We start from the raw sequence: 230,686 nt of genomic DNA on the forward strand, positions 1-230,686 counted from the left end.
AAACATCAATACCTACTGCGTTCATGCTCATAAAAATGTCACTCCTTTATCTTAGGTAGCAATTGGTCAATACCAGTTTTACTCATTGCCCATTCAATCTACTGTGGTGTGACACGAACGCATTCCAAAGGACGGCTCAACCTGCATAAAACGAATGCTGCGAATGAAGAGCTGGTTAGCAGACTTATTTACGGGCGCAAAGCCCAAGGAGGAATCCGCTATACCGATTGCTCTTACATTCTAACAGCTTAAGCAACAAGATGGATAATTCCTTACTGGATGTAAGGGATATTAACCATAAATATATTGTAGTAGGAGGTATTTCTATGAAAAAATTATTGGCACCGGCTCTGGCACTGACAATGGCCTTATCGCTGACAGCGTGCGGCGGGGGCTCCTCTGAGACGGCAGGGGGAGGAAATTCAGGGGGAACACAGGCGGCGCAGACAGCACAGACAGAGGCTGCGGGAGGCCAGACCGGCTCTGGAGAGGGCAATGTAGTGACTGTCTGGACATCCAATGAGCTGCACAACCAGATGTTTGAATTCGGGGAAAAGGTTTACAATGAAAAGCATGGGGATAACCCGGTGGAATTGAAGATAGAGGTCTATCCCAATGCGGAAATGGCTAATAAGCTGCTGATCGCCCTGCAGTCCGGTGTGGGCGCTCCCGATATAGCGGATATTAATATTAACTATTTTTCCAATTTCTTAAAAGGGGATATCCAGCTGGTTCCGCTGAATGATATTGTGGAAAAAGAACTTTCCAGCTGTGTCCAGTCCAGATTCGATCTCTATAAGAAGGACAGCAGCTACTATGGGATCCCCACCCATGTAGGGGCTTCAGTAGTCTATTACAATATGGAGATCCTTGAAAAAGCAGGATTTACCATTGAGGATGTGGATGCCATTGAGACATGGGACCAGTACAAGGAGATGGGCTTACAGGTATTTGAAAAGACAGGTATACCCATGACCATATATGAAGTATCCAACCAGCGTCCCTTCTGGCCTATGATCGTACAGCGCGGCGGGGATTACCTGAACCCTGACGGAACCGTTGCAATGGACAGCGATTCCAACATACAGGTTCTTGAGTGGATGAAGGATTTCTGGGATACAGGGGCAGTGGTAGCTGCACCGGGCGGTTCCACGTCCGTGGAGGAATTCTGGACATGGATGAATCAGGGCGGCTGCGCATCCCTGACCATGCCGTCCTGGTTCATGTCACGCTTTACAAACTATATGCCTGATCTGAAAGGAAAGATCGCGATCCGTCCTATGCCTGTGTTTGAGGAGGGACAGCCTAGAACGGTTGGTATTGGGGGAACCGGTACGGCCATTACCACCCAGTGCAAGAACGTGGAACTGGCAAAGGAAGTGCTGTATGAGTCAAAGCTTACATATGAAGCAAATGTAAATATTTGGGAGTGCCTCCAGTTTGACCCGGTAAGGACTGATGTGTGGACGGATGAAAGGCTGACAGCCCCCATGGAGTATTTTTATAATGAGTCCTTCTTTGAGATCATGGGCGCATACGTGGACGGCTGCCCGTCACCGGTCAATGCAGAACTTTCCGTTGCGGCGCAGGATCTTGTGAACAACACGGTCATGTACAGCGTGTTTGTGGATGGCTCCCAGAGCCCGGCAGAGGCGTTAAAAGCAGCAGCTGAAGAATTGAGGGCGCAGCAGTAGATGTCCTCTGGCTGCCGCGTCCGGTCAGAACCGCCGCGGCAGCCTTGGCATGAGGAGGTAAGGCATTTATGAATCAGAACAAGGAGATAAGGGGTTTTCGTAAGATCTTATACAGTAAAAAGGCAGCGCCGTACCTGTTTTGCCTGCCGTTTATCATATCGTTTTTAATCTTTTTCCTCTATCCCACCATTAATACGGTGCTTATGAGTTTCCAGAAGATAGAGGGATTTAACAATGTGAAATGGATCGGCCTTAACAATTACAAGCGTCTGTTTAATATCCACTTTTACAATGCGCTGAAATCCAGCACCATCTACATGGTATGTATGGTCAGCATCATGCTGATCCTTCCCATCACAATTGCCACATTTTTAAACTCGAAAATACTGAAGTTCAAAAACTTCTTCAGGTCAGCCATATTTGTGCCAACCCTTACATCCGTTATTGTGGCAGGTATTGCCTTCAGGCTGATGTTCGGGGAAACGGAAGCCGGTTTGTTCAACTCCATTATCTTAAAGCTGGGCGGGGAGATTGTAGCATGGAAAACAGGATATGTGACCGGAATGATCATGATGGTCACGCTGGCAGCCTGGCGTGAACTGGGCATCAATATGGTGTACTGCCTGTCCGCGCTCCAGAGTATTCCCGAGGAGCTTTACGAGGCAGCGGACATAGACGGAGCCAATGCGGTCCAGAAGTTTGTGTTCGTAACCATACCCCAGGTCAAACCCATCATTATCTATATCCTGACATTGACCATTCTCAATGGGTACAGAATGTTTACAGAAGGGTATGTGTACTGGAATGAAACCAACCCGGGGGATATCGGCCTGACCATTGTCCGCTACATTTACCAGCAGGCGTTCCAGAGAAATGATTTCGGCATGGGTTCCGCCATCGGCGTGGTGCTGCTGGCAATCGTACTCACCGTCAACATGTTCCAGCTGAACTTCTTTGGTCTGTTTAAAAAGGAGGATGCATAATGAAAGCGCGCAGAAGAATGATGTCCGTACTGGTTTTCATCCTGTTTATGCTGGTGTCCCTGATCATGCTGTTTCCGGTCTATTACCTGGTCATAGGATCACTTCAGGACGGGCAGGAGATATTCCGGGCAGGTATGAAGTTCTTCCTGAACCCGGGAGACATGAAATGGTCCAATTATCCCAACCTGTTCACATATAATAACGGGATCTATACAAGATGGTTTACCAACAGTGTCCTATATGCAGTGGCTTTTACCGTATGCGCGCTGTCTCTGTCCTCCTTTGTGGGATATGGGCTTGGAGCATATAACTTTAAGGGCAGGAACATGATCTTTGTGCTGGTCCTGGCCGTAATGATGATCCCCCTGGAGATCCTCATGCTTCCTCTTTACAAGCTGATCGTTAAGATTAAGCTGATCAATACGGTGGGAGGAATTATCTTCCCCTTTATGGTCGCCCCTGTGGCCATCTTCTTTTTCCGTCAGTTTGTATCCGGCATTTCACAGGAGTTTATGGAGTCGGCCAGGATTGACGGGTGTACGGAATTTGGGATCTTTTTCCGGATCGTGGTGCCGCTGATGAAGCCGGCTTTTGGGGCCATGACCATACTCCTTGCCATGCAGAACTGGAATGGTTTTGTTTGGCCCCTGATCGTGCTGAGGGACAGCGGCAAATTTACATTGACCATAGGAATTGCATCGCTGATCAATCCCTACAGTGCAAATTATGATGTGATGATAGCGGGCTCTGTTGTTGCAATCCTGCCCATCTTGATCCTGTTCTTATTTAACCAGAGATTCTTCATTGCCGGTCTTACGAGCGGCGGTGTTAAAGGATGATACAAATATTATTTACTAATCTTATTTAGGAGGACTGCAGTATGGCAAACCAGATCATTGTCAATGCAAAAGCAGAAAAGTCAACGATCAACAGAATGATTTACGGACATTTCGCAGAACATCTTGGAAGATGTATATATGACGGCTTCTATGTTGGGGAGGATTCCAGGATCCCCAATGTAAGAGGCATGCGGACCGATATCATTGAAGCGCTTAAGAAAATTAAGATCCCGTGCCTGCGCTGGCCGGGAGGATGTTTTGCGGATGAGTACCACTGGCGTGACGGCATTGGACCCAAGGAGTCCAGGCCATCCATGGTAAATACTCACTGGGGCGGTGTGGTGGAGAACAACCATTTTGGCACTCATGAGTTTTTTGACCTGTGTGAAATGCTGGACACGGAACCTTATATCTGCGGCAATGTGGGAAGCGGTACCGTGCAGGAGATGTCGGAGTGGATCGAATATATGACCTTTGACGGACAGTCCCCCATGGCGGACTTAAGAAAAAAGAACGGACGGGAGAAGCCGTGGAGATTAAAATACTTTGGCATAGGCAATGAAAACTGGGGCTGCGGAGGCCGCATGAGGGCAGAGTACTATGCGGACGAAGTGACCCGTTATAACCTGTATGCCAGGGATTACGGCGATAATAAGCTCTACCGCATAGGAGCCGGGCCCAGGGGCGCAAATTATAAATGGACGGAGGTCATGATGCGGGACGCTTCCATGTTCTTAGATGCGATTGCCCTCCATTATTATACAAGGGTGGGTGATAAGGTGATCATCGAATACCTTCCCGATGGAAATGAGCGTTATTTGAGGGATAATTCCAAGTCCCGGAAATCAGCCACTGATTTTGACGAGGACCAGTGGTTTGGCGTTATGAAAGCAGCTGCATTTACGGATGAACTGGTTTCAAAACACATTGCCATTATGGACCAGTATGATCCTGAAAAAAAGGTTGCGCTGATCGTAGATGAGTGGGGAACCTGGTTTGACAATGAACCAGGAACCAATCCGGGATTTTTATACCAGCAAAACACCCTTCGTGACGCGGTATCGGCCGGAATCAGCCTGAATATCTTTAATAACCATGCGGACCGCATCCACATGACTAATATTGCCCAGACCATCAATGTGCTCCAGGCCATGGTCCTTACAGAAGGGGAGAAGATGATCCTCACCCCCACCTACCATATATATGATATGTACAAGGTGCACCAGGATGCAAAGCTTCTGGATTTCGCAGTGCTTTCAGATGACTATGAGTGCGGCACGGAAAATCTGAAGCAGATCAATGCCTCTGTTTCCAAGGATTCACTGGGCAACATCAATGCCACCCTGGTCAACCTGGATCCAAACCAGATGGCGGAGGTGACATGCCATATCGCGGACTTTGGAATGATCTCAAAGGTGAACGGAACCGTCCTCACATCAGGGGCCATGAACACCATGAATACCTTTGAACATCCGGACCAGATCCAGCCGGAGGAGTTTGAGGACTTTGTCATTGAGGGAAATACCATACACATTAAAATGCCTTCAAAGTCCGTTGTCCTGCTCACTGTAAAACGTTAGTCTAAAGAGGGGACAGGTTGAGATGGCAATAACCGGGGAAGTCTGTATTCCGTGCCTGCAGACAGGATTGTCCGACAGGGACTATGAACAGATCCTTAAGGATTATCTGGAATATATGGATGAGGATATAAAGACTCCTGACCATATCTATCAGGAAAGGCTGTCTGCTTGCAGCCAGTGCGGATTCCTGAGAAACGGAATGTGCAGGCTCTGCGGCTGTTTTGTGGCGCTGAGAGCAGCCAAAATACACAACCACTGTGCAGATACACCTGTGAAATGGTAAGGAAGGAATACAGAAACAGATCAGGAATACCCTGTCGGCATGACAACGATGATGGTTGTTATGCCGGCAAAAAACTCTCCAAGCCAAGGCGCCGGACGATACCGGACCCAGGCGGTTGGAGAGTTTTTTTATAAAGCTCATTGTCAAATCGTTATGAGGTGATACTTTACCTGATTGGCGGTTAAAAGCTGCGCTTCCCTTTGATGGCATGTAAATATGATGATCTGGCTGTCATATGCCTTTACCAGCCACTTAAGGGCGGTTCTTAACCGGTCGTCATCATAGAGCACAAAGCTGTCATCAAATATCAGGGGCATGGTGTCCCGTCCGTTCTGGACCAGTTTGGCAGCTGCCAGACGCACGGCCAGATAGATCTGGTCCATGGTGCCGCTGCTCACCTGCTCAATGGGGACCAGTTTGCCGGGCGTGTTCATGAACACATCCAGGTTCTCATCAATGCTCATGCTGCGGTAGATACCCCCTGTAATCCCGGATATCAGGTCGGAGGCCGTTTTGTTCAAGTATAGTCCAAAGGAATCACGGATGGAGGTGGACAGGGCGGTCATGGTATCCTGGGCCAGGTCGATGGCGTTCAGTTCCTCCTGGACGCGCTCATTCTCTGCCAGTACATGTTTCAGGGCCTCGGCCCTTGTCTTGCAGTCGGCCAGATGCTCCAGCTTCTTTTCCAGCTCCCACTGGATCCGCTGCTGTTTTTCAATCTCCTCCGAGAACACATCCTCCTTTGACTGCAGCTGCCCGATCTCCGCAGTGAGCTGTTCCAGCGTCTGCTCAGACTGCTCCACCGCCTTGCTGAGGCGGAGAAACTCTGCCATCTTGCCCTCCAGGGCATTCATTGCTTCCGGAGAAATGGATGAGTCCCCCAAATGACGGGCAAATATTTCCTGCAGCAGGCGTGTGTTGGTGTCCAGTTCTTTCTTAAACCGGCTGTTTTTGTTCAGCTGCACAATGGCTATGATCAGGGCAGCCAGGGCGATACCGCCTGCGATCCCCGCCGCCGCAGTCATGTGCAGGGGAACCTGTATCAGGGTGCGCACTGCCTGGGGCGCTGCCAGGCAGGCGGCTGAGATCCCGGAACATACCAGTGTAATAAGGAACATGAACACTGCGCACACGGTCCTGGATTTCTTGCTGCAGGCCGCTCTGGCGCGGTCAAATTCGCCATACAGTTTTTTTGTATCATCAATATAGACCTGGACGGAAGCCTGGTCCGTGAACTGGCTGTTAAGGAGGATCTGGCGGCCCTTGGCAGCCTTTTCCAATAACCCTTCCTTTTCCCTCTGAAGGTTGTCCAACTGCTTTCTTACCTCGGTTTTCTTGGTGCGGCAGGCAATAAGCTGGTTGGCATATTCAGGTGCGGATATCTCCTGCTCCACCTTGCGGATCTCACCCAGAAGGCCGGTGTAGGTGCGCGCAGCCTCGGGTACAAGCTGGTTCTCCAGTTCCTTTCGCTGGGCCTTTAAGTAGGCAGTGGCCTTTGTTATGTTCAGGGCAATGCTGCCCGAGGTGTTAAGGTTGGCAATATAATTTCTGAGCTCGGACACCATGCCGCCCTCTGTGGCACATTTTAGCTGTCCGATGCTGATGGTGTTGTCATAGGCTGTCTCAGACAGGCCGCAGCGCAGCTGGTCCAGCAGGGCCTTGGTGGGCTCCACCTCCCTGCCCAGGGTCTCATTGACAATGGTAAGCTCCCTGCTGCGCTTATGGAACCTACGCTGGATGCGGTACACCTGTCCTTCGCTTTCCAGGCGCAGCCATCCCTCGTAGGTACCGCTTCCCTGCCAGGGCTCATATCTGCTGTAGGTGTCGTTTCGTGCGGCGCGCCCCCGCTGGCGCTCCAGGCCAAACAGCATACCCTTGATAAATGTGTGCAGGGTGGATTTACCGGCCTCGTTTTTGCCATACACCACATTCATTCCATCCTGAAAGGAGATGTCCTGGTCGTGGAGTTTGCCAAAGCCGTCAATATGCAGACTCAGTATCTTCATGGGTTCAGCTCCTTTCATCCGTGGTGCGAAGCAGTGCATTGACCCCGTAGTACAGCGCCTTTTTCTCCACCGGGCTCATGTCGTCTTTTTGAAGTGCCTGGATATAGAACCCGATCATATCGCTGGAATGTTCAGCAAACAGGGCTGAAAAATCATATTGAGGTTCTGAGTCATCGATGATCTCAGCAATTCTGAAACGTGAGGATAGCTGCTCCAGATCAAATTCAATCTCAGGGTCCCTCATGCCTTTTAGACGGAAGCGGTAGATATTCTGTTCCCCGCGGTTTTGGATTTCCCTGGCAATCCGGTCGGACAGTTCGCCGTTAGTGGTGTCCTTGGACACATTCACTGCCAGGGGAACATACTGGAGACTGGAAGCCGGAACAAACTTAAGGCTGAGAAGCTTTCTGGTAACAGGATGGATCTCGCCCATATAGTAGCCGTGAGGGCCTGTCTCAGTGAGGTCCAAAGGTTCCGGGGAGCCGCAGTATGCCATTTTTCCCTCCACCACGATATGGGGCTTGTGGATATGCCCAAGGGCTATGTAGGAAAATGGGGACAGTTCCAGGCTGTTAAAACTGATGGGAAGGTGGGCCGGGTCACCGCCATGGGCCATGAGGATCTGGATCCTGCTGTTTAGGGGAACCTGGATGTCGTCCAGAAGCGGTTCCTTAATCTCAGCCCGGTGATAGCTGAAGCCGTGTACCTCTGTGTTAATATCTTCAAAGTAGACAGAGGTCAGGTTCTCATCCATGAGGAATGTCACATTGGGACTCCAGGTAAAACTTAAAAGGGCGGAATTATCTCTTATACGGTCGTGATTGCCTGCTATGATAATGATCTTAACGGAAGGTGCTGTGGAAAAAAGATAATTGACCTCCTTTAAATCTTTCATCAGCGGCTGCCTGTGAAACAAGTCGCCGCTGATGAATAAGCAGTCCACATCCATCTCTTTTGCATTTTCAATGATTGTCCTGAAGGTATCTTTGATCGCCAGGGCCCGTTCCTTGCCCCAGGGTTTATTGGCATCCGGGCACATGCCCCAGTGGATATCCCCAGTGTGGATGAATTTCATGTCTGCCTCCTAAATTAATTGTGTGTACTCCCGGAGTCTGGAGATTCCGAGAGTACACTTGTTTACAGCTCGCAGTTGTTTACGGTTCTTGGGAAGGGGATCACATCGCGGATGTTGCCCATTCCTGTGAGATACATAACGCAGCGCTCAAAGCCAAGACCGAAACCGGCGTGGCGGGTAGAGCCGTATTTGCGCAGATCCAGGTAGAAACCGTAATCGTCCTTGTTCAGGCCCAGTTCATCCATTCTTGCAACCAGCTTCTCCAGATTGTCCTCCCTCTGGCTTCCTCCGATGATCTCGCCAATGCCGGGAACAAGGCAGTCCACGGCGGCAACGGTTTTGTTGTCCGGATTCATCTTCATATAGAAGGCTTTGATCTCCTTTGGATAATCTGTTACAAACACAGGCTTCTGGAATACCTTTTCCGTCAGATAGCGCTCATGCTCGGTCTGAAGGTCGCATCCCCAGGATACCTTATAGTCAAATTCATCATTGTGCTTTTCCAAGAGCTCCACTGCGTCTGTGTAAGTGATGTGTCCGAATTCTGCGTTCAGCACATTGTTAAGGCGCTCCAAAAGGCCCTTGTCCACAAACTGGTTAAAGAAATTCATCTCTTCCGGCGCGTGCTCCAGCACGTACTTTATGATGTACTTAAGCATTCCCTCGGCCAGGCGCATGTTGTCGTCCAGGTCTGCAAATGCCATCTCGGGCTCGATCATCCAGAATTCAGCTGCATGGCGGGCTGTATTGGAATTCTCGGCGCGGAAGGTGGGTCCAAAAGTATATACGTTGCGGAAGGCCATGGCATAGGTCTCAGCGTTCAGCTGTCCGCTTACAGTCAGGTTGGTGGGCTTATTAAAGAAATCCTGGCTGAAATCCACCTTGCCGTCATCTGTCTTGGGGATATTGTTCAGATCCAGAGTGGTGACCTGGAACATTTCCCCGGCGCCCTCGCAGTCGCTTCCCGTGATCAGCGGTGTGTGCACATATACGAAATCCCGTTCCTGGAAATACTGATGGATGGCATATGCGATCAGTGAGCGGACGCGGAACACGGCCTGGAAGGTGTTGGTCCTTGGACGCAGGTGGGAGATGGAGCGCAGATACTCAAACGAGTGGCGCTTTTTCTGCAGAGGATAATCGGATGCGGATGTGCCCTCCACCGTTACCTCTGCTGCCTGGATCTCAAATGGCTGCTTGGCATCGGGAGTGGCCACCAGGGTTCCCTTTACAATGATGGCAGTGCCTACGTTCAGCTTGGAAACCTCTGCAAAGTTGGAAAGGTTGTCGTGATATACAACCTGAAGGGTCTCAAAATAACTTCCGTCACTTACCACAATAAAGCCAAAGGATTTGGAATCACGCAGACTGCGGACCCATCCTCCTATCTGTATCTCCTTGTCAAGATATTTCTCCGGATGTTTGTAAAGTTCTCTTACGGTAATCAGATCCATGACTGATAATCTCCTTTTCTTTTCTCTCTATACAATACAGTATCCCCAATTCCCCAGGAAATGGACGGTAACTACATATAACGTGATTATAAGATATTTCCCGTAATGTTTCAAGGTTATTCTACCTTCCTCTTATAATGGCCTGCCTCCAAAGGACAGTACAGTGGAAGAATTTAACAGTCATACAAGGGGCGTTTATCTGATATGATGGGTAAGCGGGCCCTTTTGTCGAACCATGACGGTATGCGTCCTGGAGGAAGGGGGATATTTAGTGGCGGCTTAATAAATCAAACACTAGATATAGAGAAAACCGGTGATAAATGGAGAAATAAGGGAGAAAATGTCGGAAAAATGCACAAAAACAGAGAAATATATTAAAAAATTTATGTACTATTTACGAAGTTTGTGATATAATTAAAATTACAAAAATCTTAACAGCAAGAGGTGATAACGTGATTAAAAAAGAAATGATAGCTATGCTATTAGCAGGCGGACAGGGAAGCCGCCTTGGCGTACTGACACAGAAAGTAGCCAAGCCGGCCGTATCTTTTGGGGGGAAGTACCGGATCATTGATTTTCCACTGAGCAACTGTATCAATTCCGGGGTAGATACTGTCGGAGTTCTGACACAGTATCAGCCATTACGTTTAAATTCTCATATTGGAATTGGTATTCCATGGGATTTGGACCGGAATGTTGGTGGTGTAACAGTATTACCTCCTTATGAGCGCAGCAAAGGCAGCGACTGGTATACAGGTACTGCCAATGCCATCTATCAGAACCTGGAATATATGGAGACATATAATCCCGAGTATGTTCTGATCTTATCCGGCGATCACATTTACAAGATGGACTATGAGGTTATGCTGGATTATCACAAAGCTAACAACGCAGATATCACCATTGCTGCAATGCCGGTACCGATTGAGGAAGCCAGCCGTTTCGGTATCCTGATTACGGACGAGTCCAATCGTATCATGGAATTTGAGGAGAAGCCTCCCGTTCCCAGAAGCAACCTGGCGTCCATGGGAATCTACATCTTCAGCTGGCCGGTGCTCAAGGAAGCGCTGATTAAGATGAAGGACGAGCCGGGATGCGATTTCGGCAAGCATATCATTCCATACTGCCATGCAAAGGGCGACAGGGAGTTTGCTTACGAGTACAACGGATACTGGAAGGATGTGGGTACCCTTGGCTCCTACTGGGAAGCGAATATGGAACTCATTGATATCATTCCGGAATTCAACCTGTATGAGGAGTATTGGAAGATCTATACCAAGAGTGATGTGATCCCTCCCCAGTACATATCATGTGATGCGAACATTGAGAGAAGTATCATAGGTGAAGGCACGGAGATCTACGGCGAGGTTGTCAATTCCGTGATCGGTGCCGGTGTTACCATTGGAAAGGGGGCAGTGGTCCGCGATTCCATTGTGATGCAGGGAAGCGTCATTGGAGCGGGAAGTGTAGTTGACAAGGCTGTCATTGCAGAGAATGTAAAGATTGGCTCTGACGTCCAGCTGGGAGTGGGTGAGTATGCCCCCAGCACATATGATCCAAAGGTATATCAGTTTGACCTTGTAACCATCGGCGAGAATTCCATTGTGCCTGACGGGATGAGGGTTGGCAAGAACACTGCCATAGCAGGCGATACAACCGTAAGTGACTATCCTGACGGATTACTGGCAAGCGGAAATTACATTATAAAGGCAGGTGGCGTAAAATGAGAGCAATCGGTATCGTATTAGCAGGTGGTAACAGCAAGAGGATGCGGGAACTTTCTAATAAGAGAGCAGTGGCTGCCATGCCGGTTGCAGGAAGCTACCGCAGTATAGACTTTGCATTGAGCAATATGACGAATTCCCACATCCAGAATGTGGCTGTATTTACACAGTACAACTCCAGATCCCTGAACCTGCACCTGAGTTCTTCCAAGTGGTGGGATTTCGGACGTAAACAGGGCGGGCTGTTTGTATTCACGCCTTCCATCACACCGGAGAACGGTGACTGGTACCGCGGAACAGCAGATGCACTTTACCAGAACCTGACCTTTTTAAAGAACAGCCATGAGCCGTACGTGGTAATCGCTGCAGGTGACGGCGTGTACAAGCTGGATTACAATAAGGTCCTGGAATACCATATTGAGAAAAAAGCAGATATCACAGTTGTCTGCAAGGACATGGAAGACGGCACTGACGTAACCAGGTTTGGCTGTGTGAAGCTTAACGATGACGGACGTATCACGGACTTCGAGGAGAAGCCTATGGCAAGTGATGCAACCACCATTTCCTGCGGTATCTATGTGATCCGCAGAAGACAGCTGATCGAACTGCTGGAGCGCTGTGCAGCTGAAGACAGATATGACCTGGTTAACGATATCCTGGTGCGCTATAAGAACCTTAAGAGGATCTACGCGTACAAGCTGAGCGGATACTGGAACAATATCGCTTCCGTGGACTCCTATTATAAGACCAACATGGACTTCTTAAAACCTGAGGTCCGGGATTACTTCTTTAAGCAGTATCCTGATGTATACACCAAGATCGATGATCTGCCGCCGGCTAAGTACAATCCGGGCGCCATTGTAAGGAACAGCCTGATTTCCAGCGGATGTATCTTAAACGGAACGGTGGAGAACTCCATTCTCTTCAAAAAGGCATATGTGGGAAACAATTGTGTGATTAAGAATTCCATTATTCTAAATGATGTCTATATTGGCGATAATACCGTGATTGAGAACTGCATTGTTGAGAGCAGGGATACCATCCGCGCCAACACCACACATATCGGCACGCCGGAGAACATCAAAATCGTTGTGGAGAAGAACGAAAGGTATACATTATAAGACGCAGCGGACAGCGGGTTAAGCGCACGGGGAGCGCAGCTGCAGGCTGAAGCGGGATAAGACGGAAGGGGTATAAGAACATGCAGGTTACGGACGTGAGAGTAAGACGGGTAGAAAAGGAAGGGAAGATGAAAGCAATTGTTTCCATCACCCTGGACAATGAATTCGTCATTCATGACATCAAGGTTATCGAGGGGGAAAAGGGTTTATTCATAGCAATGCCAAGCCGCAAGGCAGCAGACGGAGAGTACCGGGATATTGCCCATCCCATTAACTCCAACACAAGAGACATGATCCAGACCATTATTCTGAACAAGTATGAGACCACCTTGCTGGAGAATGAAGCGGCTGAGGAAGCGCTGGCATAGTATATTGGTAGATTATAACTGTTCAGGACATCCGATGTGAAAATAGGTGCAAAAACGGACTTATAAGCAAGCTTAACGCTCGCTTTTGCACCCATTTTCCCGCCGTCCTGAACTGTTACGGTAGGTTAATAATTAAGAGCCGTTTCTGGATAACGAAATGTTAGCTGGGGAGCGGCTCTTGTTTTCTATGTATTTTTATGCTATAGTGAAAACACGATTTTTATCACAATCTTGACACATCAAGTGTCAGACAATCTTTGGTGCCCTATGGGCGCTGTAATGGCCACTTCGGCCGTGGTTCCAAACTGTACTACTGGGAAGTATATGATGCTACAAGAGTATGCTCTTACAAGAAAGTCAGGTGATGTTCCGGATGTTCTATTGAAGATGGGAAAGAAATTTATTATAATATAAGGAGGAAATGTATGGATAAAAAGCGGCTGCAATGGCATCCTGCCTTTTTTGCAGTATTGCAGATTGAATTGGAAGAAGAGAAGCAGTTTATACAGTTTTATGCGGAGTATAATCTTACATGTAAGCCTATGCAGATTGATGTATTGGTGATAAAAAAAGATTCGGAGCGAAGGATAGAAAAGAACATAGGCAGAATGTTTCGCCGATATAATGTGGTGGAATATAAGGGAATGAAAGACTATGTGAGTGTAAATGACTTCTATAAGGTTATAGGGTATGCATGTATCCTGCTGTCAAATACAAAGCAGGTTCGGGAGATCCTTCCCTCCCAGATAACGGTGACATTGGCAGGAAGCCATTATCCGCAGAGCTTGTCAAATTTCCTAAAAAGAACGTACAGGGTAGATATGAGACTGGCATATCCGGGGATTTATTATATAAACGGACTTTTGTTTCCTGTACAGATCCTGGTTATCCGGGAATTATCAAAGGAAGACAATATCTGGCTGAGCCGTCTGAGAAGCGGACTGGAACTGGATGAGGATATAGAGGTCCTTGCAAAGGAATATAAGGGAAATGAAGGAAATCCGTTGTATGAGACGGCCATGGATCTGATCGTGCGGGCTAACTGGGAAAAATATCAGGAGGTGAGGAAAATGTGTGACGCGCTGAGGGAGCTGTTTGCAGATGAGCTGGAGGAACGGGAAAGTATAGGGATAGAAAAGGGTGGAATGGAAAAGCTGATAACGCTGGTCATGCGGAAGATGGAAAAAGGACAGTCGGCAGTCCGGATTGCTGAGGATCTGGTGGAACCCCTGGATGCGGTTCAGGAACTGTACGATATGATCGAGTCCCATCCGGATTATGACACAGCCCGCCTTTACGCTCTGCTGGCTGATAGACGAAAAGATCAATATTTGATACGTAAGTAAGGCCATTATTTTAAAAACGCCGGAAATCTCCTTAGGAGCAGGAGATTTCCGGTGTTTTGGCTTCTAAGATTTAAAACTCTTACAGCCCCCTGGAACGAATGGACAACAGAAAGTCCGATGTCAAGTCCGCCGGACTCTTGCGCATGCCTTCCGACTCTTTGTCCGACTGGGTAAACAGGTCGGGGAAACGTTTCAGGAGCCAGCGCTCCTGGGCTTTGTAGCGGTCTGTGTGCAGGGAGGACCAGAACATCAGCTTATCCAGGTTTCTGGTGGACACTGCCCTTATCATGGACTCATGTTCCTCAATGGAGTTCTTCATGAAATTTTCGTCCGCCATCAGGGCCAGCAGACGTATCCTTTTATAGTTGCTGCATTCTCTTTCGATCACGGACAGACAGTAGTCTCTGAATATCTCTGAAAAAAACAGGGCGTGAAATTCTTCATCCGCGTCAAAAAAGCGCCGGATGTCCTTGGCGCGGTACTGCTCCTTTTGCTCCAGGATGCAGTTTTCCATGCGAAGGATAACGGACGGGGAAAACATGCCGATAAAGTCCCTGAGAACATTCTCCTCAATGGAGCGGTGGACAAAACGCTCGTTATCGATCCGGTCCAGATCCAGCTTTGATACAATGCTTCCCCTGTGGGGCAGAACCGTGATCAGATCTTCCTGTTCCAACTGAAGAAGGGCCTCCCGGCCAGGGGAACGCCCCACATCGTAGAGCCTGCATATATCCTTAATATTAAAGAACATACCAGGCTTTAAACGCAATTTCACAATGTCATCTCTTAGAATTGAATAAATATTCGTATCTTCTTTTATAACTGGTTCAGTGCCCATATCTCACTTCCAAATCCTGATTTGCCGCAGCCATAAGATATCTGGTATAGATGTATGGCGAAAACGCCACATCGGACATCAGCTTTGAAAAATGGATGGCGCCGATCTCACTGGCAGCTTCCACCTTTCTGCAGCATGGTATCATACCCAGGAACCGGCCCGGTACGCGGACGTTCCTGGTGTAGATGTCCGGTGTACATTCCTCGATCACATGGTAGAGCTCATGCCAGCAGACAATCTCCCGCAGCTTTTGCCTACGGGAGATATCTTCGGGCATGTGGACTTCCATATAATGCTCTACCATGGATATAAGGGTCATATTGATCCAGACAGTTTTGCTGTCCGGTTCCATTAATCCCATGTATAAGAATGCGGCCATAGGTTCGCGGCCGTCATCCTTAAGGTCAAAACCCATCCTGCCAAGACAGCTCTCCGGGGGCTGATCTCCAAAGCATCTTCTGATGTGCTCTTTCTGCAAAGCGGCTTCTTGCATACTTTGTTTAATTATAATTGATTTCTGCATAGAAGTCAAAGGTCTGGCCGCAGAATCTTTGGACAGCAGCAGGCCGTACCAGTATTCATCGGGGTAATTATCCATGGTCCTTCTCCTTGTAACAAAAGGCGTCTGTGATCAGCCCAGAGCATTTTTTGCCAGCACAAGTATGATCTCATCGGAGGGGGCCCTGTCGGAAAGCTCTGCTTCTATAAGCCCTGCCACCTGTTTGTATTCCGGAATGCCGGAATAGTCGATCACTCTTGAGCCGCAGATGACATACACGTCCGGATTAATGCGGACTTCGGAGGAAAAGTTGGAGGAGGCATCCCATATCTTTTTGAGATTTTCGCCGGATTTTTCCATAGTGGTGGTCAGGCAGCTTCCATCGGAGCGCTGGATTTTTACAAAGCCTTTTTTATCAATTACCCGGAGCTGGTTTTTATTGCCCTGCCTGCAGGTGGCCACAAAAATCTGTCCGTTGGTCGCTTCCAGGTTTACCTTGTCCTCGGCCACGCCCATGGATGCGGCTGCTATGCTGATAGCTTCCTTCTCATCGCAATTTTTCATCAGATCAGTGGTCTTTACCTCGGTGGATCCCATGGCAATGGCCGTCACTTTCTGAGCCTGCTCATCGATTTCCACATAGACTTCTATGCTGTCTTCCACTGCACCGGAGTTCATGGCCATTTCCTTTGCCTCCTTTTTGAGCTGCGCAATGTCCTGGGCAGAGGGATTGGGCAGGGTGCGCTCAACCATTTCCCTGACCATGGCAAGAGCTACCCCAATGGAGGAGATGACTTCTGCATTTTCCGGGATCTGGTATTTAAAGCCCATATCATTGGCCGTAAAGGTGAGCAGAGTACCGGCGCCGCCTCCGGCTCCCACCAGCACGATCTGGTCACGCTCTATTTTATATTTTGCGATCAAATCTTCAATTACGGGTTTGATCTTGTCTGTGGATTTCTGGAGAATGGCTCTGGCTGTATCCTCCACGGACATTCCCACTTCATCTGCCAGGAGCTTGATAGCCATCCTGGCGGAGTCCTCATTGCCGCAGGCATAGTCTCCCTCGGCCAGGATTCCCAGGACATTGGCGGCGCACGTGTTGGTAATGGTAACGGATTCCCCGTTGTTTAAGCGGATGGCAACATAATCATCCGGATCATTTTCCCGCGGCTGCATATGGTAGAGCGCGGCTCCCTCCAGCAATGAAGGATCGGTAAAGCAGGCGTAGCCCATGTTTGCAATATGGGCGGACCTGGGTCCCACATCCGTGATGCCGTTCTTTCCGGCCCTCACCATGGAACCTCCCGCCACACCCAGCACACGCACATCCAGTGAGTTGACATAAGTCCGGTGCCCGCCTATGATGGCATAGTCAACAGCGGGGCGTCCGTTCTTGATCACGCCGATATTGGTGGAGGTGCCGCCTACCTCAAAGTAGATACCATTGGATGCCCTGAGGTACATCAGGGCTCCGATCACCGATGCGGCAGGGCCTGAAAGCATGGTGAGCACGGGCCGCTTTTTCATCTCATTGACTTCCATGACGCCGCCATCGCCGCGCATGATCATTAGAGGCACATTAACGCCTGTGGAGCGCACCGAGGATTCGGTGCTGTTGGCTGTTTCCATCATTTTTGGAAGAATACTGGCATTGAGCGCAGCGGTCCGGGTCCTGGTGGTCAGGCCGTAAAGCTTGGTGATGTCGGAGGCCATGGAGGAGGGAAGCCCCATCTTATCCGCGGTTTCGGACACCAGCTTTTCTTCGGACATGTTATCCACGCCAAAAGCCTTGGATGCTACAATAACCCGGTCGCCCTGGTTGTACATGTCCTGGATCAGTGCTCGGACGGAATTTTCATTCATGTCCTTTGCCTTGATAAAGTGTGAATCAATATGGATGAATTTGCCTGTTCCCAGGTCAATGTCGGGAATCTTTGTCTGGCGTTTGGTGAGAAAACTCTCCAGGCCGCCTTTTCCAATACCGATCACTCCTACTTTGGCAACATCGCCCTCCAACAGGGCATTGGTGGCCTGGGTGGTGCTGTGGGCGATAAAAATCACTTCATCCGGCTGTATATTATTTTCCTCCAGGCATTTCTGAAAGGAATCCACCACTCCTTTGGCCACGCCTTCTTTGGCAAAGTGGGTCGTCATAACCGACCCTTTTCCCACGATCCGGTTGGTACTGTTGTCAATGGCAACAGCTTTGGTGTGAGTGCCGCCCACATCGATTCCGATTCTGATTGCTCTTTTTTCCATTATTCAGTGACGTCCCTTCTTAAATAATGCTGTATGTAAAGTAACCGACTATCTGTATTGCGATAAAGGCGATCCAGCCCCATGGCAGGTTTGTCTTGATGTAGGTTTTTGGCTCCAGTTTGGAGTAGCTGAGGGCCCACATGGTCCAGGACTGCGTTGGGCAGGCTGATGCCACGATGGAAACCGGCGGAACCAAAAACAGCATGAACAGGTACGGTTCTGTGAAAATACCCATGGCCTGCAGGATGGATGCAAGGGCAATTCCTGAACCCCAGATCATAAGGGGGCCTCTGAACAGGGCCAGGGGAGCCAGGATGCAGAACAGTACAAGCAGTACAAGGGGAGACTGGGGGATCAGTCCGCCCAGCAGATTCTGCAGGATGGGGGCCACTTCCTTGGCGGCTGCCTGGAAAATATTAACCCCATACAGCATTCCGATCAGTAGACCGGAGTCGGCAACACCGTCATACAATGTTTTCTGTACCTTTTCCACGGCAGCGGAGTAGCTTGAAAGGTTGCGTGTGAAAAGGAGTCCCAGAAGAATGCCCAGCAGGAAAGCCGGTACGGGCTGCCATTTGAAAAAGGATACCATGATAATGGGAACAAAGGGTACCAGGATGCAGTAGAAGGGAAGCTCCTGGGCATCCACGGATACGGGAGCGGCAAATGCCCTGGTCTTATTCTGACGCATGAAGTTAAAAACAATAAAGGCGATCATAACTACAATGCTGATGATCGTGGCGATCACTGCAAAGTGGATGTATTTATTATCGTACTGTATATTGGGGAATACGGCAAAAAACTGGCTTACATATGCGATATTCAGGTACATGCCGGATGCAACTGCCAGCATGTAAGCGCCTACGGCTGCCTTTTTGTCAATTCCCACAGAAAACATGATCGGCAGAACGATCATACCAATGGCCATAACAGAGCCCACACCGAAGGCGCTGCAGAAGATCAGGGCACATACAATGTTTAACAGCAGGGCTGTGACCAACGGCTTGTCGCCGGCAAATTCAACGGTTTTTTTGATGATATAGCCTGCGATCCCGGTATCCACCAGAACCCGTCCGAACCAGGCGCCGAACACAATGATCGCTATGGTTTTTCCGTAGCTTTCAACTGATTGTTCAAATACAACATTTACCACTGTTTCCAGGGGCACCAACCCGATGATACACCATAAAACCGCGGTTGTGATAAAACCGATCAATAGATTTCCACCTTTAAAGCAATATACGATTAATCCGATAAACGTGATCAACAGTAAGATGCCGGCAACCATATCTGCCATAACTTTTCCTCCTATTTTCCAATATGCAATTGTTTTGTAGTAACTGGCCATGTGCTAAAGTGATATACCACTTACTATATATTACAACTGATATACCGGTGTGTCTATTCATGTTTTGCACTAATATAAAGTTTATTTTTGTGCAATTAGCAAATAAATCGTGAAGAAAATGTTAACTTTAAATCAAAATATGTACATATATCATAGCAAAGATGAGAAAATAAGAGCAGATTGAATAGATGAAAATACGGAAAAAATGGAATATCATTAAATAAAAATGGACAAGTGATATACCACTATGAGGCTAGGGGATGAGAAGGAAGCATAAAAACAGGGCCATACCATTAGGTAAGGCCCTGACAGGATAGGGAGAAGCTTAAGCTTCCATTTGTTTTAAGATACTTCTTGCCACGCTGATACCGTTAGCGGACGCCTGCTGCAGTCCGCGTGTGACGGATGCGCCATCGCCGATGGCCCGAAGGCCTTTGATGCTGGTCTCAAAATCTGTGTTCACTACCACCTTGTTGGAGTAGAATTTGACCTCCACGCCGTAGAGAAGGGTTTCATCACTGGCAATGCCGGGGGTCACTTTATCAAGGGCCAGGAGCATTTCCTTAATATCGGTCATGATGCGGTGAGGGAACACCAGGGACAGGTCCCCGGGTACTGCGTCCTTTAAGGTGGGAATCAGGTTGTTGCGGCAGAGGCGTTCCTCTGTGGTGCGGCGCCCTCTCTGGAAGTCGCCGAAGGTCTGCACCATGATCCGGCCGCCGCAGAGCATGTTGGAGAGCTGGGCAATGTGTTTGCCGTATTCAATAGGTTCATTAAAAGGCTTTGTAAAGTTCTTGCTCACCAGCAGGGCAAAGTTGGTGTTGTTTGTCTTGTATTCCTTGGACTTGTAGGCATGTCCGTTGACAACGGCCAGGCCGTTCTCGTAGTATTCCGTGGCAACCTCACCGGAAGGGTTGGTACAGAAGGTGCGGACCTTGTCGTCAAAGGTGGGGGTATAGTATACCAGCTTGGCCTCGTACAGGTTATCGTTCAGGAACTTCATGACCTCGTCCCTTACCTCCACGCGGACACCGATATCCACGGTGCCTACCTGGGTCTCGATCCCGTGGTCCCCGCAGATGTGTGAGAACCAGTCTGAGCCTTCACGGCCAATGGCAGAAACGATCTCAGGGGCGTAGCAGGTCTCATCCTTGTCTGTGAGAACTCCCTTTACCCTGTCTTCTTCTATGATAATATCCTTGACCATGGTGTTGAATTCCATGGTAACGCCCTGGGCCAGAAGATGTTCCTGAAGGCGGGTATAGATCTTATATCCTTCTTCCGTTCCGAGATGGCGGATGGGACACTCAATCAGCTTTAAATTGGCATTGATGGCCTTGCGGCGGATCTCCTCGATCTCTTTCTGCTTGTCCAGACCGTAGACATTGGTGTCAGCGCCGAATTTAAGGTAAATATTATCGGACTCCTTTAAGAGTTCAATGGTCTTGTCATAGCCCAGGATCTCCGGCAGGTTACCGCCAACGTCCGGTGACAGGGACAGCTTTCCGTCTGAAAATGCACCGGCTCCCGCGAAACCTGTGGTGATGGAACACGGTTTACATCCAACACATACCTTGGTGGTACGCTTGGGGCATACGCGCTTTTCAATGGGGCGTCCTTTTTCCACCATCAGAATCTTCATGTCCGGTTTTTTCTGGATTAACTCGTACGCGCAGAAGATGCCGGAGGGACCTGCGCCAATAATGATCACGTCAAAGTTCTTGGTTGGATTCATAGAAAAACTCCTTTCGCTGTGTAACTTCAGGGCATTTTTAATATGCCCTAACATAAAAAAAGCCAGTATACAAAATAGAAGCATGTAGTCAACTATTCCGGTAGCTGGTAGAAACGTTCATCCGATTATGAACTTATACAGGCATTGCAACGGTTTTAGTTTAACATAGATTGAGTGGATATGCAAGGGCAGAACGCCCAAAAATTTTGGTCAAATCACAAAGAACACAAAAAATATTTAGGCATCATTAAAAAAATTGTATCTATAAATTACAAAAAATTGTGCATTTAGCATAATTAAACTGGTGTTGCCATGTTGACAACTTGGCTGCCATGTTGTAAAATATGTGTACAAGATGAGAAGAAAAGACTTGATGAAAAAATAAGATAAAAATGAGATGAGAAAAAGGAGCACATATTTATGAAACGGATAATAATTGATGCGGATACAGGCGTGGATGATTCCCTGGCTATCCTATACGCATTGAGGTCACCTAATTTCCATGTGGAGGGGATCACCACATGCTTTGGCAATAATAATGCGGAGCAGTCCGCAGACAACTGCCTGCGCCTGATCCGGCTTTCAGGCTGCGGTTATGAGGTGCCGGTGGCCGTGGGCTCCAACGAATCTCTGGACGGCGTGTTCGACTCGGCTCCCGCCCACATCCACGGGGATAACGGGATCGGCAATGTGGAGCTGCCTGAGAGCAGCCAGAAGCCGGTGGACGAGACTGCCTGGGATTTTATTATAAGAAAGGCCGGGGAGCTGAAAGATGAGCTGACCATCATCACAACGGGGCGGATGACCAACCTGGCCCGCGCCCTGGAGAAGGATCCTGAGCTGCCCTCTAAGGTAAAGAAGGTGGTGGCCATGGGCGGAACCCTGAAGGAACCGGGTAATGTGAATCCCTACGCAGAGGCCAACATCCACGGGGATGCAAAGGCGGCTGACCGGGTATTCAGGGCCGGATTCAACCTGGCCCTGGTAGGGCTGGACGTGACCATGAAGACATTTATCACGGACAGGGATGTAAAAAATCTCTGTACCTACTGCCGGGAGGAGTGCAGGGCCATTGCGGATTACATAAGGGATGTTCTGAAGTTTTACTTTGAATTCCACCGGGTATCCATGGGCATGGCGGAGGCATGTGTGGTCCACGATCCGCTGGCCGTACTCATCGCCGAGGACCCGTCACTGGGAGTGTTTCGCATGGTCAGGGCCGGAGTGGAATATGAACATGAGCCGTTTCGGGGCATGATCAAGACGGACACGGGATTTGTGCCGGTTCTGGACCGGGAGGAGATTGCGGTGTGTGTGGAGGTGGATTCCGAGAAAGCGGTCCGAAGGCTGTTTTCACTGTTTCAGGACATGACGCCGGGAAGATACAACAGGAAGTAAGAGCATTAAGATGGATTAACATAAAATAAGAAAAGGGAGATGTGTTATGGGAAAAAAAATGATGCACATTGCACTGGAGGCCGGGGATGTGGGAAGGTATGTGTTTCTTCCGGGAAGCCCGGAGCGCACGGAGAAGATCGCGGCATACTTTGACAATCCGCAGGAGATTGCCTACAACAGGGAGTACAGGACATTTGTAGGTGAGCTGGAGGGCGCCCGGGTGGCTGTGACCAGCACAGGGATCGGCGGCCCGTCTGCGGCCATTGCTGTTGAGGAGCTGCATCAGTGCGGGGCGGATACCATGATGCGCGTGGGCACCTGCGCTTCCGTATCACCCAAGGTGTCGCTGGGGGATGTGGTAATCCCCAACGGAGCCGTGAAGATGGAGGGGGTGAGCCTTCACTATCTGCCGGTGGAGTTTCCCTCGGTGCCGGATTTCCATATGCTTAAGTGCATTGAACAGGCGGCTAAGAACCTGGATTATCCCTACAACGTGGGCGTTACCATCACAAAGGCGTCCTTTTACACACAGACTGAGCCGGAGACAAAACCCGTGGGACCGGAGCTTATGTTCAAGTGGTCCGCCTACGAAAAGGGAGGCGCCACCTCCACCAGCATGGAATGCGCGCCCCTGTTCGCCATTGGCTCCTGCCTGGGGATCCGGACCGCATGTGTGATGGCCAGCGCCACTAACTGCAGGAATTACAGTGATAACGGCAGGAATACGGAAATTGACATTGAGGACAGGGCGATCCGGACCGCTATCGAAGCCATGAGGATCATCATCAGGAATGATAAGGAGATGAAGTAGTTGATGGATTATAAGGAAATGCCTTTGTTAAAGGAAATGAATATTCCTTATTACGTACAGATTTATGATATTATTTACCAGCTGATCCAGGAAAATGTGCTGCAGGAGGGGGATACCCTTCCGGGGGAGAATATTCTGGCCGAGTACTGGAACGTGAGCCGCAGCACGGTGCGCATGGCAGTGCGGAAACTGGAGGAGGACGGCTATATCTATAAGATGCAGGGCAAGAAGACCATGGTCACGGGCCAGCTGGCCAGGAACAAGGATGGGCTTCAGCATATCTCCAATCCCTGTATCAGCAGCTGCATCGATACCATAACAAAGGTGGAGGCAGTGATCAGCGTGCAGAATGGCGGACGCCTTATAGGGGATCTGTTGGGCTACAACGGCAAGGTATTCACCGCAGTGGCCGTGGATATGAAATATTATGTGGGGGAAGCATACGTGGCCTCCTCTGTGGCCATTATACCGGTGCTCCGCCTGGAGCAGGAGGGGATCGCCATTGATGAGGAAGAAAAACTAAAGGACCTGGCCCTTTCCGGACTATATAAGCGCGCAGGACGTTCCAGTCTGTCCATGAGCGCGGTGGAGTGGACGGAGGAGGTGGCGGACCAGCCCCAGAGCCCGATCATTATAGTTATGGATGAGGTGCTTTATGAGGATGAAGCTCCCCTTGCCTATCACAAATACAGGATGGACAGCAACTGGTACCGGTTTACCCTGGACCGCAGGCTGTAAGATATGAAACCTTCTGCTTTTTAGCAGTTTGTTGATAACAAGTTAAACATAGGAGGATATGGAAAATGAAGAAAAGGATCGTAAGTACCGTACTGGCGGCCGCGATGGCCGCATCCATGCTGGCAGGCTGCGGATCTTCAGCAAAAGAGACAGCAGCTGCTGCCGGGAAGCAGGAACAGTCAGGGGATGCCGCTGCCGAAAAGGACAAGGCGGAGAGCGCGGATCCAGCGGACGCGGATGCATCCGGTAAAAAGTTGAAAGTGGTATATCTGTGCAACGGCAACCTGGGAGACAAGGGATTTAACGATTCCGCCGCCAGCGGTATGCAGATGCTGGCTGACCAGATGGGAGCTGAGGTCAAGACCATTGAGATGGGCAGGGATGAGACCAGCTATGAGGGCAACTACCTGGATGTGTCCGAGCAGGATTGGGACATGATCGTATCCGGTACATGGTCTGTGAAGGAACTGGCTCAGGATATTGCCTCCCAGTTCCCTGAAAAGAATTACCTGATCTTTGATGTTTCCGTTGACAGGGACGTGGTTACGGACGGCAATATGATGGGAGTTAACTATTACTCCAACCAGGCAGCATTCCTTTCCGGCGTGCTGGCTGCAAAGATGCTGGATTCAGGGGATGCCAAGATCGATGCTTCCAAGAAGATCCTGGGATTTGTGGGATCCATGGATACATCCAATATCAACGATTTCCTGGTAGGTTATCTGGAAGGCGTTCAGTATGTGGACCCTGAGATCAAGGTAGTGACCTCCTATGTGGGTTCCTTTGAGGATGTTTCCAAGTGCATGGAAATGACCACCCAGCTGTACAACCAGGGAGCCCAGGTAGTATATGCGCCCGCGTCACAGTCCATCCTTGGCGCTGTAACAGCAGCCCAGAAGTCAGACAAATATCTGATCGCCTGCGATCAGGACCTGTATTCCGAGTTAAAGGAATCCGATCCCCAGCTGGCAGCCAATGTTATTTCCTCCAGCTTAAAGAATGTGGGAGAATCCATTTACACATCCGTTAAAGCATGGTCGGAGGGAACCATGACGCTGGATCAGGATTATATCCTGGGCCTGGACAGCGGCGCTGTGGGCCTGGCTGAGAACGAGAATTATAAGGCAATTGTTCCTGAAGAGATTCAGAAATTCATCGATGAGACAGAACAGAAAATCATCAATGGCGATATCGCGGTCGGCACTGCATTTGACATGTCAACAGAAGACGTAGCAGCTCTTCGTGATGGCATGAAGCCATGATTTAATTAACACTGAGGCTGCGGATGCGCAGCCTCTTTTTTCAGAAATAACAACTGTGGAATGATTCTGTGGAATGATGAGGTGCTGATTATGGCAGATGAAGCATTGAGAATGTCGCATATTGTGAAGATATATCCCAATGGAGTGATGGCCAATAAGGATGTGACATTGTCTGTTGATCTGGGAGAGATCCATGCCCTTTCCGGGGAAAACGGGGCAGGGAAATCAACTCTGATGAAGATCCTGTTTGGCGAAGAACAGCCAACATCGGGAGAAATTTTTATAAATGGAAAGCAGGTACATATGTCATCTCCCCAGATGGCGATCAAGATGGGGATCGGCATGGTGCATCAGCACTTTATGCTGGTGTCTTCGCTGACAGTTGCGGAGAACATTATCCTGGGTATGGAGCCCAGAAAGGGAGTTATGGTGGATCTGGCATATGCCAGGAAGCAGGTGGAGGAGATGGGCAGGAAATATAACCTCTATGTGGAGCCTGACAAGCGGGTGGAGGACCTGACCGTTGGCCAGAAGCAGAAGGTGGAAATCCTCAAAGCCCTGTTCCGGGGAGCAAAGATCCTGATCCTGGACGAGCCCACGGCCGTGCTTACGCCCCAGGAGACCCAGGAACTGTTTGAGGAGCTTTTAAACCTGAAGGATCATGGCTATACCATCATCTTCATTTCCCATAAGCTGCAGGAGATCAAGCAGATCTGCAACCGGATCACCATTATCCGCAGGGGGACCACCATGGGCGTACATGATGTTGAGACTGTTTCTGAACAGGATATTTCCCGGCTGATGGTGGGAAGGGATGTGATACTGGATGTGAAAAAGGATGCCGCCAAGCCGGGTGAGGCCCTGGTTAAGGTAAAGGATCTGGTGGTGGTGGATGAGAACGGAAAGCATGCGGTGGACCATGTATCCTTTTCCTTAAGAAAGGGAGAGATCCTTGGAATCGCCGGAGTGGAGGGCAACGGTCAGACGGAGCTGGTCCGTGCCATCACCGGCATGGGCGCTTACAGCCACGGTGCCATTGAGATAAGCGGACAGGATATCAAGGGATATTCGGTTGAGAAGATCAGGAACCTGAAGCTGGCCCATATCCCTGCGGACAGGATGACCATGGGCATGGCTCCCCGCCTTTCCATCACAGAGAATATGATCGCTGACAAGTTAGGCTGGAAGCGTTTCTTTAAGAAGGGTGTGAGGGATAAACGGGCGGTAAAGGAATACGGGGAAGAGATGGTAAAGCAGTACCTGATATTCTGCAAATCCCAGGATGTGGCTATTAACAGCCTGTCGGGAGGAAATATCCAGAAGGCTGTCCTGGCAAGGGAACTGTCCGGTTCACCCCAGGTCATCATCGCGGACCAGCCCACCAGAGGCGTGGACGTGGGTGCCACGGAGTTTATCCGCCAACGTCTGGTTGAGATGAGGGATGAGGGAAATGGGGTCATTCTTGTAACCTCTGACCTGAACGAAGTACTGGGGCTTTCCGACAGCCTGATCGTCATGTATGAGGGAAGGATCGTGGCCTATATCAGCGACACTTCCAAGATGACGGAGGCCCAGCTGGGTACCTATATGCTGGGGATCCGGGTACAGTCCGAGGAAGAGATAAAGGAGGCACGGCATGAACAGTAATAAACGAATCAACCTGCTGGTGGATCTTGTGAAGCTGGCACTGATCATTCTCATTGCCTGTGTGCTGGTATCGGTCATTGTATTGGTTGTAAGTGATGACCCATGGACCGCCATAAGCAGTTTTTTCCTGGGGCCATTTACCTCACTGAGAAGGGTGGGGAATATAATTGAAGCAGCTTCCCCACTTATGTTTACCGCTTTGGCCGTGATCATCATATTTGGCTCAGGCCAGTTTTCCATGATTGCGGAGGGGTCCTTTTTTATCGGCATTACAGGCGCCATGATCGTGGCCATTGCCTGTAAGCTGCCGGGAGGGATCCATCCTGCGGCCGCGATCCTGTTCGGAGGATTCTGCGGCGCTTTGGTAGCCCTGGTCCCTGCGTTCCTGAAGATGAAGTGGAATGTGAGTGAGCTGGTCACATCCATTATGTTTAACTATGTGGTGCAGTTTTTTGCCATTTATATGGTGAGTTATCATTTCCGCGAGGTCAGCAGCTCCAGCCTGGCTTCCCTGGAATTTGAAAAGACCTCCAAGCTTCCGGTGGTCCTGGATGGGACCAGGATCCATGCAGGCGTTGTGCTGGGGATCGTGCTCTGTGTCCTGGTGTGGTTCTTCCTGTACCGCACATCCCTTGGGACAAAGCTGAGGATCACAGGCGACAACCCGCTGTTTGCAAAATATACCGGCCTTAAGGTGACCGGCCTTATGGTGGCGGCCCAGGTGATCGCCGGAGCCATTGCTGGCATGGGCGGCGGTGCGGAACTGCTGGGCATGTATAACCGGTTTAAATGGACCACAACTCCCGGATACGGGTGGACGGGTATCGTGGTTGCCCTGCTGGCCAGGAGCAATCCCCTGCTGGTTCCCCTGGCGGCCGCCTTTATCGGATACCTGAATGTGGGAGCTGATATCATGGCGCGCAGCAGTGATGTGGGCAGGGAGGTCGTGGACATCATCCAGGGTGTCATGATGTTCCTGATTGCAGCGGACGCACTGTTAAAGGGCTGGAGGCAGCATCTGATCGTAAAGGCTGCAAAAGCAGAGGAAAAGGAGGCAATGCAGGCATGAATTTATTGAACTTGATCCTTAGCACAGACTTCGTATATATGTGGATACGCGTTGCCACCCCCATTATTTTTGCCTCTTTGGGGGCTGTGATCTGTACAAAAGCAGGCGTGGTCAATCTGGGGCTGGAAGGCATTATGCTGATATCCGCCCTGGCAGGCGTGCTTGGAAGCGCCTTTGGGGGAAACCTGGTATGGGGCGTTGCGGCAGGTATGCTGGCAGCCGTTGCGGTGAGCGCGGTGTTTGCGTATTTCCACCTTGTTTTAAAAGCCAATAACGTGCTCTGCGGTACGGCTGTGAATACCATGGCTTCAGGCCTTACGGTATTTGTGCTTCAGCTGGCAACCGGGGAAAAGGGCAACTCCTCCTCCCTGAAGAGTTTTGCATTTCCCAACCTGGACATCCCTGTGATCAAGGATATCCCGGTGATCGGAAGTGTTCTGTCAGGCCACAATTCCCTGACCTATGTTGCGCTGGTCATGGTGGCTGTGATCTGGTTCTTTCTCTACAAGACACCTACCGGCCTTCGCATGAGGGCGGTGGGCGAGAACCCGGACGCTGCTTCCAGCGTGGGGCAGAATGTGGTAAGGATCCAGTTCCTGGCCATTGTCCTGTGCGGACTTATGACAGGGCTTGGAGGAATGTATCTTTCCATGGGTTATCTCAATATGTTTGTAAGGGATATGACGGCGGGACGCGGGTTTATTTCCCTGGCCGCCTGTTCCATGGGACAGGCCACGCCGGTGGGGGCGCTGCTTTCGTCCATGATCTTTGCGTTTTTTGACGGGCTTTCCAATATTCTTCAGGTACTTAAGATCCCGTCTGAATTTATCCAGATGCTCCCGTATCTGGCAACCATTGCAGGCCTTACGGTTTATTCCATACAAAAGTCAGCCGCGGCCAGTCGTAAGATAAAAAAATTAAAGGAGGTACAGGGCTGATGGCACTGGACAAAGAGAGTAAGACAGCAGGAAAGAAACAATATCACATCCACCTGAAACCAGGTGATATAGGCAATTATGTGCTCCTTCCCGGGGATCCGGCCCGTTCCGACCGTGTGGCACAGTATCTTGAGAATGCAGAGCTTGTGGCCAATAACAGGGAGCACAGGACATTTACGGGATATTATAAGGGCGTTAAGGTATCCGTTACCTCCACTGGCATGGGCTGTCCTTCTGCGGCTATTGCGGCGGAGGAACTGATGAATATTGGGGCGGAATGCCTGATCCGTATCGGAAGCAGCGCAGCCCTGCAGGAGGATATTAAGATCGGGGATCTGATGATCTCCACGGGTTCCATGAAAAACGAGGGGACCAGCCGGTTCTATGTGCCGGACTGTTTCCCGGCAGTTCCTGATTTTGACCTGACCAGGACCATTATTGACACCGCAAGGGAAATGCAGCCGCAGCTGTACGGCAGGGTCCATTATGGGATCAATGCCTCTGATGATGCGTTTTACGGGGAAACCCAGGAGTGGATTGAGAAGCTTTCCTCCCTGGGATGCCTGAATGTGGAGATGGAGAGCTCCGCGCTTTATACCGTGTGTCACAGAAGGAAGAAAAGGGCGGCCATGATCAGCGCTGTTTCCGGTAACCTGGTGACAGGGGAAGTGATCTACGAGACGGCCAACCAGGGGCTGGCAAGGGGCTGGGACGAGGAGATCAAAATCGTTCTGGAAGCAATTTACAGGTTTGAACAGGAACAAACGCAGCGCTGTACCGATGGTGCGGAGAACTAGAAAAGGAAGGTAAAGAACATGGGAGAACAAAAGACCATGCACCTGGATATCACTTCAGACCAGGTTGGCAAATATGTATTTCTGCCCGGCAGCGTGGAGCGGGCGGCCCTGATCGCAGAGCATTTTGATAACCCGGTTAAGATTGCCCACAAAAGAGAGTTTCTGACCTATACAGGCACTCTGGAGGGCGTGCCTGTGACCGTGACCAGCACGGGGATCGGGGGCCCTTCGGCTTGTATTGCCATTGAGGAGCTTCACTCCTGCGGCGCACACACCATGATGCGAGTGGGATCAGCTGCATCCACCTCCCAAAAGGTTAAGATCGGGGATGTGGTCATACCCAACGGCGCCGTGCGCATGGAGGGGACGGGCAACCATTACCTTCCCTTTGAATTTCCTGCAGTGCCTGATTTTGAGATGCTGAAGGCGCTGGAGACAGCGGCGTTAAAACTGGGGCATCCATATAATGTGGGGATCACCATCACAAAGGATTCCTACTATACAGAGGCTGAACCCGAGACAAAGCCGGTGTATGAGGAGCTTAAGTACAAGTGGGATTCCTATGTGAAAGGCGGAGCCACCAATACCAGCATGGAGTGTGCCGTACTGTTCCTGATCGGCGCGTCACTGGGGATCAGGACGTCCAGCGTGATGATCAGCGCCACCAACTTTGGGGAGTACTCTAATGATGCGGCTGATTATCCGGACAGATGGGAACAGAGGGCCATTGAGGTGGGGATCGAGGCCATGAGACAGATCATCCTTCAGGATAAGGAAAAAGGGATTACCATGTAATAATAACGCATTATGACAGGGAATATGGAATTACTGCATGAGATTATTGTATGAAAAGACTAAATGAGATTATTGTAAGGTTCCCGGAAGGCATCAGGCTTTCCGGGGACCTTTTTCTGTTAGGCGCCGCCTGTTCCGGAAAACCTCCTAAATATTAGAAAATTACCGTATTTCAGTAAAATTACCGAAATATAACTGAAAAATTACCGTTTTGATATGCCGCAATAAGTTTCCCACAGCCCAAAGAAAAATGATACATTTTAGGTAAATCAAATGAGAGGAGGCTGCATATGAAAATTTTAGCAATCACTGCCTGTACGGCCGGTATCGCCCACACCTACATAGCAAAGGAAAAGCTGGAAAACGCAGCAAAGGAATTAGGTGACTCGATCAAAGTTGAAACCCAGGGCTCCATTGGCGTTGAAAACGAACTGACACCGGAAGAGGTGAGGGATGCGGATGTGATCCTGATCTCCGCTGATATCCGTGTGAACAAGGAACGGTTCAAAGGCAAACCAGTGGTGGAGATTCCTATCAGCACGGTTATGAAATCTCCAAAGGGCGTAATCAACAAGATCCACGAAAAACTTGGCAAGTGAGCCAGGCTGATTGGTAAATACTGAAAGATGGGGGACTTTTAAATGGCAAAGAAGCAAAAATTCATGAAACACATTATGACGGGCATCTCCTATATGATTCCTATCGTTGTGGCAGGCGGTATCCTTGGGGCGCTGGCAAAGGCATTTGGCGGATGGAATATAGGAAGCGCTGTTGCAGCGGGTGCAACACCATTTTCAAACCTGAATCCATTTACATGGGCGGGGTTCTGGTGGGGCGTGAACAAATTAAGCTCCTACGCAATGGATTTTGCGGTTGCGGTGATGACGGCAGGCGCGGCCTACTCCATGGCCGGACGGCCCGGAATAGTGCCCGGCCTGATCATCGGCTATTGCTCGGCCCAGTCGAAGGCCGGGTTCTTAGGCGGCCTTCTCATGGCGTTTATTATCGGCAACTTTGTAAACTGGATGAAGACATGGAAGCTTCCCAAATGGTGTGAAGGGCTTATGCCGGTTATGTTTATCCCGGTGATCTCCACACTTGTCTGCGGCATGATCTTCCTGTGCGTGTTCTCCATTCCTCTGGCATGGATCATGGATGTGTTCCAGCAGTGGATCATCTCCCTGAACGGCGGCGCAAAATCCGTGATCGGAGCTGTGATCGGAGCCTGCATGGGTTTTGATATGGGCGGACCTGTTAACAAGACCGCGTCCATGGCAGCCAATGCCCTGGGGGCCGATGGAATCAACGGTCCCATGTGCGCGAAGATCATTGGCGGCATGACCCCTCCCATTGGACTGTTCATAGCAACCATGATCAAGAAAAATAAGTTCACCAGAACTGAACTGGAGACTGCAAAGACAGCTCTTCCCATGGGGCTTTGCTTTATTACGGAAGGAGTTCTGCCCTTTGCGGCGGCAGATCCTGCAAGGTTCATCCCGTCCAGTATGGCAGGCTCCGCTGTCGCAGGCGCCATTGCAGTTGGCATGGGATGTGAGTCCGTGGCTGGCCATGGAGGTATTTTCGTGGTTCCCATGATGAAGAATCCGGTATGGTTTTTGATCGCGCTTATCATAGGATCCGCGGTGACCGGCGTCATCTACGCCCTGATTAAGAAACCTTCCGATGATGAGACGGCCGGGCAGGAAGAAAACATTGACATTGACCTGGACATCAGGATCGAATAGCCAAAGGAATCAAGGTCAGGGCCCAAAGTTAAGGCCCAAAGTTAAGGCCCGCGGATAAGAAAGGACAGATCATTATGTTAGTTTCAATGAAAGCAATTCTTGAAGATGCAAATACAAATTATTACGGTGTTATGGCCATGAACAGTATTAATATAGAGATGGCCCGGGCCGGTATCATGGCTGCGGAGGAGGAGCATTCCCCCATTATCATCCAGTTTGGCCCCGGCCAGATGAAGAACCATGCCCATATGGAGGAAATGCTTCCGGTGGTGGAGGAACTGGCAAAAAGGGTGCACGTGCCGGTAGCCTTAAACCTGGATCATGGCAGCGACTTTTATGTGATCGTGGACTGCATTAACGCTGGTTTTACTAATGTCATGTTTGACGGATCCTCCCTGTCCTATGAGGAAAATGTAAAGAGGACCGCCATTGTCAGCGCCCTGGCCCATGGCATGGGCTGTTCCGTTGAGGGGGAACTGGGCCATGTGGGACAGGCAGCCGATGCGGATGATGACAACCTGGACCTGTACACAAACCCCGACCAGGCTCTGGATTTTGTGACCAGGACAGGGGTGGACGCGCTGGCGGTGGCCATCGGCACGGCTCACGGCGCCTATCCTAAAGGCAAGATCCCAAAGCTTGACTTTGAGCGTCTGCATCTGTTAAAGGATACCTTAAAAATGCCACTGGTGCTGCACGGCGGTTCCGGCTCAGGGGAGGAGAATCTGAAAAAGGCCGTTGCAGGCGGGATCAATAAGATCAATGTGTGCACCGATGCATGGCAGGCAGCCAAGGATGCCACCCTGAGCGCACTCAGGGTGGACCCTGAAATGGACTACATGCACTTGTGCATGGCGGCCGAGGCAGGGATCAAGGAGTTTGTAAAGGATTATATGAAGGTAATCGGTTCCAGCGGCCGTTACATTTATGGCAAGGCTGTGAGCAGGAGCAGCGAGTAATCACCAAAGAACAGGGAGTGCTGGATTGAAAGAGGAAAAGAAGGCAATAGACAACAACCGAATAATGAGGTGCCTTCTGGATGGAGGAAGCTATACCACTCTGCAGATCGCGGATCAGGTGGGGCTGTCTGAAAAGACCGTGAGGACCAAGGTTAGCCTTATTAACGACTGGCTGGAGGAGGAGAACCTGGGACGGATCGAGCGAAAGCAGGGAAAAGGCATATGGCTGGTAGCTGATGAAAACCAGAAAAAGTGTCTGAACCAGCTGCTTCTCACGGATCAGGAACTAAAGCCCGCCGCCTGGCAGGACAGCCGCAATAAACAGCTGATCGGAAAACTTCTGAAATTAAAGCCCGGTGAGACCACCACCCTGCAGCAGCTGGCCGACAGCCTGTATTTAAGCCCGCCTACGGTAGGCGGGCTCTTAAAGGATGTGGCGGAATGGTTTACGGAGAGGAGCCTTAGCATTGTTTCCATGCGCAGCAAGGGCGTGTGCCTGGAGGGGGATGAGTACAGTTTCCGCATTGCCATCAGGGATTATATGATGGAAATGATGCCGGAGGTGCTGGAGGCCCTTTTGGGAACCTTTGCCCCCGGGGTGGAAGTGACGCGGATCCGCAATATCATTGTGGATGCGGAAAATGCCTGGCGCATTGAACTGGCGGACAATTCTTTTAAAATGGTATGGATCATGACCTGTCTTTCACTGGCCCGCCGGAGCAAAGCAGGAAAGTTCCTCCAGGCAAAGGAGGAGAATATCCAGAATTATAATGAATACTCCTTTTCCGAGTCCATCTACCAGAGGATTGAGAAGGAATACAGGTCCCACACCTCAGAGGATGATGTGATGTTCCTGGCTTTGATGCTCCTTACCGCTAAAAAGCTTAAGAACTTCACGGATCTGAAAGGAGGGGACTATGCCAGGGCGTATGACAGAGACCTGGGGAATTTCGTGAATTTAATCATTGATACCATTGATTCCGTGCTGGATATTGACCTTTCCGGGGATGAACTGCTCTACGAGAGCCTGATGCTCCACATGCGCTCCGCTATTTTCCGGATGAAATACTCCACTGCCACCGGAGATCATATTAGCAAGTATGTTAAGAATGAATATAAGCAGACCTTTCTGGCCACCTGGTCCACCAGTAATCTTTTTGAAGAGTATTATGATGTGCAGGTGACCGAGGATGAGCTGGCCGGGATCGCGCTTTATATACAGGCGGCCATTATCCGGAAAAAGAAGGGACGGCCCATACGGGCCCTGCTCATCAGTGAACGGGGCATGGCCACCAGCCAGCTGACCAGCGAGATGCTCAAGTATAATATACCTGAGATCACAGACATAGAGGCTGCCAGCTGCCATGATTTCCGCCTTTCTAATTACCAGGATGTGGACGTGATTATTAACACATCGGGAAATGAGATCCATGATGAGCGTGTGGTGGTCCTGGAAGGGCATTTAAGGGAACAGGGGATCGAGGCGGTGCGCCAGAAGGTCAATCAGATTTTCTATTTCCGGAAAAAACAGGAATTTCATTTTAACAGCTTGTGTCATCAGCTGTTCGAGGTGGACCTGTTTTTGATCAGGCCCGGGGTTGGGGACAAAGACCAGCTCATTGCCATGATGGTGGAAAAACTGGTAAAAAAAGGGGATGTGACAGCCAATTACCTGGAGAGCGTATTTGACAGGGAACGGGCAACCACCACCAGCATTGGCCGCGGCGTGGCGATCCCCCATGGCAATATGACGGAGATCAATGAATCCAGGATCGTGGTTGCAATTTTGGACAGGCCCATCAGCTGGCACGGCGACATGGTGGATGTGGTGTTCCTGCTGGCTGTAAAAATGACATCGAAATTTGAAATAAAGAGGACAAAGCAGTTTTATAAGGATTTCCTTCAGCTGACGGATAATGACGATAATCTGGAAGCAGTGAAGAAAATGGGTTCTGCCTTGGACATCTATCAATATTTTATAAAATAGAGGGGAGATTTCAGAATATGGCTGTGAAAGAGATTCTGGATGATCGGGTGATCGACCTGAACATGGATGCAAAAAATAAGGATGAGGTGATCAGGCATTTGGCCGGGCTTCTGAAAAATGCCGGATACATTGAGGATCTGGAAGGATATGTGAGGGATGTGTATGTGAGGGAAAGCGAAGGGATCACGGGAATCGGCGGCCATGTGGCCATTCCCCATGGAAAGTCGGACCACGTGGACCATGTGGGGATCGCGGTGGGCCGCACCAGGGATATGATCGACTGGGAATCTTACGATGGGGAGCCATCACGCTTGTTTTTTCTCTTTGCTGTCCCGGCCCACAGTGACGGAGCCAAGGACCACCTGCGCCTTATTGCGGAGCTGGCCGGGAAATTGGGAAATGACAATACCATGAGGAGGCTGCAGACCGCGGTATCCTATGATGACCTGCTGGAGGCATTTTCATAAAGGAGACAAAGAATATGGCAGATACATTTATTGCACCCGGACGGATCATAAGCGGCAGACGGGCCCTGGACATGGCCGCAGATGCTGTGGCAAAGCTGGGCAAAAAGGCCCTGGTGGTGACGGATGATATCATGCGCCAGCTGGGGAATCTGGATAAGGTGACGGACATGCTTATGAAAGCAGGTGTTTCATATGCTGTTTTTACAGGAGTCAGCGGGGAACCGGATGACCGGATGATCCAAGCCGGCGTAGCTGTGTACCGGGAAGAAAACTGCGACTTTCTTGTGGGTTTGGGGGGAGGGAGCCCCATTGATTCCATGAAAGCCATTGCCATGATCGCGGCCTGGGGCGGCAGGCCGGCGGACTACATGGGCAGGACTGTTTGCGAGAAGCCGGCGCCCATGGCAGCTATCCCCACCACGGCGGGGACAGGATCGGAGGCCACCCAGTTCACCATTATCACGGATACGGCAACGCAGGTAAAAATGCTCTTAAAGGGACCGGGGCTTATGCCGGATCTGGCTGTCATCGACCCGCAGTTTACCATGACAGCGCCTCCTAAGATCACGGCAGCCACGGGCGTGGACGCCCTGACCCACGCCATTGAGGCCTATACTTCCAAAAAGGCCCAGCCCCTCAGCGATATCCTTGCGCTGTCTGCCTGCCAGAGGATCTTCGGCCATTTAAAAAATGTCTGGGAGCACGGAGATGAGGAGGAGGGCAGGAACCAGATGGCACTTGCGGCCCTGGAGGCGGGTATGGCCTTTAACAACTCCTCGGTCACCATTGTTCATGGGATGAGCCGTCCCATCGGCGCCCTGTTCCATGTGCCCCATGGCATTTCCAATGCCATGCTTTTAAATGTATGCCTGGATTATGCCAAGGAAGGGGCGGCGGACCGTTTTGCCCATATTGCGGTCAAGTGCGGTTTTGGGAAGCCGGGAGACAGCTGCCGCGAGGCGGCGGATAAGCTTATGGAACAAGTGGAAACGCTTCTCAGGGAGATCCGGATTCCCACCCTGGCGGAATACGGCATACAAAAGGAGGATTTTATGAGGGCGATCCCCAAGATGGCTGAGGATGCCATGGCTTCAGGAAGCCCGTCCAATACCCGCAGGGATGTTACGGTTCAGGAAGTGGAAGCCCTTTACAGGAAGCTTTGGAAAAGGGAGGAAATGTAATATGGAATACCTTTCATTTGAGCAGGACAGGAAATATGACCTGATTCTGTTAGGCAGGATCGCAATTGACTTTAATCCCCTGGATTATTATAAGACACTGGCGGAGAGCGAAACCTTCCGCAAATATGTAGGAGGTTCGCCGGCCAATATCGCGGTGGGGCTTTCCAGGCTGGGAAAGAAATGCGGGTTTTTCGCAAGGGTCTCCCAGGACCGTTTCGGAGAATTTGCAGTAAACTTTTTTAAGGGGGAGGGGATCGACACCTCCCATATCAGGACGTGTGTAAACGGGGAGAGCCTGGGGCTTACCTTTACAGAGATCCTGAGCCATGATGAGAGCAGCATTCTCATGTACCGCAACGGCATCGCGGACCTGGCCCTCTGTCCGGAGGATATTGACGAGGACTATTTAAAGGAGTCCAAAGCCATCCTGATCTCGGGTACGGCCCTGGCTGCCAGCCCTTCCAGGGAGGCGGCCCTAAAGGCAGTGGCCCTGGCAAAAAAGAACGGCCTGCGGGTTATCTTTGACATTGACTACCGCGCTTACAACTGGAAGAATGAGGATGAGATCGCCTTGTACTACTGTGCGGTGGCAAGGGACAGCGATATTATTCTGGGTTCCAGGGAGGAGTATGACCTGACGGAGCGCTTCCTGGGACTGGACGGTACGGATGAGGCCTCCGCGGCTTACTGGTGTGCGGGGCAGGCATCGGTCGTGGTGGTCAAACATGGCAGGGAGGGATCCACTGCCTATACCAGGGATGGAAATTCCTACTCCATCCGTCCCTTCCCGGTGGAGGCCCTGAAAGGGTTTGGAGGCGGCGATGGCTATGCCTCCAGCTTCCTCTATGGTATTTTTAACGGCCTGGAGATGATGGACTGCCTGGAACTGGGATCCGCCTCCGCCTCCATGCTGGTGGCATCCCACGGGTGCAGCCCGGATATGCCCACAGTGGAAGAACTGAAGGCATTTATCAAAAAGGAAAAAGAGCAATACGGCGAAATGGTGGCCAGAGTGGAGTGATCAGTATGGAAATGAGGAAGATCGGTAAAACAGATATACAGGCCGCCGCCCTGAACTGTTACAAAAAATCAAACGAAAAGAGGATACGACCATGAAAATTGCAGTACTGAATGAATTTAGCCAGGCACCTAAAAACGGGATCATCCTGAAGGAGTTAAAGTCTGTTGTGGAGCCAATGGGTCACCAGGTGTTTAATGCCGCCATGGAGGTTCCACTCACTGATCAGGACGTTCCGGAAGCATACACGCAGGAGAATCCGCGCCTGACCTACCTGCATCTGGGAATCATGTCCGCGTTGCTTTTAAACTCCGGCGCAGTTGACTTTGTGGTCACAGGATGCGGTACGGCCCAGGGAGCGCTGATGTCCTTAAACATGTATCCCGGCGTTGTGTGCGGCTACTGTATTGAACCCACGGACGCCTACCTGTTTTTGCAGATCAACAACGGAAACGCCCTTGCTATTCCATTTGCAAAGGGCTTTGGCTGGGGGGCTGAGATCAATTTAAACAATATTTTTGTCAAGGCGTTCGGATCACCTAAAGGAATGGGGTATCCGGACGGCCGCAAGGAGGCCCAGAACCGCAATGCAAACCTGCTGTTTGATGTAAAGAAAAAAGTTGCAAAGCCTCTTTTGGATGCCCTAAGGGCTTTGGATCCCCAGATGGTGAAGGAGTGTATGATCCCCAGATTTCTTGACTGCTTCTACGCAGGCTGCCAGGATCAGGAGATCAGGGCCTTTGTGGATGAGATGGCTGCCTCCAAAGGCGGGAATTAAGAATGGTGGAACATGTCGGGGAACACAGCCTTATAGGGCAGCCGGACCACGGGAGGATACGTCCCCTTAAAAGGGAGGAGATAGACCGTGTGCTGGACCGGATGACGGAGGGACTTCCTAAAGCAGGGAGGATCCTTCTGGTGCCGCCGGACATAACAAGACTGTATTCCTTTGCAGGGGTCATAACCTCATATTTATACAAAAAACTGTCTGTTGACGCCCTGGTTCGTATTCTTCCGGCCACCGGGACCCACCGTCCCATGACGCCCAGGGAGCGCTGCCTGCTCTTTGGCCGGGATATCCCGGACCACGCCTTTCTCATCCATGACTGGCGCAGGGATACGGTGGATATCGGAACCGTGCCGGGGTCTTACTGCGCTGAAGTATCAGCAGGCAGATATACAGGGGATATCTGCGCCCAGGTCAACCATCGCATAGTGGACCAAAGCTATGATCTGATTCTGTCCATCGGCCAGGTGGTGCCCCACGAGGTCACAGGGATGTCAAATTACACCAAGAACATACTGGTGGGACTGGGAGGGCCCAGGATCATCAATGAAAGCCATATGCTGGGCGCAGTCTGCAACCTGGAGATGATCATGGGAAACACCGACACGCCTGTGAGGGCGGTGTTTGACTACATTGAGGAGCATTTCCTGAAACAGGCGCCCCTTATGTATATCCTTACCGTAACCTCCCGGGCAAGGGAGGACACGAAGGTCCACGGGATATTCACAGGGGCCTCCAGGCAGGTATTTGAACACGCCGCATCCCTTGCCCGGAAATGCAACATAACATACCTGCCAAAGGCTGTAAAAAAGGTGGTGGCCTATCTGGAGCCGGAGGAATTCTCCTCATTTTGGGTGGGGAATAAGGCGGTTTACCGCACCCGCATGATGATCCGGGACGGCGGGGAGCTGCTGGTCATTGCTCCGGGCCTTACGAACTTTGGGGAGAATCCGGAGGTGGACCGGATGATCCGCAGATATGGTTACAGGGGGACGGAGCGCACCATGGAGTTGGTGAGGAAAGGGAACTTTGCCGATATGGCAATGGTCCCGGCCCATATGATACACAGCTCTTCGGAGGGAAGGTTTAAGATTACATACGCCGTGAACCCCAGGAAGCTGCCGCTCCGGGAGGTACAGGCAGCCGGGTATGGATGCATGGATGTGGCGGAGGCGCTGAAGCGATATCCTGTCACCTGTATGGAGGACGGGATGCAGAGGATGGAAGACGGGGAAGAGATTTATGTGGTAAAGTCCCCTGCCCTTGGGGTATGGAAGGCGAGAAGGGATTGAGACTCCCGGCGCGGCCATAAGGTCCGGTAGAACTGAAAATCTTATGATAATAATGGAGCTGTGCGTTGGGATATCCCGCGTCACGGCTCTTTTTTGTATCAGATGTCGCTGAAGCGGCCCGCCGCAGGCGGAAAATCCAGTTCGCAGGATTCTTTGTTTTGTTAGATGCTGAGATTTGGAAAATAACAAACAAACTTTGAGGAATCCTTTATTTTAATTCTCCCATTTTACCATTAATATAAATGTATCAAAATGCTGGAAAACAAAAAAGAAAATGGATAATGACCGTGCAGTTTGACGGTGAAAATATGAGAGGGGGAAATAGAGAAATGAAAAATGCCCGGAATGTAGCTGCGGCAAAAGGAGGAAGAATGAAAAATGACGGTGCTCTGCGCACCCAGCTTTTTCCATATCTTCTGGTTGCGCCCACTGTGATTCTGATCCTGTCGTTTTTGGTATATCCCATTGCCAGGGTTTTTTATCTAAGCTTCCAGAATTATGACCTTACCCAGGCCTGGAAAGACGGATTTGCGGGATTTAAGAATTATCAGAAACTGTTTCATGATGGAAAGTTCTACAGCTCCCTGACGATTACAGCAAAATGGGTTCTGACCCAGGTGGTGGGGCAGCTGGTGCTGGGAACCGTGGTGGCGCTGCTGCTGAACCAGAAGTTTAAGGGCAGAGGCTTTGCCAGGGCCATATCCCTTGTGCCGTGGGCCGTATCCGGCGTGCTTGTGACCATGCTGTGGACCCTGATGTATGACCAGAGCTCAGGCCTGATCAATGATATGCTGATGAAATCAGGTATCATTTCAAAAAAGGTTGCATGGCTGGCTGATTCCAGAACCTTCTTCCCTGCGGTAAACATTGCGGAGCTGTGGAGGGGAGTGCCCTTTTTTGCCATCAACATCCTGGCAGCGCTGCAGTCCATACCGGCAGATGTATATGAGTCCAGCGCCATTGACGGATGCGGGCCGGTGAAGAATTTCTTTTACATCACCCTTCCCTACCTGAAGGAGAGCATTATATTTGCAACGCTTCTCCGCGGCATATGGGAGTTTAATTCCATTGACATGATCTTCACCATGACCAACGGGGGTCCTATGGACAAGACCACAACACTGCCGATCTATATGATGAAGACAGCCATTATCAAGGGAAATTACGGATATGGCTCCACCATCGGAGTGATCGCATTCCTGATCCTTCTGGTGTTTGCGGTCTTCTATATAAAAGTCAGCGGTTTCGGAGGTGAGGAAAATGAGTAGGAAACAGAAAACTGCAGCTGCCAGGATTGCAGTACTATACATACCTTTGTTCATTGTATTGGCGTTGGTCCTTATCCCGTTTTTGTGGGCTGTGTCCACATCCTTTAAGACCATACCGGAATTTCAGTCCGAAACGCTTCATTATCTGCCGCAGTCACTGAATTTTGATAACTATTCCTATGTATGGGGCAAGAGCGGATTTTCCACCTATTTTGTCAACAGTGTGATCGTATCCTCGCTGTCGGTGGTTGTGGTGATTCTGCTGTGTATCTGCAATGCGTATGCCTTAAGCCGGTATAAATTCAGAGGAAAATCCGGTATGACCCTGCTGCTCCTTGGAACGCAGATGATGCCGGTGATCCTGTATCTGGTGCCCCTGTTTTCCGTATTCAAGACCATTAAGCTGATCGACAGCCCTGCGGCCCTGGTTATTTTCAATATTATTCTTCAGACTCCGTTTAATACGCTTCTGATGCGGAGCTTTGTAAACGGAGTTCCGAAGGAACTGGACGAGGCGGCCATGGTGGACGGAGCAGGACGGATGACGATTATGTGCCGGATCCTGCTGCCGGTGTTAAAACCGGGCATTGTGGCGGTAAGTGCATTTACCTTTATCGGATGTTGGAATGAGTTCCTGGTGGCATTTACATTTATACAGACCCAGAGGAAATTTACCATTCCGGTAGGACTTAAGACCATGATCGGAGAGTATTCGGTCAACTATCCGGCCCTTGCTGCCGGAAGCGTGATCGCTCTCATCCCTCCTGTGATCCTGTTTGCCATTATCCAGAAGCATCTGGTGGCGGGACTCAGCGCCGGGGCGGTAAAAGGCTGATTGTAAAAAGCTGATCGTAAAAGCTGATTCACCCATGATTTTTCTACATGGAACAAAATACATGCGGTTTCAGAAAACTATGATATAATTTTGAAGGAGGGTTTTATTTATGAAAAGAAAACAGGTAATGGCGGCAGCCCTGGCAGTTGTGATGGCGGCGGGAAGTATGCTCACAGGATGCGGCAGCAGCAAGGACAGCGGTTCTGCTGCACAGCAGAGCGGACAGGAACAGGCGGGTGCGTCCGGTCAGTCTGGTAAAAATCAATCCGGGAGCAGCCAGTCTGGTGAAGGAAACGGGGAGCAGACCACGGTTACATTCTGGGCAGCTGCCGTGACCGAAGAGCGCCAGGGATTCTTTGACTGGTTTGCCGGCTATGTGACCGAAGTGTATCCTGATATTAAGGTGGATATGCTGGGCGTTCCGGGTGATCTGAGTGATTACAGGCAGAAGCTGGACGTGGCGATCCAGGCAGGAACAGCGCCTGACATCACCAATGATTTCCGTCCGGAACTGGTACTCAATGGATATTATGAGAACCTGAACCCTTATTTTGAAAATTGGGAAGACAAGGATAAAATCAATGAAGCCCTGATTAAATCCAATAAGACATATGACCCCACCGGAGAAGGACTCTACGCGCTTCCCTACAGTTCCCAGACTTGGAATATGTGGGTAAGACCGGATTGGCTAAAGGAAGTTGGAATGGACGTTCCCACCAACTGGAATGATTTCTTTACAGCCGTAGAGAAGATGACGGATGCGTCCAATGATAAATACGGCCTTTGTATCCGCGGCGGTGCAGGCAGCGCCAATACACTGGAGATGCTGATGTACGCATATTCCGGCCTGGACCACTATTTTACCGAGGACGGAAAATCCACCATCAATGACCCAAAGAATGTGGAATTTGTACAGAAATATCTGGTAGACTGTTACAATGTATATACGGCTCAGGATGACCTGACCAAAGGCTGGGCGGATCTGGCTAATTCCTTCCAGTCCGGCAAGGCAGGGATCGTGGTGCATAACCTGGGTTCCGCAGCATCCATGGTACAGGCATTTGAGGAGGATTACAGCAAATTCCAGGCAGCCAAGTTCCCGGCCTGTGATGGTGGTTATGTGGTTCACGCAGGGCTGATGCCTCTGGGACTTTCCATGAACTCTCAGTCCCAGAATAAGGAAGCGGTCTGGAAGGTGATCTCCCTGTATCTGAGCAAGGAAGTAAACACCAAATATTGCCAGCTGTACGGCGAGATTCCGGCCAATATGGAAGCTGCGCAGGATCCATTTTTCAAGGATTCGCCTTACATGAGCGTGGGTGTTGACATTGAGACCAGCGCAGATGTGAAATTTAATGATACTCCATACTATCTTCCGACCTATTCCAATATCCAGTCCGATATGGAGTCCAATATCCAGGCAGTTATGTCCGGGGAAATGACCCCGCAGGAACTGCTTGACACATGGGCGGCAGCTCTGGAAGAAGCGTATGTGGATTATAATGAATCCGTAAAGCAGTAATATTAAAATAATGGCCGGACATTCCGGCAGACCAGGGGCACTGAAAAGTGCCCTTGTTGTGGAATATGATAAAGATCCGGCGGCACGGGGGAGAAGGAGGCACAGCCAATGGCATACAGAAGCAGGCGAACATTTCAGAAGCAGGTCATGAGGACGTTTCTTCCGGCCACGATCCTTCTTATCCTGTTTTCCGGCATTATGATGTACATGCTGGGGGCCGGGCAGGTAAAAAAGAATGCCAGATACCTGATCGCCAACACGACCAGGCAGACCGCTGCCGTGGTGGACAGTAAGCTGGAGCTGACACTGGGGAAATGCAGCGAGCTTAACAAGACCCTGGCCCTGTGGCGAATGGTGAACCATCCTTATACGGAGGACAGCAAAACCAATGAATACCAGGATATGATCACGGTCCATAAGTTTCTTCAGGGGATCTACAATGACAGCAACGGAGCTATTGACTCCATTGCATTCCAGACCGTTTACGGCAACCGGCTGAACGTCTATTACGATATGGTTTACGATTATTCGCACTTAAGCTGGGACAGTTTTGAGGACGGCAGACGTGATTCCCTATTCTGGGTGAACGCCCATGCGGATGAGGTATTTTCCACAAGGATCCCCAGGGAGGTATTTTCCCTTGTCATCCCCTATAACAATACAAAGAAAGAGTACACGGGGCTCTTGGTGATCAACTTTAAGGGAGATTATTTCCGGGAACTTTTAAACGAGGCGGAGATCAGCCGCAACGGCTATGTATTTCTGTTAAGTGAAGACGGCTGCCTGATGCCGGAGCCATCGGACAACCGGTCCGGGCTGAATGAGGAACAGCTGGACCAGCTTCGCGGTATGACGGGGAGCGGGGATTTTGAGATCTGGGATCAGGAATCCAGGGAGATGCTTGATATTCATTATACACCTTTAAAGGCTAACAGCTGGACAGCAGTATCTGTTACGCCTCATTCGGATCTGTACAGCACCCTGGATAATTTCAAGGCCGTATTCTTCATGATCATTGTGGCGGCGGCTATCCTTTCCGTGCTCGTAGCCGTGTTCTGTTCGCGCTATGTTTCCAGGCCTATTAAAGAGTTGTCGGAACAGGTGCTGGCATTTGAGAAGAACCGGGATATGGTCTTTGGCGTGAACGCGGGATACGAAATCACCACCCTGGCCGGCGGACTGAACCATTTAAAAACCACCATTGACCGGCTGTTGGAGCAGGTGCGGGAGGAGCAGAAGCAGAAATCCCACCTGGAACTGATGATCATGCAGTCCCAGATCAAGCCGCATTTTCTCTATAACACGCTGGGGTCTATCAAGGCTCTGGCGGATCTAAAGGAATCCCAAAAGGCTTCCTCCATGTGCGAATCGCTGATCCGGTTTTACCGGATCAGTTTAAGTAACGGGAATTCGGTTATTACAGTGGGCATGGAAATGGAATTGGTGGACAATTATCTTCGGATATTGGAATACAGGTATGGGGAAAAGTTTGAGTATTCCTTTGAAATCGAGAAAGGTCTGGAACATGCCAAGATTCCGCGTATGATGCTGCAGCCGTTGGTGGAGAATGCGGTTTACCATGGAATCAAACCCAAGGACGGCGGGGGAATGATTCTGGTAAGCGGCAGGATGGAAGACGGCTTTATGGTCATAACCGTGTTTGATGACGGTGTGGGAATGGATGCAAACACGCTTGACCGGCTGCGGGAGGATTTAAAGGAGGAGGCAATCGCCCCGGGCAAACAGGGGGGATTTGCCATGCGCAATGTATATATGAGGCTGAAGGGATTTTATGGGGAACAGGCTGGGATGAAGATTGACAGCGTAAAGGATGTCTATACCCAGGTACAGATCATGGTACCCCTGGATGTAATGGAGGGAATCGCTTATGTACAGACTGATGATCGTGGATGATGACGAGATGCTGCGCCGCGGCCTGGTGCAGAATGTGGACTGGGCCGGGCACGGGTTTGAGGTGGTTGCACAAGCTGCAAATGGGAAGGAAGCCCTTTGCAAAATGGATGAATCCATGCCGCAGCTGATCGTGACGGATATCCAGATGCCGATCATGGACGGTTTGCAGCTGACAGAAACCATCAGCAGGCTGTATCCGGAGGTGAAGATCGTCCTGCTGACCGCATATGAGGAATTCGAGTATGCAAAAAAAGCATTGGAATATAAGGTAAGCCAGTATGTTCTGAAATACGAAAGCCAGGATGCGGTTTTGGACGCCGTGCTCCAGGCTGCCAGACAGATTGAGGCGGAGAGTGAGAGCCGGCTTCTTAGGGGGAAGAGCCTGGATATGCAGCGCAGGAATTTTTTCCGTGAGATCAGCTGCAATAAGATGGAATTGGGGGAAATCCAGGCCCAGGCTGGCCGCCTGGGAATCAGCCTTTCCTGTGGACGATGCCGTATGGCGTCATTTAAGATTGAGTCTCTGAAGGCCATGGATGAAATTCCATTTCTGATTCAGACCAAGGAATGGTTTTATGCCATTGAGGAGGCTATCCGGGCAGTGTGCAGGGAGGCCGGGTATGATCTGTCTTTCTTTCAGGGGAAAGAGTATTTGAACGCGGTTATCATGGAAGGGGAAAATGAACCAAGGCGCAGCCGGGAAGAGATACAGAGCAGTGGACGGCCGGATCTGCGGGATCTTCTTGGGGATGCTATGTCCAGACTGATGAACCGGCTTGATATCCACCTGTATGCCGGGATCGGCCGTTGGTATGACACCATTGACCGCATCCATGATTCCTATATGGAGGCTCTCAAGATCAACAATCTGCGGGACGTGCTGGACCGGGAATATCCAAAGCGGCAGTATCCCATTCTGGAGTACAGCCCGTATATGTTTGCCGAGGAGACGGCGGAGGAATTGGTGGGCAAGGTGAGCAGTTATATCAATATGTGTTTCGCAAAGACGGACCTGTCCCTGGAGCGGATCGCAGACCAGGTTCATCTGTCAGCCAACTATGTCAGCACTTTATTTAAGAAACATTCCGGTATGAATATCAGCGATTATATCATAAAGATCCGCATGGAGCATGCGGCCGGCCTGCTTTCAGCAACAAACTTTAAGACATATGAGATTGCCGAGCGGGTGGGTTATACGAATTCACAGTATTTCAGCGTCCTGTTTAAAAAATTCTACGGCATGACGCCCAAGGAATACAGGAACCAGAATAAAATTTGACCATAAGGAGATTAGAATCATGGCGCAGATACAAAATCCCATATTAAAAGGATTTAACCCGGACCCATCCATTGTGCGGGTGGGGGAGGAATATTATATTGCAGTATCAACATTTGAGTGGTTTCCGGGAATCACTGTGTACCGTTCCCGTAACCTGCGGGACTGGGAGTTTGCAGCGGCTCCGCTGAATGACGACCAGAAGCTTGATCTGCGGGGAATCGATACGGCCTGCGGAATCTGGGCGCCAAACCTGACCTATGACAATGGACGTTTTTATCTTATCTATACGATTGTCTACACCAACCGTTCCCGTTTTAAGGATACCCATAATTTCCTGGTTACAGCTGAACACATTGAGGGCCCATGGAGCGATCCTGTATTTCTCAACTGTTCCGGGTTCGACCCGTCCCTGTTCCATGACGGTGACCGGAAATGGCTGGTCAATATGACCATTGACCACAGAATGGACAGAGCGCGTTTTTCCGGAGTGGATATCCAGGAATATGATGAGATGGGGAACTGTCTGAAGGGCCCTGTTTACCGCATTTTCCGGGGAAGCCCCATTGGAAAGACAGAGGGTCCCAACATGATGAAGCGGGGCGGATATTATTATCTTATCTGTGCGGAGGGAGGAACGGAATTCGGACACTGCGTAACTGTGGCGAGATCCAGGAACATCACCGGGCCTTATGAGGTGGACCCCCAAAATCCCATGCTCACATCCAAGGCAGATGATGATTATCCCATACAGAGAGCCGGACACGGACAGCTGGTACAAACCGCGGACGGCAGCTGGTATATGGCGCATCTGTGTTCCAGACCCGTGGACGGGTGCAGCATTCTGGGACGTGAAACCGCGCTCCAGAATATCCGTTGGACAGAGGATGGATGGTTCTGCCTGGCGGGCGGGGGGAGGCTCCCGTTTGGGGAGGCGAAGATGGATGCGGAGTTGGAGTTGCTTACAAAAGCAGAGAACGCTTCGGATAAAGTGGAAAAACAGGGAACGGTTTTATGCGCGTCCGGTAATATGGCGGAGGATTTTAACAGTCCTTCCCTCCCGTGGCAGTTCCTCACTTTGCGGGAGTCGGCCGCGCACTGCGGACTGGACCTTAATTCCAGGCCGGGCTGGCTTCGGATCCACGGCGGCAATTCCCTGTCATCCAAGTACCGCCAGGCATTTACCGCCAGGCGTCAGCAGGCATTTTCCTATGATGCGGTGACGAAGGTGGATTTCTGCCCGGGCGATTATCATCATATGGCGGGATTGGTGTGCTACTATAATTATGACAATTATTTTTATCTGAAGATCACCCGTGATGAGGAGCTGGGGCGCTGCATTCAGATTACGTCCGTCATCAACAGGGAGGTGGAGGACAGCCCTTGTGTATCAGTACCGGACAAGGGTGATCTGTATCTCAAGGCAAAGGTAAGGAGAGGAGAACTTACATTTTTTTACTCCACAGATGGAGAAAATTATGAAGCTGCAGGCAATGTCCTGGACATGCATGGATTGTCGGATGAGCGGGTGAACGGGAATGGCTTTGCCGGCGCCATGGTGGGGATCGGATGCCAGGATCTCCAGGGGAATGGGGTCTGGGCGGACTTTGACTGGTTTTTGTATGAGGAGATCTGATATTTTGTAACTGTTCAGGGCACCCAGTTTCCTGTTGTCTCCCTTAAGAAATTCTAACATTTCCTTTAGAAAAAATTCCACAAATAGTCAGGGAATAGTTATGTGATGTTAAGGCATTTTCAAGGATTAAATCTAAGGTATATGATATGATAGATACATAAAAACAGATATAATCCACATATCCTTAATAAGGGAATGATCTGAGTGAATCTAAGTGGGAAAGCGGGTGAAGCAATGAAGGTGCGTAGAGGATTAAAATATATGGCAGCCGTTGTCTTGGCAGTGGGTATTTACCTTTGTGCAACGGTCATCATGGATGGCTATCATATGTACAGGGATGCGGTGGCTGAGGTAAGCCTGGAGGACAAGGTGGCCTCTATCCGCGGCAAGGAAAACTATACCACCTATCATGAGCTTCCCGAGATCTATGTGGACGCGGTGCTGTCGGTGGAGGACCACAGGTTTTATAACCATCCGGGGATTGACGTGATCGCCATCGGCCGGGCGGTGTTTAACGATATACGGGCAGGAGCCTTTGTGGAAGGCGGAAGCACTGTGACGCAGCAGCTGGCCAAGAACATGTATTTTACCCAGGAAAAGGAACTGCAGCGCAAGGTGGCGGAAGTGTTTGTTGCCTTTGACCTGGAGCGCAATTACAGCAAGAATGAGATTTTGGAGCTGTATGTGAATACGATCTATTACGGAAACGGATATTACTGTGTTAAGGATGCCAGCCAGGGATATTTTGGAAAAGAACCTGGGGACATGACGGATTATGAGAGCACGCTGCTGGCCGGGATCCCCAATGCGCCGTCCAAGTACGCGCCCACCGTCAGCCAGGAGCTGGCAGGCAAGCGCCAGGAGCAGGTTCTGGCACGTCTTGTGAAATGCGGATATTTTACAGAGGAACGGGCACTTGAGACACTGGCTGCAGGGAATATGCTGTAGGCAGGTGTATGCTGTGGGTGAATGATTGCTGCGGATGAGTCCAAGGCGCATTGACGATGGGAATCCAGGATGATAAGATGGAAGTATTCAGATTCAGGAGGAGAATACATGCAGATATCGTCCAGCTTAGGAACGAGCATTGTCACGGAAGTAAAGAAAATCATCCATGAAGATCTGACGTTCATGGATAAGAGCTGCCGTATTATTGCCTGTACGGATGAAAAACGGATAGGGGATTTCCATGAGGCCAGCAGGAAGATGCTGGATGAGGGCCTTAAGGAGCTGACGGTGCCGGATGATGATACATATCAGGGAACCCGGTCCGGGATTAACCTGACGCTGGAGATTGAAGGCCAGGTCGTAGGGGTCGTGGGCATCACGGGAAACGAAGAAGAGGTCAGCCGCTACGGACAGGTTGTAAAGAAAATGACGGAAATCCTGCTGCTGGAAAGTTATTTGAAAGAAGAAAAAATGCGGATTCGCAGCGCCAGAAACCGCTTTTTGCAGGAATGGCTGATGACGGATGAGCTGAGGATGAACTCGGCCCTGGTGGATGAAGGTATCTCTCAGGGAATCGATGTGATGGTGGCCAGACGGGTTGCGGTGCTTGAGCATACCGGGAATTCCATCATGAGCCAGGAGGATGTGGAACGGATTGAACACAGGATCCGCCGCATCCTGAAAGAGGACATGCGCAATGTAAATGGCAGCAGCGGCGGAAGCTTTATCGTACTGATGAGCGAGCGCAGCGATGAGATGGCGGCGAAGCTGATTACCCAGATCCAGAAGGATATCCAGAAGGAATGCGGATATCAGCTGATTGCAGGCGTGGACAGCCGTACTGTAAGCGGCGGACAGCTTAAAGCCGGATATCTTCGGGCCATTAAGGCCCTGAACGGGGCCGCGGTGCGGGGAAACGGCGGGATTGCCTTTTACGACAGTATTTTATTGGAAATATTCATCAACGATATTGGACAGGCCACAAAGGAAGAGTTCATACAGCGGGTATTTAAGGGGTGTTCGGAAAAACGGATGAAGGAAGCTGTTCGTATTTTGAGGGTGCTCTATGAGTGCAACGGTTCCATCAACCAGGCTGCCGAGCAGCTGTACCTCCATAAGAATACGCTGCAGTATAAACTGAACCGGTTAAGGGAAAAAACGGGTTATGACCCGCGTAAATTAAGCTCGGCGCCTTATTACTATCTGGCGATCGCGTTTTATGAGAGCATGGAATGAAGGATATTTATAGAAAGAGGATTACTGCGGGCAGCGGTAGTCCTTTTTTGATAGATATTCGGACATATATGGAAATGGGTAATAATAGATAAGAATGTGTATGGAATGAAGTAAAAATAATACAAAACATACAAATGAGTTTGTTACATATACCATATTAATGCCACTAAATGTAGTTCCTATACCATATCGCCCATATTGGATTTATGATATAGTTAATTCATGAAACATACACAGAAACATCGATGAGGAGGGGGACATGGAGATAGAAATACCATATGGGAAATCTGTTCTATCAGCCGACATACCAGATGGAAGAATAGGAGCAGTGCTAACTAACCAGCTTCATGATTATGAGCCTCCCGCTCCGGCGGATGTACTGGTTGAGCAGGCGCTTGCATCGCCAATTGGAAGCCTTCCTTTATGTGAGTTGGCAAAAGGAAAGGAGAATGTGGTTATTCTGGCAAGTGACCATACCCGCCCTGTGCCCAGCAAGGCAATCATACCCGCCATGCTACGGGAAGTAAGACGGTTTAACCCACAGGTAAAGATTACAATCCTTATAGCAACCGGGTGTCACAGGGGATCAACCAGGGATGAACTTGTCCGTAAATTCGGCCGTGAGGTCTATGAACAGGAACATATAGTCATCCATGACTGTCTGAAGGATACCATGGTGGATTATGGAATCCTCTCATCGGGTGCGCCCCTATGTGTAAACCGGATTGGCGCCCAGGCTGACCTGCTGATAGCGGAAGGTTTTATTGAACCGCATTTTTTCGCCGGATTCTCCGGGGGACGTAAAAGCGTGCTTCCAGGAATTTGCGCAGCCAGTACGGTTTATGCCAATCACAGTTCCGGCATGATTGACAGCCCATATGCCCACAGCGGCTGTCTCAAGGGGAACAGGATTCATGAGGACATGGTGGAAGGTGCGCGGCGTGTTGGATTGTGTTTTATCGTAAATGTGGTCTGTAATGGCAATAAGGAGACTGTGGCTGCCTTTTCAGGGGATTTTGAGCAGGCCCACCTTGCAGGCGTCAGTTTCCTTAATGAGCTGTGCAGGATGCAGGTGGACGAGGAAGCGGGGATTGTCATCACGGGCAACGGCGGTTTCCCGCTGGACCAGAATATCTACCAGGCAGTCAAGGGAATATCCACAGCAGATATCATCTGCCGCAGGGGCGGTGTGATCATCATGGCAGCCGCCAGTGTGGACGGTCATGGGGGGAATGAATTCTATCACACATTCGCATGCGGGAAAACAGCAGGGGAAATCCTGCAGGATATCCTCAGCGTACCCCAGGATAAAACCCGGCCGGACCAGTGGCAGTCCCAGATTCTTGCAAGGGCAATGGCAAGGCATCCGGTCATTCTCATAAGTACGCAGCCGCCTGAATTAGTTCAGAGGATGGGACTCATACCTGCTGACAATCTTTCTCAGGCCGTTGAAATAGCGGATGGGATCTTAGGCACCAAGGAAAAAATCGTGGTAATACCGGATGGGGTCGGATGCATTCCTGCCCTGAAGGAAACATAGTGTACGGCAGTTAAAGGAGGAAAAATATGAGGGAAAAGGCAAAATTATCAGTGAGGAGTAAGAAGTGGGCCCTCCGGTGGCTGAGTATTGGTATCATACTCATTTTAATCAGCTGCGTTGGAGCATCTGTTTTACAGACAAATTTCTATAAGACACAGGTATATACCTTTAAGGTGCCCACCAGCGGCGGAAAATACCTGTCCTGTAATATGTACCGGCCAAAGACAGCCAGTGCGGAAAATAAGGTCCCCCTGGTGATCGCCACAGCGGGAACCTATGCCAGTAAGGAGCAGATGGATATTCCGGGAATAGAACTTTCCAGGCGGGGGATTGCGGTTATTACCTTTGATCCCTACATGCACGGACTCTCCAGCGGCGGCACGGAACCCTATGACCAGTTTGCCTGGACTGACGCGGGTATGATTGCGCTGGTTGAGTTTGCAGCGGCCAATCTGGATTTTGTAGATACCGGGAGAATCGGCGTGACCGGCCATTCTCTGGGAGGACGTATTATTTCCAACACGCTGGCCCATTATGGCGTGGCCTACGAGAAGGCGCTGGCCCAGGCCCAGGAGCCGGATTCTGAGGGGGGTACGGAGATTACGGAAAAAGAGCAGGCATATGCCCGGTCCCAGAATAAGGTGATGGCGGCATTTGCCTCCGGTGTACAGACAAGCGAGATTTCCTTTGGCGTAAAGGACGATACCTTTGCAATTCATGGAATCAAAGGCGCGCCCGAAGATAAGGAGATGCCTCAGAGGGCTTACGCCAGCGTTGCTGTATATAATGGATTTAATGATGAGTTTGGCCGTGGGAATTATCAGGTGGACGGTGTGGCTTATGATTTAAGCGTGCACCCCGACATGATTTCCCTGGTGAACAGCGTGCTTGTGCCGGAGGATAAGGTGGATACCATAGAGATTGACCATTTTTATGGAAATGCGGGGGATCACACGCTGCGTGTGGTGTATAATCCGCCGGAAGTCCACGCTTATGAGCGATTCTCCACCACGGAGGCCAGGGAAATATCGGATTTCTTTACAAAGGCCTTTGAAATGGAAAATCCCATTACGCCGGAGAATCAGTTATGGCTTTTGAAAGAATGCTTTAATTTCCTGGGCTTTATCGGAATGTTTCTGCTCCTTGTGCCTCTGGCTTCGCTGTTCATGCGCCTTCCGCTCTTTGCAGAGCTGGCAACGTCCGTACCGGAGAAGCTGCCCGCCCTTAAGTCCGGCCGCAGCAAGCTGATTTTCTGGGGAACCTGGCTGTTTTCAGCAGTGGCATCCTGGCAGTTTTTCCTTCCCGCCATCGGAATATCAACGGCCCTGTTCCAGGTGCAGTCAAAGCAAGGTACGCTGACCTGGCTTTTCCCGCAGAAGATGACAAACTTTGTATGGGTCTGGGCTATCTTTAATGCCATTGTAGGGCTTGCACTGTTCTGGCTCAGCTACCGTTTTAACGGCTCTAAAAACGGCGTTACCCCTAAAATGTGGGGGATTAAAACAAGCGGAAAAGAGCTGCTTAAGAGCCTTCTTCTTGCCTTCACCGTATGCGCCTGCTTTTTTAGTGTGGTTTTTCTCGCCAATTATTTCTTTGTGGCGGATTTCCGCATCTGGGTGCTTGCCATCAAGGTATTTAAGCCCATACATATCATTTATGCCGTAACCTATGCCGTTATGTTCTTCCCTTACTATTTTATGGTATCTGTATCAACCAACAGCTCACGGCGTGTGGAAGGGCAGAAGGAATGGGTGAATCTGCTGATTTGCGGAATCGGTAATATCCTGGGCCTTGCCCTGATGCAGTTTGTAATGTACAGTAACGTGTACGCCACGGGAATCAACCCTTATGGAACGGCCTGCTTAAACTGCATCCAGACCTACCAGCTTCTGGTACTTTTATTTATCGTCCCATACCTTTGCAGGTATCTGTTCAAGCTTACAGGAAAGGTGTGGCTGGGAGCCATGATAAGCTGCCTTACAGTGGTAACGATTAATGTTGCAAACTCCATGCTGCACATTCCGGCATAGAATGGAAATCATGCCAGGTCCCGGTAAGTCCCAATTATTATGAGTCTTTACAATTCATATAGAATCTGTTAGAATGAGAAAACAGCTAAAAAGCGTTAGATACCCCCCATCGGTGCGTATCTAACGCTTTAAGGCGTGTCGTCAGGACATGCCGCGGCACCGGTTTGATATCAGATGGATGAAACAGGACAGAGGGACGTAAAATGAGCGGAATATGGGACAGAATAAAGGGTATACTGGGATGGGGAAAAAGGGAACCGGATAAGAGGGAGGACGACAGGGTCATGTATATCATAGCGGGTTTGGGCAATCCCACAAGGGAATACGAGAAGACAAGGCATAATGTGGGATTTGAGGTCATTGATGTGCTGGCCGATATGCTGGGCACCACGGTTGAGGAGAAAAAGTTTAAGGGACTTTACGGCAGGGGGATCATAGGCGGTGAGAAGGTCCTGCTTTTAAAACCTCAGACCTTTATGAACCTGAGCGGCGAGAGCGTAAAGGCGGCTGCGGATTTCTATAAAGTGGACCATGAACATATTATTATCATATATGATGATATCAGCCTGGATGTGGGGCAGCTGCGGATCCGCAAAAAGGGCAGCGCGGGCGGCCATAATGGGATCAAGAACATCATCGCCCACCTGGGGACCCAGGAGTTTTCGCGGATCCGGGTGGGAGTAGGCGATAAACCTAAGAAGATGGACCTGGCGGATTATGTGCTGAGCCGTTTTTCCAAAGAGGACCGTGTGCTTATGGAGGATGCCTTTAAGGACGCGTCAAAGGCGGTAAACGTGATGATCACGGAGAGTGTGGACGCAGCCATGAATCAGTTTAACGGCCATAAGGCCTGATGTGAGGTAAAGGGTAAGATGGAAAATCCATTGTTGGAATTACAGGAATATGACAATCTGGTCCAGGCTCTGAAGAAGGAAAAGGGCCCTCTTCAGGTGACAGGGACCCTGGATTCCCAGAAGGTTCATCTGATGTATGAGCTGGGGGAGGAGACAGGGGTTCCCTGGAAACTGGTGGTGACCTATGACGATACCAGGGCCAAGGAAATATATGACGACTTCCGGAATTTTACAAAGCAGGTGTGGCTGTATCCGGCCAAGGACCTGCTGTTCTACAGCGCGGATATTCACGGGAACCTGATGACACGCCAGAGGATCGCGGTACTTAAACACCTTATGGAGGAAAAAGGGGGTATTATCGTCACCACCATGGACGGCCTTATGGACCATCTGCTTCCGCTGCAGTTTCTAAAGGAGCAGGCCATTACGGTGGAAAGCGGACAGGTGATCGACCTGGACCTGTGGAGACAGCGGCTGACAGCCATGGGATATGAAAGGATGGCCCAGGTGGATGGCATGGGGCAGTTCTCCATCCGCGGAGGGATCATTGACATTTTCCCGCTGACAGAGGATGTGCCCTTTCGTATTGAACTATGGGATGACGAGGTGGATTCCATCCGGACCTTTGACCTTGAGAGCCAGCGCTCCGTGGAGCAGCTGGATGAAGTGACCATTTATCCGGCAGCGGAGGTGGTGCTGGATAAAACACAGCTGGATGCCGGGATCGCACGCCTTAGAAAGGAAGAAAAGACCTATGAGAAGGCGCTGAGGGACCAGCACAAGCCGGAGGAAGCCCATCGGATCCACTCCATCATAGAGGAACTGTCGGACGGACTGGAGGAAGGCTGGAAAATAGGCGGGCTGGACGCATATATACGGTATTTCTGTCCTGATACAGTCTCCTTCCTGGAGTATTTTCCCAGGGGAGAAAGCGTGGTTTACCTGGATGAACCGGCCAGGCTGCGGGAAAAGGGAGAGACCGTGGAACTGGAATTCAGGGAGAGCATGGTGCACCGCCTGGAGAAAGGATATCTCCTTCCGGGGCAGACAGAGCTGCTTTACCCCGTGGCAGAGGTGCTGGCCAGGCTGCAGAAGCCGCATACGGTCATGCTTACAGGGCTGGACCAGAAGCTGCCCGGCATGAAGATAAACCATAAGTTCAGCATTGATGTGAAGAATGTTAATTCCTATCAGAACAGCTTTGAGATCCTGATCAAGGATCTGACCAGGTGGAAAAAGGAGGGCTACCGTGTAATCCTGCTCTCCGCTTCCAGAACAAGGGCCAGCAGGCTGGCCAGCGACCTGAGGGAGTATGATCTGCGGGCTTACTGCCCGGATGGAGGGGAGGATGCCGGTGACAGGGAACCGGCCGCCCATTCCAGTAAAACCGGGGGAGATCATGGTCACCTACGGCAGCCTTCACCGTGGCTTTGAATACCCGCTTCTCAAGTTTGTCTTTATCACGGAAGGCGATATGTTCGGCGCTGAAAAAAAGAAAAAGCGCAGGAAGAAAACCAACTACCAGGGAAAGGCGATCCAAAGCTTTTCGGAGCTGTCCGTGGGCGATTACGTGGTCCATGAGGAGCACGGGCTGGGTATTTATAAAGGCATTGAAAAGGTGGAGCGGGATAAGGTCATTAAGGACTATATCAAGATCGAGTATGGGGATGGAGGAAATCTCTACCTGCCCGCCACCCGGCTGGAGAGTATCCAGAAATATGCAGGAGCGGACGCCAAGAAACCAAAGCTTAACAAGCTGGGCGGTTCGGAGTGGAACAAGACCAAGACCAGGGTCAAGGGGGCGGTCCAGGAGATTGCCAGGGATCTTGTAAAGCTCTATGCAGCCCGCCAGGAAAAGAACGGGTTCCAGTACGGACGCGATACGGTGTGGCAGAATGAGTTTGAGGAGTTGTTTCCCTATGATGAGACAGATGACCAGATGGATGCCATTGATGCGGTGAAGGCAGATATGGAGAGCCGCAGGATCATGGACCGGCTGATCTGCGGAGATGTGGGCTACGGCAAGACGGAGGTGGCCCTGCGGGCAGCCTTTAAGGCGGTCCAGGACAGCAAGCAGGTGGTCTATCTGGTGCCCACCACCATTCTGGCCCAGCAGCACTATAACACGTTTGTACAGAGGATGAAGGATTTCCCGGTCCGTGTTGACATGCTCTCCCGGTTCTGCACCCCGGCCAGGCAGAAGAAGACCCTGGAGGACCTGCGAAAGGGGATGGTGGATATTGTGATCGGCACCCACCGTGTACTGTCAAAGGACCTGCAGTTTAAGGATCTGGGGCTTTTGATCATAGATGAGGAGCAGCGGTTCGGCGTTGCCCATAAGGAGAAGATCAAGCAGCTGAAGGAAAATGTGGATGTCCTCACCCTGACGGCAACACCCATTCCAAGAACCCTGCACATGAGCCTGGCTGGCATCCGGGATATGAGTGTTCTGGAGGAACCTCCGGTGGACCGGACCCCGATCCAGACCTATGTGATGGAATATAACGAGGAAATGGTCAGGGAAGCCATTAACAGGGAACTGGCAAGAAACGGACAGGTGTATTATGTATACAACCGGGTGACGGACATTGATGATGTGGCCGGCCGGATCCAGGCACTGGTGCCTGAGGCCGTGGTCACGTTTGCCCATGGACAGATGCGGGAGCATGAGCTGGAGCGGATCATGGCTGATTTCATTAATGGGGAGATCGATGTGCTGGTATCCACCACCATCATTGAAACGGGACTTGATATCCCCAATGCCAATACCATGATCATCCATGATGCGGACCGCATGGGCCTTTCCCAGCTGTACCAGTTAAGGGGACGTGTGGGCCGGTCCAACCGGACCTCCTATGCCTTTCTCATGTACAGACGGGATAAGCTTTTGCGGGAGGAGGCTGAGAAGCGGTTGCAGGCCATCAGGGAGTTTACGGAGCTGGGATCAGGCATCAAGATCGCCATGCGGGATCTGGAGATCCGCGGGGCGGGAAATGTCCTGGGAGCGGAGCAGCACGGCCATATGGAGGCAGTGGGATATGACCTGTACTGTAAAATGCTCAATGAGGCTGTTCTGGCCCTCAAGAGAGAAATGCCTGAGGAGGATTCCTACGAAACCGTGGTGGAATGCGATATCGATGCGTACATTCCAGCCGCTTATATTAAAAATGAATATCAGAAGCTGGATATTTATAAGAGGATTTCTGCCATCGAGACAGAGGAAGAATACATGGATATGCAGGATGAGCTGATGGACCGCTTTGGGGATATCCCCCGCAGTGTTGCCAATCTCCTGATGATTGCGGCTCTCAGGGCATTGGCCCATAAGGCTTATGTAACTGAGGTGATGGTCAACCGCCAGGAGGTAAGGCTTTTGATGTACCAGAAAGCCAGGATCCAGGTTGACAAGATCCCTGAACTGGTACAATCCTTTAAGGGCGATTTAAAGCTGGTTCCGGGTGAAGTACCCTCCTTCCACTATGTGGACAGAAGGAACAAGAACCAGGACAGCCTGGCCATGGTGGAAAAAGCAAAGGAGATATTAAAGGGGCTGTGCGGACTGAGGTTATAGGGAGAGGGAGTCATGTTCTGTCTTTTCTTCTTCCTTGATCTCCCAGTGGATCAGGAAGGTCAGCGCGGCACGCAGGGCAATGATGCCGGCCACGATCCCGATCTCCTTCCACTCGCGCACCACCACGGTACGCAGGATCTCACTTCCCATCTTAAACTCCAGACCCATGGCCAGGCCTTTGGCCAGGTATATCTTGGTGTCGGGGGAGTGGCGCAGGAATTTAGAAAAGCCTGTAAGTCCGGAATAGATGATAATGCCCACGCCGATAAATTCAAATATGAGGATTGCTATGTTTGCTATCAGGGACAGCAGCGCTTCCATATGCTCCATTGTTCTGCCTTTCTATAGGTCGGTCCGGGGCTGGTGGTCTGCCACCGGTACCTGGATGGATTTTACCTTTACCCCGTCCACTTTGCCCAGATCTCCGGCAAATGAACTGATCTGGTTCTGGGTCCCATGCATTACGATGCTGATAACAGACACGCCGTATTCCCGGCAGGGAACGCCCAGGCGGGCAATGATCATGCTGGACTGGAGATGGAGTTTCTCGTTAACCATTGCCACAGATTCCGGATTGCTGATGATACAGCTTATGACAGCCAGACGGTCTTCCATAGAGTATGTCCTCCCTTTTGTGTTTTTAATCTGGGGTTACGTACACAGGGGGCCTTTGTGCCCTTGTACACTGATGGTATGATATCATGGGAATTGCGGTAAAGTAAAGACGTGAATTGTTAATTTTTAATTTAAGCTTGCTTTTTTCCATTGTCAGGAATATGATGGTAAATAATCGAATAAGACCTTTCTCTGATGCGAAGTAACCCTGAGATAAAGAGAGAGCGGAGCCTTCTGGCCATGTGCGCGTATATTTATGCGGTGACGCGCGGATTGGACCGGTTGTATTTTAGTTATTCTATCCTCTCTCTGTTTTCAGAGAGAGGATTTTTTGTTCCTATCAGCCCAACCTATTAAAATGTAAAGGGGAAAATGACTATGTTGAAAATAGCGGTTTACGGAAAAGGCGGGATCGGAAAATCCACCATCTCGTCCAACCTGTCGGTAGCTCTGGCAAAACGGGGATTTAAGGTAATGCAGATCGGATGCGACCCCAAGGCGGATTCCACCATACAGCTTCACCATGGAAATGGAGTCGCCTCCATTCTGGATACCATCCGTGCAAAAGGAGATGAGGCCGGCCTGGAGGAGCTGGTCACAGAGGGAAGCGAAGGCGTGCTCTGCGCCGAGGCAGGGGGACCCACTCCCGGCATGGGATGCGCGGGGCGGGGGATCATCACGGCCTTTGAGGCCCTGGAGGCACGCCATGCATTTGACATCTACCAGCCGGATGTGGTGATCTATGACGTGCTGGGGGATGTGGTGTGCGGCGGTTTTGCAATGCCCATCCGTGAGGGATATGCGGATAAGGTGTTCATTGTCACATCCGGGGAGAACATGGCCGTCTATGCGGCCGCCAATATTGCCAGCGCGGTGAAATCATTTGAAGCCAGGGGATATGCCAGCCTGGGCGGCATTATCCTCAACAGGCGCAATGTAAAAAGGGAACAGGAAAAGGTGGAGGAGCTGGCCCGCGACATGGGTACGGCCATCATCGCTTCCCTGGATTTCAGCCCGCTGGTTGGTGAGGCGGAGGAATTGGGACAGACCGTGATGGAGGCATTTCCGGACAGCGATGTTGCGGCAGGCTATCTAAAACTGTCGGATGCCGTGCTGGCGGCCTGCGGGGAAGATGAGGTGAAGGTGGCGTATGCTTAAGGAGCTGCATGAGGTAAACAGCCGGGGAGCCGGCATTGAGATAGCGGATGTTTCCGGTCTGGCGCCCTTTACATACGGGCTGGAGTACAGCGCGCCGGCCAGAGGAGGATGGACCATTGTACATATCGGCATGCTGCTGCCCGAGAGCCACCAGGTCTTTGTCTGTGCCCAGAGCTGTCTCAGGGGAGTGGTCCTGTCAGCGGCGGAGTTAAATGATTCCCACCGGTTCTCCACCATATCAGTGGACGAGGACTCTGTGCTGGAAGGCGACTGCGAGGAGATCATCATCCGGGGGGTCACCCATATATTGGAGGAAATGCCTAAGCTGCCCAGAGCGCTTTTATTGTTCACCAGCTGCATCCATCATTTTCTGGGAACTGATATGAAGCTGGTGTTTGGGGAACTGGACAGACGGTTTCCGCAGGTGGGGTTTGTGCAGTGCTGGATGAACCCCATTATGAGAAAGACAAAGATGCCGCCGGACCCATTTATGAGAAAACAGCTGTATTCCCTGCTGGAACCCGCGGAAATTTCCGAAAAGCAGGTCAATATCATTGGCAATAACCTGGCAGTCAGGCGGAGCTCAGAGTTGTACCGGATATTGGAGGAAAACGGATTTGCCCTAAAGGACATATGCACCTGCCGGGACTTTGAGGAATATAGGACCATGGCTGAAGGCTGCCTTAACATTGTCATACATCCCCTGGGCCGTCCGGCTGCCCAGGAATTGGAGGAACGGCTGGGACAGAGGTGGGTGTATCTGCCAGTGAGTTATAACTGGGATGAGATCAGCGAGCGCTGGAAATGCCTGTCGGACCTTTTAAATCTGGACTCAAAAAAGGTATGGAGGGATATGGAAGCGGACAGACTGCAGCAGGCTGCGGAACATGCACTGCGCACCCTGGCCCAAACCCTGTCTGACTGGTCCGTGGTGATTGATTACACCATATCCTCCCGCCCCTTGGGAATGGCTAGGCTTTTGGTAATGTGCGGTTTTAAGGTGGAGCGGATCTATGCTGATACCATATCTTCGGAGGAGGCGGACGTACTGGAGTGGCTGAAGATTCATTGTCCGCGTATGCTGGTCTGTCCCACGGTCTACCACAAGATGGCGGTCCTTCCCAGGACATTCTGCGGGGAAAAGTCCGGAAAGGTGCTGGCCATGGGACAGAAGGCCGCTTATTTTACAGGGACGGGGCATTTTGTGAACATGGTGGAGGACGGAGGCCTTTACGGCTACGGCGGGATCCTGGAGCTGGCAGGCCTTATGGAGGAAGCGGCCCGGGAAGAGAAAGACACGGAGAAACTGATACAGGTAAAGGGATGGGGGTGCTGCTGTTGAGAAGGACGAACCGCATTCTGCCGGTGTACTCGGCGGACATATCAGGGGTTTGCTCAGCCCTTTATGAGCTTGGGGGAATGACCGTGATGCATGATGCATCGGGCTGCAACTCCACTTATACCACCCATGATGAACCCAGGTGGTATTCCATGGACAGCATGGTATATATATCCGCATTGTCGGAGCTGGAGGCTGTTATGGGGGATGACGGAAAACTGGTGCGGGATATTGTGGATGCGGCAAAGAACCTCCATCCCAGATTTATCTGCATGGGGGGAACGCCCATTCCCATGATGATGGGAACCGACTTTAAGGGAATCGCCAGGATGATCGAGAAGGAGACAAAAATCCCCACCTTTGGCATTGCCACCAATGGAATGCATTCCTATGTACAGGGAGCAGGGGAAGCGCTGAGGCAGATTGCGGTGCGCTTCTGCCCTTCCGGGGAGGAACTTTGGGGAATGGCCGGGGAAGGCGCACACGATGTTTTACACGGCGCGCCTGCCGGCTCACGCGGTACCAGGCTGCGCGTCAATCTGCTGGGGGCCACGCCATTGGATTTCTCCCTGACGGGAAATGTGGCCGGCATGAAAGCATTCCTTGCATCCCACGGAATGGAGACCTTAAGCTGCTGGGCCATGGAAAGCAGTCTGGATGAAATGCGCCTGGCCGGACTGGCAGATGTGAACCTGGTGGTATCCGCGGCCGGTATTCCACCGGCCATGGAGTTGGAACGAAAATACGGAACTCCCTATGTGGTGGGAACTCCGGTGGGAAGAAGGGCGGCCCTGCGCCTGGCCGGACTGCTGCGTCTTGGAGCCGGGACAGGGAAGAGCCGGAGCCTGTTTGCAGGAGGGAACGGGCACAGGGACCCGTCAGACGGCCCGTCAGGCGGCCCATGGGGCGGCTCCGTGGATCTGGGGCTTACGGGACTTCCTGAGGACCTTTCCGGGGAACACATCCTGATCGTGGGGGAACAGGTGATTGCCGGCTCCCTGCGGTGCAGCCTGCGGGAGGATCTGGGAGCTGGGGATATTCATGTGCTGTGCCCCACGGAAGGCGGCGCGGACCTGGCTGAGCCGGGGGATATCCTGGTCTGGGACGAGGATGAGGCCATTGCGGCCATGGAAAAGAGTACAGTTGTCATTGCAGACCCTTTGTACCGCCAGGTATGTCCCGGGGACGGACGGCAGGTCTTTGTGGACTTTCCCCATGAGGCGTGTTCAGGGCGCATGTACCATGACAGAATGAAGCCGTTTGTGTGCGGCGTTTAGAATTGTCCGGAAGTCCGGGCAAAGGAGAGGAAGAGAGATTATGAAAAAGTTAACAGCAGTAATATTAAGTCTATGCCTTGGGGTGGCAGGCCTGACAGGATGCCAGGCAGACGCCCGGGGGACGAATGTGCAGGCATCGGATCACCAGGAAGCGGAAACCGCGGACCAGTCAGGACCTAAGACCATCACCGACCACGCGGGCAACCAGGTGGAGATCCCGGCGCAGGTGAACCGTGTGGTAGTCACGGACATTCTTCCCCTGCCCTCCATCATCACCGTATTCCTGGGCTCGGGTGAAAAGATCGTGGGTATGAATCCGGCCAGTATGAGCGCTGCAAAAACCGGGCTTTTGGGAGAACTGTTTCCGGATATCCTGAATGCCAGCACGGACTTTATGAACGGCAGCGACATCAATATGGAGGAACTGATGAAGCTGGAGCCGGATGTGGTATTCTACAATGCAGGCAGCAAGGAGATGGGGGAGGCCCTGACTTCAGCCGGATTCGCAGCCGTAGCAGTGTCTGTGAACAAGTGGGATTATGACAGCATTGAGACATATGATCACTGGGTGGAACTTTTAAGCCAGATCTTCCCTGAAAAAGGAGACACTGCAGACAAAGTATCCCAGTACAGCCAGAAAGTCTATGAAGATATCCAGAAGCGGGTATCCGGCTTGAAGAAGGAGGAGCAAAAGAATATCCTGTTCCTGTTTAATTACAGTGACACCACCATGATCACCTCGGGCAAAAAGTTCTTTGGGCAGTTCTGGTGTGATGCCGTGGGCGGACGCAATGCGGCAGAGGGAGTGGCGGCAGAAAATTCCAATGCCGTCATCAATATGGAGCAGGTCTATGAGTGGAACCCGGATGTGATCTTTATCACCAATTTTACCCCGGTACAGCCTGAGGACCTGTTTGAAAATGCAGTGGGGCAGGACGATTGGAGCCCGGTAAAGGCAGTACAGGACGGGCATGTGTATAAGCTTCCTCTGGGCACTTACAGAAGCTATACGCCCAGCACGGATACGCCCATGACCCTTTTGTGGATGGCTAAACAGGTGTATCCGGACCTGTTTGAGGATGTGGACATCACCAAGGAGGTGAAGGACTACTATCAGGCCATGTACGGTGTCAAGCTGAGCGATGAACAGGTGGAGAGGATGTACCACCCGGGCCGTGACGCGGCAGCGGGCTATAAGAAATAAAAAGTAAGGATGGATTAAACATGAATGTGAGAGATTGTTTGAGACAATACTGTACCCGGCTGACTGCCCCGCTTTGCGGTGCAGCTGCCTTAGATTCGGCCAGAATAGCCCACCCAGCCTCCTCTATCCGGGGCAGGTCATCCTCAGATCGGGACAGCCAGCCGGGCACAGAAATTGCACAGGCAATCTCCGGCGCCCGAAGGTGGAACCGTTACTGGACCCTGGGTTCCCTGGCAGTGATCTTCCTGTGTGCGGCTGGGGCAATGGCCGTGGGACGCTTTACCATTTCACCCAGGGAGCTGGCAGCCGTGCTGGTTCCGGGTGCATTCCCTGAGGTGGAGGTATCAGGCCAGGTCAGGACCGTGATCACCAATATCCGCCTTCCGAGAGTGATATTAGCCCTTCTGGCCGGCGGGGGACTGGCGGCGTCCGGCGCAGCCTTCCAGGGGCTTTTTGCCAATCCCCTGGCCACGCCCGATACCCTGGGCGCGGGAAACGGCGCATCCTTTGGGGCTGTGCTGGGCATCCTTTTAGGGCTTCCTGCATTCGGCATCCAGGTGCTTGCCATGGTTTTGGGTGTTGCGGCAGTGCTTATGGCCTGGAGCGTGGGCCGGGTCAAGGGAACCATGCCTCCCCTTATGATCATACTGGCAGGCATGATGGTCAGTTCCCTGTTTTCAGCCCTGGTGTCTTTGATCAAATATGCCGCGGATCCACAGGATGTGCTGCCCTCCATCACCTACTGGCTCATGGGAAGCATGGCATCCACCACAAAATCCACCCTGGTAATGGGAGCGCCCTTTATCGCAGGGGGAAGCATGCTTTTGTTCATGCTGCGGTGGAAACTCAATTCCATGTCCCTGCCTGAGGATGAGGCAAAATCCCTGGGGATCCCGGTGAAGCGGATCCGCAGCCTGGTGATCGTGGGGTCAGCCATGGTCACAGCCGCCGTGGTATCCATGTGCGGCCAGATCGGCTGGGTGGGTCTTCTCATCCCTCACATGGTGCGGATGATATTTGGAAATGACAACAGCTCCGTAATGCCTGCCAGCATGGCTTTTGGGGCGGTGTTCATGCTTATCATTGACACCCTGGCCCGGTCCGTCACGGCATCGGAGATACCGGTATCCATATTGACAGCCCTTATAGGAGCACCCTGCTTCATACTGCTCCTGAGAAAGACAGGAGGAATCCGATTATGAAATTTGAAGTGAGAGACGGCGGATTTGGATATTCCCGCGGCCAGTACATTTTACAGAACGTGAACTTTTCCATGGATAAGCCGGAGGTGCTGTCCGTGCTGGGAGCCAACGGCGCGGGAAAGACCACGCTGCTCAAATGTATGCTGGGCCTTCTGGAATGGAAGACAGGAGGCACATACATTGACGGGGCCAACATTAAGGAGATCCCCTATCATCTGCTTTGGCAGAAGATTGGATATGTGCCCCAGGCCAAAGCGTCCGCTTTTGCATACCGCGCAGAGGATATGGTGCTCCTTGGAAGAAATGCCCATCTGGGTACATTTGGACAGCCAAAAAAGGAGGATATGGACATTGCCCTTGCCTGTATGGAAGAGATAGGGATCAGCTATCTGAGAGGCAGGCTGTGCAGCAGGATCAGCGGAGGGGAGCTTCAGATGGTGCTCATTGCCAGGGCACTGGCGGCTGATCCCTCTATTCTGGTTCTGGATGAACCTGAATCCAATCTGGACTTCAGAAACCAGCTCATTGTGCTGGAGACCATTGAACGGCTGTGCAGGGAAAAGAGTATCTCTGCGGTGGTGAACACCCACTACCCGGAGCACGCCCTGTCCATTTCCCAGAAAGCCCTTCTCCTCACCCCCCGTGGTTTTACCATGTTCGGCCCCACAGAGGAAGTGCTCAGCGAGTCCCATCTGGATGAGGCGTTTGGGGTGGAGGTAAAACTGTATCCCCTTAAGCACAAGGACCGTACCTACACCTGTGTCCTTCCGGTGGGATTAAAAGAAGTCATGGAAAGAGGTGCGTGATGGATACCATAAAAGAACTGGTGGACCGGCTGGCAAAGCACCGGATCCTGGACAGGGAGGAATTTTGTTTCCTCATTGATCATATGACAAAAGACGGGGCAACCTATCTTTATGAAAAGGCCAGAAACGAAGCGTTAAACAGCTATGGGAATAGGATATTTGTCCGTGGCCTCATGGAATTTACCAATTATTGCAAGAACGACTGCTATTACTGCGGCATACGCAGAAGCAACCCAAAGGCGGCCAGATACAGGCTGACTCCGGATCAGATCATGGACTGCTGCCGGATCGGCTATGGACTGGGGCTGCGCACCTTTGTGCTTCAGGGCGGGGAGGATCCGTGGTTTACGGATGAAAAAATCGCTTATCTGGTGGAGAGCATAAAAAAAAGCTATCCCGACTGTGCGGTCACACTGTCCGTGGGTGAAAAGGATCTTCACACCTACAAGCGCTGGTTTGACGCCGGGGCGGACAGGTATCTGCTGCGCCATGAAACAGCCAATCCATGTCATTATGCCAGCCTTCATCCGCCTCAGATGTCCTCGGAACACCGCAAAGAATGCCTCAGGAACCTGAAAGCCATCGGATATCAGACGGGGTGCGGGATCATGGTCGGGGCGCCCTATCAGACAACGGAGCATATTGCTGAAGACCTGGAATTTATGTACGGCCTGCAGCCGGAAATGGTGGGGATTGGTCCGTTTATCCCTCATCACGATACCCCGTTTAAGGACCGGCCGGCCGGAACCCTGCGCCAGACCCTGCTGCTCTTAGCCATTGTCCGGCTGATGCTGCCCTCCGTCCTGCTTCCGGCCACCACGGCTTTGGGCACCATTGAGGAAAATGGCCGGGAGCAGGGTGTTATGGCAGGGGCTAATGTGGTCATGCCCAACCTGTCACCAGTGGATGTGCGCAAGAAATATATGCTCTATGACAACAAGATCAGCACTGGAGTGGAAGCTGCCACCAACATTAATGAATTAAAAAAACGTATGAAAGCAATCGGATATGAGGTGGTGACAGACCGGGGCGACTATAAGAAGCCATAAATCCTCATAATTACTTTGAAGGTTACTTTAAGTATAAATTCCTCTGTTTTACAAATACTACATTTACGGGCAACAAAGAAGATAAATGTCAGAGAGTAAAATGGAGGAATTTTTTTATGAAAGCTACAGGAATAGTAAGAAGAATTGACGATCTGGGACGTGTGGTCATTCCAAAGGAAATCCGCCGTACCCTGAGACTCAGGGAAGGTACGCCATTAGAGATATTTACGGACAGGGAAGGAGAGATCATTCTCAAGAAATATTCACCCATGATGGAGCTCACTTCATTTGCAGTACAGTACGCGGAGGCAATGGCCCAGTCCACCGGCCTGCTGGTATGCATCACGGACAGGGACCAGATCATCGCTGTAGCAGGCGGGGCAAAGAAGGAGCTGCTTCAGCGCAACATCAGCCGTCAGCTGGAACAGGCCATCAATGAGCGCAACACGGTGATGGCTGCAAGGGATGACAAGGCATTCATCCATCTGGTGGACGAGGAACTGGAGGGCATATCAGCTCAGGTTGTGGCCCCCATTATCTGCGAAGGGGACGCCATCGGCGCCGTGGCTCTTATGAGCAGGGAAGCCAGGGCCAAGTTCGGAGATATGGAAATGAAACTGGCTGTGACGGCAGCCGGGTTTCTGGGCCGTCAGATGGAAGGCTGAGATTAAAGGGAAGCCATGGGCAACTTGGGCTTATGGGCTGTCGTTTACGGGTATGTCCCGGTACAGGAAAGGAGATATGATACCTGTGCCGGGATTTTTATCCTATTATTTAGGGCTTTTTTCCTGGTTACGTTTATGCTATACTGGCATTATTGATATTTGGAAATGTAATTTTACAGGCAGATTCAGCATTCAAAGGGTTTCCCCATCTCTGAAGCGGCAGGATAGAGCGAATTTGATCCGAGGCGGTATGATCTTCTTTTGGATAGGGAGGCCTCCGGCGCCAAGGCGAACCGGAACGTCACCATGATGGGGAAGATAGGGGTATACATAGATCAGAGATGAAAACAAAAGATTACCATGTCAGGGTACGCCTTCTTTTCCCGGTGTTCCTGGCGTCAGTTCTCCTTATGGCCATGGAAGTATGGGCCACGCCCGGAGTCAGGACGGAACAGGATCAGAGGACGGCCCAGGAGGAAGAGGACAAGGCCCGGGAGGAGAAGGCCCGGGAGGAGAAGGACAAGGCCCAGGAGGAATTGGAGAAGGCCCGGGAGGAGGCGGATTCCCTGGAGCATAAGCGGGATGATACCCAGAAGCAGGCCCGGGAACTGGAGGATCAGCTTACCAGGCTTTTGATGCTTAGCAGTCTTCTGGAGTCTGATATGGAAGAACTGAAACAACAGATAGAGACGGCGGAACATGATTATGAGACAGCAGTACAGAACCGGGAACAGCGGTATGAGATGCTGAAAAAAAGGATCCGGTTTCTCTATGAGGAGGGAAATATAACTTACCTGGATATCCTGCTGAGGGCCAGGAATATCGGGGATGTGGTGAACCAGACCGAGTACTTTTCCCAGCTTTACCAGTACGATCAGGAGATGATCACACAATACGAGGAGATCAGGGTCCAGGTACTGGAGAAGAAGGCGCGGCTGGAGGGAAAGCAGTCTGAGATGGAGGTCATGGAACAGGAATACAGAGGACAGCAGACGCAGATCCGATCCATGATCCGCCAAAAGGAGCGGGAGTCAGAGACATTTTCAACCCAGCTCACAGAGGCCAGGGAACGGGCAGCCGGGGCGGCAGATAAAGTGCGCTTAAAGAATGAGGAGATCAGACGCCTGAGAAAGCAGGCGGAGGCCCGGCGCAGTGAGGAAGACAGGAGCAGGGAGGAAGCCCGGCGCAGGGAGATGATCAAAAGCCATGGCGGCACTTCCTTTGGGCGGGAAGTGGCTGATTACGGTCTCCAGTTTGTGGGCAATCCCTATGTATATGGGGGTACAAGCCTGACTAAAGGGGCTGACTGTTCCGGATTTACACAGTCCGTGTACCGTCATTTTGGGGTGAACATTCCCAGAACCTCCGGGGAACAGGCCGTGTTTGGCAGGGAGGTTTCCTATGAGGATATGGAGCCGGGGGATCTGGTCTGCTACTCCGGCCATGTGGCCATGTACATTGGGGACGGCAGGATCGTCCACGCCAGCTCCACAAAGGAAGGCATCAAGGTGGGATATGATCCGGCTTACCGGACCATTGTGTCCGTCAGAAGGCCGTGGCAATCGTGATAAAAGATGAAAAATACAGTGATTATGGGAGGTTTGGGAGTGACCGGCAGGAGAAGGTATGTGTGTAAAGGGGTTAAAATGGCAGCGGCGGCAGGTCTGTGTCTGGCAGTCTGGTGGTCTGCGGCTACAGCGGTATATGCGGATGAGGCCATCAAATCAGTGGCAGTGGCAGTGACCTCCTCCGTGGTTGCAAACGGGGACGGCGGAAGTGTGTCCGCAACGGCCGACAGTACAAAGTATCATGTGGTATCCTGTGATTTTATCAATGGAAAGTCCCAGTGGAAGGCCGGAGACATACCTAAGGTATCCATAGAACTGGCAGCCGAGGAGGGTTACTATTTTAACAGTATCAATGCTTCCGGCGCCCACATCCGGGGAGCGGACTATGTGACTTCCAAGAAAAGCGATGCCAAGCGGAGTCTGACTATGACGGTAAAGCTAAAAGGCGTAAAGGGAACCCTGGACCGCGTGGAGGACGCGTACTGGGAAGAAAAGCCTCTGGGCAAGGCCAGATGGGCAAAGGTGGAAGGCGCCTCCTCCTATGAGGTAAAGCTGTTCTGTGATGGAAGCATGGTCTATCATGTTCCCAGGACCAATTCGGTCAGTTATGACTTTTTCCCCTATATGACAGAGGCTGGGGATTATTACTTTAAGGTGAGGGCGGTTGCCAGGTCGGAGTCGGAATCCGATTATCTGAAAGCAGGAGACTGGGCGGAATCTGAGAACCAGGAGATCACCAGAAAGGACGCCCAGGCCGCCGGCAAGCGGTCCGTATCCACGGGAGTAAAGGGAGTAAACGAAAAGGATGGTACAGGTCCACAGTCCCAGGCTCCGGGCTGGGTCCAGGACCAGAACGGCTGGTGGTATAAAAATGAGGATGGGACCTATCCTGTGGGCAAGTGGAATATGATCGGGGATAAATGGTATCTCTTTGACATGAACGGGTATATGCTCACAGGGTGGCAGTGGAAGAACGACAGGGAGTATTATCTCACCTCCAACGGAGATATGGTTACAGGCTGGTTTCAATATAACAGGATCTGGTATTATCTGGATCCGGAACAGGGGAAGCTTACCGGAACATGGCTGCAGCAGGGGGATGACTGGTATTACCTGAACCCTGACGGAAGCATGGCCACAGGATGGCTCTTATCCCAGGGCAGCTGGTATTATCTGGACCTGCGGGACGGCCGGATGGTGAAGGACCAGGTGGTGGGAGAATACTATATTGGTCAGAATGGGATATGGGCACCGTAAACAGGAGGAGAATTGCAATGATACATATTTGGAAAAGGGCGGCAGGACTGATTATGAGTGCCTCGATTGCAGCGGCATTGTCCATCACATCCATGGCAGCTGCAAAGACGGAGACAAGAACCCCCATTACCAGCGTCTCCATCCGGGTGCGCTCGGATGTGCAGGCGGATTATGAACTGAATGAGGCCACTGTGTATACCACCACGGACAGTAACCTGTATACCATTGGCGCGTATAAATGGGCCAACAAAAATAAGGAATACTGGGAGCCGGGGGATGAACCAAAGGTACAGATCGAGATCCATGCCAGAAGCGGATACTATTTTAACCGCACCACGGGACCCAGCAAATTTCAGATTGACGGAGCCACCTATGCTTCCGTTAAGCGGACCAACAATGATGAGACGCTTCTGCTGACCGTGAAACTGACGCCGGCGTCCGGCACACTGGAGATACCGGAGAGCGCGGAGTGGATGGGATATCCTCCCGGAAAGGCCACCTGGTCTGCGGTTCCCTTTGCGGGGGCATATGAATTAAAGCTTTACAGGGGAGATCAGATGATCCAGGGAGTGCCCAAGGTCATTGCAACCACATATGATTTTTATCCCAGTATGACCCTTCCGGGCACCTACCAGTTTCGGGTACGGGCAATACCAAAGGACTCGGAGGAACTTGGTTATATCACCGGCAGCGACTGGGTGTATTCGGACGAATGTGATATTGATGCGGATGAGGTGTGCAGTCTTACAGGCGCGGTGACCGGACCTGTAAAAAATGAACAGCTGACCCCGGCCCAGATCGGATGGGTAAAGGACAACGAGGGCTGGTGGTACAGGAACACGGACGGCACGTATCCCTCAGGTACATGGCAGAACATAGACGGGGAATGGTATCTTTTTGATTTCAGCGGATATATGCTTACAGGCTGGCAGACCAGGAACGGAAAGAGTTATTTCCTGGATATCAACGGAGTCATGAACACGGGGTGGATCCAGGATAACAGAAAATGGTATTATCTGGAGGAGGACGGAGCCATGCACACGGGCTGGCTGAATGTCCAGGGCCAGCAGTATTTCTTTGACCAGGACGGTTCCATGCATACAGGGTGGCTGATGGACAACGGCCTGTGGTATTATATGAACCCGGACAACGGGACCATGTTAAGAAACACCTCTGTGGAGGGAAGATACCTTGATTCTGAGGGAAGATGGAGGGGCTGAGAACACATGCAGCACTGATGACGGGAAGCCGGAATGGAAAATTCTGGCTTCCTGTTTTTTTGTATAAAAACTACATATTTTTTATTATGTGGTAAATTCTTACGGAAAAAATTACAAACTGGTTATAATTTTCTTAAAATTTGTTGACGAAGTGACCTGTTGGACGTATACTGAAGGCAGTGTAGAATATTGTTGAAACAAGGGGGATTACAGGGGGAGTTATGTTCATAGTGCCGATAACCAAAATGGACGTTATTACGTCTTTAGATAAAATGCACAACACACAGTCCGCCGGACAGGCCGGCAGGAAAACCGAGTTTAAGGATGTGCTAAAGGAAGCAGTTAAGGAAGCGGACCAGGCTTTAAAGGATAATCAGGACATGGATGTGAAGCTGGCATCAGGACAGGTGGATCATCTCCACACAGCCCTGATACAGGCGGAAAAGACCGCGGCAACCATAGAATTCACCACTCAGTTAGCATCAAAGGCCGTGAACGCGTACAATCAGATCATGGGAATGCAGGTTTGATGACAAAGCGTTAAATTTGCGTATTTTGATATTAAAATGAAAGATTACAGTGGTGGGTTATGGGGATCAGAGATAAATTTAAGTCGGTAACCGGGGAAAACAGCGGCGCAGGCCGTATGCTGGGTACCGGAAGGCGAAAGGCAGCCGCTGCCGGAATCACGGTAGCGGTTATTGTGGCTTTAGCGGCCACTGTTGTGCTCAATATGGGCAAAGGCGGGAATTATGTTGCATTATTCCCGGGAATATCAAAAGAAGAGAATAGTGAGATCCTTACGGTTCTCAATGCAAGGGGCGTTGAAGCCAGGAGGAACAGCGAAGGAGAAGTGACGGTTCCGGAAGACCAGTTGGGCGATATCATGCTTGATATGTCAGAATTGGGTTATCCGAAAACGGCACTTCCTTTTGACATTTTTTCGGATAATATGGGGTTCACAACCACTGAATTTGAGAAGCGTCAATACCTCTTGATGAATCTTCAGGACCGGATCGAGCGCACATTAAAGGACATGACAGGGATTAAGAACGCCATCGTGACCCTGAATGTGCCGGACGAGAGCCACTACGTGTGGAATGAGGACCAGCCCTCCAGCACGGGATCCGTCTCACTCACCCTGATGCCCTCCTATGAGCTTTCACCTGAAAAGGTGTCGGCCATCAAGAACCTGGTGTCGGACAGTGTTCCAAGGCTGGCTCCGGAAAATGTGACGGTAGTGAACGCCCAGACCATGCAGGAGATGGTTTCCGATGATATCGGCACCACTGCCTATGGCCTGAACCGCCTGGACTTTGAGACAAAGGTGGAGGAACGCCTGGAGAACAAGATTAAAAATGTCCTCACCCTGGCATATGCTCCGGATAAGCTTCGCGTGTCCGCCACCGTGGTCATAGATTACGACAGGATGATCACGGAAGACATGCATTATGAGCCCCAGGAAAACGGACAGGGGGTTGTGGACCGGTATAAGGAGGGAAGGAACCTTGAGGGAGGAGCTGCCGGCGCGGGCGGCATTGCAGGCGAGGAAAACAACACGGATATACCCTCCTACGGAACAGCAGGGACTGGCGCTGCCGGGGGAACCTCGGGAGACTATTACAGGGATGTGGATTATCTTGTAAGCTACATCAAAAAGCAGATTGAAAAGGATAATGTAAAGCTTCAGAAAGCCACGGTTGCCATCACGGTCAATGACGACAATCTGACAGAGGCAAAAAAACAGCAGCTGGTGGACGCGGCTTCCAAGGCGGCTAATATTGCGCCTGAGGACATTGTGGTTTCCAGCTTTCGGGAGATGCCAAAGGAAACGGTTCCCGCTCCAAAGCCGGCCCTGCCGGTACAGGCGCCGGCGCAGACAGGCCTGGATTACAGGACCATTGCGGCTGCAGCCGGTGTGGGTGTCCTGTTATTCCTGCTGATCCTGTTGCTTTTGATGAGCCGCAGGAAGAAGAAACACATGAGGGAGGATCAGGAGCTTTTTGCCCATTTTGAGGATGAGGGCGGGGAGGCTGCGGGTGCGGACAGTGCAGAGCAGCGTGCCGCTGAGGATGCGGTTCAGACCAGTCTGGGGAAACATATGGAGGACTTGACCAGTCCTGTAGACCAGGTGCGGTCCTTTGCACAGATGAATCCTGAGATCATTGCATCCATGATCAGTTCATGGCTGAAGGAGGATAAAAAATAAGATGCCTGCAGAAGAGAGAAGACCAGCTGAAAAGGCTGCTGCCGTCATATCCATCCTGGGGAGCGAACGGGCGTCCGAAGTGTTCCGGTATCTGACGGAAAACGAAGTGGAGCAGCTGTCCATGGAGATCACCCGGCTACCCAGGCTGACAGAGGGGGAACTGGAGGATATTGCCCAGGATTTTTATAATTGCTGTGTAACAGAAAAGGTCATTACAGAGGGCGGAAGGGATTATGCCAAGGAGGTCCTGGAAAAGGCCTTTGGCCAGCAGCAGGCCAAGAACCTGATGGACCGGGTCAGCAAGGCATTAAAGACCAAGGCCTTTAGTTTTATCAGGAAGGTGGATTACAAGACCCTGATGGCTGCTGTCCAGAATGAGCATCCCCAGACCCTGGCCCTGATCCTGTCATACGCAACTCCGGAACAGGCATCCAAGATCATAGCCAACCTGCCCCAGAACACCAGGGTGGATGTGGTGGAGCGCATAGCCAATATGGACCGGGCCCTGCCCATGGCCATCAAGATCGCTGAGGAGGTACTGGAAAAGAAGATCGGCTCCTCCTCATCGGAGGAAACCATGGAGGTGGGCGGACTGACCTATGTGGCTGATGTGATGAACCATGTGGACCGCAGCACGGAGAGGGATATCTTTGATGAACTGAACATGAAGAATCCGCAGCTGGCAGAGGATGTGCGAAAGCTGATGTTTGTATTTGAGGATATCGCATACCTGGATCCGCTGTCCGTACAGCGTTTCCTCAGGGAGATCGATACAAAGGACCTGTCCGTGGCCCTTAAGGTTGCCAATAAAGATGTTACCAATACCATCTTCTCCAACATGTCCGGCCGAATGAGGGAATCCATACAGAGCGATATGGAATATCTCCATAATATACGTATGAGCGATGTGGAAGAGGCACAGCAGAGGATCGTGGCTGTGATCCGGCGGCTGGAAGAGGAAGGCGAGATTGTAATTTCCAAGGATGGAAAGGATGAGATTATTGTCTAGGATATTAAAGTCCGCACAGACTGTTCCGGGCAGCGCGGCGGTGAGGGTATACCAGCCCGAAGCCAGCCGGAACGCGCAGCAGGGGGACGCACAGCAGGAACAGAACCTGTCCGGGAATGAATGGTCCGGGAACGGATGGTCTGAGAACGGATGGCCCGGGAACGGTTTGTCCGGCGGAACTGAAATGACGGGAAAACGCTATGCCCTTATATCGGAGGAAAAGCGCAAAATACTGGAACATGCCAGGGATCAGGCGGAACAGTCCGCGGCAAGGATTCTGGAGGAAGCTTATGCCCAGCGGGATAACATAGTAAATATTGCCAGAGGTGAGGCCGGCAGGATCCAGGAGCAGGCCAGACAGGATGGGTATGCACAGGGGCTTAAGGATGCGCTCGGCGGCATTTCCCATGATATAGAGGGGATCCGGGGCTCGGTGGCAGACATGGAACAGGAGTTTGAGGGATTTAAAGAGCAGCTGTGCGGCAGGATTGCGTCATTGTCTTTTATGATGGCGGAAAGAATACTCAGAAAACGGGTGGAAGAAGATGAGACTGAAATGCTGGACCTGATCGAGCAGGCAGTGCTCTCGGAGCGGGATAAAAGGAGTATTACGGTCCATGTTCCGGCCCGCGCCTCCGGGTTGGTGGAAGAGCTGGAGCAGCGTCTAAAACCCTTAATGGGCAAGAACGGAAGCAGCCTGAGGATCAAAACAGAGGACCGGCCCGCCGGTTTTGTACAGGTGGAGACCGAGGAGGGGATTGTGGATGCATCCCTGGATGTACAGCTGGCTAATCTGAAAAAACAGTTAACGGCCCTGGAGGGCCGGTGATAAGGCGGTAACCATATGGAAATGGGGCAGATCGAGCAGGCAATACAGAATGCTGAATTATACACCTATCTGGGAAAGATAGACAAGATCGTGGGGACCACGGTGGAGTCCATGGGCCCGGCCTGCAGGCTGGGGGATGTGTGTACCATTGACGTGGTGGAGGGGGGAAGCCCTGTCATGGCCGAGGTGGTGGGATTTAGGGAGAACAGGGTGCTGCTCATGCCCTATGAGGAGATGGAGGGGATCGGTTACGGAAGCGCGGTGCGCAACACCGGGGAACGGCTTCGCATCGCTGTCTCTGATCAGCTGATAGGAAGAACGGTGGACGCCATGGGAATGCCCATAGACGGCCTTGGGCCGGTGGGGGATGTATCCTATTACACCATTACGGGAAAGCCTTCCAACCCCATGACACGTCCCAGGATCGACACCGTTATTCAGATGGGAGTTAAGGCCATAGACGGCCTGCTGACCGTGGGAAAAGGGCAGAGAATGGGAATATTTGCCGGAAGCGGCGTTGGAAAAAGCACCCTCATGGGCATGATCGCCAAGAATGTAAAGGCAGATGTCAATGTCATCGCCCTGGTGGGGGAGAGGAGCAGGGAGGTGGTGGAGTTTATCAACAGGGATCTGGGCGAGGAGGGATTAAAGCGTTCGGTCCTGGTGGTGGCTACTTCCAATCAGTCGGCCATGATGCGTTCCAAATGCACCATGACCGCAACCACGATCGCCGAATATTTTAAGGACCAGGGCATGGATGTGCTGCTGATGATGGATTCCCTGACACGCTTTGCCATGGCCCAGAGGGAAGTGGGATTGAGTATAGGGGAACCGCCGGTGGCAAGGGGATACACCCCGTCCATCTATTCGGAACTGCCCAAGCTTTTGGAGCGTTCCGGAAACTTTGAGGAGGGATCCATTACGGGGATCTATACCGTGCTGGTGGAAGGGGATGACGCCAATGAACCCATATCCGATACGGTGAGGGGTATCATAGACGGGCACATTATGCTGTCCAGAAAGGTGGCTGCCAAAAACCGTTACCCGGCCATTGACATCCTTTCCAGTATCAGCCGTCTGATGAACGACATTGTAATGCCGGAACACAGGGAAGCGGCAGGGAAGCTGAGAAGGCTTCTGGCCGTATATGAAAGCAACAGTGATCTGGTTTCCATCGGAGCTTATAAAAAAGGGACCAATCCGGAATTAGATGATGCATTGGCGCATATAGACCGGATATATGGGTTCCTTCAGCAGAAAACAGATGAGAGCTTTTCTTTGGACGAGGCAGTGATCCAGATGATCCAGGCAACAGATTAAGGGGCGCTATATGAAACGGTTTGTATTTACGCTGGAGCGTATGCTTGTATACCAGCAGCAGAACCTGGAAAAGGAAAAGGGAGTCCTTGGAAGGCTGACCGCTGTCAGGGATGAGCTGGAAGAGAGAAAAAGGGACAGTGAATCCATAATCCGCCATATCCAGGAGGATATTGGAAGGCGCCAGGCCCAGGGAACCACAGTGTTTATACTGAAGGGCTGCCACAGTGTGCTGGAGGGAGCCAGGATCCAGCTGGAGGAAACAGCGGATGAGCTGACCCGGGCACAGGCAAAGGTGGAAAAGCAGCGTTCTATTGTGACAGAGGCTTCCAAGGAAGTGAAAAAGCTGGAGAAGCTGAAGGAAAAACAGTTGGAGGAATACCGCCATGACGAGGCAAAGGAGCAGCAGGACTTGATCACAGAGCATGTTGCAGGAGAATTTGTCAGAAATGGCGTTTCCTAGGGCGTTTGCCGGGGCCGCCCAAAGTGTATATGAACACGCTTTGGAACATACCTGGAAAACGTTCTGAATAGAAAGGCGTATGGGAAAGGAGGTGAGAAAGATGAGTACGGAAACATTGATACAAGCAGGAGCATTTTCACAGATAAAGGCACACCCCCAAAGGGCGTCCGCTCTGGCTTTTGGCGCTCCTTCTGCCGGGAGACAGGGGAAATCAGGGTTAGATGGCGGTTTTGCAGAAGTATTTACCAGGAATTTAAAAGATAGCAGCTTGTCCCAAACCTACGGGAACAAAGCGGATGCAAGCCATGAAGGAAACGGCCCGGAGAACACAGGCAAGACAGGAACAAAGGGCAGGGGGATCCGGAAAGGTGAGGATGCCAAAAAAAGCGGAGATGCGGGAAACGGCAGAACTGCCGGAGGAGACAGCCATGGTGTAAAAGACCGGGATGCGGGAAACGGCAGAGAGGTAGGAAAAGACAGAGAAGTAGGAAAAGACCAAGATGGGGGAAAGGGCATAGATGCCGGAACAGATGAAGGTACCGGAAAAGACGGGACCCCCAAAGGTGAAGACAGCAGCCTGACACCGGAGGAGGCAATGAGCCTTCAGGCCATGATGGCGTTTCCACAGATTCCGCCGGAACAGATGCAGATAACAGATATGGCCGGGATCCGGTCCGCAGGCATAGGGACAGAAACGGTGCTGCAGCCGGGGAAACATGGAACTATGGATATTGGAACCGGATATTGGACACAGGCTTTGAAGCAGGATGCAGGGCAGGTTCAGGAACTGGCAGGAGGCGGTTTATCCTGCACGGAACAGGCATTGGTACAGGAAGCAGCCCAAAAGGCAACCGGAATGGACAGGCAGACAGGTCCTGATCCGGCAGGGACTCTGGGGAGGACGGCTGATCCAGGTAGGGAAAGTTTTGGTCAGATACTGTCAGTTCAGGGTAATGAACAGGAAACCGCGGGTAAGGAAAATGAGGATACGGGTTCCCGGATGCAGGACAGGCAGGATTTGTGGAAAGCCGTCAGTCCCAAACAGGATGAAACAGCAGGCGGGACGCCGGAGGATGTGAACCATGTCCTGGAGGAACTGAAGCGCAGTGCGGATGCCAGTGGAATGGATCTTAACGGAAGGATGGCATTTGACCGGCTGAATGGAAATTTAAAGCCGGAGGAGCCCGCGGGGGATGTACACACACCGGCACCGGTGCTGGAACAGTTTAAAACCGGTCTGGAGCGGGGCGTCAGGGAAGGACTGAGGGAGCTTACCGTTCACTTAAAACCCGAAGGACTGGGGGATATGGTGATTCACCTGGCAAATGCCGGAGATAAGCTGACGGTCCGCATCGGTGTCACAAATCCTGAGACTGAGAAACTGGTCACCAGCCAGATGGAGAGTTTGAAGGATATGTTAAGGCCGCTGAACGCACAGGTCCAGGAGGTGTACCGGGACAGCCGGGGAACCATGGATTTCTCCGGGTTTAACCAGCAGATGCAGGAGCATCCCGGACAGCAGGCTCATGCAGGCCATAACCGTTACCGGATATCCGGCAATGAGGAATATGGAGCGCCGGATGAGGATCTCCTCATGGAAGCAGAGCGCATGATGGCGGAAAGCCGCATAAGCAGACTCTATGCCTATGTATAAAGGCATGGGAGGGAAAGGAAAAAAGAATGCCAGTACAAATGCCAAATGCCACCTCGCCCTATACTGCGGCAGAGCCTGCAGGTACGGACAATCATACCAGTGACACTTCACAGACAGAGGGCACATCAGGTTCCGGCAGCGTGATAGACGCCGTATTCGGAGACGGGTCGGACAAAAAGGTTACAATGGAGGATTTCCTCACCTTGATGGTAGCCCAGCTGAAGAATCAGGACTTCATGAATCCGGTGGATGATACCCAGTATGTGACACAGCTGGCGCAGATCAGTACCATGCAGCAGATGGAGGAAATGTCTTACAATGCAAAGAGCACCTATGTGGCCTCCCTGGTGGGCAAATATGTAGCGGCCGCCAAGTTTACGGTATCAGGTGAGCTTAAGAAAACAGAGGGGATCGTGGATAAGATATCACTTCTGGATGAGAAGTTCGTGATCTACGTTAATGGAGAGTCATACAACATGGACGAGATCATGGAGATCAAAACCGAGCCGGCCAATAATCCGGATGACAGCGGGAATAAGAAGCCCGGTGAAGACAAGAATCCGGAGGAGGGCAGCGGCAAGGCGTAATGTATGTACAGAACTGACAGTAACCGCATCAGGGCACAGGAGGATGAACAATGGATTCAATGATATACAATAAAATGCTTCATACCCCCATATACACGGGGACTCCAGGTGAGCCGCCGGCAAACAGGCCCCGGGAATCGGCAGGCAGCGACAATGCCTTTAAGGAACTGCTGGAGCAGAAGATCAGGGAGGAAAGCCAGGTGTCCTTTTCAAAGCATGCCATAGAGCGTGTGGTGGAACGGGGAGTGGATGTATCCTCTGAAAAGATTGAGCGCCTTAATGAAGGGATCCGCATGGCGGAGGAAAAGGGTTTAAAGGAGCCGCTGATCCTTTTGGGATCCACAGCATTTGTTGTAAATGTAAAAAATAATAAAGTAGTTACAGTGGTAAATGAAGACAGCCTGAAAGGCACGGTCTTCACCAATATTGACGGAACCGTTATGATATAGCCGGTCCTTTTGGAGGCTATCCTTACCCCGAATGACGGACGGGTAGGGCGGTTGGAAAAGGAGAACTGAATATGTTAAGATCATTATTTTCAGCAGTGTCGGGCATGCAGGCCCATCAGACCAAGCTGGATGTTATCGGCAATAATATTGCCAATGTCAATACCTATGGCTTTAAATCAAGCCGCGCCCGCTTCCAGGATGTGTATTATCAGACATTACAGAGCGCTACCAGCGGCGACAACAACAGAGGCGGCACCAATGCCAGCCAGGTAGGCTATGGTGCGCAGCTGGCTGGCATAGACCTGAATATGGGCCGGTCGGCTCTGCAGTCCACGGGCAGGCCCATGGATGTGGCGATCACAGGAGAGGGATTTTTCCAGGTCATGGACTCTGACGGCAATATTTTTTATACCAGGGCAGGAAACCTGCAGCTGGATTACAAAAGCGGCAACCTGGTGGATGCCAACGGATATACGGTGCTGGGCGTGACCGGTGATCCATTGGGTAAGGCGGCTGGATCGGATAAGATCCATTTAAGCGTCCCATCCAAAAACAACGCGCAGTCCAGCAGTACACAGGAGATCAATGGGATCAAATATACAATTACGTCCCAGAATGCAACCGGAGATGCCAATGTGTCCATCACATTTAAGCTGGATGACACGCTTCCGGACGGCGCTGATGTGGTCGTAAAGTCAGACGAGTTTAATACTTCAAGTATCACGGTCAGGGTCAGCAACAGGGCCAGCTTTGACAGCTTATCTCAGTTTAATGAACAGATGAACAATGCCATTACCAGAACAAACAACGGAAAGCCGCACCCGGCAGGAAACTTTACCATAACAGCGGTTCCGGCGCGTAATGGAGCTTTTACCGGCGAAGAACTGCTGGGTGAGAATTTTGGAATCAAGCCAGGTGTCCAGACCTTTGACCCTGTCTATAAGGATACCGGTATTTTTGGAGGGATCAAGCCGTCTGCAACCAGTACGGAACCCATGTTTACGGCATCGGGCGATGTGAGCTATGAGGCGGTGTTTGTGCCTGCAAAGGGAAGTAACCCGGCGGCATGGCAGATAACCGCAACCGTGTCAGACGGCACGACCACCAGAAAGTTCCAGGGATCCATCAATGAAAACAGCACTTCGGCCAACAGCATATGGCTGAAGGAGGTAGGTACGCCGCCGGATGGTGAGGCAGGACAGTATATTGAGGTGACTCATCCCGGGTATACGGCAATCAATGATTATTTTGACAAGCATACGGATGCCGATGATAAAGAGGTTAAGAACGCAGCTACCATTACCGAAGCCGCCAACTCCCGAGACCTGGGTCTTGGCAGCAAGGCATTTTCCCTGACCTCAGGCAGCGAGGGCGGAACCGTGTCCCTGGCTGATGCCGGTGTGACTATCCTGGCCAACGGTATCATTGAGGCCAACCATCCCAACCTTGGAAAGATCCAGATCGGTCGTATCGACCTGGTGACCTTTGACAACCCGTACGGACTGGAGGGCGTGGGCAATTCTTACTTTAAGCAGACAGGCAACTCCGGTGAGGCCAAGGCATGCAAGGCGGGGGAAGACGGAACCGGCGCGCTCAAGACCTCATCCCTGGAAATGTCCAATGTGGATATATCCACGGAATTTGCAGATATGATCGTTACACAGAGAGGGTTCCAGGCCAACTCCAGGATCATTACGGTGTCGGATTCCATTTTGGAAGAGCTGGTTAACCTGAAACGATAAGCAGATGAGAGGGCGGTATCATGATCCTGTTAAAAAAACTGAACGGTGAGGAGTTTATATTAAACTGCGACCTGATCGAGACCATTATGGAGAATCCTGATACCACCATCCTCCTGACCAATGGTAAGCACCTGATTGTGAGGGAATCCAAGGAAGAAGTAGTGGACAAGGTGGTGGAATTCCGCAGGGAGGCCTTTAGAGGCATCTTGGATCAGATTAAGGGCTGATGGTACGGCAGAATAGTTTAGGAAAAGGATGTATTGTTATGGATATCTTGTCAATTCTGGGTTTTATTTTAGCAGTGGGGCTTGTGGGATTCGGTATGACCTTTGACCAGGAGGCCATGAAGCTGGTGTTTACCAACCTGAAAGCATTTGTTGACATACCAAGTATTGCCATTACCGTGGGGGGAACCATCGGCGTTATGATGATATCCTTTCCGGCAGGTGCGTTTAAAAAGATCGGGAGCCACCTAAAGATCATTGTGAGGCCTTATCAGTTTGATCCGGCCCAGTCCGTGGCTCAGATCGTGGGCCTTGCAACCGAGGCCCGCATGAAGGGGCTTTTGTCCCTGGAGGACAAGCTGAGTGAAATTGACGAGCCGTTTTTACATAACAGCCTGATGCTGGTGGTGGACTCCGTGGATTCGGAAAAGGTGCGCAAGGCCATGGAGACAGAGCTGGAACAGCTGGACGAGCGTCATGCCCTGGACCGCCGCTTTTATGAAAAGGCAGCCAGCTATGCTCCTGCCTTTGGAATGATCGGAACTTTGGTAGGCCTGATCCTGATGCTGGGCAACATGGCTGATGTGGACGCCCTTGCAAAGGGCATGGCCGTGGCGCTGATCACCACGCTGTACGGATCGCTGCTGGCCAACATTGTGTGCCTTCCCATGGCGAGCAAGCTGAAGGCCAGGCATGATGAAGAGTTTCTGTGCAAGCAGCTGGTGATGGAGGGGGTTCTGGCCATACAGGAGGGGGAAAATCCCAAGTTTATAGAAGAGAAGCTGTTTAAACTTCTTCCCGCCAGCTACAAGCGGTCCGGGGAAAACAAAGAGGAAAAGAACAAAGAGGAAAAGAAAAAAGCGGTCAGAAAGAAACGCAGAAGAAATACCAAAGAGATTGAGGAATAAAAAGGAGCTTAAACCATGGCAAAGGAACAGGGAAGCCGGAATGTCAGCGAAGTGACGGACCGGCAGATGATGGAGGAACTCATCAGAATACATGCGCAGGCGGCGGGAGAATCCATCTCGTCCATTCTGCGGGCCAATATTGAGATAGGGGAACCAGAGCTACAGGAAATAACGGTCAGGGAAGTGGAGTACAGCATCCTGGAACCGGCTGTCTTTGTAAAGACCTGCCTTACGTCACAGGTGGCGGGCAGTCTGGTCCTGATCCTCCGGCAGAGGGATATGCAGGTATTCCTGAATGAACTGATGGGCGTGGACGACCTTCCCGACCCTGACTTTGTGTTTGATGATGTGGCCATGAGCGCGGCAGGGGAGCTGATGAACCAGATGGGCCACGCATCGGCGGCAGCCATGGCGCAGTTCCTGGGCGATACCATGGATTTTGCAGACTGCCAGCTGACGCTGTCGGACGGCCGCCAGAGCCTGGCTTCGGTTATGGGAGAGGCGGAGGATTCCGGGGTGTTGGCAGTGACCTACCGCATGAAGATAAAGGACATGGTGGAGTCGGAGTTCATTGAGTGCATATCGGCCAACGCCATGGACAGCCTGTACCAGGAGATCCAGGCCAGGAAAGAAGCGGAGACCAGGGCAAAGCAGGAGGAAGAGGAAGCCGCAAGGCAGGCCGCCCTGCTTGAGCAAAGCTCGATTGTGGGCAAGGGAGCATTGCCAGATGCAGACCAGGCCGAGGGCAAAGATGATGAGGCCGGAGAACTTGCGAACGCCGGAGGCAGAAGGACTGGGGCCGGACCCCGGAGGAGCGGGCCGGGAGCCGGACAGCCCGGCGCAGCCGGTATCCTGCACAGAAACCAGACCATAAGCGGCAACCTGGGACTGATCATGGATGTGCCCCTTAACGTGTCAGTAGAGATCGGCAAGACAAAACGGCGGCTGAAGGATGTGCTGAATTTCAACAACGGAACTGTGGTGGAGCTTGACAAACAGGCGGATGCGCCGGTGGACATCATTGTCAACGGACAGCTTATCGCGAGGGGCGAGGTTGTGGTGATCGATGATAACTTCGGAGTGCGCATCACTGAAATAGTAAATACACGAAGCATTATTGGAAATGGTGAATAAAGTTGAAACGGTTTAATATCCTTGTAACAGCGGGGATCATAGGGATCATTTTCCTGATCCTGATCCCCCTGCCCACACCCATACTGGACTTTTTATTTATACTGAATATATCGCTGTCCCTGCTGATCCTTGTGATGACCATGTACATCAGGGAGACACTGGAATTTTCCGTGTTTCCGTCCCTGCTTTTAATCACGACTTTATTCAGGCTGGGGCTTAATATTTCATCCACAAGAAAGATCCTGTTTGATAACGGCTACGCGGGACAGGTGGTCAAGACCTTCGGACAGTTTGTGATCCGGGGAAATGCTGTCATTGGTTTTATCATTTTCCTGATCATTGTGCTGGTTCAGTTCATAGTAATCACAAAGGGTTCGGAGCGTGTGGCGGAGGTTGCCGCAAGGTTTACCCTGGATGCCATGCCGGGAAAGCAGATGGCCATTGACGCGGATCTTAACAGCGGCCTGATTGATGAGCAGCAGGCAAAGGAACGGCGTTCCAAGATACAGAGGGAAGCGGATTTCTTCGGTTCCATGGACGGAGCGACCAAGTTTGTAAAGGGAGATGCCATTATCTCCATTATTATCACATTTATCAACTTTGTGGGCGGCCTGATCGTGGGCATCATGAACAGTCAGGGCACCATACAGGATATCATGCAGATCTATACCACCTCCACCATCGGAGACGGCCTGGTATCCCAGATACCGGCCCTGCTCATATCCGTTGCAACCGGTATGATTGTGACCCGTTCCGCATCTGAGAACAGCCTGAGCGAGGATCTCACCAGTCAGTTCCTGGCGCAGCCCAGAGTACTGATGACAGCGGGCGCCGCGGCTGCGTGCCTGTGCCTGATCCCGGGATTTCCGGTGTTACAGATCCTCATCATATCGTCCGGTTTAACAGGCGGAGGATATCTCCTGTACAAGCGCCAGCAGAGCATTGCGGCTGAGACCGTACAGGAATTTGTGGAGACGGAAGTCACCAGCGAAGCGTCTTATTATAAGAATATTGAAAATGTCTACGGTCTTTTGAATGTAGAACAGATTGAAATGGAATTCGGCTACAGCCTGATTCCGCTGGCGGATGAGAGCAACGGCGGCAATTTTATCGACCGCGTGGTTATGTTCCGCAAGCAGATGGCGCTGGACATGGGATTTGTGATTCCGTCCGTGCGCATTAAGGACAGCGGGCAGCTCAATCCTAACCAGTACAGCATCCTCTTAAAAGGGGAGGAGGTAGCCAGGGGAGATATCCTGATGGACCACTACCTGGCGCTGCCGCCCGGCACGGATGCGGATGATGTTCCGGGAATCGACACCATTGACCCGGCGTTCCATATACCGGCCAAATGGATCGGCGAGGACCGCAGGATCCAGGCCGAGCTGGCAGGATACACGCTCATCGATCCCACCTCGGTGGTGATCACCCACCTGTCCGAGGTGGTGAAGGAGCATTTGCATGAGCTTCTCAACCGCCAGGAGGTCAACAACCTGTTGGAGACACTGAAAAAGACAAACAGCAGTATTGTGGAGGATACCATTCCTTCCGTTATCACGGTGGGAGGACTCCAGAAGGTTTTGGCAAACCTGTTGCGAGAGGGGATCCCGATCCGTGATATGGAAACGATTGTGGAGACGCTGGGTGATTACGGGAGCCAGATCAAGGATACGGATATGCTCACCGAGTATGTGCGCCAGGCTCTGAAACGGACCATTTCCCGCCGCTTCTCAGAGGCGGGGCAGATGAAGGTGATCAGCCTGGACGACAAGATCGAGAACATGATCATGTCATCGGTGAAGAAGATGGATACCGGCTCCTATCTGGCGCTGGAACCAACGGTGATCCAGAGCATCGTAAGCTCAGCCACGTCAGAGATCAACAAGATCAAGGATCTGGTCAACATACCGGTGGTTCTCACCTCGCCGGTGGTGCGGATCTATTTTAAAAAGCTCATTGACCAGTTTTATCCCAATGTGGCGGTGGTATCCTTCAGCGAGATCGATAACAATATACAGATACAGGCTTTGGGAAGCATTTCCCTTGGCCAGAGGTGACAGGACAGGGGTAACAGTTTATGCAGATGGAACAGACAGACAGTGAGGATATGGCCCGGGCGCTGGCATCCTATAAAAAGACCGGCAGCCAGGAGCTTAGAAACCAGCTGGTTGTACACTACCTCCCCATTGTACGTTCCGCGGCCGTGCAGCTGCGCGCCATGGCAGGAAGCTTTCTGGAGCAGGAGGACCTGGCGGACCAGGGCGTGCTGGCATTGATGGAATGCCTGGACCGGTACGATCCTGACCGGGGCGCCAGATTTGAAACTTACGCGTTTATGCGGGTGAGAGGGTCCATGATCGACTACATACGCAGCCAGGACTGGGTGCCTCACCGGGCAAGAAATTTCCAGAAAAAGGTAGACCAGGCATTCTCCATACTGTCCCATGAAAAGATGGGGGAACCGGATGTAAAGGAAGTGGCAGGGTATCTGAACCTGCCCGTGGAAAAGGTGGAGGATCATATCAAATATATGAACCATGCAGCGGTCCTCTCCTTTGAATCCGTGCTCCAGGATATGACGGCCGTATTTGCAAAGGGAGAGCTGGAAGCCGGGGACATGGACGGGAAGCCGGAGGAGAGCCTTTACTATAAGGAACTTATGGAAATGCTTACCGCCGCCATCAACGGGCTGGGAGAAAAGGAACGGCTTGTTATCACACTGTATTATTACGAAGAGTTAAAATATTCAGAGATCGCGGAGGTTATGGGCGTGGGGCAGTCACGTGTGTGCCAGATCCATACCAAAGCAATCGGGAAGCTAAAGAACTGTTTGGAAGGCTATATGAGAGGATAAGGATATGTTTTCAGGATTTTACACAGCTGCATCCGGTATGCTGATGAATCAGAGGTCACTTGACATGGCGGCCAACAATATTGCCAATGTGAAGACCAGCGGGTATAAGCCCAAACGTCTGATCAAGACCACCTTTGACCAGCAGCTGGTGCGGCAGATGAACGGACAGACCCAGGGACTGGGCCGGGGTTCCACCATATCGGTTGGCACCAGGGAAATAACTGCCCACGGGCAGGGAACGGTCACGGACACGGGACAGACCTATGACCTGGCGATCAACGGGGACGGTTTCTTTGTGATCCAGGGAACGGACGGACAGTATCTGACCCGCAACGGCCATTTTGACCGGGACGGGGAAGGCAATCTGGTGCTTCCGGGCGTGGGTCAGGTCATGGGGGACGGCGGCCCTGTGTATGTGGATGAGGGCGGGTTCCGCGTGGGTTCGGACGGCATTATCTATGACAATGAGGACGGTGCGCTGGACCAGATCCAGATCGTGGTGCCGGACAATTACGACAATCTCACCTTTTATGACAATGGCACCTATGGAGCCGGGAATACAGTGGCGCTGGAGCAGGTGTATCCCACTGTGTATCAGGGAAAGCTGGAGGCATCCGGGGTGAACCTGAATAACGAGATGACAAGGGCCATGGAGGTCCAGAGAGCGTTCCAATCCTGTGGAAAGGCGCTGACCATCATAGACCAGATGAACCAGAAAACAGCTAACGATATCGGCAAGCTGTAGGGGGACCATAGATGAATATATCATATTTTACGGCAGTATCGGCAATGAACGCATTTCAGAAGGATCTGGATGTGACTGCCAACAACATGGCAAATGTAAGCACCAACGGATATAAATCCATGCACAGCAGCTTTGACGATCTGCTGTACACCCGGATGGATATGAGGCCCCAGGCCCAGGTCGGCCATGGGGTGAAAAATGACGGTCCGGGAACCGTGTTCCAGCAGGGAATCTTCCGCAAAACCGACCGGAAGCTGGATTTTGCCATATCCGGCAATGCATTTTTTGCAATCCAGACAAGTGAGGATGAGGAGGAACCGGCCTACACAAGGGACGGCGCATTCCAGATCTCATCCACGGAGGACGGCAATTACCTGACCACCAGCGATGGAAGCTATGTGCTGGACCAGGACGGGGATCCCATTGAACTGGAGTATAAGCAGTCGGAAGATGGCGGGGACGGCACGCCCGGAGAGCTGGACCTGGATCATCTGGCAGAGCAGATCGGCCTGTTTGTGTGCGAGAATCCCGAAGGGCTGATGCACGCTGGCGTGAACCTGTTCCGCACCGGAGAGACATCCGGCGAATGGGTGTCCATCGAGGATCTGGATGACGAGGAGGAGAAAAGCAAGGTCCTTACCATGACCCTGGAGCTTTCCAATTCCAATATGTCCACCGAGATGGTAAATTTGATGCAGACGCAGCGTGCGTTCCAGCTTAACAGCAGGATCGTCAGTACGGCGGATCAGATGGAAGAGATGATTAATAGCCTGCGGTAAGGCAGTATAAGAATTGCTGAAAGGGGGGATGTCCATGAACGAAAAAAGCCTGATATTCAGTTTGTTTTCCAAGTTTCTTGAGGATGAAAAGGACGATATATCCCCGGAAGAAAGCGGGACAGATAAAAAAGAGAGTGAGACAGAGGACGGGGGAACGTCCAAGGATGGCGCGGGGGGTGCACAGAGCCGTGGAAGAGCGGAGGGTGCGCAGAGCCGTGGAAGAACGGGGGATGCGCAGAGCCGCGAAAGAACGGGGGATGCGCAGCACTATGGAAAAGCGGAGGATGCACAGTTTTATGGAAAAGCGGAGGATGCGCAGCACCGGAAAGAGGGACGCGGCTTGGCGGATGACGGTCATGATCACCGGGTAGAGACGGTGGAGGACTGGAACGAGGCGGAACAGAAACGCCGGATACAGCTGGAACGGGAACTTTTAGGAGAAGCCGCGGTATTGGATGATTCTGAAGGTAAGGATCTGTTGGTTTTAAATGAAAAAGACCGGGAGGAAGTATCTTCAGATGCGGAAGAACCGGACATGGACGCCCATGCAGAACTTATGGTGTCGGACGATAAGATGGAAGTTTCCATGATGCTGTACGGGCCGCAGGGCAGCGGTGAACACATCTCCATAGAGATGGTGCGTGAGGCGCTGGAAAAGAAAGGGATCTGTTTTGGCATAGACGAGGAGAAGGTCGCAGCTATGGTCAGGGAACAGCAGTATCTCCAGATGGCCATAATAGCAAAAGGCCAGCCGCCCCTGAACGGGGATGACGGTCATATTAAGGATTATTTTCCCAGAAAACCCCAGATAAAGTATGCGTCCAAGGGCAACGGCGGGATTGATTTTAAGAGCATGAACCTGATCCATAACGTGAAAAAGGGGGACGTGGTCTGTGAGATTTCCATGCCCACGGAGCCGGAGGACGGAATGGATGTATTCGGCCAGCCGGTCCGCGGCAAAAACGGCACCATGCCGCCCATTCCCCAGGGAAAGAACATTGTATACTCACCGGAGCGGGATAAGCTTCTGACGGCCTGCGAGGGCAATCTGACATTCCGGTCCGGGCGTTTTCATGTGGAAAATGTATTTTCCGTGTCCGGAAATGTTGACAACTCCATTGGAAATATTGATTTTACCGGAAGCGTTATGGTGCACGGGGATGTGCTGGAGGGATACAGTGTCACGGCCAAGGGCGATATCACGGTAATGGGAATTGTGGAAGGCGCCCATCTGAAGGCCGGCGGGGATATCCTGCTTCATAAAGGAATGCGGGGCATGAAATCGGGAGTGCTTGAGGCGGAGGGAGATATCACGGCCAAATTCCTGGAGGACTGCAGCATTTTTGTAAAAAATAATATCCAGGCAGAATATATCATCAATTCCGAGGTGTCCTGCGGGCACAACCTGACACTCATCGGTAAAAGAGGCGCGCTGATCGGCGGGAATTGTTCGGTTTATAACTGCATGAACGTAAAGGCGGTGGGGGCGCCCAGCCACATCACAACAGCCATAACCCTGGGCCTTACCCCACAGCTTTTAGAGGAGATGGAGGCCCTTGGAAAGGAATTGCTTATGCTTTCCAGAAAACTGACCGAGATTAACAAGGATATCTCATATCTCAGCGGAAAGCTTAAGGAAGGTACCATCACACCATCCCAAAGGGACCGCCTTGCAAAGCTGAAGCTGGAAGCGCCCATCAACACGTTAAAAGAGAAAAAATTAAAACAGCAGGCAGCGGAGCTGTCAAAAAAGCTCCGCGAGGTGGGAAAATCCAGGCTTACGGCCAGGGAAGTGTATCCCGGAACCGTAATCAATATCGGGGATTGCAAGATGAGCATCACCAAGAAGGAGGACAGCTGTTCCTTCTACTATCTTGACGGGGAAATCAGGAAAGGAATTCGTTAATGGCAGACATCCTACGGGTGACATCTCCGGTCATCAACAAGAATATCATACAGACGGACAAGGCGTTAAAGGACCCCTCGGTTCCGTTTGACATGCAGGAGATCCGGCACATTACAAAGAATCCTGAGGGCAGCGGCCTTCTGGGACATCACAATGTGCTGGAACGGGAAGCCGGCGCCGCCACCCTGATGAACCTGTTAAAAGACCCGGCAGTGACGGTCAACTATCTGAAAAATATTTACATGCTGGAGGAGATCATCAACCTCCTTCCGGTGAATAACAATACTATGACCCAGGAGATCCGCCAGCTTTTTGACGCTTTATTGATCAACCCGGAGCACATTGTAGACGAACTGGTGGATCAGGAGTATGCTTCCACGCTGTTTAAGGGAGAACTGTTTGACTTCCTAAGAGGGATGTTAAGTGACAAGCCGGAACTGAGGATGGAGACGGCGGAGCTCTTAAAGGCGGTCAACGGCAGTATATCCAGGCAGGATGTACTGGACTCCGTGGCTAACAGTCTGGAATACCTGTCCGAACAGCTTTCAGGGAGCAGGACGCTGGCGGGAATATTTGCGCAGCTGGGAGAGCGGGTCAGGCAGGTACAGGGCGGGCAGGAATTTGAGGCCCTGAAAGCAGATGTGCAGCAGGCTTTAAAGGAACTGGAGGGAAGCGTGCTCTACACGCCCCAGACAGCCCGGGTGATCCCCAATATCATGTACAATATGTCGCGTTACCAGGACAATGACGCATATCTCCAGGAGGCCCTTATGAATCTTCTCATCCATGTGAACAGCAGGGAGGACAAGGGACGTTTGCGGGAGCTGGTACGGCAGTACATAACCAGTTTCCAGGAGCCGGAGCACCTGGTGAACCGGTCCCGGATCATGGATACGCTGGCAAAGATCATTGCAAAGCAGGACCGGGAGACTCCCATGAACAGCCTGAACGGGGAGAGGATCGAAAAGATCATCACAAGCCTTTTATCCTCACCCTGCAACTATACGCCCCTTCTGCATTTTGTGATTCCGGTGGATTATGAGGGCATGAAAGCATTTTCCGAACTTTGGATCGATCCCAAGGATGAAGGCCGGGGAGGCGACCGGGCGGAGGGAGAGGGAAACCATGTCCATGTGCTGATTACCTTTGATATACCGGGGATCGGGCAGATGGAGGCGGAATTCATGATGGCGGGCAGGGAGCTGGGATTTCATCTGTATTGCCCGGAATCGTACACAGAAATATTTGAGGGCCTGATCCCGGAATTCCGCGGTATTATGGAAGAACACGGGTATAGGGCGGCTGACATAGAAGTAGAGCGCATGGACCATGTGCGCAGCCTGATGGAGGTATTCAAAAACCTGCCATTCAAAAGGACGGGTGTGGATGTCAAAATATAAGAAGAATAAAGCAGTTGCTTTAAAATACAATGCAGCCGAGGACGCGTCACCGGTGGTGATCGCTTCCGGTTACGGCACGGTTGCGGAGCATATCATTGATATTGCAGAGAAAAAGGGGATTCCCGTATTCAAGGATGACAGCGCGGCCTCCCTTCTGTGTATGCTGGACGTGGGGAGCAATATCCCGGTGGAGCTTTACGAGGTGGTGGCGGCAATTTATTGTAAGCTGATTGAAACCTCGGCTCAGATTCGGGGGATTGAGGATGCGGAGGGCGTGAGGAAGGGGAATGCGGCGGGAGACGGCAGTGCCGCGGACAAAACAGGAGATGGTAATACTGCGGGCAGAACCGGCGTTGGCAGTATGGGCAACGGAAGTTCCAGCCGTTTGTGCCGGAATCTGGCATCCAAACGGAACAGGGATGGTGGAGAAATCAGAGAATAAAGAGAACAGCAGGCAGGCAACAGACGATAACAGGACGATAACAGGGGGGTGGGGAACATGGTTGAATTGCTGGACGGATATGTTGGATCATCGTGTGTCATGAAAGCAAAGAATAACGACCTGATCAGCATGGGAGTCCTGCACAGGATCGGAAAGAATTTTATTGATGTGGGAAGCTCACGCAATGAATTGCCCACCATACCATATAACCTTTTGGTAAAGATTGAGGTATATAATACACAGCTGGGATTCAAGGTACTGATCGGGAGAGTGTACCTGTCATCTCCCAAACTGGCGCGTATCATTGATCTCAATGAGGCCACCAATGACGAAAGGCGGGAGTATTTCCGGATCAGTACAAGGGACAAAGCGGTGATCTATAACTGCATGCGCGGAGATGAGCTGATGAACCCAGGGGAGGAATCAGAGCATGATTCTACAGGGGATTCTGCGGATTACAACGGGCTTAAGGTTCAGCTGGTGGATATCAGCCTGGGCGGCCTGATGTTCAGAACGGATGAGATATTCAAGATCAATGACCGTCTTAATATCGTGATCCCCGCCATGGGCGATTCCATGCTGTTTGCGTGCGAGGTGCGCAGGCAGATAAACCGGCCGGAAGGCGGCTATGGCTACGGATGCGAGTTTATGGAGATGGCAACCAGGCAGGAGGACCTGCTGTACCGTTATATTCTTAGACGGCAGGGGGACCAGCTTCGGAGGATACGGTGAGAGCAGGGATATGAGGAGTACGGATGAGATTAAATGAGGTCAAGTCAGGAGGAAGCGCGGGAGATGGCTTATAAGAAATCTAAAGACCGGCGCGTGGTCAGGAACCGGCGGGTAATGATCTATACGTTCCTGCTTATCCTGGCCTTGTTTTATATATCGGCTCACAGGACGCTGGAAAAGGAGAGGGGTGCTGACAGGGCGGAAGTGGAGATGATGGCCGGTGGAGATGGGACGGCGAAAGTATTGGATGGGGCGGCGGATGCCGGGGAAGCGGACCCACTGATGGAGGCTGGAACATCAGCCAGGCCGGCGAAAGCGCAATCAGAGGTATGGTCCGGGGAAACCGGGCTGACAGCAGGACAGGCCAGCCGGAAATGTGAGCAGGATGCTAACAGGGCGCAGGGAGATGAACTGATAATCGGTGAAAGCGACCTTTGGTGCCTGATTCTTACCAATGCGGAATATCCCGTACCAGAGGACTATACGGTGGAGTTACAGGTGATTCCTGGGACGGAACAGTCTGTGGATGTGAGGATCTACGAGCCTCTTATGGAAATGCTGGATGCCATGAGGGAACAGGGGCTTGCCCCAATCATATGCTCCGGATACCGGACGCTGGATAAGCAGGAAAAGCTGTTTAACAGGAAGGTGCAGTCCTATGTGAGGAGAGGCCACACAAAGGAAGAATCCTACGCACTTGCAAGGCAGACCATTTCAATTCCCGGTTCAGGGGAGCATTGCCTGGGTCTGGCTGTGGATTTCTATACGAAGAAATATCATAAGCTTGAGAAAGCATTTGAGAATACGCCGGAAGGAAAGTGGCTGATGGAACACGCCCAGGAGTATGGATTTATCATGCGTTACGGGGAAGATAAGGTGAATATAACCGGAATTGAGTATGAACCGTGGCATTACCGGTACGTGGGTGTGGAAGCGGCGGAGTATATAAAGGAACACAATCTTTCATTGGAAGAATTTTATATTGAACAGAGTCTTTATGGATAAAGTGCACATAAATCGTAAATGATTTTTGTGCACTTTTTTGGTAAATAAAAGAGGAGGGGTGTACGATAAATATTACAGAGCGGAAGGGATGGTATGTTTCGGAAGCTTAGTCCAGTGTCAGACAGGGCCCGTCCGGCATTGGGAGAAACATTTTTAAAACAGGGAAAAGGAATTCCCGGAACAATATAATTACATGGAGGTAATTAGTATGAGGATTCAACACAATATCATGGCATTAAATTCCAGCAGGCAGCTGGGCGTGAACAACAGTGCAGTATCTAAGTCGCTTGAGAAGTTGTCATCCGGTTACAGAATCAACCGTGCAGGTGATGACGCGGCAGGTCTGGCTATTTCCGAAAAGATGAGAGCACAGATCAAGGGATTAACTGCTGCAAGCGACAACTCACAGGATGCGATTTCTTTGGTGCAGACAGCGGAAGGCGGACTGCAGGAAGTTCATTCTATGCTGAATCGTATGGAAGAATTGGCTACCAAGTCATCTAATGGTACTTATACAGATGATGTGGATAGGAAGGCTTTACAAGATGAAGTTGATGCGCTGAAGGATGAGATCAACCGTATTGCAGATAGTACTAATTTTAATGGAATTAAGTTGCTCGATGGTTCCATGGGACTAGGATCAGCTGGAAAAATTGACACTGTTACGGCAGCTGCAGATAAGACCCATTTAGATGCAGCAACTCAATTTACTTTGTCTGCACCTGAGGGATACAGTGTAAAAATTGTTAATGGCGAAAAGGGAAAAGGTAGCTCAGCTTCTTGGGGAGGAGATAAACTTCTTACAATTACCTTAGATGGTGATGAGACTCATGCATATTCGCAAAAAGAGATAGATGCCTTGATAAATAGTGCAACGGGAGTTCCAGAGGGCGCAGCAGGTAAGGTAAAATTGACTGTAGACAGAGACTTTAAGGTTGGCGCAGCAGGTGTAGCAGGTGGATCAGACTTAATTACATTAAAGTCTGAAGCAGCAAAAGCAGCCTCTAAAAAAGGTGCAGCAGAGAAACTAACTGTTACTTCTACAAAGGCAGGAGATGTTGGTTCAGTATTCAAAATTGTTGCCGGTGGAACGGCAGAGCTTGGAGCAGTACGTGGGGCGGATGGAAATGTGACTGTTAACATTGAAAGTGGAAAGTCATATAGTGCAAGCGATATAAATAAGATGTTAGGTGCAGCTGGTGCTGAAATGACAGTTGATTTTGATGGAACAATGACAGGAACAGATCTGCAGACAGAGACAGCAGGAGCAGGCGTTGGTCTAACATTAGCAGGTGGCACAGGACTTGCAAATGGTGGTGGACTTAAGTTGCAGATAGGAGATACTAACGATTCATGGAACCAATTGGATTTGTCAATAGCAGATATGCATGTAAGCAATCTTGGTATTGGTGACATTAATATCGGAAACAGAGATGGCGCATCCGCAGCCATCAGCAAAATCACCGATGCCATCAACCAAGTATCCACCAGCCGTGGCAAACTGGGCGCGATCCAGAACCGTCTTGAGCACACCATTAACAATCTGGGGGTTACCACAGAGAACATAACAGCAGCCGAGTCCCGTATCCGTGACGTAGACATGGCAAAAGAGATGATGGAATTCACAAAGAACAGCGTTCTGATGCAGTCTGCACAGGCTATGCTGGCACAGGCTAATCAGCAGCCACAGTCCATCTTACAGTTATTACAGTAATATTCTTAAGTATATGCTTTAAACCAGAAATAAAAGATAAGGCATTGCCTCCGATTTGGATATGAAAAACAAATAGGAGGCAATGCTTTTTTACGTAGTTCATTTGTTTCTATCCTTGCTATTATACTTTACATGTGCTATTTTCAAGTTTATAGATGATTTCTTCATCAATCCCATTCGGGAAGTTTCGTGTGCCGCTACTGGCGGTGTATTCTCCGACATGTTCGTCCGGAAGTATCTGTATAACAGCAAGTTGGTAAAGCTGCCGTTACCCCGGTATCTCATATTTTACAATGGATTAAAAGAGGAGCCAGGCAGATCAGAATTGAATCTGTCAGTTTTATTTTCTGTATAAGGGAATATTTAAATCGGGGTATAGCATTGGAAACAGCGGTGGATCATGCGGTAGATGAGTGTATCAGCAAAGGAATCCTGTCAAAACTTTTATCAAAGCACAGATCGGAGGTACAGGATATGATATTGTAAGAATATGATGAACAGGTTCATATGGCTATGGAGAGAGGGGAAGGCCGGCAAGAGGGAGAATTTATAAAGCTGATTAAACAGGTTAAAAAGAAAATTGAGAAGAGTATACCTGAGGAGAGGTGCGCGGATATGCTGGAGGAGGATATCGCTGTTATCGGGAAGATTTATGATATTATAAAAAATCATCCTGACTGGGAGGATATAAGGGTGTACGAAACTGTTGAGGGATTGTTTCTTCCCATATTACCTGATATAATGGTAACCATACTATGACGATTAGGGAACAGTTTGTTTCTGGGGGAGTTGCTATGGCGGTTACCATTGTGTTGTCAAACCAGAAGGGCGGGGTGGGTAAGACCACATCGGCCTATGTGCTTGCAACATCGCTGAAGGAGAAGGGATATAAGGTGCTTGCGGTGGATATGGATCCGCAGGGGAATTTGAGTTTTGCAATGGGGGCGGATGTGGAGAGCGCCACTATTTATGATGTGTTAAAGGGGGAGCTAAAGCCCAGGTATGCGGTACAGAAGTCCGCGTTGGTTGACATAATTCCAGCTAATATTCTGTTAAGCAGCATTGAATTGGAATTTACAGGGCAGCACAGGGAATTTCTTTTAAAGGAAGCACTGGATTCCCTGAAGAACCTGTATGATTACATATTGATCGATTCACCTCCGGCTCTGGGAATCCTGACAGTCAATGCCTTCACGGCTGCTGATTACGTGCTGGTCCCTATGCTTTCGGATATATTCAGTCTCCAGGGGATTACACAGCTGGAGGAGACCATACGCCGTGTGAGAAATTACTGTAACCCTGGGATTCAGGTCCTGGGTGTATTTTTGACAAAGCATAATCCCAGGACCAGGTTCAGTAAAGAGGTGGAGGGAACGCTGCGTATGGTTGCGGATGATTTAAAGATGCCTGCCCTGAATACTTTTATACGGGAGAGTGTGGCGCTTCGGGAGGCCCAGTCCCTTCAATGCTCAGTGTTTGATTATGCGCCCGGATGCAACGCGGTGCAGGATTATGAGAACCTGCTTCAGGAGTTGATGCAAAGGGGGCTGAAGGTAAATGGCTAAGACCAGAACAGAGATTGACAAGGATATGATGTACCGCAAGATCATGCCTTCTGCCGTAAAAAAGGATGGGGGTGATCAAAAGGGGACCGCAGCAGATGGAGTGCCGGGCATGGAAAGACCGGGTGAGCCGGGAGCAGATGGGCAGGGTGCATCTGCCGATGCCGAGTCCTCAGACAACACGGCGGCGGGAAACCAGCCGTATTCACTGCCCACGGCAGCATCAATGGCAAAGGCGCTAAAGAGGAACCCTGTTTCTCTTCCCTTTAAGGAGGAGAACAACATGGTGTTGGTCAATTTGATGGAGGAACTGGTTATCTCCAGGCTGGATTCCACACTGGACCGTTTTAACTGTTGTAAATGTGATAAATGCAAGAAGGATATCGCCGCCCTTGCTCTGAACCGGCTTAAACCGCGATACGTGGTAATGAGGGAAGGAGATCAGGAGAAGCGCGGTAAGGCGGAGCAGGAAAATGGCCAGGAGGTGACCGGAGCATTGGTACAGGCGATTCTGGTTGTAAAGAAGAACCCGCTGCATTAGAATGTATCACTGTATTTGTAATGTATCACTCCATTAGAAAATTCCACTGTATTAGTAAAACCGGATCATATGCAATGATTAAGCCGCCAGGATATGGGATGATTCAATTCCGTATCCCGGCGTTTTTAATCGCAGCAATAGTTGTATTCACATAAATATTTTTAAAAATGATAAAAAATCTCCTCCAAACTGTAAAGTTTCATTCCCCGCGTCCGATAAGTACTATAGGAATATCAGAGTCACCATATAGAGAGCACCGAAAGAAAGGAAGCGAAGATATGGATATGAAGATCACGAGAAATTATGCGGCTTACCAAAATGCTGTGAGCAACGCAAAACATACAGAAAAAAACATTTCCACTCCGGCGCCCGCGGCAGGGAAGGCCAGGGGGGATGCGGTCTGTATCAGCAGCCAAGGGGCGAAGAAAAGCGGGGCGTCCACATTTGCGGCAGCGCTCTCCAAATCCATGGAGGAAGGCGCGCCGGCCGACCGGATCGCGGCTTTGAAGCAGCAGGTACAGGAAGGTACCTATGAGGTTTCGGCAGAACAGATAGCCAGGCGTCTGATGAGCGGTCTGTAGAGAGGGGAAAGGATTGGAAGAGATCATTCGTTTTTTGACAGAGTATACGGAAGCGCTGGAGGCCATGGAACAAAAGCAGGTGGAAAAGCTGGGGCTTCTTATGACGAGAGAGCTGGATAAGGTGGAACAGACCATTATGATACAGCAGGCCATGGATAAGAAGCTGGAGAGCCTGGAACAGAAGCGGCAGGAACTGTTTGCAGCCCATGGGCTGGATGGAAAGACGTTAAAGGAGATCGCTGAATCTATGGATGGGGTGCGGCAAAAGGAACTGCTGGAGCTGTATCGCAGGATAGACGGTGCCATTGGCAATATCCAGTATTATAACAAAAAGGCGGAGATGATTGCAAAGTCGGAGCTGGAGCGCATGGGCATTGATTCCAGGATGATGGGGAATCCCACCGGTATCTATGGACGCCCTTCCATTCAGAAGGGAAGTAAGCTTGAGAAGAAGGCCTGATAAGGGCTGATATGGGGAGAGTGGTAGATTGAGACCGACATTTATGGGGCTGGAAACAGCTAAGAGAGGTATCATGGTGAACCAGAAGGCCATTGATATCGTGGGAAATAATATCAGCAATATTAACACCAAGGGATATACGAGGCAGCGCCTGGACTCGGTGAGCGTGCATGTCTACGGAAGCGACCAGTATAATTACAGTTCTATACCGCTGGCAGGACAGGGCGTGGATGCCAGGGGCGTTGCCCAGATCCGCAACCCCTATCTGGACGCTAAGTTCAGGGAGCAGTACAGCGATGTGGGATATTTTGACCAGAAGGCAGCGATCATGGACCAGATCGAGGGGATCATCAGTGATCCCGAGGTGGAGGGGACCGGTATTAAGAGCGCTCTTACCACGCTGTCCCAGGCGTTGGCGGATTTCAGCCAGTATCCGTACCAACAGACTAATGCCAATATTGTTATGCATGCATTTCAGGGTGTGACTCAGGTCCTGAATGAATATGATGCCAATTTAAAGACCTTGATGGAGCAGACGAAGAATGATTTTTCCATTGCGGTAAAGGACATCAATACCAAGCTGGATCAGCTGTCGGAGCTGAACCGCTCCATTGCCCATGAGGTATTTGTCAACAGCGATTATGATGGGGTGAATTATGGACCCAATGACCTGCTGGACCAGAGAAATACGATTCTGGATGACCTGTCCAGATACGGTGTTGTCCAGGTGACGGATCTGGAGGACGGAAAGGTACAGGTTAAGTTTAACGGAAAAGTAGTGGTGGATGCTTCAGGGGCCTCCCATACCAATGACCATCTGACCATTGGAAAGGACGGAACCAGCCTGACGTGGGACAGCAGCGGAAAGACGGCAAATCTTGGAAGCGGGGCTATCCGGGGATTTACGGATATGCTCACGGGCGGAGATTCAATTACAGCGGGTATCCCTTATTACCAGAACCAGCTGGATCATCTGGCCAAGACCCTGGCTCATGTGTTTAACAGCAAGGTCCATGCGGACGATCCCGCGCAGCCGGATAAGTATAAGGAACTTCTAAGCGGGGACGGGAATGGTAATATCACGGCGGGAAACATTTCCATCAGTAATAAGTGGGCGGAGGATTCCTCCTATATTATCCGGAAAAAGAATCCGGACGGCGATCTGGACAACACGGATATTATGGCAATGAAGGCGGCGCTGGAACAGGATTTTGATTTCGGCGGCGAGTTTACAGGCACATTCAGCGAGTTTGTAGCCAGGACCACAAGCATACTGGGAAGCGATATCAAGACCAATAATTCGCGGATGGATGCATCCCTGTCCATTGCGGAGAGCGTGGAGAAGGAGCGCATGAGCGTGTCCGGTGTATCCCTTAATGAAGAGGGGATCAACATGATGACTTATAATAAAGCATATCAGGCGCTGGGGCGTCTTATGACTACCATGGATGAGCAGCTGGATATGATCATCAACAAGATGGGTATGGTAGGACGTTAAGGAGGAACATATGAGAATCACGGAAAATATGATGACAACTTCATATAACAAGAATCTTCAGAGGAATATATCAAATCTGGCTTCCTCTAATCTGAAGCTGGCATCCCAGCGCCAGTATAACCATGTGTCCGAGGATCCGGCAACCGCGTCCAAAGCATTTGCCATCCGCGACCAGATCGCCAGGACAGAGGAACACATTAATGTGGTGAAAAATGCAACGGGCGAGTTAGAGACAGCGGATTCCAATATCCTGACCCTGAACTCGATCCTTGAGAATATTTATGAAAAGGCAACCAAGGCAGGAGGCGCCAGCAGCCAGGATTCACTGGATGCCATTGCGGAGGAATTAAACGGCCAGATGGAAGAAATCCTTCAGACCATGAACGCCAGGTACGGAGATAAATTCCTGTTCTCCGGTTCGGCCAACAGCGAAGCGCCGTTTTCCCTGGATGCGGACGGAAACCTGCTGTTTAACGGGAAACAGGTGGATGCCTATGATAAAAATGATCCGGATACGTATTTTACGGAGAATAAGCCGGTTTATCTGGATGTTGGTTTTGGAACGTATGCAAGCGGCATGAACACGGCCAAATCCGGGATCAAGATTTCCACCTCCGGCGTGGATGTGCTGGGATATGGAAAGGATGAAAACGGATATCCCAATAACCTGTACAGCCTGATCGGCCAGGTGAGCGGCCAGCTGAAGGCCGGTGATAAGAACGGCGCCATGGATACCCTGGCACAGCTTAAGAAAAAGCAGAGCAATATTTCCATCGCCACTTCGGAGATCGGTACACGGGAGAAAATGCTGGAGCGCACCCAGAACAGGCTGGAGACAGGCCTGGTCAATCTGCAGAAGACACAGAAGGATCTGGAAGCAGTGAAGGTGGAGACGGAAGCGGTCACCAACAAATCTGCTGAGACAGCCTGGATGGTTACCCTGCAGCTGGGTTCCAGTATTATACCGCCGTCCATATTTGACTTTATGAAATAAGTTGAAGAGAGGTGCCAGAGGATGAATGTGTTAAAGATAACAACAACTCCTATTCAGCTGTCCATGACCTCCCAGAGGGCCAGGCTTGAGAGCAGAATGCCTGATCCGGAGGTGGGAATTATTCAGAATCCCGGCAAACTGAATATGAAGTCAGAAAATATAAAGGTGGAGATCGACACGTCCCGTTCCAGGGACAGTCTGGGATTCAGGACAGCCAAAGGACTTATGAGAGATGCGGCCCAGGCCGGTCTTAAGGCTGTGGCGGATGCCACGGCACAATATTCCCGTGTAGGGAATCAGATGATGCAGATCCAGGATGGGGTAACAGTGGCGGATATTATAAAAAACCAGATGGCGGCCCAGACCAACATTACCACCGGAATTGCATTTATACCTTCGGCTGCCCCTGATATCTCATGGCAGCCCGCGGATCTGACCATTGACTATACCCCGGCGCAGGTAGCGTTTGATCCGCAGGTGCAGGAACCTGCGGCCATGTATGTACCGGGCGAACTGCGCGTGAATGTGGAGCAGTACCCCAAGGTTGAGATTGAGTATATGGGTGATCCCATGTATGTGCCGCCCAGTGCCAATCCGGCCTATGAGGCGGCAAAGTAGAGGACAACGGCAGATCAGTGGAATGCAGATATACGGCTGACGCGGGACAGGATGATATGGAGGGATACGCTTGAAAATCGAAACTCGGGATTTTGGAATCCTGGATATAGAAGAGAACAACATCATAACATTTAAACAGCCTCTGTTTGGATTTGAGGAATATACGCAGTACGTCCTTGTAAATGATTCCAATATGGGCAACGGTATCTGCTGGCTGCAGTCCATTGAGCAGAAAAATGTATGCTTTATCATGTTAAATCCTCTGGAGGTCAGGCGGGACTATGCTCCGGTGGTAATGCAGGATGTGCTGATCCTTTTGCAGGCTGTACCGGAGGATAACCTGGACTGCTGGGTACTCATGGTCATAGGGGAAACCTTCCGGGATTCCACAGTTAATCTGAAAAGCCCTGTTATTATCAATCATGAGACCAATCTGGGCGTCCAGGTGATACTGGACCAGGATTATCCCATACGGCAGCCCATATTCAGCCGGGGAGAAAGGGATGGCCTATGCTGATATTATCCAGAAAAAAGGGCGAGTCAATTAAGATTGGCGATGATATCGAGATATTTGTGGCGGAGATCAAAGGTGATAAGGTGCGCCTTGGCATATCGGCGCCTGAGAGTATGAAAATATGCCGCACAGAACTGTATCTCACGGTTGAGAATAATAAGGAAGCGTCTGATAAAGTGGATCTTCTCAAGGTGTTCCAGTTGTCCAGGAGCCTGAAAGCCCTTGGGACAGAGGAAGGGCAGAAGAAGGAGGGAAAAGATGGAACTGCTTGAGCAGATGAGAATGCTGCTCAGGGAAAAGACCATTTTGTTTGGGCAGTATGAGAAGGAAACGCTGCGGCTGGACAGGGATGACCTTGAAGCGGTGGATGAAATCGTGGAGGCAGTAAACGCCAGGCAGGCCATCATTGAAAAAATCAATGGCCTGGACCGGGAGATTGAAGCCATCCGGGACCGTTCTTCCTACGGTTCCCGCTGTTATATGATTGGAAAAAACAGGTGCGATTACAGCGGCCTCAGCGAAGCGGAACAGATCCTGTTTAAGGATGGACAGGATGTATTTACCATGATAACCAGGATACGCGATCTGGAGGCAGGGGTGCCGGGGAAGATGGCAAAGATCCGGGCCCAGCTTCAGAGCAGGATAAAACAGAACAATGTAAACGGTAAATTTACCGGGTATTTAAAACAGATGAATCAGGGGAGCAAGGGCGTGCTCTATGATAAACGAAGATAGGGGGAAGAGCGATGGCATCGGCTTCATCAATTAATACAGTCAGCGCGAACGGCAATAAGAATTACATATCAGGCCTTGCTTCCGGTATGGATACGGACAGTATTGTTGAAAGTCTGCTGCTGGGGACACAGACAAAGATCGATAAGCAGACAGGTCTTAAGCAGCAGCTGGAGTGGAAGCAGGAGACATACAGGGATCTTATCACTAAAATCAATACATTCGGAGATCAATATTTTTCTTATTACGGTTCGGGCCAGACGAATCTGCTGAGCACCAGTTTATTTAAGACCATGACGGGAATCAGCAGTTCCAGCGCCATTAAGATAAGCTCCGTATCCTCCAACGCGGTCAGCTCCATGAGGGTCAGCGCGGTGAAGCAGCTGGCAACGGCCTGCTCGGTGAGAACGGCGGGGACGGTGACGGGGGAGCCGAGAGGGAATGATGTTGATTTCACAAACTTTACAGATGCAATCGGGGAGACAAAGTCATTTTCAGTCACATTGGATGGCGTGAGCAGAACGATTGATTTTACAATTGAAGGAAAACTATCAGATCCTGCTGATCCGAATTCTCCGGAAGAGGTGGATGAAGAAAAAACGCTTAAGAATATTAACCAGGTATTGTACCGTAACTTTGGGACTTCGGTAGGAATGAAATTCGAGGAGGATCCGCCCAATAGTAAGAAAGGGACAATGAAACTGGTTCAGCTAAACGCAAATGGTGCTGTAACGAGCGATGCGGTTGACTCATCCAGACGGGTTATCATTGAGACAACAGGAGACAGCGACTCCTCAAACACAATTGCCAATTTAGGATTTAAAGGTGGATTTTCTAATAAGCTGGATTATGGAACATCTTTGAAAAATATGAATTTTTCTACGCCCTTACAGGGAAATCGGTTTGAATTTGATATCAATGGTGTCACCATCAAGGGATTGACCGGGGATTCAACTTTAAGCGATGTGATCAGCGCGATCAACAGCAGTGATGCAGGGGTTAAGGTATCCTATTCATCGGCATCTGATAAATTCATCATGGAATCTTCCTCTACAGGCGAGATATCCAATATAAAGATGGGACAGAGATATGGAAATCTGCTGACCACTATGTTTGGGGTGGAGGCGACCGGTTTACAATCCAATATTTTTTCCAAGCCGATTGAGGGGACGGATCATGTGGATTTAAGTTCTGTTATCAATAAGTTAAATAGCGGAAAAGACCAGTCATTGGTATTGCAGGTGGATGGACAGGATTTTACCGTTAAGTTGGAGGGAAAAACAGGAAGTGAGAGCTACAAAGATGAAGAAGGCTTAATAAACGCCATTAATTCAAAGCTGAATAAGGAATTTGGCTATGGTAAGATTGCATTTTCCTGGGATGATACCAACAAACAAGTCACGTTAAAATCTTCGGAACATAAAGTGGGATTTACAGATGCTAATCTGACAACGGGGATTGCATCCGATCTTGGATTCAGTGAGAAAGATAATGTGTATGACGGAAGCACGGAATTAAGCAGTCTGGGAATAACGGGAGATATTAAGGTCGGTAACACCACATATCATTTAGGTGATCCTTCTGCCAAAACGATCAGTGACCTGGCTGGGATAATGGGCGGAACCTATGTGGATGGGAGGATCAATATATCCGGTCAGACAGGCGGCTTTACTGTCAGCGGTAATGCTGTAATAAACGGAACGAATTTGGTTGAGAATCTGTTTGGACGGGAAAACGTGGAGCTTACGCCGGTGTCCAATACGCTGGCATCCAATTCCGTATCCGATCCAACCATTTTAAAGGGAACATTGGAATTAGCCGTATCCGGCGGAAATACGATTACGATTAATGCCGGTTCATTGACAAATGGCTTTGATGGTCTGGCTGCAGCAATACGGGCTGAAACAGGAGGAAATGTAATTTATACAGCTGATGGCCGCTTACAGATCAGCGGTACTGCCGGTGAAATTACCATTAAGGGAACGGATGATGACGGAAAGGAGTTGCTGAACCAACTTTTCAGCCAGGATACAGTAACCTTCAACCCCCACATGACCGCTTCCGTCACCTCCGGCCAAAATGCCGTCCTCACCGTGGACGGAACCGATATTGAGCGCAATACCAACACGTTTGAATTGGATGGAATTACCATGGAATTAACTTCCACTTATGACGCTTCCAACCCTCCAATCAGCTTGACTACGTCCCGTGATACTGATAAAATAATAGATGGTTTAAAGAGTTTTGTAGACGATTACAACACCCTCATCGAAGAACTGAATAAACAGCTCACGGAGACAGCCAACTATAAGAAATACGCCCCTCTTACGGATGCACAGAAAAAGGAGATGAGCGATAAGGAGGTCGAGCTTTGGGAGGAGAAATCCAAACAGGGACTCCTTCACAACGACTCCAATATCTCCAGCTTTTTGAGCGAGATGAGAATGGCGCTTTACAGCAGTGTGGAAGGCGCGGGACTGTCTCTCTATGATATCGGGATCGAGACATCGGATAACTGGCGTGACAACGGCAAGCTTGTTATTGATGAGGACGCATTGAGGTCTGCCGTAGCCACCAACCCGGATGCCATCAGTAAGCTGTTCACGGACAGGGACCAGGGATTGGGAATTAAGATGCAGAACGCCATCAAGGCGGCGGCCAATGTAAGCAGCGGCAGTCCCGGAAGTATGGTGCGATACGCGGGCACAAAGGATGTGCTTCTCACAAGCAATACCCTCTATGAGGAGATGAAGCATATTTCAGAGACACTTTCCAACCTGAACACCAAGTATGAGCTGGAGAAGACGCGGTACTGGAAGCAGTTTACCGCCATGGAGCAGGCGATTTCCAATATGAACAGCCAGAGTTCCTGGCTCACCCAGCAGTTCTCATCATGATGAAGGAGTAATGACTATGCAGAATCCATATGCAAAATATAAACAGCAGTCCGTAATGACCATGACCCAGGGCGATATGATCAACCTGTTGTTTGATGAGATGATCAACCGTCTGAACAAGGGGCTTCTGGGCCTGGAGGTACGGGACTACGAAGCCAGCAATACCCATTTTAAGAAGGCGCAGGCAATTATCAGCCATCTGGTATCCACATTGGATCACCAGTATCCGGTATCACAGAGCCTGGCCTCTCTCTATGAGTATTTCAATTACCAGATCCTGCAGGCCAATGTAAAGAAGAGCCCTGAGCCGGTGAATGAGGTTCTTCCTATGATCATGGAACTGAAGGAAGCATTTGCCCAGGCGGATAAACAGGTGCGCATGGGCCATACAGGATGAGATAAGGGGGCGGGATCATGCCGTTATTTGATGACAGGGCTGTAGGAGCCCTGGAATGGGGAATGGATGCCATGTGGCTGAAGCAGCAGGTTGCCAGCCACAACATAGCCAACGTGGAGACGCCGGGCTATAAGGCTAAGAAAGTGGAATTCAAGGATGTGTTAAGGGATACGGCCCAGGGGCCGGAGCGCTTAGCAAAGCCGGTGGTGGAGGAAGACGGGGACACCCAGGCCAGGCCGGACGGGAATAATGTACAGGTGGAAAAAGAAGAGCTTGAACTGTGGAAGGCATATACCCAGTATTCGGCCCTGACCATGCGCATGTCGGGGAAATTATCCACGCTGCGGTATGTGATCAATAATACAGGCAAGTAAAGGAGCAGGTTATGGGGTATTTGGATTCTCTTAATATAACAGGTTCTGCACTGACGGCGGAGCGTTTCCGCACGGATATCATTATGCAGAATCTTGCCAATCAGAACACCACCAGGACGGCGGAGGGCGGTCCCTATGTGAGAAAGCAGGTGGTCTTGCGGGAGAACGCGCTGGACTTTAAGAACGAGCTGGGCAAGGCCATGACAAAGGCTGAGAACGGCGGTGTGTACGTGGAGGAAGTGGTGGAAAGCCAGAACCCTCTGGTTCCGGTCTATGATCCGGACCATCCGGATGCTGATGAGGACGGATATGTGATGATGCCCAATGTGAACAGCGCGGAGGAGATGGTGGATCTGATGGCCGCCACCCGCGCATACGAAGCCAATGTCACGGCACTTAACATTGCAAAAAGCATGGCTTTAAAAGCCCTGGAGATTGGTAAATAAATGAAGAAGCAAAAAGAGGAAGAAGGAGGCCAGGAGTGGTTAAATACCTACGCGGATATGATAACCCTTGTCCTGACCTTTTTTGTATTATTGTACAGCATTTCCAATGTAAATATAAGTAAATTGGAGGAGATCGCTTCGGCTATGCAGCGGCAGCTGGGGATCGAGTCCCAGACCGAGTTGGAGGACGTGCCCGATGATCTCAAGTATCCCGCTATTGGCGAGAACACGGATGGACCCTCCCAGGCAGTGACCGGTTCCCAGAACACCCAGGCGTCAGCCAGGGAGATGAGGCAGATGTCACGTGATATCCAAACCTATTTTGATTCTGAGAACCTGGACGCCATTGTATCCAACACGGAGAATGCGGTGTATATCCGTTTTAAGAATGACCTTCTCTTTGATCCGGACAGCGCCAATCTGCGGGACGGCAGCAAGTCCATGCTGGACGCAGTGGGGATCATGCTGCAGGAAAAGCAGGATAACATTCTTGCGGTTTACATAAATGGGCATACGGCCCAGGCAGCCAATTCTCTGATCAATGACAGGATCTTATCCTCAGAGCGGGCGGACAATGTGGCCATCTATCTGGAGGAACAGGTGGGGCTTAACCCCAAAAAGTTAATATGCCGTGGCTACGGCAAATACTATCCCATCGCGGACAATACCACAAAAGAGGGGCGGGAGCAGAACCGCCGGGTGGACATGATCATCCTTGGAAATGGATACAGGCCGCCGGAATCAGTGGAGGGAGTGGAGACCATGGATCCCCTTTTCCCGGTTGTGATGCCGCAGGATGAGGCTATGATGCAGGAAGGAACAGCCAGTGATTAAGAGTTACGATTTTAAATCACCCAAGAAATTTACAAAAGAGCGCATGAGCACGGTGGAAAACCTGTACGACAGTTTTGCCCGTGCCCTGGCGCCGTATCTTACAGGGCTTCTCCAGTCTTACTGTGAGATCCGTATCAACAGGATCGTGGAGAAGCGCTACCAGGAATTTACCAACTCCGTACAGGATCATTCCCTGTTTGGGATGATCACCCTGAGTCCGGCCAATAAGGATTACAATGAGGCGCCTCTGACCATGGAAGTGGATACCAGGCTGGCGTTTTTTATGATTGAGCGCCTTTTGGGCGGCGCCGGGACAGAGTATGAGCTGACCAGGGATTTTACGGATATTGAAAAGGCGGTTCTTCAGTATGTGCTGGGGAAACTGACGGAATTTGCAGGCGAAGCCTGGGCGCAGTATCTGGATATTGATGCCACGCTCACCGGCCTTCAGACCAATCCCCATCTGCTCCAGATGAGCGCCCAGGAGGACGTGGTGATCCAGGTGGAGCTGGAAGTGGTCATTGACAAGCTGGCGGCAAGGCTTAACATGGTGATGCCGGCTCCCAATGTGGAGGAGCTGACGTCCAAGTTCGGCTATTCCTTTGCGGTCAGCCAGAAAAAGCAGGATGATGAGAAGCAGAAGTCCAAACGGCAGTACATTGAACAGCACATTCTGGAATCGGAGGTGGAGATCCGGGCCATTCTTCATGAGTTTTCCCTGGACGCCCAGGATATCCTCCAGCTGACCCCGGGAGATGTGATACCGCTCAACAAGAAGCTGGACAGCAAGATTTCCGTTTATGTGGAGGATGTGGCCTGTTTTGAGGCAAAGGTGGGCCATACCAGACTGCGCAAGGCAGTGGAAATAAGCAGTGAGCTGTAACCGGGAGGGACGAGTATGTTAGATGTGGATAAGGATGCCATAAAGGAACTGATGGAGATGGAAGCAGTCCCTGTCTGTGACAGGCTGGGCTCCCTTCTTGGCAGAAGCGTGAAGATGGCTGTGTCAAAGGTGGAGGAGACAGATACCGGAGCGCTTGCGGAGTGTCTGCCTCATTTTAATGTGGTCATTGAGGGACGCAGGGCGGTTAACGGGCTGACGGCGGACCAGCTGTATGTATTTTCCAAGGACGATATGATCCGGGTGGCCAATTATATTATGGGGGTGCCGGTGGATAACCCCAGCCCTCTGGATGAGATTGCTTTAAGTACCCTGAAGGAGGTTGCTTCCCAGTGCATATCCGCTGCCATGAATGAACTCAACGACCTTTTGGGGCGGGATATGGGAGTGGCAATGTCCAGGATCGCCGCATTTGACAACACGGAGCGGATTCTGGAAATGATCCGGATCTGGAAGACGGACCAGTCCCTTCTTTTGGTGCGCCTGCATTACCTGATCGATGGCGTGGTGGAGTCGGACGCGTATATCATCGCATCCCAGGCCATCAGCCAGGTTCTGGGGATACCGGACCTGGAAGAGCTGGAACTGGCTGAGAGCATACAAAAGCCAAAGGAAGCCGTGGCTGTCCAGGAAGTGTCATTTCCGGAATTTAAGTATACGCCCCTTGAGTATGACAAGGAGCAGATTGGCGATGACAGGAAGAAGCTTTTGGATATCACCCTGGATGTATCGGTGCGGATCGGCAGCACGGTGTGCAGCGTAAAGGACGTGCTGGCCCTCAAGGAAGGGCAGGTGCTGGTGCTGGACAAGCAGGCAGGCTCTCCGGCCGATGTGGTGGTGAATGGGGAACTGATCGGCAAGGGGGATGTGCTTGTGACAGGGGAGCATTTCGGAACACGCATCATAGAAATTGTGGGCAAGAGGGAGTAATATGGCATTTCTGAAAGTACTGTTTTACCTGGTTGTCCTGATCCTTGTGCTGGTGTTGGCTTATTATACCACCAGGATACTGGGGCGAGGCATGAGATTAAAGCAGAGGACCGGCGGCATGGAGGTCCTGGACCAGATGACCGTGGGCCGGGACAGCTTCCTGGTGGTGGTAAAGGTTCAGGAGAAGATCCTGCTGTTGGGCGTGTCACCTTCCGGGATTGAAAAGCTTGATAAACTGGATTCATATGAGAAAATGGAGCCGGCGGAGGCACCGCCGGATTTTGTTGCGGTTTTGTCATCCCAGCTGAAAGCGCGCAGGCGCGGTGAGGATGACGGGATGAAAAAAGGCGGGAGAGGAAAAGAATGAGAGGAACGGTAAGACAACTTGGAAGGCTGGCGGCCGGGGCCGCATTTGCCCTTGCCTGGAGCCAGAGCACATTGACGGCATTTGCCACGGATGTGTCCGTGACGCTCCAGGGCACCTCGGGCAGCGGAAAGCCCATGGACATGCTGGACATCATGTTCCTTTTCCTGTTTTTGGCAATTGTTCCCTCCCTTGTTATCATGATGACTAGTTTTACCAGGATCATCATTGTACTGTCATTCCTGAGAAATGCCCTGGGCACCCAGCAGTCCCCGCCCAACCAGATCCTGGTGGGCCTGGCCCTGTTCCTCACTCTTTTTATTATGAGTCCGGTGCTTTCCTCGGTGAATACCCAGGCCTATCAGCCCTATAAAGCGGGGACCATAACCAGGGAGGCAGCGTTTGAGCGGGCCCAGGAACCAATAAAGGAATTTATGTTAAAGCAGACCGAGAAAAAGAGCCTGGATCTGTTTCTCTCCATTTCCAAGACGCCGGAGCCGGACGTGTCCCAGGGACCGGAGGGCTATATGAAGCTGGGGCTTACAACCCTGGTGCCGTCCTTTATCTTGAGTGAGCTGAATAAGGCGTTTACCATGGGGTTTTTAATCTTTATTCCATTCCTGATCATTGATCTGGTGGTGTCCAGTACCCTGATGTCCATGGGTATGGTGATGCTGCCGCCCACCATGATCGCCCTGCCCTTTAAGATCATGATGTTTGTTTTGGTGGACGGATGGAGCCTGGTGATCAAGACCTTGGTTCAAAGCTTTCGGTAAGGAGGAACAGGTATGAATGCGGAACAGGTGATGGAAATCATGAAGGAGGCAATGCTGGTTGCGTTTGAGATAGCGGGTCCTCTTCTTATTATCAGTATCGTGGTGGGGCTTCTGGTGGCAATCTTTCAGGCAGCTACCCAGATCCATGAGCAGACATTGACTTTTGTGCCCAAGCTTCTGGTGATCGCCCTGGTCCTTCTGGCTCTGGGTTCATGGATGAGCAAGGTCATGAATGAATTTGTGGTGGAGCTGTTTGCTATCATGGCAGCCCTCTGATGCGGGGGTGAGGGATGGACGGAGGATTGTTGGAATATTTTGATGTGTTCCTCCTGGTATTTGCCAGGATGGGGGGCATGGTATTTATCAATCCTGTTTTTTCCAGAAAAGGGGTTCCCTTTATGGTAAGGACAGGACTTGTACTGGCCCTTTCCATGCTCATTGCCCCGGCAGCCCGGAGCGGGGCAGCGGGGATGATCTCATTTTCCACCTTTGACATGGCTGAGGCATTGATCAGGGAAGTGGCCCTGGGGGTCGGGATCGGGTGCATATTCCAGATCTTCTTTTATATGCTTTATGTGGCCGGGGACCTTTTGGACACGGCATTCGGCCTGGCCATGGGAAAGGTCATGGATCCCATGAATGGGGTACAGACAGCGATTTTAGGACAGTTTGTAAATGTATTCTTTTTCCTGTACTTTTTTGCCACGGGCTGCCATCTTTTGACAGTGAAACTGTTTGCCTATACATATGAGGTAATACCGGTGGGAGCCGGTGACTTTTTTGCAGGAAAAGTGATCTGGTACATCACATCCCTGTTTGCCACTGTATTTTTGATGGCGGTAAAGCTGGCCCTGCCCTTTGTGGCAGCAGAGTTTGTGCTGGAGATGACCATGGGGGTGCTGATGAAGCTGATCCCCCAGATCCATGTGTTTGTCATTAATATCCAGTGCAAGATCCTTCTGGGCATGCTTTTGATGATCCTGTTCGCCCATCCTGTGGGAGCGTTTCTGGATGGATATATAGATACAATGATGAGAGAAGTACGGAATGTGATCATGATGATGACATAGGGAAATGTGATAGGCGGACGTCATAGGACTGCATGATAAGGATGGGATGCTGTTTGCGCAGCATCCCATTTGTGAAGCAGGCGGATAAAGCAGGCGGCCAAAGCAGGCGGATGAAAGGAGGTGGTGAAGGGTGGCAGCTGATGAGAAGACTGAGAAAGCCACGCCCAAACGAAGGCAGGATGAACGGAAAAAGGGAAATGTGTTCCAAAGCAGCGATGTGGCGGCGGTATGTTCCATGCTGGTCATGTTTCATGCACTTAAGGCCCTGGCTCCCAGGATGTACCGGAATTTCCGGCAAGGCATATACCTGTTCTTTTCCTATGGGGAGAATCCCGACCGCTTTCTTGCACAGTCGGGCAGGGAAATGCTGACCAAGGCAATGATGCTGTTTCTGGAAGCAGCCCTTCCCCTTCTTTTTATCGGTATCCTGGTGGCGGTTGCGGTCACATTTTTCCAGACCAGGATGGCATTTTCCATGGATGTGCTTAAATTTAAGGGGGAACGCATCAGCCCACTGAAAGGGTTTAAAAGGATGATGTCTGTAAGGTCAGTGGTGGAACTGATCAAGGCGCTTATTAAGATCACCATCCTGGGATGGGTGGCCTACGACTTTTTAAAGGGCAGGATGAGGGAGCTGGCCGTCCTCATGGAGGGATCGGTGGAGGGCGCCCTGATCTTTACAGGGAACACGGTCATTTCCCTTGTGGACACGGTGGGAGTGGCATTTGTGTTCCTGGCTGCCCTGGATTATATGTATCAATGGTGGGAATATGAGAAGAACCTGCGCATGAGCAAGCAGGAGATCAAGGAAGAATATAAGCAGACAGAAGGAGACCCTCAGATCAAAGGAAAGATCAGGGAAAAGCAGCGCCAGATGGCTTCCAGGCGCATGATGCAGAATGTACCCAAGGCGGATGTGATCATCCGCAATCCCACCCACTATGCCATAGCTTTGGGATATGATTCCGGCCAGAACCGGGCCCCGGTGGTACTGGCTAAAGGGGCGGATCATCTGGCTTTGAAAATAGTGGAGGCAGGGGAGGCCAACGGGATTTATATCCTGGAGGATAAGCCCCTTGCCAGAGGATTGTATGCAAGCGTTGAGGTGGATATGGAAATCCCTGAGGAGTATTACCAGGCGGTTGCCGGAATCCTTGCATTTGTGTATAAACTGAATAAGAAAGATGTATGATTGTGGATAAGATCAGGAGAAGAGCGGTATGCCAGTGGATAACAGTATGATTGTCTTTGACAAGGTGACGAAAATATACGGAAAGACCCAGAAGGCTTTGGATGAAGTGAGCCTTCAGATCGATAAAGGCGAGTTTGTGTTCCTATCAGGCAACAGCGGGGCGGGTAAGACCACCCTTCTGGAGCTGGTCTTAAGGGACGCCAGACCTGACAAGGGGGATATATGGGTCAATGGCATTGAACTGGGGAGTCTGAGGGAGCGCCAGGTCTATCAGTATCGCCGGTACATAGGAATGGTGTTCCAGGATTTCCGCCTTTTTCAGGATTTTACCGTGTATGAGAATGTGGCATTTGCCCAGCGTGTCATAGAAGCGGAGAAAAAGAAAATGAGATCCAGGGTAAGGGAAGTGCTGAGACAGGTGGGGCTGGAGGATAAAGCAGGCTGTTATCCCGGACAGCTGTCCGGCGGCGAGCAGCAAAGGACCGCTCTTGCAAGGGCGGTGGTGAATCAGCCCGTACTTTTGCTGGCGGACGAGCCCACAGGTAATCTGGACCAGAAGAATGCGGAGGAGATCATGCGGCTTTTGGAAAAGGTGAACAGACAGGGGACCACGGTGCTGGCAGTGACCCACAACCAGGAGCTGGTAAAGCACATGCACAAACGCCAGATCGTGCTGAGCTGCGGCAGGATAGCCCGGGATCTTGCAAGGGAGGGATTGGCATATGCGCGCTAGGACTTTTTTGTATCTGTCCAAATTGGGGATAAAAAACCTGTGGTATCACAGAGTATACACGGCTGCATCGGTCATCACCATGTCGGCCTGTATTTTCCTGTTTGGAATCTTTTACCTGGCAGTGGCAAATGTGGACAGTGTGGTCAGGCAGACGGAGCAGGATGTATATGTTTCGGTTTTCTTTGATGAGGGGATCGCCCCCCAGAAAGTAGAGGAGGCGGGAGGGATGATCCAGGGCAGGCCTGAGGTGCTGAGGACCGTGTATGTGTCTGCAGAGGAGGCGTGGAGCGGATTTAAGGAAGATTATTATGGAAGCGGGGAAGCGCTGGACGGTATCTTTGAGGAGGATAATCCCCTGAAAGCCAGCGGAAATTATCAGGTATATATTGACGGGATGGGAAATCAGGAGGAATTTGTCCGGTTTGCCATGGGATTGGAGGGGGTGCGGAAAGTGACTTACTCCGCGGACACCATCATGGCTTTGCAGCGGATGCGGGCCGCTTCCGCACAATTGATCCGGGGAAGCGGGGCTGTTCTGGTGGTGATCTCGGTGCTGTTGATCCATAATACACTGGCTGTGGGGATTGAGGCCCAGAAAGAAAAAACAAAAGTCATGCGCCTGATGGGGGCCAGGGAAGGCTTTGTAAAGATCCCATTTGTGGTGGAGGGCATTGCTATGGCAGTGGCAGGAGTATGTATCCCCTTGGGGCTGCTGTTGGTTTCCTACCGCTGGTTTGGTGAACTTAACGTGCTGGAACTGGGGCTGTATGCCAAAGACATGGGGCTTCTGACCGAGGGGGAAGTATTCCCCGGGCTGGCAAGGGCTTCCGTTCTTCTGGGGCTGTTTACAGGGACGATGGGAAGCGTTTCCGTGATGGGAAAATTAAAGAAACCATAGATCCAAAGTGGATACGCTGCCCTTGTCCGTCCGCAGGAAGGCCGTATACGCCCGCAGACAGACTATATCCGTCCGCAGGCGGACCGTCTCAGTCCGGTGATATGGGCGGAATCATAATGGGGATATAATGCCTGCGCAAAAGATCGATAAAATACTGCTCCGCAGTGGTCAGGTACGTTCCCTTGCGAAAAGAGATGGCAATGCCAAAGGACTCCCTTGGCTCAACGGGATAATACACCACCCCACGATGGGGAAGGCATAGATTCTGGGGAACAAAGGTGAGGGCGATCCCCTCCTGGGCAATGGCATGGGTCATGTCGATCTTGCTGCATTCAAACAGGATGTGCGGGGTGAAACCCGCCCGTTCAAAATACAGGTTGGCAATGTCACGGATCAGGCTGCTGCTTTTCATCAGTACAAAGCGTTCATCTCTGTAAAGGGAAAGGTCTGCAGGTTCTGTCTGTATATAATGGCCGGAGGACCGGTGTCTGCATTTGGCCTCAGGTACTGCCAGAAGCACTTCGCTTTTATGGAATATGGTATGTTCAAGCCCGGCCTCTTCACAGTGGAATCCGCTCCAGGCAAAGTCTATGCGGCCGCTTAGAAGATAAGAATACAGATCCTTTACATTTCCCTCCACCAGATCCAGGTCATATTTGGGATACGCTTTGTAGAATTCCGGGAATACCACGGAAAACAGGGCCTGGCCGTATCCGGGCGTAATGCCCAGGCTCAGAGTGCCCCGGGCGCAGTCCACCATGTCCTCCAGATTCTTGCGGCAGTCTTTGGAAATCTGCAGGATCTGATACGCGTGCTCCAGAAACACTTTTCCGGCAGCCGTGGGGATCATCGTGTTGTTGATGCGCTTGAACAGGGGCAGCCCTATTTCCTGTTCCAGGTTTAAAAGGCTGTAATTCAGCGCGGAGCGGGATATAAACAGGTTTTCCGCCGCACGGGTAATATTTTGTGATTCTGCAATGGCAGTTATATAATGAAGCTGCTTGAAATCCATAGATCCCCCTTCCTCTTGATGTGAATTAAATTCACAGTAAATCTAAATTTAATATACTTTCCAAACGAATACACAGCTATTATACTGAATACATAAACAAAAAACAATATTTTATAGATAAAAATGACAAAAGGAGAAGGGATTTATGAAAAAACAATGGATGTACTTGTTAATGGCAGCGGGACTGTCTGCGGGTATTCTCAGCGGATGCAGCGCAGCGGGGGCGGACGGCGGCAGCGGTACGGCCAAGAGCAGCGTGGCCCAGGACGGCAGCGTGGCCCAGGACGGCAGCGGGGCGGGCGGATCAGCTTCATCTAAGGAAGCGGATGGAGCAGGCAAAACAGAAGCAGGCAGCGGGGAAACGGGCAGCGGGGGAACAGGCAGCGGCCAGGCGGGCAGTGGACAGGAATCCTGGGATGCGGATACAGTGACCATCTATGTCCCCACCAAGGCGGGAAATCAGGCGGACTTATATATCCGCTTTATCACTCCGGTCCTTGAGAAGAAACTGGGTAAAAGTTTTGTTGTTGTGAACCAGACTGACGGCAATGGAGTGGTTGCGTATGAAACGGTGAGGAATGCCCAAAAGGACGGCAGTACGCTTTTATATTTCCTTAATTCCATGGTAGTGCAGAGCCACACCGGTGTATATGACAAGACCCTGCCGGAGAATTTCACGCCCCTTGCAGTGGATACAAGCACGGGAAGCATGTGGCTTACTGTCAAGGCAGATTCAAAATACCAGTCCGTACAGGATATCATCGATGACGTCAAGGCAAATCCCGGCAAGATAACATACGGCATGACCAGCGGACAGGCACTTCATATGCTGGGCGGAATGATGGAGACAGATATGGGCGCTTCCCTGGCCATGGTGGATGCGGGAGGAAATGCGGAAAGGCTTATTTCCCTTCTGGGAGGCAATGTGGATTTTACGTTCGTGTCCACGAGCGCTGCGGAACAGTATCTGGAAACCAATGAGATCAAGGTCCTGGGCTGTGTCACCGGCACGGGGGAGCGGGATCCTCTTTATCCGGATATCCCCAGTGTCACAGAGGAGGGACTTGCCAGCACCATGTTTGGATTCGATACCCTTTTGCTGGGACCGGCCGGTATGGATCCGGAGCTTGTAGAAGAGATCAACACAGCGTTCCAGGATGCGATGATGGACAAGGAAGTGGTGGACCAGTTTGCGGCCATGAAAAATACCATGGAAGCCCTGGATGTGGAGGGCTCCGCGGCCTATATCAGGGAATTTGACGCCAAGATGGCTGAAAACGCAAAGCTGTTGGGTTTTGAATAACAGAAAAGATAAATGGGACAGGCGGTGTATAGATGAACAATCAGATGAAAAAGGACCGGATAGCAGGAGCTGTCCTGGCGGCGGCCGGCGGCCTGGCCGCAGTGGGCACAAAGCTGATGAAGGTGAAGATGCGGCTGTCGGTGGGGGATCCGGGGCCAAAACTATTCTTGTACATAGCTGCATTTGGAATGATGGTGTGCGGGGCGGGAATCCTTTTCTCCAAAGTGCCGGATAAAAAAATGCTCACCCTGGACAGGGGACAGTGGGGAAAATTCGGGTTCCTGTTCCTGGTGCTTATATGCTATCTTCTGGGGCTTAAGTACCTGGGGTTCCTTGTGTCCACCCCGCTGGCTGCATTTGCGCTGATTTATATATTAAAGCAGAAAAAGAAGATCAATCTGGCAGTGGCAGCTGCCTATTCCCTGATACTTACAGGAGTGCTGTATCTGGTGTTTGTTAAGCTGCTGTCCATTGTTCTTCCATAGAGCGTGTCTGAAGATACGGCTCTCCTTCCCTCTGGGGCTCCCGCCTTTTTAGGCGGTGGGCAGCCATCAATCATCGTTTATGGAGGTTCGTTATGGAGTATTTTTCACTTACCCTGCACACGCTCTTGGAGCCAACCAGCTTTGCCGTTATGCTGGGAAGCGTTGTACTGGGAATTGTATTCGGTGCTGTGCCGGGCCTTACCTCCAATATGGCCATCACACTGCTTTTGCCGGTCACCTTTAAGATGACCGCAAAGCTGGGCATCACCACCCTTATGAGTATCTATGTGGGCGGCATGTCGGGGGGATTTATTGCCGCCACCCTGGTGGGCATACCGGGCACGCCCTCATCCATTGCCACCTGTTTTGACGCCTATCCCCTAAGCCAGAAAGGACAGACTACAAAAGCCCTGGGAGCCGGGATACTGGGATCCTTTCTGGGAACATTTCTCAGCACCATCATAGCTGTGTTTTTCTGTCCCCTGATTGCAAAGGCAGCCGTAAATCTGGGGCCGTGGGAATATTTCGGCCTCTGTACCATGGCCATTACTCTGGTCATCTCCCTTTCCAAGGGGAATATGTTCAAGGGGCTGGCCGCTGCTTTTATCGGGCTGTTCCTCTCAGCGGTGGGGTATGCGCCCTTTGACGCCACGGCCCGATTTACCTTTGGGGTAAACAGTATCAGCGGCGGTATTAACATGGTGGCCCTGATGCTGGGAACATTTGCCGTATACCAGGTTATCCTTAATTACGCCACGGATCAGCAGAACCTGCCCACCATTGAAAAAGCCAATATCCGGGGAATCGGTGTCACCCTTAAGGAGCTGAGGGACAATGTGGTCAATATTGTCAGGTCATTTCTCATTGGCCTGTGGATCGGGTTCCTTCCGGGAATGGGAGCCGGCATTTCCAATATGATCGCCTATTCCCAGGCTAAAAGCGCATCCAAACATCCGGAGAAGTTTGGAACGGGCTGTGTGGACGGTGTATTTGCATCTGAGGTTTCCAACAATGCCGCCATCGGAGGCGCCATCATTCCGCTGATCGCCCTGGGCATTCCCGGGGACACTGTGACGGCGATCATGCTCAGCGGACTGATGATACACGGGATCGAACCCGGACCTCTTCTCATGACCAAGGAGCCGGAGCTGGTATATGTTATCTTTGGGGCCGTGCTTCTGGCAGCGATCCTTACTCTTATACTGCAGCTGTTTGGAATGCGTCTGTTCCCAAGGCTTCTCACCATTCCATACCACTATCTGTTTGGCACCATCGGCATCATATGTTTTGTGGGTGCGTTCAGCGATACCAATACCCTGTTTAACTGCGGACTGATGCTGGCATGCGCTCTGTTTGCCCTGCTGATGCAGATGGGAGGATTGCCCATGGGGCCCATGATGCTTGCATTCATACTGGGAAGTGAGCTGGAAACCAACCTGCGCCGTTCCATGATGATGGCGCAGGGCAATCCCTTTGTATTCTTTACAAGGCCGGTTTCCTGTGTCTTCCTGCTGATCGCCCTGGTCAGCGTATTGATGCCCCTTATATCCATGGTCAGAGAAAGCAGCAAAAAAGAAAACTAGAAAAGGATGACAAACATGATTTCAAAGCAGATTACGTATAATATGGATCGGGAAAATTTTTCTCCTGTATCAGCAGAGGGGATGAAGGTGATCTACGGGGACAGGACAGACAGCTTCCGGGCCACTCTGATCCCCAATATTGTGTATGTGGTGCGCAACAGGCCTCTCCATCTTCAGCTCATGAAGCTGATATCCCATGAACCTGACAGGAGATACCCGCTGATCGTTTACGTCCAGGGATCGGGATTCAGAAAACAGGAGTATTTTAAGCCCATTCCCCAGTTGGCCCAGTTTGTCCATGAGGGATATGTGGTGGCGTCCGTGGAGTACCGCTACAGCGATGAGGGAGGGGTGTTCCCTGCGCAGGTACAGGATTTGAAAGCCGCGATCCGCTATCTGAGGGCCCATGCCGGGGAGTATCAGATCGATCCGGACCGGATCGCCCTTTGGGGGGATTCCTCAGGCGGGCACACAGTGGCATTGGCCGCGCTTTCTGATGGGGTGGAAGAGTTTGACACTCCGGAATACAAAGAACAGCATTCCAATGTGAAATGCTGTGTGGATTTCTATGGTGTGTTTGAATTTGAAAGTATGTGCGAAACCATGACGCCGGAGCTGATCCAATACTTTGAGGGGGACCCCATTGAAAAATTATTCGGCGGCCCCATCAGTGAACACCAGGAGGAGGTAAAACGGGCCAATCTGGCCGGTTATATCACCAGAGATAAGGTAATTCCCCCCTTCCTCCTGGTCCACGGAGATGAGGATGCAAAGGTGCATTTTACACAGAGTGTAAAATTCTATAATCTGTTAAAAGACAATGGGCATTCCGTTGAATTCTATAAGGTAAAAGGCGGAGGCCACGGAAACCGGACCTGGACGCCGGAGGTGATGGGTCTTGTAAAGGAGTTCCTGAGAGCCTATCTGTAGGAAAGCATTCTTTGCAGAAAGCATTCCCCACAGGAACATTCCTTCCCCTATTTATTTTCCTCTATCAGCCACTCATTAAAGTAAGGTTTGATCACACTGAAGGGAGCCGGTCCGATGTCCAGAAGAAAACGGTTGAACTCCATGTTGGTGTAACGGCTGCCCAGGGTCTTTTTCGCCTCGCTCTGCATGTTAAGGATCTCCAGGTATCCCACATAATACTCCAGATAGTTGGCGGGGTTTTCCGCAATATCGTAGTATATGGTGGTGATGACCGAGGGATCGCTGATCCGGAAATAATGATTCAGGTAATCCTGTACCTGCTTGATGTCCCAGCCCTCATAGTGGATATTAAGATCCAGGATGGCATAAAGGGACAGGGTAAATGCTGCATTGTGCCTGAGAAGCTCGCCCAGGTCAGGATCCAGCCCATTGTCCAGGGTGTAGGAGTAATATTCCACATAGGTGGCCCAGCCCTCGGAGTAGCTGCTGAAACTCAGGAGTTTTCTCAGGTTGCAGCTGTTATTCCTGTTAAAATACAGGGTCTGGTACATGTGCCCCGGATATCCCTCGTGAGCCAGGGTGGAGTACAGGTTTCTGGCCGTGTTGGTGCTGCCGTTGTTGATGTAGATGGAATTGTCCTGGGGCCGGTCGATGGGAACGGTGAGGTAAAATGCCGGGCTTAAGGTGGCTTCCAGGGCAGAGGGTACATTTTTTATATTGCACACATAGTCTTCAATGGCCGGGAAATCCTTGATGCACTGGGTGCGCAGGTTTTCCAGTATTTCATTAGGGTCCGTCAGGCTGAAGGAATAGGAATACATCTTTTTTGCCAGGGCGGGATTCTCAGTGAGCAGCTCATCCATGGCAGTGAGATCATTCATCATCTGGTCGCTGATGGCCTTTTTAAGTTCCGGTATATCCTGATAAGAGGTACCGGTGTAGGCGTTTACCAGGTACTGGTAATATTTTTGCCCCTCAGGGAAATAATACAGCCCCTTGTCATTGGTCCCGGTGCCTTTTAAGGGTGTCAGACCATCTATGAGCTTCTGGTAAGCAGGCACAAAATGTTCATTGATGGCAGCGCGGTTTCTGGCGCTGTAGTCCTCTTTTTCCGTATCGGTCAATCCCTCCACCTGATCCAGCCTCTGGGCAAATGTTTCTGCCATAAAGCTGTGGTCAGCGTCCAGCAGATAGGCGTTGCAGGACTCGATGATCCTGTCAATGGCAGTGTCGCAAAGGCCAAGCCCGGCTTCTGTTTTCTGCTTTTCAAATTCTATGATGCTTTCATAATAAGTGTCAATGGAGGAGAGCAGTGAAAGGTAATCCTCCACATCCTGTTTGGTGTAGAACACATACTCTGACAGCAATATGGGCAGCTGGGCCTGGATTCCCAGGGAAGAGGACAGAGGCTGGTCATAAAGCTCCAATCCCTCGCTGCTTAACATGGTGTTCAGATAGGAGGACAGGATGGTATATGTAAGGAGCTGGTCCTCACGCAGATGACGGCTGTCAATGTCATTTAGTTGTACTTTCAGGGATTTGGCATCGGCGAGAGCCTGTTTGCTTTCCTCCAGGGTAACGGTCCCCAGGGTTTTATCGTAATCAGTGATGCCGAAGGCGGCCGGATTGGCCAGGGTATAGTGAAGGGTGATCAGGGAGTTGTCTACTTCGTCCAGGAACAGGTCGTTCATCATCTGGTCAAAGTGCTCCTGGGCATCCAGGTGGGCCTTCTCATATTTTTCATAGGAGGCGGAGCTTTCAAGTCCGGCCTCTGTCTGCGCGTCCGTTTCCTTGTCCGCACTCTGTCCTGGGGCAACGCATCCTGTCACCAGGGAGATGACCAGGATCAGGGACATGATTAGTTGTAAATATATGGTTTTACGCTGTTTCATTATACTGTCATTCCTCCAATGGGGTATAAGTTGTTGTTTTTTGCCTGCACTCGAATCATTATATAGTATATGTAGGGAAATTACAACTTATGTGTGAAAGAATGCCCCCTGTCAGGGGGAAAAACCGGGGTCATGTCTTGACGAATATGGGTGGAACGCTTATACTTAAAACGTAACTGTTCAGGACGGCTCATCTTCTTGACCGGAAAAGCCGGTTAAGAAGCATCGGATGTCCATCCGATGTGAAAATGGGTGCAAAAACGGACTTATAAGCAAGCTTAACGCCCGCTTTTGCACCCATTTTCCCGCCGTCCTGAACTGTTACCTTAAAACTATTAAAACGGCGCCAGCCGGGCAGAAGAAGAGGGAAATGAATTATGTGTCAGGATTGTAAAAAACCATATTATATCACAACAGCCATTGCATATGCATCGGGAAAACCGCACATTGGCAATACCTATGAGATCATTCTGGCTGACAGCATTGCCAGGTATAAAAGGGAACAGGGTTATGACGTGTTTTTCCAGACAGGAACGGACGAACACGGGCAAAAGATAGAGGAAAAGGCAGAGGCGGCCGGTGTTACGCCTAAGGAATTCGTGGACAAGGCAGCCGCTGAGATCCGGAGGATATGGGATCTGATGAATACCTCCTATGACAAATTCATCCGCACCACGGATGAGGACCACGAGGCCCAGGTCCAGAAGATCTTTAAGAAGCTTTATGACCAGGGGGATATCTACAAGGGCTATTATGAAGGTCTTTACTGCACTCCCTGCGAGTCATTTTTCACAGAGTCCCAGCTGGTGGACGGCAAGTGCCCCGACTGCGGGCGGGAGGTCAAGCCGGCCAAGGAGGAGGCATATTTTTTCCGTATGAGCAAGTATGCTCCCCGGCTGATCGAGTATATCAATGAGCATCCGGAATTTATCCAGCCGGTGTCCAGGAAGAACGAGATGATGAACAATTTCCTGCTTCCCGGACTCCAGGACCTGTGTGTTTCCAGGACAACGTTCAGCTGGGGGATTCCTGTCAGCTTTGATCCCAAGCATGTGACCTATGTATGGCTGGACGCGCTTACCAACTATATCACCGGGATCGGTTATGACTGTGATGGAAACAGCACGGACCAGTTTGGAAAGCTTTGGCCCGCCGACCTGCACCTGATCGGAAAGGACATTATCCGCTTCCATACCATTTACTGGCCCATTTTCCTGATGGCCCTGAATGTGCCCCTTCCAAAGCAGGTGTTCGGCCATCCGTGGCTGCTTCAGGGAGACGGCAAGATGAGCAAGTCCAAGGGAAATGTACTGTATGCAGATACCCTGGTGGATTTCTTTGGCGTGGATGCGGTGCGTTACTTTGTGCTTCATGAGATGCCTTTTGACAATGACGGCGTCATCTCATGGGAGCTGATGGTGGAGCGCATGAACTCCGACCTGGCCAATATCCTGGGCAATCTGGTGAACCGCACCATTTCCATGAGCAACAAGTATTTTGACGGCGTGATCGCTGATAGGGGCGCTGCAGAGCCGGTGGATGAGGATCTTAAGAGTGTTGTTCTGGAAGAGGTGAAAAAAGCGGATGCCAAGATGGAACAGCTGCGAGTGGCCGATGCCATGACGGAGATCTTCAACATTTTCAGAAGATGCAACAAGTATATTGATGAGACAACGCCATGGACCCTGGCCAAGGATGAGGCGCAAAAGGACAGACTGTCCACCGTGCTTTATAACCTGACAGAATCCATCACCATTGGAGCATCCCTGCTGTACTCCTTTATGCCTGAGACTTCCGGTAAGATCCTGGCGCAGCTTAACACAGGAAAGAGGGAGCTGGCTCAGATGGATACATTTGGCCTGTATCCGTCAGGCGGCAAGGTGACGGATAAGCCGGAGATCCTCTTTGCCCGTATGGACATGAAGGAAGTGATGGAAAAGGTAGAAGCCATGCATGCAGCGGATCAGGCTGCGGAGGGAGCCCATACCAAGGGAGCAGATGACCGGGGAGATACCCGGGAGTCAGGTGACGCAAAGGAGAACGTAATAGATGTTGAGGCAAAGCCGGAGATAACCTATGAAGATTTTGCAAAGCTCCAGTTCCAGGTGGGTGAGATCATCCGGTGTGAGGCGGTTCCCAAATCCAAGAAGCTGCTTTGCTCCCAGGTGAAGATCGGAAGCCAGACACGCCAGATCATCAGCGGTATTAAGGCTTGTTATTCACCGGAGGAGATGGTGGGCAAGAAGGTTATGGTGGTCACCAACTTAAAGCCGGCCAAGCTGGCGGGCATGCTGTCCGAGGGGATGCTTTTGTGCGCTGAGGATGCGGACGGCGGCCTGGCTCTTATGAAACCGGAAAAGGATATGCCCGCAGGCGCTGAGATCTGCTAAGGGAATCTGATACAGGAGTGGGACAGATGGATGTCCCGCTCCATTTTTTTATACGGGGACATGTTGTGTCCTTGTGAGCGGGAAAAAGGCGTGTTGTGGCGTACTCACCCACTTTGCTTTGGAAAATGGCTGTAAATCACACGAAAATAGGTAATAAATGGGAGATAAGGGGCGCTTTTGATGGAAAAATAGACCAAAAGTGGGAGAAACTTGCATTTTTTACCATTTTGGAGTATGATAATAAGACACCAAAGACCAGGGGCATGATTGGCCCGCTATTTAGACGAGGAATAGAGATGAATACGAGAACAGGCAGTCTGAGTTCATATGGAAGCCGGCGCCCGGGCCTTACGGGAAATCAGCTGAAGGTGCTTGGCATTGTGGCGATTCTGATTGATAATATGGGAGCTGTGGTCATCCAGGGAGGGATTCTCCACGCTGCGGACAGAGCCGTGTATCAGGCAGTGATAGCGACCCCTTCCGGGCATATATGGATGATCGCGGGACAGGTCTGCCGATATCTGGGCCGTCTGGCGTTTCCTATTTTTGCATTTCTGGTGGCGGAAGAATTTGTCCGCACCAGGGACAGGGGAAGGTATGCGCTGCGTATGCTGATCTGCGCCCTCATCTCAGAGGTCCCATTTGACCTGGCTATCTATGGCAGGGTCTTCTACCCCTACTATCAGAACATGCTGTTTACCCTTTTGATCGGAATTATGGTTATATTTGTAATGGAATATACCAGGAAGCTGGGCATTCAGCTGGCTGCCCTGGCCGGGGGATGCGCCCTTTCCTGGATCCTGCAGACGGATTACAATGTGATCGGAGTGCTTTTGATCGCGTCCATGTACTGGTTCCGCCACAACGACATTGCCCAGCTGGCGGTGGGGGTGGTCTTATGCGCCGCGGAGAGTGTGAGCTATTACTGTGTATCCGCCCTGGCATATGTGCCCATTGTGTTGTATAATGGCAGGCGGGGAGCGTTTCAGTTAAAATATCTTTTCTATGTGTTTTATCCCGTCCACCTTCTGGTGCTTTACGGGCTGGCCCATGGATTGCAAAAAGGAGTTTGAGTCCAATGATTTTTGATACACATGCCCATTATGATGATGAGGCGTTTGATACTGACCGTGAGGAACTGCTGGGTAGCCTTAAGGACGCCGGCATCACTTCTGTGATGAATGTGGCGGCCAGCCTTGACAGCTGTGTGACCACCCTGAAGCTGGCAGAAACATATGACTGGATGTATGCGGCCCAGGGGATTCATCCCAGTGAGACGGCGGAACTTGACGAGGAGAAGATCCGGTGGATCGAATCCTGCTGTACCCATGAGAAGGTAAAGGCAGTGGGAGAGATCGGTCTGGATTATTACTGGGAGGAACCTGACCATTCCATACAGAAGAAATGGTTTGTCCGCCAGCTGGATCTGGCGAGAAGGACAAAGCTTCCTGTGATCATACACAGCAGGGATGCCGCAAAGGATACCCTGGATATGATGAAGGCAGAGAAAGCAGGGGATATGGGCGGTGTGATCCACTGTTTTTCCTATGGAAAGGAGATTGCCAGGGAGTATCTGAACATGGGATTTTTTCTGGGGATCGGAGGCGTTGTCACATTTAACAATGCAAAGAAGTTAAAGGAAGTGGTGGAGTATGCTCCCCTTAAATCCCTTGTGCTGGAGACAGACTGTCCCTACCTTGCCCCTGTGCCCAACCGGGGCAAGCGCAATTCCTCCCTTAACCTGACTTATGTAGTGGATGCCATCAGCGGGATCAAGGGGGTGGACAGGGATACGGTCATGAAGACGGCCTGGGAGAATGCACTGCGTCTGTATAGGATCAGCCCAATACCCACATCGGATGTCTGAACCGTTACGATTGTTTGGGGAAATATTCTGTTTCCCATTTAAAGCGTTGAATACTTCCTGCATTTTTGTTAAAATATTTGTATTCCACTCAAAGGATCGATGCAAAAGAAGGGATAGATTTGCTTATCCGGATATACTGCCGGGGTTTATGGCCACAAGGTATGGAGCTGATTGAAGGATAGGAGTGCAGGAAAATGAAAATTAGTCAAATGTTTCAAAAGAAAATACAAAGGCCGGTTCAGGGAATTATAAAGGTCACACAGGATTCTGCGGATATCATGGCGCAGGAGTTGGAGGAGTATGTTGTGACCCGGGAATTGAACCGGCATTTTGACGTGTTTTTTGAAAATTATTGCACAGGGATAAAGGAGGGACTGGATCATACGGGCGTGTGGGTCGGCGGTCCCTTTGGCAGCGGCAAATCACTGTTTTTAAAGGTATTATCCTGTCTGCTGTCCGGCAGGGAATATAAGGGCAGGCGCGCGGTGGATATCCTAAGCCGGGAAATAGAGGACAGGCATACCATAGCCAATATGCGGGCCGCAGCGGAGATCCAGGCCGACACCCTGCTCTTTCACATGGATGAGGATGGCGGACGGCCTGCAGCCGGTGGTGACAGGGTTGTTAGGGACTTTAGGAGGGCATTTGATCATTTTCAGGGATTTTGTGAGAATATGCCCTGGATTGCGGATCTGGAGCGTCAGATGACCAGAGATGGTGTGTACGGGAACTTTTGCCGCCGCTTCAGGGAGTTATCCGGAAGTGACTGGAAAGAGGCGCGGGAAGATTTTTATTTTGAAGAAGAAAATATTGTAAAAGCCCTGGCGGATACAACACAGATGAGCTCTGAAGCGGCAAAAGGCTGGTATCAAAATGCTGAAAGGAATGATCCGCCAGGCATTGATGATCTTGTGCATATGGTGCAGGAATATATTGAAGAAAGAAGCGCTGCCGGTCGGAAAAAACAGGTCATTGTTTTTTTATATGACGGCGTAGATGCCGCCCAAAATGACGTCAGCTGCCTGTTATCCCTGCAGGCCATAACGGAAAGGCTGGGGGAGTTGTGCAGTGGGCAGGCCTGGGTCGTAGCGGCAGGAAAGCAGGATGTGGATGCACCTGCGCTGCCGGGCAGCGGGGGACGGATGGAATACAGTGACGCTTTGAAAACCGCATCACGTTTTAGGACCCGTATCCTGTTGTCATCCGAGGATGGGGAGGAGATCGTCAGGAAACGGCTCCTGGCCAAGACAGATGCGGCGGCAGGGGAATTAAAGCATCTGTATGCTGAAAGGTCTTCTGACTTTAAGGAGTTGTTCCGGCTCTCCTCTGATGTTTTGAGACAACAGCTGTATGGGGGGGAGGAGGAGTTTACAGAGACATATCCGTTTGTTCCCTACCAGTTCAGCCTGCTCCGGTCCGTGCTTCAGACCATGTTTCGGAGGATTCCCATCAAGGGGGCAGCCATAGGCGGTCAGAATGCCTCAGGGGATGGGACAGCCATAGAAACTCCCTCCGGCCAGGTGCGCTCTCTGCTGCACGCCTTTCAGGCGGCGGCGGTCCGCTATCAGGAATCCCAATGTGGTGCGCTGGTTCCTTTTTCCGCTTTTTACCAGGATGTAGAGCCCTTTTTAAACGCTGATATCCGGGGGACGGCGGCAAAGGCTGCGGATATGGCCGCGGGCCGTGATGGGGGTCTGGAGCCCTTTGATCTGGAGGTCTGGAAGGCCCTTGTACTGATCCGGTATGTATCCGCCGCACTTCCGGCCAATGTGGAGAATATCACCACCATCATGGTAAAGGATATCGGTGAGGACAGGGCTGAAGCGGAACAGAGAACCGTGGATTCCCTGGCCCGCCTGGAAGCGCGGGACCTGATCGCCAGCATTGGGCAGCAGTATATGTTCCTGGTCATAGAGGACAGCAGGCGGGATCAGCCGATTGAAATCAGGAAGGGTTATGATCCTGGGATGCGGGACAGAATAGTAGAAGAGTTTGTTTCCCTCCTGTTTAACGGGAATAAGACATACCGATATAAGGATTACCGGGACTTTACCTTGCGCATTGCAATAAATGATCAGCCGTGGGGAATGCAGAAAGGCGAGATAGGGATCCGTGTGATGCTATCGACCCATGACAGGATGCCTGGGACTGAAGACCAGGTCAAGGCACGGTCCGTTAAAGAGCAAAGCGTGGTCATTGTGCTTCCGGCCCGTATGAAGCTTATAAGGAGGATGGAGCAATGGATCAGGCTAAAAGCATATATGCTTCGTCTGGCTGAATTAGATGAAGGATCATACCGCGGATCCGGGACAGCGGACGCAGATACAGGAGCGTTAGGTATAGGGGAAGGGGCAGGGCACTGTCATGGACTGCTGGCGGACATGGTGAGAGAGGCAGATATATATGTGAATGGGAACATGATGGATGGGAAGGAAAAGGAGCCGGTTTGCCGGATCAGTGACGCGGTAAGGATACTGGTGGAAAGCTTATACACCAAGCTTAACTGTATTATCCCGCCTTTTGACCAAACGGAACCGGTTAGTTCCCGTTTCAATGAACCTGCCAGGGAGGAGATGCTGAAAGCCATCAACCTCAGCTGCCTTGCCAATATTCCGGTTACCATGGAAAGCCTGGTCAGGCAGTTCTCAGGGATTCCCTACGGCTGGAGGAAGGCCGATACGGCAGGGACGGTCCTTGCCCTGTTTGAACAGCAGGATATTGAGTTGGTCTTTAACGGCTGTACGCTTACGGCAAAAGAGGATGATCTGTTATCCTATGTTACCAGGCAGGATTACCTGGAATATATAACGGTCAAGTCGCGGTTCAGGGGCTGTCCCCAGCTGGCGGACACGATCCGGCGGTTCTTTGAAGAACAGAGGGAACGGTTAGACCATGGGCTTAGGATCCTCTCTGCATATGAAAAGCAGGAAGGCTATAGACCGGATCCGGGACTGGAACGGATGGCGGATCTGGCCTCACAGTACACGCAGGGATTTATGGATATCAGGCAAGATGGCAGGAATAGGATAGAGTGAGACAAAAGTATGGCTTGATATGGAAGGAGCGGCGGCAATGGCCCTTGAACAATTACATTTGGAAAATTTTACTGTATTTAGGAAACTGGATTTGAAGTTTTGCCGGGGGATTAATGTGCTGATCGGGGAAAACGGCACAGGAAAGACCCATCTCCTTAAGGTTTTGTACGCTTTTTATGAGAGCAATACATTGTCGCGTAACGCAAAACTGCTATTTTTTGAAACATTGTCCCAATGCTTTTGCGCGGACCGGTTTGATGTTATGTTCAACCGGCTGGGGGAACCATTAAAAATCACCCTGGGTGTAAATGAGAAGTTCTTTGCCTACCAGGCTGCTTTTAAAGACAATATTCCAAAAGAGGAGCAGCTGGAACCGCCCCTTGGACAGATGGAGGTCTCGCTGCAGATTAAAGGAAAGAGGACGAGGGAAGAAGTAAAAACCGCGTTCATTCCTGCCAAAGAAATGCTGACCCATGCGGGGATTGAAAAAGATTATGTGGAGAGGCATGTGCCCTTTGATAAGACGCTGGTAGATATATTGTTTAAATCAGGCATGTCCCAACTGCGGGAGCTTACGCCCTCTGCCCGGGAAACCCTGGATTGTATCCAACAGATCATTGGGGGAAGGGTGGTATTTGAAAAAGACCGATATTTTATCATGCACAATGGTTATAAAACCGGCTTTCAAAGTGAAGCGGAAGGTTTCAAAAAACTGTCCGTGCTGTGGCGGCTGATCGAAACAGGATTGCTGGCCAGAGGGTCACTTCTTTTCTGGGATGAGCCGGAGGCCAATATTAATCCCAAGTATATCCCCCAGCTGGTGGATATGCTCTATGCATTGCAGGAGTCAGGTGTTCAGATCGTGCTGGCAACCCATGACTATGTGCTGGCAAAGTACCTGGAATTAAAATCCAGGGGCGCGGATTCCCTGGGGTTCCACTCCCTGTACTATAACGGCAGCCACCTGGTGGAGGCGGAAAGTAAGCCTTTGTTCAGGGATCTGGAGAAAAATTCCATTGGAGATGCCTACAATCAATTACTGGATGAAGTATTTGAACAGACCATAAGGGGGTAATTCCTTGGAAAAGGCTGTTTATAAGGAAGAAAACGGTGTCTACTAGATCGACTGTTCAGCGGCCGTGTGGTCCACGGACCAGATATACAACCTGTACCACACTGCCGGGGTATTTTTAAAGGATGCGGATTTTGTGATAGAGACACCGGAATACATACTGCTGGTGGAATACAAAAATGCGGACATCCCGGGAGCGGTAAATCCCCAGGCATTTAAACCCTTTGAGGAAAAAAGGACAATAGGCGTGGCGCGCAAATTCTATGAAAGCCTGCATTACCTGGCCATGGAGAAAAAGGACAAGCCTGTAAAATATATTTACATAGTGGAATATCCACATGCAGGGGCAACGGACAGAAAGCTGCTGCGCAACTGTATTGCGGAGAAACTGCCCTTCCGGCTGCAGCAGGGGAGAAAGGCAAAGCTCATTGAGGACTTTGAGGTCCTGTCAATTGCGGAGTGGAACAGTCACCCGGACTATAGGGCATATCCCATAACACCTGTTAAAGCCGAAGAGAACCATTGATATTTGGCGGACATGTTGACTTTTGTCCGGGAATAAAGTAATCTTAAAAGAGGGTCTTGCATGAGGATGGACGGAATGGATGCAGTGTACGCAGTGCTTGGCCGGGAAAGGAATTTATTACATGGCAGATTTGGGTAATCCGAAACATACCATAGAGATCATACAAAAATACCAATTTGCGTTTCAGAAACGGTTTGGCCAGAATTTTCTCATAGACACCCACGTATTGGACAAGATCATAAGTGCGGCAGGAATTACAGAGCAGGACTGTGTGCTGGAGATCGGGCCTGGGATCGGCACCATGACCCAGTACCTGGCTGAGCATGCAAGGCGTGTGGTGGCGGTGGAGATCGACTCCAATCTCCTGCCTATTCTGGATGAAACATTAAAGGGATATACGAATATCACCGTGATCAATGACGATATTTTAAAGGTGGATGTGGGAGGCCTGGTGAATGAATATAATGAAGGACGTCCCGTTAAGGTGGTGGCCAACCTTCCTTACTACATCACCACTCCGATCATCATGGGGCTGTTTGAGAGTGATGTGCCCATTGACAATATAACGGTCATGGTCCAGAAGGAAGTGGCGGACAGGATGCAGGTGGGGCCGGGGTCCAAGGATTATGGGGCATTGTCCCTGGCTGTCCAGTATTATGCCGAACCCTATATTGTGGCCAATGTACCGCCCAACTGCTTCATACCAAGGCCCAATGTGGGCTCTGCCGTTATCCGGCTTACCAGATACAAGGAACCGCCGGTACAGGTGGACGATCCCAAGTTTATGTTTAAGCTGGTCCGGGCTTCCTTTAACCAGCGCAGGAAAACCCTGCAGAACGGGCTTAACAATTCGCCGGAGATACCTTATGACAGGGAAATGATCGCAAAGGCCATTGAGAGCCTGGGTGTGCAGCCGGCCATCAGGGGGGAAGCCCTGAATCTGGATCAGTTTGCCCAGTTGTCCAATTATTTTACAAGAAATGCATAAAATGGCACGGGCCATGTATCTACAGGCGGAAAAAGGGGAACACTGAAGTGTGGTTTTAAGACCGTTGAAGGAATTATTTTCTTAGATATCTGAGAATTTATATAAACGGAAAGGAAGGAAATGCCAATGAACAAGAAATTGGGAAAGGTCCTGGCAGCGGCTGCTGCAGGGGCGGCCGCAGGGGTGGCGGTAAAGAAACTGCGCGACAACAAAAAAGAGCAGGAAGATGCAAGGATATCAGCCATTGAGGAAGCGGTGATGAACAACCGGGATTACGGCAGCAGAAAGGCGTATCTGGTTGGCGGAGGCCTGGCAACCATGGCAGCGGCAGCATATTTGGTGAGGGACTGCAAGTTCCCCGGCAAGCAGATCACCATCTATGAGGGGATGCACATCCTGGGCGGCAGCAATGATGGAATCGGCACACCTGAAAAGGGATTTGTATGCCGCGGCGGCCGTATGCTCAACGAGGAGACGTATGAGAATTTCTGGGAGCTGTTTGATTCAATTCCCTCCCTGCGCCAGCCCGGACGCAGTGTGACTGAGGAGATATTGAGCTTTGACCATGCCCATCCCACCTGCGCAAAGGCAAGGCTGGTGGATAAGGACGGCGTGATACAGGATGTAAAATCCATGGGCTTTAACCAGGCGGACCGCATGGCTCTGCTGAAGCTTCTTCTCACAGATGAGAAAAAGCTGGATAACCTGACCATTCAGGACTGGTTTAAGGAAACCCCTCATATGTTTGAAACCAATTTCTGGTATATGTGGCAGACCACCTTTGCATTCCAGAAATGGAGCAGCCTTTATGAGTTCCGTAGGTACATGAACCGTATGATTTTTGAATTCAGCCGTATTGAGACGCTGGAGGGCGTGACAAGAACACCCCTGAACCAGTATGACAGCGTGATCCGTCCGCTGGAAGCCTACCTGAGAAAGGCAGGGGTTACCTTTGTGGAGAACTGCGAGGTGACGGATATTGATTTTGAGGATGGCCATGGCATTACGGCAAAGACCCTGTATCTGAAGCGCAGGGTGGAGAACACGGATGATATGGGAGAGAACGGGGAAGCTGCTGCAAAGGATTCCTACGTGTTTGAGACGGTCGCCCTGAACAGCAACGATATCTGTATCATGACCAACGCGTGCATGACGGACAGCGCTACTCTGGGAGATTTCCACACACCAGCGCCAATGCCTGTGCAAAAGCCTATCAGCGGTGAATTGTGGGCCAAGGTTGCGGCAAAGAAGCCTGGACTGGGAAATCCGGAGCCGTTTTTTACAAAGCCTCATGAGACCAACTGGCTCAGCTTTACGGTTACTTGTAAGGGAGATGCCATGCTTAAGGTCATTGAAGAATTTACCGGAAATGTACCGGGCAGCGGTGCCCTTATGACATTTAAGGATTCCAGCTGGCTGATGAGCAGTGTGGTTGCAGCACAGCCTCACTTTGTAAACCAGCCCATGGACACCACCATTTTCTGGGGTTATGGTCTGTATACCGATGCGGTGGGAGATTATGTAAAGAAACCAATGAAGGATTGTACAGGTCAGGAGCTGCTGAACGAATATCTCCATCACCTGCATATTCCGGAGGATCAGATTGCGGAACTGATGAAGACGGTTATCAATGTGATCCCATGCTATATGCCATATGTGGATGCCCAGTTTGAGCCGCGCAAATACAGTGACAGGCCGCAGGTGATTCCGGCAGGCTCCACCAACTTTGCGATGGTGAGCCAGTTTGTGGAGATTCCGGACGACATGGTATTCACAGAGGAATATTCTGTGCGTGCCGCAAGAACTGCTGTGTATGGTCTTCTGGATGTGAAAAAAACGTCTGCCCGGTCACACCGTATAACAGGCAGCCAAAGATTTTAATGAAAGCTCTTAAAAAGGCATATCTTTAAAAATAACGGACAGAGTTGGCACATAGCCGGACTCTGTCCGGATTAGTCTGAGGGGAGAATCAGCAGATATGATATTCATAGGAGGAATCAGCCAGGGACGGAAGATCCTGAATTATGTGAAGACCGTGATCTGTGACCGGTGCGGCAGATACGGACGGTACGAGGTGTTCATGACGTATATGTATTTCAGTTTCTTCTTTATTCCCTTATTCAAGTGGAATAAAAAGTTTTATGTTAAAATGTCCTGCTGTGATGCGGTGTATGAGCTGGACCAGGAGGTGGGCAAGGCCCTGCTCCGCGGCCGGCAGGTGGATATTACCCAGTCGGACCTGACGCTGGTCCAGGAGGGAAACAGGAGAAGTACTTACAAGGATGGGGCCTATAAGGTATGGAAAAAATGTGTCCGGTGCGGATATGAGACAGAGGAGGATTTTGAATACTGTCCCAAGTGCGGAGGAAGACTGTAGGGGAGACGGATGGTACATACCCTTAAGGGGCAAGTGACCTGTTCTCATTCATATTAAACGATAAAAGATTTTGCACAGCAGATTGATGACATGCTCATTGTCTGTGGTGCAAAATTTTTTTGTTTTACCATCATTTTACCAAATCCGCCTTTTTGATTTTACCGGCGCCATTTAAAATTGAATGGTAGATTACAGATAGGAAGGAACAAAAATGTCTGATATATCATTGGTAAATGTTTGTAAAACCTATAAGAACGGTTACAGTGCGGTGAAGGATTTTAATCTGGATATCAGGGATAAGGAGCTGATCATTTTTGTGGGGCCCTCTGGCTGCGGAAAGTCCACTACCCTGAGGATGATCGCGGGACTGGAAGAAATTTCTTCCGGTGAACTGTGGATCGACAACTGCCTGATGAACATGGTGGAGCCGAAGAACAGGGATCTGTCCATGGTATTCCAAAATTACGCCCTGTATCCCCATATGACGGTGTATGAGAATATGGCCTTTGGACTGAAGGTACATAAAACTCCGGCGGCAGAGATCCAACGGCGGGTCAGGGAGGCGGCGGATATACTGGAGATCGGCCATCTTCTGGACCGGAAGCCGGAGGCACTGTCAGGCGGACAGAAGCAGAGGGTGGCGATCGGAAGTGTGATCGTGAGAAAGCCTAAGGCCTATCTGATGGATGAACCCCTGTCCAATCTGGATGCCAAACTCCGGTCCCAGATGCGGGTTGAGATCGCCAAGCTCCATAAGCAGCTGGATGCCACGATTATCTATGTAACCCATGATCAGGTGGAGGCCATGACCTTGGGAACCAGGATCGTGGTCATGAAAGAGGGGATGATCCAGCAGGTGGCTCCGCCGGCGGAATTGTATCAAAATCCCGTGAACCAATTTGTGGCCGGATTTATCGGTTCCCCATCCATGAACTTTCTGGACAGCCAGGCAGTGGTTTTTGATAAAATGCTGTGGCTGGAAGGAAATGGGTGGCGGCTTCAGCTACCGTCCGTATTGAGTAAAAGGCTGCTGAGAGGAGGCTATGCAGGAAAAAATATCACCCTTGGCATAAGGGCAGAGGACCTTCACCAGGAGGGGGAAGGTGATTCCTTTTTACAGGTGGATGTGCGGGTCAGGGAAATGCTGGGCTCGGAGGTACTGCTCCACGGGGATACATGCGGACAGGGAACGGTGGAACATGTATCCGCCAAGCTGCCGCCTTCCTGTACTGCAAAGGCCGGAGACCGGATACGTCTTTATGCGGATATGGACCGCATCAAGTTATTTGACAGGGGAACCGAAGAAAATATTCTGTATGTTTAGGAGTCTTGCCATGAAAGGACAGTCGTTTACAAAGAAAACAGGGCCTTATGTTTATACGTTGCCCGCACTTTTGGTGTTTGCCGTATTTCTTTTTTATCCTTTTTTTAAAACTATTTATCTCAGCCTTTATAAGACAAATAAGATGGGCCAGGCCAAATTGTTTGTAGGTCTGGGAAATTATGTGGAGCTTTTTACATCCAAATCATTTTTTAACAGCCTGGCAGTTACATTGGCCTTTGTGGTGATCGTGGTGGCGGGCAGTATGATACTGGGCCTTTTGTCCGCAATGCTGTGCAACCGTTCATTTCCGGGGATCCGGGTGTTCAGCACGGCTTACGCTCTGCCCATGGCAATTGCCTCCAGTTCCGCGGCCATGATCTTCAGGATCATGCTGCATCCTTCCATCGGCATTGTGAACAAACTGCTGGGACTGGATATCAATTGGGTCAATGATCCCAAATACGCCCTGGTGTGTGTGGCCCTTCTCACAGCGTGGCTGAACAGCGGAATTAATTTTCTGTATTTTTCCGCGGGCCTGAGCAATATTGACGAGAGTATCTACGAGAGGGCCTCTGTGGATGGGGCGGGTGAAGTGCAGAAGTTTTTCCGGCTTACCCTGCCGGGTCTGAGTCCCATTATGTTCTACACATTGGTAGTGAATATCATCCAGGCATTCCAGGCATTTGGACAGGTGAAGATCCTGACAAAGGGAGGGCCTGGGGAATCCACCAACCTGATCGTATACTCCATTTACAGGGATGCATTTTTTAATTACAGGTTTGGCAGCGCAGCGGCTCAGTCCGTTATCCTGTTTGCCATCATTATGGCACTGACGCTGGTGATGTTTAAAGTTGAAAAAAGGGGGGTCAGCTATTGATGGACCAGACACTTGTGATCAGAAGGACCGGTGAGATTGACCGGGAACAGATTGTAAAAATGCAGGAGGCGGCAAACCGCAGAGCGCTTTTGATCAGAAGAAGCAGGACGATCCTGCTGGTTGTGCTCAATCTTGCTGTTTCGCTGTTTGTGCTGCTGCCGCTTCTGTACGCGGTGAGTGTGGCGTTCATGCCATCCAGTGAGCTGTTTACAACGGAAATGAACCTGGTACCCAAGGCGCCCACGTTTGAAAATTTCCGGCAGGCCCTGGTAAAAGTGCCCCTGGCCAGGTTTGTGTTCAACTCATTTTTGGTTGCGGGCCTTATCACCCTGGGACAGATCATATCCTGCTCCCTGGCGGCATTTTTATTTTCCTTTCTGGAGTTTAAGGGAAAGGAGATCCTGTTCATGCTGGTAATGGCCACCATGATGATACCCGGGGAAGCCACCATTATATCCAATTACCTGACGGTAAGCAGTTTTAACTGGCTGGATTCCTACCAGGTGTTGATTGTGCCCTATCTTACATCGGCCATGGGCATTTTCCTGTTCCGCCAGTTTTATAAGTCATTTCCCATATCACTGTACGAGTCTGCCAGGATAGACGGATGCACCAATCTGCGCTTTATATTCAGGATCCTGCTGCCTCTTACAAAGTCGGCCATTGGGGCCATGGCAGTATACACGTTTATCAATGCCTGGAATATGTATATGTGGCCCCTGCTGGTCACCGGATCCAATGAAATGCGCACGGTACAGATCGGTATCAGCATGCTGAACAATGAGGACGCCCAGTCCATTACACTGATGATCGCAGGGGTTGTACTGGTCATCATACCGTCCATTGCCATTTTCATTGCAGGTCAGAAGCAGCTGATCAGAGGAATGTTTTCAGGGGCGGTTAAGGGTTAGGTATGTTATGCAGTTATTGAAGCATGCCTCCGCAACACGCCGGAGGCTGCATATAAAATTATTAGAATCGGAGGAATGATTGATCATGAAAAAAACATGGATGGTATCAGCAACAGCAGGGGTTCTGGCCGCCGCCTTATTATGCGGCTGCGGTGCACCGGCTGCAACGGCAGGCAGTGGGGGAAGCCAGGCAGGAGGACAGTCAGTGGAAGGACAGTCATCAGAAGGACAGTCAGCAGCACAGCCAGCGGCACAGAACACCCAGGGGGCAGCTGGCCAGGCCGGGGGAAAGAAAGCCGCAGAGGGGACTGCCATCACGTTCTGGCATTCCATGGGCGGTGTGAACGGGGAAGCCCTGGATTATCTTGTGAGTCAGTTTAATGAAAAAAATGAGCTGGGCATCAAGGTGGAAGCCCAGTACCAGGGAGAGTATGATGATGCCATCAACAAGCTGAAAAGCGCTCAGATCGGCAACATGGGAGCTGATCTGGTGCAGATTTATGATATCGGCACACGGTTTATGATCGATTCGGGCTGGGTCATCCCCATGCAGGAGCTGATTGATGGGGATGGCTGGGATAAATCAGTGATTGAACCCAATATTGCCGCGTATTATACTGTAGATGAGAAGCTGTATTCCATGCCCTTTAATTCTTCCACGCCCCTTCTCTACTACAATAAGGACATGTTTGAAAAGGCCGGGATATCAAAGGTTCCGGAAAGCCTTGGGGAGATTGCGGACGCAGCGGACGCCCTGGTGCAAAAGGGCGGTGCAGGGGAACCGATCTCCCTGGGGATTTACGGATGGTTTTTTGAGCAGTTCACCTGCAAACAGGGGCTTAGCTATGTGAATAACGGCAATGGAAGGCAGGGTGCTGCCACTGCGGTGGAATTTGACCAAAATGGAGCTGCTGTCAATACGTTGACCGTGTGGAAGGACCTGTACGATAAGGGATATGCGCCCATCGTGGGGAGGGGAGGCGATTCCGGGCTGGCTGATTTCAGTTCGGGAAAATCCGCAATGACGTTGGGGTCCACGGCTTCCCTCAAGCAGATCCTGGAGGATGTAAACGGCAAGTTTGAAGTCGGTACCGCCTATTTTCCAAAGGTAAATCCTGAGGACAAGGGCGGCGTCTCCATCGGAGGAGCTTCCCTGTGGGCGCTGAACAATGAGGATGAGGCGAAAAAAGCTGCCACATGGGAGTTTGTGAAATACCTTGTATCCCCTGAGAGCCAGGCGTACTGGAACGCCCAGACCGGATATTTCCCGGTGACCACGGCTGCCCATGAGGAACCTGTATTTAAGGAGAACCTGGAGAAATATCCCCAGTTTGGAACCGCCATTGACCAGCTTCACGATTCCACTCCGGAATCCGCAGGTGCGCTTATAAGCGTATTCCCTGAGGCCAGACAGGTGGTGGAGACAGAGATTGAGAACATGCTGAACAACCATATCAGTCCCCAGGATACGGCTGCCAATATGGCAAAGCAGATCAACAAGGCAATTGAGGAATATAATCTGCTAAATGAGTGATAATAGTTGTATTGTGACGCGGTCACATGGATGAAAGGGGTTTGGAAATATGAAAACACAGGTTTGGGCCCACAGGGGCGCATCCGCCTATGCGCCGGAAAACACATTGGAGGCATTTTCGCTGGCAGCAGAGCAGGGGGCGGACGGGGTGGAGCTGGATGTGCAGCTGACCCGGGACCATCAGCTGGTAGTAGCCCATGATGAGACCATAGACAGGGTGAGTGACGGATTTGGTTATATTAAGGATCACACCCTGAGCCAGCTGAAAAAACTGCATTTTAACAAACTGTTTCCGGAGTACCGCCAAGCTTCCATCCCTACCTTAAGGGAGGTCTATGAACTTTTAAAACCCACGGGGCTGGTCATCAATGTGGAACTGAAAACAGGGATCGTCCGGTATGAAGGGATTGAAGAAGAGGCGCTTTCACTGGCCGCTGAGATGGGGATGAAGGACAGGATCATTTACTCCTCCTTCTACCATCCAAGCCTTGTTAGGCTCAGGGAATTGGACCCCTCTGTATATACCGGCCTGCTGTATTCGGACGGCTGGCTGGACGTGGCCTCCTATGGAAGGAACAGGGTCCATGTAAATGCCCTCCACCCTGCCTTGTACCATATGCAGGATAAGGATCTGGTCCCCGCTGCCATGGCCTGGGAGTTAGGGCTCCATGTGTGGACCGTCAATGAAGAACCCCATATGGAAATGCTGGTAAAACAGGGCATAGAGGCCATTATTACAAATAAACCCGATTTGTGCCGGTCCGTGGTTGACCGGATGGGGTGAAAGGATTGGTTGAATGGTAAAATTAGTGGCAGTTGATATGGACGGCACTCTGCTGGGCCCGGATGGGCATATATCCGTGCGCAATGCCCATGTGATCCGGTGTATGCAAAATGCAGGCGTAGAGCTGTTGGTATGTACGGGCAGAAGCTATGCGGATGCCCTGCTGCCTTTGGAGGAAGCCGGGCTGAAGGCAGCGGTCGTATGCATGAACGGGGCATCTGTCTATGACTGGAAAGGACGGCTGATCCATAAACAGGAGCTTGCCCGGTCCCAGGTGGAACATATACTGGAATGCTGCCGGAACGAGGATGTTATCTTTGATTTTATGACAGACAGGGGGAGCTGCACCATTGCCGGTGAGGAGGAGTTCAGGGAATGTTTTGAGCGCGATATCCTTCTTCCCATGGCGGAATACTCCTATGAGAATATAAGACGGAGATTTACGCTGATACCGCCCGGTGAACTGCTTTGCAGGGGATTGGAGTTCTATAAGATATCCGTGATCCATGAATCCCGCCAGGTTCTGGAACAGGTAAAGGAGCGGCTTAAGGCAGTGGAAGATCTGGCAGTGGCCTCATCCTTTATCACCAACCTGGAACTAACCCATATTGAGGCCCAGAAGGGCAAGGCCCTGGCCGCCTATGCATCCATGAAGAATATACGGCTGGACCAGGTCATGGCCATAGGTGACAGTGAAAACGACTATTCCATGCTTTCCATGAATCTGAAATATACGGTTGCCATGGGAAATGCCATGGAACGCATAAAAAATACAGCCAAATGCCAGACCCGTACCAATGCACAGGACGGGGTGGCCTATGCTATTGAGAATCTGGTCCTGTACAAGGAGGCCGGCAGGGCGTGACGGAACGTGAGCAAAATTGGCTCAATGCATTGACAAAGCAAATAACCAGTGCTATGCTTATTGACAACAGGGAGCTTGTAAAGCAGGCTGAGAGGAAGTAATCGAACTTCGACCTATTGTACCTGATTTGGGTAATGCCAACGTAGGGAAATATGCGCCGGTTAATTGATTGTATATCATGGTTCATATCCCACGGGGTATGGGCCTTTTGTTTTTCATATCCAGAAGCGGTCAGAATATCCAGGATCGAGTACACCATAAGATAATGGAGGAAATAAGTATGAAAATGAGTGTTAAAAAGTTGGCGGTAAGCGCCATGCTGGTGGCTTTGGCAGTGTCACTGTCCAGTTTTGCGATCCCTATCGGAGCGTCCAAATGTTTTCCCATCCAGCACCTGGCAAATGTGGTTGCAGGCGTGTTCCTCGGCCCGGGGTACGGTGTGGCCATGGCATTCTGCACCTCGCTGATACGCAACCTTATGGGCACGGGAAGCCTTTTGGCATTTCCGGGAAGCATGATAGGAGCCCTGATCTGCGGCCTGGCGTACCGGTATTCCGGTAAACTGATGCTGGCCTATGCGGGAGAAGTTTTTGGCACCGGTATCGTGGGCGGTATCCTGTGCTACCCCGTGGCAACCATGGTCATGGGCAAAGAAGCAGCCATATTCGCCTATGTGATGCCGTTTCTGATGAGCACGCTGTGCGGCACTGTGATCGCGGCATTTTTAATCGGGGTGCTGTGCAAGTCCGGGGCATTTAAATATATGAAGCATTTGCTGGATACGGATATCCAGCCGTCTAAGGCAGTGGGAAAATAAATACCGGTGGAGATACGGACACCGGTGGAGAAACAGATAACGGTGAGGATACAGACACCAGTGAGGAAATGGATACAGCGTCATGATACATAGAGAATGGATAAAAGAGATCAGAAATACCGCCCCGCGGATCCACTGCATTACCAATTATGTGACAGCCGGGGATGTGGCTAATATGATACTGGCTGTGGGCGGTTCGCCGATCATGGCTCAGGGGATCAGGGAGGTGGAGGACGTAACCACCATCTGTCACGGGCTTGTGCTGAACATGGGGACCCTGGAGGAAGAACGGGTGGATGCCATGATCCTGGCCGGAAAAAGGGCGGTGTCACTGGGACATCCCATTATCCTGGATCCCGTGGGTGTTACCGCATCCGGGTTTCGCCGGGCATCTGCTTTAAGGATCTTAAGGCAGGTGCCTGTATGCGTCATCAGAGGAAATGCATCCGAGATCTGTGCACTGGACCAGGCGTTTGGGGGAATGGACCGCGGAAATGTATGCGGTGTGGATTCCTGTACAGATTCCGTCATGGACGGACAGGTCTCATCAGCCCTGTCCCTGGGACGCCGCACCGGCGCAGTGGTTGTAATGACCGGAAGCGTGGATGTTGTGGCCGGTCAGCACCAGGTGGTGACTGTAAGGAACGGACATCCCTGGATGGCGCGTATCACGGGGAGCGGGTGCATGCTGGACGGCGTCATGGGCGCGTTCTGTGCCGTGGCGGCCAGGTATGAGGACAAGGGCCCGGCTGAGGGCGGAGACCCGGCTGAGGATGGAGGCCCGGCTGAGGGAGGAACAATCGGCAGAAATGGCGGGGATGCGTATGTGCAGGCCGCCGTAGCCGCACTGTGCGCCCATGGGATCTGTGGGGAACTGGCAGCTGAAAAGGCCATGGAAAGCGGTGGCGGAACCGGTACCTTCAGGATGTATCTGATGGATTATATGAGCATTTTAACGGATGAAATGCTGGAAGGAGGCAAACGGATTGAGATTTCATAAAGACCAGCTTTTGATATATGCGGTGACGGACAGGGCATGGACAGGGGGCAGGAGCCTCTGCGGGCAGGTGGAGGAAGCGCTTAAGGGCGGTGCCACCATGGTCCAGTTTAGGGAGAAAAGTCTGGAAAAGAAGAACTTTGACCAGATACTGGGGGAAGCAAAGGCACTGAGGGAGTTGACGCAGAGGTATCACGTTCCCCTGATCATAGATGACAACATGGATCTGGCAGAGGCATGCAATGCGGACGGGCTCCATGTGGGGCAGGATGATATGGATGCCCAAGCAGCAAGAAGGATCCTGGGCCCTGACCGAATTCTGGGAGTCACGGCAAAGACCGTGGAGCAGGCACTGAGAGCCCAGGCACAGGGGGCTGATTATTTGGGAAGCGGTGCTGTTTTCGGCACCACCACCAAGGCGGACGCACGTCCCATGACCATGGAGACCCTGCGTGAGATCTGTGATAGTGTGGATATTCCGGTGGTTGCCATCGGAGGCATCAACCTGGGGAATATCGGACAGCTGTCAGGCAGCCATGTGGCAGGAGCAGCCATTGTTTCAGGGATCTTTGCGGCTGAGGATATCTGCGGGACAACCCAATGCCTGGTGGAGGAAATGAAAAAAAGTTTGAATTTATTTCCAAAAACAGTTGACAATTCAAAATGATGTGATTATAATAAGTTCAACATTCAACAAAACATAAAAAACTGTTGAGCAGGAGTAAGTAAGATCATAATTCCAGGCGCAGAGAGCTTCCGGCCGGTGTAAGGGAGCATTGGATTAGAATCTGAATGGACCTGCGAGGGCAGCTGGAAACCGGAAGCGTTTACGCTGATGGGAGTATGGGCTGACGGGTATCCCACCGTTAACAGGGAGGACGCATGATGGTGCGTTACAGAGCGGGCGTATTTTATTTTTGTTCAATAACACAGCATCAGGTTAATTTTAACTTGATGCTTTTTATTTTTCCTTTTCACAGGAATGGAACGGAAACAACGTCAACCAGGGTGGTACCGCAGAAGTATTAAAAGCTTTTGTCCCTGCCGATTGAATCGGCTGGGGATGGAGGCTTTTTTTGTGTACAGAACACGGCGTCCAGTTTATGCAGCCATATTAAAAACAGTAAACCCACATGATCATTTACCCGGAAAGGAGCCACACATGATAATCCCAACCTGCGAAGAAATTTTAAAACTTGCTCCCAAATACGACATTATTCCAATCTGCCGCGAAGTATACGCGGATGTGATAACCCCCATCACCCTGCTCCGCCGTATCGCCAGGCAGAGCAAACGGTTCTTTCTTCTGGAAAGCATTGAGGGAGGAGAAAAATGGGGGCGCTATTCCTTTCTGGGATATGATCCCGTTATGCGCGTGACCTGTAAAAGCGGATCCGTGACCATTGAGAGCAGCTTAAGGGAGATACCGTCCCGGACCCTGGCCTCGGATCAGCCCCTTCAGGTCATCAGGGAGATCCTCTCCCGGTTTAAGTCCCCCAGCCTGGAAGGCCAGCCTCCTTTTACCGGCGGGTTTGTGGGATATTTTGCATATGCCATGGTGGAATATGCAGAGCCGGTCCTCCATATTTCCAGGGGGAGCGCCAATGATCTCGACTTAATGCTGTTTGACAAGGTTATTGCCTACGACCACTTAAAGCAAAAGATAGAAATCGTTGTAAACATGAGAACGGGCAGAACAGCAGATCCCGATCCCCGCCCCGGGGAGCCCCAGTATCTGGAATATCTGATGAAGGAGTATGGAAGGGTCTGCGGGGAAATTGAAACCATAACATCCCTGATCAACCAGTCCAGTCCGTTGGAAAAGATGACATCCCCGGATAAACCGGTATTTACCTGCAATGTGTCCAAGGAAACGTTCTGCCGCACGGTGGAAAAGACAAAGGAGTATATTCTGGACGGAGACATTTTCCAGGCAGTCATATCCAGACAGTTCACAAGTCCCTATAAGGGCAGCCTGCTGGGGGCCTACCGGGTTCTGAGAACCACCAACCCGTCACCCTACATGGTCTACATGAACATTGATAATGATGAGATCATCAGCACCTCACCGGAGACGCTGATCCGGCTGAAGGACGGACGCCTCACCACCTTCCCGGTGGCAGGTTCCAGACCCAGGGGAGCCACACCGGAGGAGGACAGACAGCTGGAAAAAGAACTTCTGGAAGATGAAAAGGAACTGTCGGAGCACAACATGCTGGTGGATTTGGGACGCAATGACATTGGAAAGATCGCAGCCTTTGACTCCGTGGAGGTGACAGAGTACAAGATGATACACCGGTATTCAAAGATCATGCACATCTGCTCCCAGGTGGAAGGCGATATAAGGCCCGGGCTGGACGGATGCTCCGCCATCGAGGCCCTCCTGCCCGCAGGTACCCTGTCAGGGGCGCCAAAGATCCGGGCATGCCAGATCATTGAGGAGCTGGAGCAGGTGCCCAGGGGAATATACGGCGGGGCGCTGGGATATCTGGACTTTACCGGCAACCTGGACACATGTATTGCCATCCGCATGGCGGTAAAACAGGGAGGAAAGGTAACTGTGCAGGCCGGAGGCGGTATTGTTATGGACAGTGTGCCGGAAAATGAATACGAGGAGTCAGCCAACAAAGCCAGGGCAGTGATAAATGCCATTATAAATGCAGGGGAGGTAAATGACAGATGATCCTTCTGATTGACAATTACGACAGTTTTTCTTACAACCTGGTACAGATGATCGGCAGTATAAACCAGGATATACAGGTGGTCAGGAATGATAAGATCACCATCCGGGAGATAGAGGATCTGGATCCCAGCCATCTGGTGTTATCTCCCGGTCCCGGTTATCCGGGGGATGCGGGCATTATGGAAGATGCGATCAGGCAGCTGAAGGGCAGGGTACCCATCCTGGGAGTATGCCTGGGACATCAGGGCATATGCGAGGCATTTGGAGGAACCATCTCCCATGCAAAAAGGCTGATGCATGGAAAACAGAGCAGGATCGAGTTAGACAGCAGATCGCCTTTGTTTAAGGGGCTGCCTTCCAAAATCCAGGCAGCCAGATACCATTCCCTGGCAGCACAATCCGGGAGCTTACCGGAGGAACTGGAAGTGACGGCCAGGGATTGTGAAGCAGGTGAGATCATGGCAGTGCAGCACAGAAAATACCATGTCTACGGGCTTCAATTCCATCCTGAATCCATCCTGACACCTGATGGAAGTAAAATATTGGAAAATTTTCTTTCAATTGCCTGACCGCCGCGGCGGCTTTGAGGCATATTGGAACGTGATCATAAGGACAGACTACGCGACATTGACGCATGGGCATAGCCCGTATTTGAAAAGGAGAATGATTATGATTCAGCAGGCAATCCACCAGTTAGTTGAAAACAGAAACCTTGATTTTGAAACCACAAAAGCAGTTATGGATGAAATTATGAGCGGCCAGGCAACCCAGGCCCAGATATCCTCTTTCCTTACAGCGCTGAGAATGAAAGGAGAGACCATTGATGAGATAACAGCGTGCGCCACAGTTATGAGGGATAAGGCAGTGAAACTCAATCCGCCTTTTTCCGTAATGGATATTGTGGGAACAGGAGGGGATGAGGTGGGAACCTTTAACATTTCCACCACCAGCGCCTTTGTGGCAGCGGCAGGAGGCATCCATGTGGCAAAGCACGGGAACCGCAGTGTATCCAGCAAGAGCGGGGCAGCGGATGTGCTGGAGTGCCTGGGAGCAAAGCTGGCGCTGACAGCAAAACAGGCCGAGGCCGTCCTGGAGCAGACCGGAATGTGTTTCCTCTTTGCGCCATCCTACCACTCATCCATGAAGTATGCGGCGCCGGTGAGAAAGGAAATCGGGATCAGGAGCATTTTTAATATATTAGGTCCTTTGTCCAACCCGGCAGGGGCGTCCATGCAGCTTTTGGGCGTGTACAGCAAGGAACTGGTGCAGCCCCTGGCACAGGTCCTGGCTAACCTGGGAGTGAAGCGGGGCATGGTGGTGTGCGGAGGCGATGGACTGGATGAGGCCACCCTCACAGGTGTTACCCATGTGTGCGAGATCCGTTTTGGCGAGCTTTCCTCCTATGACATCACTCCCCAGGAACTGGGGCTTACAACCTGCAGGCTTGAGGAACTGATCGGAGGGACGCCGCAAGAAAATGCCCTGATCACCAGGGATATCCTTTCAGGCAGCTTAAAAGGGCCAAAGCGGGATGTGGTGGTGATCAATGCAGCCATCAGCCTATACCTGGGGATTGACGACTGTACCATAAAGGACTGTGTGAAGAAGGCGCAGGAGATCATTGATTCCGGTGCGGCCATTGGGAAGATGGAGGAGTTTATCCAGGCAACGGTCCGGGCTGATCTGGAAGGCAAAAAGGAGATGGCGTCATGATACTGGATACCATTGCAAAATCCACCAGGAAACGGGTGGATGAGAGGAAATACGCAAAACCCCTGAAACAAGTTATGAGAGAGGCGCTTTTGTGTGCGGAGAGGGACAGGGACGGAGGACATTTGTTTGAGAAGGCGCTGTCCGGTCCCGGGGTTTCTTTTATCTGTGAAGTAAAAAAGGCTTCTCCCTCCAAGGGCCTGATCACCCCGGAGTTTCCCTATGTGGATATAGCCAGGGAGTATGAGCAGGGGGGAGCGGACGCCATATCCGTACTCACGGAGCCGGAGTTCTTTCTGGGAAGCGACAGGTATCTGGAGGAAATACACCGGGCCGTATCCCTTCCCGTTCTGAGAAAGGACTTTACCCTGGACCAGTACCAGATCTATGAAGCAAAAACACTGGGAGCATCAGCGGTCCTTTTGATCTGTTCCCTGCTGGACCAGGCACAGCTGGCACAATATATGCGTATCTGCAGGGAACTGGGCCTGGGCGCCCTGGTGGAGGCCCACTCGGAACGGGAGGTATCCATGGCAATGGAGGCAGGCGCAACAGTCATAGGGATCAATAACAGGAATCTGAAGACATTTGAGGTGGATTTTTCCAATGCCCTGAGACTGAGAAAGCTGGTAGGGCAGGATACCATATTTGTGGCGGAGAGCGGTATCAGGACGGCAAAGGATATAAAGGCATTGGCGGAGGCCCAAGTCAACGCGGTCCTGATCGGTGAGACGCTGATGAGGGCGCCTGACAGGAAAATGGCCCTGGCCGGGCTGCGGGGAAATGAGGGAGCTATACCCATAAGGAGCTAAGAGATGGACACATGTAAAATAAAAATATGCGGCCTCAGCCGCTTCCGTGATATCCTGGCAGTAAATGAGGCGCTGCCTGACTACATCGGGTTTGTGTTTGCAAAGAGCAGCCGCCGTGTCACGCCGGACAGGGCAAGGCAGTTAAAGGGAGAGCTGGATCCGCGGATCCGGACCGTGGGGGTATTTGTCAATGCGCCCATGGAGGAGATCCTGTGCCTGACAGAGGACTGCGGGGGACAAAATGGGACGATCGGCATGATCCAGCTTCATGGGGATGAGGATGAGGCCTATATAAGAACCCTAAAGGAACATACCCATGTGCCGGTCATAAAGGCGGTCAGGGTGCAGGGCACGGACCAGATACAAAAGGCACAGGAACTGCCCTGTGACTACCTGCTTTTGGACACCTACACCAGGGACGCCTACGGAGGCATGGGCGTGGGATTTGACTGGAATATGATTCCCCGGCTGTCCAAACCGTTTTTTCTGGCAGGCGGGATATGCAGCGGGAATCTGGCCCGGGCAGCTGCGCTGAGGCCCTACTGCATTGATGTGAGCAGCGGTGTGGAGACAGATGGACGTAAGGACTGTAAAAAGATAAGGGAATTGGTAAATCTGCTGAGAGCCACCCATGAATATAAAGAGAGCAAAGGAGCCTGAGACAATGTCAAATGGAAGATTTGGAATACACGGCGGTCAGTTTATACCTGAGACGCTGATGAGCGCTGTGACCGAGCTGGAAGCAGCTTATGAACACTATAAAAATGATCCGCAGTTTGTGGCGGAGTTAAGATACCTGCTGGAGGAGTACACAGGCCGTCCCTCCCGTCTTTATTATGCCGAAAAGATGACGGCGGACCTGGGGGGAGCCAAGATCTACCTGAAGCGGGAGGATCTAAACCACACGGGATCCCACAAGATTAATAATGCCCTGGGTCAGGTGCTCCTGGCAAAGAAGATGGGAAAGACACGCGTGATCGCCGAGACAGGGGCGGGACAGCACGGAGTGGCTACCGCCACCGCAGCGGCCCTGCTGGGGCTGGAGTGCGAAGTGTTCATGGGCAAGGAGGACACGGACCGACAGGCATTAAATGTATACCGCATGGAGCTGCTGGGCGCAAAGGTACATCCTGTCACCAGCGGCACCATGACCCTGAAGGATGCGGTCAATGAAACCCTGAGGGAATGGACCAACCGGATCGCGGATACCCACTATGTGATCGGTTCCGTTATGGGACCCCATCCCTTCCCCATGATGGTCAGGGATTTCCAGAGCATCATTGGAAGAGAGATCAAGGAGCAGTTAAAAGAAAAGGAAGGAAAACTGCCCCATATGGTGATCGCCTGTGTGGGCGGGGGCAGCAATGCCATGGGAGCCTTTTATGAGTTTATACAGGATGAGAGCGTAAAACTGGTGGGCTGTGAGGCGGCCGGTCTGGGAGTGGACAATGAAAAAAATGCAGCAACCATTGCAAACGGCCGTCTGGGTATCTTCCACGGCATGAAATCCTACTTCTGCCAGGATGAGTACGGCCAGATCGCGCCGGTATACTCCATCTCCGCGGGCCTGGACTATCCGGGCATTGGTCCGGAACATGCCCAGCTTTACGACAGCAAACGAGCTGAGTACGTGCCTGTGACTGATGATGAGGCGGTGGATTCCTTTGAATACCTTTCACGCATGGAAGGCATCATCCCGGCTGTGGAGAGCGCCCATGCAGTGGCCTATGCCAGGAAGGTGGCGGGAACCATGGACAAAGACCAGATCATTGTGATCAATCTTTCCGGCAGGGGAGATAAGGACGTTGCGGCAATTGCAAGATACAGGGGGGTGGAACTCTATGAATAGGATACAGAAAGTATTTGAGAACAAGAAGGCATTTATACCGTTTATAACAGCGGGGGACCCGGATCTGAGTGTGACGGAGGAATTGGTGCCGGCCATGGCTGAGGCGGGAGCGGACCTGATTGAGATAGGCATCCCCTTTTCCGACCCCGTGGCAGAGGGGATCGTGATCCAGGAGGCGGATATGCGCGCCCTGGCATCGGGCACGACCACGGATAAGATATTTGACAGTGTGAGACGCATACGGTTAAAGACAGATGTGCCCCTGGCTTTTATGACATACATCAACCCCATATTTGCCTACGGTGTGGATAAGTTCATGAAACAGGCGGCTGATTGTGGAATCGATGCCCTGATCGTGCCGGATATGCCCTTTGAGGAGCGCCAGGAGCTTCTGCCCGCCTGCAGACAGTATGGACTTGTATTGATCTATCTGGTGGCTCCCACCTCCAGGGAGCGGGCCCAGGCCATTGCCAGGGAGTCGGAGGGGTTTGTGTACTGCGTCTCATCCCTGGGCGTGACCGGAGTGCGAAAGGAGATAACCACCAATATAAAAGAAATGGTGGAAACTGTAAAACAGGGAAAAAATGTGCCCTGCGCAATCGGTTTTGGCATCTCCACCCCGGAGCAGGCCACAAAGATGGCCGCCCAGTCGGATGGTGTCATTGTAGGCAGCGCTATTGTAAAGATAGTGGCTGAATACGGAACGTTATGTGTGAAACCGGTCTGCGATTACGTGCACGAGATGAAACAGGCAGTGGGAGCATAGGAAATCATCAAAAGAAAAAGATCCGTCTCCGGAGAGTAATTTCCGGTCACGGATCTTTTTTAATATAAAATGAACCGATCCTTCTCAAGGCGCCTCTTTATAGCAGGTGCACCGATCAACCGGTCCTTCTGGCCACAGAGCCGGCGGAAGGATATAATGGATTAAAAAAGACAGGAAGTGGAAGGGAGAGAGCCATATGGAGCAGTCAGCGGCAGAACTTGCGCGCCGGATGATGGAAGGCGACAGTCAGGCATTTGACCGGATCATGGAGTACTATTATCCAAAGGTGCTGCGCATGGCCTATCTCATATCCGGAAGTTATGCGGACAGCGAGGATATTGTGCAGGAGACCTTTGTGCTGTGCTGGACAAACCGAAGGAAGATCAAGGATCCGGAGAGCTTTGGCAGCTGGATCTACAGAACGCTGACCAGGGAAGCCTGGCGTTTTTGCAGAAAGCACAGGAAGGAACAGCCTGTGGAGGCGGTATATGGGGAGGAAGAACCCCAGTCTGGATCTGTTCTGGAAGAGGTGATGAAGCGTTCCCGTGATCAGGAGCTGTACAGGGCTGTCAGAAACCTTCCGGTCAAGCAGAGGACTGCGGTTGTGCTCTACTATTTTAACCGGATGTCCGCAAAGGAGATCGCCCAGATCATGGGCTGTCTGGAGGGAACCGTCAAGTCCAGGCTGTACACGGCCAGGGAAAATTTAAAGAAAGAATTGACAAAGGAGCAGAATACGGGAAGGGAGGTAACCCTATGAACGGACAACAGGATACTGATCAGACGGCTGGGCTGGAGGTGCAGATCCGCCGGACTCTTTTACGCCGGGCAGAGTCCTTAGAGGTCACTTCCGCGGATGAGGAGCGGATGAAACGCTCTGTCCATCAAAGAATAGAGGAGGAATCAGGAATGAGAAAATGGAGCGCAGAAAAATAGCAGTGGTGGCAGCCGCAGCCTGCGTGCTGGGAAGCATGACGGCAGTGGCTGCAGGAAAGATTACACATGTAAGCTCCCATAGCTACCATACCAATGATTTCACATATGAAAAGCTGGGGGAGACGGAGGAAAGGCTGGGATTTGCAACAAAAGCGCCGGAAGCTTTCAACAACGGATACCGATTCAGCGTTGGTGTTCCTGTGGAACAGTCCGGTATGGACGAGGAAGGGAACCCTGTGGAAATGGGGGAGGCCGTTTCCCTGACTTATAAAAAGAAGGGCCAGCCGGACCTGTTTGTGTCCGTGGAAAAGAGCGGTCCGTATGGGATATCAGGCCAGGCGGACCAGGTTTTTGACCATAACGGGATTGCCATTGAATTTAGTGAATATGAGTACCGTATGGTACCGCCTGATTACCAAGTCTCTGAGGCGGAACAGGCCATGGTGGATGCGGGAGAGCTGGTCATCGCCTATGGTTCCCGGAAAGTGGAAAATAAGGTCTACCAAAGCCTGTCATGGGAGGAGGGAGGCGTCCATTACAATATGGATGTTTTTGACAGTGACCTGACAGCTGATCAGATGGCCGGCATGGCGGTAGAAATCATAGAGGGTCATTCATAAATACACAGGCCGGGCCGTGTCCAGATCATATCTGGCCACTGTCCGGCCGTGTGATTTCCCTGATCTGCTCTGATCTGCACCTGATCTGCACCTGATCCGCACCTGATCCGCATATAATCCTCACATTATCTGCAGGCTTCCACAAAACTCTTAAAGATATTGGCGGCAGCCCTGTCCTTGGGCCACATATGTTCCGGATGCCACTGTACGCCCAAAAGGTAGGGATAATCCTGCATTTCCACAGCCTCTATGATACCGTCCGGCGCGTAAGCGCTGACCGTAAGACCGGGAGCCGGTGTCTGTACCGCCTGGTGGTGGAAACTGTTGACCGCAAGCTCCGTCTGCCCGGCCGCGATCCCGGCCAGAAGCGAATCCTTTAAAACAGTTACATGGTGGGATGGAACCGGGTAGGGAAACGGCTGTTTGTGGGCAATGGGAAAGCTGCGCTCTGTCTGGCTGGGGATATCCTGGTAAATGGTTCCTCCCAGGCCCACATTGATGATCTGTGCTCCCCGGCAGATCCCAAGAATCGGTTTTCCGGCCGCCATGGCCGCTTTCAGGAGCAGGAGTTCCATGGTGTCCCGGGCAACGGATGCATTGCCGCAGTGGGCCTGAGTCTCCTCTCCGAAAAGAAATGGATGGGGATCCGGGCCGCCGGAAAATAAAAATCCATCACACATATGGACCAGCTGTCCTAAGTCCTCCTGGGTGATCTCAAGGGGCAGTACCACAGGAATGGCCATGGCTGCCTGGACCGCCCTCAGATAGGTAGGGCGCAGGCTGATGTCATCATTCTCTGTGTTGTGGGAAGGGGTGATGCCAATGACTGGTTTCTTCATTTTTTCAATCCTCCAATAATGATATATGCGGCAAGGCGCCCTCAGTTTACAAAACCCTGTGTGTCCTTGTAAACGTAAGGGATCTTCCAGATAGCGAAAAAGAGCCCCTTCCATATGGAAGAGGCTCTTATGTACTGCAATTAGCCTTCGATTGCTCCTGTTGGGCAGGTAGCTGCACAAGTACCGCAGTCAATGCAGGTATCAGCATCGATTACGTACTTTCCATCTCCCTCAGAGATTGCGTTTACTGGACATTCGCCAGCACAGCTTCCGCAGCTTACACAAGAATCATTAATTACATATGCCATGATAAAGTACCTCCTTAAATTTGTCTACATTGTTATTTTATTTTATACTATAAAGGACAATTATTCAAGAGGAAATTGATTCCTCTCCGGGTTAATATTGTATTAATTTAGGAGCAATTAGCCCTTGCGTCACGCATTCCCCTGAGAATCACTTTTCTGGCCTCCGCTGCCTTTTCAGGAGCCATGGGGGGCACATCCTCAAGGGCATAGGGAATCCCCAGCTCATGATATTTAACCTTTCCCATATCGTGATAGGGCAGGACGTCCAGGGCTTTGATATTTTTAAGGGTGCCCAGGTATTGTCCCAAGCGGTACAGATAGGTTTCCTTGTCCGTTATGCCGGGAACTGCCACGTGGCGGATCCACACAGGTATTTTTTTCTGTTCCAGATACCTGGCAAAAGCCAGTATATTGTCCTGGGGCTGGGCGCAGAGCTTAATGTGCTCCTGGGGATCAATGTGTTTAATGTCCAGCATTACCAGGTCCGTTGATGACATCAGGCGGTCAAAACGCGCCAGGATGCCATCTGAGTCCGGATTAAAGGTAATGCCCGAGGTGTCCAGGCAGGTATGGATATTCCTGGCCTTGGCTGCCTCGAATAATTCAGTGACAAAGCGGATCTGGGTCAGGGGTTCACCGCCGCTGACCGTGATGCCGCCTTTCTTATAGAAGGAACGGGCCTGCTCAAACTGGTTCAGTATCTCATCCACAGTCATGGCAGTGCCGCCCTTGGGATCCCAGGTATCGGGATTGTGGCAGTAAAGGCATCTCATGGGGCAGCCGCTCAGGAAAATGACCATACGGATCCCGGGGCCGTCAACCGTCCCAAAACTTTCAATGGAATGAACACGTCCAATCATATACAGCTCTCCTCTCCGACTAGTTCCGCAATCACCTAACTTACTTTACCACAATCCCTGAAAATATGATAGTATCCGCCGGATTAAATCGCTCCGTGGAATGTCCTGGAAATGACCTCGTCCTGCTGTTCCTTTGTCAGCTTGTTAAAGTTAACGGCATAGCCGGATACCCTTACAGTGAGCTGGGGATATTTTTCAGGATGAGCCTGGGCGTCTAACAGGGTTTCTTTGCTGAATACATTTACATTGAGATGGTGTCCGCCTTCCTGGGCATAGCCATCCAACAGTGCTACCAGGTTATCAATCTGAGCTTCGCTTGCTTTTACCATAGTATTTGTCCTCTCTTTCTTATGAAACAGTTCATCGATCATGATTCCTCAATATCTGATTCGGAATCCAGTCCTTCAAACAGGTTTCCGCCCATGTCACAGCTGGGGCAGCTGGACAGTTCCACTTCCAGGTCTCCCATAAAAATCTGGTCATCCTTACCCAGGGCGCCGGGGATGATGGAGAAGGTATTGGAGATACCATCCTGGGCATCCCTGAAAGGAAGCTTTGCCACAGAGGCCAGGGAAGCGATGGCTCCGTGGCTGTCCCTGTGGTGCATGGGGTTGGCTCCGGGAGCAAAGGGCTGTCCGCCTTTACGGCCGTCCGGTGTGGAACCTGTATTCTTGCCGTACACCACATTGGAGGTGATGGTAAGAATGGAGGTGGTGGGGATTCCGCCGCGGTAGGTGTGGTTGCCTTTGATATAACTCATGAAAATGTGTACCAGGTCAGCTGCCAGCTGGTCCACACGGTCATCATTGTTGCCGTATTTGGGGAAGTCTCCCTCTACAATATAGTCAGTGACAATGCCCTTTTCATTGCGGACCGTCTTAACCTTTGCATATTTGATCGCGGAAAGGGAGTCTGCCACAACGGAGAGACCGGCGATACCGGTTGCAAACCATCTGACCACCTTCTTGTCATGAAGGGCCATCTGCAGTCTTTCATAGCTGTACTTGTCATGGTTGTAATGGATGATGTTCAGGGCATTGACATATACCTTGGCAAGCCATTTCATCATGTCCTTATATTTGTCCATAACCTCATCAAAATCCAGGTACTCAGAGGTGATGGGACGGTATTTGGGGCCTACCTGCTTGCCGGTGATCTCATCCACACCGCCGTTGATGGCGTACAGCAGGCACTTGGCCAGGTTGGCTCTTGCGCCGAAGAACTGCATTTCCTTGCCCACCCTCATGCTGGATACGCAGCAGGCAATGGCATAGTCGTCACCATGGGTGGTCCTCATCAGGTCATCGTTCTCATACTGGATGGAGGAGGACTCGATGGAGGTCTTTGCACAGAACCGTTTAAAGTTCTCCGGCAGCCTGGTGGACCAGAGTACGGTCAGGTTGGGCTCAGGGGCGGTGCCCAGGTTATGCAGGGTGTGAAGGTAACGGTAGGACATCTTGGTCACCATGTGGCGTCCGTCAATACCAATGCCTCCAATGGATTCCGTTACCCATGTGGGGTCGCCGGAGAACAGGTCATTGTACTCAGGGGTTCTTGCGAATTTAACAAGACGCAGTTTCATGATAAAATGATCCACGAATTCCTGAACCTGTGCTTCCGTATATCTGCCTTCTCTTAAGTCACGCTCAGCGTAAATGTCCAGGAAGGTGGAGGTGCGTCCAAGGGACATGGCAGCTCCGTTCTGCTCCTTCACAGCCGCCAAGTATCCGAAGTATGTCCACTGGATGGCTTCCTTTACATCAGCGGCAGGCCTGGAAATATCAAAACCGTAAATAGTACCCAGGGTCTTTAGATCCTCCAGTGCGCGGATCTGCTCGGAAAGCTCCTCACGCTCCCTGATCACATCAGAGTACATAATGGTACGTGTTGAATCCTTTTCTTCTTTCTTTTCCTGGATCAGGGCATCCACTCCGTAAAGAGCGATCCTGCGGTAGTCGCCAATTATCCTGCCGCGTCCGTAGGCGTCCGGAAGTCCTGTTATGATATGGCTGGAACGGCAGGCCCGCATTTCATCGGTATAGGCGTCAAACACACCTGCATTGTGGGTCTTTCTATGCTTTGTGAAAAAATCTACAACTTCAGGATCCACCTCAAAGCCGTTATCCTGGCATGCCTTCATGGCCATGCGGATACCGCCGTAGGGCTGGAGGGAACGCTTAAAAGGCTTGTCGGTCTGAAAACCAACAATGGTTTCTTTATCCTTATTTAGATAGCCGGGACCGTGGGAAGTGATGGTGGATATAACTTTTGTATCCATATCCAGGACACCGCCCGCTTCCAGCTCCTTCTTGGAAAGCTCCATTACCTGATCCCAAAGTTCCGTGGTATTCTCCGTGGGGCCTTCCAGGAATTGGTCATTGCCGTCATAAGGGGTATAATTCTTCTGGATGAAGTCGCGGACATTGATCTCCCGCTGCCATACACCGCCTTTAAATGTGTTCCATTCTGTTCTCATAGACTTTTCCTCCTGTGAAATGCGTAAACTGATAGTATCCAATATGAAATAGTATGAGCCACTTGACCGACAGCCATACCGGACAGAAAAATTTGCCGGTTCCTCTGAACAATCATAGTTTACTAAAAATCATTGCTTTCTGCTGTTGCTTTTGCAACACTTATTATATTATGCACATTGTATACACGTCAATAGTTTTTACTGATAATATTTTTTAACAATCCTTGATAAATCTGGTTAATATGAAAAAAATGTAAGTCTTGTCAAAAAAGGAAATTCGTATTATGATGATAGAAGCGCAGTAATCCGTTATTGTGGGAATACTAATAGCAGAAATAAAAGGAGGTACACTACCATGACGATTGATAAGAGCATGCTGATCGGCCAGTTGATCCAGGTCGATGAGATCATCCCCAACATCCTTATGCGTGCAGGAATGCACTGCTTAGGCTGTCCTGCTTCCCAGGCTGAGTCCCTGGAAGAGGCATGCATGGTTCACGGCATTGACTGTGACACACTGGTTTCTCAGATCAATGAAGTTCTGGCAGCCAAAGGCTGATTGGCATTTTCATAAGTTGAGACAGGAAGGACGTTTGCTGCACCCATTGGTGTGTGACAGGCGTCTTTTTTTCATATCATAGGGGATTCCTCTGAGATTCCCCATAAAATGAAAAAACGCTCAGCGGTGATTGCCCTGTGCCCTCAGTGTACAAGGGCTGACCAAAGGTTAAATATATTTCAGGCCGTAGTGGATTTCCTGTACTTTTTGTGATATACCTGATACAGTGTACTCTCGGAATCTCCTGGTGGTCAGATTTGCGAAAATCAGACGCAAAAATGGGGGCCGGGGAGATTCCGGGAGAACCTGCAGAAAGGGGAGGTAAGGCAATGTATACATGCGCATATTGTACGGTTCTGGCCTGCGGTCAGGAACATCCGGAAACCATGCCTGCAAATTGTCCCATGAGGGACCGGAACATGGTGGAGGCCGCGTTTAAGCGGTATGAGGAGGATGAAGTAAAGGATTTTTATATCTGTTCCTCAGAGATTGAAAGCCTGGGATACGGACAGTGGGTCCGGGTAAAGGAAACCATGGAATTCTGCAGGAAAATGGGTTATCACAGGATTGGGCTGGCGTTCTGTAAGGGATTGAGAAAAGAGGCCCGCATACTGGCGGACATACTGAAGAAGAATGGGTTTGATACAGTGTCCGTCATATGTAAGACCGGGGGAATTGACAAGACCAGAGCCGGGATTCCTGATGAAAGGAAGATACATCCCGGAGGGTTTGAGCCGATGTGCAACCCCATCCTTCAGGCAGAACTGCTTAACGGGCAAAAGACAGAGTTTAATATTGCCCTTGGCCTGTGTGTGGGACATGATTCCCTATTCTATAAGAACTCCCAGGCTATGGTGACGACCCTGGTTGTAAAGGACAGGGTCCTGGCCCATAATCCGGCGGGAGCGCTGTACTGCGCTGAGGGATATTATTCCGAAAAACTTCAATAAAATAATGGTCAATAAAATAATGACAATATGAATGGTGAATGCGTATTGACAAAGTCTGTGCCCAAGAGTAATATATTAGTATATTAAGCGTTGCTGATTTAGCATACGGATAAGGAGGACAAAGACTATGGATATGACATTGCGTTGGTTTGGGGAGGGTGTGGACTCTGTTACACTGGAGCAGATCCGCCAGATTCCCGGTGTAAAGGGTGTGATCACAACCCTGTATGACATCCCGGCAGGGGAAGCATGGCCCATGGAGCGGATTCTTAAGATGAAGGAGCAGGTGGAATCCAAGGGCCTGAAGGTGATGGGAATTGAGAGCGTGAATATCCACGATGCCATAAAGGTGGGCATACCGGAGAGGGAGCAGTACATCGCCAACTATATCACTACCCTGGAGCGCCTGGGCCAGGCGGATATCCATATTGTGTGCTACAATTTTATGCCTGTATTTGACTGGACCCGCTCAGACCTGGCCAAGGTCCGCCCGGACGGCTCCACGGTGCTGGCATATGACCAGAGTGAGATCGACAAGATCAACCCTGAGAACATGTTTGAATCCATGGGAGAGAAGTCCAATGGTTTTGAGCTTCCCGGATGGGAGCCTGAGCGTATGGCCAGGATCAAGGAACTGTTTGATATGTATAAGGACGTGGATGCCGACAGGCTGTTTGACAACCTGGTTTACTTCTTAAAGGCCATCCAGCCTGTGTGTGAGAAATATGACATTAAGATGGCCATTCATCCGGATGATCCGGCATGGCCTGTATTCGGCCTGGCCAGGATCATCACAGGCAAGGAGCAGCTGTTGAAGCTGATGAAGGCAGTGGATGCCCCCTTTAACGGCGTCACTTTGTGCACCGGTTCCCTGGGCAGCAATCCGGAGAACGATATCCCTGATATCATCCGTTCCCTTAAGGGCAGGATTCCATTTGCACATGTGCGCAATCTGCAGTATAATGCACCTGGGGATTTCCAGGAGGCTGCACACCTGTCATCAGACGGCAGTATGGACATGTACGAGATCATGAAGGCGCTTCACGATATTGCGTTTGACGGTATCGTGCGTCCGGACCATGGAAGGGCTATCTGGGGCGAAGTATCCATGCCCGGATACGGCCTTTATGACAGAGCGCTGGGCGCCTGCTACCTGAACGGACTTTGGGAGGCAATAGACAAGCAGAGCCGGTAATCCTTATAACAGACAGGAGGCCGTGTTCATGAAGATTGAGGAAAAGAGATCAGGGGAGACTGCCAGGGAATATGCGTACCGTACCATACGGGACAACATCATTTCCCTGGACCTGGAACCCGGGTCCCCATTTAATGATATGGAGATGTCGCAGCATATTGGCATCAGCCGCACCCCGGTGAGGGAGGCTGTCATCCAGCTCAGCGAGGAATCCCGCATCATAGAGATATTTCCCCAAAGGGGGATGCGGATCGCCCTTATAGATGTGGAACTGGTGGAGGAAGCGCGCTTTCTGCGCCTTGTGCTGGAGAAAGCAGCAGCGGAGCTGGTATGTGATATGGCCGGTGAAGAGGACCTGGCATGGCTGGAGGAGAATATCATGCTTCAGGAGTTCTACATGGAGAGGGGTTCCAGTGGAAAACTTCTGGATCTGGACAATGAAATGCACAGAAAGCTTTTTACCATCTGTAAGAAAGAACTCACATACAATATGTGCCAGCGCCTGGCCGTCCACTATGACAGGATACGCAGCCTTTCCGTGGCAATGGTTAAGGATTATAAGATCATTGAGGACCATAAGAAGCTTTTACAGGCCCTGAAGGCCAGAGATAAACATTTGGCAGTGGATACAATGGATAAACACTTAAACCGCTGGATGATGAACGAGCAGATGTTCAGGGCACAGTATCCCCAGTATTTTAAATGATCAAAACAAGTAAGGGTACCCTTGTATGATAAGGGTAAATATAAGACAACCCCCTGAAGTCCGGATATGGGCTTTAGGGGGTTTTGTATTTAGATTTTTGCCAGGTTCTGCAATGCCTGGTCCTGGATCATCACCTCATAGTGTTCCTTAAAGTAAGCCTCACTGGCGCCTTCGCTGGGAAGCTTTGCGGCGTATTCCGCCAGAATATTGCAGACTCTGGAAAAGTCCAGATCCGTGCAGTCCTGACGCTTGATGATCAGATAATACTGCCGCGTGCCGGGCTTTTTGTAGAGGCTGTTAACACCGGTATAGATACCTTCCACTGCCCTGGATGCCTCGCTGATGCGGTCCAGGCTGTCAAAACGGAAAATGCGGCGGCTGCTGACAGCGCCAGTACCCTTTTTGGCAGTTTTGCCGCCCTGTGAGGCGGAATCCGCTTTGCTCTGCGCTTCCTCAACCGTATCCGGCTCCAAATAGTCCAGGGAATCCTCTGCGCCCTCCAGAAATTCATTGGCCAGCTGTGACAACAGAGAATCCTGGTTCTCCTCCGTAAATGGGGAAAACTTGGCAAAGCGGGTGTCCAGCTCTTCCGGGTCTTCAATTTTCGTGATGACCAGCATAATGCTTTCGCTGGATAAGGGAATGGCTTCCACCATCAGTGGAATGTCCTCTGCCTCAAAGCCCACTTCATTGGATGCCTTCTGGATCATCTCACGGAACAGCTTCCTGGCTTTCTCCGTGCCATAGGCCAGTTCCACAAGATTAATGTTGCGCACGCTTAAGTCAAAGCTGGTTAATGTACATCGGATCTGGTTGTCATTAATTCGTTCTATCTTCATAGGATCACTTCCTGTTCTATATCAACTGTGGTTTGTCTATCTGCAATTAGGGCAGAAGATAGACTTCTACACTTTAAATATACTACATTACATAGGAAAATATCAATTACTCATTGAAAAATTTAAGAAAAATTTTTGGAAATGAAGATAGAAGATATAACGACCATAGACGAGTGACAGAAAATAGTATAAAATTTATGTAAGAGATGGACTTGTGACAAAGGAGGGAAGCACAGAGGAGAAGATTTTATTTGGTAAATACCGCCTGCTGCACAAGCTGGGGACAGGGCGGACCGGAACGGTCTGGCTGGCGCTCCATCTGGGTCTGGAGGAGTACAGGGCGATCAAGTGCGTGCCCAGGACGTGTGCGGACTATGAGACATTCCGCAGGGAGGCGCTGATCCTAAAGGAACTGCAGCATCCGGGAATTCCCATGATTTATGACCTGGAAGAAGATCCTGAATATTTTTATTTAATCGAGGAGTATTTACAGGGATACTCTCTTTACACCCTGATCAAGTGTCAGGGCACTCTTAAGCAGGCAGATGCGGTCCGTTACGGAATGCAGATCTGCGGGCTTGTGGAATACATGCACTCTGCGTGTAAACAACCCATACTATATTTAGATTTACAACCACATAATTTGATTATCTGTAACGGCACGGTAAAACTAATCGATTTTGACCATGCTGCAAGCTGCCTGGATGCAAACCAGGAGGAGCAGCGTTACGGTACGGTGGGATGCGCTGCTCCCGAACAATATACATCTGACGGGATATTAGATCAAAGGACTGATGTCTATGCCATTGGTGCAGTCCTCCGTTTTATGCTGACCGGAACCCTGAAGCAGGGAGTATTTGCACCCCAAATAGTTACAGAACCGTTACAAAGTATAATTGAAAAATGTATGGAGCCTAATATGGACAGGCGGTATGAAAGCGCTAAGGAACTGAATTCAGTCCTGCGCCGCCTGTGTATCAGGGAATTGACCGTTAACAACGATCACAGGGCAGGTCCATCTCTTATTATAAACCTGGCGGGCGTGAGACCCGGAGCGGGTATCACCCATCTGTCATTGGGGCTGCTGCATTTTCTGACAATACAGGGCTATGAAGTACTGTACGAAGAGCATAACCGGTCCCAGGCAGTGCGGACATTGGCCCGGCAGGTGAATGCACGGCCGGACAGGCGGGGGATTTATTCAGTGAACGGCTGTTTTATGAAGCCATGGTACGGTCCGGCGGTCCGTTTGGAGGAGCCCCTTGATTTTTCTGTAGTGCTGAGGGACTATGGGACAGATTGGAAGCTCCTTTTGGAGGAATCCGCCCGGGATCATGTCCTTGTCACGGCGGTCACAGACAGTGCCTGGGAAGCATGTTATATACAAAGGGCTGTCTCGGCACTGATGGACCAGCAGGACCTTTATAAGGGCAAAAAGGCGGTTTTTATATTCCGCCATGCAGGACAGGGGTATTCGGGGAGAAGGTTTCACATCCGGGATTGGAACGGTCTGCTCAAACAGTCTTTGTTATACAGATCACCGGAATATAGGGATCCTTTCAGCCGGGACAGGAGTACCCAGCTGTTTTTCAGATCCTTATGGGACGGCATATCCGGCGAAGCCGGAACGGAGCGGAGCAAAAGGGGCTGGTTAAAGGGATGGGACACTGCAAAAGGGGCCGTTTTAAGGGCGGCCGGAACCCTGAGGCCAGATGCAGGATCATCGGGATCATCGGAGCGGGAAGGGGAACGGGGGTAACCCACCTCAGTGTGCTGGCAGCTAATTATCTGTCCAGCTCCCTGCAGCGCAGGACTGCAGTCATTGAGTGGAACGATCATGGAAGCTTTTTCCAGATAAAAGCCACGTTCAGGGACAGCTTGGAAAAAAGGGCGGGTTCTGCGGATTACGGATACAAAATTTTCGGGGTTGCATATTATATGCAGGGAGACCCGCGTGTACTGGCCCGCTGTATGGACGGTTCCTATGATGACATTGTCATTGACTTTGGTGAAATGAGGGCCTCCATCAGGGCGGAATGGCTCAGATGCACGGTAAAGATCATAACAGCATCCCTGAGTGAGTGGAAGCTGAAGGCATTTATGGAACTTTTGACAGAGGAAGATGAACGCAGAACGGGATGGATATATACGGCTGCGTTTGGCAGTGAGGACATCAGAAGAGAAATTGAAAGGCAGTTTCATATTCTTTTGAAGAGAGTACCTCTTTCAGTGGATGCATTTTCAGTGGACTACAGGGTGATGGAGTGGTTTGGGGGAATTTTGTGAATGAGAAAGCAGAGGCGGCGTTTTGCCAAAAACGGAGATATGTCACGGATACTTCCTTGAGGGGCAGAAGCTGGCTTATGCAGTTTTAGGAGGGTTTACTTTATGGCGAGAAGTATTGAATACGCTGACCATAAGAAGCACCAGAGGACTTATCTGGACGGACTGAAACGATATAAAAACAAAGGGGTCCGCATTATAATTGACGGGGAAGAATGCCCGGAGTCAGATTGGGAACGCATATTTGAAATGGGGGAAGACGGCGGATTCTATATGGGAGACTATGTGGGCGCTGAACAGGGATGCCTTAGGGAGATCCGGTTTGACAAGGTATACCTTTGCGACCCTCCTAAAAAGAAAAGGAAAGAGTAGGAAAAATTAGCTTAATAAAAGGGAGTTTTTATGGGCGTGCTGCCGGAAGTACCATTCCAGCCTGTGCAGCCAAAGCAGGCAGTGCGCCCGTGATGCTCCTGAGATAAACACGCCCCGGCATACTCTGGGGCGTGGCCTGGTAAATGACCATAAATTGTAAGCAATTAAATGTCCCAATCCTATTGTTTTGTGGTAGAATAAAAACAATCATAGGATACTGGAGGACAGGATGAGCAGAAGAAAAAAAGGTCACGGCTGCGGGATTACAGTGTTGGTCCTGCTGCTGCTTTTTATACTGGCAGGCGGGGCCGCCGGATGGATTTATGTTAAGAAATACATGCCAAGCAGTGAACTGTCTGATAAGGCCAAGGTATTTGGTATTAAAAGCGGGCAGGTGGCATTGCTTTTAGATAATGAACTGCAGGAAGAAAAGGGAATTTACGAGGACGGTCAGGTATACCTGCCGGTGGATTGGGTGAACCAGCACCTGAACCAGCGTTTTTACTGGGACGAGGGAGAAAAGCTGCTGGTTTATACGCTGCCGGAGTCCATTGTATATGCGGATGAAAGTACACAGGGGGAAAAGGGACCTCTGTTTAAGGTGACGGACCAGGGGATGTATTTATCCCTGGGACTGGTGGTAAATTATACGGATATCCGTACCCAGTCCTTTGCCACAAGCCAGATCAAGCGGGTGTTTATCGATACCATATGGGAGCCCTATGACACTGCTGTCATAAAGAAGACAGGGCGGGTCCGGGAAAAGGGCGGGGTTAAAAGCCCGATCCTCACAGAACTGTCCCAGGGAGAGTCCGTGGATGTTCTGGAGCCCATGGAAAAATGGTCCAGAGTGAGGACCGGAGACGGTTATATTGGCTATATTGAGAACAGAAAACTGGAGGCGGGAGAGCAGGTGATGCCTGAGAGCCTGTTTGAAGCCCCTGTATATACCAGCATTTCCATGGATGAAAAGGTCCGGTTGGGATTCCATCAGGTGACACGCCAGGAGGCTAACAGCACACTGGAAAGCTACGCGGGTGTCACAAAGGACATGAATGTGATCGTCCCCACCTGGTTTAATGTGGTATCCAGCGATGGGACCTATAATTCCCTGGCAAGTAAGGAATATGTAGAGAAGGCACATGACATGGGGCTTAAAGTATGGGCCATGGTGGAGAATGTGAGTACGGAGGAAAGTGTAAAAAACCTTAATACCAAGACTCTTATGTCCTCAACCAGCACAAGAAAGAAACTGATCGCCAATCTCATGCAGGAAGCTGAAACATATGGCTTTGACGGTTTTAATCTGGACTTTGAAAGCCTGAAGGCAGAGGCCGGTCCCCATTACGTGCAGTTTATCAGGGAACTGTCCGTGTCCTGCCGCCAGAAGGGGCTGGTACTGTCTGTGGATAATTATGTTCCATCCTCCTACACTGCTTTTTACAACAGGCGTGAGCAGGGAATCGTGGCGGATTATGTGATTGTGATGGGATATGATGAACACTATGCCGGCGGGGAGGCAGGAACTGTTTCCTCCATTTCCTATGTAAAGGACGGAATAGAGAACACGCTAAAGGAAGTTCCAAAGGAAAAGGTGATCAATGCTGTTCCCTTTTATACCAGGGTATGGACGGTGAATGACGGAAAGACCACATCCAAGGCCTATGGCATCAAGGATGCGCAGCAGTGGGTCAAGGACAACAATGTGGAATTGACCTGGGATGACAGCCTGGGACAATATTATGGAAGCGCGGTGAACAGCAGCGGTGAACAGCTGATATGGATGGAGGAGAATGAATCCATGAAGCTTAAGATCGACTTGATCAGGGAATATGACCTGGCAGGAGTGGCCTGCTGGAAGCTGGGATTTGAGACACCGGAAATATGGGACATTGTGTCCACGGTAAAATAGACGTAAAACCGGGGGATGGATATGAGAAGTAAGAAGTGGATGATCGGAATTGCCATGGCAGCCGGCATAAGCGCTGCAGCAGCCGGATGCGGCAGGGAGGTGGCAGTGGAGGAAAGCGCACGGCCCTCGGTGAGCCGGACAGAGGAACCCTCATCTGAGGAACAGACACAAAAGCCCACCTCCCCTCAGCCCTCTGAGATAGAGCCATTTCCAGGCGCTGAGAAGGAGACAAAGGCGGAACCGTTAAAAGGCGGAAAACGAATCGTGGTGATGACTGATATCCACTATCTGGCTCAGTCCCTGACCGATCAGGGGGATATGTTCCGGTCTATGGTGGAGCATGGGGACGGCAAGCTTACCAATTATGTGTGGGAGATCACAGATGCAGCGTTTGAGGAAATCCAGTTGCTGAATCCCGATGTGCTGATCATAAGCGGAGATCTGACGCTCCAAGGGGAAAAGAAGAGCCATGAGGAGCTGGCGGAAAAGCTGGAACAGGTGGAGAATGCCGGTATTACCGTGGTGGTCATTCCGGGAAACCATGATATTAATAATCCCAGTGCGGCCGTGTACTCTGGTTCGGACCGTTTTCCGGCAGAGCCCACTACACCGAATGATTTTGTAAGGATATATGACGAATACGGCTACGCGGAAGCGAACAGCCGGGATCCTAATTCACTGAGTTACACTTATGACCTGGGGCCTGCCATGCGCCTGCTGATGCTGGACACCTGCCAGTATGAGCCGCGCAACCGGGTGGGCGGTATGATAAAAACAGAAACCTATGAGTGGATAGACCGACAACTGGAGGATGCCCGGGATGACGGGGTGATATTGCTTCCTGTGGCACATCATAACCTGCTGGAGGAAAGTAAGGTGTATGTGGATGACTGCACTATTGAGCACAGTGAGGAACTGATCCAAAAGCTGGAGGGTGAGAATATCCCTCTGTTCCTCAGCGGGCACCTTCACGTACAGCATTATATGCAGAATAATGACATTGGGATCTATGAGATCGTCACCAGTTCCATGAGCACCCCGCCCTGTCAGTACGGGGTGCTGGAATACATGGAGGATGAATCATTTTCCTACCATACAAACCAGGTCAATATTGAGAAGTGGGCCAGGAAGCACAGGAGTACGGATGAGAATCTGCTGAATTTTAATACATACAGTCCTCCTACTCTGAACCGGATCTTCTATAATCAGGCATATGATGCCATGAAGGATTCGGCGGAGGAGGAAACGGGAAGCGTCTATGTCAAGCTGACAGAACCTGAGAAGCAGCAGATGTCCAAAGTCTATGCGGATATCAATGCGGCCTGCTATGCGGGCAAGGCATATGAAGTGGCGGGGCGGACTGTAAAGGAACCAGGATATAAGATGTGGCAGGAATATTGTTATCCCAGCATCCTTTATGAGTATCTGGAATACATTGTGGAGGATGCCGTGAAGGATTATAACAGCCTGGCAGTGGAATAAAACAGGTCTTTTTCTTGTGGATGGGTGAATATACTGGATTAAAGGTTATCAGGGAGCACCCATTGATGAAGCAATCAGCATGGCAGACTGTGATGGGGATCCTGCTGCTTGGAATCGTGGCCCTTATATCGTGGCAGGCCGGGACACTGGTGTCGGTGCAGAACCATAAGGCGGATGCAGACAAGGCGAAGCCGGTGGTGGTCATAGATGCAGGACACGGAGGGAACGATCCTGGCAAGGTGGGAATCAACGGACAGCTGGAAAAAGACATTAACTTAAAGATTGTGCAGCGCCTTAAGGAGTATCTGGAGGCAGCCGATGTAAAGGTGGTGCTGACCAGGGATTCGGATCAGGGGCTTTACAACTCCGGCGACAGCCATAAGAAGATGGCGGATATGCGCAGGCGTTGCGAAGTGATTGATGAGGCAAATCCTGACCTGGTGGTGAGCATCCATCAGAACAGTTATCATGAGGAGTATGTGTCCGGCGGCCAGGTCTTTTACTATAAAACCTCAGAAAAAGGAAAATATCTGGCGGAACTTCTACAAAAAAGGTTTGATTATGTGCTGGGAGAAGCCAACAAACGATTGGCCAAGGCCAATGATAATTATTATCTTCTTCTTCACGTAAAGGCGCCCATTGTCATAGTGGAGTGCGGTTTCCTCAGCAACAGCAAGGAAGCGGCCCGCCTGGAAGAGGAGGATTACCAGGACAGGATGGCCTGGACCATCCACATGGGAATCCTTCAGTACCTGAACACGGTGGGGAACCAGACCGCCAAGCAGTAAGGCCAGCGCCAAAACGGAATAAGACAGGAAGCTGTTCGTCATATGAGAATCCCGGATTCTCATTTGACGAACATTTTTTATAGGCACAGCAGGGCCGTACACAGGGGGATGTAAATAAAAGCAATGCCTTGCTATTATGTGCCCAGCCACATATAATGAAAACAGGATGAGCGCAAAAGAACCAATGTGTTGGAAGGTTTAAAATGGAGGAGATATGGATCAGGATACGGGAAGTAAGATAACCGGAAGTAAGATAAGTGGAAGTAAGATAACCGGAAGTAAGGTAACAGAAGAAGAGACATGCCTGTGCCCGGATGTGAAGGAGTCACTGGTAGGTGCGGAAGGAGCCATCCATCTGGTTCCCATGAACCATGTGGGCGGATATGATGTACGGCCGGGCTTTTATGATATTTACGGAGCCACGGCAATTCCCGGGGGTGTGAATTTTACCATCCATTCCCACGCTGCCACCGGGGTGGAGCTTTTGTTATTCAGGCGGACCGAGGATGAGCCGTATGCCGTGCTGCCATTTCCGGAGCATTACAGAATCGGCAATGTCTACTCCATGATCGTATTCAAGCTGGACATTGGGGAGTTTGAGTACGCTTATCGGGTGGCTGGACCCTGGGAGCCGGAAAAGGGGCTGATCTTTGACCCATCCAAATACCTGCTGGACCCATATGCAAAAGCAGTAACCGGACAGAGCCTTTGGGGTCAGCCTTCAACTCTGGGCCAGCGTTACAAGGCCCGGGTGGTAAAGGATGACTTTGACTGGGGTGATAACCCCCAGCCGCTGATCCCCATGCAGGACCTGATCATATACGAGCTTCATGTGAGGGGGTATACAAAGCATGGGTCATCAGGCGTAAGATTTCCGGGTACATTTGAGGGGCTTAAGGAGAAAATCCCCTATCTGGTGGAATTGGGGGTCAATGCAGTGGAGCTGATGCCCATATTTGAGTTTGATGAAATGTTGGATTACAGGGAGATTAATGGGGAAAAATTGTACAATTACTGGGGATACAATACGGTCAGCTTCTTTTCACCCAATACCAGCTATACTGCCAGCAAGGAGTATAACCGGGAGGGAAATGAACTGAAGCGTCTGATCCACCTGCTTAATACCCATGGAATCGAGGTGTATCTGGACGTGGTGTTTAACCATACCGCGGAGGGAAATGAGAACGGACCTTATTTTTCATTTAAGGGGTTTGACAATAACATCTATTATATGCTTACACCGGAAGGGTTTTATTATAATTTCAGCGGGTGCGGCAACACTCTCAACTGCAACCATCCCATTGTACAACAGCTGATCGTCAGCTGCCTGCGCTATTGGGTAACAGCCTACCGGGTGGATGGATTCCGATTTGACCTGGCTTCCATTCTGGGACGCAATGAGGACGGCTCGCCCATGGATAAGCCTCCCCTTCTCCAACAGCTGGCCTTTGACCCCATACTGGGAAATGTCAAGCTGATAGCTGAGGCATGGGATGCAGGCGGCCTGTATCAGGTGGGAAATTTTCCTTCCTGGAACCGGTGGGCGGAGTGGAACGGGCGTTATAGGGATGACATGCGGCGGTATCTGAAGGGGGACGAGGGGATGGCCCAGGCAGCGGCCCTGCGCATAGCCGGATCCGGTGATATATATGAACCCTCTGTCCGGGAGAATGCTTCCGTCAATTTTATTACCTGCCATGACGGGTTCACACTGTACGATCTATATTCCTATAATGAAAAGCACAATGAGAGCAACGGATGGGACAACACGGATGGAAGCAATGACAATCACAGCTGGAACTGCGGGACGGAAGGGGAGACCAAGAATGAGGCGGTAAATGCCCTGCGCCGGCGGATGATACGCAATGCCTGCGCGGTCCTGATGTGCAGCAGGGGGATACCCATGTTTCTGGCAGGAGATGAATTTGGAAATACCCAGTTTGGCAACAACAATCCTTACTGCCATGACGATGAGGTGTCCTGGCTGGATTGGAGCCTGCTGGATAAGAACTGGGACATATTCCGGTTTTTCCAGTTTATGATCCATTTCAGGAAGGAGCATCCGGTTCTGCGGTCCAATATAAGCGATGGGTTTGGCGGGCTTCCCGATATCAGTTTTCACGGTACAAGTCCATGGATTAAGGAGTTTTCCAGCTATGACAGATATATTGGTGTGATGATGGCGGGACAGATTGAGGGGAAGGCGCCGGAGGCTGTCTATATCGCCAGCAATGCGTATTGGGAACAGCTGGATGTGGTGCTTCCTGAACTGCCGGAAAGCATGGCGTGGTCACTGGAGGTCAGTACCTGGGAGAATGACAGCAGGGAAGGAAAGCCTGTGGAAAGCTCTTTTGTGATACCTCCCAGGACCGTGATGGTATTTTGCGGGAAAATATAAGAAAAAGTCCACATAAAACTTGATGGGGGAAGAGTAAATGGTTGAAAAAAGCGGCTTTACCAGAGATAATCCTTAAGACAAAGAACGCCCCGGTTTGCGGCATATTTGGTCCCGGTTCAGTCAGCGTAGACCACTACGCTAACTGAACCGGGGCCCGCTACGCTGGCTGCACCGGGACCAAAATTTCCCGTAAAGTGTGACGCACATCTGGCGAATAGTATCTGACGAACAGCATTTTACAAACACGTTCTAGTACTTTTCTGTCCGGGGGTATGAAGCCGGTTTCATAGGGGTTATACTGTACATAAAAAACAGCGGACCCTCTCTTCAAAGGCTTCCGCTGTAAATAAAAAGAGCGCGAGACGGGATTCGAACTCTACCAATATCGGGAAAGCTACTAAAATCAAGGAGGAACGCACACTGTCTACCGTGTGTCTACAGGCTGTCTACAACTTGGAAATCAGAGAGGAAAGCTGTCAAGGGGTCTGCGGAGCAGATACATTTTACCCCTTTACTGCTTGTTATAGAGGTTGATAATGTTTCAAAATTGTAAAGGAGGTTGATAGAACAGTTTTTGTCTATCAACCTCTTGGTTACTTCTATTTTTCAAAAATAAATCTATTTTCCTTTAAGTTTCCATCGCTCATATCTAAAAAGGGACTAATGGCAATCAATCTACCATCTTCAAAGATAAAGTGATTGTATTCGCATAAATAATAGATATACTCATCAGGATAAATATCGGATATCGGAACATATTTTTCTCCGTCTTTTATGTAACATTGAAAAGCCCTTCCGGTCTGTTCGTTGCGTTCTTTAGATTCAATCGTATCATCGGAAACAATAAAATAACCGCTGTCCTCACAATCTCCTGGAACCATAGCCTTGTATTCACCGTTTATTATACCACCTGTCAAATGATATTCGCCATTTATTTCAATATCGGAACTTGTATTTTCTGAAGCGATTTCTCGCGTTTTAACAATGCCATTTAACACCCACGCTCCATTTTCATTTACTTCATAACTATTTTCTGCTATAGCATTTGTCAATAGCCACCCCTCTGAATCAAAATAATAACATTCTGCAATTCCATCATTATTACCGTCAATCCAGTACCAACCATTGCTTGCATAGGAACCGTCCTCATTATCATACCACCATTTGTTTTGATTTTCTTCGGCTCCCGTCTTCCATGTTCCAGCAAATGCTGTACTCGACATTGCCATTGAAATCACCATTATTGTTGGAATCATTTTCTTAAATTTCATTTTGCCCTCCTAAAATTTATTTTATATTGTTACAGGATATTATTTTATAGCTTCAACCTTTTGATTGCCTCTTTAGGTTAAACATCGCCATTACAAGGATTTGCTAGTTTCTTCATTTCTTCCCGTGTAAATATGTAGTATTTTCCGTTAAACTCATTTATGTATCCAACTCGTGTAGGTATTTCAAATAATGTTCCATTATCAGTGTACGGTCTTGGATTGGTGTAGTTTTCAGGAAGTACTGTATATAAACTTGTACTATTTGTTGAATCAGCCCAATATTGAACACCATCTATTGTCAGCAGTGTTACTACATGAAACAAACCTTTGAAGTCTATTGACATAGATTCCGCATTGATTCCAGCGGCTTTACACATAGCTGTATATAATTTTGTATAATGTTCGCATACGCCCCTCCTGTCTCTTAAAGCGTAATATTCCGGTGCTCCGGTATAAACAAAATCGTATGTAAAATATTGGTGAACATATTTTAATATGTTCATTGCCGTATCATATTGACTATCGGCTATTGTAATTTCAGACAAATGTTCAACAGCAAATTCGCTTATAACAGCAGCACCAATTGCCCTATCGTCCTGCCCTTTCACCATACCGGCATAGGGGGTGTTGGCTGTTAATTCTCCATACGCTTCATTGATTGAATTATATGGGGGTTTCCCTTCTACATCGGCAACTGTCAGAGGGCGAATTCCATTTTCTAAAAAGCAATCACTTCCCATTTCATGCATAGCCCCCATCTCTAGTTCTACAATCCCCAAATCAGCCAATCGTGACATTTCCTGTGGCGTTTTTCCTATAAATTCCCATGTTTCCCCATCTTCTGATGGTCTGGCGGCAACTGCTGGAATAGTAGTCGTTGAAACCGCAAACACTGTCACAAGTACTGTAATTAATATCTTTTTCATAAAAATCACACCCTCTTAATTATTTTGTAAAAGTTTGAAATCGCTATTTCAATACTATTATCTAATTTGCTCCTCACCATCTCTCATTTTCCCTCCTAAATTTTTGTTTTGTCTTATTACAAGACATTATTTTCTCAAACCTAATATATCATATTATCTGTCCTATGACAAGACATTTATGAACTTTAGAAGGAGATAATATGCCACGGATTATAGATGGTTCAACAATGAACATGACGGGTCAAAAGATAAAACAATATCGGAAAGAACGCAAAATGAGCCAACAGCAATTATCAATCAAATTGGAAACTCTAGCCGTATACATTTGTAGAGGTTCTATTTCTCGAATTGAAGATGGTTCTCGAACAGTAACGGATATAGAACTTTATGGCTTTTCCAAGGTTCTGCAAGTGCCAATAGAACAATTTTTTATGAGTTGAACAAATATTTTTTATAAATGGATATATTCGCACCTTATTTAATCCTTTGAATTAGAGCACTGTAAAAACCAAAGCAAGGGAATGCCAATAAAAATATAGCATTCCCTTGCTTTTTTATTCGTTATTCCCTAAATCAAAATCATCGAGCAGAAGGTCAATAACAGAATCTGCTTTTTTCTGTATGTACGATAGGAAGCTTTCATCTACAGGATCAAATGTCTCTCCCACTTCAACAAAGAATGCTATTATCCCCCACTCATCAGATTTGATTTCTGAATATAATTCCATGTTTTCCAAATAAGTTCTTTCATCAAAAGTAACTGTATCCATTTTTTCCAAAAGCTTCTGTATCAAAAGCGCCCCATTCATTGAGAGGATATCATTTTCGAATGTTGTATTTTGAATCTGGCTCATCTTTTTGAAAAGTTCTAAACTTTCCTTCTGTGATTGGAAAAATTCATTTGGGGAGTGACCCATATTGACTATTGTTTTTTTCGCATATTTATTGAATAATTCCCGTCCCAGTTGATTTAAACACGCATATTCTTTAACAAATTCCCATGCAATCCACGGAATTCTATTATGCACATCAAAATTTTCTAGCAACACAAGTTGCTTCTTCATAGGTAATTCAACAAACTTTTTTGTAATTTCATCAATATAATAATTCCTTTCCATCTCTTCCCGATAAAAACTCATCTCATCACTAGAATTACATTCACATAAAATTTCATTTGCAACTGTTTGACGCCTTTTTTTCTCACAAGTTGAAAGTTTCCCACCTTGTGGTTTTGATATCAACGTATTAAACTCATTTATCAAACCGATATACAGCCTTTTTTCGGCAGTACTTATCTGGGGTGTCAAATTATAATGCTTTAAAAGTATCTCCCGCACCTCTTCTGGGAAAATTCTTTTTCCTGAAAACCACTTTTCTTTTGCCGAATCAGAATAAAAATCACAATGTTCATTCTTTAATAATTCCATTAAATATGATGACGATTCATTATTCATAAGCATTTGAATTTTTAGTCGTTTATGAAATGGGATTTCTAACTCTGAATATGTCATCGTCCTAAATGATACTCTTGCCCTGCCTGTCTGTTTCATATGTATCTCCTCTGCTTAATAGAGTAATCAAAATATTATATCGTGATTTATCCTCTTTGTATACCCCACAAATTCGTTCGTTCTTTTCTAATAATTTCCTTAATACGTGTGTTCTATTGCTCGTATACAATTAATGGTAATATATAGACAGGATAGCTATCCAATAAAAGTAATACAGGAGGAACAAATGCAGTCAAAGAAGGAAATATCTGCTGTGATCGCATTGATAACAGCAATGCCAAAGGGAAAATTTTTTCCTTTCAAAAATGGCACATGGCAAACCTATGATGGTGATACAATCCGGGGTAACCTCTATTTAAATGGGTTCCCTGCATTGAATTACTACATCACTGAACCGGGGAAAATGCATATTTTCTTCGGGACAGATAATCCGCCACGAATTAGTTATGAAGAGTTTGTTTTCAACGGAAGTGATAGCATATGGGAAATTACAAGTGTTGCAAAAACCTACGCTATCGCCCCTCAAATTGCTTCATATCTTGACGGGTTATTACAATACATAGAAGACGGAGGAAAGTTATATGTTGAAACCGAGTGATTTTATCATCACCAACTTTTCAGAGTTAGCCCAGGGACAAACCGGCCTGTGTGTGGGAGTTCGCCCTTATTACAAGGATTACAAAGATGGCATTGCCGGAGAAATTGGCGGCCATAGCTATGACATTGTATTGCCGTTTCGGAAATACGAACATATTTCAATGAAGGTGCCCGGTTCTGCCTTGATTAATCCCGAACTGTTCAGCACCCCCAACGCCGTTGTACCCATTGAGCAGATTCAAGGTTTTTCTGCCCGTTGGTACAAAACCGCCAACATGACAGATTATTCGCTGTCATGTAAGGCTTCTGGTTTCACGATATCGAAGGAGGCAAAAGCATAATTGGACAAGTGGCTTGAAAAATTTGACCGCTTGACCGATGGAGCCGTGGAGGGACTGAAAAAAGTCCCTTCACAGCTCCGTAATAACAAACGGTTGATATCGAAATTAATTTTATTTACTTTGATTCTAGGGTTGGGTCTGATGTCCGTTATCTGGGTTCTGACTGCATTTGTAAAAGCCATAGAATATCTCTATGGAATCTGGGTTGAGAACACGGAGTTGATTATCATACTCTTTGTTAGCCTGTGCATGCTCTTAGGTTCTATCACTTCGCAGATAAGTAAACACCGTGAAGAAAAAGAGCGCAGAAAACGGGAAGAACTGGCACGCCAGCAAAAGAATGCCTCTACACAATATGCCTACCTGCGTCTTTTCCTCTATAAGATTTTAGATGAAAGACTGTGCAGTTTAATAGAGGTGGTGAAACCTGTTGCCCCCAACCTGCTGAATGCTGTCACCCCGATAACCATAGATGACAGGCACGCAATTATTTACTATAATTTTCAGCTTCATAAAACAAAGACCCTGCCGTTTTCACAAGGAACCGACTACGTTAGCAACCTAATTTCCTCTCATGTTATAGCGAAAACGCAAATAGAGGGAATAGAGGGAATCACGGCGCCCGTAGGGGATAGCCTTATTACCCCAGTGCATGTAGATTCCGTAAAAGACCTTGGTTCAACCGCTATTATCGTTTTAGTTTTGGACTGTGAAGCATACAGGGAGTTAAAGGAACAGCAGGGGCATTCCATGCAATCCCGTGAATTAGTTGAGCATATCTAGGAGGTGGCTTATGATACTCGGATATAGCCTTGTAGATTGAGAAGAATACGGAATAAAGACCGCAATTCATACTGATATTTGTAAAAATCCCCATTCCCTGATTACAGGCAAGTCTGGAAGTGGGAAGTCGCAGAGTTTTCTTTGGTATGCCTATCATATTTTACAGGAGCAGGAAAGCATTTTGTATCTGGCAGACTTTAAAGCCGGAAAGGAATATGCCCCTCTGAAAGGCTGTTCCGCTTATTCCTGCGCTGATAGTGCTGTTTCTATGATATACAACTACTATGAGTTATACTCTGAAATTCGACATCACCAAAATCCAGAGATAGGTCACGTGACGCTTGTCATTGAGGAATGGTTCGGCTTATTGAGCTACATAGAGAGCATAGACAAAAAGCAAAAGAATGATTTGATGGCGAAGGTCGGAGAAATCCTAGCATTAGGACGAGGGATTGGAAATGGAATTGGAATCTTTCTTCTTGTCCAAAGGGCAGACAGTTCAAACTTTTCCGCCGGATCACGCGAGCAATTCCAAAACCTTCTCTGCTTCGGAAGGCTTAGCCGTGAACAACGTCTTATGCTGTTCGCCGGCGAAGATTTAAACAATACCCGGAACTATAAAACCGGTCAAGGAATCGCTCTGATTGACGGGCAGGAAGGGGCTACAGAAATTATCGTCCCTTGGATTCCTGAACAAGATATACTGTTAAAACGTATACGCAACTATATGGACAGACAGCCCTCGATTCAGGAATTGCTACACCAGATACAGTCAACCGGCGGCGTTGCGGAGCATAAGCCATAGGTTGACCAGAGCAGGGGGCGAAGCCCCTTGCTCCATACCGAAGTCGCATAGTATTACCACGACTTCGGTGTCAGTGTCAAGAACGCAAAGAATCCTTTAAAATCACTGGTTCCGGCATACCACCCGATTGTGTTGGCTCTGTGTCGGAACATAGAAAGGAAGTACCATGACAACCAAAAAGAAAAACATAAATAATAATCGGCGTAGCCGAAAATATAATTGTGTATTTAATAATACAGATAAGCACAAAAACTGCTCCCATCAGGCCATTAAAGAAAAACTGTCGAACTGGGAGAATATTATCTATTGGTGTATGTGTGATGAAATTGCCAAAACGCCCCATACCCATTTATTTGTACAATTTAAGAATCCTGTCTACTTTTCAAGCATTAAGAAAACCTTTCCATCTGCCCACATAGAGGAAGCGCAAGGAACGGCAGAAGAAAACCGGGCATATATACGCAAAGATGGGAAATGGGAAAATACAGAGAAGGAAAGCACTAATTTAAAGGAAACCTTTGAGGAATGGGGAACCATGCCGCAAACGGGACAGGGACGAAGAAGCGATTTAGCCAACCTATACCAAATGATTAAGGACGGCTATTCCAATGTGGAGATTCTGGAAATCAACCCAGACAACCTCCTGAACCTACAGCACATTGATAAGGCACGTTTAGAGATACTTTCCAGCCGCTACAAGGCAGAACGGCGCATGAATCTATTAGTAACCTATGTCAGTGGTGCAACCGGTTACGGTAAATCAAGATACATTCTTGATAATCACGGTGATTCTAATGTATACCGGGTAACGGACTATAAACACCCATTTGACACATACTCCGGGGAAGATGTAATCGTTTTTGAAGAGTTTAGAAGCGATTTACCAATAGGAAATATGCTGAACTACCTTGACGTCTACCCTCTGCAACTTCCTGCAAGGTACAACAACCGGCAAGCCTGCTACAACTTCGTGTATATCGTTTCCAACTGGAAATTAGACGACCAGTACCATAATATCCGCTTAGAGCAGAAAGAAACATGGAACGCCCTTATACGGCGTATTCATAAGGTGAGGATATACACGGCTCCCGGTGAATGGCAGGAATATGACACTATTGATTATCTGCATGGATTCCAGCCGGTTGACAGGGCAGATACACCATTTAATAATTAAATCTGACAGGCGTTGGGACTTCACAATATACGCTGATAAAATTATTGCAAACAAAAAACATAACGAAAATAATCATACTTACAAATTATAAAATCATAGACCATATCAAATTTCAATCAAACAATCCCCCAAATAAAACTTTGTTCCCTGCGCCTGTTACAAGGCGGCGTATATGAATGACAATAAAAATACTTCGGAAATCTTCAATCTTTCTTTATTGAAGGAAGCCCTTGAATGCGGTATACTTGATACAGACAGTGTGCTAGATACGCTTATGTCAACAAAGAGAGAACAAGTCCGTAAAATACATAATTACGCCATCACACCGCCAGCAAAAGAGGGCGGACGGTGGCAGACCTGCTATAAGGGGTCAGACGGAAAAAGAAAGAATATCAAGGCACAGACGGAAGATGAATTATTGGATAAGCTGATTCCGATATACTTCCAAAATTCGCACATTGACAAAATGACTTTTTACGAACTGTATGAGGAATGGCTGGAATACAAACAGACCGTAACCAACAGCCCTAATACCATCAAGCGGCATAAACAGCATTACAGCAAATATTTTGAACCATCTGCCCTGCATAACAGGAAAATCAAGAGGATAGATGAATTACTGCTGGAATCAGAATGTAACCGCATTGTAAGGGAGTTTAATCTCCCCCGTAAAGAATGGGGCAACATCAAGACAATCTTAAACGGTATGTTTGAATATGCCATCAGGAAAAAATATCTGACTGAGAATCCCATGGACAAAGTTCAGATTCTTGTCAAGTTTAAGCAGGTAGTCAGAAAAACAGGTAAAACAGAAACTTATAATTCTGATGAACTGAATGACTTAAACCAGTATCTTGACCGCATGTATACAGAAACGCTTGATACCGCATTTCTGGCTGTCAAATTAAATTTTTTGCTTGGCTTGCGTGTTGGGGAACTGGTAGCCCTGAAATGGGACGATTACATCAATATCAACCATCTGCATATTGTCCGTGAAGAAGTCAGAAATCAGGTTACAAACCAATATGAGGTAGTGGAGCATACAAAGACAAACCGTGACCGATTCGTGGTTCTGGTTCCAAAGGCAATCAATATCCTGCAAAAGATAGGGCATACCGGCGATTACATTTTTATGAGGGACGGGGAACGGCTTACATCAAGGCAGATTGCCTATGTACTGGAAAAATATGCAGAACGTCAGGGATTGTCTACAAAGTCCACTCACAAAATGAGAAAGACATTTGCCAGCAACCTAAACGCCAGTGGCGTACCGCTGGACTGTATCCGGGAACTGCTGGGACATAGCAACTTGAATACCACTCTCGGATATATCTACAATCCATTGACGGAAAAAGAAACCTATGACCTCATATCTAAGGCTTTGTAAGCTGTCTACAACTGTCTACAGCCTGAAAGACACACAAATATAGCGGAAGTCCTTATAAATCAAGACTTCCGCTACCAATAAAAAGAGCGCGAGACGGGGATCGAACCATACCGCTTTTTCTCCAACTGGACAGAATGAGAAGTGTCTACAACTGTCTACAACATTTTGGAGAACGCAAAAGGCTGGAACCCCTTGTAAATCAAGGGAATTCCAGCCATTAAAAAAAAGCGCGAGACGGGATTCGAACCCGCGACCCTCGCCTTGGCAAGGCGATACTCCACCACTGAGCCACTCGCGCATTATAACAGATATTTGATTAAAAAGCAGGTGATGGGAATCGAACCCACGTATCTAGCTTGGAAGGCTAGTGTTCTACCATTGAACTACACCTGCAATCTGCTGAATGCTTCTCAGCAGTGCCCAGAGCCGGAATCGAACCAGCGACACGAGGATTTTCAGTCCTCTGCTCTACCAACTGAGCTATCTGGGCATCGGTCTGCATAAAAACGCTGTAATTGCGTTGTTTCATCATGCCGACAACGCTAATATTTTACCTAGTTTTTGCTCAGTTGTCAAGAGATTTTTGAATTATTTTTATGAGTATTGAACGATTATTCAATTAATATTTTTTTCAGTCCTAATTTACACGTATTCCTTCCTGCCGCTGGCATCTGCAATTTCTTCCTCTTCCCGGTATTTTGCAACGGTCCTGCGTGAGATGGTAATGCCGCGCTCGCCCAGCTTTTCCCCCAGCAGGCGGTCACTGTAGGGCTTTTTTTTGTCCTCGGCATCTATGATCTCCCGAAGGGCCCGTTTGATATCCGCGGCAGTAACTGCCTGGGAGGACTGGGAGCCGGAAGCATTTTCCTGGACCGAAACCTGGCGGGAGAAGAAAAAGTTCATGGGATACACGCCCCAGGAACACTGTAGGTACTTTTTGCTTACAGCCCGGCTGACGGTGGACTCGTGGATATCCAGCTCCTGGGCAATGTCTGCCAGCTTCAGGGGAGCCAGGTGGGAGGGGCCGTAGGTGAAAAATCCTTCCTGGTGTTCCAGCAGGGCTTTGGACACCTGCATCAGGGTCTTGCCTCTCTGTGCCACGCACTGTTTCACCCATTCCGCCTGACGGATCTTGTTGCTCAGGTATTCCTTCAGCTCCGGGGAATCGGGGTTGCGGTTCATCTGACTGTAGTAACTGTTAACTTCTATATTAGGATACATGGATTCATTGAGAAGAATATCAAAGTGTTCCTTAAACTTTACAATGGTCACGTCCGGTATGATATACCTGAGTTTTTCCCTGCTGCTAAAGGAGACCCCGGGCTTGGGATTCAGGGATTTGATGATCTGGCAGTATCCGGCTGCCTCAGCAGGGGACAGGCGCAGTTTGCGTGCAATGGCGGGAATCTGGTTTTTTGCCACCATTTCCAGACAGTTATCAATAATGGCGGCCAGAATGGGAGTGAGCATCTCCCTTCGCTCCAGCTGAAGAGTAAGACACTCTTCCAGGTTCCTGGCGCACACCCCTGCGGGATCCAGTTCCTGTAAGGAGTACAGAAGCTTTTCTACCAGTGCGGCATCGGCCTTAAAATATGCGGCGATATCATCCGTGCTTTCGCTGAGATATCCTTTGTTATCCAGGGATTCCAGCATAAACTTTATGATCTCGGTCTCCTGTTGGGAAAAATCCTCTGTGACCAGCTGTGACCAGAGGTAATCCTGGAGTGTCTCACCGTCATCCGTGTTGATATTCCAGTTGCTCTTGAAATCGTAGTCATCATCATTATTCTGTCTCTGATAAAGATAGTAGTTTTCCTCATTGAAGGAGTTAAGCCACTGCTGTTCCTCGATGGACTCCCTCTGCTGGGTTTCGGCAGGAGGTTCCACAATATCGATTACGGGATTTTCCAGTGCCAGATCATTAATATATGTATTCAGCTCCTGGGATGTCATCTGAAGAATTTCTGCCGACTGTATCATACGCTGAGACAGTGCCTGAGTCTGTTTCACCTGCAGTTTTAAATCCATAGTACTTCCTTCTTTCATCATCAGTCCAATGTTTTTTTGCCCATACAATTATAACACAGAAGGCCGGCAAGTACAATCAGGGACTTGGACGGATTCCCCATTTGATTTCTTGCTTTTGATTCCCTGCTTAACGTCTCGGTCTTGTGGGAAAGGGGGTGGGCGTGGTATAATGTCCACTGAGGGTAGGCAATGAGCAGTGAGATAGAATATACTCCCAAAACCAATCCAGGAGGACCCGTTTCATATGCTGTTTAGCTCCATGATATTTTTATGGCTGTTTCTGCCGTTTGTCCTGATCGTAAATCTGATACTTCCCCACAGGATCAGTAACTGGTTCCTCATGGCAGCCAGTTTTATTTTCTATGCCTGGGGGGAGCAGGAATACATATGGCTGCTGCTGGTGTCGCTGCTGGTGAATTTTTACGGCGCCCATATCCTGGGATGCGTTGGCAGTCCCGCTCAGTCCCTGGGCTGCTTATCCCAGAGCCATGTATCCCAGCGCCATGTATTCCAGAACATCCGCCCGTTCTTTTTTGCCCTGCTCCTTGCAGTTAACCTGGGGTTCTTGGGATATTTCAAATATTTTGACTTTTTTACAGGGCTTTTGGGAAGGCTGGCAGGCCGTGAACTCATGGCGCCCAGGAACCTGCTGCTGCCCATCGGCATATCTTTTTACACATTCCAAATGATATCCTATATCATTGATGTATACAGGGGCGACATTGAGCCGGAGAAAAAACTGTCCCATTTGGCGCTTTACATTTCTTTTTTTCCGAAAATGATCCAGGGCCCCATTGTGCGGTATCGGGGTTTTGGCGCATGCATAGAGACGCGTCATGTCACGCCGGAGACATTTGCCTACGGCGCCAGACGCTTTATCTACGGGCTGGCTAAAAAGCTGATCCTTGCCAATCAGTTCGGCAGTATCGTGGACAAGGTGTTGTCGAGCCCCATGGAGCAGATCAGCGGCGGTCTGGGCTGGTATATAGGGGTTCTCTACACCCTGCAGATTTATTATGATTTTTCAGGCTATTCAGATATGGCTGTGGGCATAGGGAAAATGCTGGGCTTTTATATTCCGGAAAATTTCAATTATCCATACCTTGCAAGGAATGTGGGGGAGTTCTGGCGCCGGTGGCACATTTCCCTGTCCTCCTGGTTTAAGGACTATCTCTATATACCCCTGGGAGGAAGCCGAAGGGGAAGGGCACGCACCTGTGTGAACCTGATGGCAGTGTTTCTCTGTACGGGATTCTGGCATGGGGCCGGCCTGTCCTTTCTTGCATGGGGGATCTATTATGGATGCCTGCAGATATTGGAACGCCTGTTTTTAAAAAAGTTCCTGGACCGGTTTCCGGGATTCTTTTCTTCTGTGATAAGCTATATTTATATGTTCTTTGTCACTGTGGTTGGATGGACCATGTTCCGTGCGGATTCTCTGACCAGGGGCATGACCCTTTTGCGTCAGATGTTTTTCTTAAAGCCCGGGATATATGACCTGTCCATGTTTGTCACCCATAAGACAACGGTATGTATGATGGTCGGTTTTCTGATCTGCGGCCCGGTGCAGAAAATGCTGCCCGGACTGGCCCGGCATATGCTGGATGAAGACAGCGTTTCCCTGACGGAAAGCATGGGGCTTATCCTGCTGTTTGCCTATAGTATGGCCGTGGCTGTGGGAAGTACATATAATCCGTTTATATACTTCAGATTCTAGGAAGGGGGCGCCGGATGAATAAACGTACAAAAGCATACATATTTGCAGCCATGTTCATGGGGATGATGGTGCTGCCCCGGCTTTTGTTCATTCCCCTGAAGGACTATGTTGACACGGAGAATTATGAAAACAGGGTCTACCAGGAAAAGCCTGTTCTTAGGGTCCGTGGAATAAAGACGTATCCGGGGTTGTATGACGCCTATTTTAATGACCACCTGGCTTTTAAGAATCCGCTGGTGGCATTTGTAAAGCTGGCGGATATCCGCGTATTCGGGGAGGTATCCTCAGATGCCGTACTGATGGGACAGGACGATTGGATGTTCTATAAGCTTAAGAACGAGAATGAGGACAGCCTGGCTGATTATCAGGGAACAAACCGGTATCCGGAAGAGAAGCTGGAGTGTTTTGCCCGGCTTTTGGAACAGGCGGACCATCATCTTGCCTCCAGGGACATAAAACTTATATTGTATATTGTGCCAAACAAAGAGCAGGTGTATAGTGAGTATATGCCTTCCGGCATAAAGGTTGTAAATGAGGAGTCCAAGGCGGACAGGCTGTTTGAATATCTGCGGGATCATACGGATGCGGACGTGTACTATCCTCTGGAGGAGTTTAAGAGGGCAAAGGATGACTGGTGTCAGATATACCGCAAGTATGATACTCATTGGAATGATATGGGGGCATTTCTGGCATCCCAGATGGTGATCAGAGATATTGACAATGAGAAATTCGGCCCTGAGTCCTATATGGAGTACCCCATTGAGAACAGGGGATCCTTTAGCGGGGATCTGGCCGTTATGCTGAACCTGCAGAACTATTATGATGACGATCCGTTTCTGAAGGTGGGAGGATACCGGGACGATATAACCATTTCCATGGATTATGAAAATGAAAGGGGCACCGTGACCCACTATTCATCAGATGTTCAGGATGACACCAGGAAAATATTGATCTGCCGTGATTCCTTCGGCGTCCATATGGCAGAATATTTTGCAAAGAATTACCCGGATGTGACCTTGCTGGATTACCGCACCGAGGATTGTGGGGCGGCAGTGATGGACCGGAAACCGGATGTGGTGGTGATAGAGGCCGCGGAACGGTATACGGATTATATGTTTGGGCTGCTGGACCAGCTGGCCGGTATATAGTGGGATCAGAGCAAAGAATGTGCATTGTGTTAAAAAAAGGAGGATTTTAACGATGAGATACAGGACAATGAGATTTGATAACGGAGAGGACAGGGTATCATTTCTGGGATTCGGATGTATGCGTTTTCCGAAGACAGAGGATGGGAGGATCGATGAGGCGCAGGCCGCGAAGATGCTGGACACTGCCATAAAAGCAGGAGTGAATTACATCGATACCGCATATCCCTACCATGACGGAGCCAGTGAGCCGTTTGTGGGCCGCGTGCTGTCAGGATATCCCAGGGATCAATTCTTTTTGGCCACCAAGCTACCTGTGTGGAAAGCAGATTCAGCCCAGGACGCCCAGGAGTTATTCGAGGAACAGCTGAACCGTCTCCAGGTGAAATATGTGGATTATTACCTTCTCCATGCCCTGAACAGGGAGCGGTGGGACAAGCTGGTCCGCTCCGATATCATTCCGTGGGCAGAGCAGTTAAAGAGGGAAGGGAAGATCCGCCATCTGGGATTTTCATTCCATGATGATTATGAAATGTTCCGGGAAATCATTACCTACAAACAGTGGGATTTCTGTCAGATCCAGTACAATTATATGGACAGGGATGTCCAGGCCGGGGACAGGGGCTATGCGCTGGCGGAGAAGATGGGGGTCCCCATGATCGTTATGGAGCCGGTTAAGGGAGGCACCCTTGCGAATCTTCCGAAAGAGGCGGAGGACGTGTTCCGGGCAGCAGACCCGGATGCCACCTGCGCATCATGGGCCCTGCGCTGGGTGGGGAGCCGTCCCAATGTTAAAGTCATCCTGAGCGGCATGTCATCCCCGGAACAGGTGGAGGACAATTTAAGGTCATTCAGTCCCTTTGTGCCTTTGGATGAAGAGGAAGAACAGGTGGTGAGCCAGGCTGCCCAGGCGATCCGAAGCCGGATCAAGAACAGCTGTACGGCTTGCCGTTACTGCATGCCCTGCCCTGCGGGGGTGGATATTCCCGGAAATTTTGCCATTTGGAATGAAGGAAGCATGTATGACATTGAAGAAAAGGCAAGAAAAGCATTCAGAGAAAAGCAGGAAGCAGGCGCAGGCGCTCAAGCGTGCATTAAGTGCGGAAAGTGCGAGTCGGTCTGTCCCCAGGGGATCCATATAAGGAAAGATCTGGAAACGCTGGCCGGGGAGCTTGGGATGGACCGGGTGAAGGAGGAAGCGCCAAAGGAAGTAGATCCCTGTCTTAAGATCAGGTGATGCGGAAACAATCGAAAATAGAACATAATAAGAAACGGAGCCGCTGCAGCAACAGGCTCCGTTTTGTCAATCCGCTGTAAGCGGATCAGTGATTCTATTGTTGCCGGCCTTTTAATTAGCCAGGAATCCTTTCCCGATAATTTCGCTGGAATTGGAGATCAGCATAAAGGCGGTTGGTTCAATGCCGCGTATATAATTTCGCAGCTTCAGGGCCTGGCTTCTCTTCATGGTGGTCATGATAACTGTCTTTTCGTTGTGGGAAAATGCTCCCTGGGCGTGGTAGACCGTGGCGCTTCTGTGAAGGGTGTTGATGATATAGTCACAGATCGGCTCCGGGTTGTCACAGATAATGTTAAAGCATTTGCACAGGTTCAGGTTCTGGATCACATCATCAATGACAAGGGACTTGGCAGCGAGTCCAATGGTAGAGAACAGTCCTGTCTCCGGTCCGAACACAAAGAATGAGGATGCCACTGCTGCCACATCCACCAGCATCAGGACCGTGCCTATGTTCAGGCTGGTATGCTTTTTTAAGATCATGGCTATGATATCCGTACCTCCGCTGGACGCCCCCAGGTTAAAGAGAATGGCAGTGCCCACTGCGGGGAGGAAGATAGCAAACATAAGCTCCAGCAGAGGTTCGTCAGTCAGAGGCCGCGCCAGCGGGCAGACACGTTCCAGGAGGGATAAGGTAAAGGACATAAGCATGCTTGCGTAAACGGTCTTAATGCCGAATCCTTTTCCCAAAAACATAAATCCAAGCAGCAGTAAAAGCGTATTCACAATGGATGTGAAATCGCCGGCAGACCACCTGGTAACCTCGCTGACCACAGTGGAAAAACCGGTCACTCCTCCAAAGGCAAAATGATTGGGAAACTTAAAAAAGTAAATGCCCACCACCATGATCCAGATACTCAAAGTTATGACACCATACTCGGCGGCTGTGCGCCGGAATGGATTTTTTATTTCTTTCATAATCCCTGCTTTCCGGTTGGAAAGCTTACCCCCTTTGCAGCCCGGGGCTGCATTGTTATTATCATTTCAATGTTACATTTCAACCATATAATAATCGCAAAATGTTACAAGTGCAATCACCTTTTTTGCTGAAACAAGTACAATGCAGGGGCTGTGGAAAGACGTTGAAAATTGAGGGAAATAAAAAATGGTAAATAAAGACAAAACACAGTATTTTGGGTATTTATGTAAAAATACGGCTTGTAACCACAAGATATATGGTTTATAATGGGTTTCGTGACCGTAAGGTCAGTACTGCGCTGCATGTATGGAAGGAGATAAAAATAACATCATGAATGATAGGGATATAGAGACAGGATTGGGGAAATTGGAAGGATGGGGAGACAAAGGCGCCGGTCTGGAGAGATGCCTGAGGGAAATACAGAGGGATTTCCCAAAAGAGGGGGAAGAGGACCGGTATGCTTTGGAGCATCTGTTTGAGCGGTACCGCGCATTTGAAAAAACGGATATGACGTTCCCGGAGCGGATGGATGCCCTGATCCGGTCCGCGGCCGAGCTTACCTCCAAGGAGAATCCCAGATGGGAATTTGTGGCGGCCAGGCTTAAATACTGCCAGTTTTCCATGGAGCTGCAGGACCGCCTGGATGACCTGGGGATCACCTGCCTGTATGAAAAGCTGCAATATCTCACAGAACAGGGGCTTTACGGGGATTACATCCTGGAGCATTATGGAAAGCAGGAGATTGAGCAGGCGGAAGGGTATTTGTGTGAGGACAGGAATCACCTGTTCACATACGCGGGCCTGGACCTGCTTTTAAAACGCTATGTGATCCAGGACCACAGCCGTCACGCCCTGGAGACACCCCAGGAAATGTATCTGGGCATTGCGCTCCATCTGGCCATGAAGGAGGACAGGAACGGGCGCATGGAATGGGTGCGCCGGTTTTACGATATGCTGAGCCTGATGCAGGTCACCATGGCCACGCCAACCCTTTCCAATGCAAGAAAACCATATCACCAGCTGTCCAGCTGCTTTATAGACACAGTGCCCGACAGTTTGGAAGGTATTTACAGAAGTGTGGACAACTTTGCCCAGGTGAGCAAGTTCGGTGGCGGCATGGGCCTGTATTTTGGAAAGGTCAGGGCAACGGGAAGCAGCATACGCGGATTTAAGGGCGCGGCAGGGGGAGTGATCCGCTGGATCAAGCTTGTCAATGATACGGCTGTGGCCGTTGACCAGCTGGGGATGCGCCAGGGCGCCGCGGCCGTGTACCTGGATGTGTGGCATAAGGATCTGCCGGAGTTTCTTCAGCTCCGCACCAATAACGGAGACGACAGGATGAAGGCCCACGACATTTTCCCGGGAGTCTGCTATCCGGATCTGTTCTGGAAAATGGCAAAAGAGAGCCTGGACCAGGACTGGTATCTGATGTGTCCCCATGAGATCAAGGCGGCAAAAGGGTATTGCCTGGAGGATTCCTATGGCGCGGAGTGGGAAGAACGGTACTGGGATTGCGTGAAGGACCGGCGCATTTCCAAGCGGACCGTGCTTTTAAAAGATGTGGTAAGGATGATCCTCAAGTCTGCGGTGGAGACAGGGACTCCCTTTGCTTTTAACAGGGACCTGGTAAACGGCGCAAACCCCAACAGCCATAAGGGAATGATCTATTGCTCCAATCTTTGCACTGAGATTGCCCAGAATATGGAGGCCATTGAAACAGTATCCACGGAAATCGTGGACCAGGACGGGGATACGGTGATCGTGAACACTACCAGGGCCGGAGAATTTGTGGTTTGTAATCTGGCCAGTCTTTGTCTGGGGAACATTGATGTCACAAGGGGCCGGGAGGTGGAGGAGATCGTATCCTGCGCGGTCAGGGCGCTGGACAATGTTATAGACCTGAATTTTTATCCCCTTCCCTATGCCAAGGTGACAAACAGGCGGTACAGAAGTATTGGTCTGGGAGTCAGCGGCTACCATCACATGCTGGCAAAGCATGGTATCAGGTGGGAGAGCGAGGAGCATATCGTATTTGCGGACCAGGTGTTTGAACGGATCAATTACGCCGCCGTCAAAGCAAGCAGCGCTATTGGTGCGGAGAAGGGAAGCTATGCATATTTTCAGGGAAGTGAGTGGCAGACAGGGGAATATTTTGAAAAACGGGGATATGTAAGCGGCAGGTGGCGGGAACTGGCCCGCACCGTGGCCGAACAGGGAATGCGCAACGCCTACCTAATGGCAGTGGCGCCCACCAGCAGCACCAGCATACTCTCAGGCACCACCGCAGGTCTGGACCCGGTGATGAAGCGCTTTTATCTGGAGGAAAAGAAGAACTCCATCATGCCAAGGGTTGCTCCGGAACTGACCATGGGCACGTTCTGGCTGTATAAGAGTGCTTATACCATTGACCAGACCTATACAGTGAGGGCGGCCGGCGCACGCCAGCGCCATATTGACCAGGCGCAGAGCGTGAACCTGTATATTACCAATGAATACACCATGCGTCAGCTTTTAAACCTCTATATTCTGGCATGGGAGCAGGGGGTGAAGACCCTTTATTATGTGCGCAGCCGGTCTCTGGAGGTGGAGGAGTGCGAAAGCTGCTCAAGCTGATTTCAAGGCTGTTAAACGCAGTTTGCAGAGCATGCCAAGGAAGGAAAGGACAGATATGACAGTACTAAAAACAAAACCCCTGTTTAATCCCCAGGGAGACACGGACAAGAACAGCCGAAGGATGATCGGGGGAAATACCACCAATCTCAACGACTTTAATAATATGAAATATACCTGGGCCAGCAGCTGGTACAGACAGGCTATGAATAATTTCTGGATACCGGAGGAGATCAATCTGAGCACGGATGTAAAGGACTATCAGATGCTCTCCGGGCCGGAACGGGATGCATTTGACAAAATACTCAGTTTCCTGGTGTTCCTGGACTCCATTCAGACAGCCAACCTTCCCTGCATCGGCCAGTACATAACGGCCAATGAGGTGAATCTGTGCCTGACCATACAGGGATTCCAGGAAGCGGTCCACAGCCAGAGCTACAGTTATATGCTGGACAGCATCTGCAGTCCTGTGGAGAGGGACCGCATCCTTTACCAGTGGAAGGAGGACAGCCATCTGCTGCAAAGGAATACATTTATCGGAGACCTGTACAACGAATTCCAGGAAAAGAAGGATGATGTGACGCTTCTTCGGGTCATGATGGCTAATTACATTTTGGAGGGCATATACTTTTACAGCGGGTTCATGTTCTTTTATAATCTGGGGCGCAACGGGAAAATGCCGGGAAGCGTCCAGGAGATCCGCTATATCAACAGGGACGAGAACACCCATCTGTGGCTGTTCCGCAACATGATCACAGAACTGAAAAAGGAAGAACCCGGTCTTTTTACCCGGGAGAATGTGAGCATGATGGAGGAAATGCTGCGGGAAGGGGTGAGACAGGAGATCCAGTGGGGATGTTATGTGATCGGTGATGAGGTGCCGGGGCTGACAAAGGATATGGTCACTTCCTATATCCGCTACCTTGGCAACCTGCGCTGGACCAGTCTTGGATTTGAGCCCCTGTACCCCGGATCTGAAAAGGAGCCGGAGTCCATGGCATGGGTCAATCAGTATTCCAATGCCAACATGGTGAAGACGGATTTTTTTGAGGCAAAGAGCACGGCCTATGCAAAGAGCGCGGCGATCATTGATGATCTATAGGAAGCATGTGCTGTAATATAGGATGGATGGAGGAAATGACAGATGGAAGCAGAAGAGTTGGAAGAAGAACGGGAAGGGAAAGAACAGAAAGGGAAAGAACAGGAAACAGGCAGGCAGAAGTTAAACCGGGAAGCCTGGGAGCTTACCAGGCAGCTGGTGGAGATAGACAGTTCCGATCCCGGAGCCTATGAAGGCACCATTGAAAAATGGATTTTCCGGTGGCTTGAGCAGAGGATCGGGGAGTATGCCGGGGACCTGGCGGACCAGATCAGGCTGGAGGAATCTGAGGTGCTTCCCGGACGGTTTAATATAATGGCCCGCATACCGGGCAGGGAACCGGGCCCGGGTCTGATCTACATATGCCATATGGATACGGTGATGCTGGGAGATGGGTGGAATGCGGATACACCGGCCCTGGGAGCGGTGGTGAAGGAAAGACGTCTTTACGGCAGGGGGGCCTGCGATATGAAATCCGGCCTGGCCTGCGCCCTGACTGCATTTTCACAGGCAGTCAGACTTGGAGGAGAGACCGGACAGCTTCCAAAGCGTTCCTTTGCCTTTATAGGGACTGTGGATGAGGAGGATTTTATGCGCGGGGTGGAGACCGCTATCAGGGAAGGCTGGGTACACAGGGATGACTGGATCCTGGACACGGAGCCAACGGATGGGCAGATCCAGGTGGCCCACAAGGGCCGGACCTGGTTTGAACTTACCATGGACGGGATCACGGCCCATGCCAGCAATCCATGGAAGGGAGCGGATGCCATCGCGGCCATGGCCGAGGCGGTGAGCTTTATACGCAAGTCCATAGCGGACTGTCCGTCCCATGCAGACCTTGGAAACTCTACCGTGACCTTTGGCCAGATAACCGGAGGATACCGTCCCTATGTGGTGCCGGATTCCTGTAAGGTGTGGATCGATATGAGGCTGGTGCCGCCCACGGATACCCGGGCGGCAGAAGCGATTATAAAACAGGCCATAGACCTGGCGCAAAAGGAGGTTCCCGGAGTAAAGGGGCATTATATCATAACAGGGGACCGGCCCTACGTGGAAAAGGATAATGGATCTCTGCTCCTGGAATTGCTGAAAAAAACATGCGATCAAGTCACAGGCAAAGATACGGTGATTGGTTCTTTTAATGGTTATACGGACACGGCAGTGATCGCCGGCACCCTGGGCAGCCATAACTGCATGTCCTATGGGCCTGGAAGCCTGGAACTGGCCCACAAGCCCAATGAGTTCGTGCCGTATGAGGATGTGTGCAGGTGCCGGGAGGTGCTGTGGCATCTGGCTGAAAACGCGGTGTTTTAGCAGATCATGACCGTTCCTGATTTCGGTTCATGTATCTCCACAGGGTGGTCCTGCTGATCCCCAGCTGTTTGGCGGCCGCGCTTTGGTTGCCGTTGTGCCTGGACAGCACCTGACTGATTATATCACAGGTAATCTCGTCCAGAGTGCGGTCCACATCCAGACCTGTATGACGGGTCTTTGCTGGCTGGCTGCTGCCGGCAGAAGAGGAGGCCTTTTCTTTTTCTAATAAGTTCCTGACATCCCGGGCGCTTATATAGGGCGTGGAGGTAATGACCGCCAGTTCGTTGACCACCCGCTTAAACTGAGTATAATTATAAGGCCAGTCATATGCCTCAAGCAATGCCATTGCCTCAGACTCAAACCCAATGATCTGCCGGGCCAGCTCCACGTTCAGGTTGCCAAGGTACAAACTGGAGATGGTGGGAAGCTCCTCGGCCCGTTCCCGCAGAGGCGGCAGATGGATGGTCATGCAGGAGAGGAGATTGACAAATTCCCTGGCAGCAGACGGCAGGGCTGTCTGGCTGGCGCTGACACAGGAGAATATGAGCCGGTTCCGCTTGTCCAGATTCATGTCCAGTATGATGGACAAAAGCTGTTTACGCCGTTCCGTGGGAAGTTCTTCAATATTTCTAAAGTAAATCGTATTGCTGTCGTCATTTAGAGGTGAATTGTAGTGATTGGTTAAAAAGCCCCAGCTTTTATCATTCACAAGGCTGCAATTAATGGCGATCAGTGGATTGTGCTGCAGTGCGCTCTGGGCGTAGATGGCCCGGGCAATCTGCTCCTTGCCTGTACCCTCCTCACCGGATATCATAACAGGAAAACTGCTCTGGCTGATCTGCTCCACCGTGCTTCTCAGGCCCTGCATGGAGCCGGTGATGCTGTAAAAACTGTTGTAGAAATGCTGCTCAGCCTCTCTTTTATTTGAAAACAGTATGCCATATTTGCTGGTGGCCATAGGCACCTTGGTGGATGAGACGTAAAATACAACATACCGGTGCAGGGGTTTTTCAATTACACGGCTGTTTATGGAGAAAAGGTTGCCGTCTATGTTGCGGAAAGCCTTGTAGTTATCCCCGTTCAGGGTTTCCGGTATCTCCCTGCGAAGAATGTCGGTGATTTCAGAGCCATCATTGTCCCAGGTGGTGAAATAAAGGTTTTGCTTTTCGTCAAATACAAATGTATCGGAATTTTCCCCCCGGATGATCTCGCCTAAAAGGGAGTTCTCTTCCTTAATATTGGCATAGCTGATACACAGCTTATATGCCTGGTCAAAGGCATTCTCAATGCTCTCGCTTCCTGAGGTGATCAGGATGGAGTTGAGGCCCAGCTTTTTGGCAGTGGTGTTGGCGATCATGTCACACAGGATCATGCGGCAGCCGTTTTTCTTTAAATCCCGCAGGGTGGCCTCCACCTCGCTTTCGCTGTGGATGGTAACAATGTCCAGTTTATACTGGAGCAGGTCGCAGAGCAGATGCGCGCTGCCGGTAATGCCGGGAAATCCCACAACTGCATATTTGTCAGAATAGTTTTCCGCCAGCTTCATGGCTCTCAGGATATCATATACGGACAGGCTGATTTCGATGACGGGTATGTGGGTAACCTTTCCGATCATCTCCGCTGTGCCTCCGCGGGATATGATCACATCATAGTTTGCCTGAGTATACTTCTGTGCAATATCAACCCCTTTCTTTAAATCTCCCACATAGACATCCAAATCCATCTGCGGCCTCTTTCTGGCCAGTTTTTCCATTATAGTTTTCATGGCCTCATAAGGGGCGATTCCAAGGACTTTGATCTTGGGCGAATCCATATGCAACACCTCCACTGTTTCTGTTTGAAACAATTGTAACATATTTGAACACTTAAGTCCAGACGAAAAGAAATGATGTTTCAAAAATAGACAAAAAAGTACATGGGACCAGTTGAAAATCCTCTGATTATTTAGTAAACTGAAACAGAACTAAGAAAAAACTAAAAGACAGAAACGATATGTTCATATATGTAACATAAAAGGAGACGGGTGGTGATTGAGTGATAACCTTACTGATAATAGCAGATGATTTTACAGGTGCCCTGGATACAGGAGTGCAGTTTGCAGCAGCAGGTGCAGGTGTCAGGGTGGTCACGGATATCAGGTATGACTACAGGAAGTCGCAGCCGGGTGTCAGGGTCCTGGTCATGGATGCGGAGACACGGCATCTTGACGGCAGGGAGGCATATGAAGTAGTATGGAATATCACGAAACGGGCCATGGCCTGCGGAGTGCCCTTTATCTATAAGAAGACGGACTCGGCCTTAAGAGGGAATATTGGCAGTGAACTCACAGCCCTGCTGGATGCATCGGGACAGGACAGCCTTCCGTTTATACCTGCGTTTCCCCAGATGGGGAGAATCACAAGGGAAGGTGTTCATTATATAAACAATATCCCGGTAAAGGACAGCGTATTTGGGCGGGATCCCTTTGAGCCGGTGACCTGTTCGTTTATACCGGATATCATCCACCAGCAGAGCAATATACAGGTGGAAGTGATGAGGGAAGAGGATGACAAAAGGGGTATGGACCGGATGGAGACTGCCCGGGAACCAAACAGGGGACAGCAATCTAAAATAGTGGTGTATGATGCCCAGTCACAGGAAAGCCTGATAACAGCTGCCTCTGACCTGTACCGTAAAGGCTGTCTGTCAATCATGGCCGGCTGTGCGGGATTTGCATCCGTACTCCCCAAGCTTTTGGGATTGGAGGGCGGGGAATCACATGTACCTGAATTCATATCCCGCTTCCTGGTGGTTTGCGGCAGTGTGAATCCCATTACAAAGAGCCAGCTGGATTATGCGCAGGCTCATGGGTTTACGAGAATCCGTCTGACCCCGCGTCAGAAGCTGGACAGGGGATATTGGGACTCGGAGGAAGGCCAGGGGACCTTAAGACGGTGGATGCTGCGCTGCCAGATCGAGAGCCGGTGCATTCTGGACAGCAATGATCCCGATGGTACGGATGAAACCTTGGAATATGCCAGGAAGAAGGGCATCAGCCTGGAGGAAGTGAGGACCAGGATCGCAGATGCCATGGGTTTTGTTTTGGGGAATATGGTGGAACGGGGGCTTAACAGTACGCTTCTGATAACGGGGGGCGACACGCTGATGGGATTTATGAATCAGATAAAGGTCTGTGAGATGGAACCGGTGTGCGAAATGGCTCCCGGAACCGTGCTTTCACGCTTTAGGATCAGCGATCATATGTATCAGGCTATATCCAAGTCGGGCGGCTTTGGCTCTGAGGATTTGCTGGTACAGCTGGCGGATACCATATTGGATAAGAAGGAGAGAGCATTATGTTAACACAGTATACATTAAAAATGCCCCATGGGGTATACAGCGGCCGGGGCGCCCTGGACCACGTGAAAGAGATCGTGGGAAAATGCGCAACAAAGGTGACGGTGTTCAGCGACCAGGGGATCATCGGAGCAGGCCTCCTTGAAAAGCCGTTATCCCTTATAAAGGAAGCGGGAGTGGAATATTCGGTTCTGGACGGACTTCCGGCAGAACCTGACTGCGACCAGGCACAGGCGGTTATTAATAGGTTTAAGGCTGAGAAATCTGATTTTATTGTGGCAGTGGGCGGAGGAAGCGTAATGGATATTGCAAAGCTTGCCTCTGTGCTTGCCACAGACGCATATACGGTGAGGGATCTGCTGGATAACCCCGGGCTTGCAGGTAAATGCGTTCCCACTCTTATGATACCGACCACGGCCGGCACAGGCTCGGAGGCCACGCCCAACAGCATTGTGGCCGTGCCTGAAAAAGAGCTGAAGGTAGGAATTGTCAATGATGCAATGATTGCCGACTACGTGATCCTGGACGGGGAGATGATCAGACATCTCCCAAGAAAGATCGCGGCGGCCACGGGAGTGGATGCCCTGGCCCATGGGATTGAGTGTTATACTTCCAATAAGGCAAACCCATTCAGCGATACCTTTGCCCTGGAGGCCCTGGACCTCATATTCAATCATATTGAGAGGGCCTGTGACGACCCCGATGCCCTGGATGCCAAGAACGCCATGCTGATCGCCGCATTTTACGCAGGGGCAGCCATCACAGCTTCGGGAACAACGGCCGTACATGCATTGTCCTATCCCCTGGGAGGCAAGTACCACATCCCCCATGGCGTATCCAATGCCATGCTGCTTACTCCGGTAATGAAGTTTAATGAACCTGCGTGCAGGGAACGTCTGGCAGCTGTCTATGACCGGGTGGCAAAGGGCGGACGGGAATCCGGATTGCCGCCGGAAGAAAAATCCGCCTGGATCATTAGACGCCTGGATGAGATCGTAAAACATCTGGAGATACCAAACAGCTTGAAAGAATACGGGATCGGGGATGAGGATCTGGATGTTCTGGTGGAAGCGGGAATGGATGTAAAGCGGCTTCTGGTAAACAATATGCGGGAAGTGACTGCGGAGGATGCAAGAAAACTGTATCTGGAGATCATGCGGTAAACATGGATAAATCAGCAGTTACGGATCTTAGCAAAAGGAGGAGAGGAAGAGAAAATGAAAAAAGTAGAGATTAGGGGAATCATCCCGCCGATCATAACTCCCATGAATGAGGACGAGACCATTAACGAAGGGGAACTGAGAAATCAGGTCAACCGTCAGATCAATGGAGGAGTACACGGACTGTTTCCCTTTGGGACAAACGGAGAAGGATACATACTAAGTGAGGCGGAAAAGGAACAGGTGCTGAGTATTGTAATCGATGAGACAAAAGGACGCGTCCCTGTCTATGCGGGAACAGGATGCATCAGTACCAGGGATACCATCCGCCAGTCCGGGATGGCCAAGTCTCTTGGCGCGGACGTGCTCTCCATCATTACCCCGTCATTTGCAGCCGCTTCCCAGAATGAACTGTATGAGCACTACAAGGCAGTGGCGGAGGCGGTGGATATGCCCATCGTACTCTACAATATCCCTGCAAGAACCGGTAATTCCCTGGCTCCGGCCACGGTAGCCCGTCTGAGTAAAATAGAAAATATTGTGGGAGCCAAGGACAGCTCAGGAAACTTTGACAATATGCTCCAGTACATAGAACAGACCCGTGAGAGCGGCGATTTTGCAGTCCTTTCCGGCAATGATTCCCTCATACTCTGGAATCTCCTGGCAGGAGGCGCAGGCGGTATCGCAGGCTGCGCAAATGTATTTCCGGAGGTGATGGCATCTATCTATGATTCCTTTGCGGCAGGAGATCTGGAAGGCGCCAGAAAGGCGCAGGACAGCATCCGGTCCTTCCGCGCATGCTTTAAGTACGGCAATCCCAACACCATTGTGAAGACGGCTGTAGCCCTTCTTGGATATCCGGTGGGAAAATGCCGTGCGCCCTTTAACCAGGTTCCGGAAGAGGGAATTGAGGCATTAAAGAAAGTCCTGGCTGAAAACCACGAGAAAGGAATGTGCTGATGGAGATGGAGGAACGTCTGATCATAGGAATTACCATGGGCGATCCGGCCAGCATAGGGCCGGAAATAACGGTAAAAGCCCTGTCTTTAGAGGAGATATACCACAAGTGCCGTCCTCTGGTCATTGGGGATGCCAATGTAATGGAGGCAGCGGTCCGTATTGTGGGAAAAGACGGAATTAAGATCCACCCTGTACACTCGGTGGATGAAGCGCTGTTTGAACCGGGTACCATAGATGTATATGATATGGGCCTGGTAGATATGGACCAGCTGGAACGGGGAAAGGTTTCCGCCATGGCAGGGGAGGCTGCATTCCGCTATGTGGAAAAGGTGATCCAGATGGCTCTGGCAGGCGAGGTTGACGGTACTGTCACCAATGCGTTCAGCAAGGAGGCTATTAACCTGGCCGGTCATCATTATTCGGGGCATACGGAAGTGTACGCCGATATGACGGGAACAAAGAAATACACCATGATGCTTGCCCACGAGAATATGAGGGTGGTGCACGTTTCCACCCATGTGTCTTTGCGGGAGGCATGCGAACGGGTAAAGAAGGACCGGGTGCTGGAAGTGATCCGTATTGCATATCAGGCATGCAGGAATCTGGGCATCCAACAGCCTAAGATCGGTGTCGCGGGGCTCAATCCCCACAGCGGTGAGAATGGCCTTTTTGGCAGGGAAGAGATAGAAGAGATCATCCCCGCAATTGAGGCAGCCAATGGGGAGGGGATTTTCGCAGAGGGGCCGGTTCCGCCGGACACGGTTTTTTCAAAAGCCAGAGGAGGCTGGTATGATATGGTGGTGGCCATGTACCACGACCAGGGGCATATCCCCCTCAAGGTGGTAGGATTTGTATATAATCAGGAGCAGCAGAAATGGGATGCTGTTGCAGGCGTCAATATCACGCTGGGACTTCCCATTGTGAGAGCCAGTGTGGATCACGGAACCGCCTTTGACCAGGCTGGCCAGGGTGTGGCAAATGAGTTGAGTCTGATGAATGCCATTGACTATGGCATCCGTCTTTCAAAAAGCAACAGGGAAAAAACTGTCAAAAAACAATAAACGGAGGGATAAGTACATGAAAAAAACAGTGAAGAAATTATTGGCATTGAGTATGGCTGCTGTTATGGCAGCGGGGCTGGCAGGCTGTTCCGGTTCCGCAGAGACAACAACTGCGGCGGATTCCAAGGCGGAAACACAGGCGGAGGCAAAGACGGAGGCACAGGCTGGCGGAGGTGAAAGCCAGGCGGGCGGCGCTTACACGGTTACAGATCCGGTTGAGATCACATTTGCGACCCAGGATGTAGGAACAACCGCATATGTATATGCGTCCACCATGGCCAATCTTTTTTCAGATGCATTTCCAAGCAGTTCCGTCATAGATGTGACCACCACATCTCCGGGCGGTGTGGGATCTCCGGTCATTCTTGAGAATAAACAGTGTAATGTGACCATCAGCAATGGTGCTCCCGCAAAGTGGGCGGCTGAGACAGGCATTCTCGGAAATCCTCCCACAGAGAGCGTCAGGGGGCTGGCAGGCGGTCTGGATAAGGCCATCCTCAATGTGATCTTTACCCAGTCATTTGTTGACAAGACCGGTATTACCACGGTTGAAGAACTGGTTGCCCAGAAGTATCCGGTCCGCATTGCAGTTAAATCCTCCGGAGCATTCGGAGAGCTGGCCTGCAATAAAGTGTTTGAAGTACTTGGCGTAAGCTATGAGGATATTGAGTCATGGGGCGGAAGCGTTACACAGACCGGTTCCGATGCAATCGTCAGCCTGTTAAAGGATGGAAAGGCAGATATGACAATTGACCACATTGCTCCGGGACAGTCCGCCACATCCGAACTTTGTATGACGGCGAAGATGTATTTCCCGCAGTTAAGTGACGATACTCTGGAGAAGCTGACCAAAGAGGGGTTTGATTATACCGTGATTCCGGCCGGAACATGGTCGGGGCAGGAAACGGAAATCAAAACAGTCGGTTCACCCCAGGTCATACTTGTGTCTGCTGATCTGGATGACGCCATTGTCTACACCATGACAAAAGCCCTGTGTGAGAACACACAGACGCTGGTTAACGCAAGCGCTGCCCTGGAGGCATTTGACCCAGAGACAGCCTGGGAGCCGATCAAGCTGGGAGCTCCGATCCATCCAGGCGCTGAAGCATATTACAGAGAAATGGGATACATGAAATAGATGAAATTTGTCTGACAGAAAGGGGCAAATTATGGAAAAAGTAAAAGTACCGCCTAAGAAAATGGCCTATATTGCGATCGGTACGGCCTGGATCCTGTTTCAGCTGTATCTGGCACTGGTGTCACCGCTTCATCCCATGCTGCAAAGCCCGGTCCACCTGATGTTTGCGCTGTTTATTGTGTTTCTCAATAATCCGGCCGACAAAAAGTCCAAAAAACCTTGGATGAAGGTTTTTGATATCCCGATCTATGCAGGTATTGTTTTTATCCTGTATTATGTGATCGCCAATACTGCACGCCTGACATCCCGCGTGCAGTATGTATCACCTGTTACCATGATTGACAAGATTGCCATGGTAGTGTGTATTATCATACTTTTGGAAGCGGTCAGAAGAACACTGGGAACCATTTTGTTTGGGTTTATCCTGTTTTTCATTGTTTATTTCTGGTTTGGAAAATATTTTCCATCCATCTTCCGGTTTAAGGGAACCAACATGCAGCAGTTTACGGAGTTGATGACCATGGGTTCCAGCGGTATTTACGACACGCCATTGTACACTTCGGCCAGCAGCTTATTCTACTTTATGCTTTTTGGAGTATTCTTCTCCGAGTGCGGAGGCGGACAGCTCCTCATAGATATGGGTATGAAGGTTTCAAAGAACGGCACGGGAGGTCCTGCAAAGGCTGCTGTTATCTCCTCCGGACTGATGGGGATGATTTCCGGAAGTGCGGTTGCCAATGTGGCAACCACCGGTGTCATGACAATTCCCATGATGAAGAAGATCGGCTATGAGCCGCATCAGGCCGGCGCCATTGAGGCGGTTGCATCCACCGGAGGGCAGATCATGCCTCCCATCATGGGTGTGGGCGCTTTCATCATGGCGGAAATGCTGGGCGTTCCGTATAAGACCATTGCATTTGCCGCATTGATTCCAGCCATCGCCTATTTTATGTCGGTGTTCCTTCTGGTCACATTCATGGCGGATAAAAAGAGCATGGTTGACGGGGCGCAGAAGGCGGAGGCGATCCAGACAGAGAAGATCCTTCCCAGGCTGTATCAGCTGATTCCCGCCATTGTGCTGGTGTATTTTATGGTTTCGGGCGCATCCCTGATGAGAAGCGGAATGATGGGCATTTTTACCTGCCTGATCATAAATGTTGCAAGCAAATTCGTTTTAGACGGCAGGTATTGCGTCAGCCTTAAAAAACTGGGTGAAACTGCGCTTCAGGGCGTAAAACAGGCCTCTGAGATCGCAGTCCCCACGGCAGCATGCGGAATTATTATCGGTGTTGTGATCCAGTCAGGTCTGGCTACCAAGGTTTCCAAACTTATCGCCAATGTGGGTTCCACCTATCTGATCGTAGCGCTTTTGATCACAATGCTGGGGTGTATGCTTTTGGGTATGGCCCTCCCCACAGTGGCTGCCTATCTGGTGGCAAATGTTCTCTTTGTGCCAACCCTGATCGGATTGGATATCCAGCCATTACAGGCTAACATGTTTGTATTCTACTTTGGCATTATGGCCCAGATCACACCGCCGGTTTGTGTGGCTTCGTTTACAGCGGCCGGTATAGCGGGGGCGGATTCCATGAAGACGGGCCTCACGGGGTTCGCATATGCCCTTGTGGCATTCCTTGTACCATTTATTTTCATTTACGATCCGTCCATATTGCTAATTGGCACACCCCTTGAGATCGTTAAGGGAACCCTGATCCTGTTCCTGGGAACCTACCTGCTGGCCTCGGGAATGGCCGGATTCTTCCTGGTACCGCTGAACCGGATAGAGAGGACCATCCTGCTTGTATCTGCAATCCTCATCATCCTTCCGGAGACAATAACGGATATCATAGGTATTGTAGTGGCAGTGGCATTTTTTGTGATCTGTTCGGCAAAAAAACGGAAATTCTACAGCAACAAACGAGAAGAAAATAAAGTCGTGGCGTGATGGAGAAGATGGACATGCTAAAAGGAAAAACAGCCATAGTTACTGGCTCCAGCAAAGGGATCGGCCGGGAAATAGCCCTTGCCCTGGCTGAAAATGGTGCTGATCTGGTGATCAACGGCAATAACCAGGAGCAGCTGGAACATGTAAAGGCACAGATAGAGGCCCTGGGTTCAAGATGCCGTGTTGTGAGAGGGGATATCTCTGACAGCAACACGGCTGCCAGGCTTGCGGCTGCCTGTATGGAAGCATTTGGGAAAATCGACATACTGGTAAACAATGCAGGCGTAAACAGCAGGATCCCCTTTCTTGAATTGACGGAAGAAGAATGGCGCAGGATGATGGGGATTAATCTGGATGGTGTGTTTTACTGCTGTAAGGCCGTACTCCCCCACATGGTGCATCAGCAGTCGGGAACCATCATTAATATATCATCCACGGCCAGCAAAACGGCTCATGCCAATGCGTCCATATGTTACGGGGCATCCAAGGCAGCGGTCAACTCCATGACACAAAAGCTTGCATATGAAATGGGACCCCACCATATCCGGGTAAACGGCATATGTCCGGGACCCATTGAGACGGATATGTCGCTGCAGTGGACGGAGGAGTACAGGAAAAATGTTGTAAAGAAAATCCCGCTGGGTCTGTTGGGAACAACTAAAAATGTAGCGGATGTGGCGGTTTTCCTGGCCTCCGATATGGCCGGATTCATTAATGGGGAGACGATCAACGTAAACGGCGGAAGCTACATGAATTAAAGGACGATCATATGGTAATTGACAAAATAGAAAACATATTATTTTATAAGCCCATGATTCCTGCTCTTGAAGCAGGAATCGCGGCAGTTAAGGCAATTGAAAAGCTGGAGCCCGGAAAATACAAATTTGACGGGGGATATTTTAATATACAGAAGGGTGAAACAAAGCCCATGAATGAGGGCACCTTTGAGGCACACCGCAGATATATCGATGTGCAGATCCTTGCAAAAGGATGCGAGGAAGTGGCTTGGGCCGATGTGGGGGATCTTAAGACCGTGATCCCATACGACAGGGAAAAGGATGCGGAACGTTTGTCCGGGGATACGAAGAACCATATACGTGTGGACCAGGGGATGTTTTATATTGCATTTCCCCATGACGGGCACAAACCGGTATCCCACACAGATGAGCCTTATTCTTTTACCAAGATCATTATGAAGATACCCGTACCAGAGCGTGTTTAGGCACATTTTGGCGGATAAAATGGAGGTAGTTATGGCAAAAAAGCATGACGTTATCATTGTGGGCATGGGGCTTGCATCCCTGGCAACAGCGGCCAGGCTCTGGGAGCTGGGGGTAAAGGATATTGGAATCTATACCACTGCCTATGGCGGAACCCCTTTTATTGCGGCAATCAATTTTGTCCTGCCGGATAACCCGTATAATGATACCACGGAACAATACAACGATGATATGATCCATGCGGGCTATGGGATCAACAACCGCAGGCTTGTAAAAGAGATGACCGACAGTACCATGGAGGGATATAACCTTCTGCGCAGATGGGGAGTGGAATTTGCCAGTAATGCGGACGGCACTATAAAGCTGAGACATCTGTCAGGGCATACTTATCCCAGATCCCTGTGCTGCACAACCCAGCTGATCGGTGTGGAGATGGTTAAGAAGCTGGTGGACGGACTGGAGGAAAAAGGAATCCCTGTACATATGGATCATGAATGCCTTCATGTTCTGACTGAGGACGGTCATGTGTGCGGCATTACCGTGAAAAATCCGGATGGAGATATTGAAAATGTGTATGCTCCCATTGTGGTGGCAGGCTGGGGAGGCGTTGGGAACCTGTTTGGTGTTTCCACCTATCCGGGTGACATTAAGGGGAATACCCTTGCCATTGCAAAAGAGGCCGGAGCCAAGCTGGTGGATATTGAATTCCTGGAATATGAGCCCATGGTGGTAATGAGCCCGCCGGGAGCAGTGGGAGAACCATGTCCCACCGCCATGCTGGGCGAAGGCGCGCATCTTCTCAATTCAGAAGGAGAGCGCTTCATGTTAAAGGTGAGGCCTCAGGGAGAAGGCGGTTCACCAAAGACCCTGATCAACAAACAGATCTGGAAGGAAGTGGATGCGGGCAGAGGCACACCTCACGGCGGAGCGTGGGCGGACCTGCGCCATATTGACAGGGAAGTGCTGAAAGCATATCCCTGGTTCTTTAACCGTCTGATGGATAACGGAGTGGACCCCAATGAGGAGCTGGTTGAGGTGGGACCCATGGCCCATAGTTTTTCCGGGGGTATTATGGTGGATGAACATTATGAATCCACGGTGCCCGGGTTCTACGCGGTGGGAGAAGCCTGCGGCGGCGTTCACGGAGCCTGCCGGTGCGCGGGCAATGCAGCCAGCCAGGCAACCTTATCCGGCCTTTTGTGTGCACAGGCCATTGCAGAATCAGGTGATTTCCCGGCCCGGGAGGTAGCTGTCCATGAACTTCCGGCAGAATATGCCAGGGATACAGATGTATATGGCAGATTTGTCCCGGAAGCTAAGGAAATCGCTGTGAAAGCCCTGGGGATCTACCGCAGGGGGGAGACACTGGAGCAGGCCCGGATACGTCTGGATGAGATGCTGGCCGATGAAGAGATAAAGAAAGATACACAGGCATGGCAGGTGGTGCAGTCCATCCGTCTTATGGTGGAGGCCGCGTGGAACAGGAAGGAGAGCCGCGGAACCCACATGAGACTGGATTACCCTGAATCGGATGAAGAGTTTGAAAAGGAGTTTTCCATATAGATGCTTAGATGGTATGGCCGGACCGATTGTCCGGTCATATATATTTGGTATGACCGGGCATGTATGTTTTGATTTTTTCCGACAATTGTGCTATTATGTAACCAGTTTATATCAAAGGAGAAAAAAAGAATGAAAGAGACTGCGCTGGTCATTATGGCTGCCGGCATTGGAAGCCGGTTCGGGGGAGGAATCAAGCAGCTGGAGCCCGTTGGACCGGGAGGAGAGATCATCATGGATTATTCCATCCATGATGCAATGGAAGCCGGGTTTAATAAGGTCATATTCATTATCAGGAAAGACCTGGAAAAGGATTTTAAGGAAGTGATCGGAAACCGGATCGAGAAGGTGGTGCCGGTGGAATATGCATATCAGGAGTTGGATGCCCTTCCGGACGGCTATGAGGTGACACCGGGACGCACCAAGCCATGGGGAACCGGACAGGCTGTGCTGGTGGCAAAGGGACTGGTGGACGGTCCGTTCCTTGTGATCAATGCGGATGATTATTATGGCAGGGAAGGCTTTAAGAAGATCCATGATTATATGGTAAATGATATGGACACAAAAGCCGGTGTCTATGATCTGTGCATGGGCGGCTTTGTCCTTTCCAATACCCTTAGCGACAATGGCACCGTGACCAGAGGGGTATGCCAGGTGGATGACAGCCATATCCTTAAGACGGTGAATGAAACCTATAATATCAGAATGACGGAAGACGGACTTCAGGCAACGGATGAACAGGGGAACCCTGTCCGGATCAGTCCGGACCAGCCGGTTTCCATGAACATGTGGGGTATTCCGGCAAGCTTTTTGGACGAGCTGGAAAAAGGCTTTCCACGGTTTCTGGACAGCTTAAAGGAAGGCGATGTAAAGTCGGAGTACTTGCTTCCAAGAATTATTGATGACCTGGTACAGTCCGGGCGTGCCAGGGTGACGGTTCTCGACACCCCCGACAAGTGGTTCGGAGTGACCTACAAGGAGGATAAGCAGGCGGTTGTGGACGCTGTCAGGAAACTGATCGATGCGGGAGTATATAAAGAAAATTTATATGATTAAGGTAACAGTTCAGAAGATTTCTATTATTAAGAGCACGCGGATGATGTCAATCCATGTGCTCTTTTTTTATGCATAATTTCAAAACCCCAAGCCTATACTATAAAAACAGCCCGTATCAACCGGAACATTTTCAAATACGTTCCAGGGCACGACATTATAATGAGTTTTGGGTGGACAACTTGGATATGAAATTATGGAAGACATTCAGCATACAAAAACGGGAAGATATTGCCTATTACAATACCCAGTCAGAGTTTGAGACAGAGCAGTTTGCAAGGCATCTCAACTGCCTCATCTGTCAGGAGATGGAGGCAAAGGGGAAAGACAGAGTTATGTTTCTGTGTATCGGTACAGACCGGTCGACAGGCGACAGCCTGGGACCGCTGGTCGGCCATAAACTGAGGGGGAGACGCCTGAAAGGGGCTGCAGTCATCGGTACACTGGATAAACCGGTCCATGCAATGAATCTGGACCTGTACGCAAGATATATAAGGCTTCACTATCCGGATTACGTGATCGTGGCCATTGATGCTTCCGTGGGCAGCCCGGACCATGTGGGTTACGCCACCCTGGGACGGGGAGCGCTGCAGCCCGGTCTGGGCGTATCCAAGGAACTGGAGGCAGTGGGGGATATTGCCATTACTGGGATCGTGGGAGGAGCCGGAAGCCGGGATCCCGTGATGCTGCAGAGCGTGCGCCTGTCCATTGTGATGAAGATGGCGGACTGCATTTGCGAAGGAATCTGCCTTGTCGAACGATTATGGGAAAATGCCGCCATAATATGACAGAAACTGCACATGGAATCTGCTATGCTTGTACAGATTAAAGACAGCGGGGTGATTCTATGGGAGAATTATATGAACCCTTTCCCAAGCTGCCGAAAAATATTCGGCAGATAGGGGAACGGGACCAGGTTTTAAAGTTATATTTGGAAGACTATGTGAATACTTATTTAAAACGCCTCCAGCCGGCCAAGGGGGCTGATCTGCGTGTGGGTCTGCTCCTTGGAAGCAGGGAAACCCATGAGGACACGCCCTATGTATTTGTGGACGGCGCCCTGGAAATGGATTCCGTCACCGAGGAAGGCGAAAAGGTTGTATTTACCGAGGATGCCTGGAAAAAGGCATACCAGGATGTGGAGCAGATGTTCCCGAAGAGGACTGTACAGGGATGGTTCCTGTGCGGAGGTCCGGGCTGTACCTTAAGTCCCCTTAATTACTGGCGCCAGCACAGCCAGTACTTCACAGGCAAGAACCAGCTGATGTACCTCAACTGCGGCCTGGAAGGAGAAGAATCAGTTTACATAACATCATCCGATGGCTTTTACAAGCTTCGTGGATACAGTGTATATTATGAACGCAACCAGATGATGCAGGATTATATGATACAGCGCAAGGATGCGCCCAGGGCGGAAACAGAGGTAAACGACAAGGTGATCCGTGATTTTAAGCAGCGCATGGACGAGCGCAAGCATGAGGTGGGACGTCACAGAAGCACCGTGGGCGTATTATCCGGCCTTTGCAGCGCCCTTGCGGTCACTGTTTTGGCAGGCGGTGTTGCCATGTTTAATAATTATCAGAAAATGCACCAGATGGAGAGTGTGATCGCCTCTGTGATGCCCGATGGAAGTGTTAAGGACGGGCTTTTGGCATCCTCCGGAAAACGGCCGGGAATTGCGGAAAATTCTTCAGGCAAAGGATGGTCCGCGGTGGACGAGCCGGACTATGTGATCGAGGAAGCAGCCGGCAAGGTCTATCCAACCACCGCTCCTGCGGCGGAAAGTGGAAAAGAACAGTCCTCTGAAGTGAAACCGGAAACCATGCCCGCGGCAGAGACTAGCGCCCTTGACGGCACGGCCGGAGGAGAAGCTGAAGGAGAGGCGGCAGGAGCGGCTAAAACAGAAGACGCCGGAGGGACGTCAGCCGGGTCAGGAACGACCGAAACAAAAGCGGCCGGAACAGAGAACTCCGGGACAGGGACAGACGGAACAAAGGCAGAGGGGACAACGGCAGCCGCAGGAGATGGAAGCGGTCAGGCTTCCTCCGGCCAGGCCGATCCTGCAAAACCGTCCGGTGACACATCCCCCACAGAGGAAACAACCCTTCCTCCCACCGGAGGCAGAGACGGATCCGCCGAAACCGTGTCCGCTGTCAACTACAGTGTGTACACAGTGGCGGACGGAGAGACATTGTACGGCATTTGTTTTAAGCTGTATCATAACCTGAAACATATTGACGAGATCTGCCGGGTAAATGCCCTGACGGATGAAAACAGCATCTATGCAGGCCAGAAGCTGCTTGTCCCTTAAACTTAATCCATTTCACAAAGGGGAAAGTCCGTCATCCGGAAAAAGATAATGCGTTTTGCCAAAAATTGTTGTATACTATTGCATATATGCGATAGTGGATTGTTGGGAGAACGTAAGATGGGCAGTACCAGTTCAATGAGCCGAGAAAATAAAAAAAAGCAGTTAAAGCGACAGATTGTTCCTCCAAACAGCCGGCACCAGGAAGAGGAAGACAGCCGAGAGATCGTCCATAAGGCCCATAAGCGTGTGGTACGGAAGCGGCTGGCCATATTTTTGGTGCTGGTTATTCTTGCGGCAATTGTAGCCTTAGTGCTGTTCAGATATGACAGGTATCACCAGTTTACGGATTACCAGGTCATATGGGAAAAGAATCTTACCAGCGAGGCCCAGGAAGCCGCCGTGCAGGGAGAGGGCAGCTTTTGCGCGTACAGGGACTATGGAGACGGTGTGTTAAAATACACCAAGGATGGAGCATCCTATATTGATGCCCAGGGCAAGGTGGTCTGGATCCAGAGCTATGAGATGAAGTCACCGGTGGTTTCCATCAATGGAGAGTATGTTGCCATTGGCGACCAGCAGGGCAATAGTATCTACATATGCAATAAGAGCGGCAAGGTGGGACAGGCCACCACCCTGCTCCCCATCCTCCGGGTGACTGTGTCGGCAAAGGGTGTGGTGGCAGCCCTGCAGGAGGATTCCAAGGCCAGCTACATTTATCTTTATAAAAAAGATGGAAGTACCCTTGACCTCAGTATCAAGTCTCTGTTGTCCGGTGACGGCTATCCTGTGGATATGAGCCTGTCACCCAACGGAACTCAGCTGATCACCTCTTACATGTATCTGGACCAGGGGATCATTAAGTGTAAGATTGTGTTTTATAACTTTGGACTGGGTAAGAATGATCCCAGACGAGTGGTGGGGATCTTCTTTCCCCAGGATCTTGGCGATGCAATGGCAGGAAGGGTCAGATTCCTGGACGAGAGCCATGCCGTGATATTCACGGACAAGGGCATGCAGCTTTTCTCCACCCGTGTGGAGACATCGCCGGAATCCGTGAAGCAGATTCCCATAGAGGAGAATATCCATAGCATTGCCTATACGGAGGAATATGTGGGACTTGTGACAGATAATGTGGAGGGCGGAGATCCCTATTCCCTGAAGATTTTTGACAAGGAGGGAAATCCTGTATTTGACCGTACCTTTAATTACCAATACACTGGATTTGACATAGACGGAGGGCTTGTACTGTTGTATAATGACAGTTCCTGCAAGGTGTTTAATATGACAGGAACGGAAAAATATAACGGGACCTTTGAGTTTACGGTGTCCAAGGTATCGGCCGGCAGGTTTCCGGGAACCCTTCTGGTCATGGGACCGCAGATGATGATGGAAATAAAACTGCAATAATTAATAAACGGAAAGGATGTATGTACCATGGGGATGAAGTGTATCGGAGTTGACATTGGAGGCACATCTGTAAAGATCGGTCTGTTTGAGGTGACCGGTGAACTGCTTGACAAGTGGGAGGTAAAGACCCGCAAGGAAGACGGGGGATCCCAGATCCTTCCGGACGTGGCTGCCTCCATCCGGGAAAAGATGAAGGAACACGGGCTGGACCTTAAGGCAGACCTGGCAGGCGTGGGAATGGGAGTCCCAGGCCCTGTGCTTCCCGATGGATATGTGGAAGTCTGTGTGAACCTGGGATGGCATGATCTGAACCCTCAGGAGGAACTGAGCAGACTTCTGGATGGGATTCCGGTAAAGAGCGGCAATGATGCAAATGTGGCCGCCCTGGGCGAGATGTGGCAGGGAGGCGGTAAGGGCTACAGCGACCTTGTTATGCTGACACTGGGGACAGGCGTGGGCGGAGCTGTTATCATTGACCAGAAGATCATCGCAGGCAAGCACGGCCTGGGCGGCGAGATCGGACATATCCATGTCCGGGATGAGGAGTGGGAACACTGTAACTGCGGCGGCGTGGGATGTGTGGAGCAGATCTGCTCCGCCACGGGAATCGCCAGGGAGGCAAGGCGCAAGATGGCTGCCAGCGAAAAGCCCTCCCAGCTGCGCGGGTTTGGCGACTCCGTGACAGCCAAGAATGTGCTGGATGCCGCCAAGGAGGGCGATGAACTGGCCATGGAGGTGATGGAGGTGGTAGGCCGTTATCTGGGCCTGGCGCTGTCCATGGCAGTCATGACAGTGGATCCGGAGATCTTTGTTATTGGAGGCGGTGTCTCCAAAGCGGGACAGTTCCTGATCGATGTTGTGCAGAAGCATTATGACCACTTTACGCCCATTTCCAAACATAAGGGAAAGCTGGGCCTGGCTACACTGGGCAATGATGCGGGAATCTATGGAGCCGCAAGGCTGATCCTGTAAGTGGGATGTGTGGAGCGGTACGGGACAGGGTAATGTATGGGACAATAATATAGAATAACATAAAAGAGGCAGACCGCCGGTTGTGATTGAAACCGGGGGGCTGCCTCTTTTTATGATTAAGTAAAATGTCATGAATAAATCATCCCCGCCCTCTTTCATCTTGTGCATTTAAATGTTATTCTGAGAATATATCCGGACATAAACCACTTCGGAAATTACATGTTACACACAATAGGGAAAAGGCAGGGGACATATGAAGGGGATACGAAAATACTGGAGTAAACAGTCATTTACAAAACAGATATCCGTTGTATTTATCTTGTTATTTACAGCGCAGATCGTATTTCTGGCCGGTATAAGCAATACGTATCTGACGGATATTATTGAGAAAAAGATCATTGGTTTTTTTAGTATAGCAGTGGGACAGGCAGCATCCAATATAGCGGCAACCCTGAACGGATATGAGGAAGCAGTGAATCAGATGATTATAGATGAAAAATTTCTGGATCAGATGGAGCGGTTTGAAGAAGCCCAGGGGCAGATGGAGCTGAGTGTAAAGCAGGAACTGAGAAAGCAGATGCGGACCTATATGTCCTACCGGCCTCAGGTATGGTGCATGGCCGTTGAGACTGAGAATGGAAAAATATTCAGTTCGGACAGGCTTCAGATCGATTCTTTATACCAAAAAAGTCCGGAACTGTATGTCCGGTATTTTTCACAGGTGGCAAAACAGGAGATCCTTAAGGGGGAGTGGATTCCTACAGAGTATTATGACAGACAGGGAACCTCGGATTATTATCTTTTCACATACCGGAAGCGGCTGATGGATTTCTACACGACCAAGTATGTGGGAACCTTTCTCATGGGCGTTAATGAGCTGGTACTTTCAGATATATGCCAGGAGGCTCAGATCACACCGGACAGGGATACGAATTATAATTTTATCGTGGACCGGAACAACCGGATCGTTTCTCATTATGACAAGTCCAGGATAGGCACGGATATTACTGATATGGACGGATGGGAACAGCTGGTTTTGGGAGACGGCCGGAATGTGCATCTGGTAAAAGATAACCATGAGGAAAAAACAGTGGTGCTGGTGGATATTCCAAAGACATCCTGGCGCCTGGCCGGTGTTCTGGATAATGACTACATACTGAAGGAAATCAGAAATTTCCAAAAGATCATATGGATGATAACCATTTGTCTGATGGTACTGGGTGGATTCTTCATATGGATCCTGTCCCGAAGGTTGTCGGCTTCTGTTAAGCAGGTTGTAAACACCATGAAGGAGGTAAGGGCCGGGGAAATGTCCGCCCATATGGAGATGGAAGGCAAAAATGAAATATCCATCATAGCCAATCAGTTTAATAAGATGATGAAACAGATCAATAATCAGATGGACGAGATCAAGCAGGTAAGTGAAATGAAAAAAGACGCGGAGATCAGGGCCCTCGAAGCCCAGATCAATCCTCATTTCATCTATAATACCCTGGATTCCATCCATTGGCTTGCCATAGAAAACGGGGAGGATGAGATCAGTGAAATGCTCAGTGAGTTTGCCCAGATCCTCAGGTACCAGATCAGTGGAAGCAATGCTGTGGTTAAAATAAAGGATGAGATGGAGTACCTGAAAAAGTACCTCTTTCTTCAAAAAATCCGATTCATGGATAATTTTGAATATGCGATTGAGTGTGAGGAAGGAATCCTGGATTGTCATATCCATAAGATGATATTCCAGCCTTTTATTGAAAATGCGATAATCCATGGATACGCAAACATACGCCATGGAGGACTCCTGCGCATAAAGATTTATCATATAAATGAAACCGAGATCTGTTTTTCCATTATGGACAATGGACGGGGAATGTCGCCGGATAAATTAGGGGAAGTTTTTGGGAATGATGGAGGTACTCCGTCTATTGGCGTATCAAATGTATTGGCCAGGCTGAAGCTTTATTATGGGGATAACTACAGGCTGGAAGTACACTCAGAGGTAAACAGGGGGACTTCCATTAAAATTACCATACCAAAAATGTGATGCAAAAGAGGATGATGAGATGAAGATCATAATTGTGGAGGATGAAAGAAAGTCATTAATGGGACTTACAGCCCTGATCAGCCAGCTGGAAGAAAGATGGAATATCGTGGGGACAGCCGGGAATGGAGAAGATGGGACACGGCTGATCGCCAGGGAACAGCCGGATGTGGTCATCACGGATGTCATGATGGAGCAGATGGATGGATTGGAAATGATGGAGGCGGTGAGGAATCAAGGCAATGAGTGTAAATTTATTGTTTTAAGCGGGTTTGCTGATTTTAAATTTGCCCAGAAAGCAATTCAGCTTGGGAGTGTGGACTATCTCTTAAAACCCGTAACTAAAAAAACATTGAGGGAAGTGCTGGAACGGGTGGAACAAAAGATCAGGGAAGAAAAGCATCAGATACGGCCGTCCACCTTTTCTGAGCAGGAATTATGGGAGCGGTTATATTCAGTTCCTGAAGATGCAGCCGAGAGTTACCGGAGGGAGCTGGAAACCAGGATGGCGGGCAGAGGCGTATATCTGCTGATGCTGAAAGGGGATACTGGTTTTACCGTATCAGAAGAAAAAAAGTGGAAGGAAATCATGAAGTATTACCTGGCAGACTTGGTATTCCATTCTTTTTCCGGAGATAGGCATAAACTGTTTTATGCAATTGAGCCACAAGGGTTTTCATGCCCTGAAACGCGGATACGGGAAGCGCTGAAGCGCGGGAAAAGCCTGTTCCACAAGCCCGTTGTAGCGGTATCATACCCACTTGGGAGGTTAAGTGAATTTTACAGAGCGCTTAAAGTGATGGAGGATAACAGTAACTGGGGACTGTCCGTTATACAGATGGATATTGTAAATGAGGAAAACCTTAAGACAGTGGCCTGCAGTAAGTTTATTTATCCAATGGAGATTGAACGGAATATGATCTGTCATATTGCGGACCTGGACATGGAAGCAGTCCGGGAGGATCTGCGGGAATTTGAGGAGTATCTGAAAAAACAGGTTTACCATTATGCTGATATACGTGAGGCAATGCTGTGTATGACAGTTGCTATTTTGTATGAAATCCGAAAAACAAGCTATGGAATATATGAGGAGATCAGTCATCTGAATGTACTGGAGTGGGTAAAAACCAGAATATCCACGGACACCTATGCAACCATGATGTTGAATATTCTGAGCGAATTTAAACGTTATAAAGATAATGTACATCACTGTGATAATGCGGTGATTAATGAAATATTAAATATTATTGAAAAGGAATACAAAGAAAATATTCTTGTGGAGGAAATGGCGCGCCGTTTTAACCTTACTCCTGAGTATCTGAGCACTCTGTTTGTACGGGAACTGGGAATCAAGTACACGGCATACTGCACCCAGGTTAAGATCGAGCATGCAAAAAAGCTTTTAAGAAACAACAATATGAAGATTTACGAAGTAGCTGAACAGAGCGGATACCTGGATGTAAAATATTTTTGTAAGGTGTTTAAAAAGTATACGGGAAAAAGCCCCAAGGAATATATCCAGATGTAACGTTTGTTTTGGACACCTTTCTTAGAAATGTAGAATGGGAAAAAAGATAAGGAGATGGTATTCTTTAATCAGAAAATAAACAGGGAGGGATTTCAATGAGAAAAGAACACAAATGGTTATGGGCGGCGGCAGCGGTCGCAATGGCGGCAGGAATCTGTATGGGGTGTGGCGCAAAGTCTGACGGGGGAAAAGACCAGGCCGCTGTGCAGGAGGAAAAAGGCCGGGAGGAAAGCACAGAGCAGGCAGCTGCATCACAGAATGGGGGGGGATCAAAAGATCACATTACTTTTAACATATCCCAAAGAAAAGGCGGTTCTTTATCAATGCATCGAGGATTTTACAGCTGAAACCGGGATACAGGTGGAGATTCAGTATATGCCTCTGGCGGATTCCAGGAAGCAGATCAATATCATGGTGGCCAGCGACAGTCTTCCGGATGTAATGGATGTGGACAACACAGATACCGCTACTTATGCAAAAATGGGAATCCTGGCAGATATCACGGACCATGTTAATTCAGAACTGGAGCTGGACCAGTATTATAGCAGCATCCTGGGACAGAACCAGTATGAAGGAAGGTATTATGGCCTTCCATTTACATCCAATAATCTGTGTCTTTATTATAATCAGGAATTACTTGATAAAGCAGGTGTGACAGAGGTCCCGGCAAGCTGGGATGAGGTTCTTGAGGCATGTGGGAAACTAAAGGAAATTGGGGTCAATGGATTTGGTGTGGCGGGAAGCCAGACAACAGATACCACGTTCCAGATGTGGCCCTTTATATGGGGATCCGGCTCTGATGTAGACCATATTGATTCTCCCGAGACAGTAGAAACGCTGAAATTCTATGAGACAATGGTGGAAAACCAGTACATGAGTACGGAAGTGGTGAACTATAATTCCGGTGATAATGCAAACCAGTTTATTGCAGGCAAAACCGCAATGATCGTTGACGGTCCATGGCGTCTCAGTTCGATTCAGGCTGATGCCGGTTTTGAATTTGGCGTGGCCAAGATCCCTGAGGGAAACGCCGGATTTAAGACCGTTCTGGGAGGCCATAATTTTGCAATTTCCAATACGGGAAATGTGGATCTAAGCTGGGAATTTGTCAAATATATGAACAGGCCGGAGGTCATGGTAAAGTACAGTGAGGCCGAGAATTATATTCCGTCCAGAAAAGATGTAGCTGCAGAATCTGAGTATTTTGCTAAAGAACCTATACGGACATTTGTGGAAATGCAGGATTATGCAGTGGCAATGCCGGTGGAAAATTATAATAAGATCAGCGATATTCTGATCGAGATGTGGCAGTCGGTTGTGCTTGGAGCCAAGGATCCGGAACAGGCAGCCAAAGATGCAGGTGCATCCATAGCAGGATTATAATAAAACAAGATATATAACAAAGCGCTGCAAACACATGGCAATTGTGCTTTGCAGCACTTTTTATGCCAAAAATCACGTTAAATGAGTTGGAAAGCGGTGATCATTGATGATAAGAAAGAAAAAAGTTCCCATTTATAACAGATATACAAAGCGGGAGATTATGGCCGGATACTGTTTTATTCTTCCAGCAGCAGTGTTTCTGGCACTGATCGTAATATATCCGTTAATATACAACTTGAGTATGAGCTTTCATGAAGTAACGCTGGAAACCTTCCGGGGAGGACAGCCCTTTATCGGCCTTGAGAATTACAAGGAAGTCCTGGCCATGCCAATGGTGAGAAAGGCCATATGGAACACGATCTATTTTACGGTAATGTCCATTATATTTCAGTTTGTAATAGGGTTTGCCCTGGCCCTTCTGTTTTCCAAGGCATTCAGGCTCAGCAAGATATCCAGGGGCCTCCTGATGGTGTGCTGGCTGGTTCCTGTTATTGTATTTGCCTCTGTATGGAAATGGATATTTGCAGGGGACGGTTCCGGCATTTTGAATTATTTCCTGACACAGCTGCATATTGTTAAGGCGCCGGTTTCCTGGCTGACCACGGAAAGGGGAGCCATGACAGCCCTGATCATTACCAATATCTGGAGAGGCGTGCCCTTTAACATGCTTTTGCTTGCCACAGGGCTGACTACATTGCCGGAAGAGCTGTTTGAGGCAGCTGCCATTGACGGGGCAAACCGCATCCAGAGATTCCGCCATATTACACTTCCACTGCTTAAGCCCACCATCCTCAGTGTGGTGACACTTGGGTTTATCTATACATTTAAGGCATTTGACCTGATCTACATTATGACAAACGGAGGTCCCTTAGATTCCACACAGATACTGGCAACAGCCTCTTATAAACTGACATTCTCCAATTTTGAATTTGGACAGGGGGCAGCAGTGGCCAATATTATGCTGATCCTCTTACTGGTAGTTGCCATATTTAATTTGAAATTAATGGAGAAAGATGAGGTGATGTAACATGGATAAACGGAAAAAACGGGAACAGGTACTGTTTAATCTGATCGCACTTGCTGTTCTGATCTTATTTTTGTTTCCCATCTATTGGATGGTGATCACCTCCCTCAAATCTTCCAGAGAAATTTTTGCTGAGGTTCCAACCTTTTTTCCTAAGAAGATTGAACTTGAGGGATATATTTCCCAGTTGTTTGTCAGAGGAAGCGTACCTATCTGGATCAGCTTTAGGAACAGTTTTGTTATAGCAGCAGCCACAACTGTCATATCTACACTGCTGGCCACCCTGTCCGCGTATGGTCTGGCCCGCTTTAAACTGAGTATCAACCGGGCGGTACTGCTGGCGATCCTTATTACACAGATGCTGCCCACCGTGCTGTTCCTCTCCCCTCTTTTTATGACATTTAAAAAGATAGCAATATTAGACACCCTGGCAGCGCCTGTTATTTTTACCTGCCTGCACAGTATTCCTTTCTGTATCATTACACTCCGGCCATATTTTCTGGATATTCCAAAAGAGCTGGAGGACGCCGCTATTATTGACGGGTGCGGCCGGTTCCAGGTGTTCTGGAGAGTCATGGTACCCATTACGTATCCCGGCATTGTAGTCTCGGCTGCATTTACCTTTCTCTGGGGATGGGGGGACCTGATGGGAGCCCTCACCTTTATTAAGACAGACCGCCTATATCCTCTGACTGTTAATATGTATAAGGCAATAGGGGAATATGGGATCGAGTGGAACAGCCTGATGGCATTTGCGGTTATTTTGACCATACCTGTGCTTTTGATATTTATATGTCTTCAAAAGTATCTTATCACCGGTATTACGGCTGGTGCGGTAAAAGGATGAGTGCGCCCAGACAAGGAATATGAAAGGATGAATATATGAATGAGAGATGGCAGAGATCCCTCCCTGTAAGCTGGAAAAAGGTAAGATTTACAGGAGGGTTCTGGAAGAAGAGACAGGAGATCAACGAACAGGTAACACTTCCTGCTGAATATGAGCAATGCAGGAGTTCAGGCAGGGTGGATTCAATAAAATGTATTTATGATCCCGTGGAAAACAGTGGCCCGGCAAAGGGCGTGTTTACCATAGATGGTGTCCTGGAGGAGAATCTGACAGATGGGGAAAAAGTCCCCAGGCCGCATCACTACTGGGATTCTGATCTGGCAAAATGGATTGAGGGAGCATCCTATGCCCTCTGGTATCAGAGAGATCCGGAGACAGAAGCAGTCATTGATGAAATCGTTGATGACTTTGAAAGGCTGCAGATGCCCGATGGATATGTGAATACCTATTATACGGTAGTTGAACCCGGAAAACGCTGGACCAATGTCCACCGCATGCATGAACTTTATTGTGCCGGGCATCTGATCGAGGCAGCTGTTGCATATTATGAGGCCACGGGAAAAACAAAACTGTTGGATATCGTAGAGCGGTATGCCCATCATATTAACCGTGTATTCGGTCCGGCAGACGGTCAGATCCATGGATATCCAGGCCATCAGGAGATAGAACTGGCCCTTGTAAAGCTGTATCGGTTGACTAAAAATCAGACCTATCTGGAACTGGCAGCGTATTTCCTGAATGAGAGAGGAAAGCAGCCGTACTTTTTTGAGGAGGAGGCAAGACAGCAGGGAAGGGACCCGGAGGACGGCGGACCAAAGGGGATATTAGGGAAGAGTTTTCTGGCACAGGGCCCATATGCACTGTTTCAGGCTCATCTGCCTGTCAGGGAACAGATGACGGCGGAAGGTCATGCAGTCCGGCTGGCTTATATGGGAGGAAGTATGGCGGATGTGGCGGCAGAGACCGGAGATAAGAGCCTATGGCAGGCATGCGTCCGTCTATGGGATAATGTTACATTAAAGAGAATGTATATTACCGGAGGCATAGGTTCACAGGATGGGTGCGAGAGGTTCAACTTTGATTACCAGCTCCCCAATGAAGAATCATATCATGAGACATGTGCATCTGTTGCCATGGTAATGTGGGGATTCAGGATGCTTCAGGTGGTACCGGACCGCAGATATGGGGATGTGATGGAACGGGCATTGTACAATGGGGTGCTCAGCGGGGTTTCACTTAGCGGTGACCGCTTTTTCTATGCGAATCATCTGGCTGCCCATCCGGAAATGTTCCGGGACAGGATCATTAAGAACCCGCGTATGCTTCCTAAGCGTCAGCGCTGGTTTGCCGTATCCTGCTGCCCCATGAACCTGGCCAGACTGCTGGAATCCCTCAGCGGTTACCAGTATACCCAGGGGGAACTGGCTGACGGGGGACAGACGGTATACGTGCACCTCTACCAGGAAGGCAGGGCTGATATTGAAGTTAAGGATAAAAGGGTTGTCATCCGGCAGGAGACAGCCTATCCATGGAAGGGAGATATCTCTGTGACGGTAGAGACAGACCTGGACGAGGCATGGGCCCTGGCTTTCCGGATACCGGAATGGGCCGGGCAGCCCGCACTGGAGACAGAGGATGCGGATATCTGGGAAGACAGAGGGTATCTTTATGTAAGAAAAAAATGGAACAGGAATGGACAACTGAATTTAAGCCTGCCAATGCAGCCGGTATTAGTGGAGGCACACCCGGGGGTCAGGATGGATTGCGGTAAAACCGCTATTCAATATGGCCCGTTGGTTTACTGCGTGGAGGAAGCGGATAATGGTGCGGATCTGTTTGACTGTACCCTGACCAGTGACAGCCGGTTTGAGGTGAACTTTGAAGAAGGGCTTTTGGGAGGAATCTGTACCGTCCAGATACAGGGCATCAGGCGGGACCGGGAACAGTGGAAGGGCAGACTGTATCGGCCTGTATCCGGGTGCTATTTTGAACCGGTAAAACTGAGGGCTGTTCCATATTATGCCTGGGCCAACCGGGGGGATGGTCAGATGACTGTGTGGATGAATCACATTCCTGATATAGGCCATATGGGAATGGGTCGAATCGGTAAGGATAAGGAAGACAGGAGGAATCAGGATGAAAGGAATTGTTTATGAGGGACCCAATACCCTCACTTGCAGGGACGTACCGGATGTAGCGCCCCGGCGGGGAGAAGTAAAGATCAGGGTAAAGGCATGCGGTATCTGCGGAAGTGATGTGCACGGTTATCTGGGCATCACAGGCAGGAGGACAGCGCCAATGATAATGGGGCATGAATTCGCCGGGGAAATAGAAGCGCTGGGAGCGGATGTAGACGGATTAAGGCCTGGAGACAGGGTTTCTGTCTATCCGGTAGACTTTTGCGGAAATTGTGAAATGTGCAAAAAGGGTATGGTTCACTTGTGCCTGAATAAACGGGCCTTTGGTGTTCTGGATGTGGACGGGGCGTTTGCGGAATATATCTGCGTGCCCGCAAAATGCTGTTTTTCCTTATCAGATAAGGTTTCCTATTCAGTGGGTTCCCTGTTTGAGCCCCTGGCGGTTGCGTACAGGAGCGTGGAGCATGCAGGGGAACTGGAAGGAAAAACCGTGTTGATCGTTGGTGCAGGAACCATTGGACTGCTGGCATTGGCATGTGTAAAAATGAAGGGGGCCGCCAGGATCATCCAGTCTGATCTAAGCGATCACCGTCTAAAGGTTGCCAGGGAGATGGGGGCGGATGTGACCGTCAACCCGGGAAGCAGCGGATGGAAGGCGGAAATTCTTGCACAGACAGGTGGCAAGGGTGTGGATGTGGCCATCGAAGCAGTAGGCGCAGAACCTACGGTACAGCAGGCCATGTCTGCTCTGAGGTTTGCAGGCAAAGCCATTTGGATAGGCAATAACAAACCCATGGTTGCGGTCAACATGCAGGAGATCGTTACAAGGGAACTGTCCGTCCAGGGGTCGTTCTTGTACGGTTATGAGGAGTTTAGGACCGTGGTCGATCTTGTGAACCAGGGCAGGATTCATGTGGCCCCGCTCATAAGCAAAGAGGTAAGTATGGAGGAAACACCTGCCTATTTTAAAAAGCTGGCAAAGGATCCGGGTAACCTGATCAAGGTAGTGATGGTGGATCAGGAGTGAGGACTGTTTGGAAATAAATCATGAACACGCTCTGGGAAAGGATGGGATCCGTGATGGGATACGATGAAAAACTGATAGAAAATGAAAAACTGATAGAAGGATTAAAGAAAAAGGCCCAAAAGCTGAGGCGGGATGTGATCATCAGCATGGGCGTGGGAGTGGCCGGCCACATCGGAGGGTCTAACTCTTCAGCGGATATAGTGGCAGCACTCTATTTTTATAAGATGAAGCATGATCCGAAAAATCCCAAATGGAAGGAGAGGGACAGGTTCCTGTTAAGCAAGGGACATGTTGGGATCCTTCAGTATGCGGCACTGGCGGAGAGCGGGTATTTCCCTGTGGAGGATCTAAAGCATACCAAGGAGATCGGCTCCTACCTGCAGGGGCATCCGGATGTGCAGAAGACCCCCGGTATCGAGGCCGGCACAGGTTCCCTGGGACAAGGGCTCTCCATTGGCCTGGGCATGGCCCTGGGACAGAGGCTGGATCATCTGGACAGCAGGACTTACGTGCTGGTAGGGGATGGCGAGATCGCCGAGGGCCAGATCTGGGAGGCAGCCATGGCGGCCAGCGCCTTTAAGGCCGACAACCTGACAGCCATTGTGGACAGGAACCGGCTGCAGGCCAACGGTAAGACCAAGGAGAGGTTTGACACAGGGGATATCATGGCAAAATTCCTGAGCTTTGGCTGGCATGTGATCGAGATCAATGGACATGACATGAGAGAGATCTTAGGGGCATTGGACGAGGCGGAGACGGTAAAGGGAGTGCCCACGGCCATCATAGCCAACACGGTCAAGGGAAAGGGCGTCAGCTTTGCGGAGAACGTGGTGGGTTACCACAACGGGATGCTGACAGAGGAGACCTACAGACAGGCGCTTCAGGAATTAACCGAACAGGAACAGGAGGCATAGAAATGGGGTATACAAATCAGAGAGTTGCATATGGCAATACATTAGTGGAACTGGGAAGACAGGATGAGCGGATCGTGGTGCTGGATGCGGATCTGGGAGCATCCACCATGGGGAAGCTGTTCGAGACGGAATTTCCCGGGAGGCATTTTGAAATGGGGATCGCGGAGGCCAATATGACCAGCGTGGCGGCAGGTCTGGCCCAGACAGGAAAGATCCCGTTCACCAACTCTTTTGCAGTGTTTGCAGGCGGGCGGGCCTATGATCAGATACGCCAGACCATTGCCATAGGAAAACTGAATGTAAAGATCTGCGGATCATCTTCGGGATTATCCGATTTTGGAGACGGCGCCACCCATCAGTGCGTGGAGGACCTGGCTATTTTCCGTGCAGTGCCAAACATGACAGTCGTCTGCCCGGCGGACGCCAATGAGACTGTGGAGGCGGTAAAGGCCATAGCAGCCATGGACGGTCCCTGTTATCTGCGCTTGAACAGGAATGATTATCCCAATGTGACAAAAGAGGGAGAGAAATTCACCTTGGGCGTGCCCGGTGTTCTGAAGGAAGGAACGGATATTGCCCTGTTTGCCACCGGATATATGACAGGACTCGCCCTGGAAGCGGCCGCAGAGCTGGAGGGAAGCGTATCCGTAAAGGTCATCAATGTTTCCACCATCAAACCCATGGATGCAGAAGCTGTGAGAAAAATGGCAGAAGGCTGCCGGGCTGTGGTAACAGCGGAGGAACACAATGTTACAGGCGGATTGGGAAGCGCCCTGGCCGAGGTACTCTGCGGTAACCCCAAACCCATGAAGATGGTAGGGATCAAGGATACCTTCGGATGCAGCGGACACAATTATCAGGAGGTATTGGAGTTCCACGGCCTGACAAAGGCAGCCATTATGGAGGCGGTCATGGAGATGGCAGAGTTGTGACAGGAAAAGATGTGTACTCTCGGAATCCCCGAGAGTACACAGATATAAAAAGGAGCAAAAAGTGATGAAAATAGGATTTATCGGCTTGGGGATCATGGGAAAACCCATGGTTAGGAATCTGCTGAAGGCAGGACATGAATTGATCGTATATGATGTGGTTAGATCCAATGTGGATGAAGTGGTAAAAGGTGGTGCAAAGGCGGCTTCCTCCTCCAAGGATGCAGCTGCTCAGTGCAGCCTTATTATCACAATGCTGCCCAACTCCCCCCATGTTAAGAGTGTGGTCCTGGGAACGGACGGAGTTTTGGAAGGGGCTGCCCCGGGTACTATTCTGGTTGATATGAGTTCCATCGCGCCCCTGGCATCTCAGGAGATATGCCGGGAATGCGAAAAAAAGGGTGTAAAAATGATAGATGCGCCCGTGTCGGGAGGTGAGCCTAAAGCTATAGACGGCACCCTTTCCATTATGGCAGGCGGTGAAAAGGAGGTATTTGAACAGGTCTATGATGTGCTCATGACCATGGGGGCAAGCGCGGTCCACTGCGGGGATATCGGCGCCGGAAATACCGCTAAGCTGGCAAACCAGGTAATTGTAGCCCTTAATATTGCAGCGGTATCGGAAGCCTTCATGCTAAGCACCAGAGCTGGTGTGGATCCCCTTAAAGTTTTTGATGCCATCAAAGGCGGTCTGGCCGGTTCCACGGTTATGAATGCCAAGGTTCCTATGATCACAGGGGGAAATTTTACTCCCGGGTTTAAGATCGACCTTCACATCAAGGATTTGGGGAATGCGTTGGAGACTGGCCACGGAGTCGGCGCCCCGCTCCCCCTCACCGCTCAGGTGATGGAGATAATGCAGAACCTGCACGCGGACGGACTGGGGGAAAATGACCACAGTGCCATAGCAAGGTATTATGAAAAATTGACGGGGACAGAAATACGGAAATAGGAGTGCCTTCAGTGGTGGGGCAGTGTGTGAAGAAGTGTCCGCTGGCGGTGCGGATGAAACTGGAGAGGACTCAAAATTTTGTATGGAAATGAAAAACAGTGCCGGGCTTTAACCCGGCACTGCTTTGTCTGCACACTGAAATAGCTCCGGATATCAATGCTCCGGATATCTATGCTCCGGGCACCCATTCACCGGATTCATTGACCCAGTAGTTATCAGGTGTCCTGGCATTGGTAACCATGGCTCCGGTGGCCGGATCCAGATAATAACTCTTTCCGCTCACCTCAACCCAGCCGGTTGCCATATAACCGTCCACATTAAAATAGTACCACTTTCCATCGATCTCCTTCCAGGCGGATGTGGGGTAACTGCCGTCCCCATTGCGCCACCACCAGCGGGTGCCGTCCTCTGAGGTCTGCCAGCTGCCGTTGTCAGCCGCTGGAACAGCAGCAGGTGCATTGCCCAGGGCCAGAACATCCCCATCGCTTACGGTCCAGGAACCGGATGTGGTCCAGCTGCTTTTGGCGCTGTTGCTGGACTTCACGGAACGAACCTTGAACTTGTAAGTTCCGGGTGCAGTGATCTGTTTGGAAAAGTCATAAAATGTGTCATAGGTATCTTTGATCTCGCCGATCTCTGAACCGTCTTTTATGAGTTGAACCTGGTAGTACTTGGAACTGGAAACAATGTTCCACAGGCCGGCGCCCATGTGCTCGCCGTCCCACTGGAGGTTGGCGGGCGCGGTTGCAGCGCTGGTGTCCGCATCCTTGTCAAATATCAGCTGGATGGTCAGGATAAGGGTTGCATTGCTGTCTTTACGCTTTGCATCCACGAATTTTATCTTGTCAAAACGGTATTTGCTGGAGGAGCCAAGGGTCAGTTTGAAAGCGCTGGAAGAGCTGCTTGAAAAATAGTACTCCTCCTCGTCCTCCACGCCCAGGGTGATGGTTACTTCCGGGGGTTTGGATTTGGTCCAGCTATCCCCGTCATCATTGGTGACTTCCCAGGAATCCACGTAATAAAGACTGGTGTTGTCGCCGGTAGGTGTTACCTCCACATCCCCTCCGTCACGTCCGGTACGGATATCTGAATCAATGGTAAGATTGATCTTGCCCACTTTCTGTTTGCTTGCTGCCATGACTGCCGGTGCCATTGCAGTGGACAGCAGGGAAATGATTAAAAGTGCAGCGCCTGCTTTTTTCCATATGATCATATCGGCATGTCCTTCCTTTCTTGGTTTTTACAAGGTTTATCTACTTATAACTATATCACATTATTCCAGGAAATGTCTTACAAATTATTAAAGGTTGGTGGAGCGGGGGAGGGAGAAGATAAATTCCGTGCCTACCCCTTCCGTGCTTACCACATCGATGTTTTCCCCGTGAGACTGGATGATCTCCTTCACGATGGAAAGCCCCAGCCCGGTGCCTTTTTTATCCTTGCCCCTTGACAGGTCCGTCTTATAAAATCGCTCCCAGATCTTTTTTTGGCTATCCTTTGGGATGCCGATCCCCGTATCCTTCACTGATACGAATATTTTCTCATACCGGCCTGATGCCTGTATATAGATGGTGGAGTTGTGATGGCTGAATTTGATCGCATTGTCAATGAGATTGTAGAGGACCTGCTGTATTTTCCCAAGGTCCGCAAACACCATCTGGATGCTGTCGGAGAATGTGAGTTCAAAGCTTATATTCTTGGCATCGCAGGTGCCCTCAAATGAGGCCGCCGTATCCTTGATGACCCGGTTGATGTCAAAGTTTGTGCGGGACAGGTAACCTTTGGCATCCAGTGAATTCAGGGTCAGCATGCTTTCAGTCAGCTTGTGCAGGCGGTCTGTCTCTGAGATAACACGGGAAATATACTTCTCGTACATCTCGCTGGAAATGGTGCCGTCCAGGATGGCTTCCAGGTATCCTTTGATGGAAGTCAGCGGTGAGCGGTAATCATGGGAAACATTGGCAATGAAGTTTTTCTGGTACTCCTCCATCTTATTCAGCTCATCGGACATGTAGTTCAGCGTGTTGGCCAGATAGCCCACCTCATCATGGGTTTTTACTTCAATCCTGTAATCCAGATTGCCTGCGGCATATTCGTTGGCGCCATAGGTGATCTTGCGCAGGGGCAGGTATACGGTCTGGGTAAATACCAAAAGGATGATCAAGGACAAAGCAAACACAATGGCGGATGTGATGTAGAGGATGTTCAGGATATCATTTTGGGACTGGGTGATCTGACTCAGAGGGAGATGGATCAGAACGTAGCCGTAGGTGTTGTAATTCCCTGTGATGGGAGCGGATACGCTGAGTACGTCCTCTTTAAATAACCCATAATAGTTGCCCATGGAATAGGATCGGTTGCCCACTGCAGTGGGGTCAAAATTGGTGATGGTGGTCTGGACCCGGGAACTGCCCTGGCTGTCCATGACAACAGTCCCCTGCCGGTTGACAACCCATATTTCGGCCCGCAGGTACTTGGAAAGAGCCCGGATCTGGGAGGTGACCTCCTCGGAGTCCAGACGCTTGCCCTGGTACATGGTGCTGCAGGAGGATGCAATGATATTGGCTTCGTCATACATGGCATCCGCCTGGTATCTCACCAGATAGTCGCGTGTCATTTTCGATGAAAATGTGGCGATTGTGATGAACCCTAAAAGCCCGAATATCAGGTATCCCAGTATGAACTTGGAATATAAGGAACGGGTCATCGTGTTACCTCTTTACTTCAAATTTGTAGCCGATTCCCCACACAGTGGTGATGGCCCAGTTGGTATGATCTTTTATTTTTTCCCGGAGACGTTTGATATGTACGTCCACGGTGCGGGTGTCGCCTATATACTCATAGCCCCAGATGTGGTCCAGAAGCTGTTCCCTGGTGAATACCTGGTTGGGTGAGGATGCCAGGAAATATAAAAGCTCCAGCTCCTTTGGCGGCATTTCCACGGAGTGGCCCATGTAGATCACGGAGTAGTTGGTCAGGTTCACAATCAGATCCGGATACTCCACATACTCCCCCTGCTGCTGGGTGGAGGAGGGCATGGGAGCGGGAGCCGCCTGGTAGCGGCGCAGCACGGCCTTTACCCTGGCCACCAGTTCCTTGGAGTCAAATGGTTTTATCATATAATCGTCAGCCCCCAGCTCCAGGCCCAGGACTTTGTCAAAAATCTCTCCCTTGGCCGACAGCATGATGACCGGTACCTGAGAGGCGGACCGCAGCTCCCGGCACACCTGATATCCGTCCATGCCCGGAAGCATCAGGTCCAGAAGGACCAGGTTGGGCTTAAATTCAGGGAACACCCTGAGCGCTTCCTCACCATCTCCCACGATCATTGTCTCATAACACTCTTTCATCAGGTAGAGGGAGATTAATTCCGCAATATTTGCATCATCATCCACAATCAGAATTCTCTGCTTCTCTGCCATGTTCTATTCCTCCTCTTTGGGTCAGTTTTAGTTGGGTGATCATTTACTTGAAGGTCACAATAGTTACGCCGGAGTCCCCTTCTCCGAACTGGCCAAGGCGGAATTCCTTTACGTATTTTAACTGGCGAAGACGCTTGTGCACCGCGTTCTTTAGGGCGCCTGTACCGCGCCCATGGACTACGCGCACGCTCTGCAAATGGGCCAGGTAGGCATCGTCCAGGTATTTTTCCATGACAGGAAGGGCTTCATCAGTGGTCATGCCTATGAGGTTCACTTCCGTGGAAATGGATGCGGACTTGGACATCTTGATCTGGCTGGAGCCGCTTCCCTTGCCCTTGGCCGGGGACTTCCCGCCATAGCTGTAGGAGGAGCCGTCACCCAGGGTAGCGCTTATGTCCTTTTCATTGAGGAGTTCCAGGTCCTTAATGTTTACCAGGGAGCGGAGTATGCCCATCTGCACATAAAGGTCGCCCTTGGCATTGGGCAGGGTGCTTACCGTGCCCTTTAAGTTCATGGACAGGACCTTGACACCATCGCCGATTTTCAGTTTCTTGGGAGAAATTGGCTGGCTGGGGCCTTTGGCCTTAACCGCCAGTTTCTCATCTGTTTTTTTCATCTGGTCCCTCAACTTGGCGCGCTGTTCCTCCAGCTCCTTGTTCACACCGCTGCTGGCAGCCAGTTTGTTGATCTGTTTGATGGTCTGGTCCGCTGTCTCCTTGGCTTCACGCAGAATGCGCTGGGCCTCCTCGGTGGCATTCCGGATCACCTTATCCTTGCGTTCGTCCAGGCGCTCCTCCTTCTGGGTGAGCCTGGATTTGAGCTTGGCGATCTCTTCCTTGTAGGTATTGATCTCCGCCTGCTCCTTCTCTATGGTAAGGCGGCTGGACTCCAGGCTGGACAGCAGGTCCTCAAAGGACTCATCCTTGGCTTCCAGATGGTTCTTGGCGTCCTCAATGATATAGTCCGGAAGTCCCAGCTTCTTGGAAATGGCAAATGCATTGCTTTTGCCGGGAATGCCGATCAGCAGTCTGTAGGTGGGCTGCAGTGTCTCCACGTTAAACTCACAGCAGGCATTCTCCACACCCTGTGTTCCAAGGGCAAACACCTTCAGCTCACTGTAATGGGTGGTGGCCATGGTGCGGCACTTCATGTTGTGCAGGAAGGAAAGGATGGCAATGGCCAGGGCAGCACCCTCTGTGGGGTCTGTTCCTGCGCCAAGTTCATCAAAAAGACACAGGGAGCGTGCATCAGCTTCGCTTAAAATGCGGACAATATTAGTCATATGGGCGGAGAAGGTGCTGAGACTTTGTTCAATACTCTGTTCATCGCCGATATCTGCAAACACCTCGTCAAACACTGCCAGCTCGGATCCTTCCCAGGCCGGGATGTGCAGCCCTGACTGGCCCATGAGGGTAAAGAGCCCCACGGTCTTTAAGGACACGGTCTTGCCGCCGGTATTGGGGCCTGTGACGATAAGCAGGTCAAAATCCTTTCCCAGCCATACATTGATGGGAACCACGGACTGGGGATTTAGCAGCGGATGGCGCCCGTCCTTGATATGGATAAAACCACGGTTGTTAAATACAGGGGCACTGCACTTGTAGCGGCGCGCCAGGCTTGCTTTTGCGAAGATAAAGTCCAGTTGTGACAACAGCTCCTGGTTCATCTTAAGCTCCTCAATAAAGGGCGCGGCCTGATTGCTGAGAGAAGCCAGGACAGCTTCGATCTCCTTCTGTTCCTGGATCTCCAGTTCGCGCACTTCATTGTTCAGCTTGATAATGGCCATGGGCTCTATGAACAGAGTGGAGCCGGTCGCAGACTGGTCGTGGACCATGCCGGACACCTGGTTCTTGTATTCGGATTTGACGGGAAGGCAGTAGCGCCCGTCCCTCATGGTGATAACCGCGTCCTGAAGATAGGAACGGTTGGAATTGAGGATGGAATTCAGCTGTGTATGGATGCGGTCGGCGATCACCTTCATGGACCGGCGTACATGGGATAATCCGGGACTGGCATCATCCGCCACCTCGTCCTCGGAGAGGATACAGCGTTTGATCTCGTTGTTCAGGGGGGTGAGGGGTTCCAGGCCTGCAAACAGAGGTTCCAGGGAATCGGATGTGTCGATTCCGTCCTGCCGGCTGCCATCGTCCTCTGCCTCATGCCTGCCATAGGCCTTGGCCCTGGCCGCTGCGGTCATGTTGGAGCTGATGGAGAGCAGCTCCGGTATGCTTAAGGAACTTCCGATCTCCAGACGTTTTAATGAGTCCCTGATGTCCCTGACGCCTGCAAAAGAAGTGGTGCCTTTTAATCGGACTCTTGTAACTGCATCAGTTGTCTGCGCCTGCCATGTGCGGATCTCTTCCAGATCCGATGAAGGGGCAAGGCCGCGGCAGAGTTCTTTTCCCAGAGGGGACGCCGCATATTCTGTCAACTGGTTGATTATCTTATCGTATTCTAACGTTTTTAATGCTTTCAAATTCATATGATCCACCTATAATTTATGTCAAGATGCTGGATTAAAAAGGGCCTTTTTCCAAAAGGCGACATTTAAATTATACCATAAAAAATGATATTTACTATCTTTTTTACGATCTTTTCATATATAAAATCTTGCATAATATCTGGAAGAAACGTATAATAGAAAATGAGATTCTTCGTGAGGGAGGAGTACTATGGCGGATAAACATGCAGACCAGCATAGAAATACCAACCAGCAGGACCATGAGCCGGACAAGTCCCACCGCTTTATCAATGAAAAAATTGTCCGTCAGCCCCTGTCCAGGCGTCAGGTTGCCAGGAAGATCCTGCTGACTGTATTTTGTGCTGTGTTGTTCGGCGTATTGTCGGCTATCTGTTTTGTGGTGAGCCGTCCCGTGGCGGAGCGTCTGCTGGGCCAGGAAACACCTGAGGAGAGCAGTCAGATCACCATTCCCAAGGATGATCCGGAGACCACCCAGGCCACTACGGCAGAGGAATCCTCCGAAGCGGAACCGGCCCAGACAGAGCCTGTGGATGAGATGGTACGCTCCGAGATGGAGAAGTACCGGTATTCCATTGACGATTTGAATAAATTATACAGCAACCTTCGTGCCATTGCCGTTAATGCGGACGACAGTCTGGTGGTGGTGCATTCCATACAGCATGAAAAGGACTGGTTTGATAATCCTATTGAGACATCAGGACAGTTCTCCGGAATTATCATTGCCAGGACCAGGGCTGAAATCCTTATATTGGCTCCCGGGCAGGCGGTGAAGGCAGCGGATTCCATTGAAGTTGCGTTCCCGGATAATACCATGATGCCGGGCACGGTGAAGCAGAGCGACACCATCGCCGGTCTGGCTGTGATAAGTGTGGATGCGGCCCAGATGGACAGCGAGCAGTTTAAGAAGGTAGAGGCCATTGAACTAGGAAATTCCTACTCGGTAAAGCAGGGAGATCTGGTGGTGGCAGTGGGCGCTCCTGCGGGGATCGTGCATTCCAGTGATTACGGCAACATTTCCTATGTTGTGCGCAATGTGCAGACCGTGGATGGTACAAGCCGTTTTTTCTACACAGATGCCAATGGGGATGCGGATGCAGGAACATTTCTGGTCAATACATCCGGTGAACTGATCGGATGGGTTACGGATCAATATGATGATGAGGACTCCGGCCGGATGACCACGGTGGTGGCTGTGTCTGATTATAAGGGGATCCTTTCCATGCTGATCAACGGGATTTCAGCTCCGTATTTCGGCATTAAGGGGCAGGAGGTAAATCAGGCCATGGAGGACAGCGGCATGCCTTACGGCATTTATGTCACTGCATCCATTACAGACGGACCGGCGTATAATGCGGGCATACAGGCAGGCGACATCATTACCTGGATGAACGGTGAGCAGGTGGGTAATATGAAGGATTTCCAGAACCAGGTGGAGAAGCTTCATGTGGGCGACAAGATCAAGGTAGCCGTACTGCGCAACGGGAAAGATGAATATAAAGAAATTGAATTTCCAGTAACCATCGGAGCCAGGTAGTTCAGACGCCTGGCTGCGTTATTGTATAGTCATTTAATATAGTCATTCAAACTTATGCAATGCAGTACTAAACATATCAGAAAGACGAGGAAGTAAAAATGAAATACATTGACACCTTCAGGGAAGGCATGCACATTGCGGATGTGTACCTGTGCAAGAACAAGCAGATTGCACTGACAAAGAGCGGCAAGGAGTACGGCAATCTGGTGCTTCAGGATAAGACAGGGACCATTGATGCCAAGATCTGGGACCTGGGTTCGCCCGGCGTGGGAGAGTTTGAAACCATGGATTATGTTCACGTGGAGGCGGACATTACCCTGTTCCAAAGCTCCAACCAGATGAATATACGCCGCATCCGCAAGGCCCAGGAAGGGGAGTACGTGGAAGCGGATTATCTGCCGGTTTCCAAGAAGAATATTCAGGAGATGTATGAGGAACTGCTGGGCTACATAAGATCCGTGAAGAACCAGCATCTTCAGAAGCTGTTAAGTATTTATTTTGTGGACAGCCCGGCCTTTGCAAAGGCATTCCAGTTCCACTCCGCTGCAAAAAGCGTCCATCATGGATTTGTGGGCGGACTTTTGGAGCATACCCTGAGCGTGACAAAGCTTTGTGATTATTATGCTTCCTACTATCCTCAGCTCAACCGGGATCTGCTGCTGACAGCAGCCATTTTCCATGACATCGGTAAGACAAAGGAATTGTCCCGTTTCCCGGAGAATGATTATACGGATGACGGCCAGCTGCTGGGGCATATTATTATTGGTACCGAGATGGTGAGCAGGGGTATACGTGCCATTCCGGGATTCCCGGAGGTGCTGGCTCTGGAGCTTAAGCACTGTATCCTGGCACATCACGGAGAGCTGGAATACGGCTCACCTAAGAAACCGGCTCTGTTAGAGGCATTGGCCCTGAACTTTGCGGATAATACAGATGCCAAGATGGAGACCATGATCGAGGCGCTGAATGCAGGCAATGCTGGAAATGATAATAAAGGCTGGCTGGGATACAACAGGCTGCTGGAGACAAATATCAGGAAGACTTCGGAGTAAGAAAGATTTT

The 230,686-nt window shown here is 50.3% G+C and carries 207 protein-coding genes, 3 tRNA genes, 3 pseudogenes and 2 riboswitches; of the genes and pseudogenes, 182 read left to right on the forward strand and 31 right to left on the reverse strand.

Going from position 1 to position 230,686, the window contains the following annotated elements:
- Positions 1-326 precede the first annotated feature (326 nt).
- The 5 genes from HMPREF9469_RS18850 (at position 327) to HMPREF9469_RS18870 (ending at position 5,379) form a co-directional block, all read left to right on the forward strand.
- Complete coding sequence (locus HMPREF9469_RS18850; protein ID WP_007865209.1) at positions 327-1,694, forward strand: ABC transporter substrate-binding protein; 1,368 nt, start codon at positions 327-329, stop codon at positions 1,692-1,694.
- Between the two features lie 68 nt (positions 1,695-1,762).
- Positions 1,763-2,677, forward strand: a complete 915-nt coding sequence (locus HMPREF9469_RS18855) for a carbohydrate ABC transporter permease (protein WP_007865211.1) — start codon at positions 1,763-1,765, stop codon at positions 2,675-2,677.
- Complete coding sequence (locus HMPREF9469_RS18860) at positions 2,677-3,516, forward strand: carbohydrate ABC transporter permease (protein ID WP_007865217.1); 840 nt, start codon at positions 2,677-2,679, stop codon at positions 3,514-3,516. Before HMPREF9469_RS18855 ends, HMPREF9469_RS18860 begins: the two co-directional genes overlap by 1 nt.
- A 41-nt stretch (positions 3,517-3,557) precedes the next feature.
- Positions 3,558-5,096, forward strand: a complete 1,539-nt coding sequence (locus HMPREF9469_RS18865) for an alpha-N-arabinofuranosidase (RefSeq protein WP_007865219.1) — start codon at positions 3,558-3,560, stop codon at positions 5,094-5,096.
- A gap of 22 nt (positions 5,097-5,118) precedes the next feature.
- On the forward strand, positions 5,119-5,379 hold the full coding sequence (locus HMPREF9469_RS18870; protein ID WP_007865220.1) for a DUF6171 family protein: 261 nt from the start codon (positions 5,119-5,121) through the stop codon (positions 5,377-5,379).
- Positions 5,380-5,522: 143 nt separating this feature from the next.
- Here HMPREF9469_RS18870 and HMPREF9469_RS18875 read toward each other — a convergent pair whose 3' ends face one another.
- From HMPREF9469_RS18875 to asnS, 3 genes are all read right to left on the reverse strand, one after another.
- Complete coding sequence (locus HMPREF9469_RS18875; RefSeq protein ID WP_007865222.1) at positions 5,523-7,385, reverse strand: ATP-binding protein; 1,863 nt, start codon at positions 7,383-7,385, stop codon at positions 5,523-5,525.
- Positions 7,386-7,389: 4 nt separating this feature from the next.
- Positions 7,390-8,460 carry a metallophosphoesterase family protein gene (locus tag HMPREF9469_RS18880; protein ID WP_007865242.1) on the reverse strand — a complete coding sequence of 357 codons (1,071 nt, stop codon included), beginning with the start codon at positions 8,458-8,460 and terminating at the stop codon, positions 7,390-7,392.
- A gap of 62 nt (positions 8,461-8,522) precedes the next feature.
- Positions 8,523-9,914, reverse strand: a complete 1,392-nt coding sequence (asnS, locus tag HMPREF9469_RS18885; protein WP_007865245.1) for an asparagine--tRNA ligase — start codon at positions 9,912-9,914, stop codon at positions 8,523-8,525.
- 204 nt (positions 9,915-10,118) lie between these two features.
- Between asnS and HMPREF9469_RS32650 the strand changes: the two genes are divergently transcribed.
- The 5 genes from HMPREF9469_RS32650 to HMPREF9469_RS18905 all read left to right on the forward strand — a co-directional run bounded on the left by HMPREF9469_RS32650 (position 10,119) and on the right by HMPREF9469_RS18905 (position 14,473).
- Positions 10,119-10,292, forward strand: coding sequence for a hypothetical protein (locus HMPREF9469_RS32650; protein WP_207636599.1), 174 nt, complete (start codon positions 10,119-10,121; stop codon positions 10,290-10,292).
- Between the two features lie 74 nt (positions 10,293-10,366).
- Positions 10,367-11,641 carry a glucose-1-phosphate adenylyltransferase gene (locus tag HMPREF9469_RS18890; RefSeq protein WP_007865248.1) on the forward strand — a complete coding sequence of 425 codons (1,275 nt, stop codon included), beginning with the start codon at positions 10,367-10,369 and terminating at the stop codon, positions 11,639-11,641.
- Complete coding sequence (gene glgD / locus HMPREF9469_RS18895) at positions 11,638-12,759, forward strand: glucose-1-phosphate adenylyltransferase subunit GlgD (protein ID WP_007865252.1); 1,122 nt, start codon at positions 11,638-11,640, stop codon at positions 12,757-12,759. The genes HMPREF9469_RS18890 and glgD overlap by 4 nt, the downstream gene beginning before the upstream one ends.
- A gap of 80 nt (positions 12,760-12,839) precedes the next feature.
- A complete protein-coding gene (gene spoVG, locus HMPREF9469_RS18900) occupies positions 12,840-13,127 on the forward strand; it encodes a septation regulator SpoVG (protein ID WP_007865261.1) in 288 nt (95 codons plus the stop codon).
- 425 nt (positions 13,128-13,552) lie between these two features.
- Positions 13,553-14,473, forward strand: coding sequence for a hypothetical protein (locus HMPREF9469_RS18905; RefSeq protein ID WP_007865264.1), 921 nt, complete (start codon positions 13,553-13,555; stop codon positions 14,471-14,473).
- A 79-nt stretch (positions 14,474-14,552) separates the two neighbouring features.
- On the opposite strand, the gene HMPREF9469_RS18910 is transcribed toward HMPREF9469_RS18905, so the two are convergent.
- From HMPREF9469_RS18910 to HMPREF9469_RS18930, 5 genes are all read right to left on the reverse strand, one after another.
- Positions 14,553-15,311, reverse strand: a complete 759-nt coding sequence (locus HMPREF9469_RS18910; RefSeq protein ID WP_007865267.1) for a GntR family transcriptional regulator — start codon at positions 15,309-15,311, stop codon at positions 14,553-14,555.
- Positions 15,301-15,909, reverse strand: coding sequence for a hypothetical protein (locus HMPREF9469_RS18915; RefSeq protein WP_007865269.1), 609 nt, complete (start codon positions 15,907-15,909; stop codon positions 15,301-15,303). The genes HMPREF9469_RS18910 and HMPREF9469_RS18915 overlap by 11 nt, the downstream gene beginning before the upstream one ends.
- A 33-nt stretch (positions 15,910-15,942) precedes the next feature.
- On the reverse strand, positions 15,943-18,072 hold the full coding sequence (locus tag HMPREF9469_RS18920) for a hydantoinase/oxoprolinase family protein (protein ID WP_007865271.1): 2,130 nt from the start codon (positions 18,070-18,072) through the stop codon (positions 15,943-15,945).
- 19 nt (positions 18,073-18,091) lie between these two features.
- Entirely contained in the window at positions 18,092-19,369 is a 1,278-nt protein-coding gene (locus HMPREF9469_RS18925; protein ID WP_007865274.1) for a hypothetical protein, read from the reverse strand.
- 376 nt (positions 19,370-19,745) lie between these two features.
- A complete protein-coding gene (locus tag HMPREF9469_RS18930; RefSeq protein ID WP_007865276.1) occupies positions 19,746-21,155 on the reverse strand; it encodes an NAD(P)/FAD-dependent oxidoreductase in 1,410 nt (469 codons plus the stop codon).
- A 65-nt stretch (positions 21,156-21,220) separates the two neighbouring features.
- A riboswitch (purine riboswitch) is annotated at positions 21,221-21,316 on the reverse strand.
- A 259-nt stretch (positions 21,317-21,575) separates the two neighbouring features.
- On the opposite strand from HMPREF9469_RS18930, the gene HMPREF9469_RS18935 reads away from it, so the two are divergent.
- From HMPREF9469_RS18935 to mfd, 30 genes and pseudogenes are all read left to right on the forward strand, one after another.
- On the forward strand, positions 21,576-22,553 hold the full coding sequence (locus HMPREF9469_RS18935) for a nucleoside hydrolase (RefSeq protein ID WP_007865298.1): 978 nt from the start codon (positions 21,576-21,578) through the stop codon (positions 22,551-22,553).
- Positions 22,554-22,599: 46 nt separating this feature from the next.
- A complete protein-coding gene (locus HMPREF9469_RS18940) occupies positions 22,600-23,364 on the forward strand; it encodes a nucleoside phosphorylase (protein WP_007865300.1) in 765 nt (254 codons plus the stop codon).
- Positions 23,365-23,367: 3 nt separating this feature from the next.
- Positions 23,368-24,102 (forward strand): GntR family transcriptional regulator, encoded by a 735-nt coding sequence (locus HMPREF9469_RS18945; protein ID WP_007865312.1) that lies wholly within the window; start codon positions 23,368-23,370, stop codon positions 24,100-24,102.
- A gap of 65 nt (positions 24,103-24,167) precedes the next feature.
- A complete protein-coding gene (locus HMPREF9469_RS18950; RefSeq protein ID WP_007865316.1) occupies positions 24,168-25,364 on the forward strand; it encodes a BMP family lipoprotein in 1,197 nt (398 codons plus the stop codon).
- A gap of 90 nt (positions 25,365-25,454) precedes the next feature.
- Entirely contained in the window at positions 25,455-27,011 is a 1,557-nt protein-coding gene (locus HMPREF9469_RS18955) for an ABC transporter ATP-binding protein (RefSeq protein ID WP_007865318.1), read from the forward strand.
- Entirely contained in the window at positions 27,001-28,080 is a 1,080-nt protein-coding gene (locus HMPREF9469_RS18960; RefSeq protein ID WP_007865321.1) for an ABC transporter permease, read from the forward strand. Before HMPREF9469_RS18955 ends, HMPREF9469_RS18960 begins: the two co-directional genes overlap by 11 nt.
- Positions 28,077-29,018, forward strand: a complete 942-nt coding sequence (locus HMPREF9469_RS18965; RefSeq protein ID WP_007865324.1) for an ABC transporter permease — start codon at positions 28,077-28,079, stop codon at positions 29,016-29,018. Before HMPREF9469_RS18960 ends, HMPREF9469_RS18965 begins: the two co-directional genes overlap by 4 nt.
- Positions 29,018-29,815, forward strand: coding sequence for a nucleoside phosphorylase (locus HMPREF9469_RS18970; RefSeq protein ID WP_007865327.1), 798 nt, complete (start codon positions 29,018-29,020; stop codon positions 29,813-29,815). Before HMPREF9469_RS18965 ends, HMPREF9469_RS18970 begins: the two co-directional genes overlap by 1 nt.
- Positions 29,816-29,833: 18 nt before the next feature.
- Entirely contained in the window at positions 29,834-30,610 is a 777-nt protein-coding gene (locus HMPREF9469_RS18975; protein WP_007865330.1) for a nucleoside phosphorylase, read from the forward strand.
- Between the two features lie 290 nt (positions 30,611-30,900).
- The gene (locus tag HMPREF9469_RS18980) at positions 30,901-31,209 is read left to right on the forward strand and encodes a PTS fructose transporter subunit IIB (RefSeq protein ID WP_002585778.1); all 309 of its coding nucleotides are present in this window, start codon (positions 30,901-30,903) and stop codon (positions 31,207-31,209) included.
- Positions 31,210-31,251: 42 nt separating this feature from the next.
- Complete coding sequence (locus HMPREF9469_RS18985) at positions 31,252-32,355, forward strand: PTS fructose transporter subunit IIC (protein WP_007865340.1); 1,104 nt, start codon at positions 31,252-31,254, stop codon at positions 32,353-32,355.
- Positions 32,356-32,429: 74 nt separating this feature from the next.
- Positions 32,430-33,314: a class II fructose-bisphosphate aldolase gene (locus tag HMPREF9469_RS18990; RefSeq protein WP_007865342.1), complete on the forward strand. Its 885-nt coding sequence runs from the start codon at positions 32,430-32,432 to the stop codon at positions 33,312-33,314.
- Between the two features lie 25 nt (positions 33,315-33,339).
- Complete coding sequence (locus tag HMPREF9469_RS18995; protein WP_007865344.1) at positions 33,340-35,301, forward strand: BglG family transcription antiterminator; 1,962 nt, start codon at positions 33,340-33,342, stop codon at positions 35,299-35,301.
- Between the two features lie 17 nt (positions 35,302-35,318).
- Complete coding sequence (locus HMPREF9469_RS19000) at positions 35,319-35,768, forward strand: PTS sugar transporter subunit IIA (protein WP_007865347.1); 450 nt, start codon at positions 35,319-35,321, stop codon at positions 35,766-35,768.
- A gap of 14 nt (positions 35,769-35,782) precedes the next feature.
- The gene (locus tag HMPREF9469_RS19005) at positions 35,783-36,949 is read left to right on the forward strand and encodes an iron-containing alcohol dehydrogenase (RefSeq protein WP_007865350.1); all 1,167 of its coding nucleotides are present in this window, start codon (positions 35,783-35,785) and stop codon (positions 36,947-36,949) included.
- 1 nt (position 36,950) lies between these two features.
- Entirely contained in the window at positions 36,951-37,970 is a 1,020-nt protein-coding gene (gene iolC / locus HMPREF9469_RS19010; protein ID WP_007865352.1) for a 5-dehydro-2-deoxygluconokinase, read from the forward strand.
- A 91-nt stretch (positions 37,971-38,061) separates the two neighbouring features.
- Positions 38,062-38,745 carry an RpiB/LacA/LacB family sugar-phosphate isomerase gene (locus tag HMPREF9469_RS19015; RefSeq protein WP_007865359.1) on the forward strand — a complete coding sequence of 228 codons (684 nt, stop codon included), beginning with the start codon at positions 38,062-38,064 and terminating at the stop codon, positions 38,743-38,745.
- Between the two features lie 2 nt (positions 38,746-38,747).
- Positions 38,748-40,046 (forward strand): nickel-dependent putative hexonate epimerase, encoded by a 1,299-nt coding sequence (locus HMPREF9469_RS19020; RefSeq protein ID WP_007865361.1) that lies wholly within the window; start codon positions 38,748-38,750, stop codon positions 40,044-40,046.
- Between the two features lie 371 nt (positions 40,047-40,417).
- Positions 40,418-41,314, forward strand: coding sequence for a carbohydrate ABC transporter permease (locus HMPREF9469_RS19025; protein ID WP_040416917.1), 897 nt, complete (start codon positions 40,418-40,420; stop codon positions 41,312-41,314).
- The gene (locus HMPREF9469_RS19030) at positions 41,307-42,149 is read left to right on the forward strand and encodes a carbohydrate ABC transporter permease (protein WP_007865365.1); all 843 of its coding nucleotides are present in this window, start codon (positions 41,307-41,309) and stop codon (positions 42,147-42,149) included. Before HMPREF9469_RS19025 ends, HMPREF9469_RS19030 begins: the two co-directional genes overlap by 8 nt.
- A 109-nt stretch (positions 42,150-42,258) precedes the next feature.
- Complete coding sequence (locus HMPREF9469_RS19035) at positions 42,259-43,671, forward strand: ABC transporter substrate-binding protein (protein ID WP_007865368.1); 1,413 nt, start codon at positions 42,259-42,261, stop codon at positions 43,669-43,671.
- Positions 43,672-43,779: 108 nt separating this feature from the next.
- On the forward strand, positions 43,780-45,585 hold the full coding sequence (locus HMPREF9469_RS19040; protein WP_007865370.1) for a sensor histidine kinase: 1,806 nt from the start codon (positions 43,780-43,782) through the stop codon (positions 45,583-45,585).
- Complete coding sequence (locus tag HMPREF9469_RS19045; protein WP_007865372.1) at positions 45,560-46,864, forward strand: response regulator; 1,305 nt, start codon at positions 45,560-45,562, stop codon at positions 46,862-46,864. The genes HMPREF9469_RS19040 and HMPREF9469_RS19045 overlap by 26 nt, the downstream gene beginning before the upstream one ends.
- A 19-nt stretch (positions 46,865-46,883) precedes the next feature.
- Positions 46,884-48,497 (forward strand): glycoside hydrolase family 43 protein, encoded by a 1,614-nt coding sequence (locus tag HMPREF9469_RS19050; protein WP_007865373.1) that lies wholly within the window; start codon positions 46,884-46,886, stop codon positions 48,495-48,497.
- A 234-nt stretch (positions 48,498-48,731) separates the two neighbouring features.
- Positions 48,732-49,445, forward strand: a complete 714-nt coding sequence (locus tag HMPREF9469_RS19055; RefSeq protein ID WP_040416879.1) for a biosynthetic peptidoglycan transglycosylase — start codon at positions 48,732-48,734, stop codon at positions 49,443-49,445.
- 108 nt (positions 49,446-49,553) lie between these two features.
- The gene (locus HMPREF9469_RS19060) at positions 49,554-50,681 is read left to right on the forward strand and encodes a CdaR family transcriptional regulator (protein ID WP_007865377.1); all 1,128 of its coding nucleotides are present in this window, start codon (positions 49,554-49,556) and stop codon (positions 50,679-50,681) included.
- 259 nt (positions 50,682-50,940) lie between these two features.
- Positions 50,941-52,221, forward strand: coding sequence for a nickel-dependent lactate racemase (gene larA, locus HMPREF9469_RS19065; protein ID WP_007865378.1), 1,281 nt, complete (start codon positions 50,941-50,943; stop codon positions 52,219-52,221).
- A 26-nt stretch (positions 52,222-52,247) separates the two neighbouring features.
- Positions 52,248-54,251: an alpha/beta hydrolase family protein gene (locus HMPREF9469_RS19070; protein ID WP_007865380.1), complete on the forward strand. Its 2,004-nt coding sequence runs from the start codon at positions 52,248-52,250 to the stop codon at positions 54,249-54,251.
- Between the two features lie 203 nt (positions 54,252-54,454).
- Positions 54,455-55,105: an aminoacyl-tRNA hydrolase gene (gene pth / locus HMPREF9469_RS19075; protein ID WP_007865382.1), complete on the forward strand. Its 651-nt coding sequence runs from the start codon at positions 54,455-54,457 to the stop codon at positions 55,103-55,105.
- Between the two features lie 18 nt (positions 55,106-55,123).
- Positions 55,124-58,676, forward strand: a pseudogene (gene mfd, locus HMPREF9469_RS33855) (transcription-repair coupling factor).
- Here mfd and HMPREF9469_RS19085 read toward each other — a convergent pair.
- Positions 58,671-59,006 (reverse strand): DUF1622 domain-containing protein, encoded by a 336-nt coding sequence (locus HMPREF9469_RS19085; protein ID WP_007865390.1) that lies wholly within the window; start codon positions 59,004-59,006, stop codon positions 58,671-58,673. The pseudogene mfd and the gene HMPREF9469_RS19085 overlap by 6 nt on opposite strands.
- A 12-nt stretch (positions 59,007-59,018) precedes the next feature.
- Positions 59,019-59,291, reverse strand: a complete 273-nt coding sequence (locus tag HMPREF9469_RS19090; RefSeq protein ID WP_007865394.1) for a TM1266 family iron-only hydrogenase system putative regulator — start codon at positions 59,289-59,291, stop codon at positions 59,019-59,021.
- A gap of 378 nt (positions 59,292-59,669) precedes the next feature.
- Here HMPREF9469_RS19090 and HMPREF9469_RS19095 point away from each other — a divergent pair, with 378 nt between their 5' ends.
- The 59 genes from HMPREF9469_RS19095 to HMPREF9469_RS19390 all read left to right on the forward strand — a co-directional run bounded on the left by HMPREF9469_RS19095 (position 59,670) and on the right by HMPREF9469_RS19390 (position 115,450).
- The gene (locus HMPREF9469_RS19095) at positions 59,670-60,449 is read left to right on the forward strand and encodes a nitrogenase iron protein NifH (RefSeq protein ID WP_007865397.1); all 780 of its coding nucleotides are present in this window, start codon (positions 59,670-59,672) and stop codon (positions 60,447-60,449) included.
- Complete coding sequence (locus HMPREF9469_RS19100; RefSeq protein WP_007865399.1) at positions 60,442-61,791, forward strand: nitrogenase component 1; 1,350 nt, start codon at positions 60,442-60,444, stop codon at positions 61,789-61,791. The genes HMPREF9469_RS19095 and HMPREF9469_RS19100 overlap by 8 nt, the downstream gene beginning before the upstream one ends.
- Positions 61,773-63,065 (forward strand): nitrogenase component 1, encoded by a 1,293-nt coding sequence (locus tag HMPREF9469_RS19105; protein ID WP_007865401.1) that lies wholly within the window; start codon positions 61,773-61,775, stop codon positions 63,063-63,065. The genes HMPREF9469_RS19100 and HMPREF9469_RS19105 overlap by 19 nt, the downstream gene beginning before the upstream one ends.
- A gap of 40 nt (positions 63,066-63,105) precedes the next feature.
- On the forward strand, positions 63,106-64,269 hold the full coding sequence (locus HMPREF9469_RS19110) for an ABC transporter substrate-binding protein (RefSeq protein WP_007865404.1): 1,164 nt from the start codon (positions 63,106-63,108) through the stop codon (positions 64,267-64,269).
- Between the two features lie 20 nt (positions 64,270-64,289).
- A complete protein-coding gene (locus tag HMPREF9469_RS19115; protein WP_007865413.1) occupies positions 64,290-65,471 on the forward strand; it encodes a FecCD family ABC transporter permease in 1,182 nt (393 codons plus the stop codon).
- Positions 65,468-66,277: an ABC transporter ATP-binding protein gene (locus tag HMPREF9469_RS19120; RefSeq protein ID WP_007865414.1), complete on the forward strand. Its 810-nt coding sequence runs from the start codon at positions 65,468-65,470 to the stop codon at positions 66,275-66,277. Before HMPREF9469_RS19115 ends, HMPREF9469_RS19120 begins: the two co-directional genes overlap by 4 nt.
- Entirely contained in the window at positions 66,277-67,326 is a 1,050-nt protein-coding gene (gene hydE, locus HMPREF9469_RS19125; protein ID WP_007865417.1) for a [FeFe] hydrogenase H-cluster radical SAM maturase HydE, read from the forward strand. The genes HMPREF9469_RS19120 and hydE overlap by 1 nt, the downstream gene beginning before the upstream one ends.
- 116 nt (positions 67,327-67,442) lie before the next feature.
- Positions 67,443-67,991 carry a stage V sporulation protein T gene (gene spoVT, locus HMPREF9469_RS19130; protein ID WP_007865419.1) on the forward strand — a complete coding sequence of 183 codons (549 nt, stop codon included), beginning with the start codon at positions 67,443-67,445 and terminating at the stop codon, positions 67,989-67,991.
- Positions 67,992-68,332: 341 nt separating this feature from the next.
- Positions 68,333-69,559 (forward strand): C40 family peptidase, encoded by a 1,227-nt coding sequence (locus HMPREF9469_RS19135; RefSeq protein WP_007865421.1) that lies wholly within the window; start codon positions 68,333-68,335, stop codon positions 69,557-69,559.
- Between the two features lie 78 nt (positions 69,560-69,637).
- A complete protein-coding gene (locus HMPREF9469_RS19140; RefSeq protein WP_040416927.1) occupies positions 69,638-70,816 on the forward strand; it encodes an N-acetylmuramoyl-L-alanine amidase family protein in 1,179 nt (392 codons plus the stop codon).
- A gap of 20 nt (positions 70,817-70,836) precedes the next feature.
- Positions 70,837-72,036, forward strand: a complete 1,200-nt coding sequence (locus HMPREF9469_RS19145; RefSeq protein WP_040416929.1) for an N-acetylmuramoyl-L-alanine amidase family protein — start codon at positions 70,837-70,839, stop codon at positions 72,034-72,036.
- A gap of 221 nt (positions 72,037-72,257) precedes the next feature.
- Entirely contained in the window at positions 72,258-72,566 is a 309-nt protein-coding gene (locus tag HMPREF9469_RS19150; RefSeq protein ID WP_007865426.1) for a flagellar hook-basal body complex protein FliE, read from the forward strand.
- A gap of 59 nt (positions 72,567-72,625) precedes the next feature.
- Positions 72,626-74,245 (forward strand): flagellar basal-body MS-ring/collar protein FliF, encoded by a 1,620-nt coding sequence (gene fliF, locus HMPREF9469_RS19155; RefSeq protein WP_007865427.1) that lies wholly within the window; start codon positions 72,626-72,628, stop codon positions 74,243-74,245.
- Position 74,246: 1 nt separating this feature from the next.
- Positions 74,247-75,254: a flagellar motor switch protein FliG gene (gene fliG / locus HMPREF9469_RS19160; protein ID WP_007865428.1), complete on the forward strand. Its 1,008-nt coding sequence runs from the start codon at positions 74,247-74,249 to the stop codon at positions 75,252-75,254.
- Positions 75,238-76,083, forward strand: coding sequence for a FliH/SctL family protein (locus tag HMPREF9469_RS19165; RefSeq protein WP_007865429.1), 846 nt, complete (start codon positions 75,238-75,240; stop codon positions 76,081-76,083). Before fliG ends, HMPREF9469_RS19165 begins: the two co-directional genes overlap by 17 nt.
- Before the next feature lie 15 nt (positions 76,084-76,098).
- Positions 76,099-77,403 (forward strand): FliI/YscN family ATPase, encoded by a 1,305-nt coding sequence (locus tag HMPREF9469_RS19170; protein ID WP_007865430.1) that lies wholly within the window; start codon positions 76,099-76,101, stop codon positions 77,401-77,403.
- Between the two features lie 10 nt (positions 77,404-77,413).
- On the forward strand, positions 77,414-77,863 hold the full coding sequence (fliJ, locus tag HMPREF9469_RS19175; protein WP_007865431.1) for a flagellar export protein FliJ: 450 nt from the start codon (positions 77,414-77,416) through the stop codon (positions 77,861-77,863).
- Positions 77,864-77,963: 100 nt separating this feature from the next.
- The gene (locus HMPREF9469_RS30755; RefSeq protein WP_007865433.1) at positions 77,964-79,517 is read left to right on the forward strand and encodes a flagellar hook-length control protein FliK; all 1,554 of its coding nucleotides are present in this window, start codon (positions 77,964-77,966) and stop codon (positions 79,515-79,517) included.
- A gap of 26 nt (positions 79,518-79,543) precedes the next feature.
- Positions 79,544-80,104, forward strand: coding sequence for a flagellar hook assembly protein FlgD (locus HMPREF9469_RS19185; RefSeq protein WP_007865437.1), 561 nt, complete (start codon positions 79,544-79,546; stop codon positions 80,102-80,104).
- 50 nt (positions 80,105-80,154) lie between these two features.
- The gene (locus HMPREF9469_RS19190) at positions 80,155-80,553 is read left to right on the forward strand and encodes a TIGR02530 family flagellar biosynthesis protein (protein WP_007865449.1); all 399 of its coding nucleotides are present in this window, start codon (positions 80,155-80,157) and stop codon (positions 80,551-80,553) included.
- A 71-nt stretch (positions 80,554-80,624) separates the two neighbouring features.
- A complete protein-coding gene (locus tag HMPREF9469_RS19195) occupies positions 80,625-82,295 on the forward strand; it encodes a flagellar hook protein FlgE (RefSeq protein WP_007865451.1) in 1,671 nt (556 codons plus the stop codon).
- Between the two features lie 20 nt (positions 82,296-82,315).
- Entirely contained in the window at positions 82,316-82,522 is a 207-nt protein-coding gene (locus HMPREF9469_RS19200; RefSeq protein WP_007865454.1) for a flagellar FlbD family protein, read from the forward strand.
- Between the two features lie 38 nt (positions 82,523-82,560).
- Positions 82,561-83,427, forward strand: coding sequence for a motility protein A (locus tag HMPREF9469_RS19205; RefSeq protein ID WP_007865457.1), 867 nt, complete (start codon positions 82,561-82,563; stop codon positions 83,425-83,427).
- Positions 83,428-83,442: 15 nt separating this feature from the next.
- A complete protein-coding gene (fliN, locus tag HMPREF9469_RS19210; protein ID WP_007865459.1) occupies positions 83,443-84,561 on the forward strand; it encodes a flagellar motor switch protein FliN in 1,119 nt (372 codons plus the stop codon).
- A 2-nt stretch (positions 84,562-84,563) separates the two neighbouring features.
- Complete coding sequence (gene flhA, locus HMPREF9469_RS19215; protein ID WP_007865463.1) at positions 84,564-86,618, forward strand: flagellar biosynthesis protein FlhA; 2,055 nt, start codon at positions 84,564-84,566, stop codon at positions 86,616-86,618.
- A 20-nt stretch (positions 86,619-86,638) separates the two neighbouring features.
- On the forward strand, positions 86,639-87,415 hold the full coding sequence (locus HMPREF9469_RS19220) for a FliA/WhiG family RNA polymerase sigma factor (RefSeq protein ID WP_007865466.1): 777 nt from the start codon (positions 86,639-86,641) through the stop codon (positions 87,413-87,415).
- Between the two features lie 4 nt (positions 87,416-87,419).
- Positions 87,420-88,160 carry a flagellar hook-basal body protein gene (locus tag HMPREF9469_RS19225; protein WP_007865469.1) on the forward strand — a complete coding sequence of 247 codons (741 nt, stop codon included), beginning with the start codon at positions 87,420-87,422 and terminating at the stop codon, positions 88,158-88,160.
- Positions 88,161-88,171: 11 nt separating this feature from the next.
- Positions 88,172-88,939, forward strand: coding sequence for a flagellar hook-basal body protein (locus HMPREF9469_RS19230; RefSeq protein WP_007865483.1), 768 nt, complete (start codon positions 88,172-88,174; stop codon positions 88,937-88,939).
- Between the two features lie 34 nt (positions 88,940-88,973).
- A complete protein-coding gene (locus HMPREF9469_RS19235; RefSeq protein ID WP_007865486.1) occupies positions 88,974-90,845 on the forward strand; it encodes a DUF342 domain-containing protein in 1,872 nt (623 codons plus the stop codon).
- A complete protein-coding gene (locus tag HMPREF9469_RS19240) occupies positions 90,845-92,245 on the forward strand; it encodes a hypothetical protein (RefSeq protein ID WP_007865488.1) in 1,401 nt (466 codons plus the stop codon). The genes HMPREF9469_RS19235 and HMPREF9469_RS19240 overlap by 1 nt, the downstream gene beginning before the upstream one ends.
- Positions 92,232-92,687, forward strand: a complete 456-nt coding sequence (locus HMPREF9469_RS31445; RefSeq protein ID WP_007865490.1) for an EscU/YscU/HrcU family type III secretion system export apparatus switch protein — start codon at positions 92,232-92,234, stop codon at positions 92,685-92,687. Before HMPREF9469_RS19240 ends, HMPREF9469_RS31445 begins: the two co-directional genes overlap by 14 nt.
- A 57-nt stretch (positions 92,688-92,744) precedes the next feature.
- Positions 92,745-93,419 (forward strand): flagellar brake protein, encoded by a 675-nt coding sequence (locus HMPREF9469_RS19250; protein ID WP_007865492.1) that lies wholly within the window; start codon positions 92,745-92,747, stop codon positions 93,417-93,419.
- Between the two features lie 63 nt (positions 93,420-93,482).
- Positions 93,483-94,424, forward strand: coding sequence for a M15 family metallopeptidase (locus HMPREF9469_RS19255; RefSeq protein WP_007865493.1), 942 nt, complete (start codon positions 93,483-93,485; stop codon positions 94,422-94,424).
- 208 nt (positions 94,425-94,632) lie between these two features.
- Positions 94,633-96,138, forward strand: a complete 1,506-nt coding sequence (locus tag HMPREF9469_RS19260; protein ID WP_007865496.1) for a flagellin N-terminal helical domain-containing protein — start codon at positions 94,633-94,635, stop codon at positions 96,136-96,138.
- Positions 96,139-96,645: 507 nt separating this feature from the next.
- Entirely contained in the window at positions 96,646-96,897 is a 252-nt protein-coding gene (locus HMPREF9469_RS19270) for a hypothetical protein (protein ID WP_007865500.1), read from the forward strand.
- A 35-nt stretch (positions 96,898-96,932) separates the two neighbouring features.
- Positions 96,933-97,703, forward strand: coding sequence for a ParA family protein (locus HMPREF9469_RS19275; protein WP_007865502.1), 771 nt, complete (start codon positions 96,933-96,935; stop codon positions 97,701-97,703).
- Positions 97,696-98,241, forward strand: a complete 546-nt coding sequence (locus tag HMPREF9469_RS19280) for a late competence development ComFB family protein (protein WP_007865504.1) — start codon at positions 97,696-97,698, stop codon at positions 98,239-98,241. The genes HMPREF9469_RS19275 and HMPREF9469_RS19280 overlap by 8 nt, the downstream gene beginning before the upstream one ends.
- A gap of 278 nt (positions 98,242-98,519) precedes the next feature.
- On the forward strand, positions 98,520-98,822 hold the full coding sequence (locus HMPREF9469_RS19285) for a flagellar biosynthesis anti-sigma factor FlgM (protein WP_007865505.1): 303 nt from the start codon (positions 98,520-98,522) through the stop codon (positions 98,820-98,822).
- 13 nt (positions 98,823-98,835) lie between these two features.
- Positions 98,836-99,282, forward strand: a complete 447-nt coding sequence (flgN, locus tag HMPREF9469_RS19290; protein ID WP_007865507.1) for a flagellar export chaperone FlgN — start codon at positions 98,836-98,838, stop codon at positions 99,280-99,282.
- Positions 99,283-99,310: 28 nt separating this feature from the next.
- Positions 99,311-100,780, forward strand: coding sequence for a flagellar hook-associated protein FlgK (gene flgK, locus HMPREF9469_RS19295; protein WP_040416882.1), 1,470 nt, complete (start codon positions 99,311-99,313; stop codon positions 100,778-100,780).
- A gap of 10 nt (positions 100,781-100,790) precedes the next feature.
- Positions 100,791-101,774 (forward strand): flagellin N-terminal helical domain-containing protein, encoded by a 984-nt coding sequence (locus HMPREF9469_RS19300; protein ID WP_007865511.1) that lies wholly within the window; start codon positions 100,791-100,793, stop codon positions 101,772-101,774.
- Positions 101,775-101,795: 21 nt separating this feature from the next.
- On the forward strand, positions 101,796-102,392 hold the full coding sequence (locus tag HMPREF9469_RS19305) for a DUF6470 family protein (RefSeq protein WP_007865515.1): 597 nt from the start codon (positions 101,796-101,798) through the stop codon (positions 102,390-102,392).
- 70 nt (positions 102,393-102,462) lie between these two features.
- Positions 102,463-102,909, forward strand: a complete 447-nt coding sequence (gene fliW / locus HMPREF9469_RS19310) for a flagellar assembly protein FliW (protein WP_007865518.1) — start codon at positions 102,463-102,465, stop codon at positions 102,907-102,909.
- A complete protein-coding gene (gene csrA, locus HMPREF9469_RS19315; RefSeq protein WP_007865520.1) occupies positions 102,903-103,178 on the forward strand; it encodes a carbon storage regulator CsrA in 276 nt (91 codons plus the stop codon). Before fliW ends, csrA begins: the two co-directional genes overlap by 7 nt.
- Positions 103,165-103,641 (forward strand): hypothetical protein, encoded by a 477-nt coding sequence (locus tag HMPREF9469_RS19320; RefSeq protein ID WP_007865521.1) that lies wholly within the window; start codon positions 103,165-103,167, stop codon positions 103,639-103,641. The genes csrA and HMPREF9469_RS19320 overlap by 14 nt, the downstream gene beginning before the upstream one ends.
- Before the next feature lie 11 nt (positions 103,642-103,652).
- Positions 103,653-106,535: a flagellar filament capping protein FliD gene (gene fliD, locus HMPREF9469_RS19325; RefSeq protein ID WP_007865522.1), complete on the forward strand. Its 2,883-nt coding sequence runs from the start codon at positions 103,653-103,655 to the stop codon at positions 106,533-106,535.
- A 16-nt stretch (positions 106,536-106,551) separates the two neighbouring features.
- Entirely contained in the window at positions 106,552-106,932 is a 381-nt protein-coding gene (fliS, locus tag HMPREF9469_RS19330) for a flagellar export chaperone FliS (RefSeq protein WP_007865523.1), read from the forward strand.
- Between the two features lie 17 nt (positions 106,933-106,949).
- Entirely contained in the window at positions 106,950-107,306 is a 357-nt protein-coding gene (locus tag HMPREF9469_RS19335; protein ID WP_007865525.1) for a flagellar basal body rod protein FlgB, read from the forward strand.
- Positions 107,307-107,317: 11 nt separating this feature from the next.
- Positions 107,318-107,752 (forward strand): flagellar basal body rod protein FlgC, encoded by a 435-nt coding sequence (flgC, locus tag HMPREF9469_RS19340; RefSeq protein WP_007865528.1) that lies wholly within the window; start codon positions 107,318-107,320, stop codon positions 107,750-107,752.
- Positions 107,753-108,586, forward strand: a complete 834-nt coding sequence (locus tag HMPREF9469_RS19345) for an OmpA/MotB family protein (protein WP_007865536.1) — start codon at positions 107,753-107,755, stop codon at positions 108,584-108,586.
- Positions 108,579-109,469 (forward strand): flagellar motor switch protein FliM, encoded by an 891-nt coding sequence (locus HMPREF9469_RS19350; protein WP_007865539.1) that lies wholly within the window; start codon positions 108,579-108,581, stop codon positions 109,467-109,469. Before HMPREF9469_RS19345 ends, HMPREF9469_RS19350 begins: the two co-directional genes overlap by 8 nt.
- Before the next feature lie 15 nt (positions 109,470-109,484).
- Positions 109,485-110,417, forward strand: coding sequence for a FliM/FliN family flagellar motor switch protein (locus HMPREF9469_RS19355; RefSeq protein ID WP_007865542.1), 933 nt, complete (start codon positions 109,485-109,487; stop codon positions 110,415-110,417).
- Position 110,418: 1 nt separating this feature from the next.
- Positions 110,419-110,784 (forward strand): flagellar biosynthetic protein FliO, encoded by a 366-nt coding sequence (locus HMPREF9469_RS19360; protein ID WP_007865544.1) that lies wholly within the window; start codon positions 110,419-110,421, stop codon positions 110,782-110,784.
- Between the two features lie 134 nt (positions 110,785-110,918).
- A complete protein-coding gene (fliP, locus tag HMPREF9469_RS19365; RefSeq protein WP_334291330.1) occupies positions 110,919-111,557 on the forward strand; it encodes a flagellar type III secretion system pore protein FliP in 639 nt (212 codons plus the stop codon).
- A 12-nt stretch (positions 111,558-111,569) separates the two neighbouring features.
- Positions 111,570-111,833: a flagellar biosynthesis protein FliQ gene (gene fliQ / locus HMPREF9469_RS19370; RefSeq protein WP_007865556.1), complete on the forward strand. Its 264-nt coding sequence runs from the start codon at positions 111,570-111,572 to the stop codon at positions 111,831-111,833.
- A 14-nt stretch (positions 111,834-111,847) separates the two neighbouring features.
- Positions 111,848-112,627, forward strand: a complete 780-nt coding sequence (locus HMPREF9469_RS19375; protein ID WP_007865558.1) for a flagellar biosynthetic protein FliR — start codon at positions 111,848-111,850, stop codon at positions 112,625-112,627.
- Positions 112,628-112,757: 130 nt separating this feature from the next.
- Positions 112,758-113,819 (forward strand): flagellar biosynthesis protein FlhB, encoded by a 1,062-nt coding sequence (gene flhB, locus HMPREF9469_RS19380; protein WP_007865560.1) that lies wholly within the window; start codon positions 112,758-112,760, stop codon positions 113,817-113,819.
- A 28-nt stretch (positions 113,820-113,847) separates the two neighbouring features.
- On the forward strand, positions 113,848-114,552 hold the full coding sequence (gene ftsE / locus HMPREF9469_RS19385) for a cell division ATP-binding protein FtsE (protein WP_007865561.1): 705 nt from the start codon (positions 113,848-113,850) through the stop codon (positions 114,550-114,552).
- On the forward strand, positions 114,542-115,450 hold the full coding sequence (locus HMPREF9469_RS19390) for a cell division protein FtsX (RefSeq protein ID WP_007865563.1): 909 nt from the start codon (positions 114,542-114,544) through the stop codon (positions 115,448-115,450). The genes ftsE and HMPREF9469_RS19390 overlap by 11 nt, the downstream gene beginning before the upstream one ends.
- An 88-nt stretch (positions 115,451-115,538) precedes the next feature.
- Here the strand turns inward: HMPREF9469_RS19390 and HMPREF9469_RS19395 are convergent, their stop codons facing one another.
- Positions 115,539-116,462, reverse strand: a complete 924-nt coding sequence (locus HMPREF9469_RS19395; RefSeq protein WP_007865567.1) for a LysR family transcriptional regulator — start codon at positions 116,460-116,462, stop codon at positions 115,539-115,541.
- Positions 116,463-116,607: 145 nt separating this feature from the next.
- On the opposite strand from HMPREF9469_RS19395, the gene HMPREF9469_RS19400 reads away from it, so the two are divergent.
- From HMPREF9469_RS19400 to HMPREF9469_RS19415, 4 genes are all read left to right on the forward strand, one after another.
- Positions 116,608-117,765, forward strand: a complete 1,158-nt coding sequence (locus HMPREF9469_RS19400) for a tripartite tricarboxylate transporter substrate binding protein (protein ID WP_007865569.1) — start codon at positions 116,608-116,610, stop codon at positions 117,763-117,765.
- A gap of 32 nt (positions 117,766-117,797) precedes the next feature.
- Positions 117,798-118,250, forward strand: coding sequence for a tripartite tricarboxylate transporter TctB family protein (locus HMPREF9469_RS19405; RefSeq protein ID WP_007865571.1), 453 nt, complete (start codon positions 117,798-117,800; stop codon positions 118,248-118,250).
- A 92-nt stretch (positions 118,251-118,342) separates the two neighbouring features.
- The gene (locus HMPREF9469_RS19410) at positions 118,343-119,833 is read left to right on the forward strand and encodes a tripartite tricarboxylate transporter permease (RefSeq protein WP_007865578.1); all 1,491 of its coding nucleotides are present in this window, start codon (positions 118,343-118,345) and stop codon (positions 119,831-119,833) included.
- A gap of 15 nt (positions 119,834-119,848) precedes the next feature.
- Entirely contained in the window at positions 119,849-120,763 is a 915-nt protein-coding gene (locus HMPREF9469_RS19415; RefSeq protein WP_007865579.1) for an alpha/beta hydrolase, read from the forward strand.
- Between the two features lie 47 nt (positions 120,764-120,810).
- On the opposite strand, the gene HMPREF9469_RS19420 is transcribed toward HMPREF9469_RS19415, so the two are convergent.
- Complete coding sequence (locus HMPREF9469_RS19420) at positions 120,811-122,655, reverse strand: DUF885 domain-containing protein (protein WP_007865580.1); 1,845 nt, start codon at positions 122,653-122,655, stop codon at positions 120,811-120,813.
- Positions 122,656-123,032: 377 nt separating this feature from the next.
- Between HMPREF9469_RS19420 and metG the strand changes: the two genes are divergently transcribed.
- The 28 genes and pseudogenes from metG (at position 123,033) to HMPREF9469_RS19555 (ending at position 152,395) form a co-directional block, all read left to right on the forward strand.
- Positions 123,033-125,045, forward strand: a complete 2,013-nt coding sequence (metG, locus tag HMPREF9469_RS19425) for a methionine--tRNA ligase (protein WP_007865582.1) — start codon at positions 123,033-123,035, stop codon at positions 125,043-125,045.
- Between the two features lie 296 nt (positions 125,046-125,341).
- Complete coding sequence (locus HMPREF9469_RS19430) at positions 125,342-126,118, forward strand: TraX family protein (RefSeq protein WP_040416885.1); 777 nt, start codon at positions 125,342-125,344, stop codon at positions 126,116-126,118.
- 5 nt (positions 126,119-126,123) lie between these two features.
- Complete coding sequence (locus tag HMPREF9469_RS19435) at positions 126,124-126,912, forward strand: TatD family hydrolase (protein ID WP_007865586.1); 789 nt, start codon at positions 126,124-126,126, stop codon at positions 126,910-126,912.
- A 194-nt stretch (positions 126,913-127,106) separates the two neighbouring features.
- The gene (gene brxC / locus HMPREF9469_RS19440; RefSeq protein ID WP_007865588.1) at positions 127,107-129,947 is read left to right on the forward strand and encodes a BREX system P-loop protein BrxC; all 2,841 of its coding nucleotides are present in this window, start codon (positions 127,107-127,109) and stop codon (positions 129,945-129,947) included.
- 37 nt (positions 129,948-129,984) lie between these two features.
- Positions 129,985-131,022 carry an AAA family ATPase gene (locus HMPREF9469_RS19445; protein ID WP_007865601.1) on the forward strand — a complete coding sequence of 346 codons (1,038 nt, stop codon included), beginning with the start codon at positions 129,985-129,987 and terminating at the stop codon, positions 131,020-131,022.
- Positions 131,023-131,155: 133 nt separating this feature from the next.
- Positions 131,156-131,545, forward strand: a complete 390-nt coding sequence (locus HMPREF9469_RS19450; protein ID WP_242827933.1) for a hypothetical protein — start codon at positions 131,156-131,158, stop codon at positions 131,543-131,545.
- Between the two features lie 121 nt (positions 131,546-131,666).
- Positions 131,667-132,533 carry a 16S rRNA (adenine(1518)-N(6)/adenine(1519)-N(6))-dimethyltransferase RsmA gene (rsmA, locus tag HMPREF9469_RS19455; RefSeq protein ID WP_007865603.1) on the forward strand — a complete coding sequence of 289 codons (867 nt, stop codon included), beginning with the start codon at positions 131,667-131,669 and terminating at the stop codon, positions 132,531-132,533.
- Positions 132,534-132,659: 126 nt separating this feature from the next.
- Positions 132,660-134,443: pseudogene (locus HMPREF9469_RS19460) on the forward strand (oleate hydratase).
- A 68-nt stretch (positions 134,444-134,511) separates the two neighbouring features.
- Complete coding sequence (locus HMPREF9469_RS19465; RefSeq protein ID WP_007865605.1) at positions 134,512-134,910, forward strand: zinc ribbon domain-containing protein; 399 nt, start codon at positions 134,512-134,514, stop codon at positions 134,908-134,910.
- A gap of 211 nt (positions 134,911-135,121) precedes the next feature.
- Entirely contained in the window at positions 135,122-136,234 is a 1,113-nt protein-coding gene (locus HMPREF9469_RS19470) for an ABC transporter ATP-binding protein (protein WP_007865617.1), read from the forward strand.
- Between the two features lie 10 nt (positions 136,235-136,244).
- The gene (locus HMPREF9469_RS19475) at positions 136,245-137,111 is read left to right on the forward strand and encodes a carbohydrate ABC transporter permease (protein WP_007865620.1); all 867 of its coding nucleotides are present in this window, start codon (positions 136,245-136,247) and stop codon (positions 137,109-137,111) included.
- Complete coding sequence (locus HMPREF9469_RS19480) at positions 137,111-138,022, forward strand: carbohydrate ABC transporter permease (protein ID WP_007865623.1); 912 nt, start codon at positions 137,111-137,113, stop codon at positions 138,020-138,022. Before HMPREF9469_RS19475 ends, HMPREF9469_RS19480 begins: the two co-directional genes overlap by 1 nt.
- A gap of 85 nt (positions 138,023-138,107) precedes the next feature.
- Complete coding sequence (locus HMPREF9469_RS19485) at positions 138,108-139,556, forward strand: ABC transporter substrate-binding protein (protein WP_007865626.1); 1,449 nt, start codon at positions 138,108-138,110, stop codon at positions 139,554-139,556.
- Positions 139,557-139,605: 49 nt separating this feature from the next.
- Positions 139,606-140,340 (forward strand): glycerophosphodiester phosphodiesterase, encoded by a 735-nt coding sequence (locus HMPREF9469_RS19490; RefSeq protein WP_007865627.1) that lies wholly within the window; start codon positions 139,606-139,608, stop codon positions 140,338-140,340.
- 13 nt (positions 140,341-140,353) lie between these two features.
- Positions 140,354-141,205, forward strand: a complete 852-nt coding sequence (locus HMPREF9469_RS19495) for a Cof-type HAD-IIB family hydrolase (protein ID WP_007865628.1) — start codon at positions 140,354-140,356, stop codon at positions 141,203-141,205.
- A 57-nt stretch (positions 141,206-141,262) separates the two neighbouring features.
- Positions 141,263-141,372, forward strand: a riboswitch (TPP riboswitch).
- Positions 141,373-141,485: 113 nt separating this feature from the next.
- Entirely contained in the window at positions 141,486-142,022 is a 537-nt protein-coding gene (gene thiW, locus HMPREF9469_RS19500; protein WP_007865630.1) for an energy coupling factor transporter S component ThiW, read from the forward strand.
- Between the two features lie 82 nt (positions 142,023-142,104).
- Positions 142,105-143,022 (forward strand): hydroxyethylthiazole kinase, encoded by a 918-nt coding sequence (gene thiM, locus HMPREF9469_RS19505; protein ID WP_007865632.1) that lies wholly within the window; start codon positions 142,105-142,107, stop codon positions 143,020-143,022.
- A complete protein-coding gene (gene thiE / locus HMPREF9469_RS19510; RefSeq protein WP_007865633.1) occupies positions 143,009-143,686 on the forward strand; it encodes a thiamine phosphate synthase in 678 nt (225 codons plus the stop codon). The genes thiM and thiE overlap by 14 nt, the downstream gene beginning before the upstream one ends.
- Before the next feature lie 495 nt (positions 143,687-144,181).
- Positions 144,182-145,702, forward strand: coding sequence for an anthranilate synthase component I (locus HMPREF9469_RS19515; RefSeq protein WP_007865634.1), 1,521 nt, complete (start codon positions 144,182-144,184; stop codon positions 145,700-145,702).
- Positions 145,699-146,271, forward strand: coding sequence for an anthranilate synthase component II (locus tag HMPREF9469_RS19520; RefSeq protein ID WP_007865635.1), 573 nt, complete (start codon positions 145,699-145,701; stop codon positions 146,269-146,271). The genes HMPREF9469_RS19515 and HMPREF9469_RS19520 overlap by 4 nt, the downstream gene beginning before the upstream one ends.
- Positions 146,272-146,371: 100 nt before the next feature.
- The gene (trpD, locus tag HMPREF9469_RS19525; RefSeq protein WP_007865636.1) at positions 146,372-147,415 is read left to right on the forward strand and encodes an anthranilate phosphoribosyltransferase; all 1,044 of its coding nucleotides are present in this window, start codon (positions 146,372-146,374) and stop codon (positions 147,413-147,415) included.
- Positions 147,412-148,224: an indole-3-glycerol phosphate synthase TrpC gene (gene trpC, locus HMPREF9469_RS19530; RefSeq protein ID WP_007865638.1), complete on the forward strand. Its 813-nt coding sequence runs from the start codon at positions 147,412-147,414 to the stop codon at positions 148,222-148,224. The genes trpD and trpC overlap by 4 nt, the downstream gene beginning before the upstream one ends.
- Positions 148,225-148,227: 3 nt before the next feature.
- Complete coding sequence (locus tag HMPREF9469_RS19535; RefSeq protein WP_007865639.1) at positions 148,228-148,884, forward strand: phosphoribosylanthranilate isomerase; 657 nt, start codon at positions 148,228-148,230, stop codon at positions 148,882-148,884.
- Positions 148,885-148,888: 4 nt separating this feature from the next.
- Positions 148,889-150,073 (forward strand): tryptophan synthase subunit beta, encoded by a 1,185-nt coding sequence (gene trpB / locus HMPREF9469_RS19540; RefSeq protein WP_007865641.1) that lies wholly within the window; start codon positions 148,889-148,891, stop codon positions 150,071-150,073.
- A complete protein-coding gene (trpA, locus tag HMPREF9469_RS19545) occupies positions 150,066-150,839 on the forward strand; it encodes a tryptophan synthase subunit alpha (protein WP_007865646.1) in 774 nt (257 codons plus the stop codon). Before trpB ends, trpA begins: the two co-directional genes overlap by 8 nt.
- A 196-nt stretch (positions 150,840-151,035) precedes the next feature.
- Positions 151,036-151,599, forward strand: coding sequence for an RNA polymerase sigma factor (locus HMPREF9469_RS19550; protein ID WP_007865647.1), 564 nt, complete (start codon positions 151,036-151,038; stop codon positions 151,597-151,599).
- On the forward strand, positions 151,596-151,775 hold the full coding sequence (locus HMPREF9469_RS33015) for a hypothetical protein (RefSeq protein ID WP_007865648.1): 180 nt from the start codon (positions 151,596-151,598) through the stop codon (positions 151,773-151,775). The genes HMPREF9469_RS19550 and HMPREF9469_RS33015 overlap by 4 nt, the downstream gene beginning before the upstream one ends.
- Positions 151,757-152,395 (forward strand): hypothetical protein, encoded by a 639-nt coding sequence (locus HMPREF9469_RS19555; protein WP_007865650.1) that lies wholly within the window; start codon positions 151,757-151,759, stop codon positions 152,393-152,395. Before HMPREF9469_RS33015 ends, HMPREF9469_RS19555 begins: the two co-directional genes overlap by 19 nt.
- 125 nt (positions 152,396-152,520) lie before the next feature.
- On the opposite strand, the gene HMPREF9469_RS19560 is transcribed toward HMPREF9469_RS19555, so the two are convergent.
- The 5 genes from HMPREF9469_RS19560 to pflB all read right to left on the reverse strand — a co-directional run bounded on the left by HMPREF9469_RS19560 (position 152,521) and on the right by pflB (position 156,878).
- The gene (locus tag HMPREF9469_RS19560) at positions 152,521-153,234 is read right to left on the reverse strand and encodes a gamma-glutamyl-gamma-aminobutyrate hydrolase family protein (RefSeq protein WP_007865652.1); all 714 of its coding nucleotides are present in this window, start codon (positions 153,232-153,234) and stop codon (positions 152,521-152,523) included.
- Positions 153,235-153,374: 140 nt separating this feature from the next.
- Entirely contained in the window at positions 153,375-153,542 is a 168-nt protein-coding gene (locus HMPREF9469_RS19565; RefSeq protein ID WP_007865655.1) for a DUF362 domain-containing protein, read from the reverse strand.
- Between the two features lie 107 nt (positions 153,543-153,649).
- Complete coding sequence (gene pflA, locus HMPREF9469_RS19570) at positions 153,650-154,402, reverse strand: pyruvate formate-lyase-activating protein (RefSeq protein ID WP_007865658.1); 753 nt, start codon at positions 154,400-154,402, stop codon at positions 153,650-153,652.
- Positions 154,403-154,485: 83 nt separating this feature from the next.
- Entirely contained in the window at positions 154,486-154,731 is a 246-nt protein-coding gene (gene grcA3, locus HMPREF9469_RS19575) for an autonomous glycyl radical cofactor GrcA3 (protein ID WP_040416938.1), read from the reverse strand.
- A 38-nt stretch (positions 154,732-154,769) separates the two neighbouring features.
- Complete coding sequence (gene pflB, locus HMPREF9469_RS19580) at positions 154,770-156,878, reverse strand: formate C-acetyltransferase (protein WP_007865661.1); 2,109 nt, start codon at positions 156,876-156,878, stop codon at positions 154,770-154,772.
- A 355-nt stretch (positions 156,879-157,233) separates the two neighbouring features.
- Here pflB and HMPREF9469_RS19585 point away from each other — a divergent pair, with 355 nt between their 5' ends.
- The 4 genes from HMPREF9469_RS19585 to HMPREF9469_RS19600 all read left to right on the forward strand — a co-directional run bounded on the left by HMPREF9469_RS19585 (position 157,234) and on the right by HMPREF9469_RS19600 (position 160,288).
- Complete coding sequence (locus HMPREF9469_RS19585; RefSeq protein WP_007865662.1) at positions 157,234-157,437, forward strand: DUF1858 domain-containing protein; 204 nt, start codon at positions 157,234-157,236, stop codon at positions 157,435-157,437.
- Positions 157,438-157,766: 329 nt separating this feature from the next.
- Positions 157,767-158,387: a DUF1847 domain-containing protein gene (locus HMPREF9469_RS19590; RefSeq protein ID WP_007865663.1), complete on the forward strand. Its 621-nt coding sequence runs from the start codon at positions 157,767-157,769 to the stop codon at positions 158,385-158,387.
- A gap of 127 nt (positions 158,388-158,514) precedes the next feature.
- Positions 158,515-159,582 (forward strand): mannonate dehydratase, encoded by a 1,068-nt coding sequence (gene uxuA, locus HMPREF9469_RS19595; RefSeq protein ID WP_007865665.1) that lies wholly within the window; start codon positions 158,515-158,517, stop codon positions 159,580-159,582.
- 28 nt (positions 159,583-159,610) lie between these two features.
- Positions 159,611-160,288, forward strand: coding sequence for a GntR family transcriptional regulator (locus HMPREF9469_RS19600; RefSeq protein WP_007865672.1), 678 nt, complete (start codon positions 159,611-159,613; stop codon positions 160,286-160,288).
- Positions 160,289-160,377: 89 nt separating this feature from the next.
- Here HMPREF9469_RS19600 and HMPREF9469_RS19605 read toward each other — a convergent pair whose 3' ends face one another.
- Positions 160,378-161,127: an adaptor protein MecA gene (locus HMPREF9469_RS19605; protein WP_007865675.1), complete on the reverse strand. Its 750-nt coding sequence runs from the start codon at positions 161,125-161,127 to the stop codon at positions 160,378-160,380.
- 214 nt (positions 161,128-161,341) lie between these two features.
- Here HMPREF9469_RS19605 and HMPREF9469_RS19610 point away from each other — a divergent pair, with 214 nt between their 5' ends.
- The 7 genes from HMPREF9469_RS19610 to glgX all read left to right on the forward strand — a co-directional run bounded on the left by HMPREF9469_RS19610 (position 161,342) and on the right by glgX (position 170,362).
- Positions 161,342-162,886, forward strand: coding sequence for a serine/threonine protein kinase (locus HMPREF9469_RS19610; protein WP_007865678.1), 1,545 nt, complete (start codon positions 161,342-161,344; stop codon positions 162,884-162,886).
- A complete protein-coding gene (locus HMPREF9469_RS19615; RefSeq protein ID WP_227161430.1) occupies positions 162,787-163,413 on the forward strand; it encodes a hypothetical protein in 627 nt (208 codons plus the stop codon). Before HMPREF9469_RS19610 ends, HMPREF9469_RS19615 begins: the two co-directional genes overlap by 100 nt.
- 102 nt (positions 163,414-163,515) lie before the next feature.
- Positions 163,516-163,782: a hypothetical protein gene (locus HMPREF9469_RS19620; protein WP_007865682.1), complete on the forward strand. Its 267-nt coding sequence runs from the start codon at positions 163,516-163,518 to the stop codon at positions 163,780-163,782.
- Positions 163,783-164,011: 229 nt separating this feature from the next.
- Positions 164,012-165,694 carry a glycosyl hydrolase family 18 protein gene (locus tag HMPREF9469_RS19625; RefSeq protein ID WP_007865683.1) on the forward strand — a complete coding sequence of 561 codons (1,683 nt, stop codon included), beginning with the start codon at positions 164,012-164,014 and terminating at the stop codon, positions 165,692-165,694.
- A 21-nt stretch (positions 165,695-165,715) separates the two neighbouring features.
- A complete protein-coding gene (locus HMPREF9469_RS19630) occupies positions 165,716-167,176 on the forward strand; it encodes a metallophosphoesterase (protein WP_007865685.1) in 1,461 nt (486 codons plus the stop codon).
- A 65-nt stretch (positions 167,177-167,241) separates the two neighbouring features.
- Complete coding sequence (locus HMPREF9469_RS19635; RefSeq protein WP_007865688.1) at positions 167,242-167,964, forward strand: N-acetylmuramoyl-L-alanine amidase; 723 nt, start codon at positions 167,242-167,244, stop codon at positions 167,962-167,964.
- Positions 167,965-168,328: 364 nt separating this feature from the next.
- On the forward strand, positions 168,329-170,362 hold the full coding sequence (glgX, locus tag HMPREF9469_RS19640) for a glycogen debranching protein GlgX (protein ID WP_227884486.1): 2,034 nt from the start codon (positions 168,329-168,331) through the stop codon (positions 170,360-170,362).
- Positions 170,363-170,961: 599 nt separating this feature from the next.
- Here glgX and HMPREF9469_RS30760 read toward each other — a convergent pair.
- Both HMPREF9469_RS30760 and HMPREF9469_RS19650 read right to left on the reverse strand, forming a co-directional pair.
- Positions 170,962-171,633, reverse strand: a complete 672-nt coding sequence (locus HMPREF9469_RS30760) for a hypothetical protein (protein ID WP_007865699.1) — start codon at positions 171,631-171,633, stop codon at positions 170,962-170,964.
- 77 nt (positions 171,634-171,710) lie between these two features.
- The gene (locus HMPREF9469_RS19650; protein ID WP_007865712.1) at positions 171,711-172,559 is read right to left on the reverse strand and encodes a transglutaminase domain-containing protein; all 849 of its coding nucleotides are present in this window, start codon (positions 172,557-172,559) and stop codon (positions 171,711-171,713) included.
- 200 nt (positions 172,560-172,759) lie between these two features.
- On the opposite strand from HMPREF9469_RS19650, the gene HMPREF9469_RS19655 reads away from it, so the two are divergent.
- The gene (locus HMPREF9469_RS19655; protein WP_040416890.1) at positions 172,760-172,999 is read left to right on the forward strand and encodes a helix-turn-helix transcriptional regulator; all 240 of its coding nucleotides are present in this window, start codon (positions 172,760-172,762) and stop codon (positions 172,997-172,999) included.
- Between the two features lie 114 nt (positions 173,000-173,113).
- On the opposite strand, the gene HMPREF9469_RS19660 is transcribed toward HMPREF9469_RS19655, so the two are convergent.
- Positions 173,114-174,109 carry a hypothetical protein gene (locus tag HMPREF9469_RS19660; RefSeq protein WP_007865714.1) on the reverse strand — a complete coding sequence of 332 codons (996 nt, stop codon included), beginning with the start codon at positions 174,107-174,109 and terminating at the stop codon, positions 173,114-173,116.
- Positions 174,110-174,296: 187 nt separating this feature from the next.
- On the opposite strand from HMPREF9469_RS19660, the gene HMPREF9469_RS19665 reads away from it, so the two are divergent.
- The 6 genes from HMPREF9469_RS19665 (at position 174,297) to HMPREF9469_RS19690 (ending at position 179,157) form a co-directional block, all read left to right on the forward strand.
- The gene (locus HMPREF9469_RS19665) at positions 174,297-174,668 is read left to right on the forward strand and encodes a hypothetical protein (RefSeq protein ID WP_007865716.1); all 372 of its coding nucleotides are present in this window, start codon (positions 174,297-174,299) and stop codon (positions 174,666-174,668) included.
- Positions 174,652-175,008, forward strand: a complete 357-nt coding sequence (locus HMPREF9469_RS19670) for a hypothetical protein (RefSeq protein WP_007865718.1) — start codon at positions 174,652-174,654, stop codon at positions 175,006-175,008. The genes HMPREF9469_RS19665 and HMPREF9469_RS19670 overlap by 17 nt, the downstream gene beginning before the upstream one ends.
- A complete protein-coding gene (locus HMPREF9469_RS19675; protein ID WP_007865719.1) occupies positions 175,009-175,791 on the forward strand; it encodes a hypothetical protein in 783 nt (260 codons plus the stop codon). It begins immediately after the preceding gene.
- A gap of 181 nt (positions 175,792-175,972) precedes the next feature.
- Positions 175,973-176,596, forward strand: coding sequence for a hypothetical protein (locus HMPREF9469_RS19680; RefSeq protein WP_007865720.1), 624 nt, complete (start codon positions 175,973-175,975; stop codon positions 176,594-176,596).
- 166 nt (positions 176,597-176,762) lie between these two features.
- On the forward strand, positions 176,763-177,770 hold the full coding sequence (locus HMPREF9469_RS19685) for a hypothetical protein (RefSeq protein ID WP_007865724.1): 1,008 nt from the start codon (positions 176,763-176,765) through the stop codon (positions 177,768-177,770).
- A 172-nt stretch (positions 177,771-177,942) separates the two neighbouring features.
- Positions 177,943-179,157: a tyrosine-type recombinase/integrase gene (locus tag HMPREF9469_RS19690; protein WP_007865725.1), complete on the forward strand. Its 1,215-nt coding sequence runs from the start codon at positions 177,943-177,945 to the stop codon at positions 179,155-179,157.
- 226 nt (positions 179,158-179,383) lie between these two features.
- On the opposite strand, the gene HMPREF9469_RS19695 is transcribed toward HMPREF9469_RS19690, so the two are convergent.
- The 4 genes from HMPREF9469_RS19695 to rpoN form a co-directional block, all read right to left on the reverse strand.
- Positions 179,384-179,455, reverse strand: a tRNA-Gly gene (locus tag HMPREF9469_RS19695).
- A 24-nt stretch (positions 179,456-179,479) separates the two neighbouring features.
- Positions 179,480-179,550: transfer RNA gene (locus HMPREF9469_RS19700), tRNA-Gly, on the reverse strand.
- 24 nt (positions 179,551-179,574) lie between these two features.
- Positions 179,575-179,647 (reverse strand) — tRNA-Phe (locus HMPREF9469_RS19705).
- Between the two features lie 152 nt (positions 179,648-179,799).
- A complete protein-coding gene (rpoN, locus tag HMPREF9469_RS19710) occupies positions 179,800-181,185 on the reverse strand; it encodes an RNA polymerase factor sigma-54 (protein WP_007865726.1) in 1,386 nt (461 codons plus the stop codon).
- 244 nt (positions 181,186-181,429) lie between these two features.
- Between rpoN and HMPREF9469_RS19715 the strand changes: the two genes are divergently transcribed.
- The 3 genes from HMPREF9469_RS19715 to HMPREF9469_RS19725 are packed head-to-tail and all read left to right on the forward strand — an operon-like array spanning position 181,430 to position 185,284.
- On the forward strand, positions 181,430-182,902 hold the full coding sequence (locus HMPREF9469_RS19715; RefSeq protein WP_007865735.1) for an MBOAT family O-acyltransferase: 1,473 nt from the start codon (positions 181,430-181,432) through the stop codon (positions 182,900-182,902).
- Between the two features lie 14 nt (positions 182,903-182,916).
- Positions 182,917-184,050, forward strand: a complete 1,134-nt coding sequence (locus HMPREF9469_RS19720; protein WP_007865737.1) for an alginate O-acetyltransferase AlgX-related protein — start codon at positions 182,917-182,919, stop codon at positions 184,048-184,050.
- 52 nt (positions 184,051-184,102) lie between these two features.
- Positions 184,103-185,284 (forward strand): aldo/keto reductase, encoded by a 1,182-nt coding sequence (locus tag HMPREF9469_RS19725; protein ID WP_007865738.1) that lies wholly within the window; start codon positions 184,103-184,105, stop codon positions 185,282-185,284.
- A gap of 111 nt (positions 185,285-185,395) precedes the next feature.
- On the opposite strand, the gene HMPREF9469_RS19730 is transcribed toward HMPREF9469_RS19725, so the two are convergent.
- Positions 185,396-186,259, reverse strand: coding sequence for a YitT family protein (locus HMPREF9469_RS19730; RefSeq protein WP_007865739.1), 864 nt, complete (start codon positions 186,257-186,259; stop codon positions 185,396-185,398).
- A 331-nt stretch (positions 186,260-186,590) separates the two neighbouring features.
- On the opposite strand from HMPREF9469_RS19730, the gene HMPREF9469_RS19735 reads away from it, so the two are divergent.
- The 3 genes from HMPREF9469_RS19735 to HMPREF9469_RS19745 are packed head-to-tail and all read left to right on the forward strand — an operon-like array spanning position 186,591 to position 191,283.
- Positions 186,591-188,873: a ribonucleoside-diphosphate reductase subunit alpha gene (locus HMPREF9469_RS19735; RefSeq protein ID WP_007865740.1), complete on the forward strand. Its 2,283-nt coding sequence runs from the start codon at positions 186,591-186,593 to the stop codon at positions 188,871-188,873.
- Between the two features lie 55 nt (positions 188,874-188,928).
- Entirely contained in the window at positions 188,929-189,972 is a 1,044-nt protein-coding gene (locus tag HMPREF9469_RS19740) for a ribonucleotide-diphosphate reductase subunit beta (protein WP_007865741.1), read from the forward strand.
- 42 nt (positions 189,973-190,014) lie between these two features.
- Positions 190,015-191,283: a M20 family metallopeptidase gene (locus tag HMPREF9469_RS19745; RefSeq protein ID WP_007865742.1), complete on the forward strand. Its 1,269-nt coding sequence runs from the start codon at positions 190,015-190,017 to the stop codon at positions 191,281-191,283.
- 4 nt (positions 191,284-191,287) lie between these two features.
- On the opposite strand, the gene HMPREF9469_RS19750 is transcribed toward HMPREF9469_RS19745, so the two are convergent.
- Positions 191,288-193,096 (reverse strand): sigma-54-dependent transcriptional regulator, encoded by a 1,809-nt coding sequence (locus tag HMPREF9469_RS19750; protein WP_007865750.1) that lies wholly within the window; start codon positions 193,094-193,096, stop codon positions 191,288-191,290.
- Between the two features lie 221 nt (positions 193,097-193,317).
- On the opposite strand from HMPREF9469_RS19750, the gene HMPREF9469_RS19755 reads away from it, so the two are divergent.
- The 25 genes and pseudogenes from HMPREF9469_RS19755 to garR form a co-directional block, all read left to right on the forward strand.
- On the forward strand, positions 193,318-194,625 hold the full coding sequence (locus tag HMPREF9469_RS19755) for a four-carbon acid sugar kinase family protein (protein ID WP_007865753.1): 1,308 nt from the start codon (positions 193,318-193,320) through the stop codon (positions 194,623-194,625).
- Positions 194,619-195,782 carry an iron-containing alcohol dehydrogenase gene (locus HMPREF9469_RS19760; protein WP_007865756.1) on the forward strand — a complete coding sequence of 388 codons (1,164 nt, stop codon included), beginning with the start codon at positions 194,619-194,621 and terminating at the stop codon, positions 195,780-195,782. The genes HMPREF9469_RS19755 and HMPREF9469_RS19760 overlap by 7 nt, the downstream gene beginning before the upstream one ends.
- 54 nt (positions 195,783-195,836) lie before the next feature.
- Complete coding sequence (gene dapA, locus HMPREF9469_RS19765) at positions 195,837-196,739, forward strand: 4-hydroxy-tetrahydrodipicolinate synthase (protein ID WP_007865759.1); 903 nt, start codon at positions 195,837-195,839, stop codon at positions 196,737-196,739.
- 35 nt (positions 196,740-196,774) lie between these two features.
- On the forward strand, positions 196,775-197,800 hold the full coding sequence (pdxA, locus tag HMPREF9469_RS19770; RefSeq protein ID WP_195415987.1) for a 4-hydroxythreonine-4-phosphate dehydrogenase PdxA: 1,026 nt from the start codon (positions 196,775-196,777) through the stop codon (positions 197,798-197,800).
- 16 nt (positions 197,801-197,816) lie between these two features.
- Positions 197,817-198,938, forward strand: a complete 1,122-nt coding sequence (locus HMPREF9469_RS19775; RefSeq protein ID WP_007865769.1) for a TAXI family TRAP transporter solute-binding subunit — start codon at positions 197,817-197,819, stop codon at positions 198,936-198,938.
- A gap of 31 nt (positions 198,939-198,969) precedes the next feature.
- Positions 198,970-200,883 carry a TRAP transporter permease gene (locus tag HMPREF9469_RS19780; protein ID WP_007865771.1) on the forward strand — a complete coding sequence of 638 codons (1,914 nt, stop codon included), beginning with the start codon at positions 198,970-198,972 and terminating at the stop codon, positions 200,881-200,883.
- Between the two features lie 14 nt (positions 200,884-200,897).
- Positions 200,898-201,641: an SDR family NAD(P)-dependent oxidoreductase gene (locus HMPREF9469_RS19785; RefSeq protein ID WP_007865772.1), complete on the forward strand. Its 744-nt coding sequence runs from the start codon at positions 200,898-200,900 to the stop codon at positions 201,639-201,641.
- A gap of 11 nt (positions 201,642-201,652) precedes the next feature.
- Entirely contained in the window at positions 201,653-202,105 is a 453-nt protein-coding gene (locus HMPREF9469_RS19790; RefSeq protein ID WP_007865775.1) for a NanQ anomerase/TabA/YiaL family protein, read from the forward strand.
- A 31-nt stretch (positions 202,106-202,136) separates the two neighbouring features.
- A complete protein-coding gene (locus HMPREF9469_RS19795) occupies positions 202,137-203,666 on the forward strand; it encodes an FAD-binding protein (RefSeq protein ID WP_007865776.1) in 1,530 nt (509 codons plus the stop codon).
- Positions 203,667-203,795: 129 nt separating this feature from the next.
- Positions 203,796-204,719 carry a sugar phosphate nucleotidyltransferase gene (locus tag HMPREF9469_RS19800; RefSeq protein ID WP_007865778.1) on the forward strand — a complete coding sequence of 308 codons (924 nt, stop codon included), beginning with the start codon at positions 203,796-203,798 and terminating at the stop codon, positions 204,717-204,719.
- A 185-nt stretch (positions 204,720-204,904) separates the two neighbouring features.
- Complete coding sequence (gene yyaC, locus HMPREF9469_RS19805; RefSeq protein ID WP_040416894.1) at positions 204,905-205,504, forward strand: spore protease YyaC; 600 nt, start codon at positions 204,905-204,907, stop codon at positions 205,502-205,504.
- A gap of 59 nt (positions 205,505-205,563) precedes the next feature.
- The gene (locus HMPREF9469_RS19810; protein ID WP_007865787.1) at positions 205,564-207,027 is read left to right on the forward strand and encodes a LysM peptidoglycan-binding domain-containing protein; all 1,464 of its coding nucleotides are present in this window, start codon (positions 205,564-205,566) and stop codon (positions 207,025-207,027) included.
- Between the two features lie 117 nt (positions 207,028-207,144).
- On the forward strand, positions 207,145-208,434 hold the full coding sequence (locus HMPREF9469_RS19815; protein ID WP_007865789.1) for a DUF5711 family protein: 1,290 nt from the start codon (positions 207,145-207,147) through the stop codon (positions 208,432-208,434).
- 27 nt (positions 208,435-208,461) lie between these two features.
- Positions 208,462-209,406, forward strand: coding sequence for an ROK family glucokinase (locus HMPREF9469_RS19820; protein WP_007865790.1), 945 nt, complete (start codon positions 208,462-208,464; stop codon positions 209,404-209,406).
- Positions 209,407-209,659: 253 nt separating this feature from the next.
- Entirely contained in the window at positions 209,660-211,447 is a 1,788-nt protein-coding gene (locus HMPREF9469_RS19825) for a cache domain-containing sensor histidine kinase (RefSeq protein WP_007865797.1), read from the forward strand.
- A gap of 19 nt (positions 211,448-211,466) precedes the next feature.
- Positions 211,467-212,972: a response regulator transcription factor gene (locus tag HMPREF9469_RS19830; protein ID WP_007865799.1), complete on the forward strand. Its 1,506-nt coding sequence runs from the start codon at positions 211,467-211,469 to the stop codon at positions 212,970-212,972.
- A 95-nt stretch (positions 212,973-213,067) separates the two neighbouring features.
- Complete coding sequence (locus HMPREF9469_RS32100; protein ID WP_007865800.1) at positions 213,068-213,319, forward strand: hypothetical protein; 252 nt, start codon at positions 213,068-213,070, stop codon at positions 213,317-213,319.
- Positions 213,231-214,355: a sugar ABC transporter substrate-binding protein gene (locus HMPREF9469_RS19840; protein ID WP_082197778.1), complete on the forward strand. Its 1,125-nt coding sequence runs from the start codon at positions 213,231-213,233 to the stop codon at positions 214,353-214,355. Before HMPREF9469_RS32100 ends, HMPREF9469_RS19840 begins: the two co-directional genes overlap by 89 nt.
- A gap of 106 nt (positions 214,356-214,461) precedes the next feature.
- Positions 214,462-215,382: a carbohydrate ABC transporter permease gene (locus tag HMPREF9469_RS19845; RefSeq protein WP_007865803.1), complete on the forward strand. Its 921-nt coding sequence runs from the start codon at positions 214,462-214,464 to the stop codon at positions 215,380-215,382.
- 1 nt (position 215,383) lies between these two features.
- Positions 215,384-216,226 (forward strand): carbohydrate ABC transporter permease, encoded by an 843-nt coding sequence (locus HMPREF9469_RS19850; RefSeq protein ID WP_007865806.1) that lies wholly within the window; start codon positions 215,384-215,386, stop codon positions 216,224-216,226.
- 35 nt (positions 216,227-216,261) lie between these two features.
- A complete protein-coding gene (locus HMPREF9469_RS19855; RefSeq protein ID WP_007865809.1) occupies positions 216,262-218,382 on the forward strand; it encodes a glycoside hydrolase family 127 protein in 2,121 nt (706 codons plus the stop codon).
- Positions 218,363-219,391 carry a zinc-dependent alcohol dehydrogenase gene (locus tag HMPREF9469_RS19860; RefSeq protein ID WP_007865811.1) on the forward strand — a complete coding sequence of 343 codons (1,029 nt, stop codon included), beginning with the start codon at positions 218,363-218,365 and terminating at the stop codon, positions 219,389-219,391. Before HMPREF9469_RS19855 ends, HMPREF9469_RS19860 begins: the two co-directional genes overlap by 20 nt.
- 53 nt (positions 219,392-219,444) lie before the next feature.
- Positions 219,445-220,305 carry a transketolase gene (locus HMPREF9469_RS19865; protein ID WP_207740165.1) on the forward strand — a complete coding sequence of 287 codons (861 nt, stop codon included), beginning with the start codon at positions 219,445-219,447 and terminating at the stop codon, positions 220,303-220,305.
- Positions 220,306-220,307: 2 nt separating this feature from the next.
- Positions 220,308-221,237, forward strand: a complete 930-nt coding sequence (locus tag HMPREF9469_RS19870) for a transketolase family protein (protein WP_007865813.1) — start codon at positions 220,308-220,310, stop codon at positions 221,235-221,237.
- A gap of 49 nt (positions 221,238-221,286) precedes the next feature.
- Positions 221,287-222,186: pseudogene (garR, locus tag HMPREF9469_RS19875) on the forward strand (2-hydroxy-3-oxopropionate reductase); the annotation flags it as partial.
- Positions 222,187-222,355: 169 nt separating this feature from the next.
- On the opposite strand, the gene HMPREF9469_RS19880 reads toward garR, so the two are convergent.
- The 4 genes from HMPREF9469_RS19880 to HMPREF9469_RS19895 all read right to left on the reverse strand — a co-directional run bounded on the left by HMPREF9469_RS19880 (position 222,356) and on the right by HMPREF9469_RS19895 (position 228,090).
- Positions 222,356-223,399 carry a hypothetical protein gene (locus HMPREF9469_RS19880; protein ID WP_007865815.1) on the reverse strand — a complete coding sequence of 348 codons (1,044 nt, stop codon included), beginning with the start codon at positions 223,397-223,399 and terminating at the stop codon, positions 222,356-222,358.
- Between the two features lie 87 nt (positions 223,400-223,486).
- The gene (locus HMPREF9469_RS19885) at positions 223,487-224,893 is read right to left on the reverse strand and encodes a sensor histidine kinase (protein ID WP_007865816.1); all 1,407 of its coding nucleotides are present in this window, start codon (positions 224,891-224,893) and stop codon (positions 223,487-223,489) included.
- 4 nt (positions 224,894-224,897) lie between these two features.
- Positions 224,898-225,608, reverse strand: a complete 711-nt coding sequence (locus HMPREF9469_RS19890) for a response regulator transcription factor (protein WP_007865817.1) — start codon at positions 225,606-225,608, stop codon at positions 224,898-224,900.
- Between the two features lie 43 nt (positions 225,609-225,651).
- Positions 225,652-228,090: an endonuclease MutS2 gene (locus HMPREF9469_RS19895; protein WP_007865818.1), complete on the reverse strand. Its 2,439-nt coding sequence runs from the start codon at positions 228,088-228,090 to the stop codon at positions 225,652-225,654.
- Positions 228,091-228,280: 190 nt separating this feature from the next.
- Here HMPREF9469_RS19895 and HMPREF9469_RS19900 point away from each other — a divergent pair, with 190 nt between their 5' ends.
- Together HMPREF9469_RS19900 and HMPREF9469_RS19905 are read left to right on the forward strand one after the other, a co-directional pair.
- Positions 228,281-229,624, forward strand: a complete 1,344-nt coding sequence (locus HMPREF9469_RS19900; RefSeq protein WP_007865821.1) for a S1C family serine protease — start codon at positions 228,281-228,283, stop codon at positions 229,622-229,624.
- Positions 229,625-229,722: 98 nt separating this feature from the next.
- Positions 229,723-230,676 (forward strand): 3'-5' exoribonuclease YhaM family protein, encoded by a 954-nt coding sequence (locus HMPREF9469_RS19905; RefSeq protein ID WP_007865824.1) that lies wholly within the window; start codon positions 229,723-229,725, stop codon positions 230,674-230,676.
- Positions 230,677-230,686: the final 10 nt, after the last annotated feature.

Origin of the sequence: [Clostridium] citroniae WAL-17108 (assembly GCF_000233455.1) — a bacterium.
Taxonomy (GTDB): domain Bacteria; phylum Bacillota; class Clostridia; order Lachnospirales; family Lachnospiraceae; genus Enterocloster; species Enterocloster citroniae.

What these genes read in the sequence shown, in the direction of transcription:
- HMPREF9469_RS19405 (WP_007865571.1), top strand. Translation starts at nt 117,798, where the DNA reads ATGAACAATCAGATGAAAAAGGACCGGATAGCAGGAGCTGTCCTGGCG.
- HMPREF9469_RS19015 (WP_007865359.1), top strand. Translation starts at nt 38,062, where the DNA reads ATGAAAATTGCAGTACTGAATGAATTTAGCCAGGCACCTAAAAACGGG.
- HMPREF9469_RS18880 (WP_007865242.1), bottom strand. Translation starts at nt 8,460, where the DNA reads ATGAAATTCATCCACACTGGGGATATCCACTGGGGCATGTGCCCGGAT.
- iolC (WP_007865352.1), top strand. Translation starts at nt 36,951, where the DNA reads ATGGAATACCTTTCATTTGAGCAGGACAGGAAATATGACCTGATTCTG.
- HMPREF9469_RS19715 (WP_007865735.1), top strand. Translation starts at nt 181,430, where the DNA reads ATGCTGTTTAGCTCCATGATATTTTTATGGCTGTTTCTGCCGTTTGTC.
- HMPREF9469_RS19060 (WP_007865377.1), top strand. Translation starts at nt 49,554, where the DNA reads ATGCAGATATCGTCCAGCTTAGGAACGAGCATTGTCACGGAAGTAAAG.
- HMPREF9469_RS19415 (WP_007865579.1), top strand. Translation starts at nt 119,849, where the DNA reads ATGATTTCAAAGCAGATTACGTATAATATGGATCGGGAAAATTTTTCT.
- trpD (WP_007865636.1), top strand. Translation starts at nt 146,372, where the DNA reads ATGATTCAGCAGGCAATCCACCAGTTAGTTGAAAACAGAAACCTTGAT.
- HMPREF9469_RS19855 (WP_007865809.1), top strand. Translation starts at nt 216,262, where the DNA reads ATGAATGAGAGATGGCAGAGATCCCTCCCTGTAAGCTGGAAAAAGGTA.
- HMPREF9469_RS19005 (WP_007865350.1), top strand. Translation starts at nt 35,783, where the DNA reads ATGGCAGATACATTTATTGCACCCGGACGGATCATAAGCGGCAGACGG.
- HMPREF9469_RS19345 (WP_007865536.1), top strand. Translation starts at nt 107,753, where the DNA reads ATGAAGAAGCAAAAAGAGGAAGAAGGAGGCCAGGAGTGGTTAAATACC.
- flgC (WP_007865528.1), top strand. Translation starts at nt 107,318, where the DNA reads ATGGGGTATTTGGATTCTCTTAATATAACAGGTTCTGCACTGACGGCG.
- HMPREF9469_RS18920 (WP_007865271.1), bottom strand. Translation starts at nt 18,072, where the DNA reads ATGGAAAAAAGAGCAATCAGAATCGGAATCGATGTGGGCGGCACTCAC.
- asnS (WP_007865245.1), bottom strand. Translation starts at nt 9,914, where the DNA reads ATGGATCTGATTACCGTAAGAGAACTTTACAAACATCCGGAGAAATAT.
- HMPREF9469_RS19495 (WP_007865628.1), top strand. Translation starts at nt 140,354, where the DNA reads ATGGTAAAATTAGTGGCAGTTGATATGGACGGCACTCTGCTGGGCCCG.
- HMPREF9469_RS19860 (WP_007865811.1), top strand. Translation starts at nt 218,363, where the DNA reads ATGAAAGGAATTGTTTATGAGGGACCCAATACCCTCACTTGCAGGGAC.
- HMPREF9469_RS19655 (WP_040416890.1), top strand. Translation starts at nt 172,760, where the DNA reads ATGCCACGGATTATAGATGGTTCAACAATGAACATGACGGGTCAAAAG.
- HMPREF9469_RS18870 (WP_007865220.1), top strand. Translation starts at nt 5,119, where the DNA reads ATGGCAATAACCGGGGAAGTCTGTATTCCGTGCCTGCAGACAGGATTG.
- HMPREF9469_RS19395 (WP_007865567.1), bottom strand. Translation starts at nt 116,462, where the DNA reads ATGGATTTCAAGCAGCTTCATTATATAACTGCCATTGCAGAATCACAA.
- HMPREF9469_RS19255 (WP_007865493.1), top strand. Translation starts at nt 93,483, where the DNA reads ATGGCTTATAAGAAATCTAAAGACCGGCGCGTGGTCAGGAACCGGCGG.
- grcA3 (WP_040416938.1), bottom strand. Translation starts at nt 154,731, where the DNA reads ATGGTAAAAGCAAGCGAAGCTCAGATTGATAACCTGGTAGCACTGTTG.
- HMPREF9469_RS19735 (WP_007865740.1), top strand. Translation starts at nt 186,591, where the DNA reads ATGAATGATAGGGATATAGAGACAGGATTGGGGAAATTGGAAGGATGG.
- larA (WP_007865378.1), top strand. Translation starts at nt 50,941, where the DNA reads ATGGAGATAGAAATACCATATGGGAAATCTGTTCTATCAGCCGACATA.
- HMPREF9469_RS18945 (WP_007865312.1), top strand. Translation starts at nt 23,368, where the DNA reads ATGGATTATAAGGAAATGCCTTTGTTAAAGGAAATGAATATTCCTTAT.
- HMPREF9469_RS19275 (WP_007865502.1), top strand. Translation starts at nt 96,933, where the DNA reads ATGGCGGTTACCATTGTGTTGTCAAACCAGAAGGGCGGGGTGGGTAAG.
- HMPREF9469_RS19170 (WP_007865430.1), top strand. Translation starts at nt 76,099, where the DNA reads ATGGAAATGGGGCAGATCGAGCAGGCAATACAGAATGCTGAATTATAC.
- HMPREF9469_RS19730 (WP_007865739.1), bottom strand. Translation starts at nt 186,259, where the DNA reads ATGAAAGAAATAAAAAATCCATTCCGGCGCACAGCCGCCGAGTATGGT.
- csrA (WP_007865520.1), top strand. Translation starts at nt 102,903, where the DNA reads ATGCTGATATTATCCAGAAAAAAGGGCGAGTCAATTAAGATTGGCGAT.
- HMPREF9469_RS19220 (WP_007865466.1), top strand. Translation starts at nt 86,639, where the DNA reads ATGCAGATGGAACAGACAGACAGTGAGGATATGGCCCGGGCGCTGGCA.
- HMPREF9469_RS18915 (WP_007865269.1), bottom strand. Translation starts at nt 15,909, where the DNA reads ATGGATAATTACCCCGATGAATACTGGTACGGCCTGCTGCTGTCCAAA.
- dapA (WP_007865759.1), top strand. Translation starts at nt 195,837, where the DNA reads ATGAAAAAAGTAGAGATTAGGGGAATCATCCCGCCGATCATAACTCCC.
- HMPREF9469_RS19285 (WP_007865505.1), top strand. Translation starts at nt 98,520, where the DNA reads ATGGATATGAAGATCACGAGAAATTATGCGGCTTACCAAAATGCTGTG.
- HMPREF9469_RS19140 (WP_040416927.1), top strand. Translation starts at nt 69,638, where the DNA reads ATGGCAGCGGCGGCAGGTCTGTGTCTGGCAGTCTGGTGGTCTGCGGCT.
- HMPREF9469_RS19470 (WP_007865617.1), top strand. Translation starts at nt 135,122, where the DNA reads ATGTCTGATATATCATTGGTAAATGTTTGTAAAACCTATAAGAACGGT.
- HMPREF9469_RS19480 (WP_007865623.1), top strand. Translation starts at nt 137,111, where the DNA reads ATGGACCAGACACTTGTGATCAGAAGGACCGGTGAGATTGACCGGGAA.
- HMPREF9469_RS19195 (WP_007865451.1), top strand. Translation starts at nt 80,625, where the DNA reads ATGTTAAGATCATTATTTTCAGCAGTGTCGGGCATGCAGGCCCATCAG.
- HMPREF9469_RS19900 (WP_007865821.1), top strand. Translation starts at nt 228,281, where the DNA reads ATGGCGGATAAACATGCAGACCAGCATAGAAATACCAACCAGCAGGAC.
- HMPREF9469_RS19590 (WP_007865663.1), top strand. Translation starts at nt 157,767, where the DNA reads ATGTATACATGCGCATATTGTACGGTTCTGGCCTGCGGTCAGGAACAT.
- HMPREF9469_RS19070 (WP_007865380.1), top strand. Translation starts at nt 52,248, where the DNA reads ATGAGGGAAAAGGCAAAATTATCAGTGAGGAGTAAGAAGTGGGCCCTC.
- HMPREF9469_RS19435 (WP_007865586.1), top strand. Translation starts at nt 126,124, where the DNA reads ATGATTTTTGATACACATGCCCATTATGATGATGAGGCGTTTGATACT.
- HMPREF9469_RS19095 (WP_007865397.1), top strand. Translation starts at nt 59,670, where the DNA reads ATGTTGAAAATAGCGGTTTACGGAAAAGGCGGGATCGGAAAATCCACC.
- HMPREF9469_RS18935 (WP_007865298.1), top strand. Translation starts at nt 21,576, where the DNA reads ATGAAACGGATAATAATTGATGCGGATACAGGCGTGGATGATTCCCTG.
- pflB (WP_007865661.1), bottom strand. Translation starts at nt 156,878, where the DNA reads ATGAGAACAGAATGGAACACATTTAAAGGCGGTGTATGGCAGCGGGAG.
- HMPREF9469_RS19205 (WP_007865457.1), top strand. Translation starts at nt 82,561, where the DNA reads ATGGATATCTTGTCAATTCTGGGTTTTATTTTAGCAGTGGGGCTTGTG.
- HMPREF9469_RS19270 (WP_007865500.1), top strand. Translation starts at nt 96,646, where the DNA reads ATGGCTATGGAGAGAGGGGAAGGCCGGCAAGAGGGAGAATTTATAAAG.
- HMPREF9469_RS19360 (WP_007865544.1), top strand. Translation starts at nt 110,419, where the DNA reads ATGGCATTTCTGAAAGTACTGTTTTACCTGGTTGTCCTGATCCTTGTG.
- HMPREF9469_RS19135 (WP_007865421.1), top strand. Translation starts at nt 68,333, where the DNA reads ATGAAAACAAAAGATTACCATGTCAGGGTACGCCTTCTTTTCCCGGTG.
- HMPREF9469_RS19720 (WP_007865737.1), top strand. Translation starts at nt 182,917, where the DNA reads ATGAATAAACGTACAAAAGCATACATATTTGCAGCCATGTTCATGGGG.
- HMPREF9469_RS18980 (WP_002585778.1), top strand. Translation starts at nt 30,901, where the DNA reads ATGAAAATTTTAGCAATCACTGCCTGTACGGCCGGTATCGCCCACACC.
- HMPREF9469_RS19230 (WP_007865483.1), top strand. Translation starts at nt 88,172, where the DNA reads ATGAATATATCATATTTTACGGCAGTATCGGCAATGAACGCATTTCAG.
- HMPREF9469_RS19035 (WP_007865368.1), top strand. Translation starts at nt 42,259, where the DNA reads ATGAAAAGAAAACAGGTAATGGCGGCAGCCCTGGCAGTTGTGATGGCG.
- HMPREF9469_RS19120 (WP_007865414.1), top strand. Translation starts at nt 65,468, where the DNA reads ATGAAATTTGAAGTGAGAGACGGCGGATTTGGATATTCCCGCGGCCAG.
- HMPREF9469_RS19490 (WP_007865627.1), top strand. Translation starts at nt 139,606, where the DNA reads ATGAAAACACAGGTTTGGGCCCACAGGGGCGCATCCGCCTATGCGCCG.
- HMPREF9469_RS19400 (WP_007865569.1), top strand. Translation starts at nt 116,608, where the DNA reads ATGAAAAAACAATGGATGTACTTGTTAATGGCAGCGGGACTGTCTGCG.
- trpA (WP_007865646.1), top strand. Translation starts at nt 150,066, where the DNA reads ATGAATAGGATACAGAAAGTATTTGAGAACAAGAAGGCATTTATACCG.
- rpoN (WP_007865726.1), bottom strand. Translation starts at nt 181,185, where the DNA reads ATGGATTTAAAACTGCAGGTGAAACAGACTCAGGCACTGTCTCAGCGT.
- HMPREF9469_RS19550 (WP_007865647.1), top strand. Translation starts at nt 151,036, where the DNA reads ATGGAGCAGTCAGCGGCAGAACTTGCGCGCCGGATGATGGAAGGCGAC.
- HMPREF9469_RS19420 (WP_007865580.1), bottom strand. Translation starts at nt 122,655, where the DNA reads ATGAAACAGCGTAAAACCATATATTTACAACTAATCATGTCCCTGATC.
- HMPREF9469_RS19105 (WP_007865401.1), top strand. Translation starts at nt 61,773, where the DNA reads ATGGGGGTGCTGCTGTTGAGAAGGACGAACCGCATTCTGCCGGTGTAC.
- HMPREF9469_RS19515 (WP_007865634.1), top strand. Translation starts at nt 144,182, where the DNA reads ATGATAATCCCAACCTGCGAAGAAATTTTAAAACTTGCTCCCAAATAC.
- HMPREF9469_RS18960 (WP_007865321.1), top strand. Translation starts at nt 27,001, where the DNA reads ATGAACAGTAATAAACGAATCAACCTGCTGGTGGATCTTGTGAAGCTG.
- HMPREF9469_RS30755 (WP_007865433.1), top strand. Translation starts at nt 77,964, where the DNA reads ATGAGTACGGAAACATTGATACAAGCAGGAGCATTTTCACAGATAAAG.
- HMPREF9469_RS19625 (WP_007865683.1), top strand. Translation starts at nt 164,012, where the DNA reads ATGAGCAGAAGAAAAAAAGGTCACGGCTGCGGGATTACAGTGTTGGTC.
- HMPREF9469_RS18970 (WP_007865327.1), top strand. Translation starts at nt 29,018, where the DNA reads ATGGCACTGGACAAAGAGAGTAAGACAGCAGGAAAGAAACAATATCAC.
- HMPREF9469_RS19225 (WP_007865469.1), top strand. Translation starts at nt 87,420, where the DNA reads ATGTTTTCAGGATTTTACACAGCTGCATCCGGTATGCTGATGAATCAG.
- HMPREF9469_RS19200 (WP_007865454.1), top strand. Translation starts at nt 82,316, where the DNA reads ATGATCCTGTTAAAAAAACTGAACGGTGAGGAGTTTATATTAAACTGC.
- HMPREF9469_RS19235 (WP_007865486.1), top strand. Translation starts at nt 88,974, where the DNA reads ATGAACGAAAAAAGCCTGATATTCAGTTTGTTTTCCAAGTTTCTTGAG.
- HMPREF9469_RS19830 (WP_007865799.1), top strand. Translation starts at nt 211,467, where the DNA reads ATGAAGATCATAATTGTGGAGGATGAAAGAAAGTCATTAATGGGACTT.
- HMPREF9469_RS19465 (WP_007865605.1), top strand. Translation starts at nt 134,512, where the DNA reads ATGATATTCATAGGAGGAATCAGCCAGGGACGGAAGATCCTGAATTAT.
- HMPREF9469_RS19850 (WP_007865806.1), top strand. Translation starts at nt 215,384, where the DNA reads ATGGATAAACGGAAAAAACGGGAACAGGTACTGTTTAATCTGATCGCA.
- ftsE (WP_007865561.1), top strand. Translation starts at nt 113,848, where the DNA reads ATGCCAGTGGATAACAGTATGATTGTCTTTGACAAGGTGACGAAAATA.
- fliJ (WP_007865431.1), top strand. Translation starts at nt 77,414, where the DNA reads ATGAAACGGTTTGTATTTACGCTGGAGCGTATGCTTGTATACCAGCAG.
- HMPREF9469_RS19825 (WP_007865797.1), top strand. Translation starts at nt 209,660, where the DNA reads ATGAAGGGGATACGAAAATACTGGAGTAAACAGTCATTTACAAAACAG.
- rsmA (WP_007865603.1), top strand. Translation starts at nt 131,667, where the DNA reads ATGGCAGATTTGGGTAATCCGAAACATACCATAGAGATCATACAAAAA.
- HMPREF9469_RS19240 (WP_007865488.1), top strand. Translation starts at nt 90,845, where the DNA reads ATGGCAGACATCCTACGGGTGACATCTCCGGTCATCAACAAGAATATC.
- HMPREF9469_RS19650 (WP_007865712.1), bottom strand. Translation starts at nt 172,559, where the DNA reads ATGAAAAAGATATTAATTACAGTACTTGTGACAGTGTTTGCGGTTTCA.
- HMPREF9469_RS19740 (WP_007865741.1), top strand. Translation starts at nt 188,929, where the DNA reads ATGACAGTACTAAAAACAAAACCCCTGTTTAATCCCCAGGGAGACACG.
- HMPREF9469_RS19885 (WP_007865816.1), bottom strand. Translation starts at nt 224,893, where the DNA reads ATGACCCGTTCCTTATATTCCAAGTTCATACTGGGATACCTGATATTC.
- HMPREF9469_RS19725 (WP_007865738.1), top strand. Translation starts at nt 184,103, where the DNA reads ATGAGATACAGGACAATGAGATTTGATAACGGAGAGGACAGGGTATCA.
- spoVT (WP_007865419.1), top strand. Translation starts at nt 67,443, where the DNA reads ATGAAAGCTACAGGAATAGTAAGAAGAATTGACGATCTGGGACGTGTG.
- HMPREF9469_RS19745 (WP_007865742.1), top strand. Translation starts at nt 190,015, where the DNA reads ATGGAAGCAGAAGAGTTGGAAGAAGAACGGGAAGGGAAAGAACAGAAA.
- HMPREF9469_RS32100 (WP_007865800.1), top strand. Translation starts at nt 213,068, where the DNA reads ATGAGAAAAGAACACAAATGGTTATGGGCGGCGGCAGCGGTCGCAATG.
- HMPREF9469_RS30760 (WP_007865699.1), bottom strand. Translation starts at nt 171,633, where the DNA reads ATGAAATTTAAGAAAATGATTCCAACAATAATGGTGATTTCAATGGCA.
- HMPREF9469_RS19560 (WP_007865652.1), bottom strand. Translation starts at nt 153,234, where the DNA reads ATGAAGAAACCAGTCATTGGCATCACCCCTTCCCACAACACAGAGAAT.
- HMPREF9469_RS19190 (WP_007865449.1), top strand. Translation starts at nt 80,155, where the DNA reads ATGGATTCAATGATATACAATAAAATGCTTCATACCCCCATATACACG.
- spoVG (WP_007865261.1), top strand. Translation starts at nt 12,840, where the DNA reads ATGCAGGTTACGGACGTGAGAGTAAGACGGGTAGAAAAGGAAGGGAAG.
- HMPREF9469_RS19020 (WP_007865361.1), top strand. Translation starts at nt 38,748, where the DNA reads ATGGTGGAACATGTCGGGGAACACAGCCTTATAGGGCAGCCGGACCAC.
- HMPREF9469_RS19320 (WP_007865521.1), top strand. Translation starts at nt 103,165, where the DNA reads ATGGAACTGCTTGAGCAGATGAGAATGCTGCTCAGGGAAAAGACCATT.
- HMPREF9469_RS19355 (WP_007865542.1), top strand. Translation starts at nt 109,485, where the DNA reads ATGTTAGATGTGGATAAGGATGCCATAAAGGAACTGATGGAGATGGAA.
- HMPREF9469_RS19785 (WP_007865772.1), top strand. Translation starts at nt 200,898, where the DNA reads ATGCTAAAAGGAAAAACAGCCATAGTTACTGGCTCCAGCAAAGGGATC.
- HMPREF9469_RS19335 (WP_007865525.1), top strand. Translation starts at nt 106,950, where the DNA reads ATGCCGTTATTTGATGACAGGGCTGTAGGAGCCCTGGAATGGGGAATG.
- HMPREF9469_RS19115 (WP_007865413.1), top strand. Translation starts at nt 64,290, where the DNA reads ATGAATGTGAGAGATTGTTTGAGACAATACTGTACCCGGCTGACTGCC.
- glgX (WP_227884486.1), top strand. Translation starts at nt 168,329, where the DNA reads ATGAACCATGTGGGCGGATATGATGTACGGCCGGGCTTTTATGATATT.
- HMPREF9469_RS19520 (WP_007865635.1), top strand. Translation starts at nt 145,699, where the DNA reads ATGATCCTTCTGATTGACAATTACGACAGTTTTTCTTACAACCTGGTA.
- pdxA (WP_195415987.1), top strand. Translation starts at nt 196,775, where the DNA reads ATGGGCGATCCGGCCAGCATAGGGCCGGAAATAACGGTAAAAGCCCTG.
- HMPREF9469_RS19760 (WP_007865756.1), top strand. Translation starts at nt 194,619, where the DNA reads ATGTTAACACAGTATACATTAAAAATGCCCCATGGGGTATACAGCGGC.
- HMPREF9469_RS19565 (WP_007865655.1), bottom strand. Translation starts at nt 153,542, where the DNA reads ATGGCATATGTAATTAATGATTCTTGTGTAAGCTGCGGAAGCTGTGCT.
- HMPREF9469_RS19185 (WP_007865437.1), top strand. Translation starts at nt 79,544, where the DNA reads ATGCCAGTACAAATGCCAAATGCCACCTCGCCCTATACTGCGGCAGAG.
- HMPREF9469_RS18940 (WP_007865300.1), top strand. Translation starts at nt 22,600, where the DNA reads ATGGGAAAAAAAATGATGCACATTGCACTGGAGGCCGGGGATGTGGGA.
- HMPREF9469_RS31445 (WP_007865490.1), top strand. Translation starts at nt 92,232, where the DNA reads ATGTCAAAATATAAGAAGAATAAAGCAGTTGCTTTAAAATACAATGCA.
- HMPREF9469_RS19905 (WP_007865824.1), top strand. Translation starts at nt 229,723, where the DNA reads ATGAAATACATTGACACCTTCAGGGAAGGCATGCACATTGCGGATGTG.
- HMPREF9469_RS18905 (WP_007865264.1), top strand. Translation starts at nt 13,553, where the DNA reads ATGGATAAAAAGCGGCTGCAATGGCATCCTGCCTTTTTTGCAGTATTG.
- fliS (WP_007865523.1), top strand. Translation starts at nt 106,552, where the DNA reads ATGCAGAATCCATATGCAAAATATAAACAGCAGTCCGTAATGACCATG.
- HMPREF9469_RS19445 (WP_007865601.1), top strand. Translation starts at nt 129,985, where the DNA reads ATGGCCCTTGAACAATTACATTTGGAAAATTTTACTGTATTTAGGAAA.
- fliN (WP_007865459.1), top strand. Translation starts at nt 83,443, where the DNA reads ATGGCAAAGGAACAGGGAAGCCGGAATGTCAGCGAAGTGACGGACCGG.
- HMPREF9469_RS19605 (WP_007865675.1), bottom strand. Translation starts at nt 161,127, where the DNA reads ATGAAGATAGAACGAATTAATGACAACCAGATCCGATGTACATTAACC.
- HMPREF9469_RS19000 (WP_007865347.1), top strand. Translation starts at nt 35,319, where the DNA reads ATGGCTGTGAAAGAGATTCTGGATGATCGGGTGATCGACCTGAACATG.
- HMPREF9469_RS19485 (WP_007865626.1), top strand. Translation starts at nt 138,108, where the DNA reads ATGAAAAAAACATGGATGGTATCAGCAACAGCAGGGGTTCTGGCCGCC.
- HMPREF9469_RS18990 (WP_007865342.1), top strand. Translation starts at nt 32,430, where the DNA reads ATGTTAGTTTCAATGAAAGCAATTCTTGAAGATGCAAATACAAATTAT.
- HMPREF9469_RS19260 (WP_007865496.1), top strand. Translation starts at nt 94,633, where the DNA reads ATGAGGATTCAACACAATATCATGGCATTAAATTCCAGCAGGCAGCTG.
- HMPREF9469_RS19890 (WP_007865817.1), bottom strand. Translation starts at nt 225,608, where the DNA reads ATGGCAGAGAAGCAGAGAATTCTGATTGTGGATGATGATGCAAATATT.
- HMPREF9469_RS19055 (WP_040416879.1), top strand. Translation starts at nt 48,732, where the DNA reads ATGAAGGTGCGTAGAGGATTAAAATATATGGCAGCCGTTGTCTTGGCA.
- trpB (WP_007865641.1), top strand. Translation starts at nt 148,889, where the DNA reads ATGTCAAATGGAAGATTTGGAATACACGGCGGTCAGTTTATACCTGAG.
- HMPREF9469_RS18950 (WP_007865316.1), top strand. Translation starts at nt 24,168, where the DNA reads ATGAAGAAAAGGATCGTAAGTACCGTACTGGCGGCCGCGATGGCCGCA.
- HMPREF9469_RS19845 (WP_007865803.1), top strand. Translation starts at nt 214,462, where the DNA reads ATGATAAGAAAGAAAAAAGTTCCCATTTATAACAGATATACAAAGCGG.
- HMPREF9469_RS32650 (WP_207636599.1), top strand. Translation starts at nt 10,119, where the DNA reads ATGATGGGTAAGCGGGCCCTTTTGTCGAACCATGACGGTATGCGTCCT.
- HMPREF9469_RS19880 (WP_007865815.1), bottom strand. Translation starts at nt 223,399, where the DNA reads ATGATCATATGGAAAAAAGCAGGCGCTGCACTTTTAATCATTTCCCTG.
- HMPREF9469_RS19050 (WP_007865373.1), top strand. Translation starts at nt 46,884, where the DNA reads ATGGCGCAGATACAAAATCCCATATTAAAAGGATTTAACCCGGACCCA.
- HMPREF9469_RS19815 (WP_007865789.1), top strand. Translation starts at nt 207,145, where the DNA reads ATGGGCAGTACCAGTTCAATGAGCCGAGAAAATAAAAAAAAGCAGTTA.
- fliP (WP_334291330.1), top strand. Translation starts at nt 110,919, where the DNA reads ATGGACATGCTGGACATCATGTTCCTTTTCCTGTTTTTGGCAATTGTT.
- HMPREF9469_RS18955 (WP_007865318.1), top strand. Translation starts at nt 25,455, where the DNA reads ATGGCAGATGAAGCATTGAGAATGTCGCATATTGTGAAGATATATCCC.
- fliQ (WP_007865556.1), top strand. Translation starts at nt 111,570, where the DNA reads ATGAATGCGGAACAGGTGATGGAAATCATGAAGGAGGCAATGCTGGTT.
- HMPREF9469_RS19660 (WP_007865714.1), bottom strand. Translation starts at nt 174,109, where the DNA reads ATGAAACAGACAGGCAGGGCAAGAGTATCATTTAGGACGATGACATAT.
- HMPREF9469_RS19800 (WP_007865778.1), top strand. Translation starts at nt 203,796, where the DNA reads ATGAAAGAGACTGCGCTGGTCATTATGGCTGCCGGCATTGGAAGCCGG.
- HMPREF9469_RS19865 (WP_207740165.1), top strand. Translation starts at nt 219,445, where the DNA reads ATGGGATACGATGAAAAACTGATAGAAAATGAAAAACTGATAGAAGGA.
- HMPREF9469_RS19475 (WP_007865620.1), top strand. Translation starts at nt 136,245, where the DNA reads ATGAAAGGACAGTCGTTTACAAAGAAAACAGGGCCTTATGTTTATACG.
- HMPREF9469_RS19150 (WP_007865426.1), top strand. Translation starts at nt 72,258, where the DNA reads ATGTTCATAGTGCCGATAACCAAAATGGACGTTATTACGTCTTTAGAT.
- HMPREF9469_RS19615 (WP_227161430.1), top strand. Translation starts at nt 162,787, where the DNA reads ATGGGACACTGCAAAAGGGGCCGTTTTAAGGGCGGCCGGAACCCTGAG.
- HMPREF9469_RS18910 (WP_007865267.1), bottom strand. Translation starts at nt 15,311, where the DNA reads ATGGGCACTGAACCAGTTATAAAAGAAGATACGAATATTTATTCAATT.
- HMPREF9469_RS18930 (WP_007865276.1), bottom strand. Translation starts at nt 21,155, where the DNA reads ATGAATCCAACCAAGAACTTTGACGTGATCATTATTGGCGCAGGTCCC.
- HMPREF9469_RS19430 (WP_040416885.1), top strand. Translation starts at nt 125,342, where the DNA reads ATGAATACGAGAACAGGCAGTCTGAGTTCATATGGAAGCCGGCGCCCG.
- thiW (WP_007865630.1), top strand. Translation starts at nt 141,486, where the DNA reads ATGAAAATGAGTGTTAAAAAGTTGGCGGTAAGCGCCATGCTGGTGGCT.
- HMPREF9469_RS18965 (WP_007865324.1), top strand. Translation starts at nt 28,077, where the DNA reads ATGAATTTATTGAACTTGATCCTTAGCACAGACTTCGTATATATGTGG.
- yyaC (WP_040416894.1), top strand. Translation starts at nt 204,905, where the DNA reads ATGAAATTATGGAAGACATTCAGCATACAAAAACGGGAAGATATTGCC.
- HMPREF9469_RS19535 (WP_007865639.1), top strand. Translation starts at nt 148,228, where the DNA reads ATGGACACATGTAAAATAAAAATATGCGGCCTCAGCCGCTTCCGTGAT.
- HMPREF9469_RS18925 (WP_007865274.1), bottom strand. Translation starts at nt 19,369, where the DNA reads ATGGCAGATATGGTTGCCGGCATCTTACTGTTGATCACGTTTATCGGA.
- HMPREF9469_RS19100 (WP_007865399.1), top strand. Translation starts at nt 60,442, where the DNA reads ATGCTTAAGGAGCTGCATGAGGTAAACAGCCGGGGAGCCGGCATTGAG.
- brxC (WP_007865588.1), top strand. Translation starts at nt 127,107, where the DNA reads ATGAAAATTAGTCAAATGTTTCAAAAGAAAATACAAAGGCCGGTTCAG.
- HMPREF9469_RS19390 (WP_007865563.1), top strand. Translation starts at nt 114,542, where the DNA reads ATGCGCGCTAGGACTTTTTTGTATCTGTCCAAATTGGGGATAAAAAAC.
- HMPREF9469_RS18850 (WP_007865209.1), top strand. Translation starts at nt 327, where the DNA reads ATGAAAAAATTATTGGCACCGGCTCTGGCACTGACAATGGCCTTATCG.
- HMPREF9469_RS19810 (WP_007865787.1), top strand. Translation starts at nt 205,564, where the DNA reads ATGGGAGAATTATATGAACCCTTTCCCAAGCTGCCGAAAAATATTCGG.
- HMPREF9469_RS19620 (WP_007865682.1), top strand. Translation starts at nt 163,516, where the DNA reads ATGGCGAGAAGTATTGAATACGCTGACCATAAGAAGCACCAGAGGACT.
- HMPREF9469_RS19040 (WP_007865370.1), top strand. Translation starts at nt 43,780, where the DNA reads ATGGCATACAGAAGCAGGCGAACATTTCAGAAGCAGGTCATGAGGACG.
- HMPREF9469_RS19665 (WP_007865716.1), top strand. Translation starts at nt 174,297, where the DNA reads ATGCAGTCAAAGAAGGAAATATCTGCTGTGATCGCATTGATAACAGCA.
- HMPREF9469_RS19410 (WP_007865578.1), top strand. Translation starts at nt 118,343, where the DNA reads ATGGAGTATTTTTCACTTACCCTGCACACGCTCTTGGAGCCAACCAGC.
- HMPREF9469_RS19600 (WP_007865672.1), top strand. Translation starts at nt 159,611, where the DNA reads ATGAAGATTGAGGAAAAGAGATCAGGGGAGACTGCCAGGGAATATGCG.
- HMPREF9469_RS19045 (WP_007865372.1), top strand. Translation starts at nt 45,560, where the DNA reads ATGTACAGACTGATGATCGTGGATGATGACGAGATGCTGCGCCGCGGC.
- HMPREF9469_RS19280 (WP_007865504.1), top strand. Translation starts at nt 97,696, where the DNA reads ATGGCTAAGACCAGAACAGAGATTGACAAGGATATGATGTACCGCAAG.
- HMPREF9469_RS19090 (WP_007865394.1), bottom strand. Translation starts at nt 59,291, where the DNA reads ATGGAAGACCGTCTGGCTGTCATAAGCTGTATCATCAGCAATCCGGAA.
- fliG (WP_007865428.1), top strand. Translation starts at nt 74,247, where the DNA reads ATGCCTGCAGAAGAGAGAAGACCAGCTGAAAAGGCTGCTGCCGTCATA.
- hydE (WP_007865417.1), top strand. Translation starts at nt 66,277, where the DNA reads ATGGATACCATAAAAGAACTGGTGGACCGGCTGGCAAAGCACCGGATC.
- HMPREF9469_RS18985 (WP_007865340.1), top strand. Translation starts at nt 31,252, where the DNA reads ATGGCAAAGAAGCAAAAATTCATGAAACACATTATGACGGGCATCTCC.
- HMPREF9469_RS19820 (WP_007865790.1), top strand. Translation starts at nt 208,462, where the DNA reads ATGGGGATGAAGTGTATCGGAGTTGACATTGGAGGCACATCTGTAAAG.
- HMPREF9469_RS19685 (WP_007865724.1), top strand. Translation starts at nt 176,763, where the DNA reads ATGACAACCAAAAAGAAAAACATAAATAATAATCGGCGTAGCCGAAAA.
- HMPREF9469_RS19840 (WP_082197778.1), top strand. Translation starts at nt 213,231, where the DNA reads ATGGGGGGGGATCAAAAGATCACATTACTTTTAACATATCCCAAAGAA.
- HMPREF9469_RS19110 (WP_007865404.1), top strand. Translation starts at nt 63,106, where the DNA reads ATGAAAAAGTTAACAGCAGTAATATTAAGTCTATGCCTTGGGGTGGCA.
- HMPREF9469_RS19670 (WP_007865718.1), top strand. Translation starts at nt 174,652, where the DNA reads ATGTTGAAACCGAGTGATTTTATCATCACCAACTTTTCAGAGTTAGCC.
- HMPREF9469_RS18860 (WP_007865217.1), top strand. Translation starts at nt 2,677, where the DNA reads ATGAAAGCGCGCAGAAGAATGATGTCCGTACTGGTTTTCATCCTGTTT.
- HMPREF9469_RS19895 (WP_007865818.1), bottom strand. Translation starts at nt 228,090, where the DNA reads ATGAATTTGAAAGCATTAAAAACGTTAGAATACGATAAGATAATCAAC.
- uxuA (WP_007865665.1), top strand. Translation starts at nt 158,515, where the DNA reads ATGGATATGACATTGCGTTGGTTTGGGGAGGGTGTGGACTCTGTTACA.
- HMPREF9469_RS19750 (WP_007865750.1), bottom strand. Translation starts at nt 193,096, where the DNA reads ATGGATTCGCCCAAGATCAAAGTCCTTGGAATCGCCCCTTATGAGGCC.
- HMPREF9469_RS18875 (WP_007865222.1), bottom strand. Translation starts at nt 7,385, where the DNA reads ATGAAGATACTGAGTCTGCATATTGACGGCTTTGGCAAACTCCACGAC.
- HMPREF9469_RS33015 (WP_007865648.1), top strand. Translation starts at nt 151,596, where the DNA reads ATGAACGGACAACAGGATACTGATCAGACGGCTGGGCTGGAGGTGCAG.
- HMPREF9469_RS18865 (WP_007865219.1), top strand. Translation starts at nt 3,558, where the DNA reads ATGGCAAACCAGATCATTGTCAATGCAAAAGCAGAAAAGTCAACGATC.
- fliF (WP_007865427.1), top strand. Translation starts at nt 72,626, where the DNA reads ATGGGGATCAGAGATAAATTTAAGTCGGTAACCGGGGAAAACAGCGGC.
- pflA (WP_007865658.1), bottom strand. Translation starts at nt 154,402, where the DNA reads ATGATTGGACGTGTTCATTCCATTGAAAGTTTTGGGACGGTTGACGGC.
- HMPREF9469_RS19030 (WP_007865365.1), top strand. Translation starts at nt 41,307, where the DNA reads ATGAGTAGGAAACAGAAAACTGCAGCTGCCAGGATTGCAGTACTATAC.
- HMPREF9469_RS19780 (WP_007865771.1), top strand. Translation starts at nt 198,970, where the DNA reads ATGGAAAAAGTAAAAGTACCGCCTAAGAAAATGGCCTATATTGCGATC.
- HMPREF9469_RS19165 (WP_007865429.1), top strand. Translation starts at nt 75,238, where the DNA reads ATGAGATTATTGTCTAGGATATTAAAGTCCGCACAGACTGTTCCGGGC.
- glgD (WP_007865252.1), top strand. Translation starts at nt 11,638, where the DNA reads ATGAGAGCAATCGGTATCGTATTAGCAGGTGGTAACAGCAAGAGGATG.
- HMPREF9469_RS19630 (WP_007865685.1), top strand. Translation starts at nt 165,716, where the DNA reads ATGAGAAGTAAGAAGTGGATGATCGGAATTGCCATGGCAGCCGGCATA.
- HMPREF9469_RS19305 (WP_007865515.1), top strand. Translation starts at nt 101,796, where the DNA reads ATGAATGTGTTAAAGATAACAACAACTCCTATTCAGCTGTCCATGACC.
- HMPREF9469_RS19025 (WP_040416917.1), top strand. Translation starts at nt 40,418, where the DNA reads ATGAAAAATGACGGTGCTCTGCGCACCCAGCTTTTTCCATATCTTCTG.
- metG (WP_007865582.1), top strand. Translation starts at nt 123,033, where the DNA reads ATGTGTCAGGATTGTAAAAAACCATATTATATCACAACAGCCATTGCA.
- fliD (WP_007865522.1), top strand. Translation starts at nt 103,653, where the DNA reads ATGGCATCGGCTTCATCAATTAATACAGTCAGCGCGAACGGCAATAAG.
- HMPREF9469_RS18975 (WP_007865330.1), top strand. Translation starts at nt 29,834, where the DNA reads ATGGGAGAACAAAAGACCATGCACCTGGATATCACTTCAGACCAGGTT.
- HMPREF9469_RS19795 (WP_007865776.1), top strand. Translation starts at nt 202,137, where the DNA reads ATGGCAAAAAAGCATGACGTTATCATTGTGGGCATGGGGCTTGCATCC.
- HMPREF9469_RS19085 (WP_007865390.1), bottom strand. Translation starts at nt 59,006, where the DNA reads ATGGAGCATATGGAAGCGCTGCTGTCCCTGATAGCAAACATAGCAATC.
- HMPREF9469_RS19870 (WP_007865813.1), top strand. Translation starts at nt 220,308, where the DNA reads ATGGGGTATACAAATCAGAGAGTTGCATATGGCAATACATTAGTGGAA.
- trpC (WP_007865638.1), top strand. Translation starts at nt 147,412, where the DNA reads ATGATACTGGATACCATTGCAAAATCCACCAGGAAACGGGTGGATGAG.
- HMPREF9469_RS19555 (WP_007865650.1), top strand. Translation starts at nt 151,757, where the DNA reads ATGGAGCGCAGAAAAATAGCAGTGGTGGCAGCCGCAGCCTGCGTGCTG.
- HMPREF9469_RS19635 (WP_007865688.1), top strand. Translation starts at nt 167,242, where the DNA reads ATGAAGCAATCAGCATGGCAGACTGTGATGGGGATCCTGCTGCTTGGA.
- HMPREF9469_RS19585 (WP_007865662.1), top strand. Translation starts at nt 157,234, where the DNA reads ATGACGATTGATAAGAGCATGCTGATCGGCCAGTTGATCCAGGTCGAT.
- HMPREF9469_RS19250 (WP_007865492.1), top strand. Translation starts at nt 92,745, where the DNA reads ATGGTTGAATTGCTGGACGGATATGTTGGATCATCGTGTGTCATGAAA.
- HMPREF9469_RS19300 (WP_007865511.1), top strand. Translation starts at nt 100,791, where the DNA reads ATGAGAATCACGGAAAATATGATGACAACTTCATATAACAAGAATCTT.
- thiM (WP_007865632.1), top strand. Translation starts at nt 142,105, where the DNA reads ATGATACATAGAGAATGGATAAAAGAGATCAGAAATACCGCCCCGCGG.
- pth (WP_007865382.1), top strand. Translation starts at nt 54,455, where the DNA reads ATGAGCGGAATATGGGACAGAATAAAGGGTATACTGGGATGGGGAAAA.
- HMPREF9469_RS19375 (WP_007865558.1), top strand. Translation starts at nt 111,848, where the DNA reads ATGGACGGAGGATTGTTGGAATATTTTGATGTGTTCCTCCTGGTATTT.
- HMPREF9469_RS19790 (WP_007865775.1), top strand. Translation starts at nt 201,653, where the DNA reads ATGGTAATTGACAAAATAGAAAACATATTATTTTATAAGCCCATGATT.
- HMPREF9469_RS18855 (WP_007865211.1), top strand. Translation starts at nt 1,763, where the DNA reads ATGAATCAGAACAAGGAGATAAGGGGTTTTCGTAAGATCTTATACAGT.
- HMPREF9469_RS19690 (WP_007865725.1), top strand. Translation starts at nt 177,943, where the DNA reads ATGAATGACAATAAAAATACTTCGGAAATCTTCAATCTTTCTTTATTG.
- HMPREF9469_RS19775 (WP_007865769.1), top strand. Translation starts at nt 197,817, where the DNA reads ATGAAAAAAACAGTGAAGAAATTATTGGCATTGAGTATGGCTGCTGTT.